The organism is Bowmanella dokdonensis, from assembly GCF_017254865.1.
In the GTDB taxonomy this organism is placed as follows: domain Bacteria; phylum Pseudomonadota; class Gammaproteobacteria; order Enterobacterales; family Alteromonadaceae; genus Bowmanella; species Bowmanella dokdonensis.
This window is the reverse complement of sequence record NZ_JAFKCV010000002.1, coordinates 281,211-511,896: the sequence shown is the minus strand read 5'-3', so window position 1 is coordinate 511,896 and position 230,686 is coordinate 281,211. Positions and strand designations below refer to the sequence as shown.

At 54.8% G+C, this 230,686-nt stretch carries 211 protein-coding genes, 1 tRNA gene and 1 pseudogene (2 of these 213 only partly in view); 121 read left to right on the top strand and 92 right to left on the bottom strand.

Going from position 1 to position 230,686, the window contains the following annotated elements:
- The 4 genes from J0A66_RS05545 to J0A66_RS05530 all read right to left on the bottom strand — a co-directional run.
- Nucleotides 1–203: the start of a hypothetical protein gene (locus tag J0A66_RS05545; RefSeq protein ID WP_206572781.1), read on the bottom strand. The gene continues 1,423 nt to the left of window position 1, outside the view; 203 of the gene's 1,626 nt are visible here — the first part of the coding sequence; the start codon lies at nucleotides 201–203; the stop codon falls past the left edge of the window.
- A gap of 395 nt (nucleotides 204–598) precedes the next feature.
- Nucleotides 599–1,165: a type 1 glutamine amidotransferase domain-containing protein gene (locus J0A66_RS05540; RefSeq protein ID WP_206572780.1), complete on the bottom strand. Its 567-nt coding sequence runs from the start codon at nucleotides 1,163–1,165 to the stop codon at nucleotides 599–601.
- Between the two features lie 194 nt (nucleotides 1,166–1,359).
- Nucleotides 1,360–1,887 carry a hypothetical protein gene (locus J0A66_RS05535; RefSeq protein ID WP_206572779.1) on the bottom strand — a complete coding sequence of 176 codons (528 nt, stop codon included), beginning with the start codon at nucleotides 1,885–1,887 and terminating at the stop codon, nucleotides 1,360–1,362.
- Nucleotides 1,888–1,902: 15 nt separating this feature from the next.
- The gene (locus J0A66_RS05530; protein WP_206572778.1) at nucleotides 1,903–2,136 is read right to left on the bottom strand and encodes a ChaB family protein; all 234 of its coding nucleotides are present in this window, start codon (nucleotides 2,134–2,136) and stop codon (nucleotides 1,903–1,905) included.
- 166 nt (nucleotides 2,137–2,302) lie between these two features.
- Between J0A66_RS05530 and J0A66_RS05525 the strand changes: the two genes are divergently transcribed.
- The 7 genes from J0A66_RS05525 to J0A66_RS23935 all read left to right on the top strand — a co-directional run bounded on the left by J0A66_RS05525 (nucleotide 2,303) and on the right by J0A66_RS23935 (nucleotide 5,783).
- Entirely contained in the window at nucleotides 2,303–2,515 is a 213-nt protein-coding gene (locus J0A66_RS05525) for a hypothetical protein (RefSeq protein ID WP_206572777.1), read from the top strand.
- A gap of 109 nt (nucleotides 2,516–2,624) precedes the next feature.
- Nucleotides 2,625–2,966, top strand: coding sequence for a 5-carboxymethyl-2-hydroxymuconate Delta-isomerase (locus J0A66_RS05520; RefSeq protein ID WP_206572776.1), 342 nt, complete (start codon nucleotides 2,625–2,627; stop codon nucleotides 2,964–2,966).
- Nucleotides 2,967–2,968: 2 nt separating this feature from the next.
- The gene (locus J0A66_RS05515) at nucleotides 2,969–3,916 is read left to right on the top strand and encodes a glutaminase (protein ID WP_206572775.1); all 948 of its coding nucleotides are present in this window, start codon (nucleotides 2,969–2,971) and stop codon (nucleotides 3,914–3,916) included.
- Nucleotides 3,917–3,939: 23 nt separating this feature from the next.
- Entirely contained in the window at nucleotides 3,940–4,041 is a 102-nt protein-coding gene (locus J0A66_RS23985; RefSeq protein ID WP_500676666.1) for a hypothetical protein, read from the top strand.
- A gap of 31 nt (nucleotides 4,042–4,072) precedes the next feature.
- Nucleotides 4,073–4,978, top strand: coding sequence for a serine hydrolase domain-containing protein (locus tag J0A66_RS05510; RefSeq protein WP_500676665.1), 906 nt, complete (start codon nucleotides 4,073–4,075; stop codon nucleotides 4,976–4,978).
- A complete protein-coding gene (locus tag J0A66_RS23940) occupies nucleotides 4,975–5,379 on the top strand; it encodes an alpha/beta hydrolase-fold protein (RefSeq protein WP_206572773.1) in 405 nt (134 codons plus the stop codon). The genes J0A66_RS05510 and J0A66_RS23940 overlap by 4 nt, the downstream gene beginning before the upstream one ends.
- Nucleotides 5,268–5,783, top strand: a complete 516-nt coding sequence (locus J0A66_RS23935) for an alpha/beta hydrolase (RefSeq protein ID WP_206572772.1) — start codon at nucleotides 5,268–5,270, stop codon at nucleotides 5,781–5,783. Before J0A66_RS23940 ends, J0A66_RS23935 begins: the two co-directional genes overlap by 112 nt.
- 24 nt (nucleotides 5,784–5,807) lie before the next feature.
- Here the strand turns inward: J0A66_RS23935 and J0A66_RS05495 are convergent, their stop codons facing one another.
- Entirely contained in the window at nucleotides 5,808–6,386 is a 579-nt protein-coding gene (locus J0A66_RS05495; protein WP_206572771.1) for an NnrU family protein, read from the bottom strand.
- A 323-nt stretch (nucleotides 6,387–6,709) separates the two neighbouring features.
- Here J0A66_RS05495 and J0A66_RS05490 point away from each other — a divergent pair, with 323 nt between their 5' ends.
- The 8 genes from J0A66_RS05490 (at nucleotide 6,710) to J0A66_RS05455 (ending at nucleotide 12,618) form a co-directional block, all read left to right on the top strand.
- Nucleotides 6,710–7,267: an NUDIX hydrolase gene (locus tag J0A66_RS05490; protein ID WP_206572770.1), complete on the top strand. Its 558-nt coding sequence runs from the start codon at nucleotides 6,710–6,712 to the stop codon at nucleotides 7,265–7,267.
- Between the two features lie 289 nt (nucleotides 7,268–7,556).
- Nucleotides 7,557–8,042 carry a VOC family protein gene (locus tag J0A66_RS05485; protein WP_206572769.1) on the top strand — a complete coding sequence of 162 codons (486 nt, stop codon included), beginning with the start codon at nucleotides 7,557–7,559 and terminating at the stop codon, nucleotides 8,040–8,042.
- Nucleotides 8,043–8,298: 256 nt separating this feature from the next.
- Nucleotides 8,299–8,700 carry an SRPBCC family protein gene (locus tag J0A66_RS05480; RefSeq protein ID WP_206572768.1) on the top strand — a complete coding sequence of 134 codons (402 nt, stop codon included), beginning with the start codon at nucleotides 8,299–8,301 and terminating at the stop codon, nucleotides 8,698–8,700.
- 315 nt (nucleotides 8,701–9,015) lie between these two features.
- Nucleotides 9,016–9,453, top strand: coding sequence for a cupin domain-containing protein (locus tag J0A66_RS05475; protein ID WP_206572767.1), 438 nt, complete (start codon nucleotides 9,016–9,018; stop codon nucleotides 9,451–9,453).
- The gene (locus J0A66_RS05470; RefSeq protein WP_241264024.1) at nucleotides 9,450–9,857 is read left to right on the top strand and encodes a GFA family protein; all 408 of its coding nucleotides are present in this window, start codon (nucleotides 9,450–9,452) and stop codon (nucleotides 9,855–9,857) included. The genes J0A66_RS05475 and J0A66_RS05470 overlap by 4 nt, the downstream gene beginning before the upstream one ends.
- Nucleotides 9,854–10,429 carry an amidohydrolase family protein gene (locus J0A66_RS05465; RefSeq protein WP_206572766.1) on the top strand — a complete coding sequence of 192 codons (576 nt, stop codon included), beginning with the start codon at nucleotides 9,854–9,856 and terminating at the stop codon, nucleotides 10,427–10,429. The genes J0A66_RS05470 and J0A66_RS05465 overlap by 4 nt, the downstream gene beginning before the upstream one ends.
- Nucleotides 10,430–10,728: 299 nt before the next feature.
- Entirely contained in the window at nucleotides 10,729–12,144 is a 1,416-nt protein-coding gene (locus tag J0A66_RS05460) for a serine hydrolase domain-containing protein (protein WP_206572765.1), read from the top strand.
- A gap of 21 nt (nucleotides 12,145–12,165) precedes the next feature.
- Nucleotides 12,166–12,618: an AAC(3)-I family aminoglycoside N-acetyltransferase gene (locus tag J0A66_RS05455; protein WP_206572764.1), complete on the top strand. Its 453-nt coding sequence runs from the start codon at nucleotides 12,166–12,168 to the stop codon at nucleotides 12,616–12,618.
- Between the two features lie 70 nt (nucleotides 12,619–12,688).
- Here J0A66_RS05455 and J0A66_RS05450 read toward each other — a convergent pair whose 3' ends face one another.
- Nucleotides 12,689–13,906: a diguanylate cyclase gene (locus tag J0A66_RS05450; RefSeq protein ID WP_206572763.1), complete on the bottom strand. Its 1,218-nt coding sequence runs from the start codon at nucleotides 13,904–13,906 to the stop codon at nucleotides 12,689–12,691.
- Nucleotides 13,907–14,030: 124 nt separating this feature from the next.
- On the opposite strand from J0A66_RS05450, the gene J0A66_RS05445 reads away from it, so the two are divergent.
- Nucleotides 14,031–14,807, top strand: coding sequence for a transporter substrate-binding domain-containing protein (locus J0A66_RS05445; protein WP_206572762.1), 777 nt, complete (start codon nucleotides 14,031–14,033; stop codon nucleotides 14,805–14,807).
- Between the two features lie 133 nt (nucleotides 14,808–14,940).
- Nucleotides 14,941–15,318: a DUF4156 domain-containing protein gene (locus J0A66_RS05440; RefSeq protein ID WP_206572761.1), complete on the top strand. Its 378-nt coding sequence runs from the start codon at nucleotides 14,941–14,943 to the stop codon at nucleotides 15,316–15,318.
- Here J0A66_RS05440 and J0A66_RS05435 read toward each other — a convergent pair.
- From J0A66_RS05435 to J0A66_RS05415, 5 genes are all read right to left on the bottom strand, one after another.
- Nucleotides 15,315–16,658: a hypothetical protein gene (locus J0A66_RS05435; RefSeq protein ID WP_206572854.1), complete on the bottom strand. Its 1,344-nt coding sequence runs from the start codon at nucleotides 16,656–16,658 to the stop codon at nucleotides 15,315–15,317. The genes J0A66_RS05440 and J0A66_RS05435 overlap by 4 nt on opposite strands.
- Before the next feature lie 2 nt (nucleotides 16,659–16,660).
- Nucleotides 16,661–17,323, bottom strand: coding sequence for an energy-coupling factor ABC transporter permease (locus J0A66_RS05430; protein ID WP_338143865.1), 663 nt, complete (start codon nucleotides 17,321–17,323; stop codon nucleotides 16,661–16,663).
- A gap of 5 nt (nucleotides 17,324–17,328) precedes the next feature.
- Entirely contained in the window at nucleotides 17,329–18,135 is an 807-nt protein-coding gene (gene xthA, locus J0A66_RS05425; RefSeq protein ID WP_206572760.1) for an exodeoxyribonuclease III, read from the bottom strand.
- Nucleotides 18,136–18,228: 93 nt separating this feature from the next.
- Nucleotides 18,229–19,008, bottom strand: coding sequence for a polyphosphate kinase 2 (gene ppk2 / locus J0A66_RS05420; protein ID WP_206572759.1), 780 nt, complete (start codon nucleotides 19,006–19,008; stop codon nucleotides 18,229–18,231).
- A gap of 17 nt (nucleotides 19,009–19,025) precedes the next feature.
- Complete coding sequence (locus tag J0A66_RS05415; protein ID WP_206572758.1) at nucleotides 19,026–21,707, bottom strand: cation-transporting P-type ATPase; 2,682 nt, start codon at nucleotides 21,705–21,707, stop codon at nucleotides 19,026–19,028.
- A gap of 183 nt (nucleotides 21,708–21,890) precedes the next feature.
- Here J0A66_RS05415 and recC point away from each other — a divergent pair, with 183 nt between their 5' ends.
- The 3 genes from recC to recD are packed head-to-tail and all read left to right on the top strand — an operon-like array spanning nucleotide 21,891 to nucleotide 30,531.
- Entirely contained in the window at nucleotides 21,891–25,154 is a 3,264-nt protein-coding gene (recC, locus tag J0A66_RS05410; RefSeq protein ID WP_206572757.1) for an exodeoxyribonuclease V subunit gamma, read from the top strand.
- Nucleotides 25,151–28,669: an exodeoxyribonuclease V subunit beta gene (recB, locus tag J0A66_RS05405; protein WP_206572756.1), complete on the top strand. Its 3,519-nt coding sequence runs from the start codon at nucleotides 25,151–25,153 to the stop codon at nucleotides 28,667–28,669. Before recC ends, recB begins: the two co-directional genes overlap by 4 nt.
- Nucleotides 28,663–30,531, top strand: coding sequence for an exodeoxyribonuclease V subunit alpha (gene recD / locus J0A66_RS05400; RefSeq protein WP_206572755.1), 1,869 nt, complete (start codon nucleotides 28,663–28,665; stop codon nucleotides 30,529–30,531). The genes recB and recD overlap by 7 nt, the downstream gene beginning before the upstream one ends.
- A gap of 3 nt (nucleotides 30,532–30,534) precedes the next feature.
- Here the strand turns inward: recD and J0A66_RS05395 are convergent, their stop codons facing one another.
- Nucleotides 30,535–31,071, bottom strand: coding sequence for a DUF2062 domain-containing protein (locus J0A66_RS05395; protein ID WP_206572754.1), 537 nt, complete (start codon nucleotides 31,069–31,071; stop codon nucleotides 30,535–30,537).
- Nucleotides 31,072–31,159: 88 nt separating this feature from the next.
- Between J0A66_RS05395 and J0A66_RS05390 the strand changes: the two genes are divergently transcribed.
- Complete coding sequence (locus J0A66_RS05390; RefSeq protein ID WP_206572753.1) at nucleotides 31,160–33,406, top strand: DNA internalization-related competence protein ComEC/Rec2; 2,247 nt, start codon at nucleotides 31,160–31,162, stop codon at nucleotides 33,404–33,406.
- 129 nt (nucleotides 33,407–33,535) lie between these two features.
- On the opposite strand, the gene J0A66_RS05385 is transcribed toward J0A66_RS05390, so the two are convergent.
- A complete protein-coding gene (locus tag J0A66_RS05385; protein ID WP_206572752.1) occupies nucleotides 33,536–34,384 on the bottom strand; it encodes a GGDEF domain-containing protein in 849 nt (282 codons plus the stop codon).
- A gap of 435 nt (nucleotides 34,385–34,819) precedes the next feature.
- On the opposite strand from J0A66_RS05385, the gene J0A66_RS05380 reads away from it, so the two are divergent.
- Nucleotides 34,820–36,538, top strand: a complete 1,719-nt coding sequence (locus tag J0A66_RS05380) for a serine hydrolase domain-containing protein (protein WP_206572751.1) — start codon at nucleotides 34,820–34,822, stop codon at nucleotides 36,536–36,538.
- Nucleotides 36,539–36,697: 159 nt separating this feature from the next.
- Here the strand turns inward: J0A66_RS05380 and J0A66_RS05375 are convergent, their stop codons facing one another.
- From J0A66_RS05375 to J0A66_RS05360, 4 genes are all read right to left on the bottom strand, one after another.
- Nucleotides 36,698–37,078 (bottom strand): winged helix DNA-binding protein, encoded by a 381-nt coding sequence (locus tag J0A66_RS05375; protein WP_206572750.1) that lies wholly within the window; start codon nucleotides 37,076–37,078, stop codon nucleotides 36,698–36,700.
- A gap of 114 nt (nucleotides 37,079–37,192) precedes the next feature.
- Entirely contained in the window at nucleotides 37,193–37,543 is a 351-nt protein-coding gene (locus J0A66_RS05370) for a VOC family protein (protein ID WP_206572749.1), read from the bottom strand.
- A 229-nt stretch (nucleotides 37,544–37,772) separates the two neighbouring features.
- A complete protein-coding gene (locus tag J0A66_RS05365) occupies nucleotides 37,773–38,351 on the bottom strand; it encodes a hypothetical protein (protein ID WP_206572748.1) in 579 nt (192 codons plus the stop codon).
- Between the two features lie 537 nt (nucleotides 38,352–38,888).
- Nucleotides 38,889–39,257 (bottom strand): hypothetical protein, encoded by a 369-nt coding sequence (locus J0A66_RS05360; RefSeq protein WP_206572747.1) that lies wholly within the window; start codon nucleotides 39,255–39,257, stop codon nucleotides 38,889–38,891.
- 1,135 nt (nucleotides 39,258–40,392) lie between these two features.
- Between J0A66_RS05360 and J0A66_RS05355 the strand changes: the two genes are divergently transcribed.
- The 14 genes and pseudogenes from J0A66_RS05355 (at nucleotide 40,393) to J0A66_RS05290 (ending at nucleotide 56,291) form a co-directional block, all read left to right on the top strand.
- Nucleotides 40,393–41,838, top strand: coding sequence for a serine hydrolase domain-containing protein (locus J0A66_RS05355; RefSeq protein WP_206572746.1), 1,446 nt, complete (start codon nucleotides 40,393–40,395; stop codon nucleotides 41,836–41,838).
- Between the two features lie 280 nt (nucleotides 41,839–42,118).
- Nucleotides 42,119–43,876, top strand: a complete 1,758-nt coding sequence (msbA, locus tag J0A66_RS05350) for a lipid A export permease/ATP-binding protein MsbA (RefSeq protein WP_206572745.1) — start codon at nucleotides 42,119–42,121, stop codon at nucleotides 43,874–43,876.
- Nucleotides 43,873–44,841 carry a tetraacyldisaccharide 4'-kinase gene (gene lpxK / locus J0A66_RS05345; protein WP_206572744.1) on the top strand — a complete coding sequence of 323 codons (969 nt, stop codon included), beginning with the start codon at nucleotides 43,873–43,875 and terminating at the stop codon, nucleotides 44,839–44,841. The genes msbA and lpxK overlap by 4 nt, the downstream gene beginning before the upstream one ends.
- Nucleotides 44,831–45,034, top strand: a complete 204-nt coding sequence (locus tag J0A66_RS05340) for a Trm112 family protein (RefSeq protein ID WP_206572743.1) — start codon at nucleotides 44,831–44,833, stop codon at nucleotides 45,032–45,034. The genes lpxK and J0A66_RS05340 overlap by 11 nt, the downstream gene beginning before the upstream one ends.
- Entirely contained in the window at nucleotides 45,031–45,789 is a 759-nt protein-coding gene (gene kdsB / locus J0A66_RS05335) for a 3-deoxy-manno-octulosonate cytidylyltransferase (RefSeq protein WP_206572742.1), read from the top strand. The genes J0A66_RS05340 and kdsB overlap by 4 nt, the downstream gene beginning before the upstream one ends.
- A gap of 14 nt (nucleotides 45,790–45,803) precedes the next feature.
- A pseudogene (locus tag J0A66_RS05330) lies at nucleotides 45,804–46,465 on the top strand (SDR family oxidoreductase).
- Nucleotides 46,466–46,606: 141 nt separating this feature from the next.
- Nucleotides 46,607–47,254, top strand: a complete 648-nt coding sequence (locus J0A66_RS05325) for a PilZ domain-containing protein (protein WP_206572741.1) — start codon at nucleotides 46,607–46,609, stop codon at nucleotides 47,252–47,254.
- A gap of 74 nt (nucleotides 47,255–47,328) precedes the next feature.
- Nucleotides 47,329–48,330, top strand: coding sequence for a beta-N-acetylhexosaminidase (nagZ, locus tag J0A66_RS05320; protein ID WP_206572850.1), 1,002 nt, complete (start codon nucleotides 47,329–47,331; stop codon nucleotides 48,328–48,330).
- Nucleotides 48,320–49,684: an SLC13 family permease gene (locus J0A66_RS05315; protein ID WP_206572740.1), complete on the top strand. Its 1,365-nt coding sequence runs from the start codon at nucleotides 48,320–48,322 to the stop codon at nucleotides 49,682–49,684. Before nagZ ends, J0A66_RS05315 begins: the two co-directional genes overlap by 11 nt.
- A 207-nt stretch (nucleotides 49,685–49,891) precedes the next feature.
- Nucleotides 49,892–50,935: an efflux RND transporter periplasmic adaptor subunit gene (locus J0A66_RS05310; protein WP_206572739.1), complete on the top strand. Its 1,044-nt coding sequence runs from the start codon at nucleotides 49,892–49,894 to the stop codon at nucleotides 50,933–50,935.
- Nucleotides 50,932–54,033, top strand: a complete 3,102-nt coding sequence (locus J0A66_RS05305; protein ID WP_206572738.1) for an efflux RND transporter permease subunit — start codon at nucleotides 50,932–50,934, stop codon at nucleotides 54,031–54,033. The genes J0A66_RS05310 and J0A66_RS05305 overlap by 4 nt, the downstream gene beginning before the upstream one ends.
- Before the next feature lie 66 nt (nucleotides 54,034–54,099).
- Nucleotides 54,100–54,399, top strand: a complete 300-nt coding sequence (locus J0A66_RS05300) for a putative quinol monooxygenase (protein ID WP_206572737.1) — start codon at nucleotides 54,100–54,102, stop codon at nucleotides 54,397–54,399.
- Between the two features lie 132 nt (nucleotides 54,400–54,531).
- On the top strand, nucleotides 54,532–54,723 hold the full coding sequence (locus J0A66_RS23780) for a DUF2784 domain-containing protein (protein ID WP_206572736.1): 192 nt from the start codon (nucleotides 54,532–54,534) through the stop codon (nucleotides 54,721–54,723).
- 566 nt (nucleotides 54,724–55,289) lie between these two features.
- Nucleotides 55,290–56,291 carry a hypothetical protein gene (locus tag J0A66_RS05290; protein ID WP_206572735.1) on the top strand — a complete coding sequence of 334 codons (1,002 nt, stop codon included), beginning with the start codon at nucleotides 55,290–55,292 and terminating at the stop codon, nucleotides 56,289–56,291.
- A 140-nt stretch (nucleotides 56,292–56,431) separates the two neighbouring features.
- Here the strand turns inward: J0A66_RS05290 and J0A66_RS05285 are convergent, their stop codons facing one another.
- The 8 genes from J0A66_RS05285 to J0A66_RS05250 all read right to left on the bottom strand — a co-directional run bounded on the left by J0A66_RS05285 (nucleotide 56,432) and on the right by J0A66_RS05250 (nucleotide 65,741).
- Entirely contained in the window at nucleotides 56,432–57,763 is a 1,332-nt protein-coding gene (locus tag J0A66_RS05285; RefSeq protein WP_206572734.1) for an erythromycin esterase family protein, read from the bottom strand.
- A gap of 4 nt (nucleotides 57,764–57,767) precedes the next feature.
- Nucleotides 57,768–58,439: a phosphoribosyltransferase gene (locus J0A66_RS05280; protein WP_206572733.1), complete on the bottom strand. Its 672-nt coding sequence runs from the start codon at nucleotides 58,437–58,439 to the stop codon at nucleotides 57,768–57,770.
- Between the two features lie 135 nt (nucleotides 58,440–58,574).
- The gene (locus J0A66_RS05275; protein WP_206572732.1) at nucleotides 58,575–59,375 is read right to left on the bottom strand and encodes a formyl transferase; all 801 of its coding nucleotides are present in this window, start codon (nucleotides 59,373–59,375) and stop codon (nucleotides 58,575–58,577) included.
- Nucleotides 59,372–59,893 carry a GNAT family N-acetyltransferase gene (locus J0A66_RS05270; protein WP_241264023.1) on the bottom strand — a complete coding sequence of 174 codons (522 nt, stop codon included), beginning with the start codon at nucleotides 59,891–59,893 and terminating at the stop codon, nucleotides 59,372–59,374. The genes J0A66_RS05275 and J0A66_RS05270 overlap by 4 nt, the downstream gene beginning before the upstream one ends.
- A gap of 19 nt (nucleotides 59,894–59,912) precedes the next feature.
- Nucleotides 59,913–60,431, bottom strand: coding sequence for a cob(I)yrinic acid a,c-diamide adenosyltransferase (locus tag J0A66_RS05265; RefSeq protein WP_206572731.1), 519 nt, complete (start codon nucleotides 60,429–60,431; stop codon nucleotides 59,913–59,915).
- A complete protein-coding gene (locus J0A66_RS05260; RefSeq protein WP_206572730.1) occupies nucleotides 60,428–61,657 on the bottom strand; it encodes a CsiV family protein in 1,230 nt (409 codons plus the stop codon). Before J0A66_RS05260 ends, J0A66_RS05265 begins: the two co-directional genes overlap by 4 nt.
- Nucleotides 61,657–65,133, bottom strand: a complete 3,477-nt coding sequence (gene mfd / locus J0A66_RS05255; protein WP_206572729.1) for a transcription-repair coupling factor — start codon at nucleotides 65,131–65,133, stop codon at nucleotides 61,657–61,659. Before mfd ends, J0A66_RS05260 begins: the two co-directional genes overlap by 1 nt.
- An 8-nt stretch (nucleotides 65,134–65,141) precedes the next feature.
- A complete protein-coding gene (locus J0A66_RS05250) occupies nucleotides 65,142–65,741 on the bottom strand; it encodes a PilZ domain-containing protein (protein ID WP_206572728.1) in 600 nt (199 codons plus the stop codon).
- A 172-nt stretch (nucleotides 65,742–65,913) separates the two neighbouring features.
- On the opposite strand from J0A66_RS05250, the gene J0A66_RS05245 reads away from it, so the two are divergent.
- From J0A66_RS05245 to J0A66_RS05230, 4 genes are all read left to right on the top strand, one after another.
- On the top strand, nucleotides 65,914–67,125 hold the full coding sequence (locus J0A66_RS05245) for a lipoprotein-releasing ABC transporter permease subunit (protein ID WP_206572727.1): 1,212 nt from the start codon (nucleotides 65,914–65,916) through the stop codon (nucleotides 67,123–67,125).
- Between the two features lie 31 nt (nucleotides 67,126–67,156).
- Nucleotides 67,157–67,834 carry a lipoprotein-releasing ABC transporter ATP-binding protein LolD gene (gene lolD, locus J0A66_RS05240; RefSeq protein WP_206572848.1) on the top strand — a complete coding sequence of 226 codons (678 nt, stop codon included), beginning with the start codon at nucleotides 67,157–67,159 and terminating at the stop codon, nucleotides 67,832–67,834.
- Nucleotides 67,831–69,084, top strand: coding sequence for a lipoprotein-releasing ABC transporter permease subunit LolE (gene lolE / locus J0A66_RS05235; protein ID WP_206572726.1), 1,254 nt, complete (start codon nucleotides 67,831–67,833; stop codon nucleotides 69,082–69,084). The genes lolD and lolE overlap by 4 nt, the downstream gene beginning before the upstream one ends.
- A gap of 93 nt (nucleotides 69,085–69,177) precedes the next feature.
- A complete protein-coding gene (locus J0A66_RS05230; protein ID WP_206572725.1) occupies nucleotides 69,178–69,582 on the top strand; it encodes a hypothetical protein in 405 nt (134 codons plus the stop codon).
- A gap of 20 nt (nucleotides 69,583–69,602) precedes the next feature.
- On the opposite strand, the gene J0A66_RS05225 is transcribed toward J0A66_RS05230, so the two are convergent.
- A complete protein-coding gene (locus tag J0A66_RS05225) occupies nucleotides 69,603–70,280 on the bottom strand; it encodes a DUF599 domain-containing protein (RefSeq protein WP_206572724.1) in 678 nt (225 codons plus the stop codon).
- Between the two features lie 67 nt (nucleotides 70,281–70,347).
- On the opposite strand from J0A66_RS05225, the gene J0A66_RS05220 reads away from it, so the two are divergent.
- The 7 genes from J0A66_RS05220 (at nucleotide 70,348) to J0A66_RS05190 (ending at nucleotide 80,366) form a co-directional block, all read left to right on the top strand.
- Nucleotides 70,348–71,301 carry a tRNA-dihydrouridine synthase gene (locus tag J0A66_RS05220; protein ID WP_206572723.1) on the top strand — a complete coding sequence of 318 codons (954 nt, stop codon included), beginning with the start codon at nucleotides 70,348–70,350 and terminating at the stop codon, nucleotides 71,299–71,301.
- A 180-nt stretch (nucleotides 71,302–71,481) separates the two neighbouring features.
- Entirely contained in the window at nucleotides 71,482–72,894 is a 1,413-nt protein-coding gene (locus J0A66_RS05215) for an amidohydrolase (protein ID WP_206572722.1), read from the top strand.
- Nucleotides 72,891–74,162: an amidohydrolase family protein gene (locus J0A66_RS05210; RefSeq protein ID WP_206572721.1), complete on the top strand. Its 1,272-nt coding sequence runs from the start codon at nucleotides 72,891–72,893 to the stop codon at nucleotides 74,160–74,162. Before J0A66_RS05215 ends, J0A66_RS05210 begins: the two co-directional genes overlap by 4 nt.
- A 244-nt stretch (nucleotides 74,163–74,406) precedes the next feature.
- Nucleotides 74,407–76,899 (top strand): two-component system response regulator, encoded by a 2,493-nt coding sequence (locus J0A66_RS05205; protein ID WP_206572720.1) that lies wholly within the window; start codon nucleotides 74,407–74,409, stop codon nucleotides 76,897–76,899.
- 56 nt (nucleotides 76,900–76,955) lie between these two features.
- On the top strand, nucleotides 76,956–78,743 hold the full coding sequence (locus J0A66_RS05200; RefSeq protein WP_206572719.1) for a thiamine pyrophosphate-binding protein: 1,788 nt from the start codon (nucleotides 76,956–76,958) through the stop codon (nucleotides 78,741–78,743).
- 2 nt (nucleotides 78,744–78,745) lie between these two features.
- On the top strand, nucleotides 78,746–79,582 hold the full coding sequence (locus J0A66_RS05195; RefSeq protein WP_206572718.1) for a citrate synthase family protein: 837 nt from the start codon (nucleotides 78,746–78,748) through the stop codon (nucleotides 79,580–79,582).
- Complete coding sequence (locus tag J0A66_RS05190) at nucleotides 79,575–80,366, top strand: citrate synthase family protein (RefSeq protein ID WP_206572717.1); 792 nt, start codon at nucleotides 79,575–79,577, stop codon at nucleotides 80,364–80,366. Before J0A66_RS05195 ends, J0A66_RS05190 begins: the two co-directional genes overlap by 8 nt.
- A gap of 20 nt (nucleotides 80,367–80,386) precedes the next feature.
- Here J0A66_RS05190 and J0A66_RS05185 read toward each other — a convergent pair whose 3' ends face one another.
- From J0A66_RS05185 to J0A66_RS05165, 5 genes are all read right to left on the bottom strand, one after another.
- Nucleotides 80,387–82,510, bottom strand: a complete 2,124-nt coding sequence (locus J0A66_RS05185) for a TonB-dependent receptor plug domain-containing protein (RefSeq protein ID WP_206572716.1) — start codon at nucleotides 82,508–82,510, stop codon at nucleotides 80,387–80,389.
- A 108-nt stretch (nucleotides 82,511–82,618) separates the two neighbouring features.
- Nucleotides 82,619–84,190, bottom strand: coding sequence for a HAMP domain-containing sensor histidine kinase (locus J0A66_RS05180; protein WP_206572715.1), 1,572 nt, complete (start codon nucleotides 84,188–84,190; stop codon nucleotides 82,619–82,621).
- An 8-nt stretch (nucleotides 84,191–84,198) separates the two neighbouring features.
- Entirely contained in the window at nucleotides 84,199–85,113 is a 915-nt protein-coding gene (locus tag J0A66_RS05175; RefSeq protein ID WP_206572714.1) for an ABC transporter substrate-binding protein, read from the bottom strand.
- Nucleotides 85,114–85,210: 97 nt separating this feature from the next.
- Nucleotides 85,211–85,408: a hypothetical protein gene (locus J0A66_RS05170; RefSeq protein ID WP_206572713.1), complete on the bottom strand. Its 198-nt coding sequence runs from the start codon at nucleotides 85,406–85,408 to the stop codon at nucleotides 85,211–85,213.
- A 30-nt stretch (nucleotides 85,409–85,438) separates the two neighbouring features.
- On the bottom strand, nucleotides 85,439–86,095 hold the full coding sequence (locus tag J0A66_RS05165; protein ID WP_206572712.1) for an arylesterase: 657 nt from the start codon (nucleotides 86,093–86,095) through the stop codon (nucleotides 85,439–85,441).
- Between J0A66_RS05165 and J0A66_RS05160 the strand changes: the two genes are divergently transcribed.
- Nucleotides 86,076–86,780: an ABC transporter ATP-binding protein gene (locus J0A66_RS05160; RefSeq protein ID WP_206572711.1), complete on the top strand. Its 705-nt coding sequence runs from the start codon at nucleotides 86,076–86,078 to the stop codon at nucleotides 86,778–86,780. The two genes, J0A66_RS05165 and J0A66_RS05160, sit on opposite strands and share 20 nt — an antisense overlap.
- A complete protein-coding gene (locus J0A66_RS05155; protein ID WP_206572710.1) occupies nucleotides 86,770–89,289 on the top strand; it encodes an ABC transporter permease in 2,520 nt (839 codons plus the stop codon). Before J0A66_RS05160 ends, J0A66_RS05155 begins: the two co-directional genes overlap by 11 nt.
- Nucleotides 89,290–89,308: 19 nt before the next feature.
- On the opposite strand, the gene J0A66_RS05150 is transcribed toward J0A66_RS05155, so the two are convergent.
- Together J0A66_RS05150 and folX are read right to left on the bottom strand one after the other, a co-directional pair.
- Complete coding sequence (locus J0A66_RS05150) at nucleotides 89,309–90,196, bottom strand: TIGR01777 family oxidoreductase (protein ID WP_241264021.1); 888 nt, start codon at nucleotides 90,194–90,196, stop codon at nucleotides 89,309–89,311.
- Between the two features lie 37 nt (nucleotides 90,197–90,233).
- Nucleotides 90,234–90,599 carry a dihydroneopterin triphosphate 2'-epimerase gene (gene folX / locus J0A66_RS05145; RefSeq protein ID WP_206572708.1) on the bottom strand — a complete coding sequence of 122 codons (366 nt, stop codon included), beginning with the start codon at nucleotides 90,597–90,599 and terminating at the stop codon, nucleotides 90,234–90,236.
- 93 nt (nucleotides 90,600–90,692) lie between these two features.
- Between folX and J0A66_RS05140 the strand changes: the two genes are divergently transcribed.
- Complete coding sequence (locus tag J0A66_RS05140; RefSeq protein WP_206572707.1) at nucleotides 90,693–91,745, top strand: AI-2E family transporter; 1,053 nt, start codon at nucleotides 90,693–90,695, stop codon at nucleotides 91,743–91,745.
- Here J0A66_RS05140 and J0A66_RS05135 read toward each other — a convergent pair.
- The 4 genes from J0A66_RS05135 to J0A66_RS05120 form a co-directional block, all read right to left on the bottom strand.
- Nucleotides 91,717–93,039, bottom strand: coding sequence for an ATP-binding protein (locus tag J0A66_RS05135; protein ID WP_206572706.1), 1,323 nt, complete (start codon nucleotides 93,037–93,039; stop codon nucleotides 91,717–91,719). The two genes, J0A66_RS05140 and J0A66_RS05135, sit on opposite strands and share 29 nt — an antisense overlap.
- Before the next feature lie 8 nt (nucleotides 93,040–93,047).
- Nucleotides 93,048–93,722: a response regulator transcription factor gene (locus J0A66_RS05130; RefSeq protein ID WP_206572705.1), complete on the bottom strand. Its 675-nt coding sequence runs from the start codon at nucleotides 93,720–93,722 to the stop codon at nucleotides 93,048–93,050.
- Between the two features lie 27 nt (nucleotides 93,723–93,749).
- Entirely contained in the window at nucleotides 93,750–94,016 is a 267-nt protein-coding gene (locus tag J0A66_RS05125) for a PepSY domain-containing protein (protein ID WP_206572704.1), read from the bottom strand.
- Between the two features lie 221 nt (nucleotides 94,017–94,237).
- On the bottom strand, nucleotides 94,238–94,663 hold the full coding sequence (locus J0A66_RS05120) for a hypothetical protein (protein ID WP_206572703.1): 426 nt from the start codon (nucleotides 94,661–94,663) through the stop codon (nucleotides 94,238–94,240).
- A gap of 132 nt (nucleotides 94,664–94,795) precedes the next feature.
- Between J0A66_RS05120 and J0A66_RS05115 the strand changes: the two genes are divergently transcribed.
- Nucleotides 94,796–95,473: a 1-acyl-sn-glycerol-3-phosphate acyltransferase gene (locus J0A66_RS05115; protein ID WP_206572702.1), complete on the top strand. Its 678-nt coding sequence runs from the start codon at nucleotides 94,796–94,798 to the stop codon at nucleotides 95,471–95,473.
- A gap of 72 nt (nucleotides 95,474–95,545) precedes the next feature.
- On the opposite strand, the gene fldA is transcribed toward J0A66_RS05115, so the two are convergent.
- The 3 genes from fldA to J0A66_RS05100 all read right to left on the bottom strand — a co-directional run bounded on the left by fldA (nucleotide 95,546) and on the right by J0A66_RS05100 (nucleotide 97,327).
- Nucleotides 95,546–96,070: a flavodoxin FldA gene (gene fldA / locus J0A66_RS05110; RefSeq protein ID WP_206572701.1), complete on the bottom strand. Its 525-nt coding sequence runs from the start codon at nucleotides 96,068–96,070 to the stop codon at nucleotides 95,546–95,548.
- A gap of 27 nt (nucleotides 96,071–96,097) precedes the next feature.
- Nucleotides 96,098–96,322 (bottom strand): DUF2788 domain-containing protein, encoded by a 225-nt coding sequence (locus tag J0A66_RS05105; RefSeq protein WP_206572700.1) that lies wholly within the window; start codon nucleotides 96,320–96,322, stop codon nucleotides 96,098–96,100.
- A gap of 231 nt (nucleotides 96,323–96,553) precedes the next feature.
- Nucleotides 96,554–97,327 carry an alpha/beta fold hydrolase gene (locus J0A66_RS05100; RefSeq protein ID WP_206572699.1) on the bottom strand — a complete coding sequence of 258 codons (774 nt, stop codon included), beginning with the start codon at nucleotides 97,325–97,327 and terminating at the stop codon, nucleotides 96,554–96,556.
- A 205-nt stretch (nucleotides 97,328–97,532) separates the two neighbouring features.
- Between J0A66_RS05100 and J0A66_RS05095 the strand changes: the two genes are divergently transcribed.
- The 5 genes from J0A66_RS05095 to astE all read left to right on the top strand — a co-directional run bounded on the left by J0A66_RS05095 (nucleotide 97,533) and on the right by astE (nucleotide 105,061).
- The gene (locus J0A66_RS05095; RefSeq protein ID WP_206572698.1) at nucleotides 97,533–98,057 is read left to right on the top strand and encodes a Negative modulator of initiation of replication; all 525 of its coding nucleotides are present in this window, start codon (nucleotides 97,533–97,535) and stop codon (nucleotides 98,055–98,057) included.
- 33 nt (nucleotides 98,058–98,090) lie between these two features.
- Complete coding sequence (gene pgm / locus J0A66_RS05090) at nucleotides 98,091–99,734, top strand: phosphoglucomutase (alpha-D-glucose-1,6-bisphosphate-dependent) (protein WP_206572697.1); 1,644 nt, start codon at nucleotides 98,091–98,093, stop codon at nucleotides 99,732–99,734.
- 311 nt (nucleotides 99,735–100,045) lie between these two features.
- The gene (locus J0A66_RS05085; RefSeq protein WP_241264045.1) at nucleotides 100,046–102,493 is read left to right on the top strand and encodes a glycogen/starch/alpha-glucan phosphorylase; all 2,448 of its coding nucleotides are present in this window, start codon (nucleotides 100,046–100,048) and stop codon (nucleotides 102,491–102,493) included.
- A 135-nt stretch (nucleotides 102,494–102,628) separates the two neighbouring features.
- Nucleotides 102,629–103,942, top strand: a complete 1,314-nt coding sequence (locus tag J0A66_RS05080) for a putative bifunctional diguanylate cyclase/phosphodiesterase (RefSeq protein WP_206572695.1) — start codon at nucleotides 102,629–102,631, stop codon at nucleotides 103,940–103,942.
- An 81-nt stretch (nucleotides 103,943–104,023) separates the two neighbouring features.
- Nucleotides 104,024–105,061 (top strand): succinylglutamate desuccinylase, encoded by a 1,038-nt coding sequence (astE, locus tag J0A66_RS05075; RefSeq protein WP_206572694.1) that lies wholly within the window; start codon nucleotides 104,024–104,026, stop codon nucleotides 105,059–105,061.
- A gap of 12 nt (nucleotides 105,062–105,073) precedes the next feature.
- Here the strand turns inward: astE and J0A66_RS05070 are convergent, their stop codons facing one another.
- Entirely contained in the window at nucleotides 105,074–105,808 is a 735-nt protein-coding gene (locus tag J0A66_RS05070; protein WP_206572693.1) for a substrate-binding periplasmic protein, read from the bottom strand.
- Between the two features lie 53 nt (nucleotides 105,809–105,861).
- Between J0A66_RS05070 and J0A66_RS05065 the strand changes: the two genes are divergently transcribed.
- On the top strand, nucleotides 105,862–106,275 hold the full coding sequence (locus J0A66_RS05065) for an HIT domain-containing protein (protein WP_206572847.1): 414 nt from the start codon (nucleotides 105,862–105,864) through the stop codon (nucleotides 106,273–106,275).
- Nucleotides 106,272–106,595: a heavy metal-binding domain-containing protein gene (locus J0A66_RS05060; protein ID WP_206572692.1), complete on the top strand. Its 324-nt coding sequence runs from the start codon at nucleotides 106,272–106,274 to the stop codon at nucleotides 106,593–106,595. The genes J0A66_RS05065 and J0A66_RS05060 overlap by 4 nt, the downstream gene beginning before the upstream one ends.
- A gap of 287 nt (nucleotides 106,596–106,882) precedes the next feature.
- On the opposite strand, the gene J0A66_RS05055 is transcribed toward J0A66_RS05060, so the two are convergent.
- From J0A66_RS05055 to J0A66_RS05030, 6 genes are all read right to left on the bottom strand, one after another.
- Nucleotides 106,883–107,050: a DUF2897 family protein gene (locus J0A66_RS05055; RefSeq protein ID WP_206572691.1), complete on the bottom strand. Its 168-nt coding sequence runs from the start codon at nucleotides 107,048–107,050 to the stop codon at nucleotides 106,883–106,885.
- 20 nt (nucleotides 107,051–107,070) lie between these two features.
- Nucleotides 107,071–107,745 (bottom strand): M15 family metallopeptidase, encoded by a 675-nt coding sequence (locus J0A66_RS05050; protein ID WP_206572690.1) that lies wholly within the window; start codon nucleotides 107,743–107,745, stop codon nucleotides 107,071–107,073.
- Entirely contained in the window at nucleotides 107,739–108,869 is a 1,131-nt protein-coding gene (dapE, locus tag J0A66_RS05045) for a succinyl-diaminopimelate desuccinylase (protein WP_206572689.1), read from the bottom strand. Before dapE ends, J0A66_RS05050 begins: the two co-directional genes overlap by 7 nt.
- On the bottom strand, nucleotides 108,859–109,209 hold the full coding sequence (locus J0A66_RS05040; RefSeq protein ID WP_206572688.1) for an ArsC family reductase: 351 nt from the start codon (nucleotides 109,207–109,209) through the stop codon (nucleotides 108,859–108,861). Before J0A66_RS05040 ends, dapE begins: the two co-directional genes overlap by 11 nt.
- Nucleotides 109,210–109,280: 71 nt before the next feature.
- Nucleotides 109,281–109,787: a PTS glucose transporter subunit IIA gene (locus J0A66_RS05035; protein ID WP_206572687.1), complete on the bottom strand. Its 507-nt coding sequence runs from the start codon at nucleotides 109,785–109,787 to the stop codon at nucleotides 109,281–109,283.
- A gap of 1 nt (nucleotide 109,788) precedes the next feature.
- Nucleotides 109,789–110,172 (bottom strand): ACT domain-containing protein, encoded by a 384-nt coding sequence (locus J0A66_RS05030; RefSeq protein ID WP_206572686.1) that lies wholly within the window; start codon nucleotides 110,170–110,172, stop codon nucleotides 109,789–109,791.
- 223 nt (nucleotides 110,173–110,395) lie between these two features.
- Here J0A66_RS05030 and J0A66_RS05025 point away from each other — a divergent pair, with 223 nt between their 5' ends.
- Together J0A66_RS05025 and J0A66_RS05020 are read left to right on the top strand one after the other, a co-directional pair.
- Nucleotides 110,396–110,773 carry a VOC family protein gene (locus J0A66_RS05025; protein ID WP_206572685.1) on the top strand — a complete coding sequence of 126 codons (378 nt, stop codon included), beginning with the start codon at nucleotides 110,396–110,398 and terminating at the stop codon, nucleotides 110,771–110,773.
- Between the two features lie 67 nt (nucleotides 110,774–110,840).
- Nucleotides 110,841–111,905: a patatin-like phospholipase domain-containing protein gene (locus J0A66_RS05020; RefSeq protein WP_206572684.1), complete on the top strand. Its 1,065-nt coding sequence runs from the start codon at nucleotides 110,841–110,843 to the stop codon at nucleotides 111,903–111,905.
- Here J0A66_RS05020 and J0A66_RS05015 read toward each other — a convergent pair.
- The 5 genes from J0A66_RS05015 to J0A66_RS04995 form a co-directional block, all read right to left on the bottom strand.
- Nucleotides 111,902–112,273 carry a cupredoxin domain-containing protein gene (locus J0A66_RS05015; protein WP_206572683.1) on the bottom strand — a complete coding sequence of 124 codons (372 nt, stop codon included), beginning with the start codon at nucleotides 112,271–112,273 and terminating at the stop codon, nucleotides 111,902–111,904. The genes J0A66_RS05020 and J0A66_RS05015 overlap by 4 nt on opposite strands.
- Entirely contained in the window at nucleotides 112,270–114,777 is a 2,508-nt protein-coding gene (locus tag J0A66_RS05010; RefSeq protein WP_241264020.1) for a heavy metal translocating P-type ATPase, read from the bottom strand. The genes J0A66_RS05015 and J0A66_RS05010 overlap by 4 nt, the downstream gene beginning before the upstream one ends.
- Nucleotides 114,774–115,196 carry a MerR family DNA-binding protein gene (locus tag J0A66_RS05005; protein WP_206572682.1) on the bottom strand — a complete coding sequence of 141 codons (423 nt, stop codon included), beginning with the start codon at nucleotides 115,194–115,196 and terminating at the stop codon, nucleotides 114,774–114,776. Before J0A66_RS05005 ends, J0A66_RS05010 begins: the two co-directional genes overlap by 4 nt.
- 395 nt (nucleotides 115,197–115,591) lie before the next feature.
- Nucleotides 115,592–115,668, bottom strand: a tRNA-Val gene (locus tag J0A66_RS05000).
- A gap of 131 nt (nucleotides 115,669–115,799) precedes the next feature.
- Nucleotides 115,800–116,018 carry a tellurium resistance protein TerC gene (locus tag J0A66_RS04995; RefSeq protein ID WP_206572681.1) on the bottom strand — a complete coding sequence of 73 codons (219 nt, stop codon included), beginning with the start codon at nucleotides 116,016–116,018 and terminating at the stop codon, nucleotides 115,800–115,802.
- 182 nt (nucleotides 116,019–116,200) lie between these two features.
- Between J0A66_RS04995 and ydiJ the strand changes: the two genes are divergently transcribed.
- Nucleotides 116,201–119,236: a D-2-hydroxyglutarate dehydrogenase YdiJ gene (ydiJ, locus tag J0A66_RS04990; RefSeq protein ID WP_206572845.1), complete on the top strand. Its 3,036-nt coding sequence runs from the start codon at nucleotides 116,201–116,203 to the stop codon at nucleotides 119,234–119,236.
- A 2-nt stretch (nucleotides 119,237–119,238) separates the two neighbouring features.
- Entirely contained in the window at nucleotides 119,239–119,655 is a 417-nt protein-coding gene (locus tag J0A66_RS04985; RefSeq protein WP_206572680.1) for a DUF4826 family protein, read from the top strand.
- Nucleotides 119,656–119,687: 32 nt separating this feature from the next.
- Here the strand turns inward: J0A66_RS04985 and J0A66_RS04980 are convergent, their stop codons facing one another.
- From J0A66_RS04980 to J0A66_RS04955, 6 genes are all read right to left on the bottom strand, one after another.
- Nucleotides 119,688–120,221 carry a GNAT family N-acetyltransferase gene (locus J0A66_RS04980; protein WP_241264019.1) on the bottom strand — a complete coding sequence of 178 codons (534 nt, stop codon included), beginning with the start codon at nucleotides 120,219–120,221 and terminating at the stop codon, nucleotides 119,688–119,690.
- Between the two features lie 34 nt (nucleotides 120,222–120,255).
- Nucleotides 120,256–121,503 carry an adenylate/guanylate cyclase domain-containing protein gene (locus J0A66_RS04975; RefSeq protein WP_206572679.1) on the bottom strand — a complete coding sequence of 416 codons (1,248 nt, stop codon included), beginning with the start codon at nucleotides 121,501–121,503 and terminating at the stop codon, nucleotides 120,256–120,258.
- 131 nt (nucleotides 121,504–121,634) lie between these two features.
- Nucleotides 121,635–123,008 (bottom strand): adenylosuccinate lyase, encoded by a 1,374-nt coding sequence (gene purB, locus J0A66_RS04970; RefSeq protein ID WP_206572678.1) that lies wholly within the window; start codon nucleotides 123,006–123,008, stop codon nucleotides 121,635–121,637.
- 12 nt (nucleotides 123,009–123,020) lie between these two features.
- Complete coding sequence (gene hflD / locus J0A66_RS04965) at nucleotides 123,021–123,650, bottom strand: high frequency lysogenization protein HflD (RefSeq protein ID WP_206572677.1); 630 nt, start codon at nucleotides 123,648–123,650, stop codon at nucleotides 123,021–123,023.
- Nucleotides 123,651–123,734: 84 nt separating this feature from the next.
- On the bottom strand, nucleotides 123,735–124,835 hold the full coding sequence (gene mnmA, locus J0A66_RS04960) for a tRNA 2-thiouridine(34) synthase MnmA (RefSeq protein ID WP_206572676.1): 1,101 nt from the start codon (nucleotides 124,833–124,835) through the stop codon (nucleotides 123,735–123,737).
- A 111-nt stretch (nucleotides 124,836–124,946) separates the two neighbouring features.
- Entirely contained in the window at nucleotides 124,947–125,483 is a 537-nt protein-coding gene (locus J0A66_RS04955; protein ID WP_206572675.1) for an rRNA large subunit pseudouridine synthase E, read from the bottom strand.
- A gap of 381 nt (nucleotides 125,484–125,864) precedes the next feature.
- Between J0A66_RS04955 and J0A66_RS04950 the strand changes: the two genes are divergently transcribed.
- Nucleotides 125,865–128,096, top strand: a complete 2,232-nt coding sequence (locus J0A66_RS04950) for an NADP-dependent isocitrate dehydrogenase (protein ID WP_206572674.1) — start codon at nucleotides 125,865–125,867, stop codon at nucleotides 128,094–128,096.
- A gap of 315 nt (nucleotides 128,097–128,411) precedes the next feature.
- Here the strand turns inward: J0A66_RS04950 and cspD are convergent, their stop codons facing one another.
- A complete protein-coding gene (gene cspD / locus J0A66_RS04945) occupies nucleotides 128,412–128,630 on the bottom strand; it encodes a cold shock domain-containing protein CspD (protein WP_206572673.1) in 219 nt (72 codons plus the stop codon).
- Between the two features lie 203 nt (nucleotides 128,631–128,833).
- Between cspD and clpS the strand changes: the two genes are divergently transcribed.
- Together clpS and clpA are read left to right on the top strand one after the other, a co-directional pair.
- Nucleotides 128,834–129,148 (top strand): ATP-dependent Clp protease adapter ClpS, encoded by a 315-nt coding sequence (gene clpS, locus J0A66_RS04940; RefSeq protein WP_206572843.1) that lies wholly within the window; start codon nucleotides 128,834–128,836, stop codon nucleotides 129,146–129,148.
- A 28-nt stretch (nucleotides 129,149–129,176) separates the two neighbouring features.
- Nucleotides 129,177–131,441: an ATP-dependent Clp protease ATP-binding subunit ClpA gene (clpA, locus tag J0A66_RS04935; RefSeq protein ID WP_206572672.1), complete on the top strand. Its 2,265-nt coding sequence runs from the start codon at nucleotides 129,177–129,179 to the stop codon at nucleotides 131,439–131,441.
- A gap of 60 nt (nucleotides 131,442–131,501) precedes the next feature.
- On the opposite strand, the gene infA is transcribed toward clpA, so the two are convergent.
- The 5 genes from infA to J0A66_RS04910 all read right to left on the bottom strand — a co-directional run bounded on the left by infA (nucleotide 131,502) and on the right by J0A66_RS04910 (nucleotide 135,900).
- The gene (gene infA / locus J0A66_RS04930) at nucleotides 131,502–131,720 is read right to left on the bottom strand and encodes a translation initiation factor IF-1 (protein ID WP_014949333.1); all 219 of its coding nucleotides are present in this window, start codon (nucleotides 131,718–131,720) and stop codon (nucleotides 131,502–131,504) included.
- A gap of 240 nt (nucleotides 131,721–131,960) precedes the next feature.
- Entirely contained in the window at nucleotides 131,961–132,647 is a 687-nt protein-coding gene (locus J0A66_RS04925) for an arginyltransferase (RefSeq protein ID WP_206572671.1), read from the bottom strand.
- The gene (aat, locus tag J0A66_RS04920; protein ID WP_206572670.1) at nucleotides 132,644–133,369 is read right to left on the bottom strand and encodes a leucyl/phenylalanyl-tRNA--protein transferase; all 726 of its coding nucleotides are present in this window, start codon (nucleotides 133,367–133,369) and stop codon (nucleotides 132,644–132,646) included. The genes J0A66_RS04925 and aat overlap by 4 nt, the downstream gene beginning before the upstream one ends.
- 32 nt (nucleotides 133,370–133,401) lie before the next feature.
- Complete coding sequence (trxB, locus tag J0A66_RS04915; RefSeq protein ID WP_206572669.1) at nucleotides 133,402–134,355, bottom strand: thioredoxin-disulfide reductase; 954 nt, start codon at nucleotides 134,353–134,355, stop codon at nucleotides 133,402–133,404.
- Nucleotides 134,356–134,430: 75 nt separating this feature from the next.
- Nucleotides 134,431–135,900 carry a RimK family ATP-grasp domain-containing protein gene (locus J0A66_RS04910; protein ID WP_206572668.1) on the bottom strand — a complete coding sequence of 490 codons (1,470 nt, stop codon included), beginning with the start codon at nucleotides 135,898–135,900 and terminating at the stop codon, nucleotides 134,431–134,433.
- A 272-nt stretch (nucleotides 135,901–136,172) separates the two neighbouring features.
- Between J0A66_RS04910 and J0A66_RS04905 the strand changes: the two genes are divergently transcribed.
- The 5 genes from J0A66_RS04905 (at nucleotide 136,173) to J0A66_RS04885 (ending at nucleotide 143,613) form a co-directional block, all read left to right on the top strand.
- Nucleotides 136,173–137,273 (top strand): GNAT family N-acetyltransferase/peptidase C39 family protein, encoded by a 1,101-nt coding sequence (locus tag J0A66_RS04905; RefSeq protein ID WP_206572667.1) that lies wholly within the window; start codon nucleotides 136,173–136,175, stop codon nucleotides 137,271–137,273.
- A gap of 126 nt (nucleotides 137,274–137,399) precedes the next feature.
- Nucleotides 137,400–137,846: a terminus macrodomain insulation protein YfbV gene (gene yfbV / locus J0A66_RS04900; protein WP_206572666.1), complete on the top strand. Its 447-nt coding sequence runs from the start codon at nucleotides 137,400–137,402 to the stop codon at nucleotides 137,844–137,846.
- Nucleotides 137,847–138,103: 257 nt separating this feature from the next.
- Nucleotides 138,104–140,152 carry a S9 family peptidase gene (locus tag J0A66_RS04895; RefSeq protein ID WP_241264018.1) on the top strand — a complete coding sequence of 683 codons (2,049 nt, stop codon included), beginning with the start codon at nucleotides 138,104–138,106 and terminating at the stop codon, nucleotides 140,150–140,152.
- A 103-nt stretch (nucleotides 140,153–140,255) separates the two neighbouring features.
- Nucleotides 140,256–141,305 (top strand): CNNM domain-containing protein, encoded by a 1,050-nt coding sequence (locus tag J0A66_RS04890; protein ID WP_206572664.1) that lies wholly within the window; start codon nucleotides 140,256–140,258, stop codon nucleotides 141,303–141,305.
- 67 nt (nucleotides 141,306–141,372) lie between these two features.
- Complete coding sequence (locus J0A66_RS04885) at nucleotides 141,373–143,613, top strand: patatin-like phospholipase family protein (protein ID WP_206572663.1); 2,241 nt, start codon at nucleotides 141,373–141,375, stop codon at nucleotides 143,611–143,613.
- Nucleotide 143,614: 1 nt separating this feature from the next.
- Here J0A66_RS04885 and J0A66_RS04880 read toward each other — a convergent pair whose 3' ends face one another.
- Both J0A66_RS04880 and J0A66_RS04875 read right to left on the bottom strand, forming a co-directional pair.
- On the bottom strand, nucleotides 143,615–144,415 hold the full coding sequence (locus J0A66_RS04880; protein ID WP_206572662.1) for an acyl-CoA thioesterase: 801 nt from the start codon (nucleotides 144,413–144,415) through the stop codon (nucleotides 143,615–143,617).
- Nucleotides 144,416–144,501: 86 nt separating this feature from the next.
- A complete protein-coding gene (locus J0A66_RS04875; protein WP_206572661.1) occupies nucleotides 144,502–146,115 on the bottom strand; it encodes a response regulator in 1,614 nt (537 codons plus the stop codon).
- Between the two features lie 278 nt (nucleotides 146,116–146,393).
- Here J0A66_RS04875 and J0A66_RS04870 point away from each other — a divergent pair, with 278 nt between their 5' ends.
- From J0A66_RS04870 to gmhB, 6 genes are all read left to right on the top strand, one after another.
- Complete coding sequence (locus tag J0A66_RS04870) at nucleotides 146,394–147,884, top strand: CoA-acylating methylmalonate-semialdehyde dehydrogenase (protein ID WP_206572660.1); 1,491 nt, start codon at nucleotides 146,394–146,396, stop codon at nucleotides 147,882–147,884.
- Nucleotides 147,885–148,008: 124 nt separating this feature from the next.
- Nucleotides 148,009–149,166, top strand: coding sequence for an acyl-CoA dehydrogenase family protein (locus tag J0A66_RS04865; protein WP_206572659.1), 1,158 nt, complete (start codon nucleotides 148,009–148,011; stop codon nucleotides 149,164–149,166).
- 10 nt (nucleotides 149,167–149,176) lie between these two features.
- Nucleotides 149,177–150,307 carry an enoyl-CoA hydratase/isomerase family protein gene (locus tag J0A66_RS04860; protein ID WP_206572658.1) on the top strand — a complete coding sequence of 377 codons (1,131 nt, stop codon included), beginning with the start codon at nucleotides 149,177–149,179 and terminating at the stop codon, nucleotides 150,305–150,307.
- A gap of 27 nt (nucleotides 150,308–150,334) precedes the next feature.
- On the top strand, nucleotides 150,335–151,228 hold the full coding sequence (gene mmsB, locus J0A66_RS04855; protein WP_206572657.1) for a 3-hydroxyisobutyrate dehydrogenase: 894 nt from the start codon (nucleotides 150,335–150,337) through the stop codon (nucleotides 151,226–151,228).
- Nucleotides 151,229–151,301: 73 nt separating this feature from the next.
- Nucleotides 151,302–152,054, top strand: a complete 753-nt coding sequence (locus J0A66_RS04850) for an SDR family oxidoreductase (RefSeq protein WP_206572656.1) — start codon at nucleotides 151,302–151,304, stop codon at nucleotides 152,052–152,054.
- 86 nt (nucleotides 152,055–152,140) lie between these two features.
- On the top strand, nucleotides 152,141–152,680 hold the full coding sequence (gene gmhB / locus J0A66_RS04845) for a D-glycero-beta-D-manno-heptose 1,7-bisphosphate 7-phosphatase (protein WP_206572655.1): 540 nt from the start codon (nucleotides 152,141–152,143) through the stop codon (nucleotides 152,678–152,680).
- Here gmhB and J0A66_RS04840 read toward each other — a convergent pair.
- Together J0A66_RS04840 and J0A66_RS04835 are read right to left on the bottom strand one after the other, a co-directional pair.
- Nucleotides 152,671–154,209 carry a DUF3413 domain-containing protein gene (locus tag J0A66_RS04840; RefSeq protein WP_206572654.1) on the bottom strand — a complete coding sequence of 513 codons (1,539 nt, stop codon included), beginning with the start codon at nucleotides 154,207–154,209 and terminating at the stop codon, nucleotides 152,671–152,673. The two genes, gmhB and J0A66_RS04840, sit on opposite strands and share 10 nt — an antisense overlap.
- Before the next feature lie 11 nt (nucleotides 154,210–154,220).
- Nucleotides 154,221–154,451 carry a YejL family protein gene (locus J0A66_RS04835; protein WP_206572653.1) on the bottom strand — a complete coding sequence of 77 codons (231 nt, stop codon included), beginning with the start codon at nucleotides 154,449–154,451 and terminating at the stop codon, nucleotides 154,221–154,223.
- Between the two features lie 166 nt (nucleotides 154,452–154,617).
- On the opposite strand from J0A66_RS04835, the gene yejK reads away from it, so the two are divergent.
- The 9 genes from yejK (at nucleotide 154,618) to prpF (ending at nucleotide 169,481) form a co-directional block, all read left to right on the top strand.
- Complete coding sequence (gene yejK, locus J0A66_RS04830; RefSeq protein ID WP_206572652.1) at nucleotides 154,618–155,637, top strand: nucleoid-associated protein YejK; 1,020 nt, start codon at nucleotides 154,618–154,620, stop codon at nucleotides 155,635–155,637.
- An 84-nt stretch (nucleotides 155,638–155,721) separates the two neighbouring features.
- Nucleotides 155,722–156,603, top strand: a complete 882-nt coding sequence (locus tag J0A66_RS04825; RefSeq protein WP_206572651.1) for a 6-carboxytetrahydropterin synthase — start codon at nucleotides 155,722–155,724, stop codon at nucleotides 156,601–156,603.
- A gap of 346 nt (nucleotides 156,604–156,949) precedes the next feature.
- On the top strand, nucleotides 156,950–157,738 hold the full coding sequence (locus tag J0A66_RS04820) for a M23 family metallopeptidase (RefSeq protein ID WP_241264041.1): 789 nt from the start codon (nucleotides 156,950–156,952) through the stop codon (nucleotides 157,736–157,738).
- A 251-nt stretch (nucleotides 157,739–157,989) separates the two neighbouring features.
- Nucleotides 157,990–162,507, top strand: a complete 4,518-nt coding sequence (locus J0A66_RS04815) for a PAS domain S-box protein (protein ID WP_206572649.1) — start codon at nucleotides 157,990–157,992, stop codon at nucleotides 162,505–162,507.
- Between the two features lie 149 nt (nucleotides 162,508–162,656).
- The gene (locus tag J0A66_RS04810) at nucleotides 162,657–163,328 is read left to right on the top strand and encodes a GntR family transcriptional regulator (RefSeq protein ID WP_206572648.1); all 672 of its coding nucleotides are present in this window, start codon (nucleotides 162,657–162,659) and stop codon (nucleotides 163,326–163,328) included.
- 25 nt (nucleotides 163,329–163,353) lie between these two features.
- Nucleotides 163,354–164,232, top strand: a complete 879-nt coding sequence (gene prpB, locus J0A66_RS04805; RefSeq protein ID WP_206572647.1) for a methylisocitrate lyase — start codon at nucleotides 163,354–163,356, stop codon at nucleotides 164,230–164,232.
- Nucleotides 164,233–164,283: 51 nt separating this feature from the next.
- Nucleotides 164,284–165,408 (top strand): bifunctional 2-methylcitrate synthase/citrate synthase, encoded by a 1,125-nt coding sequence (gene prpC / locus J0A66_RS04800; protein WP_206572646.1) that lies wholly within the window; start codon nucleotides 164,284–164,286, stop codon nucleotides 165,406–165,408.
- A 163-nt stretch (nucleotides 165,409–165,571) separates the two neighbouring features.
- On the top strand, nucleotides 165,572–168,166 hold the full coding sequence (gene acnD / locus J0A66_RS04795) for a Fe/S-dependent 2-methylisocitrate dehydratase AcnD (RefSeq protein WP_206572645.1): 2,595 nt from the start codon (nucleotides 165,572–165,574) through the stop codon (nucleotides 168,164–168,166).
- Nucleotides 168,167–168,305: 139 nt separating this feature from the next.
- Nucleotides 168,306–169,481 (top strand): 2-methylaconitate cis-trans isomerase PrpF, encoded by a 1,176-nt coding sequence (prpF, locus tag J0A66_RS04790; RefSeq protein ID WP_206572644.1) that lies wholly within the window; start codon nucleotides 168,306–168,308, stop codon nucleotides 169,479–169,481.
- A gap of 51 nt (nucleotides 169,482–169,532) precedes the next feature.
- Here prpF and curA read toward each other — a convergent pair whose 3' ends face one another.
- The 4 genes from curA to J0A66_RS04770 all read right to left on the bottom strand — a co-directional run bounded on the left by curA (nucleotide 169,533) and on the right by J0A66_RS04770 (nucleotide 173,062).
- Nucleotides 169,533–170,570: an NADPH-dependent curcumin/dihydrocurcumin reductase gene (gene curA, locus J0A66_RS04785; protein WP_206572643.1), complete on the bottom strand. Its 1,038-nt coding sequence runs from the start codon at nucleotides 170,568–170,570 to the stop codon at nucleotides 169,533–169,535.
- 245 nt (nucleotides 170,571–170,815) lie between these two features.
- Nucleotides 170,816–171,010, bottom strand: a complete 195-nt coding sequence (locus J0A66_RS04780; RefSeq protein ID WP_206572642.1) for a YwbE family protein — start codon at nucleotides 171,008–171,010, stop codon at nucleotides 170,816–170,818.
- A 9-nt stretch (nucleotides 171,011–171,019) separates the two neighbouring features.
- A complete protein-coding gene (locus tag J0A66_RS04775) occupies nucleotides 171,020–171,241 on the bottom strand; it encodes a hypothetical protein (protein ID WP_206572641.1) in 222 nt (73 codons plus the stop codon).
- Nucleotides 171,242–171,250: 9 nt separating this feature from the next.
- Nucleotides 171,251–173,062, bottom strand: a complete 1,812-nt coding sequence (locus tag J0A66_RS04770) for a M61 family metallopeptidase (protein WP_206572640.1) — start codon at nucleotides 173,060–173,062, stop codon at nucleotides 171,251–171,253.
- A gap of 175 nt (nucleotides 173,063–173,237) precedes the next feature.
- On the opposite strand from J0A66_RS04770, the gene J0A66_RS04765 reads away from it, so the two are divergent.
- The 5 genes from J0A66_RS04765 to J0A66_RS04745 all read left to right on the top strand — a co-directional run bounded on the left by J0A66_RS04765 (nucleotide 173,238) and on the right by J0A66_RS04745 (nucleotide 177,074).
- Nucleotides 173,238–173,918, top strand: coding sequence for a flagellar brake domain-containing protein (locus tag J0A66_RS04765; protein ID WP_206572639.1), 681 nt, complete (start codon nucleotides 173,238–173,240; stop codon nucleotides 173,916–173,918).
- A gap of 32 nt (nucleotides 173,919–173,950) precedes the next feature.
- Nucleotides 173,951–174,412, top strand: a complete 462-nt coding sequence (locus J0A66_RS04760; RefSeq protein ID WP_206572638.1) for an Mpo1 family 2-hydroxy fatty acid dioxygenase — start codon at nucleotides 173,951–173,953, stop codon at nucleotides 174,410–174,412.
- Between the two features lie 136 nt (nucleotides 174,413–174,548).
- Nucleotides 174,549–175,631: a sensor histidine kinase gene (locus tag J0A66_RS04755; protein WP_439098861.1), complete on the top strand. Its 1,083-nt coding sequence runs from the start codon at nucleotides 174,549–174,551 to the stop codon at nucleotides 175,629–175,631.
- Nucleotides 175,615–176,433: a LytR/AlgR family response regulator transcription factor gene (locus tag J0A66_RS04750; RefSeq protein WP_206572636.1), complete on the top strand. Its 819-nt coding sequence runs from the start codon at nucleotides 175,615–175,617 to the stop codon at nucleotides 176,431–176,433. Before J0A66_RS04755 ends, J0A66_RS04750 begins: the two co-directional genes overlap by 17 nt.
- 2 nt (nucleotides 176,434–176,435) lie before the next feature.
- A complete protein-coding gene (locus J0A66_RS04745; RefSeq protein WP_206572635.1) occupies nucleotides 176,436–177,074 on the top strand; it encodes a glutathione S-transferase N-terminal domain-containing protein in 639 nt (212 codons plus the stop codon).
- A 24-nt stretch (nucleotides 177,075–177,098) separates the two neighbouring features.
- Here the strand turns inward: J0A66_RS04745 and J0A66_RS04740 are convergent, their stop codons facing one another.
- From J0A66_RS04740 to J0A66_RS04720, 5 genes are all read right to left on the bottom strand, one after another.
- Nucleotides 177,099–179,246: a sensor histidine kinase gene (locus J0A66_RS04740; RefSeq protein ID WP_206572634.1), complete on the bottom strand. Its 2,148-nt coding sequence runs from the start codon at nucleotides 179,244–179,246 to the stop codon at nucleotides 177,099–177,101.
- Nucleotides 179,247–179,285: 39 nt separating this feature from the next.
- Complete coding sequence (locus J0A66_RS04735; RefSeq protein ID WP_206572633.1) at nucleotides 179,286–180,350, bottom strand: ABC transporter substrate-binding protein; 1,065 nt, start codon at nucleotides 180,348–180,350, stop codon at nucleotides 179,286–179,288.
- Between the two features lie 78 nt (nucleotides 180,351–180,428).
- The gene (locus J0A66_RS04730; protein WP_206572632.1) at nucleotides 180,429–181,922 is read right to left on the bottom strand and encodes a methyl-accepting chemotaxis protein; all 1,494 of its coding nucleotides are present in this window, start codon (nucleotides 181,920–181,922) and stop codon (nucleotides 180,429–180,431) included.
- Between the two features lie 94 nt (nucleotides 181,923–182,016).
- Nucleotides 182,017–182,757, bottom strand: coding sequence for a substrate-binding periplasmic protein (locus J0A66_RS04725; protein ID WP_206572631.1), 741 nt, complete (start codon nucleotides 182,755–182,757; stop codon nucleotides 182,017–182,019).
- Nucleotides 182,758–182,769: 12 nt separating this feature from the next.
- Nucleotides 182,770–183,450, bottom strand: a complete 681-nt coding sequence (locus tag J0A66_RS04720) for a TorF family putative porin (protein WP_206572630.1) — start codon at nucleotides 183,448–183,450, stop codon at nucleotides 182,770–182,772.
- A 239-nt stretch (nucleotides 183,451–183,689) separates the two neighbouring features.
- On the opposite strand from J0A66_RS04720, the gene J0A66_RS04715 reads away from it, so the two are divergent.
- Complete coding sequence (locus J0A66_RS04715; protein ID WP_206572629.1) at nucleotides 183,690–184,085, top strand: DUF3718 domain-containing protein; 396 nt, start codon at nucleotides 183,690–183,692, stop codon at nucleotides 184,083–184,085.
- A 138-nt stretch (nucleotides 184,086–184,223) separates the two neighbouring features.
- Here J0A66_RS04715 and J0A66_RS04710 read toward each other — a convergent pair whose 3' ends face one another.
- On the bottom strand, nucleotides 184,224–185,225 hold the full coding sequence (locus J0A66_RS04710) for a 6-phosphofructokinase (protein ID WP_206572628.1): 1,002 nt from the start codon (nucleotides 185,223–185,225) through the stop codon (nucleotides 184,224–184,226).
- A 142-nt stretch (nucleotides 185,226–185,367) separates the two neighbouring features.
- Between J0A66_RS04710 and J0A66_RS04705 the strand changes: the two genes are divergently transcribed.
- The 4 genes from J0A66_RS04705 (at nucleotide 185,368) to J0A66_RS04690 (ending at nucleotide 189,301) form a co-directional block, all read left to right on the top strand.
- Complete coding sequence (locus J0A66_RS04705) at nucleotides 185,368–186,210, top strand: DUF6279 family lipoprotein (RefSeq protein WP_206572627.1); 843 nt, start codon at nucleotides 185,368–185,370, stop codon at nucleotides 186,208–186,210.
- Between the two features lie 2 nt (nucleotides 186,211–186,212).
- The gene (gene lhgD / locus J0A66_RS04700; RefSeq protein ID WP_206572626.1) at nucleotides 186,213–187,406 is read left to right on the top strand and encodes an L-2-hydroxyglutarate dehydrogenase; all 1,194 of its coding nucleotides are present in this window, start codon (nucleotides 186,213–186,215) and stop codon (nucleotides 187,404–187,406) included.
- A 105-nt stretch (nucleotides 187,407–187,511) separates the two neighbouring features.
- Complete coding sequence (locus tag J0A66_RS04695) at nucleotides 187,512–188,474, top strand: glutathione S-transferase family protein (protein ID WP_206572625.1); 963 nt, start codon at nucleotides 187,512–187,514, stop codon at nucleotides 188,472–188,474.
- The gene (locus J0A66_RS04690; protein WP_206572624.1) at nucleotides 188,471–189,301 is read left to right on the top strand and encodes a pirin family protein; all 831 of its coding nucleotides are present in this window, start codon (nucleotides 188,471–188,473) and stop codon (nucleotides 189,299–189,301) included. Before J0A66_RS04695 ends, J0A66_RS04690 begins: the two co-directional genes overlap by 4 nt.
- Before the next feature lie 14 nt (nucleotides 189,302–189,315).
- Here J0A66_RS04690 and J0A66_RS04685 read toward each other — a convergent pair whose 3' ends face one another.
- Entirely contained in the window at nucleotides 189,316–189,600 is a 285-nt protein-coding gene (locus J0A66_RS04685; RefSeq protein ID WP_206572623.1) for a hypothetical protein, read from the bottom strand.
- On the bottom strand, nucleotides 189,597–191,252 hold the full coding sequence (locus J0A66_RS04680) for a response regulator (RefSeq protein WP_206572622.1): 1,656 nt from the start codon (nucleotides 191,250–191,252) through the stop codon (nucleotides 189,597–189,599). The genes J0A66_RS04685 and J0A66_RS04680 overlap by 4 nt, the downstream gene beginning before the upstream one ends.
- Before the next feature lie 152 nt (nucleotides 191,253–191,404).
- Between J0A66_RS04680 and J0A66_RS04675 the strand changes: the two genes are divergently transcribed.
- A complete protein-coding gene (locus J0A66_RS04675; protein ID WP_206572621.1) occupies nucleotides 191,405–191,863 on the top strand; it encodes a VC2046/SO_2500 family protein in 459 nt (152 codons plus the stop codon).
- 112 nt (nucleotides 191,864–191,975) lie between these two features.
- The gene (locus J0A66_RS04670) at nucleotides 191,976–193,070 is read left to right on the top strand and encodes an alpha/beta hydrolase (protein WP_206572620.1); all 1,095 of its coding nucleotides are present in this window, start codon (nucleotides 191,976–191,978) and stop codon (nucleotides 193,068–193,070) included.
- Nucleotides 193,071–193,077: 7 nt separating this feature from the next.
- Here the strand turns inward: J0A66_RS04670 and J0A66_RS04665 are convergent, their stop codons facing one another.
- From J0A66_RS04665 to J0A66_RS04645, 5 genes are all read right to left on the bottom strand, one after another.
- A complete protein-coding gene (locus tag J0A66_RS04665; RefSeq protein ID WP_206572619.1) occupies nucleotides 193,078–193,548 on the bottom strand; it encodes a YchJ family protein in 471 nt (156 codons plus the stop codon).
- 32 nt (nucleotides 193,549–193,580) lie between these two features.
- The gene (locus J0A66_RS04660) at nucleotides 193,581–193,967 is read right to left on the bottom strand and encodes a hypothetical protein (protein WP_206572618.1); all 387 of its coding nucleotides are present in this window, start codon (nucleotides 193,965–193,967) and stop codon (nucleotides 193,581–193,583) included.
- A gap of 205 nt (nucleotides 193,968–194,172) precedes the next feature.
- Nucleotides 194,173–195,483, bottom strand: coding sequence for an anti-phage deoxyguanosine triphosphatase (locus tag J0A66_RS04655; protein ID WP_206572617.1), 1,311 nt, complete (start codon nucleotides 195,481–195,483; stop codon nucleotides 194,173–194,175).
- A gap of 2 nt (nucleotides 195,484–195,485) precedes the next feature.
- The gene (yfbR, locus tag J0A66_RS04650; RefSeq protein ID WP_206572842.1) at nucleotides 195,486–196,040 is read right to left on the bottom strand and encodes a 5'-deoxynucleotidase; all 555 of its coding nucleotides are present in this window, start codon (nucleotides 196,038–196,040) and stop codon (nucleotides 195,486–195,488) included.
- A gap of 38 nt (nucleotides 196,041–196,078) precedes the next feature.
- Nucleotides 196,079–197,305: a pyridoxal phosphate-dependent aminotransferase gene (locus tag J0A66_RS04645; protein ID WP_206572616.1), complete on the bottom strand. Its 1,227-nt coding sequence runs from the start codon at nucleotides 197,303–197,305 to the stop codon at nucleotides 196,079–196,081.
- A gap of 434 nt (nucleotides 197,306–197,739) precedes the next feature.
- On the opposite strand from J0A66_RS04645, the gene J0A66_RS04640 reads away from it, so the two are divergent.
- Nucleotides 197,740–198,264, top strand: coding sequence for a C40 family peptidase (locus J0A66_RS04640; protein ID WP_206572615.1), 525 nt, complete (start codon nucleotides 197,740–197,742; stop codon nucleotides 198,262–198,264).
- A gap of 224 nt (nucleotides 198,265–198,488) precedes the next feature.
- Complete coding sequence (locus J0A66_RS04635) at nucleotides 198,489–199,283, top strand: DUF2189 domain-containing protein (RefSeq protein ID WP_206572614.1); 795 nt, start codon at nucleotides 198,489–198,491, stop codon at nucleotides 199,281–199,283.
- Between the two features lie 63 nt (nucleotides 199,284–199,346).
- Here J0A66_RS04635 and yfaE read toward each other — a convergent pair whose 3' ends face one another.
- The 5 genes from yfaE to ubiG all read right to left on the bottom strand — a co-directional run bounded on the left by yfaE (nucleotide 199,347) and on the right by ubiG (nucleotide 205,029).
- Nucleotides 199,347–199,613, bottom strand: a complete 267-nt coding sequence (yfaE, locus tag J0A66_RS04630) for a class I ribonucleotide reductase maintenance protein YfaE (RefSeq protein WP_206572613.1) — start codon at nucleotides 199,611–199,613, stop codon at nucleotides 199,347–199,349.
- Between the two features lie 16 nt (nucleotides 199,614–199,629).
- Nucleotides 199,630–200,760 carry a class Ia ribonucleoside-diphosphate reductase subunit beta gene (nrdB, locus tag J0A66_RS04625; protein WP_206572612.1) on the bottom strand — a complete coding sequence of 377 codons (1,131 nt, stop codon included), beginning with the start codon at nucleotides 200,758–200,760 and terminating at the stop codon, nucleotides 199,630–199,632.
- A gap of 184 nt (nucleotides 200,761–200,944) precedes the next feature.
- Complete coding sequence (nrdA, locus tag J0A66_RS04620; protein ID WP_206572611.1) at nucleotides 200,945–203,263, bottom strand: class 1a ribonucleoside-diphosphate reductase subunit alpha; 2,319 nt, start codon at nucleotides 203,261–203,263, stop codon at nucleotides 200,945–200,947.
- Nucleotides 203,264–203,621: 358 nt separating this feature from the next.
- The gene (locus tag J0A66_RS04615; protein WP_206572610.1) at nucleotides 203,622–204,287 is read right to left on the bottom strand and encodes an HAD family hydrolase; all 666 of its coding nucleotides are present in this window, start codon (nucleotides 204,285–204,287) and stop codon (nucleotides 203,622–203,624) included.
- On the bottom strand, nucleotides 204,280–205,029 hold the full coding sequence (gene ubiG, locus J0A66_RS04610) for a bifunctional 2-polyprenyl-6-hydroxyphenol methylase/3-demethylubiquinol 3-O-methyltransferase UbiG (RefSeq protein ID WP_206572609.1): 750 nt from the start codon (nucleotides 205,027–205,029) through the stop codon (nucleotides 204,280–204,282). Before ubiG ends, J0A66_RS04615 begins: the two co-directional genes overlap by 8 nt.
- A 233-nt stretch (nucleotides 205,030–205,262) precedes the next feature.
- Between ubiG and gyrA the strand changes: the two genes are divergently transcribed.
- The 9 genes from gyrA (at nucleotide 205,263) to pyrF (ending at nucleotide 215,707) form a co-directional block, all read left to right on the top strand.
- Nucleotides 205,263–207,944 carry a DNA topoisomerase (ATP-hydrolyzing) subunit A gene (gyrA, locus tag J0A66_RS04605; protein ID WP_206572608.1) on the top strand — a complete coding sequence of 894 codons (2,682 nt, stop codon included), beginning with the start codon at nucleotides 205,263–205,265 and terminating at the stop codon, nucleotides 207,942–207,944.
- 137 nt (nucleotides 207,945–208,081) lie between these two features.
- A complete protein-coding gene (gene serC / locus J0A66_RS04600; RefSeq protein WP_206572607.1) occupies nucleotides 208,082–209,167 on the top strand; it encodes a 3-phosphoserine/phosphohydroxythreonine transaminase in 1,086 nt (361 codons plus the stop codon).
- A complete protein-coding gene (gene aroA, locus J0A66_RS04595) occupies nucleotides 209,167–210,447 on the top strand; it encodes a 3-phosphoshikimate 1-carboxyvinyltransferase (protein WP_206572606.1) in 1,281 nt (426 codons plus the stop codon). Before serC ends, aroA begins: the two co-directional genes overlap by 1 nt.
- A gap of 137 nt (nucleotides 210,448–210,584) precedes the next feature.
- Nucleotides 210,585–211,265: a (d)CMP kinase gene (cmk, locus tag J0A66_RS04590; protein ID WP_206572605.1), complete on the top strand. Its 681-nt coding sequence runs from the start codon at nucleotides 210,585–210,587 to the stop codon at nucleotides 211,263–211,265.
- A 95-nt stretch (nucleotides 211,266–211,360) separates the two neighbouring features.
- Nucleotides 211,361–213,034, top strand: a complete 1,674-nt coding sequence (rpsA, locus tag J0A66_RS04585) for a 30S ribosomal protein S1 (protein ID WP_206572604.1) — start codon at nucleotides 211,361–211,363, stop codon at nucleotides 213,032–213,034.
- 68 nt (nucleotides 213,035–213,102) lie between these two features.
- The gene (ihfB, locus tag J0A66_RS04580) at nucleotides 213,103–213,393 is read left to right on the top strand and encodes an integration host factor subunit beta (RefSeq protein WP_206572603.1); all 291 of its coding nucleotides are present in this window, start codon (nucleotides 213,103–213,105) and stop codon (nucleotides 213,391–213,393) included.
- A 179-nt stretch (nucleotides 213,394–213,572) separates the two neighbouring features.
- Entirely contained in the window at nucleotides 213,573–213,827 is a 255-nt protein-coding gene (locus J0A66_RS04575) for a lipopolysaccharide assembly protein LapA domain-containing protein (protein WP_206572602.1), read from the top strand.
- Between the two features lie 5 nt (nucleotides 213,828–213,832).
- The gene (lapB, locus tag J0A66_RS04570; RefSeq protein WP_206572601.1) at nucleotides 213,833–215,002 is read left to right on the top strand and encodes a lipopolysaccharide assembly protein LapB; all 1,170 of its coding nucleotides are present in this window, start codon (nucleotides 213,833–213,835) and stop codon (nucleotides 215,000–215,002) included.
- Entirely contained in the window at nucleotides 215,003–215,707 is a 705-nt protein-coding gene (pyrF, locus tag J0A66_RS04565; RefSeq protein ID WP_206572600.1) for an orotidine-5'-phosphate decarboxylase, read from the top strand. It abuts the gene before it with no gap.
- An 86-nt stretch (nucleotides 215,708–215,793) separates the two neighbouring features.
- Here the strand turns inward: pyrF and rne are convergent, their stop codons facing one another.
- Nucleotides 215,794–218,769 carry a ribonuclease E gene (gene rne / locus J0A66_RS04560; protein ID WP_206572599.1) on the bottom strand — a complete coding sequence of 992 codons (2,976 nt, stop codon included), beginning with the start codon at nucleotides 218,767–218,769 and terminating at the stop codon, nucleotides 215,794–215,796.
- A gap of 595 nt (nucleotides 218,770–219,364) precedes the next feature.
- On the opposite strand from rne, the gene rluC reads away from it, so the two are divergent.
- Nucleotides 219,365–220,342, top strand: a complete 978-nt coding sequence (gene rluC / locus J0A66_RS04555; RefSeq protein WP_206572598.1) for a 23S rRNA pseudouridine(955/2504/2580) synthase RluC — start codon at nucleotides 219,365–219,367, stop codon at nucleotides 220,340–220,342.
- Entirely contained in the window at nucleotides 220,332–220,982 is a 651-nt protein-coding gene (locus J0A66_RS04550; RefSeq protein WP_241264017.1) for an HAD-IA family hydrolase, read from the top strand. Before rluC ends, J0A66_RS04550 begins: the two co-directional genes overlap by 11 nt.
- Before the next feature lie 45 nt (nucleotides 220,983–221,027).
- Here J0A66_RS04550 and J0A66_RS04545 read toward each other — a convergent pair whose 3' ends face one another.
- Entirely contained in the window at nucleotides 221,028–221,609 is a 582-nt protein-coding gene (locus tag J0A66_RS04545) for a Maf family protein (protein ID WP_241264016.1), read from the bottom strand.
- 348 nt (nucleotides 221,610–221,957) lie between these two features.
- Between J0A66_RS04545 and yceD the strand changes: the two genes are divergently transcribed.
- The 11 genes from yceD to tmk form a co-directional block, all read left to right on the top strand.
- The gene (yceD, locus tag J0A66_RS04540; RefSeq protein ID WP_206572839.1) at nucleotides 221,958–222,485 is read left to right on the top strand and encodes a 23S rRNA accumulation protein YceD; all 528 of its coding nucleotides are present in this window, start codon (nucleotides 221,958–221,960) and stop codon (nucleotides 222,483–222,485) included.
- A gap of 3 nt (nucleotides 222,486–222,488) precedes the next feature.
- Nucleotides 222,489–222,659 carry a 50S ribosomal protein L32 gene (rpmF, locus tag J0A66_RS04535; RefSeq protein WP_088328389.1) on the top strand — a complete coding sequence of 57 codons (171 nt, stop codon included), beginning with the start codon at nucleotides 222,489–222,491 and terminating at the stop codon, nucleotides 222,657–222,659.
- Between the two features lie 11 nt (nucleotides 222,660–222,670).
- Nucleotides 222,671–223,696: a phosphate acyltransferase PlsX gene (gene plsX, locus J0A66_RS04530; RefSeq protein ID WP_206572597.1), complete on the top strand. Its 1,026-nt coding sequence runs from the start codon at nucleotides 222,671–222,673 to the stop codon at nucleotides 223,694–223,696.
- Between the two features lie 2 nt (nucleotides 223,697–223,698).
- Nucleotides 223,699–224,658 carry a beta-ketoacyl-ACP synthase III gene (locus J0A66_RS04525; protein WP_206572596.1) on the top strand — a complete coding sequence of 320 codons (960 nt, stop codon included), beginning with the start codon at nucleotides 223,699–223,701 and terminating at the stop codon, nucleotides 224,656–224,658.
- Between the two features lie 96 nt (nucleotides 224,659–224,754).
- Nucleotides 224,755–225,687: an ACP S-malonyltransferase gene (fabD, locus tag J0A66_RS04520; protein WP_206572595.1), complete on the top strand. Its 933-nt coding sequence runs from the start codon at nucleotides 224,755–224,757 to the stop codon at nucleotides 225,685–225,687.
- Nucleotides 225,688–225,691: 4 nt separating this feature from the next.
- Complete coding sequence (gene fabG / locus J0A66_RS04515; RefSeq protein ID WP_206572594.1) at nucleotides 225,692–226,429, top strand: 3-oxoacyl-ACP reductase FabG; 738 nt, start codon at nucleotides 225,692–225,694, stop codon at nucleotides 226,427–226,429.
- Between the two features lie 193 nt (nucleotides 226,430–226,622).
- Nucleotides 226,623–226,862, top strand: coding sequence for an acyl carrier protein (acpP, locus tag J0A66_RS04510; protein WP_102795318.1), 240 nt, complete (start codon nucleotides 226,623–226,625; stop codon nucleotides 226,860–226,862).
- Between the two features lie 130 nt (nucleotides 226,863–226,992).
- Complete coding sequence (fabF, locus tag J0A66_RS04505; RefSeq protein ID WP_206572593.1) at nucleotides 226,993–228,231, top strand: beta-ketoacyl-ACP synthase II; 1,239 nt, start codon at nucleotides 226,993–226,995, stop codon at nucleotides 228,229–228,231.
- Nucleotides 228,232–228,307: 76 nt separating this feature from the next.
- Nucleotides 228,308–229,114, top strand: a complete 807-nt coding sequence (gene pabC, locus J0A66_RS04500) for an aminodeoxychorismate lyase (protein ID WP_206572592.1) — start codon at nucleotides 228,308–228,310, stop codon at nucleotides 229,112–229,114.
- Entirely contained in the window at nucleotides 229,111–230,100 is a 990-nt protein-coding gene (mltG, locus tag J0A66_RS04495) for an endolytic transglycosylase MltG (protein ID WP_338143863.1), read from the top strand. The genes pabC and mltG overlap by 4 nt, the downstream gene beginning before the upstream one ends.
- Nucleotides 230,101–230,148: 48 nt before the next feature.
- Nucleotides 230,149–230,686 carry the 5' portion of a dTMP kinase gene (gene tmk / locus J0A66_RS04490; RefSeq protein WP_206572591.1) on the top strand. 80 nt of this gene lie beyond the right edge of the window, so the window shows 538 of its 618 coding nt (coding positions 1–538); its start codon is at nucleotides 230,149–230,151; the stop codon falls past the right edge of the window.

Genomic DNA, 230,686 nt, shown 5'->3' with positions numbered 1-230,686 from the left:
AGAGCCCCTTCGATGGGATCGAAGACCAGCGGCAGGGCTTCATTCCAGTCTTCCTGTCCCTGTTCACTGAACTCCACCCAGGCGCTGTGGGTGGAGTTCATGCCATAGAGGGTGATGCTGGCCGAATGGAACAGGGGAGTAATACGCACCTGAGGCTGAGAGACCATGGGACCGGATCCGTCGCCGATGGACGACAGAGGCATCTTTTTTGTAGCCTTGACCTTCCCAGCCTCCATGACTGACAGGGAGGGCAGGGAGGTGGGCCTGGGGGCGGGGCGCCTGAGGTTTTCCTGTGAACGGAGCGGGCTGTCCGACCAGGCGACGAAACCCGTTGACAGAAAAGCTGTTGCCAACAGGAGACGCAATATGATGTGACCGCTGCTCGTTTCTCTCACTGTATAAATCCTTCCTTTCCAGTTGAGATAGAAAAATATCCATATAAACAAACACTTAATAAAGTGCTGGCTAATCTGCTGGAAGATGTTGAATCTGGCTCATGCCAGGTTTAAGAGGAATATCGCAAGGAGTGCGCCAACCTGACAGGTTGTGCTCAGGGGCGCCGGGCTGGCCGGGGGGAGCCGCACCAGCCCTGCGCGGATCAGGCCGCGTGACGGCCTTCGAAGATCTCTTCAATGACTTTTCGGTTAAAGGCCGGTAAATCGTCCGGCTTGCGGCTGGTCACCAGGCCGTTGTCGCAGACCACTTCCTCATTGACCCAGTCGCCTCCTGCGTTTTTCAGATCGGTCTGGATGCTGGGATAAGACGTGACCTTGCGGCCCTCGAGAACGCCTGCCTCGGCCAGTAACCAGGGCCCATGACAAATAGCGCCCACCGGCTTGTTGTAACCGGGTTTGAAGAATGACTGTACAAAGCGCACGGCATGTTCATCCTGACGCAGGGCGTCGGGATTAAACAGTCCGCCAGGCAGCACCAACGCATGGTAATCCTCGGCTTTGGCCTCACTGAGGGTTTTATCCACCTGTACTTCATCTCCCCAGTCGGTATTTTCCCACCCACGGATTTTACCTTTTTCCGGCGAGACGATGTGCACTTCGGCGCCGGCGTCCTGCAGGGCCTGTTTCGGCGAGGTCAGCTCGCTTTGTTCGAAGCCGTTGGTGGCCAGAATTGCGACTTTCTTGCCTTGTAATGTTTTTTTCTCTGCCATGTTGTCCTCCTTTATCTTGATTGGCACGAAGGGCCGCTCTCAATGAGCGCCTGAGTTAACCAGAGCAATGCCTGTGCCAGGAGCAATGCCTGCGCCAGGGATAGAAACCTGGATCCTAACTGGGAAAATAAGGGACGTCCTTGTCCCTGAAGCTTGTCTCCAACGGGAGGGGACTGATGGGTGAAACCAAAAGATTAAAAGGTTTCAGCCAGGGAACCGGTTGACCGCTTTAAGATATTTCTGGCCTGTTCGGCATGCTGCTTGTCTTTAGCCTGCACCACTACCACCCACCGGTGGTTAAGAGTGGCTTTACGCACCTTGTTGACCAGTCTGTCTTCGTCGGGGCGCAGGGAAATAAAGCCGGCCAGCATCATTCCCAGGAACAGACTGAGAATACCCAGGGCAATAAAGGTCATCATTGGGCTCGACTGAGTAAAGGCCGGGCCGTAGCTGACCAGCAATGCGGCAACGCCCAGGCCTACCAAAACCGCTATCAGCCCAAGGATGATATGGGAATTAAGCAATGTGCGTTTCACCGCCAGATCATCCGTTTCAATCTTTTCGTCAAAGGATTTATCCCCCGGCGGTACCAGATTCACTTCTTCCTGCCTGAAGTCACCCTCTGTCATCAGGCTCTGTATGGCCTGCTTGGCCTTTGCCTCCTGCTCGAAGATGCCGCCGACCTTGCTGATGTGTTCTTCATCAATGATGTTGGCCTTCATATTGCCTCCTTCAGGCTAAGCCTGTTTTTTGACCCACTTGCCGTCATCACGCTGCCGGTATTGCTGCTTAACCGCAGCCCAGGCGACCTTGTGGGAAACTTCTTCGCGGGTTTCATCATCCTTGCGTTTTTCCACGTCCTCGTACTCTTCCCATGCCCGGTTAAACGCCTCCTTATAAATCTCCTGCCCATGGGGCGGCAGGTCATCCTGGACAAAATCGGGTAAATCTGAACGTTCTTGATAGGGCATGATGATTCCTCGCTGTTTCGGCCTGACATGCAATAAGATTTTTGCAAATGGCGTTCCAGTTCTTCCGCGGCTGGCTCAGGGCCTATACTTATTCGAGTGACGAGTGACGAGTGACGAGTGACGAGTGACGAGTGACAAGTTAGGCATCACGAGTGAGGAGAGTCCCATGAGCAAACCAAAAGACCCAGGGCCCGGGCACAAGTACCGGCTCAGCCATCAGGAAGCAGAGGCAGGCAGTGCAGAGGATTCCTCCGTGTGTGGGGAGGAAGACCCGGGGGCGGCGCTGGAGTTTCTGGTGGAGGAAAACCGGCAGAAAAAGCTGGCCCGGGAAGAACGGAACCCGACGGACAAGCAGCCGGAAAAAGACCGGAACAAATGAAAAAACAGACCCGGTCAGGCTGTAAAAATTACACGAAAACCTGTGCTTGTACTGACCCTGTCCAGCCGTTATCTTGAGACGCCGCAAAACCTGCTATTTGGAGAGCGCCTTGCCCCATTGTGTTGTCGAATATTCCAAGGCCCTGGAAACCCGGGTCATGCCTGAAGCCATGATGCAGTCGGTGTTTGAGGGGGCTGTTGCCTCCGGCTTGTTTACCCCTGAAGCCATCAAGACCAGGGCCATTGCCTGTGACTACTATATGGTGGGGGATCAGGTGGCCGACTTTATCCATGTGCAACTGCGTATTCTGTCGGGCCGCACGGACGCACAGAAAGCTGCGCTGGCCAAGGCGGTGCTGGATAGGCTGACAGAACTGAAATTAAGCCACTTATCCATCACCGCCGAAGTGCTGGATATGCACAAGGAAAGCTACGCCAAGGTATTGCTTTAAGCATGGACAGAGCACAAGTTCCCCCGCAGCCGGATACGGATCTGCAAGCCTTTTGCGAGGCCCTGGTGGCAGAAGCCAAGGCATTGCCCGACAGCGGCAAGCTGGCCAATTACATTCCTGTGCTGGCTGAGGTCAATCCCTACCAGGCAGGTCTGGCGGTGGCGACCATAGACGGGCAGTTATTCAGTGCCGGTGATGCGAGAACGGGCTTTTCCATCCAGAGCGTATCGAAAATTTTCGGTCTGGTACTGGCCATGAACCGCCTGGGTGACAGCCTGTGGAAACGGGTCAATATGGAGCCCTCCGGGATGCCCTTTAACTCCATCATGCAGTTGGAATGGGAGCATGGCATTCCGCGCAACCCGGTGATCAACGCCGGCGCCATTCTGGTGGCCGATGTGCTGGTCAGCCATTATTCTTCCAGCAAAACGGCTTTTATCGGTTTTATCCGCCAGTTGGCCGGCAACGAGGATATCTTTGTCGATGACAAGGTCTTCCGCTCGGAAAAACTGCACGGTAACCGCAATGCGGCCATGGGCTACCTGATGAAGAGCTTTGGCAACATTGAGGCAGAGGTGCCCAAAGTGCTGGATCAGTATTTCTACCAGTGCTCGGTGAACATGACCTGCGAACAACTGGCCAGAAGCCTGACTTTCCTGGCAAACAAGGGTGTCCAACCCAACACTGAACGTGTTATCTGTCCCCGGCGCAATGCCCACCGGGTCAACGCCATTCTCTCCACCAGCGGCATGTATAACCAATCCGGCGAGTTTGCCTTTACCGTGGGGCTGCCTGCCAAAAGCGGAGTAGGCGGCGGCATCGTGGCCGTTGTACCGGGCTTTGGTGTTATCTGTGCCTGGAGTCCCAGGCTGAACGAATACGGTAATTCATACCTGGGTATGCATATGATTGCGCGACTGACCGAGCATCTGGGGTTGTCGGTATACTGAGATGAAAAACAGGGAGTGTTTGTATTGAAACCATTACTGGCGTTCTGGATGCTGGCGTTGCTCAGTATTTTTGCAGCTCATGCCGATCCCGTGCTGATAACCCGGCTGGGGGATTTACTCAGTGACAAGGCGGGTACCCGACCCTTTAACGGGGTGATGCTGGTGGCTAAAGGTGACAAGGTGTTGTTCGGACAAAGTGCGGGCTGGGCCAATCGACAACAGCGTGAGCCCCAGTCGATGGATCATCTGTTTGTCACCGGCTCCATCAGCAAGCAACTGAGTGCCGCTATGCTGCTCAGACAACTGGAGCAATCCAGCCACAACCTGGATAGCAGCGTGCAGACGCTGCTGCCCCAGTGGCAGCATAGCTGGCAGGATCCCATCAGCCTCCGCCAATTGCTGAATCATACCTCCGGGCTGGTGCGCCTGGACCAGCCGCTTAAAACCGCCCCCGGGCAGATCTTTGCTTACAGCAATGCAGGCTACAATCTGGCCGGCCGGGTGCTCGAAGAACTCAGTGGCAGTGACTACAGGCAAAACCTGCTGACCCTGGCCGAGGCGTGCAATATGCCTGGCCTGCAAGCCTGGTATCAGGCCGGGCAGGGCCGTCTTGTCGAGGGTCACACTGAGGACCAGGAACGCAGCATCGCCCTTAATTCTGAACCTTTCCCACGTTTTTCTTTACCGAGCGGCGGGGTCGTGGCCAGTGCTGCAGATATGTTGGCCTGGAATAGATGCCTGCATCAGGGCGAGTATCTTGAGGCAGAATCTTACCAGGCCATGATCCGACCCTCGACGGTGAGGGAGCATCGATGGGGGGAACTGGGCTATGGGCTGGGGCTGCAAATTACGCCAGGTGCAATAGCGGAGTTCAGCCATAGCGGCTATGTACCTGGCTACATTTCCACCCTGGCATATTACCCGGCCCAGCAGATCAGCCTGGTGGTGCTGGAGAATGTTTCCTGGCACCCGGCCGATATGACAAGGGTGTTTTATTATCACGATCAGGCCAGGTCCATTATTCTGGATATTCTGGCTATACCCACAGGGAGTCAACCATGATCCGTTCTGTTCTGTTTTGCCTGGGCCTGCTGTTTGGCCCTCAGGCTGCGGCCTATCACGTCGAGGAAATCAGCGTCCCCAGTCAGGCGATGGATCTCAGCCACCGGGCCACGGTGGTATTGCCGGATGCCTATCAAAAGGGCGAACAGCCCTATCCGGTGCTGTATCTGCTGCACGGCCATGGCGGCAGTTTTCAGGACTGGGCCGGGGGGACAGAAGTGGAAGACCTGGCAGATCGCTATCAGATGATTCTGGTGATGCCATCGACAGCTGGTATCTGGACAGCCCGGTGGCCGAACAGAGCCGCTATCGCACTTACATCGGCACGGAACTGGTGGCGCATATTGACAAACATTACCGCACTGTTGCCGAAGCAAAAGGGCGGGGCATTACGGGCCTGAGCATGGGCGGTTTCGGGGCGCTGCATATCGGCCTGAATCATCCGGGGCAGTTCGGTGCCCTGGCCAGCACCGCCGGCGGGGTGGATCCGCGCGACTATGAGGGCAGGTGGGGACTGGATAAAGTGCTCGGCGACCGCCGGCAGAACGCATCTTTCTGGGACAGCATGGCTATCGTCAATAATCTGGATAAGATCAAAGCCAGCGGCCAGGCCCTGTTTATCGACTGCGGCCTGGAGGATTTTTTCTTAACACCCAACCGCCAACTGCACCAGGCGCTGGTTAAGGAGCAGATCCCCCATCACTATCTGGAAATGCCCGGCGGCCACAACTGGCAGTACTGGGCGAAAAGCATTGAATATCAGTTGGTGTTTTTTGCCGATTTCTTTGCCGGCCACAACCCATGACCGCAAAGCACTGCCAGGGTTGATTTATCTACCTGAGATAAGGGGCATGCCTATCAGCCAGGCGTGGCCGCCAAACAAGAAGAGCACATACAGCGCCAAACCACCTACCACAGCGATAAGATCATTCCATGCGCTGGTGGGCAGGCCAGGGAGCGCTGAGGGAGAGCGGCGTTTAAGGGAGATTCGATCCGCCAAGGCCCAAATCAAAAAGGAACCAAACAGCAAAACGTCGGCAAGGGTGCCGTTGGAGATCAGGTGTGCCAAAGCCCAGATTTTTGTGGCCACCAGCATGGGATGTTTGGTGGCGCTGCGGATATGACCGGGCAGATAAGCGGCCAGTAGCAGGGGAAATACCGGCACCAGCAGCAAAAACGTCAAATGCCGCGTCCAAAGGGGCGGAGTGTAGAGGATTGTCGGGTCCAGCCGTGCCTGGCTGTAGCCCACCACAATCAACGCCAGGCCACCAATGGCCACCAGCGCGTAAAGTCCTTTCCAGGTTAGTGGGCCGAGCTTGCCCACCATACGATCCCGCCAGGCGGGATTGACCATGGCCACCGAGTGCACAGCAAAGAATAGCACCAGTCCCAGTATGAGAATAACCATAAAAAATTCCTATCTATTTGTTTTTAAAAATTTATTCTGTGTATTTATGACCATTCGATCACAAGGGTTAGTGTAGTTCCTAAAATGCCGCAGGTGTAATGTCATCAAGGCGGTAAGGGTACTGTTTCGGATCCTGGCCGAACAAAATGGGAAAGCGGCGCCTTAGAGAAAATTAAGAAGAGAAATGGATTTGCAGCCAGACCGCCTACTCGGGCAGAGGGCTGCCAAGACCAGAAAAAGTGTTACAAATTCAGACTGGGGGTTTCCAATTCTGATTGGATTTTGCACAGTGGACAGGCAGAAAAACGTTCAAGAAAGACTCAATGCTTAGATTACTTACCCTGTTGATTGCCCTGCTGGGCGCCCAGGCCCTGTGCGCGAAGCAGGACGTCACTCCTTCAACCTTCCATCGTCTGCTGGTTTTCAACCACAGCAACGAATTGCTGGTGGTGAAAATTAAGGACAGGGAACTGTGGGTTACACCGGGCTGGTATCAGGACCAGGAAAATACCATCAGGCAGGGACTGACCGAACTGGCCGGCAGCTACGGACTGAAAATCGTTGATCCCTCACTCAGGGGGGTATTTGTCCTGCTAATGGGCCAGCAGCAGAAGACCTCCACCCGGTTAATCCATGTGGCTATAGTTCAGAAGCCGGATATTCAGTTGCCTGAAGGGATAGATCAGGCCAGGTGGCTGCCGGTGGACCAGGCCCTGGAGCTGATTAACCTGCCGCATATCCGCTACAAGATAGAGCAGATTACGGCGCACCCCGATACGGTCTGGGGCGGTACGCAGAAAATGCACTGGGAGGATGGCGTGAACAAGTTCGAGGTGGTGGAAGAGTTCTATCCGCTGTTTTCTGTTGGTGCTGGTAAATAGGGTGGTCCTGGAGGCCCGGCTCCTTCTCCCGGGTAGGGTCCGCGTAGCCTGGATGAAGCGCAGCGGAATCCGGGGGGAGTAAAGCATCCTCGCCCTCATCTATTTCAGGATCTTTATCCGACAAACACTTTGTGCAATCCCGCGAGCCAGGGACTAATTTCACTGCGGCACTGAGCAGTTCGTCACCCAGGAAAAAATTATTTTCCTGCTTGTCGAAATGGCTGTGCCTTATTCGTCTACCCGGGACAAGCTACATAATTGTCGTCCACAAATTACAGGAGAGAGCCTTATGACCAACATTGCAAAGAATACCATCTGTCTTTGGTACAACGACGACGCCGAGGCAGCCGCGCGGTTTTACGCCAAGACATTCCCCGACTCCTCAGTGGGTGCAGTGCACCGCGCCCCAGGGGATTACCCCTCGGGACAGGAAGGGGACGTTCTGACCGTCGAGTTCACCGTGCTCGGCATTCCTTGTCTGGGCCTTAATGGCGGCCCCGCCTTTACTCACAACGAAGCCTTTTCCTTTCAGGTTGCTACCGAAGACCAGGAGGAAACGGATCGTTACTGGAACGCCATTGTCGGCAACGGCGGACAGGAGAGCGAATGCGGCTGGTGCAAGGACAAGTGGGGCATCTCCTGGCAGATTACGCCTGTGGCTCTGACCAACGCCTTTACCAGTTCCGATCGCCAGGCTGCCAAGCGGGCGTTCGATGCGATGATGACGATGAGGAAAATCGATATTGCTGCCATTGAGGCGGCTGTTCGCGGTTAAGCAGCGGTACAGCGATACCTGCGAACAGCGGGTGTTGCTGCCCCGATTTCCTGTGGGGATCTTTGTACGGAAGACAGATATCCGCGCCCTCTGCGGTACGGGGAGGGGGTTCACCAGGAAGAGCACAAATGCACACTAAGGGGGGACAAGGCTCAGGGCTTTTCAGAGCAAATCACTGGCCTTTCCCTCGAGATCTTCGTGTCTATTGTGCTAACAAGGCAGGAATTGAAGAATCAGTTCAGCACAAGGGGGGCCGATGTACCCAGTTAAACATATCAGCATCACTATCCGTTGCCCGCCTGCGCGGGTCTATGAGTTTGCTTCCAGACCTCAGAATCTGCCACGTTGGGCCGCGGGGCTGGCGCGATCGGAAGTCAGAAGGGAAGGGGAGGCCTGGGTGACAGATGCGCCCTTTGGCCGGATCAGAATTCGGTTTGTGCCGGACAATCCCTTTGGTGTGATGGATCATGATGTCGAACTGGCGTCCGGCGTGGTGGTGCATAATCCCATGCGGGTAGTGCCCAACGGCGAGGGCAGCGAGTTTATCTTCACCCTGATTCGCCGACCGGATATGTCAGATGCTCAGTTCGCTGAGGATGCTGATGCGGTGAAAAAGGACTTGGCTCAGTTAAAAGCCATTCTGGAAGGCCATACTTAATTGGCAGGGAGCGCCACCCTCTGACTTGTTCTTTCCAACCTTTATCAAAGTAAATACAAACCCCATGAAGGAAGAGAGTCTAGCCGGAATTGCCGATAAACAAGCTTCCCGTTGTCCCCTGGTGCGGGCCTTCACCCAGGCGGTGATGGATACGACGACCGAAATTTGCACAGATTCAGCAAGTTGGGCAAAGTGTGCGGCGGGTATTTCATTTCCTTGAACGGCTCCTTAAGTGGGCTGATGACCGGGTGCACTTTTTCAGTTGGCTGCCTCATCACAAAAGAGCCAGGGTAAAACAATTAAAGGAGCTAAGCGATGAGTTCGGCAGAACGACAACCTGTTGTATTGCGGCCCGGGGAGGGTCGGGCCTATCAGATGGGGCGCATTTCGGCCCTGTTCAAGGCAGATGGCGATGAAACCGCAGGGCGATACTCCATTTCTGAATGGTGGCTGGAGCCCAATACCAGGGGACCGGGCGCCCATTCACATGAAGAGGATGACGTGTTCTACGTGTTGCAAGGCACCATGAGCTTTTTTATCGGCGATCATTGGCTCGATGCCACGCAGGGTTCATTTGTTCTGGTGCCGGGCGGGCAGACCCATGATTTTGAGAACCGCAGCGCCCAACCGGCCGGAGTACTGAACTTTTCAGCTCCCGGTAACTTTGAGCAGGCCATGCCGGCCATTTCAGCCTGGTTTGCTCAGCATCCTGCAGGGGACGTGGTAACCAAAGTGGACAAGGAAATACTATGAACAAAACCTATCAGGGCAGTTGTCTGTGCGGACAAATCCGTTTTGAGGCAGGCGGCTTCAGTCAGCAGGCTGCCCATTGTCATTGCACCATGTGCCGCAAGTTCCATGGGGCGGCCTTTGGGACATTGGTGGGCGTCAGTGAATTCCGCTGGCTGGCGGGGCAGGCACTGGTGCGCGAGTATCGGGCGGATAACGGCACAAGCCGCTTGTTTTGTACCAATTGCGGCGCCAGCCTGGCGTTTCGCTCAAAAGGCGCTCCCAGCGATGGGCTGGAGATTGCCATTGCCCTGTTTGACGAACCAGTGCCGGTAAAACCCGGTGCCCATATCTATACCCGCTACCAGGCCAACTGGACACTGATTGCCGATGGCCTGCCCCAATACCCAGAGGGAAGGGGAGAGTGAGGCTATCCGGCTTCTGGCAGACCGGGCCGTTACTGGCAGCTTTGCTGGTTGCCCGTGCCGCAATGCCGGATGCTACTGAGCCATCTGCTTTGCCCCGGGCTTTTGTGGCCTACGACGATCCTTTGCTGGCGCTGGTGGGCGTGGATATGCTGGACGGCAGCGGTAGTGCACTCCGCCGTGCCCAAACCTTGCTGCTTCGTGACGGGCGCATTGAGTCAGTGGGTCAGGTCGATGCTGTGTCTGTGCCTGAGGGGGCCAGGGTACTGCATCTGCCGGGCCATACAGTGATCCCCGGCCTGGTGGGCATGCATGATCATACCCATATGCCGGGTGTTCCTTTTCTGGGCGAGACTGCCGCACGGTTGTGGCTGGCCAGCGGGGTCACTACGGTACAGACCGCCGGCAGCGCCGAGCCGCAAAAGGTACTGGCCCTGGCTGATTCGATTCAGCATGGGCGACTGGCCGGACCCGCCGTCTTTCCCACGGCTCACTATATCAACGGCCCAGGGGGCAACGGCCCGATGACCCAGCCGGCCGGTGAGGCGGAGGCCCGCGAGCTGGTGCGTCGCTGACCGGACTGCTTACAGGCCGTTTTGACGGGCGACATCCGACGTAACATTTTTACCCCACTTGTTACATCTGCCTTTTCTGTCCTCCCCAGGCCGCTTTTTGCAAGGGCTGTGCATCTTTTGTACTGCCCCACAAACACCGGCCGGAGCCTTCGTTCCAGCCGGATGGGCTTGTACTCATTGCTGTCTCTTTTATGCTGACTTTGCCCCGATAAGCGGGTGAAAAGATTTCTCTTGTCAGTCACGGCCAAAAGGGGCAGGTGGCTGGAGGTCGGGAGGGAGGCTTCATAATAAGGAACAGCATGAAATCAATTAACAGATACATAGCCCACCCTTGGGGCGGAATACTGGGCAGACTGATGCCCGGTCTTCTCTTGCTGCTGGCCTGCACCGGCATGGCCCGGGCCGATGATAAATCCAAGCCTGTACCGGAACAGATCCAGTCACAGCTTCAGGAGTTGATGCAGCGCTACCAGGTGCCGGGGATGGCGGTGGCCCGTATCGGGAACGGCAGGGTGATTTGGCAGGGGGCACTGGGCCGGCGCAACAGCACAGAGCCGGTTACCCGGGAGACGGTATTTAACGTGGCCAGCCTGACCAAACCCCTGTTTGCCGCACTGGTGATGCAACTGGTGGCAGAAGGTAAGCTGGACCTGGACGAGAACCTGAGTCAGCATTGGGTGGATCCGGATCTTGCCGATGATCCGCGTCATCAGCACCTCACCCCGCGCATTTTGCTCAGTCACCAGAGCGGCCTGCCCAATTGGCGCGGCGAGCGAAAGCTGGCTTTTATGTTTGCACCGGGTGAGCGGCATGAATATTCCGGCGAGGGCTTTGAATATCTGCGCCGGGCAGTAGAGAAAAAGACCGGCCGGAGCCTGTCCGAGCTGATGCAGGCCCGGGTGCTGGCCCCGGCTGGTATGACGCACACCTCCATGGGCTGGGATCCGGCCATGGATCCACAGCTGACTCAGCGTTTTGATCAGCAGGCCAAGCCGGTGGAGATGGGCGACAAGCAGCGTACACCCAACGCCGCAGCCAATACCTTTAGCACTATCGCAGATATGGGACGATTTGCCGCCTGGGTGACCAAGGGCGCCGGCCTGCCGGATAACCTCTTTACCCAGATGGCCAGTCCACAGGCCCTGCACGACAATCCCGCCGAGCTGTTCGGCCTGGGCTGGAAACTGGCGCCACTGGCAAGTCAGACCGCCCTGATGCACGATGGTCGCGAGGCGGGGTTGTTCGCGCAACTGGTAGTGCTGCCACAAGATCAGGAGGCCATGGTCATGCTGACCAACAGCACCAATGGGGAGCTGTTACGCCGGCCGGTCATCCGGTTGCTGTTGCCCCAGGGCGAGGCGCTGGTTAAGCAAATCGATAAGTTGGTCTGGCGCTATATCGGCAGTATTCCCCCCGCACAACTGGGCAGGATGAGTGGTTTTATCGCCCGCTCACCGGCTTTTACGTCTACTCTGCTGCATGCAGCCAACAGTATGCTGGTACAGCCATCGGATCTTGCGCCGGAACGAAAACAGGAGGCGGCTGACGTCATCGACCAGTTTGTGCTGGATCTGTTCGAAGGACGCCTCGACAGCCAGCGGGCCGTCCAGGCCATTGAGCAGTTGCTGGTACAGGAAGAAAATCAGGCCAGCCTGAAAACAGCCTTCAGCGCTGCCGGGGCCGCGGCCTGGCTGGACCTGTTGCAAGGGGATTAGTCAACCTTTTGGGAGGCATCTATGGCCTTTAGTCTTCGACGTCTTGGCGCGCAGGATCTTGTTCTGATGGACGGATTGTTGCAGATGTTCGGCGAGGTATTTGATGATCTGCCCACCTATACAGGCAATAAACCCGATGTGGCTTACCTGAAGCGGTTGCTGGCAGATCAGACCTTTATTGCCCTCGTCGCGCACCGGGAGGGGCAGGTGATTGGCGGACTGGCCGCCTATGTGCTGCGAAAATTCGAGCAGCCGCGCAGCGAAATCTATATTTACGACCTGGCGGTATACAAGGCGCATCGCCGCCAGGGGGTGGCCACGGCGCTGATTGACCATCTCAGGGAAATTGCCCGGCAAATAGACGCCTGGGCCGTCTTTGTGCAGGCCGATACCAATGAGGAGGACAGGCCGGCCATTGCCTTGTACAGCAAGCTGGGCAGTAAAGAGGAAGTGCTGCATTTTGATTTGATGTAATAACAGGAGCGGCCGGTTGGTAAGAAAGCCTGAAATCAGTTCAGGAAGCTGACAATCAGCCGCTTCAGCATCAGCTCAGTTTGACGCAATTACGCCCGGCTTTTTTAGCCTGGTAGAGGGCCACGTCGGCCTGTTTCATCACCGCTTCGAAGCTGCCCTGATCCTTGCCTTTTTCCGCCACGCCGAAACTGCAGGTAACCTGTACCAACTGGCGCAGGCCGGATTTTTTCACCGGTTTCTTCTTGCCGCGGCTCTTCTTCACCGGCCGGTCCGGGGCGCGGATTACCATCTTGTAGTCGGCGATGCTCCGGCGCAGTGACTCCACGTGCTCTTCCACCTGGTCGGCGTCCTTACGGGCAAAAACCAGAGTGAATTCCTCGCCGCCATAACGGAAAGCCCGGCCACCGCCGGTAATACCTGTCATACGACTCGCCACCATCCGCAGCACCTGATCGCCCACATCGTGGCCGTAGGTGTCATTAAAAGCCTTGAAGTGATCGATATCGGCCATTACCACCACATATTTTCCGCCCAGGGTCTGCACATACTGCATCAGGGCGCGGCGGGAAGGGATACCGGTCAGCTCATCCCGGAAGGCCATATTGTGGCTGTCGAGGATAATGGAGAACAAAAAGAGTACCGCCAGGGCAAACAGAGCCACCTGACTGACCAGCGGCTGACTCTGATACTGCAGGATGGGCAGCATCAGCATGCTGACAAACAGGGCGCAGTGGTTATTCGTTGGGTTAAAGGCCAGACGGCCCAGTCCCAATAACAGAACCAACAGATAGAATACCGCTTCGAGGGCGGAAAAGTGCCGGGCCAGATCCGGATACAACCAGGCGTTGATTGGCGCCAGCCAGCTTTGCGGCTGCAGGCTGAGCTGATGGAACAATAAGGTCGTGCCCACGGCCACTGCGGCAAGCTGCGACAGGCTTATGGTGGCGTTGAGGGGGGCGAATCCCTTGTCCCTGCTCCATAGCAGCCAGCCCAGCTGCGCCATCAGGATAGCGGTAACCGGCAACGTAACGCCGGCCAGTTCGCCAAGGGCCGGCCAAAAGCCGGTGAACTCCATGCTGACCAGCAACAGACAGCACAAAACCATACGACTGCGGGAAAACTTCATTGCCACCAGGGCGGCGATAAGCAGGGAAATGACTGGCAGGTAAGTGAGCTGACCGAACCATTTGACCAATTGCGGGTGTCCCGATGTGGCAATAATCAGGCTGGCCATCAGAAACAACAGGGCAGGCAGGGCGCGCCTGGCCAGTAACTGCAGATTGTGCACGTATGACTCCGGTACCGGTATTGGCCTCATTCTATGAATTTCTGCGCCGCTTGTCTTGTCGGATAGCCAACTGATATTTTCCTGAAAGCCACTATGCTTTGATAAAAATCACCAAGGACTGAAGTTGCCGCTGATACGTCTTACGTTGCTGATTATGTTGTCCGGGAGTTTGGCTGCTGCAGCCGGCGAGTATGTGATCGGAGTGGAGAGTCAGGACTACTATCCCCATTACGATTTTACTCATCGTGACGGGGCCAGGGCCAGTTACACCACTGAGGTGTTTGCCTTGTTTAGCCGCCACAGTGGCCATCAGTTCGTATTTTTGCCACTACCGATTAAACGCGCACGTCAGGAATTGTTTGAGGGCGATACCATTGATCTGCTTTACCCGGATAATCCTGCCTGGGCCGACTTTCAATCCACAGGGATGCGGCGGGTTTACTCTTCCCCTTTGGTGAACATTTTGGGGGGAACCATGGTCAGACCGCCGGATTACGGCAAAGGTGTGGCCAATTTCCATGTGTTGGCGGTGCCGCGGGGTTTCACGCCCATTGAGTGGTTGAAGCTCAAGCAGGGTAAGCCATTTCGTGTGGTGGAAGTGCCCGACGCCCTGTCTGCATTGGAAATGGTGTTGCTGGGGCGGGCCGATGGTGCCGATGTGGAGTTTAATGTGGCCCGTCACCTGCTTTCGGAAATGGGCCAAAGTGGCATGCTGGTGATGGATCCTGGCTTGCCGCTCTCGGCAGTGGGCTTTCACCTGTCCACCATCGAACATGTCGGGCTGATTAAGGAATTTGATCGCTTCTTATCTGAACACCAGGCCCAGATACAACAGCTCAAGCAACACTACAAGCTGATAGAGGCTCTGGCGCCTCCATCCTCTGAACAAATTGCCCGGTAAGCCTGACAAAGACACACTTCTTTACATCTGGATAAAGAACCTTTACTTTCCCGCCGCAGTTTTTTGCGTAAGCTGCACCCTGTCCGCCGGGCCCGCCCCTGACTCAATTATTCTGCTTAAAAGAAGTGTACCGATGCGAAACATCTTTGTCCCTGTTGTCCTGCTGTTGCTGGGCGGCTGTGCCGCCAAACCCCTGCGAAGCGATGCGGCGGCTGTCTTTCTGACCAGCCGGCAGGCGCCGCAGGAATGCCGGTATTTGGGTGAAGTCAGTGGCTCCCAGGGCAATTTGCTCACCGCCGACCTGACCCGTGATCACGATCTTCTCCAGGGCGCCAGGAATGAACTACGCAACAATGCACAAGCGTTGGGCGCCAATTATGTGGTGCTGGAAAACCAGACCCAGAGCGTCAATGCCCAGGGCCTGGGCGGCGTTTACAGTGCCAGCGTATTTGGTAATGCCTATACTTGTCCCGACATGGCATCAGGCGGGGCAAGCCAGGCAGGGGATTAGTCCTGTTTCAGTAGGGCCTGCATGGCGTTGTCCAACAGAGCCTGCATCTGTTTCGCCGCATCGTTGACCCTGATCTCTTCGTCTCCCGGCACCGAGGTTTGTGCCGCCAGGGTAAATTCGCGGCCGCCCTGATAGTCGGGCAGGCACACATGGGCCAGCATCACCATTTCAGCCGTCCCCCGGGTACCGCTCGGTCCCCAGCCGATTTTCTGAAACACCCGCCAGTTTCCGTCGGTGGCGCTGTCCAGGGTCTGCTTGCTGTCCGTATTATCCGCTTGCATGCTGTTGGCAATAGCATCGGTCAGTACCCTGGAGATGCCCATCAGCATACCGCCGTATTGATGATCCTTATCCGAATGACCGATGCCGTAGAACAGGCTGTCGATATCGGCCTGCGTCAGGCCAGGATGGCGGGTGGCGGCCTCGCGGCCATGGCTGGCCAGGCGCTTGAGCCATTCCGCTTCGGCCAGGGTGGTCATGGGTTTATTACCGGTCAGGCCGCAGGTTTCGCAGCGATAGGGGAGATAAGAAGGATCGGCCTGATTGTCGCTCAGCCTCGGCATGGGTGCGCTCTGGTCGCTGTGCATGTCCTGCCAGTTGTTCACGCCCGGATCAAAAATCTCCTGGGCATAGGCTCCTTTGAGCTTCACCTCGGGTACTGACAATTTCAGCCAGCGCTCATGAAACAGTTCTGTCAGATATTCCCGGCCGGCCAGATTAACCAGGTAGCTGGCAATGGCATTGGAATTGCCGTCGGCCTTGCCGAAGGGCTTATAGGTGTGGATGCTGGTGATCAGATCCGGTACCGGCACTGATCCTGCCAGGCTTTGCGCGCCGACCCCGGCCTGACGCGCCTGGCTGACGGCCCCGGTGATCGCCATCACCTTGGAGGAGCTCCAGGGTTCATACAACTGGGTATGGCTGTTAGCGTTGGCCAGGTAACGATAGGCCAGCTTGCCGTCCTGCTCTGCATAATCGATAACCAGCACCCTGCCCAATACTGTGTCGGTGCCAAAGAACTCCCAGTCTGCCGCCACCCGCTGTTCCCAACCGAAATTATTATAATCCGTCTGTGCGGCTGTCCGGTATTCGGTGTCTGAAGCGGCTTCACCCACTGCACAATTGGTGCTGGCCTGGGCCAGATTGGCAGGCAGGTAAGGTGTGCTGCTCAGCTTCTGCTGATAGAAAGGCAGTTGTTCCAACGGACTGACGGTTTCAGTTTGCTGCTCTGCCTGGGCAACGGGTACGGGCTTTTCGGCGGCGGGCTGCATGGCCGGCTTGCACGCGGTCAGGGCCAGAGCCAGCGCGGCGCCGCTGAGAATCCAAATTTTTTGGTTCATTGTTATTTATCCTGCAGATAGAACTTGTCATAGAAGGTGTAAACCCAGGTCGGGCAATACATCACCAGTAGTGTCATGGTCATGCCGTTAAGCATGGCTTCGGGAAACAGCAGCAAGGGGATCAGGACCAGATAGTTATCCCTGATCACCTGCCATTCGTACAGCCCCTCAAGAAAATAATATCCACCCAGCGAGAGCATTTTCAGGGTAATCATCAGGGCGCCGGGCAAAAAAGCGCAAACAAAGATGTAGATGAAAAAATGCCGCGGCAGCCTGTGGAAAGACAGACTGTAGATCAGGTAGGTCAGGCCGACGGGCAGAGTGACGCCAAGCAGGCCGTTGACCCCCAGCATGGCCCAGCTTTCCTTGCCGACCAGGGTAATGCCCATCAATGCCAGACAGGCGGAAAGCAATGCGCGGCGCAGCCCCAGGACCAGGGTCAGGGCGCTCAGCCAGAGGAAATGGACGTTCAGGCCTTCGTAGATGCCGGCCCGGAACAGCCAGAGGATAAACAGACAGGCGGCGGCACCGAACACCAAATGCTGGCTCTTCTTGTCATGCAACAGCTCCAGCGGATGCAGGGCCTTGACCGTGACCAGCATCAGCAGCGCATATCCCAGCCAGGCCAGAGCCTGCAGGTTGGTCAGTTGGTCAAACCACTGCACGGCGATCAGCGATACACGGCCCAGATGGGCGCATGGTCAGAGGGTCTTTCGATGCCACGAAGTTCGTAGTCGATACCGGCCTCGACCAGTTGCTCATGAAGGGCCGGGGTGGCCAGGATCAGATCGATGCGCAGACCGCGATTGTCGTCGAAACCCCGGGAGCGGTAATCGAACCAGCTGTATTGATCCACGACCTCAGGGTGCAGACTACGGAAACTGTCAGCCAGGCCCCAGTCCAACAGGCGGTTTAGCCACTCACGCTCTTCGGGCAGGAAGCTGCATTTACCGGTTTTCAGCCAGCGCAGACGGTTCTGTTCGCCGATGCCGATGTCATGATCCTGGTGGGAAATATTCAGATCGCCCATCACAATGAGCTTGTCATCCGGCTGGTGATGGCCTTCCAGATACTCCATCAAGTCGGCGTAGAACTTACGCTTGGCCGGGTATTTGATTTCATGCTCCTGGTTCTCCCCCTGGGGAAAATAGCCGTTGAGCACCCGCACCCGGCTGCCGTCGTCCATTTCAAAGGTGCCCATGATCATGCGCCTTTGAGCCTCAGGCTCATCGGTGGGAAACCCATACTGGATATCCAGTGGCTCCTGCTTGCACATCAGTGCCACGCCGTAATGGCCCTTCTGGCCGTGGAAAAACACCTTGTAACCCATGGCCTCCACTTCCCGGCGGGGGAACATGTCGTCATGGACCTTGGTTTCCTGCAGACCGATCACATCCGGCTGGTGTTTGTCGACTAGGGCTTGAAGTTGGTGCAGGCGGGCGCGCAGTCCGTTGATATTAAAAGAAATAAATTTCATATTGGGCAGGCTCGGATAAAGATGAGGCTATGGTAGCAAATCCGCCTGAGTGCGGTAACCCCGAATTAACCGAACCTGTCTGAGCGCTGGCTTTTAGTCTTTATGGCCGTATTGCTGTGGCACCCGACAGACATTGTCCGGTATGGGAATATCCCCTTTGGTCTGATCAATGGCCGGCAGTTCCACTCTGTCAAAGGGCACTTCTTCGTAAGGGATAAGACTCAGCAGGTGATGGATACAGTTAAGCCTGGCCGGACGCTTGTGATTGGCCTCCACCACGTACCAGGGGCAGTCATCGGTGTCCGTATGTTCAAACATTTCGTTGCGGGCCTGACTGTATTGGCGCCAGCGACTGCGGGAAATCAGATCCATACGGGAGAACTTCCAGCGTTTGAGGGGGTTGCTCAAACGGGACTGAAAGCGTTTTTCCTGCACTCCGGCAGAAATATTAAACCAGTACTTGACCAGCATGATGTCGGCACGGATCAGCATGCGTTCGAACTCCGGGCAGGTGCGCAGAAATTCCCGGTGCTGCTCCTGTGTACAAAACTCCATGACTTTTTCCACCCCCGCACGGTTGTACCAGCTGCGGTCAAACAGCACGATTTCGCCGCCGGCGGGCAACTGCTCCACGTACCGCTGGAAATACCACTGCCGGCTTTCCTTGTCGGAGGGCTTGCCGAGGGCAGCGATGCGCACAATGCGTGGATTGAGTCGCTTGGTGATGGCAGCGATGACCCCGCCTTTGCCCGCCGCGTCCCGGCCCTCGAAAATTACCACCAGTCGTTTGTTATGCTCCACTACCCATTGCTGGAGCTGGATTAGCTGCTCCTGCAGTTTCTTCAGTTCTTCCTTGTAGTGCTGTTTTTTCATCCGGGGATCCTCTTCGGTCAGGGAACAAGCCTTAATCTTAGTTGCTTCTCCAGTTCCACCACGGCAAACAGCGCCACGCCAATACCGACCACTATCAGGCCGTCATAAAGGGGCACCGGACGTGTGCCGAACAGTTTCTGCAGGGGCGGCAGGTAGGTAATGGCAAACTGGGCGGCGGTAACCGTCAGGGTCATCAACCAGATGACCGGCGTACCGCGGATGGCCTGCCAGGTAAAAGAGGTACCGTACAGGTTACGGATAAAGAACAAATGAAATATCTCCATCACCACCAGGGTATTGAGGGCCAGGGTACGCGCCAGTTCCAGGGAATAGCCCTTGTCCAGCGCGTAGCTGAAGATGCTGAACACACCAGCCAGAAACAGCAGGGTGACCAACAGGATATGCCAGGCCAGGGCACCGTCTATCAGAGGTGCCTGCCGGCTTCTGGGGGGCCGCTGCATGCTGTTGGCCTCGGTGGGTTCAAATGCCAGGGCAATACCCAAAGTAACTGCGGTGATAAGGTTAATCCAGAGAATCTGGATGGCGGTCACCGGCAGGGCCATGCCAAGCAGCAGGGCCAGTATGATAGTGGCCGCCTCGCCGCCGCTGGTGGGCAGGGTCCAACTGATGACCTTTTTGATATTGTCGTAGACGGTGCGTCCCTCCCGGATCGCGGCGACGATGGAGACGAAATTGTCATCGGCAAGGACCAAATCCGAGGCTTCCTTGGCCGCTTCACTGCCTTTTCGGCCCATGGCGATGCCGGCATCGGCCCGTTTCAGTGCCGGGGCGTCATTGACCCCATCGCCGGTCATGGCCACGGTCATCTGCTGGGATTGCAGGGCCATCACCAGCCGAAGCTTATGGGCAGGGCTGGTGCGGGCGAAGATGTCCACTTCGTTGACCCGCATGGCAAGGGCCACATCGTCCAGTTTTTCCAGTTCGGCGCCGGTCATGACCTGGCCGGCGTTGTGCAGGCCGACCTGCCGACCTACGGCCAGGGCGGTGCCGGCATGATCGCCGGTGATCATCTTGACGCGAATCCCGGCATCCAGGCATTCCCTGACTGCCTGAACGGCCTCCCTGCGTGGCGGGTCAATCAGCCCCAGCAATCCAATCAGGGTAAGTGAACCGTCTATGTCCGACATATTCAACTGCGTCTGCCCGTCCGGGACCTGTTTCATCGCCAGTGCCAGCACGCGCTGTCCGCCGGATGCCAGTTGATTGACCCGGTCCTGCCAGTAACCTTTGTCGATATTGACCGGTCCTTGAATCGTCATCATCCGGCTGCACAGGTTCAGAACGTTTTCCGGTGCACCTTTGAGCAGGATCCTGGCGTGGCCCTGATGATCATGATGCAGGGTAGCCATGTACCTGTGCTGGGCGTCAAAGGGAATGGTGTCAGTGCGGGGCCAGCGCTGGCGGACCCGTTCGGGCACCAGGCCGGTCTTGGCGGCAAAGCTCAGAAGGGCCCCCTCCATCGGATCCCCCTCCACGGTCCATTGTCCGGCTTTTTCATGCAGGGCTGCGTCATTGCACAGCAGCGCCACCAAGCCCGCTTCCTGCAACAGATCTTCAGGGGGATCCCGATCCGGATGCTGCACATCCAGGATTTCCCCCCCCGGATGATAGCCCTGTCCTTCCACCTGCAAGGTTTGTTCAGCCAGGATCAGGGTGCTGACTTGCATCTCATTGCGGGTCAGGGTACCTGTCTTGTCGGTGCAGATCACTGATACCGAGCCCAGGGTTTCAATGGCCGGCAGGTGACGGACGATGGCATTGCGTCTGGCCATGCGCTGCACCCCGATGGCCAGGGTAATGGTCAGCACTGCCGGCAGGCCTTCGGGTATCGCAGCCACCGACAGGCCCACAATGGTCATGAACAGTTCCTCGAAGGGATAGTGCATGACAAAGTGGCCGAACAGCAGTAACAGGCCGCCAATCAGCAGAATCAGCAGGGTCAGCCAGCGGGCAAAGATGCCCATCTGTTCCACTAACGGGGTGGTGAGGGGTTCCACCTCTTTCAGCATCAGGCTGATTCTGCCGATCTGGGTGTCGGTGCCTGTGGCCACTACCAGACCCCGTCCCTGGCCGCTGGTGACCAGGGTGCCGCTGAAAGCCATGGCCGTCCGGTCTCCCAGCTCGGCTTCGGCTGGGTTGGGGGCACTTTGTTTGTCTACCGGTACGGACTCGCCGGTCAGAACTGCTTCCTGGATTTGCAGGCCATGTGCCTTGCTAAGCCGCATGTCTGCAGGCACCCGGTCGCCGGCCTCGAGCAAGACCAAATCACCGGGCACCAATTGCCCGGCGGGCAGGCTGACCCGCTTGCCGTCACGCAATACAGCAGCCCGGGGCGACAGCATCTGGCGAATCGATTGCATGGCCTGTTCCGCTTTGCCCTCCTGCAAGAAGCCCACTATGGCGTTGACCAGCACCACGGCGAGGATGACCAGGCTGTCGGCCCAGTGCTGCAGCATTGCCGTGATCACACTGGATGCCAGCAATACATAGATCAGAATATTGTGGAACTGACGGAAAAACCGCTTCAGGACACTGGATGGGGCTGAATCCGGCAATTGATTGGCTCCGTAATGGGCCAGTCTGGCCTGAGCCTGCTCTGTCGTCAGTCCATTGACTGAGCACTCAAGGGTGCGGCAGACCTCGTCTGTTTCCATTTCATGCCAGTGGGGATCCTTCATCCATTCGTTCCTGCCAGTTTGTGCCAGTGATGATTGTAGCCGAGGGCGGGTCATTGCTTTTGATCCAGGTCATTTCCTGAATCAATACAGCAGCTTGTCCTGTCTGCACTATGGCTAATTCAGGCTTCTCAGTGTAACGGCTTATGTTACTATCCTTGCCAGGATTAGCTGCCGTAGCTGCTCATGTTGCATCTGATACAGTCAAACAAAATGGAAGTGCTGGCCCAGCGGCTGTGTCAGGTATTGGCCATGGACGAGCGGTCGCTGGACAACCTGTTCGACAGCACGCCAGTCTGGGTGCAAAGCCCCGGCATGGCCCAGTGGTTGAAACTGCAGATTGCCCAGCAGCGCGGCATTGCCGCCAACCTCGAATTCCCCCTGCCATCCAGTTTTATCTGGCAACTCTACCGGCAACTGAAGATTGAACTGCCCCCACAGTCCGCCTTTACCAAGGCCAATATGACCTGGAAGCTGATGGCCCTCCTGCCGGAACTATGTGAGCAGCCGCGGTTTGCGCCCGTGGCCGGTTACCTGGGGGGTGACCGGGATATCAAGCTCTTCCAGCTAAGCGGCAAGATTGCCGATATTTTCGATCAGTATCTGGTGTACCGGCCGGACTGGTTGCTGGCCTGGGAGCAGGGCGATGACCGCCTGGAAGGGAAGACGCTTGAGCACCAGGCATGGCAGCCCGTGCTGTGGCGTGAACTGGTTGCTTATACTGCTGCCCTTGGCGAGTCCCCCTGGCACCGGGCCAACCTGCATCAGGCCTTGATGGAGGCCTTGCAGCAGCAACAGGCGCCGCCGGGACTGCCAGCCGCCCTGCTGGTGTTCGGCATTTCGGCCCTGCCGGTACAACAACTGGAAGTGCTGCAGGCACTGGCCAGACACATAGACGTGCTGATCTTCTGGTTTAATCCCAGTCAGCATTACTGGGGCGACCTGGTGGATGAAAAGCGCAAGGCCAGGGCCGGGCTCAGGCAACGCCTGGATGGCGATGAAACCGCCGACTATCTGGATGTGGGCAATCCGCTGCTTTCTTCCTGGGGCAAGCTGGGACGCGATTTTCAGGATATGTTGCTGGAGCTTGAACCCCAGCAGCAGGACGAATTTGTTGAAGATCCACCGGCCAGTCTGCTGCAACATATCCAGGATGAAATTCTCAATCTGACCCTGCGCGGCAGCAGCGAACCCTTCAGCCTCGGGGCACTGACGGATGAAAAGCCGACCTGCCCGAAGATTACCGTGCAGGCTGAGGATCAGAGTCTGCAACTGGTCAGTTGCCATTCCCGGCTGCGCGAACTGGAAGCCCTGCACGACAAGCTGCTGGCGTTTTTCCAGCAGCATGCCGATGCCCACCCCGGTGAGGTAATCGTGATGATGCCGGATGTGGCCCAGTACGCCCCCCTTATCCACGGGGTATTTGGCGCCCACCGTCAGGAGCTGGCCATTCCTTATGCCATCTCAGACCGCAGCCTGAGTCAGGAGTCGCCGCTGCTGAACAGTTTTATCGGGCTGATGAAACTTCAGCAACAACGACTCAACCTGGCCGAAGTGATGGATTTGCTGGAAGTGCCGGCGGTGCTCAGGCGGTTCGAATTAAGTGAACCCGAATTTGAGCAGTTGCGCCACTGGCTGGCTGACGCCGGAGTGCGTTGGGGACTGGATGGTCCGGACAAGGCTCGCTGGCAGGTCCCCGAAGAAGAACAGAATACCTGGCTGTTTGGCCTCAAACGCCTGATTGCCGGTTATGCCATGAACCAGCCCCTCTACCAGAGCCGGGACAGCCTTATTGCCCCCTACGCCCATATCGAAGGGCAGAGCAGCCAGGTGTTGTCCAAACTGCTGGATTTTCTGCAGCAGCTGACCCTTTGGTTGGAATTCTGCCTGCGGCCAGCCACCCTTGGCGAACGTATTGGGTGGGTGCTGGCGCATCTGGATGCGTTCTATCTGGCCGATGAAGAGGATGAAGCGGCCCTGCATACGCTGCGCCAGGCTCTGACGGCCCTTGAGGCCCATCAGTTGCAGTATCCCCATGCAGTGGACCAGGCTGTCTTCAGCCAGATACTCGAACAACAGTTGCAGGAATCCGGCGTGGGCCAGCGCTTCCTGGCCGGGGCAGTCAACTTCTGTACCCTGATGCCCATGCGCAGTGTGCCGTTCCGTCTGGTCTGCCTGCTGGGCATGAACGATGCTGACTATCCGCTCCAGGTGATCCCCATGGGTTTTGACCTGATGCAGGACACCAGGCCAAGGCGGGGCGACCGGTCACGCCGGTTGGATGACAAGTACCTGTTTCTCGAAGCCTTGTTGTCCGCCCGCCAGGGGCTGTATATCAGTTACCTGGGCCGGAGTGCGCGGGACAACAGCCCCCTGATGCCATCAATCCTGGTCAGCGAGTTGCTTGAATATCTCCAGCAGGTTTATTGCCTGGCAGAGGGCGACGATTTACTGGCCAAGCTTTGCCGTACTCATCATCTGCAGCCCTTCCATGAGGATTACTTCAGAGCCACCGGCGCCACCGGCCACGACAGCCGCTGGCTTGAGCTGGCCAGACTGGCCGGTCAAGCGCCGCTGGCACAACCCTTTTTTAACGAGGACCTGGCCCCATTGCAGGCCCAGAGCGAGGTGATGCTGGAGGACTGGCTGAGGTTTTTCCACAATACTGCAAGAGGTTTTTTTCAGTTGCGCTGGCAGGCCAGGTTTACCCCTTTGCAGGATAATCTGCAGCAGGACGAGCCGTTCGCTCTGAACGCCCTGGACCGATTCAGTCTGCTGGCTAAGCTGGCGGAGCAGGGTGGGCATGACGAGATCCAGTCGGTCCTCAAGGCCGAGGGAAAATTGCCCCACGGCCATGCCGGACAACTGGCATTGGCGGCATTACAACAGGACAGTGATGAGTTGCGCCTGCGGCTGACCCGTTACCGGCAGGATCATGCGCCCAGACGCGTGCTGGTGGACCTGACGGTGGCGGGCCTGACGCTGCGCGGCTGGCAGGATCATCTGTATCAGGACAATCTGGTGCTGTGGCGGTCCGGCAGAATAAGAGCCAGGGACAAACTGGAGTTATGGTTGCGCCTACTCGTCCTGCGGGCCCAGCAAACGCCGGTTAACCAGGCAGTCTATGTGGGCACAGAAGCGGAGCCTTTTGAGCTGGGCGCCATGGCGCCGCAGCAGGCGTTGGCACTTTTAAGCGACTACGTTCAGGCCTGGCAGCAGGGCCATCAGAAGCCGCTGCTGCTGCTGCCAGAATGCGGCTGGCACTGGCTTGACAGCCAGGATCCGCAGAAAGTTCTGAACCTGTACACCGGCTCGGATTTTGGCGCTGCCAGTGAAGGTCAGGATGTCCATATTAACCGAATCTGGCCGGAGCTTGAGCCGCACTTTGAGCAGTTTGCCGCTACCAGCGAGAGGTTGCTGGGACCCTTGTTTTCACAGGTGACGGCATGAAGTCGCTGGATATACTGAGCTTTCCCTTGCATGGGCAGTCGCTGATCGAAGCCAGCGCCGGCACCGGCAAGACCTATACCATTGTACATCTGTACCTGCGACTGGTGCTTGGCCATGGCTGTACCCCGCACCAGGTGGACAGTATCCTGGTGGTCACTTTTACCAATGCTGCCACCGCCGAGCTTAAGGGCAGGATCCGCGAGCTGGTCAGCCAGACCAGTGTCGATTTTCAGCTGGGTCAAAGCAATAACCCCCTGGTGCAGGCCATGATTGAGGACTGCGAGGATCGCACGCTGGCCTGTTTTCGCCTGCAACTGGCACTCAAGCAGATGGACGAAGCCGCGGTCTTTACCATCCACGGTTTCTGTCAGCGGGTGCTGGTTCAACATGCGTTTGAAAGTGGTTCCCGCTACCAGCAGGAATTGATCCTGGATGAATCCGACCATCTGCACCAGGCGATCAATGATTTCTGGCGCCGCCGGGTCCTGACCCTGCCGGCGCCGCTTCTGACCCTGACCCTTCAACAGTGGTCCGGACCAAACCAGTTACTGGCAAGGATTCGCGGCTTGCTGGCCCAGCCGGTACATTATGCAATGCCCGGGAGGGGGCCGGATGTCTATCTGGCTGAATATCAGCGCCTGCTTGTGGAAACCAAGGCCTGGTGGCTCAGCCAGCAGGTGGGAGAGCGGCTGTGGCAGGCCAGCCTGAATAAACGCAGCGTGCTGGGCAAAGGGGCAGTGTTGTCGGCGATGGAACATTTCTGCCAGGGTGACGGATGGTTCTTTGCCGGCCATAAGGATGGCTGGCAAACCTTCTCAGCGGAAAAAATCGCCAAGGCCGCTACCAAGGCCAGCCCGGATCTGGGCGACTTGAACTTTACCCGGTTCGAGCAGTTGCACCACCTGCAGCAGCAAATGCGGGACAGCCTGGTAGTTACCCTGTGCGGGGAGGCGTTGCAGAGCGTGCGCAGTCAACTGATCAGCAGCAAGTCCCAGGCCAACCAGCTTAGTCCCGACGATCTGCTCAGCCTGCTGCAACAAGCCCTCAAGGGTGAGAACGCAGAGGCCCTTGCCGAGGCTGTGCGCCGGCAATATCCCTGCGCCATGATCGATGAATTCCAGGACACTGATGCCATCCAGTACCGGGTGTTCAGTCGGTTGTATGGAGAGGATCCCGCCCTGGGCCTGATTATGATTGGCGATCCCAAACAGGCCATCTATGCCTTTCGCGGTGCGGATATCTTTACCTATATCCAGGCCAAGCGACAAGTGGGTGCAGAGCGGCACTTTACCCTGGACACCAACTGGCGTTCCGAGCCGGCGCTGGTAACGGCGGTCAATGGGCTGTTTGCCCAGAGCCCGCAAGGCTTTTTATTCAATGAGGATATTCCCTTCACGCCGGTGAAGGCCGGGCAGGGAAAACGCCGGTTGCTGCTGGACGGGCAGGGGGTAGGTGGCCTGCAGTTCGACTATCTGGAAGGCGAACAGCCAGTGGGTTTTGCCCAGATACAGTCTGCCCTGGCCGGGCACTTTGCTGCACGTATCTGCGACTGGCTGCAGGAGGCTGCAACAGGGCGGGTCAGACTGGCCGATGAGGCGGGAGAGCGTCCCGTGCAACCGGGTGATTGCGCTGTGCTGGTGCGGGACAGATTTGAGGCGCAACTGATGAAACAGGCCCTGATGGACCTGGGCATTGCCAGTGTGTTCCAGGTCAGGCGCAGCGTGTTTGGCACCCAGGTCGCCCGGGATTTGTACCTGCTGCTGGAGGCCATTCATCATCCAGGTGATGAACGGGCCATCAAGGCGGCCATGCTCAGTGAACTGGTGGGGCTGAGCGCCGCCCGGTTTGAGAGCTGGCTGACCGATGACAGTCGCTGGCAGGAGTTGTTGTTTCAGTTTCATCACTGGCAGCGAGTATGGCAGCGCCAGGGCATTGCCAGCGCCCTGGCCCAGGCTCAGCAGTCGTTGGGACTTTTTGCGACCCAGCTTCAGCGCTGTGAGGACGGTCTGCGCCGGGTAACGGATCTGCGCCATCTGTTCGAACTGCTACAGCAGCAAAGCCAAAGCATTCAGGGGGAAAGTCAGTTGCTGCGCTGGTACCAGTACTGTCTGATTGAACCGGATGACAATCAGGAAGGCCAGCAGCTTCGCCTGGAAACCGACGATCAACTGGTGCAGATTGTGACCATGCATGCCTCCAAGGGGCTGGAGTATCCGCTGGTGTTTATTCCCTTTGCAGCCCGGGTGGTCAGTCGCGCCGAAGCCCTGTATCACGATGATGAGCATCGTCTGCAAATCGATTTTCTCGGTGGCGATGAGGCCAGGGCCCGGGCCGCCAGGGAAAGGCTGGCCGAGGATATCCGCCTGCTGTATGTGGCCCTGACCCGTGCCCGGCACCACTGCTCGGTTGGAGTCTGGCTGAGTAATATGGGGCGTGGTAAGGCCACCGGGCTTCAGCAAACGGCCCTTGGCGCCTTGTTGTTCGACGAACAGAGGGTGCCGGATGCGTCCGCGCTAACTCAGAAACTGACGGAGCTCACCGGCCTTGAGGGTGTCACACTGGCCCATCCGGCCGTGACGGGTAACGGGCAGCCCTTGCGCCAACCCGGGATGCCGGCGGCAGAGCTGCGTCTGGCACCTTTTACCCGCAGTCTTAAACAGCGCTGGCGACTGACCAGCTATTCCGCCATTGCCCAGCAGCAGGACAGACTGCCCGGACCCGGTCATGACGAAGGCAACAGCCTGTTGGAACGGGCAATGCCCTCAGCCCCCCGGCGGGACCGGTTTGGCTTTATCCGCGGGGCCCGCGCCGGTTCCTTCCTGCATGGGGTGCTGGAGCATCTGCTCGGTTGTGATGCCGCGCCGATTGAAACACTGGTGGCAGAGCAGGGACAGAAATTCGGCATTGAACAAGACTGGTGGCCTGTAGTCTGTGGTTGGCTTGAAGAAGTCTTGTCCGCCCCGCTGTTTACCCATACCCCGCTGACCCTGGCCGACTTGCAGCAGGTAAAAATTGAAATGGAGTTTCATCTGCCCCTGGAAAAGGTCCAGGCCGTGCATTTCAACCGGATTCTTGCCCAACATCTGGGGCCGCTGGCCGGACAATACGATTTCGATACCCTCAGCGGCGTGCTGAAGGGCTATGTGGATTTGATTTTTTCCCATCAGGGGAAATTGTATGTGGCGGATTACAAGTCCAATTACCTGGGCGACAGCCTGGATGATTACGACAAGGAGGCGATGGAGCAGGCCATGCAGGAGCACGATTATCATCTGCAGGCTCTGCTTTACAGCCTGGCGCTGCACCGCTGGCTGAAATCCTGCCTGGCAGATTACGATTATGACCGGCATGTGGGCGGTGCCTGTTACTGGTTCTTGCGCGGCATGAGCGGCCAGCGGCCGGGGCACGGTTGTTATTTGTGGCGGGTGCCTAAGGCCCTGATCCTGGCGTTGGACGATTTGTTTGACGGCAGGACGGAGAATCACGGGGAAGGGGAGCAACTGAGCCTATGCTGAACACCCAATCCTGGCTGAGTCCGCTGCAGCAACAAGGCCTGATCAATGGCCTGGACCGCGCTTTTGCAGAATTTATCGCCACCCAGGAGCCCCGCCACGGCAGGTCGATGGCCATTGTGGCGGCCCTGCTCAGCCAGCAACTGGCCAGTCAGCATGTGTGCGTGTCCCTTGGGGAGCTGACCCGGTTATATAACGACTGCCTGGGTGAGCTTGACCTGGATCTGCCCATGCTGTTTGAATCGGAACTGCAGCAAATTCTTGAGCGCGCTCACACCGTCAGCCGGCCGGATGCGGCAGAGTCGGTTGACCGGCCTATCGTATTGCAGCAGGACGCCCTGTACCTGCAGCGTTACTGGTTGCATGAACAGCGCCTGGCAGAACGCCTCAGCCTGCTTGCCGACAAGCGCCTGGCACTCGATATCAAAGCCGGTAAGGCGATGCTGGAAAGCCTGTTTGGCAGCCTGGAGCCACAACTGGACTGGCAGCAGGTGGCGGTGGTACTGGCCGCCTCCCGCCAGCTTTGCCTGATCACCGGTGGACCTGGCACCGGCAAGACGACCACTGTCACCCGCCTGATGGCCCTGGTACAGGGACTGGCCAGGCAGCAGGGGGCATTGCTTCGTATCGCCCTGGTGGCGCCGACCGGCAAGGCGGCGGCCAGACTGACCGAGTCTATCGGCCAGGCCAGGGAGAAGTTGCCTCCCGAGCTGCGTGATGATCTGCCCGTGGAAGCGGCCACCCTGCATCGCCTGCTGGGTTACCAGCCTAACAAGGTGACCTTTCGCCATGACCGGGACAATCCCCTGCCACTGGATATGCTGATCCTGGACGAAGCCTCTATGGTGGACCTGCCCATGATGAGCAAGCTGCTCGACGCACTGCCCGAGCATGCCAGGCTGGTAATGCTGGGGGATCGCCAGCAACTGGCCTCGGTGGAGGTGGGCTCAGTGCTGGGCGATATCTGCCAGAGTCTGCCCTCCGCCATCTGGCAGGACGAAAAGATCCCCCAGTTTACCGCCGACACCTGTGAGCTGATTGAAAAGATGACGGGTATGCAACTGCCCGTTGCCGGGAAGAAGCAAAGCCGGGTACAGGACAATCTGGTGATGTTGCGCAAGAGTCACAGATTTGCCGATGACAGCGGGGTGGGTCGGTTGGCCAGGGCGGTCAACCAGGGGAATTTCAAGGATATATTGCTCTGTCTGAGCGGGGCCGATGAAAGGGAACTGGATTGGCGGACGCTCGATTCGGTGGATGTGCTGGTCGAGCAGGTCTGTGACGAGCTTGGCGGCTATTTCGCCGCGGTTCGCAGCGGCGATATAGGCGGGGCCTTTTCTTTACTGGGGCGGCAGCAACTGCTCTGTGCCTCCCGCCGTGGGCCCTGGGGCGTAGAACAACTGAACCGGCGAATTGAGCTGGCCCTCACCCGTCGTGGTTGGATCCGCCCCGAGCAGGACTTTTATCCGGGCTGCCCCATTATGGTCGGCCAGAATGATTATCAGGTCCGCCTGTTCAACGGCGATGTGGGGATCTGCATGACGGATGAGCAGGGTTTGCTCAAAGTCTGGTTTATGGATGCCGCGGGCCAGTTCCGCGCGCTGCTGCCAAGCCGCGTGCCTGCCAGTCAGCGCCTGTACGCCATGACTATTCACAAGAGCCAGGGGTCGGAGTTTGAACACGCCATTTTGAGCCTTGGCTCATTGGCTCAGGAATTGGTCAGCAAGGAGCTGCTGTATACGGCCATTACCCGGGCCAGGAACCGGGTAACCTTATATGCCAGGGCCGAATTACTGCGGGACGCCCTGCAGACCCATAGTCTGCGCGGCTCGGGTCTGGCCGGGCGGCTGACAGCGCCCGAATAAGGCCTACATCCTGCGGGTAAAGGGGGCCATTCGCTGCTGCCGGCGCTTCTGCCAGGCTTTTCTGACCGAATGGCGCCACAGCAGGTTCATGCCGAAAAATCCCGCCAGGCCGAAAAACACCGCACAAATAAAACAGCCCAGCAGAAAAGCCGGCCCGATGGAGCCCAGACTGGCCACAATCCAGTCCCAGTTGGCCTGAAATTTAAACTCCTGCTCGGGTTGACCCAGTACCGCCACGCCCACCAGGTAGGCGCCGTAGAAAATCGGCGGCATGGTAAAGGGGTTTGTGATCCAGACGGTGGCCACAGACAGGGGCAGATTGACCCGGAAGGGGATGGCCAGCGCGGCCGCCAGCCACATCTGGAAAGGCACCGGCCAGAAGGCGAAAAACAGTCCCAGACCAAAGGCGCCGGAGGCTGAGCGGCGGTTCAGGTGCCAGAGATTGGCATCGTGCAGCAAGGTGCCAAACATCTTAAGGACCTTTTGCTGTTTGATTTTCTGGTGATCCGGCAAAAACCGCTTAATAATTTTCTTCGGCATAAAGCTCTCTGAGAAGGCTCATCTCTGTCTGCTGGGATTGGCCAGTGGGACAAGACAGACCTGACCTGTTACTACGGGCGACACTAATATGGATGTCTGGGTTTTCAGTTTTATTACAGGGAGCGTTTCGTCGCTTGTCTGGCCAGTGTTGCCCCCTGTGTGGTGTTTGCCGCTCCTGCTGCTGTTTGCACTGGTTTTGGCTTATCGATTCCGATTGATTCTGCTTTCCGGCCTTCTGACCGGAGCGGTATGGATGGCGAGTGTAGGCCATTGGCAGATTGCTTGGCAACTCCCCGCCGACAAGATTCGACAGGAAGTTACCTTAAGCGGACGGATAGAAAGTCTGACACAGACCGGTCCCCGACAGCGTTTCAATCTGCAACTGGACAGCCTCGACGGCCAGCCGGTGGGCTGGCATTCGCCGCAGATTCGACTGAGCTGGCAGTCGCCTCCCTGGCCGCTCAAACAGGGGCAGCGGGTCATACTCAGGGCCCGGCTCAAGCCGCCCCATGGCACAGTCAATCAGGGGGGATTCAATTATCAGCGCTGGTTGCTCAGCAGCGGCATTCGCGCCACAGGGTATGTGATCGGTAAGCAGGACAACCAACTGCTGGATGACAGCGTCAGCCTGCGTCAGCGCTGGCTGGACAGGTTGGCGGCCCTGGAACTGGAACAGGGGGCCTGGCTGGCAGCCCTGACGCTGGGCTACCGGGGGTGGCTGCAGCCCGCCGACTGGCTGTTGGTGCAGCGTACCGGCATTGCCCATCTGATTGCCATCTCCGGCCTGCACCTGGGCATTGTCAGTGGACTGGGTTACAGCCTGCTGGCCTGGGTGCTGGCCCGGGGGCTGGGAAGAGGGCGCCAGTCACTCAATCTGCATAAACTGGCCTTATCGGCGGCGCTCCTGCTGGCCTTGGCCTACGCGGCGCTGGCTGGTTTCAGTCTGCCCACGGCCCGGGCCTGGCTGATGCTGAGCCTGGTCATCATCCTGCTGTGGACCCACCGGCACTGGCGACCGAGGCGGCTGTTCCTGTATGCCATGGCTGCCTTTATCCTGCTGTTTCCGCTAAGCCTGCTTTCCTTAAGCTTCTGGCTCAGCTTTGCTGCCATCTTGATTATCTGGCTGGTGTTCTGGCGCTGGCCTGTGGTGCGTACGGATTTTTCCTTCGCCACTGCCGGGCTGTCGATGCTACGCATCCAACTGGCATTAAGCCTGTTGATGTTGCCGCTGGTGGCCTGGCAGTTCAATCTGGTGTCTTTTGCGGCGCCGCTGGTCAACCTGCTGGCGGTGCCGGTGGTGACCCTCCTGCTGGTACCGTTGTGTCTGCTGGCTTTGCTGACTCTGGTACTGGTGCCGCCACTGGGCGGTTGGCTGTTCGGCCTGGCCGATTCCCTGGTGGCCCTGGGTTTGTCCGCTCTGCGGTGGGCGGACGGATTGGCCTGGGCGGCCGTTAATATTGCAGCCATTCCGCTGGCAGTCTGGATCTGCTTTGCCCTGGCCCTGGTGGTCCTGTTCCTGCCCCGGCTGCCTTTTTCCCGGCTTCACGGGTTGTGGCTGTGCCTGCCGTTCTTAACCTGGACCCTGCCCGGTCGGGATCCGGCCTGGCATGTTGAAGTGCTGGATGTGGGACAGGGACTGTCGGTATTGGTCCACCGTCACGGTCAGGCCCTGGTCTATGATACGGGGCCGGCCTATCCGTCAGGTTACAATGCGGTTGAGGGGCAGTTGCTGCCGCTGCTTGGCAGTTTAGGCATCCGCCGGCTGGACTGGCTGTTTATCAGCCATCAGGATAACGATCATGCCGGCGGACAGTCGCAACTCTTACAGGCATTGCCGGTGCAACAACTGATGGCGGGGGAGCGTTGCCAGGCGCCCTGGACGGGCCTTTGGCAGGGACTGACCCTGACCCTGCTGTGGCCGCCGGCAGGGTTTGCCGGCAATGAAAATGACCGCTCCTGCATCCTGCATGTATCGGACGGCCGGCATTCCCTGCTGCTTCCCGGTGACATTGGTGCCTCAGTCGAACACCTGCTTCCAGCAGGTTCCCTTAAAGCCGATATTCTGCTGGCACCCCATCACGGCAGCAACACGTCGTCGTCGGGGCCCTTTATTCAGGCAGTGTCGGCCGCCCATGTGGTGTTCAGCCAGGGCTACCTGAATCGCTGGGGGTTTCCCGGACCCGAGGTGGTGGCCCGTTACCGCCGGGCCGGCGCCAGGCTCTATCAGACGGCAGAGGAGGGGCAGATAAGCTTTCGTATCGCCGACGGCAGGATTGAGGTTCGGACCTTCAGAGGGGATGTTGCGCCTTACTGGTATATGCGGTTGGGGAAGTAACAAGTAACAAGTAACAAGTAACAAGTAACAAGTAACAAGTGACAAGTAACAAGTGACAAGTAACGTGTGACGAGTGACAAGTGACGGGGATCCGGGTTGATGAAGTCGGTTCCACTATCAAGTCACAAGCTAATCGCCCGCGTATACGGCATAGCAAACTGCATTTTTTCCCTGGTTCTTGGCCGCATACATTAAGGCATCGGCCTGATTCAACAGTTCGTCCGTGGTTGCCGGGATTTTTGTGCAGGTCAGCACGCCGATGGAAAGTGTCACCGGCCAGTTATTCCGATGCATCTCGTTTAAGAAGTGCGCTTGAACATCAGAAATGACCAATTTGGCAGCCTCCATGTGGGTTTCCGGCAACAGGATGGCAAACTCATCGCCCCCTAAGCGAGCGAGTATATCGGTCTTCCTCAGTTGCCCCTTCACTTGTCTTACCGTAGTGGCAAGGAGCTGGTCGCCTGCAGCATGGCCCAGGCGGTCATTGATTGCTTTGAAGTTATCCAGGTCAATATAGGCGAGGGTGAGCGGGTGCTTAGAACGCTGCGAGCGGTCCAGTTCCATTTGCAGCAACTCCGCGAAGAATCGCCTGTTCACGGCGCCGGTAAGGTTATCGACGCGGGACAATTCTTGTTCCCGCTCAAGGGCTTGTCGTAAGGATGACATCAGCAGCGCCGTAATCAGGAATACCCCGAATCTGATGGTGGTGTTCCAGTACAAAATGGCGGGATGGGAATAAGGTTGTTCTGACAGTAAATCAGCCATCCCCCAGGCCAGGGCGCTGACAACCGAAGTGGCAAGACCGAAGCGTTTTCCGACGAACCAAGCCGCTAATGAAACCGGCAGCAAATAGAATAAAGAGAACGCCAGCTCATACCCCGTTACGATGTCGAGCAGGCCCACTCCTGCGACTAGGATAAATGCGACCACTGCCCAGAAGAGCCCTTTGTTCCTCTCCAAGAAGGGGAGTAGTCTCATTAATGCAGTTCCCTGTCAAAAGGCCCGATAAATGCCGTTGGTTGGACGATCTGAAAACCTGGGTATACGCTTGTTTGCCCGCTTAAACGGGGGCAGATCCAAGTGCAAGACTGCTGCTGGTATCCAGAATTGATGGTAGATATTAAAGCCAAGAAAGCCAAGCGGGCCCTAATACATTATCTTGGGGGAAAACCGTCCCCAGGCCTGTTGGTGACCAATCCCGTGCATCTGCTGCGCATTCCCAATAGACTGTGAGTCATTCGCGGAAGCACTTTGTTGGGTGATCCCTGCTCATTCCCTCAGTCAGGAACAGAAGGTTCCACGAAGACGCTGTTGCAACAGCCAATGCACTTTAAGCAAGACTTGACCCCGCCTCCCTTGCGGTGTTGTATGGGTTTGCTTTGATGCTGCTTAAGAAAGGACACATCTGGCGTTATGAACTTGCTCAATAAACTGTTGGTTACCCTGACCTGCGTCACGATGGCTGGGTGTTCAGGGCACAACACCGACTCAGGCGATGCCGCAATCGTTACCCGCCTGCAGCAGAGACTCCCGCCATTGATGCAGAAGGCGGAGATCCCGGGCTTGCAGGTGGCCTTAATAGACAATGGCGAACTGTCCTGGTCCGCTAGTTTCGGGGTGGCGGATAACCAGTTTAATGCTCCGGTTACAGAACAGACCCTGTTCGAAGCCGCATCCCTGAGTAAGCCCGTATTTGCCTATCTGGTGATGAAGCTGGTGGACGCCGGCCGGCTGGATCTCGATCGTCCTCTTTACACCCTGCTTGAAAATAAACGATTAACCCATGACAAGCGTCATCGCCTGATTACCCCGCGTCTGGTACTGACCCATACCAGCGGCCTGCCCAACTGGGGCGGTACGCCATTGGCATTTCGTTTCGACCCCGGCAGTACCTTCGGCTATTCCGGAGAGGGTTATCTGTACCTGCAACAGGCGGTGGAAACACTCACCGGGCAGTCCTTGCAGACCCTGGCCAGGGAGCTGGTATTCGAGCCCTTAGGCATGGACAGCTCGTACTATCTGCTTACCGACGACAAGGCGCCGCGGGCCCATGGCCATGACCGGGTTGGGGCGGTGGGACGTAAGGCCGGCGCCACTGCAGAAAACGCTGCGGCAAGCCTGGTGACCACCGCTTCCGATTACGCGCGCTTTATCGCCGCCTTGATGCAGAAAAAAGGACTGGCAGACAAGCTTGCGACCCTGATGATTCAGCCTGCCGTGAAAGCCGGGGATCCCTTTAATCCCGGTACGCCGGGCCAGGCTCCTATGTCCTGGGCCTTAGGCCTGGCAGCGGATGAAACAGATGACAAAATCCTGCTGTGGCACTGGGGAGACAATGGAGTGTTTCGGGCGTATATGGCCTTTTCTCCCAGGTTGCAACGTGGCGTGGTTTATCTGGCCAATTCGCAGAACGGCCTGACCCTTGTGGACGAGATCAATGCTATGGTTTTCGGCTCGGGCGGCAATATTGCCAAATGGTTAAATACAGAGCAATGGAACAACCCGGCGCGGTTACAGCGCCAGGAGTTGCTTACTATATTCCGCGATCAGGGCGAAGCACCGATGCTGGAAAAACTGGCAGCCCTGGCCTCTCCTGCACCTGAAGACAGGAACGAGGCAGTGCTGCTTCCACTGGCTGGGCTGCTGCAACAGATTGGTGCCAACAGCTCTGCGGTGAAAGTGTTGCATGTTGCACAGCAAAGTGCCCCAGATGACCCGGCGCTGAAGCAGGCGCTGGCCGAAGCACTGCTTGCCACAAAAGACTATCGGGGCGCCGCCAACGTGCTGCAAGAGGCGCTGATAATAGCGGACGACAAGGCAAAGGAGTCGATTCATCAACGGCTTGAGTGGATTCGCGTCTTTCTTGAAGCCAGGCCGCCGGCACAGATCGACCCGGCGGCACTTGTCGGAAGCTTCGGCGCACGCAAAGTCTGGGCACAAGGCGATGATCTCCTGTACCAGCGAGGGGAGGGGGCAATACACAAACTGCATCCCCTGACGCCCACCCTTTTTGCCGTCGGGGACCTTACCTCTTTTCGACTTCAGTTTACTATTGGTGAGGACGGTATCGCGGAGTCGGTCACTGGGTTGTATATGGACGGTAACCGGGATGAGTCACTAAGGGATCGATAATGCTATCCCGGAGATCACTATTCTAAAGGTATCGCCGGCTTGGAAAGCGGCCGCTGAAGAAAGCCGGCTCTTTACCTTGTGTGTCAGGTGAGATTCAGGAAAATCGGGGAGGTCAGCAAGACATGCTCCCCGCCCGCTGTTCGATGGACAGATTGGCCGTTACTTGGTGGCCAGTAGCTTGTTGGCACGCCCGGCAATTTCCAGCAGGGTACGGTGGGTGGCCTCGAGATCGGCCTCAGGAAGACCGGCAAACAAAGTGCCGGTAATGTCCTCAACTGACTTGCTGAGTTTCGCAAACAAACTCCGGCCTGCTTCGGTGTGCTGAAGTGCTCCGTCTGGTGCGCTCTGTAAGAGGGCTGCATCTGCGAGCCTGGCGATAGCGGCAAGCGCTTCGGCCTCACTGGCTACAACATGACCGGCGAGTTGTCGTTGCGCAATCTGTGATGGTGAAAGCGGCGTGCCGCCGGCGAACACCAATGCGGTCCAATGCGCGAAGGTGAGTCCCTCGGACGCCAGTTCGCGTTCAAGCAAAGCACGCATGGCACGTTCTGCATTACCGACAGAACGAGTTAAGGGCGGAGTAGTCATCTATTGGTCCTATTGAATTGAATGAAAGAAATCCTATGACACGAATTGTTAGAGCGCGCCCGTTAACTATTCATGCTGTAAGACATTAATGAGCTTGCCGAACGGGTCACGGATATAGAACCGCCTGACACCCCAAGGCTCAGTAACGGGTCCGTACTCAATCTTTATGCTTTCGTTGCGCACTCTCTCTAAAGCTGTCTCCAGGCAATCTACCTCTATAGATAGATCAGGAACGGGCGTGCCGGATCCACCTTCTGAGGCCACGCTTATCTGGGTGATCATATCTTCACCTGAGCTGTAGGTTCTTATCCATCCATGATCCATCACGATCTCGAGCCCAAAAATAGCCGAGTAAAATTTCTCTGCATCTGAGGGGTTGGCTGTCGCAATGTTGGAGACTATGCGTTTTACCTTCATCCTTGCCTCCCGCAAGCTGCGGCTCGTCGGGTTCTAAGCGTTAAAGGACGCAGAACCTAAGCACGCAGATTAAATTCCAGGTTTCGCGAATGTTACTACACAACTATTGGGACGTAGCAGCTTTATCCAACTGCACCGGATACTTAGCCGCAAAACCCGTTGCCCTGGCAAGCGTACGGATATGCCCGCTTCCTCAGAGTCAAGAAGAGCACTGAGAGGTTACTGCTTGTCAGTCTATAAAGTTCTTGGTGTAGATGCCGGTCACTATCCCGTCTGCCGTCATTATTCGCAGAGGGACAGACCCCATATCGCCAATAGTAATCAGATAAATCAGTTCTGAATCAGTATCAATGGAGGGTTCCCCTATTTTTTCTGTAAAGCTTGCCACCGGGGAACACAAATAAACCTGAAAACTGGAGGGAATATCACAGTTGGTGATAAAGAGCCTTCTTACATGGGTTCTCGAATCGTGATTGGTGGATAGCTCAATGGTTAAACCCGGATAGAAAAGCTGAGTGTAAGTTATTTTTCGGCCAGGTTTATGGCGGTCTTCATCTTTTCTTTTACTTCTATTTATCGGCTGCCCCAGCCTGTTGACGATATCAGTTTCTTTATGGCCAAAAACAAGAAATAACCTGTTTAACTCAGCAGGTTTGGAATCATGGTGGTAACGAATGTAAGAAGGGTTACTCCAAATGCTGATTCCAAGCGGCTTTGGGAATTTTTGGACTAAATTTCCTGTCGGCTCTGATTTCGAGTAGAAAGGAAAGATAAATGCGAATGCAGCCAGATATATGAAATTTCTCATGTGACATTATCCCTGTCTCAGAGTGACCATGTTATCAACTCTGCACAATGCAAATTATGGCTAGCCCTAGGACCGTTTAGTACCAAGATAGGATGTATCTGGTTATGTCGATCCTGATAATTAACTACGAGGTTTTTTCGGATGATTAACTAATGTCCTTTTTGAAATTATTTAGGGTCTACTAACTCTATTATTAAAGGATTAGTCCTAGTAAAGTGTTGATGAATATTATCACAGTACTCAGTCTTATTCGGTTGATACAGTTACCATATAGTCTTTTTGTATAAGCACTTTCTAAGCTTAAGGGAAAATCGTTTTGAGGCAAAAGTGATTTTTGTACCAAATAGTACAAGCTCATTGTACTGCCCTCATAACGAAGTTCCTTCCTCAATTCTTCAGCTTTGGATGCGGCGCTTACCCCTAAAAACAGAACAACAGAAAAGCTAATAAAAAAATTTGGTTCAATTCCGCTCCCGAAAAGAAAATGGTTAAATTATTCGGATACTAAAAACCGCAGATTAGTTTTATACAATTTCACTACTTACGCTTATTGCAAACATAGCGAACAAGATCAGACTTGCTAGAACCAGGCACCAATGATGCCCACTTGGAATTAGACCAGTCTTTAATAGGTTTCGATGGCGATTTCTTAGCGCCGTCTTCGCTGCTGCCACCCAGTTCAAAATATTGCTTAGAAGCACAATTCACGTTGAGTTTGGTGAAGTCAGTATAGGCATTGTCTTTCCCGATACGGCTAGATATTACAGTAAGTATTCCATCGCTGCCTTTTTCGCTACTTACAATGAAATAGGTCCCACTGTCGCCAGATGATGGAGCTCGATACATTTCATTGGCGACGACTGAAAAAGCACAGGCGAACGCGATGGTAAATATGATGTTCTTCATGATAGTGCTCCTTGTTGCATTAATGCGTAACGCGCGCCACACACGCGAACAACTTGTTGCGAGTCGAGCGCCCGTAAGGCGCTTTTAAGGTCATTACGGGGTCAGATCTTGCATCGAGGTCATTACGGGGTCAGATCTTGCATCGTGCACAATCTTCGCTTAAACCCACCCATCAAAGTGTCACCAGTAAACAATTTCTCCCACCTCCTGGTCAATTTTTTATGGGAGGCTGCTCTCACCCTGGGTGAAGAACCAAGTTTCAGCGGCCAACTGCATAGGCAGAGGGTCCGGCTGCAAACCTGTTACTTACAGATAGAGAAAAGGGTGGGAGGTATCGTCGGGTTGGCCTTCGCGGACCTTACACAGCAGGGAGGCTGTGTAAGAGACTACATGGAGGTACTGGTGGCGTGTCTGCGAAGGCCAATCCGGCGGTGCCTTTTGTCTTCTTTATTTGTCTCAACAGCTTTTCACCACAAAAAACACTAAAGACACGAAAGGGGGCTGTCGGTACTGCCCATAACCTGTGACTGACTGTTCGTGATTTTTGTGCCTTTTGTGGTCCGGTTAACCTTGCAGACAAAAAATAAGACGCGGGCAGGCAGAGGTCCTGAAAACCTCTTGCTGAATTGCTGGTGGGGTCTGACAAAGGTCCTGAATCCAGTTCAGGACGACGGAAGCTTTCAGCTTGGGGTCATGGGAGCTTGGCTTCAGGCCTTACATTTGACTTCCCCCTTACGCGCTCACCACCCGGCTCGGCCAGTAAGAGCAGTTTCATCAAAGCAGATTAAGGCCCGATTCTCGCGCTAGGAACGCCAAGCCGCTAAGGCTTAAGCTTTGCGTTTCCCTGCGTCTCTGCGTCCTCTGCGCGAGTAAAATGGATAACAGTCAGGGGACATCAGTGGTGTCAGATTTGGTCGAGACTGATTCAGTTTACTGAGCTTTATTGGTGTTGTCTGACTGAGGTCCTGATTCCGTCATGTTGAATTGATTTCAGTATCAAACGACGGAAGCTGATAGATCCTGGGGCCTGATAACGTCCAGTGAGGTGTTTAATAAATCAGCAGTGAGCTGTAACATCGCTGAATTCGTTTCACTCAACTTCGCCCTTTATCTGGTTAGGACGCCGCTTCTTGTTATGAAAATCTCCCTTTCAGCTATGCCCAAACTCATGCTGCTCCTCTTATTTGTGCCGTTGTTGTCCGAGGCTACTGCCCGGGCTCAGATTCCGGAAGCAGAAATCGATAATTTGTTTGCCAGTTACACGGAGGACACGCCAGGCATGGCGGTGGCCATTGTTAAGAATGGAGAGATCCTGTTCCGTAAAGGCTATGGTCTGGCAAATCTGGAATATGACATCCCGATCACTGCGCAAACGGTGTTTAATGTGGGCTCTGTCTCCAAGCAATTCACGGCCTTTGCGATTTATCTTCTGGCAGAGCAGGGCAAGCTATCGCTTGACGACGATATTCGCCACTACCTGCCGGAGATGCCCGATTTCGGCAAGCCCATCACTATTAAACATCTGTGCTACCACACCAGTGGGCTGAAGGAGCCCCTGGCGCTGCTGAGTTTTGCGGGGTGGCGGATGGACGATTACATCAGCATGGCGCAGGTAATACAGCTACTGAGCAGGCAAACCTCCCTGAACTTTGAGACGGGTACGGCTTTTCGCTACTCCAATGCAAACTATGTGTTGCTTGCTGAGATTGTGGCGCGGGTTTCCGGTGAGTCCTTTGCCGACTTTACGCGGAAAAACATTTTTGAGCCGCTGGGGATGCAGCAGTCTCAATTCTATGACGATAACGAACGGTTGATAAAGAATCGCGCCTATTCCTATGATTTTGAAGATGGCGAATTCAAAAAAGAAAAACTCAATGCCGCCTATGTTGGCTCCACAGCCCTCTATACCACCGCTGAAGACCTGGCAAAATGGAACGCCAACTTTTATGACCCTAAGGTCGGCAGTCAGGGGCTATTGGAAAAGTTTAACGCCCTTGCAACGCTCGACGACGGGACGCCGGCTCTGCTTTCCGCCGAACTGAACATTCAGCATGCAAAAGGGCAGTTTTACCGTCACTATCGCGGTATCGAGACCTACATTCATACCGGTGGCGATGCCTTCTTCCGCTCCTTCTTTGGCCGGTTTCCAGGGGAGGATTTAAGTATCATAGTGCTGAGCAACAGCCCTCATTTTGTCGCTTTTCCGACCGGCATTAAGTTACTGGAAATCCTGGTGGGGGATAAGATGCCCCCGGTTCCGGAAGACGCACCCGCGACACCGGCGCTTCCGGCTCAGTCATCGGACCCTGTTGCGAAACCTGAGCTGACTCAATACCAGGGCCGTTTTTTCAGCAATGAACTAAATTCCACCTTCGATGTGACGCTTCAGGAAAAGCAACTTTGGCTCAGACATTTCCGACTCCAGCCAATACCTCTTCAGCCACTGCCGGACAAAGCAGGGTTCAGCGGTCGCAACTACTATCCTTTTTCACTTTATTTCCACAAAGATAAGCAGGGTGAAGTGCAACAAATGGAAGTGCAGGACTTTCGTGGCGAAAAATTGATTTTTGAGAAGCTCTAGCGGGTGCTGGTAGGCCGAAGTCGCAATCGGAATGGCCGGTAATCTGATAAAGGCCCTGAACTAAATTCAGGGCGACCCAACACCCACACCCCCATAGCCGCCAGAGGCGGCTGACCTAACTCCTCACTCCTCACCCCTCACACCCAGTACCCCCTGTTACCCGTCACCCGTCCCTTGTCACCCAAACCAAAACATATTGATAGTTGGGGAATTATTACCTGGCGGTTACAATAGCCCCATTCCGCCTTAGACGGCGCTAATTGGATCCTGACCTATTCTAATGACTCAACAAAACCCGTCAGCCTCCGTGTTCAGACGCTTTTTGCGTTACCAGCGAGAATTCAAGCTGGCATTTGTCGTGGCCATTTTCGGCATGATTGGCTACTCGGCCCTGGACGCGCTGGTGTTTTCACAGCTCAAACCCCTGATCGATGAAAGCCTGGTCAAAGGAGACCACGACTACCTGCGACTGGCCGCCTATTTTGTGGTGCCCATCTTTATCCTGCGTGGCCTATTCAACTTTATGGGCAGCTACACCCTGGCCTGGATTGCCAACCAGGTGGTGATGCGTATGCGCCAGCAACTGTTCAACCAGTTTATGTACCTGCCGGTGGCCTTTCACGACCAGAATTCGGCCGGCAAGATGATCTCCAAGGTCATCTACGACACCGAACAGGTCACCAATGCCGCCGGTAAGGCGTTGCTGACCCTGGTCAGGGAAGGGGCGCTGGTGGTGGGCCTGTTGGCGGTGATGTTCTACTACTCCTGGCAACTGTCGTTGATCTTCCTGCTGATCGGGCCGGTGGTGGCCGGCATCGTTTCTGTGGTCAGCAAGCGTTTCAGGGAAGTCAGCAGGAGCATCCAGCAGTCCATGGGTAACCTCACCAGCACGGTGGAGCAGGTCATCAAAGGCCACAAGGTAGTGCTGATGTTCGGCGGCCAGAAACTGGAGGAGGAACGTTTTGCCCAGCGTAACAACCACAACCGCCAGCAGAACATGAAGCTCATCGTGTCACGCATCCTCAGCGAGTCGTCCATACAGATCATTGCCTCGGTTGCCCTGGCGGTGGTCTTGTATGTGTCCAGCCTGCCGGGCATGCTGGAGGAGCTGACGGCCGGTATTTTCACTACCGTGGTGTTTTGTATGATCATGCTGCTCAAGCCCCTTAAGCAGCTCACCACGGTTAACAGCGAGTTTCAGCGCGGCATGGCCGCCTGCACCAGCATTTTTGAGATTCTGGACGAGCAGCGGGAACAGGACAGCGGCAATATCCGCCTTCAGCGGGCCAGAGGCGAGATCCGCTTCGAAGGGGTGACCTTCGCCTATCCAGGCAAGCAGCAAAACGCCCTGAAAGACGTGACTTTTTCCGTCGCAAAAGGCCAGACTCTGGCGCTGGTAGGGCGCTCAGGCAGCGGCAAGTCGACCATCTCCAGCCTGCTCACCCGCTTTTACCGGGTGGAGCAGGGGCGGATCCTGCTCGACGGGCATGAACTCAACCAGATTCAGCTTCAGGATCTGCGCCGTCAGTTCGCCCTGGTGTCTCAGCATGTCACCCTGTTTAACGACAGCATTGCCAATAATATCGCCTATGGCGCCAGTGACACGGTCAGCCGTGAGCAGATTATCGAGGCGGCGCGTATGGCCCATGTGCTGGAGTTTGTCGACCAGCTTCCTGACGGGCTTGAGACCAATATCGGCGAGAACGGCCTGATGCTGTCCGGTGGCCAGCGTCAGCGTATCGCCATTGCCCGGGCCATTCTGCGCGATGCCCCCATCCTGATTCTGGATGAGGCCACTTCGGCCCTGGACACCGAATCGGAGCGGTTGATCCAAGATGCCCTGGAAAGCCTGCAAAAGGACCGCACCAGCTTTGTGGTGGCGCACCGGCTGTCCACCATTGAAAAGGCGGACAATATCCTGGTTATCGACCAGGGTCGTATTTTGGAGCAGGGCAGCCATCAGGACCTGCTGGACAAGGACGGCGCCTATGCCCAGTTGCATAAACTGCAATTTAACGAGGGGATCAGCGTCTCGTGAGGTGGTTGGAGAAACGTTGGTATCAGCCCGACTTGTCTATCTGGTTGCTGTGGCCACTGACATTGGTGTTCTGGTGCCTGTCGGCCCTGCGCCGCTGGCTTTACCGGGCAGGGATTAAGCACGTCGTTAAGCTGGAGGTGCCCGTCATCGTGGTGGGCAATATTTCGGTCGGCGGCACCGGTAAGACGCCACTGGTGATCCGTTTGTGCCAGTGGCTTAAACAGCAGGGTTATCATCCGGGGGTGGTCAGCCGCGGATACGGCGGCAAAGCCCCGGCTTATCCCTTCAGCGTGACGGCCGACAGCGATCCCGCTTTGGTGGGGGACGAACCTGTGCTGATCCGCCATCATCTGGGCTGTCCGCTGGTCGTGGACCCCGACAGGGTCAGAGGGGCCCGTTATCTTATCGACCAGAACAAATGCAATGTCATCGTCTGTGACGACGGCTTGCAGCACTATCGCCTGGGCAGGGACGTGGAGATCCTGGTGATGGACGGAGAGCGCCGACTGGGCAATCAGCATCTGCTGCCTATGGGGCCGCTGAGGGAAGGCCTCTGGCGGCTCAAAACGGTGGATTTTGTGGTGGTCAATGGCGGTGTGGCAAGATCCGGCGAGCATCTTATGGCACTGGAGCCCGGCCAGTTGGTAAACGTGAAATACCCCAGTCAGACCCAGTCCATTTCGGAACTGAAAAAGCCCGCCATCGCCCTGGCCGGTATCGGCAACCCCGAACGTTTCTTCAAATTGCTGGACAAGCGCCAGGTGAAGCTGAAGCAACGGCTGGTGTTTGCCGATCACTATCCGTTCAAGGCGGGCGATATCCCTGAGGATCTGGTGCTGATGACAGAAAAGGATGCGGTCAAGTGCCGTTCCTTCGCCAGCTCCCAATGGTGGTATTTACCCGTTAGTGCTAAGTTAACTGAACAATTCAAACAACAACTTTTGGACAAGATCGATGGCATTTGACAAGAAGCTGATGGACATCCTGGCCTGCCCTGTATGTAAAGGGAAACTGGACCTGAAACCGGACGCCAACGAACTGATTTGCCGCAACGACGGCCTGGCCTATCCCATCCGCGACAATATCCCCGTCATGCTGGAAAACGAGGCCCGTAAGCTGTCGCTGGAGGAAGTGGAAGCACATAAGGGCAAAGCATGAAATTCACCGTCATCATTCCGGCCCGTTACGGCTCAACCCGGTTTCCCGGTAAACCCCTGGTGGACATCCATGGTCAGCCGATGATCCAGCATGTTTACCAGCGGGCCCTGGAGTCAGGGGCCAGCAGGGTGGTGGTGGCTACCGATGATGAACGGATTGCTGAGGCGGTAGAGGCGTTCAATGGTCATTATTGCATGACCGGACGGCATCACGAGTCAGGCACGGAGCGGCTGGCCGAAGTGGTGGAGCGACTCGAGTTACCCGGGGACGAAATCATCGTTAATGTGCAGGGGGATGAACCCTTTATCCCGCCGGCCAATATCCAGCAGGTGGCGGAAAATCTCAATCTGCACGCCCAGGCGGAGATGGCTACCCTGGCAGTGCGCATCGAAGATGTGGAAGAGCTGTTTAATCCCAATGTGGTCAAGGTGGTGACGGACAAGCTGGGTCATGCCCTGTATTTCAGCCGGGCCACCGTGCCCTATGACAGGGCCAGGTTCCTGGAGGCCGACAGCATCGACGAGATAGGCGATTACTACCTGCGCCACATCGGCATCTATGCTTACCGGGTGGGCTTTATCCGGCAGTATGTCAATATGGCCCCCTCCGGCCTGGAGCAGATTGAATCCCTGGAGCAGCTCAGGGTGTTGTGGCACGGTGAGAAGATCCATGTGGATATCGCCGCCCAGACCCCGCAGACAGGTATCGATACGCCGGAGGATCTGGCCCGTATTCTGCGTAACCAATCAGCCTGAACAGGAGGGAGAAGATGGCAACCATAGTAATTACCGGCGCCAACCGGGGTATTGGTCTGGCGCTGACCCGACAGTATCTGCAACGGGGCGACAAGGTCTATGGACTGTGCCGCAGCGCCGGTGAAGAGCTTAAAACCAGCGGCGCCGAAGTCATCGAGAATGTGGATGTGGGGAGGCAGGCAGTCTGGCGGCGGGATTAAAACCCCTGGACGGGGTGCGCATCGATGTACTGATTAACAACGCCGGGGTGCTGGGGCGCGAAGACTTTGACAACCCGGATCCGGCCAGTATCGAACATCAGTTCAGGGTCAATGCCCTGGGACCTTTGCTGGTGACACAGCATCTGTCATCGAATCTGAGCAAAGGGGCCAGGGTGGCCATGATCACCAGTCGTATGGGATCCATGGCCGACAACGGATCGGGCGGCTATTACGGCTATCGTATGTCCAAGGCCGCCCTGAACGCGGCCGGGGTATCCATGGCACGGGATCTGGCCGGAAGGGGGATTGCCGTGGCATTGCTGCATCCGGGCTATGTGCAGACCGAGATGGTCAATCATGGCGGCGATGTGTCTGCCGAGGATGCTGCCGCAGGGCTGATTAAGCGTATTGACGCCCTGGGGCCGGATAACAGCGGCAGCTTCTGGCATGCCAATGGCGAGTCGCTGCCCTGGTAACTTGCAGCCTGAGATTAGCGCGAATAATTTATTTGGCACGCTTGTACTAAATTGAATTAGGCGTTAGCTTAATCTGATGACGCAAGGGCCGGTTGATAGTCTCTGCGCCAGATAAAGGGACGTTTGATAAGGTGTCAGGCAGTGCAAAAAGTCATAGTTCAGGGTTCATCCGGGTTGGACAGTCAGTGGCTGGAGAAGGTCCCGGTCGGCACCCGTATTGAAGTGCAGTTGCTTGACAGGCAGGAAAGTCGTTTCCACAGCGAACTGATTGGCTATCGTTTCGGCCGCTATCTGGTGATCCGCTTCGATGATACTGTGCTGACCAACAGCGCCAACGGCCTGGTGGCTATCTGTCGCTTTCTGGTCGAACAGCAACTGGGCGAATGTTTTGCCTTTAAATCCGAAATTATCAGTACCGTCTGGCGACCGGATAAAATCCTCTATCTGGCCTTTCCTGAAGAAATTCACCGCCGGGCACTGAGGGCAAAGAAGCGCCTGACCCTGGAGATTCCCGCCAGCATTCAACTGAATTCCGAGAAAGGCCGGGGTAAGCCCTTTGATGGCTTGCTTATCGATGTCTCTCCGGGCGGTTGCCGGTTTCAGTTCGAAGAAAGCCATACCGGGCGTAAGGTCAACCTGCTGCCCATTCTGGTGTCCATCCATTGCCAGCAGCGTGGCCTGGATATGCAGGTAGCGGGAATGGTGAGAAATTCCCGCATGCAGGACGGCCATCTGACCATAGGTATCCAATTCAGCGAAGCCCAGCCCGTTCTGGAAAACCTGGTTTAAGGGCTTTGCCTTTACCGCCGCATCCCTTAAAGTAATGGCATTTGAGATCAAAGAGTTATGCCATGGGCCCGTTAATGCTCGACCTAAAGGGGCACGAGCTTTCCAGTGACGAAAAAGACATCCTAGATCATCCCCTGGTGGGCGGGGTGATCCTCTTTACCCGCAATTACCATGACCCTAAACAGTTGGCCGAATTGATTCGCCAGGTCCGTCAGGCGGCACGCAATCCCGTGCTGCTTGCCGTGGATCAGGAGGGCGGCAGGGTAATGCGCTTCAGGCAGGATTTCAGCGCTCTGCCGGCCATGGGAGAACTGGCCAGCCGGACGGCAGGAGACATGGAACTGGCAGGACAATATGCCGACACATTCGGCTGGCTGATGGCCGCGGAAATACTGGCCATGGACATCGATATCAGCTTTGCTCCGGTGCTGGATATCCAGGGAGTGTCCAGCGTCATCGGTGATCGCAGTTTCCACTCCAAATCCCAGCATGTAATCGAACTGGCCAGCAAATTTGTTCAGGGCATGCACCGCGCAGGCATGAAAGCCACCGGTAAACATTTCCCGGGCCATGGCAGCGTGAAGGAGGATTCCCATCTGGCATTGCCCGTCGACAAGCGACCCGAGGCGGAGATCCGCAATTATGATATGCGTGTGTTCAGGGAATTGTTGCAGGCGGGGCTGCTGGACGCCCTCATGCCGGCCCATGTGGTCTACGAAAAAGTGGACAGCAAGCCGGCCTGCTTTTCCAGGCGTTGGCTGCGGGACATCCTGCGCAAGGAACTGGATTTTGACGGGGTCATTTTTTCCGACGACCTGTCCATGAAGGGGGCGGCCGTGATGGGCGACTACGGTCAGCGGGCCAGGGCGGCGCTGGATGCCGGCTGTGACATGGTATTGGTGTGTAATAACCAGGAGGGTGCCATCAAAGTGCTTGACGCTCTGCCTTCCAACTACCAGGCCAGTGACAGGCTCAAAGCCATGCAAAAAGGACCCGGTCGTTCTTTTGAAGCACTGAGAAATAACCCTGACTGGCAGCAGGCCCAACGGATACTGGAACGTTTTGATGCCCTTTAGGTTGCCTTTGTTGCTGGCCGGTCCGTTGCTGTCTGCGCTGTTGTGGATGCTGTTGTACCTGCAGGGGCAGCCCCTGCCAATCGTCTGGACCGCTTCCATCACATTACTGACCGCCTTTTACTGGATAACCGAGGCGCTCCCCATACCAGCCACTTCCCTGATTCCCTTTGCCGCTTTTCCACTGACCGGGGTGCTGACACATGCCCAGGCAGCGTCTTCTCTGGGCAGCCATGTGATTCTGCTGCTGATGGGGGCCTTTATGCTGTCCAAGGCTCTGGAGAAATCCAACGTGCACAGCCGCTTCGCCTTCTATATGGTGCGTTTGACCGGCGCCCACAGCGCCAGACGCCTGGTGCTTGGTTTTATGCTGACCGCCGCCCTGTTGTCCATGTGGGTGTCCAATACCGCCACCACCCTGATGTTGCTGCCTATTGCCCTGGCGGTGATACAGCGGGTTGAGGATCCGCGGCTGGCGGCGGCCGTACTGCTGGGTATCGCCTATTCGGCCAGCCTGGGCGGGGTGGGCACCCCTATAGGCACGCCTCCCAATATCATTTTTATGAGTGTCTACCAGCAGATGGAAGGGAAGCAGATCAGCTTCCTGCATTGGATGCAGTTCGGCCTGCCCATCGTATTGATTGCCATCCCCCTGATGGCCCTGTGGCTGACCCGGGGCCTGGGTCGCCTGGATAATCTGCAGATGCCGGCTTGCGGTCTCTGGCAAAGCAGCGAGCGGCGAGTCCTGCTGGTCTTCGGTTTGGTGGCGCTGGCCTGGATCTTCCGTCCCTACTGGACTGAGTGGGTGGGGTTGGAATCTGTAGGCGACAGCACCATAGCCCTGGCCGGGGTGGTGGCCATGTTCCTGACCCCCAGCGGCCAGGGCAAAGAAAAGCTCCTCGACTGGCCGACCGCCAACGATATTCCCTGGGGCATGCTTTTACTGTTTGCCGGGGGGATCTGTGTGGCCAAGGCATTTGATGCCTCGGGCCTGAGTGGGGCCATGGGTAACTGGCTGGCCGGTCTGTCCAGCCTGCCGGTCTTTGTCCTGATCCTCAGCCTGTGCCTGTTTGTGACCTTTCTGACCGAAATTACTTCTAACACGGCCACCGCTACTTTACTGATGCCAATCCTGGCCACTGCTGGGGTGGCGGCGGGTGTCGATCCCAAGCTGCTGATGATCCCGGCCGCCATCAGCGCCAGTTGCGCCTTTATGCTGCCGGTGGCCACCGCACCCAATGCCATTGTCTACAGTACCAACAAGGTGTCCATCCGGACCATGGCAAGGGAGGGGCTGGTCCTCAACCTCTTGGTGGCTGTGGTGGTAAGCCTGGTGGTGTACCTGGTACTGGCCTGAACCGCCTGAGTAGGTAAAGATTGTTTAAATTCGCTGGCTGCAGAGGCCCTTGCTGATAATCTGGCCATATACAGGGTGGATGGCGATGACTTCACCCCCGGAATTGGACCACTCGTCGAGTCTGGCTGCCTGGCCTGATCATACTTATGCCAAAGTCCGTACCCTGTTAATCATGTTGTTGTTTTTCTACACGTTAGGGGTTACTGAATGAAATTTTTCTTGCCTGCGTTGTGCGGTTGCGGGCTGCTGTTCATGTCGCTGGCCAGCCATCAGACGGTGGCGCAGGTCAGGGAAAGCCGGCCCGTACAGGTCGTGGTCAAACCCGTGCAATTTGAACACGAGCGTACCCGGGTAGAGGCCGTAGGCACGGCGGAGGCAGAGCGGTCGGTCGTGCTGTACCCGGCGGTAGCCGACCGGGTCACGGCTGTGAATTTCAAACCCGGTGACAAAGTGGAAAAGGGCCAGGTGCTGGTACAACTGGATGCCAGACGCCAGCGTGTAGCTTTGGACAGAGCGAAGATCCTGCTTGAGGATGCGGAACGCACCGTCAGCCGTCTGGCCGACAGTCGCAGGCAGGGAGCCATTCCGCAAAGCCAGTTGGATGATGCGGTCACCCTGCGGGATCTGGCCAAGGTGGAGCTGGCCCAGGCCAGGACCGAACTGGAGGACCGCCAGGTGGTGGCTCCCTTCGATGGCGTGGTGGGGCTGACTGATGTGGAGCTTGGCGACAGAATCACCCTGCAGACGGCTATCACCAGTATTGACAGCCGGCGTTCACTGTTTATCAATTTTCGCGCTCCGGAGGCGGCGCTGGATCTGCTGTTGAGTCAGGCCACACTGTCCGTCCAACCCTGGCAGAGCCCCGATGCGCCCCTGGAAGCCAAGGTGGCAGAGGTGGACTCGCGTATCGACAGTGAAACCCGCACAGTGCGGGCCAGGGCCGTGATAGACAATAAGGATGATCAATACCGCCCCGGTATGAGTTTTCGTGTCAACCTGGAACTGGCCGGTCGGCAATACGCCGCAATTCCTGAAGCCGCCCTGTTATGGGGAGCGACCAGTGCCTATGTATGGAAAGTGGAACAGGGTAAGGCTAAACAGGTGGATATTCAGATCCGCCAGAGGCTGCAGGGACGGCTGCTGGTATCCGGGGATCTGGCTCGCGATGATGTGCTGATTGTCGAGGGGGTACAAAGTCTGCGTGAAGGACAGGCCATTACCTACAGTGCAGGCCAGGGGGCCGCACAATGAGCTTACAACACTATCTGCAGACCAGTGACCTGCCGTCCCTGTCCATTCGCCGGCCGGTGCTGATTGTGGTGCTCAACCTGTTGATTATTATCGCCGGGTTTGCCGCCATCAATGGCGTGGAGGTGCGCGAACTGCCGGATGTGGACAGGCCCATAGTAACGGTCACCGCCGCCTTTCCCGGTGGATCCCCTGAGACGGTGGATACGGAGGTGACCAGTCGTCTGGAAGGGGCCGTGGCAAGGGTAAGCGGGGTCAAGTCAATCCGTGCCCAGAGTGAGGAAGGCAGTTCGCGTATTGTGGTGGAATTTCGTCCCGGCGTGGATCTTGACGATGCCGCCAATGAGACACGTGAGTCGGTCAGTCGCGTGCAAAGGGAATTGCCCGATGATGTGGAACGTTTGGCCATTATCAAAGCGGATAACGATGCGGAATCTGTGGTCAGCCTGACGGTGTCCAGTGAGGTCATGGAGCTTGAGCAACTGACCGAAGTGGTGGAAACGGATCTGGCGCCGCAGTTTCTGAGCATTCCCGGCGTCGCCGATGTCAGGCTCAACGGTGACCGGGAGCGGGTGCTGAGGGTCATGCTGGATCCCCTGCGCCTGACCAGTTTCGGCCTGGCGATAACCGATGTGGCCGTCGTGCTCAGGCAGGCGCCTTTCGATGTACCGGCCGGGAGCCTGCGCTCCACCGATCAGCAATTGATCGTGCGCGCTGATGCGACCTCCGTCAGTGCTGAGCAGGTGGAAAATATCATTATCCGCGGAGATACCCGCATCGGTGATGTGGCCTCGGTGTACTTTGGCCCTGCTGATGCGCGCAGCTTCGTGCGCCTGGACGGCAAGCCTGTTATCGGGCTGGAGATTATCCGCCAGGCCCAGTCCAACACCATAGAAATCTCCGATGAGGTGCTGGCCATGGTCAGTCGCCAAAAAAGCCGCTTCCCGGATCTGCAACTGAGGGTGACATCGGACGACGCGGAGTTTATCCGTGGCTCGGTGGAAGAGGTCATCACCTCCCTGGGCATGACAGTATTGCTGGTGATCGCCACCTTATGGGTCTTTATCGGCTCCTGGCGCGCCACCATAGTACCGGCCTTATCTATTCCGGTCGCATTGGTTGGTTCCCTTGCCATCATCTGGATGATGGGTTTTTCGGTGAATATCCTGACCTTGCTGGCGTTGGTGCTGGCCACCGGCCTGATTGTGGATGATGCCATCGTGGTGTCGGAAAACATCCAGCGGCGCCGCGGCATGGGGCTTGGACCTCGCGCGGCGGCGGTAGTGGGCTCCAGGGAAGTATTCTTTGCGGTGGTGGCGACCACTGCGGTGCTGGCCGCCGTGTTTGTGCCCATTGCCTTTTTGCCTTCTACTGCGGGCCGCTTGTTCCGGGAATTTGGCGGCGTACTGGCCGGGGCGGTCATTATCTCGTCCTTCGTGGCCCTGTCACTGGTACCGGCGCTGACGGCCCGCCTGCCGTTGAAGAAAAAAGACAACGGCAACTGGTTTGCCCCAATGGGTCACCGTCTGCTTAAAGGCTACAGCAAAACCCTGCATTGGGTGCTGGATCATGCCTGGCTGTCCTTTTTTGTCTGCCTGCTGGCGGCGACAGCCGCATCCCTGGTCTATCTGAAACTGGACAATGAGCTGCTGCCCAGCGAGGATCGCGGCTCCATTCGTATTTTTGCCCGGGGGCCGGATGGCGTAGGGCTGAATTTTATGGACAGACAGGCGCGCAAGATGGAAGAAGTGCTGCTCCCCTATGTTAACGACGGCGATATCGAGTCCATCTATACGGTAGTGGGTCAGTGGGATCCCAATATCGTCTTTATTACCGTGCCCCTGGCCAACTGGAGTGAAAGAGAGCGTTCGCAGCAACAGATCATCGAACAGATCCGCCAGCCATTGGGGGACATCCCCGGCGCGCCGGCCAGGGCCTTTGGCTCCAACAGCCTGAATCTGCGCGGGCAGGGGGGCGGCATCGAACTGGCCCTGACCGGAGAGTCCTATGAGAGGATTTACGCGGCCGCTTTGGAGTTTGCCAAAGCCATCGAACAGCGGCTGCCCCAGCTTGGCAAGCCGGATATCTCCTACCAGCCCACCCAGCCGCAGCTTCGGGTCAATATCGACAGGCGCCGGGCCGAGGAGCTGGATGTGCCGCTGTCTGATATTGCCACCACCTTGCGGGCGGCCATCAACGGTGACGACATCGCCGATCTGAATGTGGGTGATCAGTCCATTCCCATCATGTTGCAGGCTCAGGCGCAGACCATCAATGATCCGTCTGACCTGGCCAATCTCTATGTGGCATCCCGTGGCGGAAACCTGGTGCCCTTGTCCAGCCTGGCCAGTATCTCCGAAGAAGGGGTAGCCGCCGAACTCGAACGCCACGCCCAGCGCCGGGCCATTGAGATCGATATGGAACTGCCCGAGGAACTGCCCATCGACCAGGCGGTGGAGCAAATCCGCGGCCTGGCCGAACAAGTGCTGCCCACCAATATCGGTTTAGTGTTCCAGGGGGAGGCCCTGACCTATGAAGAAACGGCCAGGGAGGTCATGCTGACCTATGTTCTGGCCTTTATTATCGTATTGCTGGTGCTGGCGGCGCAGTTTGAGAGTGTCAACAGTGCAGTGGTGGTGATGCTGACCGTGCCGTTCGGCATCGCCGCTGCCCTGCTGGCTTTATTCCTGACCGGGACCTCCATCAATATCTATTCACAGATTGGCCTGGTGATGCTGATTGGCCTGCTGGCAAAGAATTCCATTTTGCTGGTGGAGTTTGCCGATCAGCTCAGGGATAAGGGGCTGTCGGTCAGAGAAGCGGTGGAAAAAGCTGCCGCTATCCGCCTGCGCCCCATTGCCATGACCTTGTTCTCCACCATCCTCGGCGGCCTGCCGTTGATCCTCTCGGTGGGCGCCGGCGCCGAGGCCAGGAACGCCATCGGCTGGGTAGTGTTTGGGGGACTGGGCTTCGCCGTGGTTTTTACCCTCTACCTGACTCCGGTGCTGTACCTGGCCCTGGCCCGTTTCACCAGACCCCGTGCCGACGAGAGTCAGCGACTGGAGCAGGAACTGGACAAAGTGGAGTCACTGGAGCACTGATCTGACTGGCAAGATGGGCCTGGCCGACTAAAATGAGGGCCACCTTCAGTGGAACAGGGTCAAACCATGTACGGATTGATCGGCAAGATAAAAGCTCTGCCCGGAAAAAGAGAGCCACTTATTGATCTGCTGCTCGAAGGAAGTGAGATGCCCGGCTGCCTCAGTTATGTGGTGGCAAGGGATCCCATCGAGCCGGATAATCTCTGGATTACCGAGGTCTGGGACTGTCAGGAAAGTCGCCAGGCCTCATTAAGCCTGCCTGTTGTGCAACAGACGATGGAAAAGAGCCAGGCTCTAATTGCCGGCTTCGAGCAGCATGTGCAGACCCGCCCGGTGGGAGGCCAGGGGCTGGCGCATTCAGGCTAAGCCCGGTTGAATTCTCAACTGGTCTATCGACTGGCCGCCGACCTTCTGCTGTGTGTCCATGTGGCCTGGGTTCTGTTTATCGTCCTTGGCCTGTTGCTGATCTATGCAGGCCACTGGCGCAACTAGCGCTGGGTGTATAATCCCTGGTTCCGCCTGCTGCATCTGCTGGCCATTCTGATCGTCACATTTCAGGCCTGGCTCGGCCTCCTCTGCCCCCTGACGACCTGGGAAATGGCCCTTAGGGACCAGGGTGGCGACGCCGTCTACCAGGGATCTTTTATTGCCCATTGGCTGGGAAGACTGATTACATACCAACCGGATTAATCTTTAGTGCACTCAGCGAAAGTCAAAGTGTTCGATACCAAGGCGACCGTATGAAGGTCTAGTGGCGCTAAATCGAATACGGGCAACACAGGTAGCGGGCACTTTGGCTTCGCCCGCAGGGAGCGTCCAGAAAGCATTATCTCTGCGTTCCAGCCTCTTGACATAGAGCCACTATGCCTTCGAGGCTGCGCCTTGAGCTAATCCTTTCTGGTCAGCTCTGAATGCACTAAAGATTAATCCGGTTGGTATTATTATCAGGCGCCGGCCTGGGTCTTCACACTGGGATACAGCCTCTTTGCCCTGCTGGTGGCCATCAGTTGGTTCTGGGTCAAACCCAGACCTTTGTGAATACTATCTCCCTGAGACTCACTACTCCGGGGTTCAGTCCGGCTGACGACGCCAATACAGCGTGAAACTGACCAGTTTATGCGGGGTTTTCTGCCACCGAATTAGTGAATTTGACTAAGACCTGGCAAGGAGTGTTTATAACGTGTTGATAAATAAAGAGTAAATCACTGGCCTGAGATTTGCTGAACTGAATCTGTACCACCTTCAAGGATAACAATATGTATACAGATGAAGATTTAAGCTGTGCCGCCCGCCATGGGATACTGACCCAGGAGTCGGTAGCCGCTTTTCGCACATATATACAACAGAAAAATCACCAGCTTCAGCAGGATCAGGAAAATTTCCGGCTGCTCGCCGGCTTCAACGATATTTTCGTCGTTATCGCCTGTGGATTGTTGCTGGCATCCATTGGCTGGATCACCCAGTACACTGGTCACTTCACCGGCGCGCTGGTATTTTCTGCCGTCGCCTGGGGGCTGGCGGAGTTCTTTGTTCGTCGCCGCCGGATGGCGTTACCGGCCATCGGCCTGTTGCTGGCATTTCTTGGCGGCATCTTTGCCGCGCCATTACTCTTTGTCGGCCAGCCGGACGAAGCTGTTCTCATGCTGTCTGGTCTGTTGACGGCCGGGGCAGCCTTCTTGCACTGGCGCCGCTTCAGGGTGCCCATCACTGTGGCGGCGGCGGTGGCCGCGGTCCTGGTGGGCCTGTTCGCCCTGCTGATGCTGAACTTTTCCGGTTTGCATCAGTGGCTGGAGCAGATCGTGCTGGTCGGCGGTCTGCTGACCTTCGCCCTGGCAATGATCTGGGATGCGTCTGACAAGCTGCGGGTCACGCGCCGCTCGGATGTGGCGTTCTGGCTGCACCTGCTTGCCGCCCCCATGCTGGTGCATCCGATCTTCTCTGTGATGGGGATACTGGAGGGGGCAGCCCAGATCAACAGCATGGTGTCGGTGCTGGCTTTGTATCTGCTGCTGGCGCTGATCTCCCTGGCGGTGGACCGCCGGGCCCTGATGGTGTCGGCACTGGGTTACGTACTTTACGCCCTGTCCAACCTGTTCGATACCTTCGGGATGGTGCAGGTAAACTTTGCCCTGACCGGTGTTTGTATCGGCAGTGCCCTGCTGTTGTTGTCCGCCTTCTGGCAACAGGCCAGGGTACTGGTATGCCGGTTGTTGCCTGTGAGCCTGCAACAAAGGTTGCCTCGCGCACTGAATGATTAGATTACGAGCACCATTCCGTCTTGGCTGAGGATTTTAAGCGGGCTCTGGCGGTCATTGCCCCACCCTTCGGTGCTCTGACCCGCCAGCCCTCTACTGACAAAAAGCCGCCGGTTGGCGGCTCTTTGCGTTTTCTTCGGCGTTCAGAGTCCGGAAGGATAGGTGTCCTGCTCGCCACTGACCCATTCAGATTCAGGGTCCAGTGGTTCAATGGCCTGCGTCTGGTCGAAGTGCAGCAGGGCATCGAACTGATCCGGCAGTTCGCAGTGAAAATAGTGACTGGCCCGCTCGGACTCCGGCAGATAGAGGACACCTATGGCCCGTTGCAGCCTGGGCTCGCCAAGCACCTCGGCCACAGGTCCTGTCATGGGTAGATAAAAGCAGTCCAGACCGGTCTGATGAAACAGGTTTTCGATACTGCCTTTGAGTGAAGGGCGCACTCTCTTGCGCTCACCCGGCCCGTCCCACTCGGAGGCCGCGGTGACCGTTCCCTGGTGGGTTGTCAAACCTATCAGGTGGGATCGCTGGCCCGCGCTCTGTCTGACCAGTTGGCCCAGGTTGTGCTCACCGCGCTTGCCCATCTCCGTGGCCCTGGCATCGCCAAGGTGTGAATTATGAGCCCAGATGACGATTCTGGCCGGCTGAGAGAGACGTCCGGACAGATACCGGTGCAGTTCCTGCAATGTCTCAAACATGTGGCTGTCGCGCAGGTTCCAGGTGCTGATCCTGGGATTGAACATTTGCCGGTAATATTGTTCTGCACTTTTAACCAGCCTGGCATTTTGTTCCGCCTCGAACTGTTCATCCTGTGAACGCTGATCATCCGGCTTGGCATAGCAAAGCGCACGGTCGCGTATATTCAGTAACTGCTGGACCACTTCGTCCTCGCAGGAAGGCCGCTGCCCCAGCGTCACCCCATAACCATAACGTCGTTCACTGCCGGTATGGTTCAGGCAGCCATAGCGTTCCCGGGCCAGCGTTGCAGCGTCCGGGTCCACCTTGTCCAGGTATTCCAGTACGGCGGCCACTGACTCGTACAGGCTGTACATATCCAGACCGTAAAAGCCCACCTGCTGTTTTTCAGGCAGACCACGGTTGTACTCACGCAGCCACTGGATAAACCCAAGCATGGGAGTATTGCGCCACATCCACAGGGGAAAGCGCCGGAAGTCCGACAGGGCGTCATTGGCATTGCTGTCATGGCCCTGCCAGCGGATAAAGCGATTGACCCTGGCCGCACTGGGCCAGTCTCCCTCAATGGCGATGGCGTTGATCTGCCGATCCAGGATAAGGCGTTTGCTGATCTCGATCCTGGCCTGATAGAACTCATGGGTACCATGGCTGGCTTCGCCCAGCAGGATAAACTGCTTATCCACCAGACTGTCCAGCAGGGGGTGATAGTTTCCCCCGGGGCCGTCAAGGGGCCAGGCGGCTTGGCGGATCTGCCCGGCTAAATCCTCTACAAATGGCTGCATCTTGTTACCTCCCTGCTGCTTGATAGGGTTGCAATGTCCGGGCCTGTGACAAGAGCTCCAGCACCTCAGCGTCAGAGGTCTGGTCAAAGTTCTCATACCACTGACCCACGGATTGAAAGGGGGTGGGGCTGTGCAGGCAGACCAGGTTGTCCACCAGTTTGCCCAGGGCTTGCAGGCTGTCGCGGGCGGCCAGGGGGACTGCCACAACCAGTTCAGAAGCCCCCTGGCGACGTACCGCCTCCACCGCTGCCTGCATGGTGGCACCCGTGGCCAGTCCATCATCAACCAGCAACACGCAATGTCGCCGCAGATCCGGCCAGGGCCGCTCACCCCGGTAAACTTTTTCCCGCCTGGCCAGTTCCTGTTGCTCCCGGATGACGACCCCTTCGATGGCCTCTGCATCGATACCGTAGTAACTGATCACTGCCTCGTTGAGGATACGCACCCCGCCACTGGCGATGGCGCCCATGGCATATTCTTCATGTAAAGGCAGTCCCAGTTTGCGCACCAGCATCACATCCAGCGGTGCACAAAGGGCTTTGGCCACCTCGAAGGCCACCGGGATCCCGCCCCTGGGCAGGCCCAGCACCAGCAGATCGTCTCGCTGACGGTAATCCTGCAGATGCTCGGCAAGTCGCCGCCCTGCAGAGCGTCTGTCACTGATTAATGCTTGCATGATAGGTTGCCCCTGGTTAGATGGGGTGGCCTTAATCTCATAAGCCGCCATCCATGAAACTATAGAAAAGGGCAGGGGGCCGTGGCAAAAAGAGGGCTGTGTTGTCAGCTTTACTGGTGCAAAGGAAAGCGGCGCTCAGTAGTAGTGCTGCTGCAGAAAATCCAGCATTTGCTGCTCATCCACCAGTTGCAGGGTACCGGCGGCAAATCTGTCCAGGGCCTGCTGATCGGGAAAACTGAAATACTGCCCTTTCCCCGACTGGGGGCGGGTGACCGGGCAGGTGCCTGTGGCCAGCATGTCTACCACTTTGAGCAGCTCCTGACAGCCCTCCCGATAGAGCTCAAGGACATGTAGCAGGTAGCATTTTTCTCTGTCTACCGGCAGATATGTGCAAGAGATGATGTCCCCGGCATCGATAGCCGGGTCCTGGATATAGTGACAGGTGGTGCCAAGTTGCGGCTCGCCATTGAGCATGGCCCAGAAGCTGGCCATCACCCCGCGGTAAGCGGGCAACAGCCCGGAATGCAGGTTGACCACCCCGAAACGGGGCAGGGCAATCACCGCTTCTTTTAGGATCACCCCGTAGCGGATGCTTAGGATCAGATCCGGGGCCAGAGCGCGGACTTTTTCCACTCCCTGCTCAGTATTGATATCGTTAAGATCTTCGGCCGGACCCGCCAGATGGCGATGCATCTGCCCGAAGCTCAGATATTTGCCCGGCCTGGTTTCAGGGGCGGGCAAATGGGGAAACAGCAGCCTGTTGGGCAGATCCTGCTCGAAGAACTTCAGCCTGCGCATCCCGGCCAGGGGACTGGGCGCGCCGCCGACCCGGGAGGACAACATCAGGCTGAGGCTGTGCTGGGCAAGGTTTGGCAACAGCAGGTTCAGCGCTACGTTACTGGCAAGATCGCGGTTGGCAAGGATCAGGATATTCATCCGGTATCCCCCTGCGGCTGAGGCGTCAGGATAAAGCGTTCAACCACCTTGCCTGCGGCCAGAATCTGGGAATCCCTCACTGCCCCCATGGCCCGAATCAGTCCGCCGGAGGCCTGGTTGTCCTGATAGCAATGAATATGCACCTGATCGATACCCAGTTTGCGAGCCTGTTCCAGCGTCAGTGCCAGCAAAGCTCTGCCCAATCCCTGTCCACGCCTAGAAGGCCGGATACCAAGGCCAATATGTCCGCCTACTTCGCGGATTTGCTCATTAAGACAGTGACGCAGGTTGCTCACGCCAAGCAACTGCTCCTGCTCAACCAGCCAGAAGGTACTGGATGGCACAGAGCCGGCAGGAAGATTGATACCCCGGCTGATATCGTCCAGGCGATGGAGCAGGGCCGGGAAATCTTCACAGGGCAGATCCATTACAAAGGGATAGCGTTCTTCCTCGCCCATCTCGCGGATATAGGCCAGATAGCTTTCACGAAAGCGCAAGTGGGGTCTGATCAACTGCATGGCGTCTATACCAACCGTATTACACCCGTGTCTCGTCCGTGGCGGATTGCTGATTCAGCAGCCTGGCCAGCACAAACAGCCAGTCTGACAGGCGATTGAGATATTGCAGGCACACCGCCGGGACCTCTCTTTGCTGGGCCAGCTCGACCATACGTCGCTCCGCACGCCTGGCAACTGTGCGGCAGATATGGGCCTGGGCTGCACCAAGGCAACCGCCCGGTAAAATAAAGTGGGTTTGCACGGGCAGTATTGCCTGCCACTCATCTATCTGCTGCTCAAGGCGCGTCACCGCCTGGTGGGTCAGATTACTGCTGGCAGAGAGGGCAAAGCCAATCTGGAACAGCTCCCTTTGCACCTGCAGGACTGCATCAAGCTGATCCAGTTCCTTGAGCTGGGCGGCTAACAAGCCCAGATGGGCATTGAGTTCATCCAGGCTGCCGTAACATTCCAGCACGATATCCTGTTTCCCCAGCCGCTGTGGTTTGTCCACATAGATCTGGGTGGAGCCGCTGTCACCTCCTTTGGTATAGATCTTCATTGGGCGGCCTCTGCCAGTGGGGGTGCCGGACGGTGATAGCGGCGAAGCTGCACCACCATGCCGAACATGGGGTGATCGAAATAATGGATCTGATTACTGATAATACGCCTGAGCTGATCAAACGGCAGCCCGTATAACTGGTACTGGGGAGCATGAGTGGCGTCCAACGCTGGGTCCAATTCCGCTGGGATGCGGGCGGCCTGAGTTTCCATCAGGCCCGGCGGCCCCTCCTTGCGATACACCAAATCGGTGTCAATATGCAGATAGGGCACCCGGTTGAAGTATTGCAGGTAAACTTTGAAATTGCCGTCCAGTTCCCAGAGTTCACCGACTTGCTGCATATTGTCCTGCGTGCGCATCCTGTCGACCTTCAGGACCAGCGGCTCGGCCAGCGCCCGGGTGATTCTGTCGAGCAGTGACTGCTGGTCGAGGTCCGTTTCTGCCACCGTCGTGTCAACCTTTTCTTCACCTAATGGATAGCCGTCCACGCCATACACTCTGGAGAAGTTGGTCCCCCCAAATAAGCGAAAGCTCTGGGCGCGGCTCTTGCCAAACAACACCTCCTGGCGCCAGGCCAGATGCAGCAGGGGTTGAATGCCTCGTTGGCGGTGCAGGTCGCGGGCCAGATCGCGCAGTTTGAATTCGCTGCCCGGCAACAGATGAGCCGATTGCGGGTAGTCGACCAGCTTGCCGCTGAGCACTACCGGTACGTTAGCTATAAAAGTCCTGGGTTGTGGGGCTGGAAATAGCAGATCGGCAAGCATGGTCTGCTCAAATTCATACTGGCAGCCGGCCTGCAGCAGTCCTGACCAGTTTCCCACTGCGACCTTGGCGGGCAGGTTTATTGAAGACTGTCCCATCAGAGACGTGCTACTTTGGGGCTGGGGCACATTTTGCAGGGCCGATTTGAGCTCTGCCTGCAACGTCTCGTCAACCAGGGGAAAGGACTCGACCGGCTCATCGCTGCTGGGGGTGCACATAGGCAGGGCGGCACGCAAAGCGCGGATATCCGGCAGCAGATAAGAGCTGATCAGGTCCACCGAACGGCCGGTTTCAGGCACAGGCACAGGCTGGACAAAAAGCTCATCCAATCGCTCCAGCGCCTGATCCTGTTTATACAACAGGATCTCCACGTCGAACCACCATTCCTTGTCCTGCGCCTGCAGGGGCAGAGTGGCAACAGCCAATCCCATTCCCAGCAAACAAGCACGTATCGGTCTATTCATCAGGCCGCCTGTAATTGTTGTTTGAATTCTTCCAGCATGGTCTCCACCAGTTTAACACGCTCCTGATGAGCATCGGTGTGGATGGCAAACTTAAGCTTCTGCGGCCCGTCCAGCCGGTAGATCTTCGGTTGAGCCTGGATCAGGCGGATAATAAAGCCCGGGTCGATGCGGGTGTCCTGAGCGAATTCGACAAAACCGCCCTGGGCGCTGGCTTCAATTCTGTTGATCCCCACCTGCCGGGCGGCCAGTTTAAGCTGGGTCAGTTTAAGCAGGTTTTTGGCCGCGTCGGGCAGCAGGCCGAAACGGTCGATGAGTTCCACCTGGACCTCGTCCAGGTCCTCCACCGATTGACAGTTGGCGATCTTCTTGTACAGGGACAAACGGATATTCACGTCACCGATATAGTCCTCTGGCAACAGGGCGGGAATACGCAGCTCAATCTCGGTATGCTGACTCAGGGCATCATCCAGGGATGGCTCCTTACCCTGCTTGAGGGCTTCCACCGCCTTTTCCAGCATCTCCATGTATAACGAGAAGCCCACAGTGGCAATCTGGCCCGATTGTTCATCCCCGAGCAATTCACCGGCGCCACGGATTTCCAGATCATGGGTGGCCAGGGCAAAGCCGGCACCCAAATCTTCCAGAGAAGCGATGGCTTCCAGGCGTTTCTGGGCATCCCGGGTCATTCGCTTGGGGTGCGGGGTGAGCAGGTAGGCATAGGCCTGGTGATGGGAGCGTCCCACCCGGCCGCGCAACTGGTGTAACTGGGCCAGTCCCAGGTGATCGGCCCGGTCCATGATAATGGTGTTGGCCGAGGGCACATCGATACCGGTCTCGATTATAGTGGTGCAGACCAGCACATTAAAACGCTGGTGATAGAAATCCGACATGACCCGTTCCAGTTCCCTCTCACGCATCTGGCCATGGCCGACGCCCACTCTTGCCTCTGGCACAATTTCGGTAATCTCGGCAGCGGTTTTGTCGATGGTCTCCACTTCGTTGTGCAGGAAGTAGACTTGTCCGCCACGCAGGATCTCACGCATGATGGCCTCACGGATCAGAGGCTTGTCCCGCTGTCTGACAAAGGTTTTGATGGCCAGGCGTTTGGCCGGTGCCGTGGCGATGATCGACAGGTCACGCATGCCTGACAGGGCCATATTCAGTGTTCTGGGGATAGGTGTGGCGGTCAGGGTAAGAATGTCCACATCGGCGCGCAGGGCCTTGAATTTCTCTTTCTGCCGCACTCCGAACCTGTGCTCTTCGTCTATGATAACCAAGCCGAGATCGGCAAATTTGACGTCTTTTTGCAGCAGTTTATGGGTTCCAACCACAATATCCACTTTGCCTTCCTCCAGCGCCTCCAGGGTGCTTCTACTGTCCTTACCCGTGGAGAAGCGCGACATGACCTCAATCCGAAACGGCCAGTTGGCAAACCTGTCCCGGAAGTTCTCGAAGTGTTGCTGGGCCAGCAGGGTTGTGGGCACGAGGATGGCCACCTGCTTGCCGGCGTTGGCGGCAAGGAATGCTGCACGCATGGCCACTTCGGTCTTGCCGAAACCCACGTCGCCACATACCAGGCGGTCCATGGCCATGGGACTGCCCATGTCCTGGATCACCGCATTGATAGCCTGTTCCTGATCGGGGGTTTCCTCAAAGGGAAAACTGTCGGCAAAACTCTGGTATTCCGGCCAGTCTATCCTGATGGCGAAACCAGGTTTGGCCGCACGCCTGGCATACACATCCAGCAACTGGGCGGCGACGTCGCGTACCTTCTCGGCGGCTTTTTTGCGAGCCCGACTCCAGGCATCGGTGCCAAGATGGTGCAGGGGCGCATGATCAAGATCACCGCCGCTGTAACGGCTGATCAGGTGCAATGAGGACACCGGCACATAGAGTTTGGCCCCGTTGGCGTATTCTATGGTCAGATATTCGGTAGTCACACCGCCTGCATCCAGTGTCTGCAGGCCCAGATAGCGTCCTACACCATGTTCAAGATGCACCACCGGCTGACCTATATTCAGCTCGGCCAGATTGCGGATTACTGCCGCTTCGTCTGTGGCCTGCCGCTTGTCGCGCAGGCGCCGCTGGCTGATTTTATGGCCAAGCAGCTCGGTTTCAGTGATGAGTACCAGCCGTGCGTCTGCTTCCTCAAGCTCGAAGCTGTGCTCTGCGGCACTGATGATGACACCTGTGGGCTCATGGCTGGTCAGGAAGTCTTCCAGACTTTCAAAGGCTTTTGGCTGGCACTGGACCTTCTTCAAAAGCCCCAGCAGGCTCTCACGCCGGCCCTGGGATTCGACGCTGAACAGCACCTTGCTGCCTGCCTGCTGCCACTGGCTGAGTGATTGCTGCAAACTGACAAGGGGTGTCTTACTCTGGGGTTTGACGGCGATATCGCGGATGGCGCTGGTGGCAAAGTTAACACTGCCCGTCTTGTCCTGCAGGGTATTGTGATGCAGGGAAACCCGCGGCCAGGCTTTGAGATGGGCAAAGAGTTCGTCCACCTTGAGGTAGATTTCGGCCGGGGACAACAGGGGACGAAGTGGGTTATACCTATGCTGCTCAAACCGTTCATGCAAGTCAGCCCAGTAAAACTCGGCGGCATTGACCAGATCACCATGCATCAGCACCAAACTGTTGGGGTGCAGGTAGTCGAACAAGGTGGCTGTCTGCGCAAAAAACAGCGGCAGATAGTATTCCACTCCTGCCGGCATCAGGCCGTGGGTCACCTGATAGAACACCGAGTCTTTCGCATTGCTGGCGTCGAAGCGGTCGAGAAACTGACGACGGAACAATTCCAGAGCCGGCTTGTCGGTAGGAAACTCATGGGCAGGCAACAGGCGGATTTCCCTGACTTCCCTGGCCGAGCGCTGGCTGTCAGGATCGAACAAGCTGATACTGTCGATCTCGTCGTCAAACAGGTCGATGCGATAGGGGGCCTTACTGCCCATGGGGTAGAGATCGATAATGCTGCCGCGTATGGAGTATTCGCCGTGGCTGAGGACCTGATTGACCGCCGTATAGCCGGCTCTTTCCAGACCCCGGCGGAAGCTGTCCATTTCCAGGGGCTGGCCCTTCTTCAGCAGAAGCAGGTAGCGGGCCAGATAATCTTTGGGCGCCATCCGTTGCAGCAGGGTATTCACCGGCACCACATAGACACAGGGCTTTGGCTGGGTCAGGTGAAACAATGTCTCCAGGCGCTGGGAGATAATATCCTGGTGGGGTGAAAAGGTGTCGTAGGGCAGGGTTTCCCAGTCGGGAAATACCTTGACTTCTATTTCTCCCAGGAAACTTTCTATTTCCCGCGATAACTTCAGCGCCGAAGGCGTGTCGGCGGTGATCAGCAAAACGGATCCCTGCTGGTGCTTGGCGCTGCTGGCAATGGTCAGGGCCAGGCTGCTGCCCTGGAGGTTACCCCACTGCAGATGATCCCCGGATTTTTTTGGCAATGGGGGACTGAAAATACTCATGCTCATGCTGGCGTTTATTCACTCGGTGATTTGTTCTGGGCGCGTTTTCTCAGTTGCAGGGTCTGCAGGTGCAGGCTGGCACGTACCAGCAATTCCTGGTCCTCTTCCCGGATGCGATTGAAAAACAGCGAGATATGGTACTGATCATCGACTTTCTCGCAAGCGATAACTTCGCCGTAGCAGAACACGGCGGCGGCTTCTTCTTCCAGAAACAGGCGTAATTCGCAGTTGCGCTCCAGTTCTATCGGTTGTCCGCTGAGCAGGATGACGCCGCCCCCACCAAAGGCCTGGCTGCTGAACTGATGTTCGGCGGCCATTTGTTCGTGCAGGATGTAGGACATCATCAGATCGATCTTACGGGACTGGTGATTGAGGAACTTGACCAGATCGGCGGCATGCTCGCTCAGGTTACGCAGAGGACGCAGGGCGGCTGCATCCAGGGCTGAGAGTTCACTGGCAATACGAAAGGCATAGGGCATATGTTCGGCCAGTTGCTCCGGTGCAGGCAGCTCAAAGTCCTCTTCCAACAGGCGCATATTGACCTTCAGGGCATGCCGAATGCGAAAAAACTCATCGAATTGCTGTTTTTTCTGTTCCAGAGTCAATTTTTCCATGAAATCTCCATTGCTGGCCTGCCGGCCCGTCCCGGCATCAGGCCTTGATTGTCTGTAAGCTTACACCTATTATCGCCAATCATTAAACAGGACCTGAATGCGCCCGCCCGACAGCTAAGCACACCTAGATGGGACGGCCGCCAGCAAACCGGCCAACCATTCGGTACTCTAAATGTATTACCCAGTTTCTATCTTTATTGGACTTCGCTACGCCAGGACCCGTAAAGGCAATCCCTTTATCGCCTTTATCAACCTGTTTTCGGTAGCCGGCATTGCCCTGGGCCTGGCTGCCCTCATCACAGTGTCATCGGTCATGAACGGTTTCGAAGCTCAGTTAAAAAACCGTATTCTGGGGATTACGCCACATTTTCTGGTCAGGACTGCCGGTATCGACCCGGTCAGGCTGGATGCGATGGAAAAACTGCCCCATGTGGTTGACGCCTCACCGATGCTCGAGTCAGAAGGTTTACTGCAGGCTCCGGGTGCACTGCGCGGTGTCCTGGTTCAGGGGATAGACCCTGCGGCCGAGCCAGCTGACTCGGTCATCGGCCGGCATATGCTACTTGGCGAGCTCAGTAACCTTCAGCCCGGTGAGTACGGTCTGGTACTGGGGCGGCCACTGGCGGCTGCCCTGCAACTCGGGCTGGGCGACAGGGTAAGGCTGATTTCGGCGGCCGCCAGCGTCTATACCCCCTTTGGCCGGGTGCCAAGCCAGCGTCGGTTTCGCATCGTCGGCATATTTGATGTGGGCTCGGAACTGGATGACAAGGTGGTGCTGATTCACCTGCATGATGCCGCCCGACTGCAGCGCGGCGAAGCCGGGGAACTGGCTCAGACCAGGCTATATCTGGATGATGCCTTCGCCTGGCAACAGGTCAAAACTGAACTTGAAAAACTGGATCTGGAAAGTCGTAACTGGCGGGATCGCCAGGGCCCCTTGTTTGATGCGGTGAAAATGGAAAAGAACATGATGGCGCTGATGCTGGTACTGATCATCGCCGTGGCAGCGTTCAATATAGTGTCAGCCATGGTCATGGTGGTCACCGAAAAGCGCGGCGATATCGCTATCCTGCGCACCCAGGGGTTGCATGCTCCGGCCCTGATGCGGGTCTTTCTGGTCAGTGGTTTGTATAACGGACTCAAAGGTACCCTGATTGGCCTGTTCGGCGGTTGGCTGCTGGCCAGTCAGTTGAATAATCTGCTGCAACTGTTCGGTGTGCAACTGGTCAACGGACTGGAAGGCCAGGGGTTGCCTGTGGATCTGCGCTGGTCCCAGGTCTGGCTGATGGTTTGCCTGTCGCTGGTCCTGAGCCTGTTGGCTACCCTGTACCCTGCTTACCGGGCCATGCAGACGCAACCCGCCGCCGCTTTGCGGGATGAATAGCCGCGCACCGATAGTTTATTAAAGGAATCCAATCATGTCCCTGTTGCAATGCCAGCACGTCTCAAAGCAGTATCAGGAAGGCCCGCAGGCAGTCAATGTGCTGGAAGACATCAGTTTCAGCCTGAATAAAGCAGAACAACTGGCCATCGTAGGCAGTTCAGGGTCGGGCAAGAGTACCCTGCTGCATTTGCTAGGTGCACTGGACAAGCCCAGCAGCGGCAAAGTGTGGTTCGAGGGCCAGGATATTTTTGCCTTTGGCGCCCAGCAGCAAGCCCGGTTCAGAAACCAGAGCCTGGGGTTTGTCTACCAGTTTCACCATCTGTTGCCGGAATTCTCCGCCCTGGAAAACGTCGCCATGCCGCTTTTGATTGGCCAGACGGACAGACACCAAGCCAGGCAACGTGCCGAAGAGATGCTTAAAAAAGTGGGCCTGGCCAGTCGCATGAGCCACAAGCCGGCGCAACTGTCCGGCGGTGAGCGGCAGCGTGTGGCCATTGCCCGGGCGCTGGTAAACCAGCCCAAGCTGGTGCTGGCCGATGAACCCACGGGCAACCTCGATAATAAGACTGCCGAAGCTGTCTACGAAGTACTGGGCGAGCTGACCCGCGATCTTAACACCAGTTTTGTGGTGGTGACCCATGATCTGCATCTGGCCGAACGACTGGATCGTACCCTGACCCTGCACAACGGCAGGCTGGAGCAGGTATGAAGTGGTACGGGTCACAGCCGCTGGCAGTTCAGCTGGCCTGGCGGTTTCGCCGCAGTAAGGGCCAAAGCGGATTTGTATCCTTTATTTCCGCTTCCTCCACCGTCGGTATCGCCCTAGGCTGCTTTGTGATGATTCTGCTGCTGTCGGTCATGAACGGCTTTGAAAGGGAGCTTAAAGACCGTCTGCTGGCCGTTCTGCCCCATGGGGAACTGATTGCCGTATCCAATCAGGGGATGCAGGACTGGCAACAACAGATCGCCCGGCTCAGCAAAGATGAGCGGATTGCCTATCTGGCGCCTATCACCAAAATGACCGCCATGGTGCAGACGGCAGGCAGGATGAAAGCGGTGGAAGTGACCGGCGTTTCCACCGATTACCTGTCCCAGTCGCGACTGGCCAGATTGACCACCGACACCCAGTGGCGGGGATTTGCCAGCCAACCAAACGCCATTTTGCTGGGCAAAGGGGTGCTGGACAAACTCGACGTGAAGGTGGGCGAGAAAGTGCAACTGCTCATGCCGCAGCAGGGTGATGAGCAGCACTTCAGCGCACCCGAGTCCGTCTGGTTCGAGGTAGCGGGGCAGGTCAGTATAGGCGGCGAACTGGATAACCATCTGGCCCTGGTGCATCTGCAAAAGGCATCGGAGATCCTTGGCGTGCAAAGTGGTGCCCAGGGGCTGGAATTCGGCTTCGCCGATCCGTATCAGGCTCCTTATCTGATGCGGGAATTTGGCTTCGCTTTTGAACAGCATGTGTATATCTCTGACTGGACCCGCACCCATGGCCATCTGTATCAGGATATACAACTGGTAAGGATGGTGGTGTACCTGGCGCTGACCCTGCTGATTGCGGTGGCCTGTTTCAATATCGTCTCGACCCTGGTAATGGCGGTCAATGAAAAGCGCCGGGAGATTGCCATGCTCAAGACCCTGGGTGCCAGGGACGGGCTGATCATCCGGGTATTTATGCTGCAGGGGCTGTTCAACGGCCTGATAGGTACGGCTATCGGCGTCTCATTGGGGGCGTTGGCAGCCCTGGAGCTGTCCACCCTGGCGGTCTGGCTAGAGGCCGTGACCGGCAGCCGGCTGTTATCGGGTGATATCTACTTTATCGATTTCCTGCCCTCCCAACTGGAGCCCACCGAGGTGGCGGTGGTGGCGCTGATTGCTATGGGCCTGAGTACCCTGGCGACCCTCTATCCGGCCGTCAAGGCAGCCAGAATTGAACCGGCTAAAGTGCTGGGTCATTGATTCGACGGGATTTTGTCAGTTCTGCGTCAAAAATAATGGACTGAATCATGCATAGGTTGGTGTTGTCCAATTATCAACCAAGAGTGTCGGATCGTGAGCCAAATCGCCATTGGAGCCCGGGCCATGGAATATCGCAATCACAGAATAGCCAAGTTTTGTATGCTGGTTACAGCCATAGCCTGCTACCTTATCCAGGGCGTTGTGTTTAACTTGTTGTTTCCCTGGGTAATTTCTCCGCTAATTGTCGCCTGGCTGTGGCTCAACTACCTTAGCTCCCATGGTTTCCCCGGCGCGAGAAGCGCCTTGGCCGGTTTCATCCTGCTCAGTTGCCTGAGCCTTTTGCTCTATCATATTGCCTATCTATTCAATGCAGGTGTAAACCAATCCATGTTATTCCAGGGGGCGCAGGTTTTTGTGGTGGCCCCCCTGTACGCCTTTGCTTTCGGACTGGCGGGTGCATTGACCGGTTATATTGTCAGCCGGTTACGGGGATGGTAGGGCACAAAAAGCTGTAAAATTCAGTGACAGTCCTTCAGGGCCTTTAACACCTTCGAATGGAACTCCCGCTGATACATGACCAGCATGGTGACCACGGAGGCCAGCATGAACAGCCGGGGGTCGATAAACCAGGACAGGGTGGCGAGGGAGAAGTAAATGGCCCGTAAACCATAGTTGAAGGAGTGTCCGGCCTGATCCACCACCTTAGCGGCCCGATTGGCAAACAACTCCACTTCCTCCTCGCTCATCCTGTTGCCCGTTGGGGCCGCACCGACCAGTACCGCCCCAAACCCATACTGGCGCAGTGCCCAGGTAAACTGGAAAAAGGCGAAAATAAACATGCCCATCAGCAACAGCAGCTTTATCTGGATCTGGGCATTGGTTTGCGCTGCGGAGATGGCCAGCTCGTCGATCATCAGGTGCAGTTTTTCCACTGAAGCCAGCGCCGTAAGCAGACCGGCCAGGATCAGCAGGGAACTGGAGGCAAAAAAGGCGATGTTGCGCTCCAGTGCGGCAATAATGGCAATATCGGCCATGCGATTCTCGCGTACCAGCATCTCTTTCATCCAGCGGGTGCGTTTGCCACGCAGCTCACTGGCCAGGCAAATGGTCTGTCGGGCCCGTCGCTTGGCAAACAGGGTATAACCGATCCAGAGGGTCAGAAACCAGCAGAGGGCTAGGATATCGACTGGAGACATACTTTTTACCACAGGAATTTGTTAGACTTCGCGCCCCTCAGACTACCTGCTTCTGCCCGTAAAAGAAATGACTGCCCCTGATCTGCAATCCTCTGCGCGCTTAATCCTGGCTCCCATGGAAGGCGTGGTGGATCATTTGATGAGAGACATGCTGACCCGCATCGGCGGTTTCGATCTGTGTGTCACCGAGTTTGTGCGAATTGTCGATCAGTTATTGCCGGCTAAGGTCTACCACCGGATGTGTCCTGAGCTTCACCAGGGCGGCCTGACCCCGGCCGGGACGCCCGTCAGGGTACAGTTGCTGGGCCAGGATCCTGACTGGCTGGCTGAAAATGCCCGTCAGGCAGTCGAACTGGGTTCCCATGGCGTCGATCTTAATTTTGGTTGCCCGGCTAAGACGGTCAACAAGAGCAAGGGTGGGGCGGTCTTGCTGAAGGAAACTGACAGTCTGTACCGTATCGTCAGTGCAGTGCGCGCGGCAGTGCCCGCCCAGCAGCCGGTCACGGCCAAAATGCGCCTTGGCTTTGAGGACAAGTCCCTGGCCATCGCCAATGCCCAGGCGCTGGAAGCGGCTGGCGCCAGTCAAATCGCCATTCACGCCCGTACCAAGGTGGAAGGATATAATCCGCCCGCCTACTGGGACTGGATAGCCCGGATCCGCGGCGTGGTGCAAATACCTTTGGTTGCCAATGGTGAGATCTGGTCGTTAGCCGACGCCCAGCGATGCCGCCTGGAATCCCGCTGCCAGGATTTGATGCTTGGACGGGGCGCTCTGGCCCTGCCCAACCTGGCCCGGGTCATCAAACAGCAAGCCGAGCCGATGAGTTGGGAGCAAGTCAGGGCCCTGCTGAGCCGCTACTCCGGCTATGAAATTTATGGCGACAAGGGAAAATACTATCCTAACCGGGTCAAGCAATGGCTGGGTTACCTGAAGCGCCAGTACCCCCAGGCCATTGAGCTGTTTGCGCGCATCCATACCCTGCAAAGGGCCGAAGACATCCTGGTCCAACTCGCTGCATGAGACTGGTCGAAGCAACGGGTCGTCTGTCGCAGTCTTATTGATCACAACCGGCAATTCTGCTTAATTGAGCTTTCCCATAACGATAAGGGCAGGTTGCCAGAGACTGTTTATCTCTCAACAGAGAGGTATATGAAAGCTAAGCAGCCTCTAGTACCACCCAGATAACTTTCCAGGGATAACATGAAACAAAACTCAACTCACCGCCTGCTGGTGCTGGCAGCTGTGTCTGCAGGGCTGTTGTCGGCCTGCGGCCAGCAGGCCAAGCCCGAACAGTCCGCACTGGTGGAAATCGACAAAGATCCATATCCAAGTACCTATCAGCCCTTGCCGGCACAAGCTACCCTGATTACCAATGTCACTGTGCTGGATGGCAAGGGCGGGCGTCTTGACAAGGGCGCAGTGCTGTTTAAAGACGGCAAGATTGTCCAGGTGGGTCAGTCCATTGCGGCGCCTGAAGGGGCCACCGTCATCGATGGGGAAGGCAAGTGGGTCACCCCCGGCATCATCGATGTACACAGCCACCTGGGGGTTTATCCGACTCCGGAAACCAAATCCCATTCCGATGGTAACGAGATGACCAACCCGGTGACCGCGCAGGTCTGGGCCGAACACAGCATCTGGCCACAGGATCCCGGCTTTCGCCGTGCCCTGGCCGGTGGTGTGACCGCCCTGCAGATCCTGCCCGGATCGGCCAATCTGGTCGGGGGCAGGTCTGTGACGGTCAAGAACCTGCCGGATCGGACTATCCAGGATATGAAATTTCCCGGTGCGCCCTATGGCCTGAAGATGGCCTGCGGGGAAAATCCCAAGCGGGTTTACGGCGACAAAGGGGGCCCTGCTACCCGCATGGGTAATGTGGCCGGCTACCGCCAGGCCTGGGCCGATGCCCAGGATTACCAGGAAAAATGGGAAAAGTACCGTCGTGAACACAAGGAAGGAAAGAATCCAACCCCGCCGAAACGGGATCTCCGACTGGAGACGCTGGCCGGCGTGCTGGACGGGGAAATCCTGGTCCATATGCACTGTTACCGTGCCGATGATATGGGCACTATGCTGGACTTGATGAAGGAATTTGATTACCAGATTGCTTCTTTTCAGCATGCCGTGGAGTCTTACAAAATTGCCGACAGGCTGGCCGAGAACAATGTCTGTTCGGCCATGTGGGCCGACTGGTGGGGCTTTAAGATGGAAGCCTATGACGGCATTCGCGAGAACATCCCCATGGTGCACAAGGCCAATGCCTGCGCCATCGTCCATTCGGACAGTGACCTTGGTATTCAGCGTCTGAACCAGGAAGCCGCCAAGGCCCTGGGTGACGGTCAGCGCGCCGGCATCGACATTTCCAGGGCGGAGGCCTGGCAATGGCTGTCAGCCAATCCGGCCAAATCCCTGGGTATTTATGATCAGACAGGTTCCCTGGAACCGGGTAAGAATGCCGATCTGGTACTCTGGAGCAGCGATCCATTCTCCACCTATGCCCAGGCCGAACGCGTCTATATCGATGGCGGTCTGGCGTTTGACCGTCAGGACCCGGCCAGTTGGCCTGTACAGGACTTTGAGTTGGGTCAGCCAGGTGAAGGAGACGTAAAATGAACAAGACTGCAATCGCCGTATTGACCGGCCTTTTAGCCCTGTCAGCCCAGGCTGAGAACCTGGCTGTGGTGGGAGGCTATGTGCATACCCTGTCTGAACAGGGCAGCCTTGAAAATGCCACCGTTCTGATAAAAGAGGGTCGCATTCAGTCTGTGGGCCAGAACCTGCCGGTGCCCTCCGGCTATCGGGTGATCGATGCCAGCGGCAAAATTGTCACACCCGGTCTGATTGGCGCTTATACCTCGCTGGGTCTGGTGGAAGTGGGCTCCTCTGCCGGGACGGTGGACGCCAGCTATAAGCCCCGTGATTATTCCCCTGCCGGTGCAGCCCTGGATGTGTCCTACGCCATTAATCCCGATTCGACCCTGCTGCCGGTCAGCCGTATCGAGGGCTTTACCCTGGCGGCGACCGGAATGGCTAACACCCAGACCCTGTTTAAGGGCCGCGGGGCCGTCATCAGCCTCGGGGACGGGGACAAGCTGATCAAGCCCGGTGCCTTTATGACGGTGTCGGTGGACAACCATGGCGCCGATGATATGGGCGGCAGCCGCGCCGCCTTATGGCCGGAGCTGGAAAATGCCGTCCAGGAAGCCAGATCACGCAAAGGTAAACCCTTGTCGGCCGCCGAGGAGTGGCACGGCAGCCTGAGTAAGGCGGATGTCAACGCGCTGCTGGCAGTGGTCAGCGGTGATATGCCCCTGATCATGGATGCCCGCCGCCTCGCCGATATTCGTCAGGTCCTGGCCTTCAAGGCCCGCTATCCGGATATCCGGGTGGTGCTGCTTAAGGCCACAGAAGGCTGGCGTATCGCCGCAGAAATCGCCGAGGCGGGTATTCCGGTGATTCTGGACCCGGAGCCGAACCTGCCCTACAGCTTCGATCAGCTCGGTGCGACCCTGGCCAATGCAGGCAGGCTCAGTGAGGCAGGGGTGGCCGTCTCTATCGGGGTGGAGACCCACAACCTGCGTCTGGCCACCCAGCACGCAGGCAATGCGGTAGCCAACGGCCTGCCCTGGCAGGACGGTCTGGCTGCACTGACCATCAACAATGCCAGGCTGTTTGGCATTGACAAAGAGTACGGCAGCCTGGAGGCGGGAAAAGTGGCCGATCTGGTGGTCTGGTCCGGGGACCCGCTGGAGGTGATGGTGGCGCCTGAGCATGTAGTGATCCAGGGGGAGGAGATTGTGCTGGAATCACGCCAGACCAAGCTGCGGGATCGCTATCTGGAACTGGACCAGGATAAGCCAATGAGCTACGTCCGTCCCTGATTCGTATCAGCGACATTCAGGGCGCCATCCGGCGCCCTTTTTATTTTTTCTTGCCATAGTAAGACTTACACAGATCCGACCCTCATTTTTCACTGTTTTCAATCAGGCTAAAAGTGTTAACCTTTGCCCTGATTTTGCTGATGGACCTGTCTATCTCTCTGAAAAGATGGATTTTTCCACATCAGAAGGTATCCGGGGACTGAATGGATGCCTTGCCAGACCCAGTTTAAGGAGTTTTTTTTATTTGGCCGTTCCAACGAATCTGAACCATGTATTGCTGATTGCCCGGGATGATGCACAGCGCCAGTCCATTGCTGCGTTGCTGCAATCCAGGGCCCCAGTCACCCTGTGCCAGGCGGGCAGCAGTGCCGATGCACTGGCCCTGTTGAAAGAGCAGTCCTTTGACTTACTGATATCAGAAGTGGAAGTGGAGCCGTTGGACGGGTGGCGGTTGTCGCGCATGCTCAGGGCCGGCCTGTTCCGTTCTGCAGCCGATACGCCTTTTATTCTGCTGACCGCCACCCACTGTGAGCGTATAGCCGAAACCACGGCCAGGGCCTATGGTATCGATGAGGTGCTGCCCATTGAACAATTCGAGCGACTGCCCGAACTGGCAGGCAGGGTGGTATCCAACGGTCCCTGGGAGAAGAAGCTGTCTGTGCTGGTGGTAGAGGATACGCCGGACACGGCAGAGCTGATTAGTCGGGTCTTACAGCCCAAATACCGGGTGCAGATCGCCGCAGACGGCGCCCAGGGGGTTGAGATGTTTGCCCGCGGCGACTATGCCGTGGTGTTGCTTGATGTGATGTTGCCCGGCCTGTCCGGACAGCAGGTACTGGCAGAGATTCTTAAGCTTCGTCCCAGTCAGACAGTCGTAGTGATGACGGCACATGGCGGCCTGGAGATTGCTGAGTCGATGATGGGGCAGGGGGCGGTGGATTTTATCAGCAAGCCGTTTCGGGTCGAGCAGTTGCGTCATGTGATGGAAGTGGCTATCCAGCGCGAAGACTTCATGGTCAGTAACGCTCAGTTTGCCGATAAGGTCCGCGCCCTCAATAGTCGTAACGCCCAGTATCAGGCCTTGTCCGATACCCACCAGAGGGTCTTGTCCCACCTGTCCACCGTTATCATGGAACTGGACAATGAAGGAAAGATCCGGTTTCTTAATCCCGCCTGGGAGGTGCTGACCGGTTATGCCAGGGATACCAGCATGGGAGAGCCCTTCCTGTCCTTTGTCGATAACAGCTTCGCCAGGGAAGCAGGACAGGTTGAGGAGATGCTGCGCTCCCTGTACCGGGGAGAAACCAGCTACCAGAGCTGCGAGTTCAAGCTGCGTCACGCCAGATTCAACAGCCGCTGGGTGGGTGCCAAGTTCAATACCCTGCTGGACGCGTCCGGGAAGCAGACTGTTACCCTGACCCTGGACAACATTGATGAACGCAAACAGGCCGAACAGCAACTGCAGCACCTTGCCCTGCATGACACTCTTACCGATCTGTACAACCGGCATTTCTTCGATCAGCAACTGAACCTGCTGACTGAATCAGCGCGGCGGCACCAGGACAGTCATGCGTTGCTGTATATAGATCTGGATCATTTCAAGGTCATTAACGATACCCACGGCCATCAGCAGGGGGATGCGGTACTTAAGGAGGTGGCCAGGCGCCTGACCCAGTGCAAGCGGAGCAGTGATATTCTGTGCCGAATTGGAGGGGACGAGTTTGCCCTGTTATTGCTGCATACCAGTCGTCAGGATGCCAGGATAATGGCCGAAAACATCTGTGACGCCATGTGCCAGGGACATTATCATTTCGAGGACCGCATTTATGTGGTCAGTTGTTCTGTCGGCATTGCGGAGATTGACGGTAAACTGTCGGCCCAGACTTATCTGCAGCAGGCGGATATCGCCTTGTACGTGGCCAAAAGACGGGGGCGCAACCTGGCCCACTTGTACGATGAACAGGATCAGGACAGCAGTGATTTTAAAGCGTCCATTCGTTGGGTTCAGACACTCAATGAGGCCATAGTCAATGACCGGATGCTGTTGCATTTTCAGCCCGTCGTGCGATGCCAGAGCCGCGAGGTGGTCTATTTCGAAGCCCTGGTCAGGCTGTTGATTGAAGATAAGCTGGTTTATCCGGGAGACTTTATTCCCGCCCTTGAACGGGCGGAGGATATTAACCTGCTCGACCACCAGGTGATTTCCAAAGCCATCTGCATGATGAGCCGCTACCCCCTGCTGCAGAAAGTGGCTATCAATCTGTCCGCTCAGGCCTTTGATGACGCCCGTCTTTTGCCGCTGGTGGAGGAAAAGCTCAAACAGTACGGCGTGGCGCCCAATCGCATCATTTTTGAGCTGACCGAGTCAGCCAGCCTGAGCAACCTGGATGCGTCCAGGCAGATGATGCAGCAGTTGAAACAACTTGGCTGTGAATTTTCCATTGATGATTTTGGCACCGGTTTCAGTACCTTCAGCTATTTGAAGCGGATCCCGGCCGACTCCATCAAGATCGACGGTTCCTTCGTCCGTGAAATGCACCTTAACCCCATTGATCATGCGCTGGTCAAGTCCATCTGTGAGGTGGCGAAGGTGCTGGGCAAACGCTCGGTGGCAGAATTTGTCGAAGATGAGAAAACCCTGATAGAGTTACAGGCTCTTGGTGTGGACTACGCGCAGGGTTATTATATCTGCTGGCCCATGGACATTGAGGCGTTGCAGGCACATTACGGTTCCTGAGTACGCCTGCCCGACGTTCACGCCTGCCTGACACTAGAATAATTAAAAGGTCAGTTATGTCTGGAGCCGCTCAAATCAGGGAAGAGCAAGAAGAAACGGATGTTTTCACTTATGCCGACCTGATCGTCGAATACCTGAGTCAGTTGGGAGTGGACTGCGTGTTCGGCGTGCCTGGTGGCGCCATCGAACCTCTGTTCAATGCCCTGGCACGCAGTGAAAGGCGGGGCGGGCCACGTATAGTGGTGGCCAGGCACGAAGCCGGTGCGGCCTTTATGGCAGACGGCTATGCCAGGGAGAACGGCAAGATAGGTGTCTGCTGTGCGACCACGGGACCGGGTGCCACCAACCTGATTACCGGTGTGTCCGGGGCTTATGCCGACAATACACCCATGCTGGTGATCACCGCCCAGACACCGCTGCCCAAGTTTGGCCGCAGGGCCCTGCAGGATTCATCCTGTGCGGCTATCGATACGGTGGGCATGTTTCGCTACTGCACCCGTTATAATTCGCTGGTCAGCCATCAGGAGCAGATGGAACACAAACTGATTTCGGCCATCATGGCCACCCGCAGGATCCCGGCCGGTCCGGTACATATCAGTATTCCTTCGGATGTATTGCGCGCCACCGTAAGTCAGCGACCACAGATCAGGGTCGAGAGCCTGATGCACAAGTTTACCCTCTCCGATAAGGAAGCGCTGGTCGGTCTTATCAGGGAACTGGCCAAGGCCGAACGGGTGGCGCTGTTCCTGGGAGATGGCTGTGCTGAGGCGTCTGAGCAGATTATGGCGTTCGCCGAGCTGATCAATGCCCCCTTTGTAACCGGGCCCATGGGTAAACGCTGGGTGGACGAAACCCATCGTCTGTATCGGGGGGTATATGGATTCGGCGGTCATCAAAGTGCCAAGGAACTGCTTGAGGACAGGGACGGAAAGCTCGATCTGGTGCTGGCCGTCGGGGCGGCGCTGGGGGAGCTTGGCACCAGCGGCTGGGCCGTGGAGTTGATGAACCACAAACTGATCCATATAGATTATACCCCTGAGCATTTTACCCGCTCCCCCATGGCCAAACTGCATGTATGCGGTTATCTGCCGTCGGTTTTTCAGCGCCTGATAGACGAGGTCAAGGAGGGGAAATTCAAATGGGGCAAGCACTGGCAGGTATTCGCGCAGCCCCTGCCAAGGAATATCAACGGCTGCCGGGTGGCTCTGAACGATCCCACGGGCGGCAGGGAAGAAGCGGTTATCCTCAAGCCGCAACGGGTCTTTACCCACCTGAGCAGAGTCCTGCCGCCGGGTAGCCGGTTCTTTGTCGATGCGGGCAATGCCTGGGCCTGGTCCATACACTATTACCAGCGGCCGGAAAGCGATGGAAAATACCATATTGCCATGGGGTTGGGCGCTATGGCGTGGTCCATCGGCGCGGTTATCGGCTCGGCCCTGGCTGACAAGGAACGCCATCCCCATGTGTGTGTGACAGGAGACGGCAGCTACCTGATGAGCGCTCAGGAGATTACCGTGGCCCTGCAACAGAAATTACCCATTGTATTTCTGGTACTCAATGACGGGGTGCTGGGCATGGTGATGCACGGTCAGCGTTTGGGTGGTGCAGAGCCCAGCGGATTTGAACTGGGAAATGTCAACTTTGCGGCCATGGCCAGGGCCATGGGCGTGGAGGGGATAGTGGTGGACAATCCAGATAAGCTGGAGGAGCTCGATTTTGAGGGCTTTTTCCTCAAGGACGGACCGACCCTAATTGATCTGCGCATCGACCCCGACGAAGTACCGCCCATGATGGACAGAGTTAAAGGCCTGGCCAAAGGGACCTCGGCTACACCGGGAGGATGATCATGAGTGGAAAATATTGTTACAAGACCCGTATCTGGCAAGAACAGGCGGACGAGCGCGACCCCTTTGTTGCAGCTCGCCAGTCAGTCTATGGCTATGATGTGAATACACAACTTCTACCCGGTGCTGGTTTGACCGAATACCTGTATTTGTTGTTCAGTGGACGCCGACCGGATCGGAACGAATGCCAACTCCTGGATAAGTTAGCCGTCTTTCTGGCCCATCCGGGTCTTCGTGAGCCTTCCGTGTTGGCGGCGATGAATGCCGGCGCAGGTGGTTCGACTCAGGCGGCTGCGTTAATTGCTGCCATTTCGGTAGGGGCAGGGCAGCTCGGTGGCGCACAGGAAATTCGCTGGCTAATGGACGCGGCCGCCCGTTGCAATAAGAGCCTGCAGGATTGGCTGGAAACACTGAAAGCTCCGAATCGACACAGGACCCGGGAAGATATCTGGCCGGCGTTTGATTATCCGCCCGGCTTCGATCCCAACCGCCGGGTGGCGTCACTGCCCTTGCTCCAGGCGTTGGACTACCTGGAGAACTTATCACCTGGCGGGCAACTTAGCTGGTTGAAACAGCACAGGGTGGCGATGGAGACGGTGTTGGAACGGCCCGTATCCACTGCTTTTGTTGCCGCTTCGGCTTACTTAGATCTTGGTCTGGCTGCCGAACAGGCGAGTATGCTGCACTTGTATCTCCGACTCCCTGGGGCTGCTGCCCAATCGATGGAGCAGGGACACCAGGGTTGGCGACAATTTCCTTTCTACCAGGACGCCGTTACCCTGTCCGACGACCCGGGTGATAAAGGATTTCCGGAAAATGGAGGTTGGCGGGATGAGTGACAGTCCACTTGAGCAATACGCAGACAAATTTGATACAGCCATGGGATTGGCATTTTTGGGCAAGAGAGCAGTATTTCGTGGCCAGGATCTGCATCATGATCTGAAGGATCTGCAGTGGCTGGAGTTGTTCCTGTTAGGTGTGACGGGACGACGGTTTGATAACAAACAAATGAGATTGCTGAACTTTATCTGGGTCAGCACCAGTTATCCTGATCCGCGCATCTGGTGCAACAGGGTAGCTTCGCTGGCCGGCTCGGCCCGCTCCAGTGCCGTGCTGGCACTTTGTGGCGCTAACAGCCTGACCGAAGCAGACATCTATGGGGTGAAACCGGCCATGGGCGGTATCGATTTCCTGCTCCGTGCCAGGCAGCAGTTACTGCAGGGGAAAGAGCTGGCTGACATCATCGATCATGAGGTGGATCAGAATCGTATTATCTACGGCTATGGACGCCCCCTGATAGGGGTGGATGAACGAATCCCCCACGTTTTGGCGTTTGCCCGTGAGCTGGACCTGGCCGACGGACCATATCTGCAGCTAGCCCTGGAGGTGGAGAAGCATTTCATCCGCAACAAGCAGTTTGGCATGAATATCATTGCCATCTATGCGGGCCTGGCAGCAGACTTGGGCTTCGATGCTCGGCAGTTTGGGCTTTATTGCACCCTTTTGTTTTCTGCTGGCATGTTGCCCTGCTACCTGGATACCCTGCAACGGCCGCCAGGCACTTTTCTGCCGGTTCGTTGTGAAGAGATAGACTATCAGGGACCCCCGCCAAGAGAATGGTAGGGCCTATACGGGTATGAGGTTCAAAATCGGTGTTCCAGGCTGGCAAACCAGGCTCTGCCGGCTTGCGGAATATCCCCTGGAATATCTATGCCCGGCGAGGTGAGAGAAGGGCCCTCGCTGGTTTCGCGGATATTATCACTGAGCAGATTATCCGCCCGCAGAGTCAGCCTGGTCTGCTCCGTCACCTGATAGTGCAGGGTTAGCGCCACATCTACATAACCCTCCAGATCTTTCCGGTAATCCAGGTAACCGCGCTTTCGCTCCCCTACAAAGTTGACCGATGAATAGAGTGTCCAGTGGTCGGCAAACTTCCAATTAAGCCTGGCGAAGGCCTGCACACTCGGGGCCCCGGCGAGAGGGGAGTCAGTGGCGCTGTCTTCGGTATGTTGCCAGCTAAGATTGATGACGGCGTCCAGATTTTCCGACCACCGCAGCCGGCTCTCCAGCTCAGCACCAAGGCCCGAGACTTCGGAGAAATTCTGTGCTGTGGCGGTGTTGGCCTTATCATCCGGGACGAAGCTGATCAAATCACTGGCCTCAAAAAGATAGAGATTGAGGTACAAGTCGACCATTGCGCTTTGCTGATAGTTGAAGGCCAACTCGAGTGTATCGATCACTTCCGGAGCAAGGGCAGGGTTGCCCAACGCTACAGGATTATTGATAACCTCTGTCTCGGCAAAAGCCGGTGCCCGGAACGCCCGCCCGTACAGGAATTTGGTGGTCAGTTTCAAAGTGGTTGCCCAGACCAGTGCCAGTCTGGGGTTAAATGTATCGCCAAAATCAGAATAATGATCATAACGCAGGCCGGCGGTCAGAGCCCAGTCAGGACTGAGTCGGTATTCGTCCTGAACGAATGCAAAAGCATTTTCCCGCCTGGCAGTGGGGAGGAATGCTTCGTCGGTGCCTGATACGTCGACTATGGCTCCTTTGGGGCTGAAGTCGGCATTAAAGTTTTTACTTTCAAATACGGAATACACTTCTTCCACCCGATATCCGAGTCCCCATAAGATCTGATGTCCGTTCAGCCTGGCATAGTCACCGCTAAGCTTCAGGCCGCTGGTACGCTCCTGCCAGGCGGGGTTACCGATCAGGCCTTCCGGATAAGCGCCAAAGAAGGTGCCCGGCGGGAGCAGGATCAGGTTCTGCTCGATATTCTGTGAGGAGCGATAATGACTGACACTGAGATCTACCTTGTGATGTTCGGTTTCCAGCAGATCCTGCAGGCGAACTTGAAACAAGGAGCGTTCACCACCGAGCCGGCCTTCCGGATCCAGAGCAAATGCTATGCCCTGCCCGGTACCTACATCATCCCTGTCCTGATAACTCCATTTTACTTCCAGATCCCGGTAGCTTGCAGAAAGGCGCACATCCATTCCCTCATAACCCGTGCTGACCGGACCAGGTGCCAATGATGCAGGCGGTGCCAGACCGAGCAGATCCAGATTGGTCTGCGCATCGTGGTGGATGAATTCACCATGCCCTGCAGTGGTCAGGTATTCGAGTGACAGGCCCACGGAAAGCTCACCCAGGCTTGCTTTGGTATTCAGCCAGGCATCGCGGCTGTTGAAACTGCCTGCGCCTGCCCCGGCGCGGGTTCTGTCAATGTCAGCCGAGGTCTTGGTAATGATATTAACCACTCCGGCAAAGGCATCGGCTCCGTAGATTGCCGAGCCAGGTCCCCGCAATACTTCAATCCGCTGGATGGATTGCACCGGGAAATGGCCCCAGACGGTGTGCCTGTCTCCCCTCACCAGTGAGGAGATGGGGACACCGTCGATCAATACCAGGGTCTGGGCATTGAAGGTGCTGGCAATGCCACGGATGATGAACTTGGGAGCCATCAGTTGGGACGAGTGAGCCACATGGACGCCGGGAACCGCCTGTAGCAATTCAGCCAACGAGCGGGCTCCACTGGCGGCTATTTCTGCCGCAGTAATGACAGAGGCAACAGCCGGAGCTTTATTAAGGGGCTTCTGCGTACCTGTGGCGATACTGACAAACTCCACATCGCCATAAAAGTCCATCATGTCGGTCCCATCCTGCTGGAACTGTTCCGAGGCCGACAGTGGCAGACATAAGGATACCATCAGCAGGGATAACCCTGCCTGCATTGGGCCAAGGGACGTAAACTTCAGCATAGACATGGATCAGGGAACCTCAGTGGTTTCAATGCTACCATTCCAGTTTATGTGCTGTTCTTGGGCTGACAAGCAAAAAAACGGAAAAAGTTAAAATAATCAATCGCTTCACTTTCAGTTTCTGGCTGAAATATAGTCTGCGGAGGATACCGGCAGCTCCAGTGTGAAGGTGGCTCCCCGGCCGGGTTGGCTTTGCACGCTCAGCGTGCCGCCCATCAGCAGGGTAAACTGCCGGGAAATGGCCAGCCCTAACCCTGTGCCGGAAAACTGTCGGTTCTCGCCGCTGTCCAGTTGCCGGAACTGGTCAAAGATACTGTCCTGCTTGTCTTTTTCGATACCGATCCCGGTGTCCTGCACCTTGAAAGTCAGCTTGCCGGGCTGATACTCGGTGCTGAGTCGGATCAGTCCGTCACGGGTAAACTTACAGGCATTGCTTAGCAGGTTGATCAGAACCTGGAAAAGCTTTTCAGCATCCACCCTTATCAGTCTGTCTGTTGCGGGAGTGACTATATCGAGCCGGTTGTTGCCCGAGGGCAACAGCGGCAAGACCGTCTCCTCTATGTCCCTGAGCAGGTCATACAGATGGATACTGCTCAGCCTGACCTCCATCCTGCCGGCCTCTATCTTGGCCAGATCCAATACGCAGTTGATCATGCCCAGTAATCTCTCCGCATTGCGGTTTACCCTGTCCAGATCCTCCTGCAGATGTGGCAGACCGGCTAGTTGGGTTTGTTCCCTGACCAGGTCTACATAGCCGATGATCGACTGGATGGGGGTACGCAGCTCGTGGGTCATATTGGCCAGGAATTCAGATTTGTGCCGGTTTGAACTGAGGGCTGCGTCCCTGGCTTGGGTCAGTTCACGGGTACGGATCCTTACTTTGGCCTCCAGTTCCTCATTGTGGTGCCGAAGGCGCTCATCCTGCTCATCCAGAGTCGTCATCATAGCGTTATAGGACTCCGCCATGCGACGAATTTCCTTGGCTCCTTCCACTTCAGCCTGCAGGTGTTCACCACTTTGATGGGACTGGCCCATGACCCGTGAAAGGGCCTGCAGCGGCAACAGCAGACGGCCAATCACGCCGCTGATGACCAGGTACATTACCAGAATGGCCAGGCAGCCCGTGACAGCGATACTGGTGAAAATCCTGCTGTTGAGCTGATTCAGATACTCCTGACTGAAAACCAGCAGGGCATAACCCAGCGTCTGCTGGTCCTGAGTGGTCAGTTGCAGGGGATTGTCCACCCCATCTTCGTCAATACTGACCTTGTGTACCAGGTACCAGAGATCGCCGTTGGTATCCATGCTGATGTCACTGGCCGATCCTGACCAGTTTCGCTCAGTAAAATATCCCATGTCGGCCGGGTTCCCCCGCCATGTCAACAGTCTTTGATCCTGGGTAAGCAGGCCTGCAGCCACCACATCGGGAAATTCCAGGACCTGCTGCAATGCGGTATCGGCGTTCTCAGGACTCTCCGTCAGCAGGGCCAGAACCGATTGTTCGGCCAGAGCCTTGACCATCTGGCTCGCATTACGGGTCATCATTGAACGGGTTTGGCTGCTGGTTTGCCAACTGGTCAGCAGGCTGGAAATAATCACCAGCAGGACCACGCCGGCGATGATATAGGTGAGCAACTGTCGTCGGAAGGATTGTTGGTTGAGCGAAAATAAAAAGGGCAGCGGCATTATCCCTCCTAATCCGGAAAGGTCAGGCTGAAGTTTTTTTGCTGCTGAGTGTTGTACTCAAAGCCCAGATGCGCAGCAGTACGCAGATTGACAGCCAGCTTCAGTTCCTTCAGGGGCCTGACTTCGGGGTCAGCCTTTTTGTGCAACAGGCCCTGCACCATCAGCGTGAGGGAACGGCCCAACTCCTGGTGGTTGGGAAAGGTGGAAAACAAGGCGCCGCGCTTGGCATGGACAGGCTTGCTGGAGAACAGCACCAGGTCATTGTCCCAGCTGTACTGCAGCAGCCTGGGCAGGATCACCTGTTCGTTGGCCGTCACCGGATCGAGGGGCAGCCACAGGGCGTCTTCTGCGCTGTCCAGCTGTGGAAGCAGCGATTCATAGCGACTGACCGCCTCCTTCAGGTCCGCAACCTGTGCGCGAATCAGCGTCAGTCCCTGTTTTTCCGTTTGCTGTTCAGCCAGGTCCATTAACCACTCGTTGCCTGGCGTGTAGACCACTGCCACCCGCTTGATGGATGGCGCCAGGCGGCGCAGAGACTGAAAGAGCACCCCAGGATCGGCAAGCAGGCTGATGCCGGGTAAACCGTTGGGACTGAGGGGCAGTGCCCCTATGACAAGCGGCAGGGAGGTGGGCAGGGCAAGGGAAATTTCATAACCCCGCTTGCCAAGGGCAATGACCATGTCGGGTGCGCTGGCATTCAGGTTCCGCAAAAGACGGTCCTGATCGTCGCTTTCGCGGATTTTTTGCAGTACCAGAGATTCAGGATGTTGCTGGCGGATACCATCGATAATCTGTTCAAAAACCTCTGCATAGGGGGCGGGCACGTCCGGATAGAGAACCAGCAGGGTTTCGGCCGCCGAGACCGTTCGCGAGCCAAGCAGCAGCCAGATAAACAGGTTGAGTGAAAGCAGAGTTGACTTCAAGTCGGCCAGAACATCCAGATTCGGTTAGCGCGAAGTGTAACGAATTCCCATCAATATCAAAAGGATTGCAGTTGCGGCTGTCGCCGCCACCCCTGGCTCAGGCGCGGGTATCTATCTGGGTGCCCACCCGCTGATTCGGATCCGGCTCCGCGCGCTGATTTTCAAGTTCCGCCTGGCGCTGTTGTTGATCGGCCTGGCGGATTTCCTGTCGGGACGACGGCTGCGCCGGTTGTTGCAGGGTTTGTACATTGGCCCCTGCGGCTGACCCTATTTCCATCCTGATACCCTCTGTCATGGAGCTACCTGGAACTATTGTAGACCAGAACTAGGGCAATATAACCGGCTCGAGCTGTCTGCGCATGAAATCGGCGATCTTGCCCTGGGCCGCCAAATTTGGATGGATCCTGTCCTGTTGCATCAATTGAGGATCCAGAGCCACTTCTTCGAGCAGAAAGGGCACCAGCGGCACCTGATACTGTTCGGCCAGCTCTGTGTAGGCCTGGGTAAACATCTGTGTATAACGTTTGCCATAGTTGGTAGGGATCTGCATTTGTTGCAGCAGCACCTGCACGTCTGATGCGCGGGCCAGTTCAATCATGCGGGCGATATTGTCCCTGAGCTTGTCAATAGGATAGCCACGCAATCCATCATTACCCCCCAGCTCAATCAACAGATGTGTGGGCTGATGCTGTTCCAACAGTCTCGGCAGCCTGGCCAGTCCACCGTCGGTGGTTTCGCCGCTGATAGCCCCGTTGATTACCTGGATGCCCTGATCCTGCCACGCATTTTGTAACAAACTCACCCAGCCCTGCTCTTGCTTCAGGCCATAGGCAGCACTTAGGCTGTCGCCAAGCACCAGTAATTTGACCTGCTGCGCCTTCAGTTGATCTGAAAAGCACAACAGGGGTATTAGGAATAGGATAACCTTGAGAGCTGATAACACGATGAATCTTACCCCGACTATGATAAAGACACAGGCCATCACCAAAATTGTGACAACCAGCGAAGGTGAATTGCAGATCCTTCAGCCCATCAGCTTCGATGTCAAGGCCGCTGAGTCGGTTGCCATCGTCGGTGCGTCCGGTTCGGGGAAATCCACCCTGCTCGGCCTGCTCGCCGGACTGGATGAAGTCAGCTCAGGGGAGATTTATGTGGACGGGCAGCCCCTTCACAAGTTGGATGAAGAGCAGCGGGCCAGACTGCGCGGCGAAAAGGTCGGTTTTATCTTTCAGAGTTTTATGTTGGTACAGAGTCTGACTGCGCTGGAAAACATTATGCTGCCGGCTGAAATCAACGGACTCAAGGATGCCCGGAAAAGAGCGCTGGAAGCGTTGGAACAAGTCGGACTGGGTCACAGGGGCAACCATTATCCCAATCAGCTCAGTGGCGGGGAACAGCAACGGGTAGCTATCGCCCGCGCCTTTATTACCCGGCCTAAAATCCTGTTCGCCGATGAACCCACGGGCAATCTGGATGCCGCCAATGGCGAAAAAATTGAGAACCTTCTGTTCAGGTTCAACCGGGAACTGGGCACTACCCTGATTCTCGTCACCCATGATTCGGAACTGGCCAGCCGCTGTCAGCGTCAGTTGCAGATGCATGCGGGCAGCCTGACCGAGACCTCACAACCCACCGAGCAACCGGAGGCCAAGCGCCATGTGGGCTGACAGTGCATCGCTGCGCCTGTCATGGCGCCTGTTTCGTCACGAGGCCCGTCGCGGGGAACTGACCGTTATCCTGCTGGCCATCGTCTTGTCAGTGGCGGCGGTGTTGTCCCTGTCCTTGTTCAGCGAGCGGCTGCAGACGGCGTTGACCGACAAGACGGCTGAGTTTCTGGCTGCCGACCGGTTGCTGGGCTCTGATCAACCCGTCCCTGAACAGTGGCTGGAGCAGGCAAAGGCCCTTGGATTGGATGTGGCCAAACGGGTGCAACTGCGCTCCATGGTCTTTGCCGGTGAACAGATGATGCTGGCCGATGTGCGCGCCGTAGACGGTCATTATCCGCTAAAGGGCAAAGTCAAAGTGGCCGAGGTTCCCTTCGGCCCGGCCAGGGAAACAGACGCCCTGCCAGGCCTGGGAGAGGTTTGGATGGAGTCCAGACTGTTCCAGGTCCTGGGCGCAAGTCTCGGCGGGCAGCTGGAAGTGGGTGATGCCAGCTTTACCATCAGTGGCATCATCAGTGAATTGCCTGACGGCGGGTTCAGTGTCTTTGGCGGCGATCCAAAGGTGTTACTGAATCTGCAGGATTTGGACAAGACCCATGTGACAGGCCCTGGCAGCCGGACCGATTATGACATTCTGTTCGCCGGCCCTGACGGTGTTCTGGAGGATTACCATCAGTGGCTGGAACCACGACTGGACAGGGAACTGCACTACTGGCGTTCGGTGAAGGATGACGATTCCCCGCTGGGACGTTCGGTGCAGCGGGCCGAGCAGTATTTCCTGCTGGCCAGTTTGCTGGCCATTGTGCTGGCGTCCGTCTCCATCGCCGTCGCCGCCCAGCGCTACAGCCACCGTCACTATGATCCTGTGGCCATCATGAAGACACTGGGGGCTCCGGCGTCTCTGGTGCGGCGTATATATCTGTTACAGATTCTGTTTATCACAGGGCTGGGTATTCTGGTGGGTGCACTGGTCGGCTATGGGGTTCAGCAGGTCATTGCCAGCCTCATTGCCGAGCGTGTCCCGGTGGCCCTGGATGCCTGGCACTGGCGGCCCTTTCTGATAGCGGTGTTTACCGGTCTGGTCTGCGCCCTGTTGTTTTCCCTTTACCCCCTGATGAAGCTGTTTTCGGTGCCGCCCCTGCGGGTGCTCAGGCGTGATCTGGGGGCAGGCATCAGCTCCAGGATTATTCAGTTTCTGGCCGCCGGCGTGGCAATTTTCCTGCTGATGTGGGCTTACAGCGGCAATCTGAAGATCAGTGCCATTTTGCTGGGTACCGGGCTGGTGCTGGTGTTGGCGCTGTTGCTGGTGACTTTCGGGCTGATAGCCCTGGGCAGGCGACTGGGGCAGGGCAGAATGGGTGCCTGGCAACTGGCCTGGGCCAGGATCCAGCGCCGGGCCATGGACAACTCGGTACAGCTGATCAGCTTTGCCATCACTATCATGCTGCTGTTGGTGGTGCTGGTAATGCGCAATGACATGGTCCAGCAATGGCGTGATCAACTGCCCCAGGGGACGCCCAATTACTTTATGATCAATATCACCGAGCAGCAGTTGCCGGAGCTTGAGCGCCATTTCGGACAGGCTGGCGTGCAGATGGACACTTTTTATCCGGTCATCCGTGGACGTTTTGCCGCCATCAACGAGGAAACCATCCGCACCGATGTGAGCAAAGAGGAAGACAGCAACAACAGGGGGCGGCAGGGTCTGGGTCGTGAGGCCAACCTGACCTGGAGCGACCGTCTGCAAACCGAGAACCGGGTGGTGGCAGGTAGCTGGCATGGGGACAGCCAGGGAGAGATCCCCAGGGTATCCGTAGAAACCGAGGTGGCGCAGAGGCTGGATATCAAACTGGGCGATCTGCTGACCTTTAATGTCGGCAGTGAAGTGGTGCAAGCCGAGGTCACCAGTTTGCGGGAAGTGAACTGGCAAACCATGCAGCCGAATTTTTTCTTTGTCCTGGAACCGGCAGCCATGCAAGGTTTCTCACCCACCTATATCACCAGTTTCCATCTGCCCGGCCAGGACAAGGCCAAACTCGCCGGCCTGATGGCGCCTTTTCCTACTGTCACCCTGTTTGATGTGGATGCAAGGATTAATCAACTGCGTTCGGTTATCGAACAGGTGTCCCTGGCGGTGGAGTTTATTCTGGTGCTGGTGCTGTGCGCCGGATCCCTGGTGCTGGTGGCGCAGGTGCAGTCCAGTATGGATGAACGCCTTCAGGAACTGGCCATCTTGCGGACGCTTGGAGCCAGGGGGTGGCTGATCCGCGCCAGTGTGATCTTCGAGTTTCTGATTATTGGCCTGGTCGCCGGTGCCATGGCAGCGCTGGCTAATGAACTGGCCCTGTATCTGCTGCAGACAAGGGTCTTCGACATGCAGGCCAGGCTCCATTGGGACTTCTGGTTGCTGGCGCCCCTGGTGGGTGCGCTGGTGGTGGGCTTGCTGGGCGCCCTGAGCTGCTGGCGGTTGCTGTCTTTCAATACCAGTCAGTTGCTCAGAAGGATGCTGTAGAAATACCCCAGGGTCCGGTTTACTCGTCCAACAGGTTCTGCAGCGCCTTGTCCAGGTGCTGGTACTGAAAATGAAAGCCGGCTTCTTCAAGACGCTTGGGAATGACCCGCTGGCCGTGAAGGAGCAAGTCTGACATCTCGCCCAGCAGCGGCTTGAGCACGAACGCCGGCACCCGGAACAGGCAGGGTCTGTGCAGGACCCTGGCCAGTGTCTTGCTGAACTCTTCATTGCTGACCGGATTGGGCGAGGTAAAGTTGTAGGGACCCTGACAATCTGGTTCCTCAAGTAAGAAGCAGATACCGGCCATCATGTCACTGATATGGATCCAGGACATATATTGCTGACCATTGCCCATGGGGCCGCCCAGGCCGAACTTAAAGGCCGGCAGCATCTTGATCAGGGCACCGCCTTTGCGGCTGAGCACCAGTCCGGTTCGAAGCAGGCAGACACGGGTTTTCTCCGATTGGGCCTGCAGGGCGATCTGCTCCCATCTGGCACAAAGGCGGTGGCTGAATTCATCGTAGCAATCCTGATGGTATTCGCTGACCTGGGTGTCCCCCTGGCGGCCATAGTAGCCTACCGCCGAGCCACTGAGGAAGACCTTCGGTGGCGTCTCTCCGGCCTGGCACAAATCCACCAACTGCTGGGTCAGTTGCCAGCGGCTCTGGCAGATTTTTTCTTTTTGAGTATCGCTCCAGCGCTTGTCGGCAATGGGTTCGCCGGCCAGATTGATGACCGCATCGAAGGCGTCCAGATTATTCAGGCCCTTGAGGCTCGAGATCCATTTTGCCCGCCTGCCAAGGGACATTTCCGCCTCGGCCAGATTACGGGTCAGCACCGTTACTTCGTACTTGTCGGGAAAACGGGCCAGCAGTCTCGAACCAATCAGACCGGTGCCGCCGGTCATCAGGATTTGTTTACTTTCGATGATAGACTCCTGCCAATCAGGCTTTAGTACAAGATAAGCACAGCGACACGGAATCGGCAAAACGCAGTGCATTGGGCTTGTCCACCTCTACTTCGGCGAAGCTCACCCACTCGTGCTCAGCAGCAATCTGCAGGATATCGGCAGTCAGCTTTTCCAGCAATGAGAAGCGGTTGTTTTCCACCAACTCGATGATACGCTTGGTGATAGTACGGTAATTGAGTGCATCTTCCATCTGATCCGAGTGGGTGGCAGGACTGGCCTGGTATTGGATCCTGACGTTGATCAGCACGTCCTGCTTGTTCTCGATTTCCTCCTGCTTAATGCCTACGTATGTGCGCAGGCGCAGGTTCTTGATCCTGATAGTGGCAGGGTTGAGATTCATTGACCAAACTTCCTCATTCGTCAGGCTAACTGCCTGATTAGAATTAAACAATTAACTGATTTTGCCACAAGCCGGACGATGTGACCTGAGAATATGGATATTAAAGCTTCTTCAACCTCCAGGGTATTACTGACCCTTGCCTCGCTGGTTGTCATTCTGGCAGGGGCAAAAGCCGCCAGCAGCATTCTGGTTCCCTTTCTGCTGTCACTGTTCATTGCTCTGGCCTGTAATCCTTTGGTTAACTGGGCCAGGCGATACCATATGCCAAGATGGCTTGCCATAGTGGTAGTGATACTGCTTTTTCTGGTTTTTGGATTCATGCTGGCCAGACTGCTTGGGAATTCCCTGACTCAATTTATCGAAAACCTGCCTGAGTACAAGGCGAAGCTGGGGGAGGAGATGGGCTGGCTTGTGCGGCAATTGGCGGTGTTTAATATCAACTTGGACAGTGAACGTATCGCAGCCTACATGGATTCAGACGAGGCCATGAATGCTCTGACCAGGCTGCTGACCGGGATAGGATCAATGATGACCAGTTTCCTGCTGGTCCTGCTTATTCTGTTCTTCATGCTGGTGGAGGCCGCCACTTTTCCCCGTAAACTCCGTTTAGCTATGTCGAATCCGGAGATGAAAGCCCGTCAGATTGCCAAGTTCCTGGCCTCTCTGAAGAAATACCTTGTTATCAAAGGAGCAGTCAGCATAGTGACGGGGTTTCTGGCCGGATTGTTGTGTTACTTGCTCGGTGTCGATCATTTTCTGCTATGGGCGGTAATGGCCTTCTTGCTCAATTTCATTCCCAATATAGGCTCAATCATTGCCGCGGGACCGCCAGTGCTGATGAGCCTGGTGGAAATGGGCGGGGTATCGGCTGCCATAGTGGCGGCTGGCTACCTGGCCATCAATACCTTGATGGGCAATTTGCTCGAGCCCAGACTTATGGGCCGGGGGCTGGGTCTCTCCCCCCTGATGGTGTTTCTGTCCCTGATCTTCTGGGGATGGCTACTGGGTCCGGCAGGCATGCTCCTGGCCGTGCCGTTGACTATGGTGGTCAAACTGGCCCTGGAGACCAGCCGCGAGGGAGGTTGGTTTGCCCTGCTTCTGATTGATGAGAAGGCCCTTAAACGGAATGAGCAAAGCTCAGACTGATTAGGGCTCCGCCAAACTCAGAATCGCGGATCTGCAATCGACCCTGATAGGCCGACACCAGATCAGAGACCACGGCCATACCTATACCCTGCCCACTGGTATAGGTATCCAGGCGGATTCCCCGGGCGAGCAGGGCCTCTCTCTGCGCAGGGGGGATGCCCGGCCCATCGTCTTCAATGTTGACTTGTGATTTGTTGGGCTGCTGAATCAACCGGATGCGCACTCTTCTCCTTGCGGCCTTGCAGGCGTTGTCCAGTAAATTGCCAAACAATTCCATCAGGTCGGTTTCGTCAGCGCTCAGGCTCAGGTTGTCAGGATCCTCCAGCTCTATCTGCAGTTGTTTGTCTGCATAGACCTTGTGCATGGCGCGGATCAGTTTATCCAGTATGGGCGCCAACGGCATGGCTTGTTGCCACCCGCTTCCAGATCCCGCCACGGCCCTTTTCAATTGGCGTGCGATGATGCTTTCTATTTGTCCCAAGGGTTCCCGGGCAGCATCGTCCAGTTTCAACTGGCCCTTGAGAACCGCCAGGGGAGTCTTCAGGTTATGGGCCAGATCACCCAGGCTGTTGTGATACCGTTTGCGTTGCTGTTGCTCTGAGTCCAGCAGGTGGTTAAGGCTGGCTTTGAGTCGTTCCAGTTCAGGGGGAAACTTACCCGTCACGCGGTCCTGGCGGTCAGATTCCACTTCGCCGATCTGCTTTACCAAAAGGCCGATGGGATTAAGAGCGGCGCTGAGACTGAATGACAGGACAGCAATGAGCACCAGCGCCACCAATAGCAGCCATTGCCAAAGCGTATTGCGAAAAGCGGATAATTCGCTGTCAAACAACCGGCCTTCCTGGAGGATATGAAAGGTGACGGGAAACATGAAGCCGATGTCTTCAAACTCGGCCGTGTAACTGAACTGGAAATAGGTGCGCCCGTTGATCTGTTTGGACAGAAACAACTCTTCGCCTACTGAAGGCCGCTGCAAGTCTGGAAGCTTCTGCCAGTGCAGGGTCGAGGCCGACTGCCACAGGGGCAACATATGCATGGAAACAATGGCGTAGGTGCCAGAGTCCGGAATATTCAGGTTTTCGTTGAATAGTTGCTCGGGCATCTGGATTTCGCCGCCCACCACTTCAAATTCTGAAATCAGTCCCAGATTCTGAATGCGCAATTGGTCCTGCATCGACTGGCTCAGGCTGTTGGTAAAGGCTTGTTCCAGAGTCAGGGCGGTCAGGGGAAGGAACACCACCAGCACCAACAGGGCGGCGACGAAGCTGCGCCGTTTCAGGGTCCATTTCTGCATAAGGGCTGTTAAAGCTGCCGGTTGATACGATAGCCGCGTCCACGCAGGGTGTCGATGGGCTTTAAGTGTCCCTGGGGATCAAGCTTCTTGCGCAGCCTGCCGATGAATACTTCAATGACGTTGCTGTCCAGATCGAAATCCTGGTCATAGATATGCTCGGTCAGCTCAGTCTTGGAGACAATCTTGTTGGGATTCATCAACAGATATTCGAGCACTTTGTATTCATAGGCGGTCAGTTCCACGTAGTTGTCATGGACATAAACCTCTTCGGCCAGGGTATCCAGGCGGATGGGGCCCCGTTCAATGGATGGGTTGGGCTGGCCGGCGGCGCGGCGGATAAGGGCTTTGACCCTGGCCAGCAACTCCTCGTTGTGAAAAGGTTTGGTCAGGTAGTCATCGGCGCCGGCTTCCAGTCCTTCGACTTTTTCCTGCCATCTGTCCCGGGCGGTCAGGATCAGGATTGGACTGGTTATCTTGCTCTTGCGTACCTGACGAATCAGTTCCAGGCCGTCCATCACCGGCAAACCAATGTCGACCACGGCCAGGTCATAGGGATATTCCTGAAACAAAAAAAGCGCTTTCTGGCCGTCGTCTGCCAGGTCCACACTGTAGCCGTTTTGTTGCATCAGTTGATCCAACTGGGTCAGCAGACGGCTGTCGTCCTCTACTATCAGCACTCGCATCGGTCGGTTTCTCCTTCTGGGGAACGCTTAACGCTTTTCGTCTTTATCCTTGCGCTTGCTGACCTTGCCGGAGTGCTTGTCCACATCCACTGTCACCACGCGCCCGGATTTCTGCAATACCTTCACCCGGTAATTGTCTTTTTTTCTATCCACCTTAAGTACCCGACCGTCCACCTGTTGTCTGGCGCGTTTGGCCGCCTGGGCCTCATCAAGCTGATCCTGGTCCTGTGCCTGCACGGCCCATGTCAGACAGCAACTCAATACCAGTAAAATCAGGGTTTTGCCGCATTTCATTGTATTCACCTTTGACTCGCTTCTGATACCCATTCCATCCATTGACGGTGAAACGGGTACTGCCTGCCAAGTCTACCCCCACAAACAGATAAAATCACTCGCCCCGGGCACAGTCAGTCAACTGAACAGGGCAGGGCTGGCTAAAAGATAACCCGGCAGGAATGAATAAAGGCTGAATAGTGACAGGAAAGGAAAAGAGGGGTAGCCGATACAGGCGGTTTTCAGGCGAGCGGGTTCCGGCACTCGGCGTGAACGCTGAAGCGCTTGCTGAAGGTATAGATATGGACGGACAGGGTGGTGGAGCCCAGTTCATGCCAGAGTTCCTGCTGTTCTGCCGAGGGACAGACCGACTGGCGAAGGTAGTTCTCCTGATATTTCCTGTCCATATCCAGTTTGGCCGGAATCTGGATATAGGCGTTGATGCCGCCATTGACTACCTGAGCGCCCTGAAAATACCAGTCGCCCATCTGAAAGGAGGTGCGGAAGCTTTGGTTAACCCGCTTGAGGGCAACCGTTGACACATGACTCGAATCTTCGGCCAGGCCCCTGGCGGTAAACGAATGGTTTTTCATGCAACCGCCAAGCACGAAGACAGAGAGTAAAATGCCGCTTAGAAGCACATTTTTTACCCGGTTCGCTGTTTTCATCACTTATCTCCTCAATGGCGGGTCATTAAAAGCCTTGCAATAGAGGTATCGGCCCGGTTAAAAAATCCTTTAAGAAGAACCCGAACAATAGCTGACGGGTCCAAGCATTATCGAACGGATGGATAGCAGCGTATGAGCAAAGTGTTGAGTTTCCTGCTGATGGCCAAGGTAAAGATCTTTTCCCACCTGTTTTACCGTGGCAGGGCCAACTGGCTGAGCGAAGAAAAGGAAGAATCCCTGAACCAGGTGAAACTTCTGGTGTTTCTTAACCACACCAGTCTGTTCGAACCCTTGTTCATTCGTTTTGCCACCTGGCGCTTTGTCTGGAATGTGGCGCACCGGGTCATTGTGCCGGGGGCCGATGTCACCCTGAAACGACCCGTGGCCGGTATGATACTCAAAGTGTTATTGCCCGGTTGTATTCCCATTACCCGCAAGCCGGATGAATCCTGGCAGCACTTCCTTTCTCATGTAAGTCAGGAGGTGATTACCGCCATCCTGCCCGAGGGGCGAATGAAGAGGCGCAACGGCCTGGATAAGCATGGCAAGCCCATGACGGTGCGTGGCGGTGTCGCCGAGATTCTGGAGCGGCTGGAAAGCGGCAAGCTGTTGTTTGTCTATAGCGGCGGCCTGCATCATATTCAGTCGCCCGGTGAGCGTTTTCCCAGGCTGTTCAAAACGATTACCGCCAATCTGGAGCTGGTCGATATCGCAGATTACAAGCAATACCTGATTCAGGCAGGTGAGGGCAACTTTAAGTCCAGGGTGGTGGCGGATATGAACCGGCGACTGGACGAATGTGTCCCTTAACGGATGTTCAGCAACATAAAAGGGAGCCTGGGCTCCCTTTTATGTTGTGCTTGTGTGCTTCAACTGACGACCTTACTCCAGTTCGGCCAGGCACATTTCCTCGTAGACTTGTTTACACCAGGCTTTGACCCGCTGTTCGGTGAGTTCCGGCTGCCTGTCTTCGTCGATACCCAGGCCGACAAAATGGTTGTCGTCGGCCATGCCTTTACTGGCCTCAAAATGATAACTTTCAGTGGGCCAGTGGCCTATGACAATGGCGCCTCTGGCCTCGACGATGTCGCGAATCATGCCCATGGCATCGAGGAAGTATTCGGCATAATCCTCCTGGTCGCCGCAACCAAAAATCGCCACCAGCTTGTCGGTAAAGTCAATCTCTTCCAGCTCAGGAAAGAAATCATCCCAGTCACACTGGGCTTCGCCATAGTACCAGGTCGGGATGCCGAACATCAGCAGATCGAAACTGGCGATGTCCTCCTTGCTGCTCTTGGCGATGTCTCGCACGTCGAGCAGGTGTTTCCCCAGCTCCTTCTGGATCATTTTGGCAACATGTTCGGTGTTGCCTGTGTCGCTGCCGAAAAATAGACCCACACTTGCCATAAGTTCAGATACCTCGATATCGCGGGGCTAACCACCCACGCCTGAAGATTGCCAAAATACTTGAATGATGCCTTTTGCCAGGAATCCGGCGGCGCCGAGAAACAGCACCAGGTAAACCACCGCTCTGCCGATCAGCGGCACGTCGTTTTTTTTCAAGACGTCGTGAACGGCGAATCCCATCAGCAAGAACAGCGCCATCAGCGACAGGTTAAGCACAATGGTTTCTATTTGCTCGTAATACTGACTCAACATGCTATTCGTGCCCTGTAGGCCAATGGAACCCTTGTAAAACGGCGCGGACTATAGCATAAACTCCCCGCTGTTGCGAACTAGCAGCGGTCCTGAAAGGCGCGTGCTAGTGCGGCGCAGGGAAGCGCCGCCATTTTCATAGCGCGGTAGCGTATTGAAAATGGGAGGAAAATGGAAATCGCAATTTTCATTTTCCGTTCCAGAATAAGGGCCGTAGCCCGTTTCTGGATGGAACTAACCAGTCCCGTCCGCAGCAATAAAGTCCCTGGCGATTTTATTGAACGCTGCGGGCTTCTCTGCATGCAGCCAGTGACCTGCATCGGCGATGATATGCCCCTGGCTGTTGGGAAACTGCCTGACGATGGCGTCCCGCTGCTGGGCGGTGATATAGTCGGAATTTCCGCCTTTGATAAACAGGGTCGGTCCTTTGAACTGCCTGTCCGAATCCGGCCAGCCGGTTATCTTGTCGTATTCTGCCTGGAGAAGGGGCAGGTTGAAGCGCCACTGCCAGCGTTCTTCGTCCTTTTGCAGGCTCTTTAGCAGGAACTGCCGCACACCCGGTTCGTGGATATGCTCGGCCAACTGGCGATCAGCAGATTGCCGTCCGTCGAGTGCTGCCAGGTTGACATTATTCAGACCGGCAAACACTTCACCATGGCGTTTCGGGTAGGGGACGGGGGCGATATCGGCCACCAACAACTTTACCACCCGGTCCGGATGGTCCAGCGCCAACTGCATGGCGACCTTGCCGCCCATGGAATGCCCCAGCAAGGCCACCTGGTCCAGTTGCAGGCCATCAAGGGTTTCCAGTACCTGTTGTGCATACCGGGCATAGCTAAAGTGGCTGCTGGCTGGTGACCGGCCATGGTCGGGCAGATCCAGATTAACTACCCGGTAGTCTGTCTCCAGCGCCCGCTTAATGCCGTTGAGGTTTTCCAGGCTGCCAAACAGCCCGTGCAGCAGGATCACCGGCTGCCCTTGTCCGCCTTGCTGATAGTTGAGTGTCATCTGCAGACTCCTGTTGCCAAGGGTATCCTTCAGATGCGGCTGTTCACAATGGACCGCCAAGAAAGATAAACTGGCCGCGTTATACCACAGCTGGCAAAGCGTGACGAGATGCAGGGGGCCGGTCAGTGACCTTGCATTGCCAGTTGACCCGGGGTTCGAAGCGGTGGGTATAATGATGCCATTATCCAACAGAAGCAGTACCAGCATGAAAACATTGGAAATTGATGAAGAGCTATACAGATACATCGCCGCCCAGACGCAACATATAGGTGAGAGTGCCTCGGATATACTGCGCCGGTTGCTATTCAGCGATACCCAGCCTTCCGTTGAGGTACTTAACGAATTCCAGGAAGAAGCGATGCCCGAGGGGGATATAATTGCCGCCCTGAGCACCTCGGATGTGGCCAATAAAGGCAGTGCCGTGGAGCGCTTTATCGGCATACTCACCGCCCTGGCTGTTGCGCACGGACAGGATTTCGCCCGGGTGCTGGAGCTGAAGGGGCGAAACCGTACGTACTTTGCCACCAGCAAGGAGGCGTTGTTGGCCGCGGGCAGCAGCACCAATCCCAAGGCCCTCCCCGAGACGGCGTACTGGGTGGTCACTAATAACAATACGCGTAAAAAGGCGGCTATGTTGCAGGAAGTGGCCAGGGTGTTGGGTTACAACGCCAGCCAGAGCCAACAATTGATACAGTTGCTTGATCCGCAGATGGCGGAACAGGCCGATTAATTCAGGCTTTAATTAATTAACAAGGAGACAAGGATGACACTGCATGCATTTGCGGGAAAACCTGCCAGTTCAGATCAGTTGGCCAATATTCCACGACTGGTCGCCGCTTACTACAGCAATAAACCGGACAAGGGCAATCCTGCGCATGCGGTGGCCTTCGGCACCTCCGGGCACCGCGGCAGCTCGGTGCTTTGTACCTTCAATGACTTTCACATTGCCGCCATCTGTCAGGCCCTGGCGGAATATCGTCAGGCCAACGGTATAGACGGTCCCCTGTTTATGGGCATGGATACCCATGCCTTGTCCGAGCCGGCGTTTATCACGGCGGTGGAAGTGCTTGCCGCCAACGGGGTTAAACTGGTAGTGGAACATCAGCGGGGTTATACCCCGACACCGGCTATTTCCTTCGCCATTTTGCAGCACAATCAGGGCCGCGCCAACGGGCTGGGGGATGGCGTGGTTATTACGCCGTCACACAACCCTCCTGAAGATGGTGGTTTCAAATACAACCCGCCCCATGGGGGGCCGGCTGATACCCAGGTGACAAATCAGATTCAGATCCGCGCCAATGATCTGATTGCCCGGGAGCTGCGTGATGTTAAAAGAATGGATTTTACCGCAGCCCTGCGCAGTGGTCAGGTTGTGGAACGCGATTTTGCCACGGACTATATAGATAACTTGGATCAGGTGGTGGACATGCGGGCCATTGCCGATGCCGGACTCAGCCTTGGCACTGACCCCCTGGGCGGTGCAGGGGCTGGCTACTGGTCAAGGATAGCCGAGCGCTACCATCTCAATATTCAGGTGGTCAATCAGCGCATCGACCCCACCTTTGGCTTTATGCATCTGGACAAGGACGGCAAGATCCGTATGGATTGTTCTTCTCCCTATGCCATGGCCGGTCTGATTGAAATGAAAGACAAGTTTGACCTGGCTTTTGGCAATGATGCGGATTTCGATCGCCATGGCATTGTCACCCGCACTGGCGGGTTGATGAACCCCAATCACTACCTGGCTGCTGCCATTGATTATCTTTACCGCCACCGGCCAGACTGGCGGACCAATCTGACCATAGGCAAGACTCTGGTTTCCAGCAGTATGATAGACAGGGTGGCCAAATCCCTTGGCCGGGAGCTGGCGGAAATGCCGGTGGGCTTCAAGTGGTTCGTGCCCCATATGCTGGAAGGTAATATGGGATTTGCCGGAGAGGAAAGCGCCGGGGGAATCTTCCTGCGGCGTGACGGACAGGCCTGGGCCACTGACAAGGACGGCATTATCCTGTGTCTGTTGGCTGCCGAAATCCTGGCCGTGACGGGAAAAGATCCGCACCAGGCTTATCAGCAACTGGCCAGTGAACATGGGGACCCCTGTTACAAGCGTATGGATGTGGCGGCCAATTCGGCTCAAAAGGCCAAGCTCAGTAGTATGAACCCGGATGTGGTGAGCTCAACGCATCTGGCTGGCGAGCCCATCACCCAGATACTGACCCGGGCACCGGGCAACGATGCTGCCATTGGCGGCGTCAAGGTCTGCACCGAGAATGGCTGGTTTGCAGCCCGGCCTTCGGGCACCGAAGCGGTGTATAAGATCTATGCAGAAAGTTTCAAGGGCGAAGACCATCTGGATCTGTTATTAAATGAGGCCCAGCAATTGGTCGATCAGGTATTCGAGGAATAGTTTGTTGCAAGACTGTTTTATATATGTAACTTAAATGTAAATTTATGACGAAAAAAGACCCGATTCGCTGAGTTGGGTCTTTTTTTTAACTAAAAAATAACAAAAACACCATTTTAAAATCCTCCAAAAGCATTAAACTAAATTTATTCTGTAATTTTATTACAAGAGCGGTAGGGAGATTGTCGGTGGTCATGGAAGGCCGACTTCAATCTGATGACGCCAGAAGGCGCAGCCCCGGCTCAGTCGCAAGCTAAATGGAGGCCTCTATGACTAAGGCAAAAAAGAATCCGGAAAAGCAGCAGGATGCCCTGATGCTGAATGATCTGACCAAGAACGATATTAAGCAGGCCATTGTGCGTCACCTGCATTGCACCCTGGGCACCGACGAAAACAAGGCCAATAACCACGCCTGGTGGAAGGCGGCTTGTGCGGCGGTGCAGGAACAGGTGATGGAGCGTCTGCGCAGGACGCAAAAGACTCATTATCTGAACGACACCCGCGCGGTACATTATTTCTCTGCCGAATTTTTGATGGGCCGGCTGATGTCTAATAACCTGCACAACCTTGGCCTGTTTGAAAAGACCCAGCAGGCCATGATGGAGTTGGGGGTCAATCTGACCGATGTGATGGAAGAAGAGCCGGATATGGCTTTGGGTAATGGTGGTCTGGGGCGTCTGGCCGCCTGTTTTATCGATTCCCTGGCGACCCTGCAGATGCCGGCTATTGGTTACGGCCTGCACTATGAACATGGCCTGTTCCGCCAGGAAATCCAGAACGGCGCACAGATTGAGCGACCCGACAGTTGGCGAGATTATGGCAATCCATGGGAAATCTGCCGGCCGGAATCCATCCAGGAAATTCCCCTGTACGGATATGTAGAGACCAAATACGGCGAGAAAGGACAGATGCGCAAGGAATGGCATCCTGGCTCCATCGTCAAAGGGGTACCCTGGGATATTCCGGTGGTGGGCTATGGCGGCAAGACCGTCAACGTGCTGCGTTTATGGGAAAGCCAGGCGTCCGATTATTTCAACTGGGACGTGTTCAACGCCGGCGGTTATGTGGATGCCCAGCGCGAAAATATCCAGGCGGAAACCATCTCCAAGGTGTTGTACCCGAATGACGAAACCGAGGCCGGCAAGGAGCTGCGTCTGATTCAGCAGTACTTTTTCTGCGCCTGCTCTCTCAAGGACATTATCCGCCGTTACAAGCGGGCCCACGGTGACGACTGGAGCCGGTTTGCAGAGCAGGTCGTGATCCAGCTCAACGATACCCATCCGGCGATCGCCATCCCCGAGCTGATGCGTATCCTGGTGGACAGGGCTGAGATGGATTGGGACAAGGCCTGGGATATCAGCACCCGCACCTTCGCCTATACCAACCATACCTTGTTGCCAGAAGCGCTGGAAAGATGGCCGGCGCGCATGCTGGAGAAAATCCTGCCCCGCCATCTGGAAATCATCTATGAGATCAATCACAGATTTATGGAGCGGGTGGCGGAAAAATGGCCCGGCAACGATGCCATGAAACGCAAGCTGTCCATTATCGAAGAGGGCAGCGAGAAGATGATTCGCATGGGGAACTTGTCGGTGATCGGTTCTTTCGCCGTCAACGGCGTGGCGGAAATCCATTCCAGGCTGGTCAGGGAGCAACTGTTTCCCGAATTCGAACAACTCTGGCCCGGTAAGTTAACCAATGTGACCAACGGCATTACGCCAAGACGCTGGCTTAAGGCCTGTAATCCCAAGCTATCGCAGCTCATTTCCAGCAAGATAGGCGAAGACTGGCCACTGCACCTGAACAAGTTACAAGGGCTGGCCAATTTTGCCGACGATACCCAGTTCCAAAATCAGTTCATGCAAATCAAGCATGACAACAAACAGGCTCTGGCGGATGAGGTTAAAAGACTGACCGGGGTGGAGCTGGACGCCAGTATGATCTTCGACGTACAGATCAAGCGTCTGCACGAATACAAGCGTCAGCACCTGAACCTGTTGCATATCCTTGCCCTCTACCGTCGTCTGCTGGAAAACCCAGACTATGATATGCATCCCAGGGCATTCCTGTTCGGTGCGAAGGCAGCGCCCGGCTACAAGCTGGCCAAGGACATCATCTACGCCATTAACAAAGTGGCAGATAAGATCAATCAGGACAAACGGGTTAACCACAAGCTTAAAGTGGTCTTCCTGCCCAATTACCGGGTCAGCCTGGCTGAGAAGATGATCCCGGCGGCAGATATTTCCGAACAGATATCCACTGCAGGAAAGGAAGCCTCGGGTACCGGCAATATGAAACTCGCCCTTAACGGTGCATTGACTGTGGGTACTCTCGATGGGGCCAACATAGAGATTGCCGAAGAGGTGGGCGATGAAAACATCTTTATCTTTGGTCTGACGGTGGAACAGGTCCACAAGATCCAACAAGCCGGTCACAGTCCTTATGACTATTACGACTCAAGCCGCGAGATCAAGGCGATTCTGGATTGGCTTGAGACAGATTATTTCACGCCCGGCAAGCCTGGAGAGCTGGCTTCCGTAAAGCAGAGTTTACTCGATGGGGGCGATCCCTATCTGGTGCTGGCGGATTTTGATGCCTATTCCGAAGCGCAGAAAAAAGCCGACAAGGCTTACAGGGATAAACGGGGATGGGCCCGTAAAGCCATCCTGAACACTGCCAGGATGGGCAAGTTCACCTCGGATCGTTCTATTCTCGATTATGTAGAGCGCGTTTGGAAACTGGCACCCTGTCTGGTGGACTGAGTCAGCAAAGCGCGAGAATTTCGCCGTTTCGCTGCACTTTTACCCTAAAAAGCCCAAAGTTTCCCTTTGGGCTTTTTTTTTACCTGGTACACAGGATAAAATTCAGCCAGCTTACGAGAGGTGTTGTAGTACTCAATGAGTGTAATCTTTCAGTCCCTGGCGACCATTCCTAACCGCTATGCTTTCCTCGATTGCATCCAGCGGGAAGTGAGCCGTGACGTACATCTGTCTCTGCTGCTTATCGATGTGGTCAGATTTTCCGATGTGAGCAGCAGTTTTGGCTATCGGGTCGGCGATGTGATACTTGAGGAAGTAGCCCTTCGCATCAAAAAACTCTTTGGCAAAGATGCGGTTCTTGGCCGGATCAGTGGTGACATCTTCGGCCTGATGTTGCCCGGCATTCACTCGGATATGCAGTTACGGGGATTTTACAGTCACCTTGTCGAACACTTCAAAACCCCTATCAGTTTCGATGAGAACGCTTTTGTGGCGGATTTTAATGTGGGCGCGGTGGCCAACCTGGCCCACAACAAAGACATCAGCCTGCTGTTTTCCGGTGCCGAAAGTGCACTGAAGCAGGCCAAGCAAAACAAATACGATAACTTCCAACTGGTTCGCCTGAGTGAAAAACCGGAGTCCGGCCGGTCGCTGGCACTCAAAGCTGATCTGAAGCGTGCGTTTGCCAATGATGAACTGGAGCTCTATTTTCAGCCCAAGGTAAACCTGCAAAGCCTGCAGATAGTGGGAGCGGAATGTTTGCTTCGTTGGAACCATCCACTGGACGGAATCATAGTGCCTGGCAGCTTCATTGAGGCGGCTGAATCCTACAATATGATGAACGAGGTTGGCTACTGGGTGCTGGAAAGAGCTTTTCGCAGCGCCTTTGAACTGCAAAGCAGGGGCATAGGTCTGAAAGTGTCAGTGAATATTTCACCTACCCAGCTATACGATGCGAACTTTGTCAGCAAAGTAGGCAAACTCGCCCGGCAATATGGGCTGGATTTGAGTAAGCTGGAGCTGGAACTGACGGAAGATGTGGCCCTGTCCAATTCGCTGCTGGTCAAACGCCAGTTGGCCGAGGTCAAGGCGTTGGGGCTGAGTATTGCGGTGGACGATTTTGGGAAGGGCTATTCAAATCTTGCTTATATCCGCGATATTGCCCTGGACACCATCAAGATAGACAAAACCTTCGTAATGGGACTGGACAGCAATCCGGTTAACAAAGCCATTATCCAGGCTTCCCAACTTATCGCCGCCGCCCTGGGTTGCCGGGTGATCGCCGAAGGGATAGAGACAGTCGAACATCTGCATCTGCTCAGAGACATGGGCATAGAGATCGGCCAGGGCTTTCTGTTCTCCAGGGCTGTGCCCTTTGACGAACTGCTTACCCTGACCCAAACGGATTTTATGGTTGGGACTTCACTGGCGTACCGCAGCCGGGTCAGTTGAGAAAAACTCCCCTGGGCATATGCCCTCCAGAGGCCCAATTCTGCTAGACTAGCGCCAATTTTCTACCAGACAGACAGTCATATGCTTGAGACTCAGTTACGTCAGCAAGGAAACTTCCTGCAACTCAGCCGCACTCAGCCGGCGTCCTTTACCAATGAAACGGCATTCAAGCTGGAAAACGGCACGCGGGTGAGCATCACTTCTGCGGGTATCATCAGTTTTACCCCGGCCAATCCGCTGGGTAAGGACATTATCCTTTCCTGTGGAGTACACGGCAATGAAACCGCTCCCATAGAGATCTGTGACGAGCTGGTCAGCTTGCTGCTGCGCGAGGACCTGCAGGCCTGCCATAGGGTGTTGTTCCTGTTTGGCAATCTGCCGGCCATGGACATTGGCGAGCGTTTTGTCGAAGAAAACATGAACCGCTTGTTCAGCGGCGCTCATTCCAAAGGTCCAGGTTTGGTTAACCAGGAAAGACGGCGCGCTCTGGAACTGGAACAGGCGGTGGCGGATTTTTATCAGGCGGGACAGGCCATGGGCCAGGACTATCGTTGTCATTATGATTTGCATACGGCCATTCGTGCCTCCAAAAATGACAAATTTGCCGTCTACCCCTACCGGCACGGTCAGCCCTGGAAAGCCTCCCAGTTGCAGTTTCTGCTTGCTTGTGGGGTGAATACCATCCTGTTGTCCAACGGCCCCACCACCACCTTCAGCTACTATTCCTCCAACGAATTTGGCGCCGATGCCTTTACCGTCGAACTGGGGAAGGTGCGGCCATTTGGTGCGAATGATATGGGCGCCTTTGCCGATGTGAGGGAGACCCTGGAGAAGCTGATCTGCCAGGAATCTGTGGACTTGCCGCCTTACCGGCAGGAAGATTTCCATATTTTCCGCGTCCATCAGGTGATTAATCGCACAAAAGAGGATTTTCGCCTGAATTTTGCCGACGATGTGCCCAATTTTACCGACTTTCCAGTAGGCCATCTATTGGCCGAAGAGCCAGGAGCGGCCTACAGGGTGGAAGAGGAAGGGGAAGCTATTGTCTTTCCCAATGCCAAGGTCGCATTGGGGCAGCGGGCTTTGCTGACGGTGGTGCCGACCTCCATTGAGGCCTGAATGGCGACGGAATCAGAGTGGCAGGTGGGCCGCTCTGAGCTTTTCTACCAGCGCGTCATCGGTCTCCAGACTGGCTGCCAGATAGGTGAGTTGCTCCAACTGAGGCAACATAAGTTCAAAGGTCACTTGTTCAGGGCTGAGATTATGCTTATCGAGCAGATCCTGGATCGCAGCCGGATCATCAATAACAAAATCCACTTTTCCTTTTAGTAACAGTTCCCAGGATTGCTGGATATCGGCGGTCAAAAGCAGATTATCATCCTCCCTGAAGCCCAGGTCTGACAATACTTCGACTGCTACATCCTTGCGCTGCACGGCTGTCAGATAGATTTTGGCCTGCTGCGCATTCTCCAGTTTCAGCGAGGTGTGGCGGGTCAGTTTCATAAAGCCCAGGCTGTAGCGGCCTACCGGCGCTATCCACTTGAACTGGCTTTCCCGTGCCGGTGTGCGTGCCATGGCATAGATGAGGGTATTGGGGCGGACCAGAGCCAGCTCATAGGCCCGTGCCCAGGGAAACACGTGAAATTGTCCCTCGAGACCGGCTCGCCTTAGTAGATCACGGACCCGTTGGGTGACCGTGCCGCTGACCCTGCCATCCACCAGGGTTTGGGCTGGCGGAGAGAGCTCTGTCACTACAAACAAGGGATTGGCTGCCCTGGCTGATAAGACAAACAAAGAGCTCAACAGGCAGAGCAGAGTAACGCTTGCCGCAGGGGAAAAGCGAGTGAGGGAAAAAAGACTCTTCATCCAGGGGCTTAAAACTGCTATATGTGACTGAGACTCAGGCTAACGATTAAATGATGATGTTTCAACTGGATCCCAGACTGCAGCAGGACTGTTTTGTCATTGCGCAGTTGCCTTTGTGCTCGGTGCTGCTGATGAACGACTGCCATTACCCCTGGACCATTCTGGTGCCAAGGGTGAAGGGCGTCAGGGAGATTATCGATCTGGATGAATCCAGCCAGCAACGTCTCTGGCGTGAATCGGCCTTACTCAGCCGGGTCATGCAAAGCCGTTACCAGCCGTACAAGCTGAATATTGCTGCACTAGGCAATGTTGTGGCGCAACTGCATCTGCACCATATCGCCCGTTTCGAGAACGATCTGGCCTGGCCGGCGCCGGTCTGGGGTAAAGTACCGGCAACAGCGTATCCCCCACAAAGGCAGGATGAAGAGTGCTTTGCCTTACAACAACTTATTGAGGAAATGTCATGATAGTCAGTACCACCCATCATCTGGACGGCAAGGAAGTAGAGGCTTATCTGGGGGTCGTAGTCGGTGAAGCCGTAATGGGCGCCAACTTGTTTTCTGATATTTTCGCTTCTATCCGCGACATAGTCGGGGGACGGTCTGGCGCCTATGAGGAAGAGCTGACCCGGGCCCGCAAAATCGCCTTTGGTGAACTGGAAAATGAGGCACGCATGCTAGGCGCCAACGCCGTGCTGGCCGTGGATATTGACTATCAGGTGGTGGGCAGCAAGGGGAGCATGCTGATGGTCAGCATCAGTGGCACGGCGGTGCGTTACCGGGGGTGATTTTAGAGCACTCGGTGCTCTAGGGCGTGTTTATCTTTCATATTGTTCTCTGTTGAGAGCTAAAAATCCCTCAATCAAGGCGCGAGTAACGCCGTTTAGCCATCTAAACAAGTTGGGAGCAACGCAGAGTGAGGGATTTTTAGCTCTCAACCCTTCGGGCTGGGTTCATTTTTCCGTCCAGCGGCGTTATCAGTCGCTTATTTAGGCCCACTAAACCGCACTCCTTCTTCCTTGCTGGGCAAAAAAATGACCTCCAGCAGAGCGTCAATATGAAAGATAAGCACGCCCTAGTAGTCGTCGTCGTCCCAGTTCTCATTGTCATAGCCCTGGTCTTGTCCGGGTTTCTTATCCTTCAGGGAGGGCATTTTGGTGTTGGCGCTGTGCTTGAGCAGCATCAGATTGCCCACGACCAGGCCCAGCGCCAGGGCAACAATACCTATGATTATCCAGTTCATTAACTAATTCCCGGTTTGGTTCAGACTGAGGGTAACCGAATATACCGTTGGTAGATCCCGGACAGCCTCTCCAGAACCAACTGCTTGCCCAGGATATCGGCTTGCCTGATCACTTCGGTCAGTACCGACAGGCTAAGTTGAGTTTCAAAGGTTAGGGCGCTCTCCCGGTGGCTCACATGCCAGGGTTCAACAGCTACTCCGCCATAGTATTGGTCATAAGGACGAAAGAAGCCATATCGGCTGGCGTGCTGTTTCAGCCAGGTTGCCAGGCCATAGCAGGGACCTCCTGGCTGGTACTCTGCTGCCACCAGTTCAAATACATGGCCCTGTCTTTTGACTTGTTCGGCGTCGAACAGATCCATATCCGTGCCCCAATGATGACGGCTTGCGCCTGGCAGGGCTGACCAGGTCAGGATAGCGGCCAGCTTTTCTTCGTCGTTTAACTCTTCTGTGGGCAATGGCAGGCCGGCTTTATCCAGGATGGGTCGCTTGCCCTGCCATTTTTCATTCCAGATGGTCAGTTGCCGGTCAAAAGAACGATAACTGCTGACCAGCGCGAGATCGATTCCTGCATTCCGGGCGGCCTGCTGCATACGAATAAAGTCTTCCGCCACTTGTTCCAACAACCTGTGGCCGTCGCCGACTTCAACCAGCAGACTGTCATCCTGCCCGGTGAGCTGGGCCGCGCTCAGCATAGCAGCCTGGCGAGAATGGCTTGATAGGTGTCAGCGAGCTTGTACAAATCATCGATTTTCACGCACTCGTTGACCTTATGGATAGTTGCGTTGACCGGACCAAGCTCAATGACCTGAGCGCCGGTGGGGGCGATAAAGCGGCCATCGGAGGTGCCACCGGCGGTGGAAAGCTCGGTGCGTCTGCCGCAGACCGTTTCGATGGCAGTCCGGGTCGCTTCCACTAATTCGCCGCTGTCTGTCAAAAAGGGTTGTCCGTTGAAGGTCCAGTCCAGGTCATAATCCAGTTGGTGTCTGTCAAGGATCTGCCGGGTTTTCTCAATCAGTTGCCTATCCGTCAGTTCGGTGGAAAACCGAAAATTAAACTGTACCGATAAGGTTCCCGGGATCACGTTGCCGGCCCCTGTCCCTGCGCTGATATTGGAAATCTGAAAACTGGTTGGCGGAAAATACGTGTTGCCATTGTCCCATTTTATTGCCGCCAGCTCGGCCAGGGCCGGGGCGGCCTCATGCACCGGGTTTCTGGCCAGATGCGGGTAGGCCACATGGCCCTGGATCCCTTTGACGGTCAGGTGGCCTGTGAGGGACCCCCGTCGGCCGTTCTTGACCACGTCGCCCACTTCGCTGGTACTGGACGGTTCGCCCACCAGACACCAGGTCATCTTTTCATTGCGGGCTTCGAGGGTATCCACCACCCGGGTGGTGCCGTTAATAAAGGGGCCCTCCTCGTCACTGGTGATCAGAAAGGCGATGGAGCCGTCATGGTGGGGATGTTTATCGATAAAGTTGCGGGTAGCCACCAGCATAGCGGCGAGGCTGCCTTTCATGTCGGCTGCGCCACGGCCATAGAGGTAACCGTCTTTTTCCGTGGCTTTGAACGGTGGGGTGTGCCACTGGTTCAACGGACCGGCCGGTACTACATCGGTATGTCCGGCGAAGCAGAACAGGGGCCCATTTTTACCTTTGCGGGCCCACATGTTCTGGGTATCTTCAAAGGGCAACATTTCGATGTCAAAGCCTAGGGGCCGCAGAAACTCCGCCATCAGGGTCTGACAACCGGCATCATTGGGAGTCACAGAGTCTCTGTTGATAAGGGCTTTGGCCAGAGCCAGCACGTCATTTTGCATCGAACAGACTCTCGTAGTGATCAGCCTTAAAACCAAGATGATATTGCCCCTGATGTTCAAGCAGAGGGCGTTTAATCATGGCCGGGTATTGGCACATCAGCAAGATAGCCTTGTCCTGATCCAAAGCGGCTTTTTGCTCGTCGGCAAGCTGGCGAAAAGTGGTGCCGCGGGTGTTCAGCAGTAATTGCCAGTCTATCCTTTGCGCGACCTCTTGCAGCCAGCGTTTGTCCAGTCCCTGCTGACGGTAATCATGGAACTCATAAGGGATCTGTCTGGTTTCCAGCCAGTGGCGGGCTTTTTTGATAGTGTCACAGTTTTTGATGCCGTACAGGGTGGTCATATCTCACGCGGTATCTGGTTCGGAGGGCTGGTTAGCTTAATTCAGCGACCGGAAAAATCAAAGGACTGGGTTTAAAAATGCAACGTCATGCAGGGGTCTTCACCTGCCATGACTTTGAAACAATGGGCCTGGATGGCCTGAAGCTTCTTTAACTGTGGTATGAGTACCAGACAGAGGGGAGAGATGGCTCGCTCCCGCAGCAGGGTCAGATCAAACTCCAGCAGAAGCTGGCCGCTCTCAATCTTGTCGCCTGGCTGGCAATGCAGCCTGAAACCCTGGGTCATCAGTTTGTGACTGTCCAGGCCCACCTGTAAAAGAAGGTCCAGGCCCTGGCGACTTCTAAGCCGGATTTGCTCCCGGGTGGGACTGATACTGCTTACCCTACCTTCAAAAGGGGCTAACAGTTTGTATCCGCTAGGGGCTATGCCTACTCCCAGCCCCATTAAACCACTGGAGTATAAAGGGCTTTCCAATTGGTGCAGGGTCATAACCGTGCCACTGACAGGAGACAGCAGGGAAAGCTTAACTTTGGAGGACTCCGGCGCAGTGAGCACCACCAGGTTGGGGTTTGGCAGCACCCTAGCCGGTTACCTTGTAACCGTCTTTGAGCAGGGCGTCTTTAGCCTTTGCCAGATCGTCCTTTTTAACCAGAAAGTAATCTGTTTCAAAGGTGGACACTACAAAAATGCTGACCCTGGCCGCTGCCAGTACCGAGCCGATGCGGGCCATAATGCCTACCATGGACAGTTGCAGCGGGCCTAACACTTCCAGTACCCGCCAGTCGGGATCGGACATATCCGATTCGACCTGCACGGTGTCGGGAACCACAATGGACAGTTCATCCCTGGTCTTACCGATAAAGTAAAGGCTCGATTGCAGTACGGCAGAAGGTAACTCGTTATCCACCGGCAGACTATAGATGGTGAAAGTTTCCGGTAAGATAGCGAGGGTCTGTTTGGGCATGAAACGTCCTGTCCTGAAAAGTAGACTCAATTGTGCGCAAGGGGACAGATCAACGCAAGCAGAAGGTTATCCACGATATCTGTGGATAACCTTGTTGAGTTCTCTTTATAAGGTGGATAACTTACTGTTTTAAAATGATTAATTTTCTCTGGTGGGATTTTCTACAGTGCCGGAATTATCAACAGTGCTAGACTGAAACCTGATCAATTTGCGGAGACAACGGATGGATAAGACAACGATTGGCCAGGTATTGTGGCAGGATCTGACCGTGGAGCATGCCGATCAGGTCAAAGACTTCTATACCGCGGTAGTGGGGTGGCAGGTAAAACCTGTCGATATGGGGGGGTACGATGATTTCAGCATGCGAAACCCGCAAACGGGCAAGGATCTGGCCGGTATCTGTCATGCAAGAGGGACCAATGCCGATTTGCCTGCCCAGTGGCTATTGTACTTTGCGGTTGAGAATCTGGAACAGTCCACTCAGGAAGTGGTGAAACGGGGCGGCAAGTGCCTGACCGAAGTCAAGTCATACGGCCAGAGCCGATATCGGGTCATTCAGGACCCGGCCGGCGCAGTGTGTGCGTTGTTTGAGCAGAACTGAGACTGTGCCTGATTTGCGCATCCGGTTATACTGAGCGCCTTGGCCGTTTTCGGGAAGTTATGTATTCATGCTGGAGTTGTATGCCGGACCGACGGCACTAAAGGAAATTCAGCAACAGGGTTTGCATCAGGGATTGTTCGATTATCTGTTAGGGGCGTCAGGGGGACCCAAATGGTTCGTGCTGGCCGGACTGGACAGAGTGATTTTCCCTGAGTTTTTTGCGCACCGCACGCGGCCCCTTCAGGCCATTGGCTCATCGGCTGGGGCCTTTCGTTTTGCCTGTTTTGCCCAGAAAAATCCCCTCGCTGCCAGCAATCGACTGGCCGAGCGCTATTCGCAAACCGTCTATTCTGAACGCCCCGATACTGCCGAAATCAGTGAGAAAGGCAGGGCCTTGCTCGACTACGTACTGGGTCAGTCCGGGATAGAAGAAATTATCCACAACTCCCGTATTAAAGTGCATTTTATTGTGGCCCGGTGTCGCGGTCTCACAGCCCTGGAACCCAGGCCCCTGCAGATGGCAGGCCTGCTGGCCAGCGCAGGCGCCAATTTGTTCAGGCGCCGGTTGCTGTCGGGTTTCTACCAGCGCTACGCCTTCGGCACACCGGGCAGCGGTTTGCAGATAACCGATCCCCATGGGATGCCTTGTTTGCATGTCGATCTCAGTGAACAGAATCTTAAAGCGGCGCTGATGGCTTCAGGTTCCATTCCTGTGGTTCTGGAAGGAGTACGGGATATCCCAGGCGCGCCGCCCGGTATGTACCGGGATGGCGGCATCATCGACTACCACTTTGACTTGTCCTTCGGCCCTGAGCCGGGACTGGTACTTTATCCGCATTTTTTTCCCCGTCCGACACCCGGTTGGTTCGACAAATCCCTCAAATTCCGTCGCCCCAGGTTAGCCAGCTATGACAAAGTTCTGATGGTGGTCCCCTCGGCGGAATTTGTCGCCTCACTGCCGTTTGGCAAAATTCCGGATCGCAGGGATTTTGAGACCATGTCACCGCAGCAGCGTATTCCTTACTGGCAGAAAGTACTGTCCGAGTCTGATCGTCTGGGCGAGACTTTTATGCAACTGGTAGAGCAGCGGGACATTGCCCACCTGATCACGCCCATAGAGTTTGCCCGTTAATTCCGGTTTCCATTGTCTGTCACATGAAGCTCACCCCGGTACATCTGCATCTGGCAATGGAAGGCATAGGTACCCGGCGCCAGGGGCGGCAACTGCACTGTTACCGGCTTGTCCAGGGGTAAGGTTTCACTCAGATCGAGGCCGGGAAACACCACCTGCTCGGCACAGGGAGAGGCATCCTCTCGTTTAAACACCAGTGAAGCGGCGGCACCCGCCTTCAGGGTTAACCGGGCAGGTTGGTAGCTGCCGTCTTTCACCAGCACTTGCACCGGTTCATCTCCTACTGCCTGACTCTGCCCCTTATACAGCCAGAACCACCAGATAATCAGCGCGATCAACAGCAAGCCGATAAGGTTGATGAGCATCATGATCTGTCTCCTTGTCCCAGGTTGAACCACCGCAGACGGTTGGCGTTGCTTACCACCGTCAACGAAGAGAAAGCCATGGCTGCGCCGGCGATCACCGGGCTTAGCAGCAAACCAAAAAAGGGATACAGAATACCGGCGGCCACCGGAATACCGGCCACGTTGTAGATAAAGGCACCAAACAGGTTTTGTTTGATATTGCTAAGGGTCGCTTTACTCACGGCCACGGCGTCGGCCAGTCCATGCAATGAACCGCGCATCAGGGTGATATCAGCGCTTTCTATCGCCACATCCGTACCGGTACCGATGGCAAAACCGACGTCAGCTTTGGCCAGGGCAGGGGCATCGTTAATGCCATCCCCGGTCATCCCTACCACGGCGCCGGATTGCTGCAAGGAGGCTATTTTCGCGGCCTTATCCTCTGGCAGCACCTCGGCGATAAACTCTTCAATGCCAACCTGCGCGGCAATGGCTTTGGCGGTGGCCTGATTATCACCGGTCAGCATCACCAATCGAATACCCAATTTTTGCAGGCGTTTAATCGCCGATAGTGAATCAGTCTTGATGGGGTCGGCCACGGCGATAATCGCCATCAATTTTCCGTCTTTGGCAAAGTACATGGGGGTTTTTGCCTGTTCGGCTAATTGCTGGGCCTTTTCTTTTGCGTTGCCAAGCTCAACGCCTTTTTCCTGCATCAGCTTCAGATTGCCAAAGGATAGTCGCTGACCAGACAACTCTGCTTCGACGCCCTGTCCGGTAATGGCATTGAATCCCTGGACCTTGGATACCTTAATGCCTCTGTCATTAGCCGATTCAACAATCGCCAGCGCCAACGGGTGTTCCGAGCCAGCTTCGAGGCTGGCCACCTGCTGCAATACCTGATGCTCATCGGTGGCATTGATCAGCACAATATCCGTGACTTTGGGCTTGCCTTCTGTCACCGTGCCGGTTTTGTCCAGCACCATTACATCAATGCTGGAAGCCAGTTGCAGCGCTTCACCATTTCGGATCAGCACCCCTGCCTCTGCGGCTTTGCCAACCCCCACCATCACCGACATGGGGGTGGCCAGACCCAACGCACAGGGACAGGCGATAATCAGCACCGTCGTGGCGGCAATGACCGCATAGGCCACACTGGGATCAGGCCCAAAGTTGAGCCAGACAAGTGCACTGACAATGGCAATAATCATCACCACGGGTACAAAATAGGCCGCGATGGCATCGGCCATTCTGCCGATGGGCGGTTTGGCATTTTGTGCCCGTTTGACCATCTGGATAATCTGCGCCAGGGCCGTGTCCTTGCCCACCCGGGTGGCTTTAAACAGCAAACTGCCACTTTTATTCAGGGTACCGGCCACCACGGCATCACCTGCGGACTTGACCACTGGCATCGGTTCGCCGGTGAGCATGGATTCGTCAATGCTGGAGTGGCCCTCCAGCACTTCACCGTCCACCGGGATTTTTTCGCCGGGACGGACCCGCAATATCTGGCCTTTTTGTACTTGCTCAATGGGAATATCCCGCTCGTTGTCGCCTTCTATCAGCCTGGCGGTTTTGGCTTGCAGCCCGATCAGGCGTTTGATGGCCTGGGAGGTTTTGCCCCTGGCTTTAATCTCCAGTGCCAGGCCCAGATCAATCAGTCCGATGATCATGGCCGTGGCCTCGAAATACACATGACGAGCCAATTGCGGTAACCACTCAGGAAACAGCACCACCACCATGGAATACAGCCAGGCGGTGCCGGTGCCAAGGGCGATCAGGGTATCCATATTGGCATTGTGATTAAGCAGGGATTTCCAGGCACCAATAAAAAAGTGCTTACCCGAGATAATCATCACTGCCAGGGTTACCAACCCCACCGCCAGCCAGGCAAAGCGCTGGCTGTCATTGTGGATGGACATGTCGCCACCGAGCAGACCGTAGAGCATCAATGGAATGCCTAATCCCAATGCCACAGTGGTATGGCGAAGCAGGGTTTTGTAGTACTGCCAGTCGGCTTTTTCCTTCTCGTCGAGCAAATCGGCTGCGGCTGTGTCTTCGGCCGTTTTTGCCTGATAACCGGCTTTTTCCACCGCCGCAATTAACAGGTCGGCACTGGCGCTGCCTGTCACCTGAACCGATCGATCGGCAAAGTTCATCTGCGCCTGTTCGACACCCGGCACCGCTTTAAGCGCCGTTTCGATTTTACTGACGCAACTGGCACAGCTGGCACCTTCTACAAGCAGAATGTGGTCAGAAGTCGGCTGGGTATCGGCGTGCCCGGCATCGGACTGTGCAGACGATGCGCGTTTAGTGCCGGGCTGATTTACAGCGCAGGCTTCTTCAGTCGTAAGGTGCTGCGCTTTGGCCTGCTTGTGACAGGTTTGGGGGGCGATGCTGGCTTCTTCCTTTGACTCGACTGAATGACAACAAGCGCCGCTTTTGCCAGGTGCCGCCTTATCATCCTTGTCGTGTGCCATCTTCTGGGGTGCCGATGTGTTGCGGCAATGGGATGTTTTGCTGTTCATACTGTCTCTTTGCTGGAAAAGTGAAAACCCTCAATCAGATGGCAAATCATCTGCCCGGTAGGAGGCCGATCAGGCAGTTCAGCCCAGGCTGCTCTGGCCGCTTTCATTTGCTTCAACATTTGCTGCATATCGGCCAGACGTCGCTCCATCTGCACAAGGTGCTGGTCAATCAACTCTCTGGCATGGGGGCAGGGGCTCTGTCCCGTGTCGGCATCGGCCAGCAGTTGTTTGATATCGTCAAGGGAGAAGCCCAGTCCCCTGGCGCTTAAGATAAAGCGCAGCCGCTTAACATCTTGCTTGCTAAAATGTTTGTAGCCGTTTTCCGCCCCCCGCTCAGGGCTGATAAGGCCAATTCGCACATAGTATCTGACGGTATCGCGGCTGATATTCAGCGTTTGGGCTAGTTGTGCCACCTGCATTGTTGTTCACCTCTGACAGTGAGTCTAACGACCAGCCTAGCATGGTGCTGACTGGGGCCATTGATTAGGATCAATCACACTATAAAGGTGTGAGTCGCTCACAGGTCAAGGATAGTTTTATCATTCAACTTATTGAGCCTGAATACAGATTATGAAAGTACCGGGGTTCAGTCAGAAGGGATACAGAAGCGGTGAAACCAGGACAAAAATTACAGTTTGGCCACTGAAGTTGAAAATATCGTAACGTCAGCCCGGACAGTGAAATGGATCGTAAAATATTGATATATATCATATTTTGGCAGTATAGGTTCGAACCACCGATATTTAGACCGGGATACAGCGGAGGTGCTTGCGCCAGCTTGACTTGAAATTCAGGAAAATATTTTTAAGAGAAGTGGTGCGTCCGAGTAGACTCGAACTACCGACCCCCACCATGTCAAGGTGGTGCTCTAACCAACTGAGCTACGGACGCACATATAAGATATCGAGGTTTCCAAAGGGCCGGGCGGCTCAACCGGAAACGGCGCGTATAATAGCGATGCAAAGATAGCGGCGCAAGCGCTTTTTCCCGCTAATGGTCCGAATGAATACTAATTGCGCAGTCTAGCGACTCAGTTTCCGATTCAGCAGGTAGCGGTCAAACCGTCTGGCGCCTGTTTGCATGATTTTCTGGCAGTGTTTCAGGTAACGGCGGGCAAGGGGAAAATCCACGCTTAGCAGCATCAGACCTGCCAGCAGAAACAAGATGGAGCCGGGCAGAATAGACAACACCACACTGAAGATAGCCAACAGGGTTCCAAGGACAATGCGTACTGTTTTCAAGGTGAAGTCCTCTGATGAGTTCAGATTGAGTATAAACGACCTGTCTGTGGGCAACAGGAAGGTATTGTTACAATTCATTGCCTGAATGCCTGCCTGACCATAGAGGCGTTGGAATGGCGGAACTCGCATATTCAGTTGGTTTGGGTATACTAGCGGTCCTTTTCCACCAGCCCCCTTAAGTGATGTTACCGCTAGTCGATGCCAATGCTTCTTTGCAACAAGCCTATCTGGATTATCTCAATGCCCTGAAGGCGTCGTCGTTCAGTGGCGACATTGAAACCAGTTATGCCAGTCGTTTGGCGGTGGCCACCGATAACTCTGTGTATCAGAAGCTGCCCCAGGCGGTCATTTTCCCCCGCTCAGTAGAGGACTTGTCGCTGATCGGCCAGCTAGCCAATCAGCATAATGAGGTGCGTTTTTCTGCCCGGGGTGGGGGGACCGGCACCAATGGTCAGTCCCTGACTGACGGGCTGGTGGTGGATCTGTCGCGGCATATGAACCAGATTCTGGACTTTAATGCCAAGGAGCACTGGGTAAAGGTCCAGGCGGGGGTCGTGAAGGATCAACTGAACGATTTTCTGCGTCCCCATGGCTACTTCTTTGCGCCGGATCTGTCCACCAGCAACCGGGCCACCATAGGCGGTATGATTAACACCGATGCCTCGGGACAGGGGTCGCTGGTGTACGGTAAAACCAGTGATCATGTGCTCGCTCTGCGCTCGGTACTGGTCGACGGCACGCTGTTAGAGTCCGCACCACTGGATACTGAAAAAGCCCGGGCGCTGGCTTCCGAGTCGTCGTCGATTGGCAAGGTTGTCGGCCAGGTATTGCGCAGTTGCGAGCAGAAGCGCGAGCAGATCCTGGCTAAGTTTCCCCGCCTGAACCGTTTCCTGACCGGTTATGATCTTGAGCATGTGTTCGATGAGTCCATGCAGCATTTTGATCTCAGTCGTATTATTACCGGCTCTGAGGGCTCTTTGGCCTTTGTGGCCGAAGCCAAGATCAATGTCACGCCTATTGCTCCCTACAAGTGCCTGATCAACGTGAAATATGACTCTTTCGAGTCGGCCCTGCGTCATGCCCCTGCCATGGTGGCCGCCCGGGCCACTTCGGTGGAAACAGTGGATAGCAAGGTGTTAAACCTGGCCCGCCAGGACATTGTCTGGCATTCGGTCAGTGGCCTGATAGAGGATGTGCCCGGCAAAGACCTGCAAGGGCTGAACATGGTGGAGTACAACGCCGAAGCCCCAGAAGATATGGAAGAAAAAATAGCCACTCTGACTCGGATGCTGGAGCAGTCCATCTCCAGTCAGGAACATGGGGTGATTGGCTACCAGCTTTCTTATGACACGACGGAAATCGGCAAGATTTACGCCATGCGTAAAAAAGCCGTCGGTCTGCTGGGCAAGAGCAAAAGTAGCCAAAAGCCGGTGGCCTTTGCCGAAGATACCGCCGTACCGCCGGAGAAGCTGGCCGACTTTATTATGGAATTTCGCGCCCTGCTCGACGGTAAGGGTTTGCAGTACGGCATGTTCGGCCATGTGGATGCCGGTGTGTTGCATGTCCGCCCTGCACTGGATCTGTGTGATCCTGCCCAGGAAGCCCTGATGCAGGAGATATCAGACCAGGTGGTGGCGCTGGTGGCCAAATACGGTGGCCTGATGTGGGGGGAGCACGGCAAGGGCTATCGCAGTGAATACGGTCCGGCATTTTTTGGTGAAGAGCTCTTTACCGAATTGCGAAAGATCAAAGCCGCTTTTGATCCCCTTAACAAGATGAACCCGGGTAAAATCTGTACACCACTGGACTCAACCGAAGCCCTGGTCAAAGTGTCAGACACCAAGCGGGGGGCATATGACAGGCAAATTCCCGTCTCTATCAGACAAAGTTTTGAGCCCGCTATGAACTGCAATGGCAATGGCCTGTGTTTCAACTATGACGCCCAGTCGCCCATGTGCCCTTCCAGCAAGATTACCCGTGACCGGCGTCACAGTCCCAAGGGCAGGGCAGGACTGATGCGCGAATGGCTGCGATTGTTGTCCAACCAGGGGGTAGATATTCAAAAGCTGGAATCCAGTCCTGTCCGTGCCGGAATCTGGCAGAAGTGGCGCAACGGTCGTGCTCCCGGTAACCAGGCGGATTACTCCCATCAGGTTAAAGAAGCCATGGACGGCTGTCTGGCCTGTAAAGCCTGCGCCAGCCAGTGCCCGGTCAATGTGGACGTGCCAGGTTTCCGGGCCAGATTTTTGAATCTCTATTACAGCCGTTATGCCCGCCCGCTTAAGGATTATCTGGTTGGCAATATAGAAAAAATGGCACCCAGGCTGGCTCTGGCTCCCAAACTGATCAACCGGATAATGGGGCTGCCGCTGGTGGAGAGCATACTGCGCAACCAAATCGGTTATGTGGATCCCCCAATGTTGTCTGCACCCACACTCAGACAACGCCTGGATCGGCAGACAGTGGAGTTTGACTTTGAAGCCCTTCGCAATCTGTCCCAGGAAGAGCGAGGCCGCCACATCCTCATTGTCCAGGATCCTTTTACCAGTTTTTACGAAGCCGGTCTGATTGTCGATCTGGTTGAACTGAGCAGAAAACTGGGTTTTAAGCCAATCCTGCTGCCGTTCAAACCTAATGGCAAACCACAGCACGTGAAAGGTTTTTTGCGGGAGTTTGCCGCTACGGCCAGAAGTTCGGCGGATTTTCTGAATGAGGTCGCTGAGCTGGATATTCCGATGGTGGGCGTGGATGCCTCACTGGTTCTTTGTTACCGGGATGAATATACCAAGACCCTGGGTAGTAACCGGGGGCGCTTTACCGTGCTGCTGGTCCATGAATGGCTGCAACAACTCGAATTGCCCAGGGTAAGTGACAACAAGAGGGGGCAAGCATTTGCCCTGTTTGCCCATTGCACTGAAAAGACTGCTCTTCCAGCATCGGAAAAGCAGTGGCAGACACTCTTTGATGGCATGGGCGTTAGTCTCTCCCCTGTTGCGGTGGGGTGTTGCGGCATGGCGGGCACCTATGGTCATGAAACCGTGCATCTGGACAACTCCAGGGGCATTTTTGAATTGAGCTGGCAGCAAGCCATCTCCCGATTCCAGCCTGAGCAGATTCTGGCGACCGGCTATTCCTGTCGCAGCCAGACCGCGAGGTTTGCCGGCTTCAAGCCCAAACATCCGCTTCAGGCAATGTTAGCGTTGTTGGAGGAAAAATAATAATGACAGAGCAAGCCAAGAATATGACCCAGGAACAGGTGGCTGAGTGGGTCAGGGCTCAACTGCAAAAGAGCAGCCAGTTTCTGGCCGAAAAGGGCATAGTGGTGGAAACGGTCAAAATGGAAGAGAGCCGTTACCTGGCGCCCTGGGTGACCATATGGAAAGTGAAAAGCCGGGACGGTAAATATTACTGGGCAGTGTCCGGTGACATGCCTTCCGATGTATTACCCCTGTCTGCAGCCAAAGATCCCAGAGCGGTACTGCGCCATTTGTCATTGAACTGGCAGATGAAAGCAGATGACCTGCAACAGAGCATGCCTAATGACCCGACTCAGCAGGAATTTGCCAAATTGCTTATTACCAAGGCGCATTTGCTTTACGATATCAGTGAGCAGGATGAAGTCTGGAAACATGGCTGAAAAACTGCACCGGGCAGCCCGTTCCGGGCGCCCTAGTGAGTAAACTCCACTTTGGGGAGTGAAAACTGTTTGATAGAACAGGACATCCTCTGACGAGGAATACCGGCATCCATGTAGACAGCTCCGACAGGACGAAATCCTTGTTGTTGGTAGTAATTTACACCTTCCAACTCGCACTGTACTGAGACGGTTTGCATGCCCTGCTGTTCTGCAATCGCCAGCAGGGCGGCAAATAACTGCTGATAAACTTCTGGTTTACGGCAACTGTTCAACACGGCTATCCGGCCAATTTCCCCTTCGGGGGTGAGGCGGCCCGTGGCGATTTCCGCGCCTGCTTCATCCAGCAGCAGGATGTGGTAGGCGGCGGTGTCCTGGCGGTCAAACTCCACTTCTTTTGGAATCCGCCATTCGTAAACAAATACCTTTTCTCTCAGCTTTGTGAGTTTGTCTTTGGCGCTCGTCCAGTCGACGTTTTTGATGATTAACGCCATCTGACCAGCCTCCAGATTGTCCGCCACATCATTGTGACGTACTTTTAGTCTATTTCCTGGTTGAAAAATAATCAATCCCTGGCGTTTACCGACAGAAAAGGACAGAAGTTCAGGCTGACTTTGCCTGGGTAAGGCTGGCAACTTCTCCTTTGAGCCAATAAACTTGGTACTCTCCCATGCCGCGGATGGGGATGCGGCCACGTGGCTCAAAGGTAAATGCATGGCGACAAAGCCGATACGTAAACTCCGAGACCTGAATTCTGTTACTCTGCCCCTGACTTTCCATTCGTGAAGCCAGATTGACGCTGTCTCCCCATAGATCATAACTGAATTTGTTCTTGCCTATCACTCCTGCCACCAATTCACCGCTGTTCAGACCTATTCTCAGTCCGTTCTGTATGCCGTGCTGATGACTGATCTTCTCGAAGGCCTTAAGCATGTCCAACGCGCACTGACAAGCCCTGACGGCGTGATCCAGGCTGGCCACCGGTACCCCAGACACGGCCATATACTCGTCACCATTGGTCTTGATTTTTTCCAGCCGGTGAAGCTTAAGAAGCCGATCAAACTCGCTATACAAAGCGTTCAGGTAGGTGACCAGTTCAATGGGCGAACGGTGACAACTGATCCCGCTGAAGCCTTCGATATCGGTAAACAGGACGGTGGCATTGGCAAAATAGTCGGCGACGGGTTTGTCTGACAGTTTAAGTCTTTCTGCTATGGGACGAGGCAATATATTCAACAACAGGCTTTCGGATCGAAGTCGCTCTCGTGAAACCTGTGACCAGCTACAGGCGTGATCACGATGGATGAAATACACGCAGGGTATACAGGCCAGAGCAATGCCCGTAATAGTAAACTGGCGAATGACTTGCTGATAGTCGCTGCCGGGTTGAATAAAGGGGCTCAGCGCCAGGTACTCCAGCAGCAGGAACAAGGTCAGGTACATACCCATGGCCAACCAGAGGCGCCACCTCTCATCCAGGGAATACAGAAACGGGCTGATGAAGATGCCCTGAATAAAGTACCAGTGGATGGCGCTGCCATAACCAATATAGAGGCTGGACAGGCTGATATAGCTGGCAAAACAGATTAGCAGAAGCCGACGGGCAAAGATCTGATAACCGAGGGCACTACACAAGGGGATCAGAGTGCACAGCAGAGCATGAAACAAAAGCGACAAGGCCTGCAAATCGCCACCCTGTTGCCAGAAAGCAAGGTGTAAAGGCAGATGTACCAACAAGACCAGAAACACCAGCAGTGATATCAGATTGGTCAATCTGGCGGGACTGACATTTGCCAGGGTGTCGCGACGGATCCCCGCCCACACCCAGGTACGTAGAAATGCACTTATCATGGCAAGCTCCTTCTGGCCTGCAACATCCGTTATTGGGGACAGCACAAATCATGGTGATAAAGATGTCTGCCTGAATGGCATAAAGAAAAACGCCCGGTAAACCGGGCGTAGAGAAGTATAGTTGGCGACATTCAGCCTGTCAGTTTTTCCACCAGTTCAATGGCCTGGCCGATATAACCTGCCGGGGTCAGCCTCTTCAGATCATCTTTGACGGCCTGGGGTAATGCCAACCCCTCAATAAACGCTGCCATCATTTGCTGATTTACCCGTTTTCCCCGGGTCAGTTCCTTGAGTTTTTCGTAGGGTTTCTCGATGCCGTAGCGGCGCATCACGGTCTGGATGGGTTCCGCCAGCAATTCCCAGTTGCTGTCCAGTTCGTCCAGCAGGCTCTTCTCATTCACTTCCAGCTTGCTGATCCCTTTCAAACTGGCCTGATAGGCGATAAGGGAATAACCCATGCCGACGCCGAGGTTCCTTAAGACTGTGCTGTCTGTCAGATCCCGTTGCCAACGGGATACCGGCAGCTTCGCGGCCAAGTGGGCAAAAATCGCATTGGCCAGACCCAGGTTGCCCTCTGAGTTTTCAAAATCGATGGGATTTACCTTATGAGGCATGGTGGATGAACCAATCTCTCCGGCTACTGTTTTCTGCTTGAAATGCCCCAGCGCGATATACCCCCAGAGATCCCGGTCAAAATCAATCAATATGGTGTTAAAACGGGCAATAGCGTCGAACAGCTCGGCAATGTAGTCATGGGGCTCTATTTGCGTAGTATAGGGATTCCACTTGATGCCTAAACTGGTGACAAAACGTTGGGAGATGTCCTGCCAGTCGAGATCCGGATAGGCGGACAAATGGGCGTTGTAATTTCCGACTGCACCATTCAGCTTTCCAAGCAATTCCACATTGGCTATCTGTTGACGCTGTCTTTCCAGCCGCACCATCACATTGGCCATTTCCTTACCCATGGTGGTGGGAGAGGCGGGTTGACCATGGGTGCGTGCCATCATCGGGATGGCTTTGTACTCTATGGCAAGACGGCGTAATTCACTCACCAGCTTGTTGCAGTAAGGGAGGATCACAGCCTCCCTGGCATCCTTGAGCATCAACGCATGGGACAGATTGTTGATATCCTCTGAGGTGCAGGCGAAATGGATAAACTCACTGACGGCATGCAATTCGGCATTGTCGGCGACTTTCTCTTTTAGGAAATACTCCACAGCCTTAACGTCATGGTTGGTAGTGCGCTCGATGTCCTTGACCCGGGCGGCGTCGACTTCACCGAAGTTGTCGACTATTGCGTCGAGCAGTGCATTTGCCTGTGCACTGAATGCCGGCACTTCGCTGATACCTTCCGTACCAGCCAGCATCTGCAGCCAGCGGACTTCCACCTGTACACGGTATTTGATCAGACCAAACTCACTGAAGATTGATCGCAATTCGAGTGTTTTGCTGCCATATCGTCCGTCTACGGGGGATATGGCAGTCAGGGCGGTAAGTTCCATGGAGACTCCTGATTAATGATTAATTCTTTGTAAGGCCGTTTCTGCGTTGCTCAGTATTTTTCTGCGACTGAACAAAATCTGCCGACGTTGACCACCTAATTGACGCCAAAGCACGGCAGCCCGGATCCCGGCCAGTAATGAAGCCCGCACTCTGTGCTGAATACTGGTCTGTTTAAGCTGAGCGGGGTCCCCAGCCACCTGGATTCTCGGGCCTATATTGCTGATGACATCGGAATAGATCCTGGCCAGGTTAGCCAGCATCGGCTCGTCTAGCAGTTCATACAGACTTTGCTGGCGCTTGATATGTTCCATGCGTTCGCCGAGTTCGGCCAGTTTGCCAGCGTTCTTCGCCAGCTTGCGCTCAAGCCCCAGCAGACTGGCAATATAACGTGTTATTTCCGCGTCTTTCGCGGCGGGTCTGTTACTCAGTTGGGCTTCAAGGGTAATATATCCCAGACGAAGACAGGACAATTGTCCAAACACGTCCAGGGTATTCTCCGGATTGGTGACCAACAGGCTCTGCATACTGGCGGAAAAAGCCTGTTCATCGGCCTTGCCCTTGCGGGCAAACTGTTGAACCAGACTGGCGGCCTGACATACTGCAGCCAGCGCCACGCTCTTGTCGAATTCTCTGTCTGTCATGGATGGCGTAATTACCTTGTTACTTGTCTTTGCTGAGGTGGTGTTGGTTTGTTTATTTGCCAGCCAGAGCGGACACGCCCCGGCTCAACGGATATAACTTTCGATAATACCCCCGCCCAGGCAGACTTCGTCCTGATAGAAGACTGCCGACTGCCCAGGGGTTACGGCTTTTTGCGGCTCGTCAAACCGCACTTCGAGCTGCCCGTCACTCATCGGTGTGATTGTGCAGGGGATGTCCGTTTGGCGATAACGGGTCTTAACCACGCAGCGCTGTGGTTGTTGAGGTCCCTGACGATCCACCCAATCCAGTTGCTTGGCAACCAGCCCCCGGGAATACAGCCGGGGATGATCGTCCCCTTGTCCGACAATTAAAACATTCCGGGATACGTCTTTGTCCACCACGTACCATGGCTGGTCACCGTATTCTTTCAGTCCACCTATATGCAGGCCCTTGCGCTGTCCCAAAGTATGATACATCAGGCCTTCATGCTCGCCGATAGGGCGTCCTTCGCTGGTTTCGATCACACCCGGCTGAGCGGGCAGGTACCGGCTGAGAAAATCTTTGAATTTACGCTCGCCGATAAAACAGATACCTGTACTGTCTTTTTTATCATGGGTAATCAGGCCCTGTTCGGCGGCGATTTCCCTGACTCTGGGTTTTTCCAGCTCGCCGATGGGAAACAGGGTATGACCAACCTGTTGCTCGCTGAGCGTATACAGGAAGTAGCTCTGATCTTTATTGTCGTCCAGGCCGCGCAGTAGATGCCAATGTCCATCATGGTAACGACGTCGTACATAATGACCTGTGGCGATGTAGTCCGCGCCAAGGTCTTCAATGGCAAACTCCAGGAACGCCTTGAATTTGATTTCCTTGTTGCACATGATATCCGGGTTGGGCGTTCGCCCGGCCTGGTATTCGGCGAGAAAATACTCGAACACATTGTCCCAATACTCGGCGGCAAAATTGATGGTACGTAATTTGATTCCGAGTTTGTCGGCCACCGCCTGTGCATCTTTCAGGTCATCTGCCGCGGCACAGTATTCGCTGTCATCGTCTTCTTCCCAATTTTTCATAAACAAGCCTTCCACCTGATAGCCCTGTTGCTTGAGCAAGTAAGCTGACACGGAGGAATCCACACCGCCGGACATACCGACAATGACTTTCAGATGGCTGTTATCTGGCATAGGAATACTGACTGAATTTGACTGACTACGATTAAAGAGCGCGAATTCTAGCAGACTTGCCGGCTGATGGCACCTGCTTAGGGCTGCTCCTACCGGATGATGGCATCTGACTTAAACGTGCAGAAAAGCGCCGCTGCCGATACCATCGATTGTCCAGTTACCGACCCGGTAACGAATTAACCTGAGGGTCGGAAAACCAATATGGGCGGTCATTCTTCTGATTTGTCGGTTACGCCCTTCGGTGATGCTGATGGACAGCCATGAGGTGGGAATGGACTGACGAAACCGCACCGGTGGATGTCTCGGCCACAGAGCCGGTTCGTCCATCAGATTTACCTTGGCCGGCAGGGTCATACCGTCCTTAAGTTCAACGCCCTGGCGCAGGGACTTCAAATCCGCCTCGGTGGGCCGACCTTCCACCTGGACCCAGTAGGTTTTGCTGGTTTTGCTTTTGGGATGGGCAAGCCGGTGCTGCAGCTTGCCGTCATTGGTGAGTACCAGCAGACCTTCACTGTCCCGATCGAGGCGACCAGCGGCATAGACTCCCGGGATCTCCACATAGTCTTTGAGCGTCTGGCGATTTTCTGCATCGGTAAATTGTGACAGTACACCAAAAGGCTTGTTAAACAGCAGCGTGATTCTTTGCATGACTTCAGAGTGGCAGGGCAGAGTGCTATCTTATTATCCATCCGCGCAGCGCTGCGTCAATCTGCCGGAGACTTTGTCGGCCATTCCTATCCTATGCTCAGGCCATGCTGTCGGACCAGTGTCGTTGAGGTCAGACCTTTACGGCTTCAGTAGAGGAAATCCTCAGACAGCACTTGTACTTGGCAGATTCGGCCATATATGATCCGCAATATTTTTGCTCAGGGTAGCGTTCCGGCAAGGGTCGATGTTCAGTGGTTATTGAGCCTAAGTTGGCTGAATAACGTTGTGAATCTGACAACGACAGGCCAGTAGCAAACCGATGCATGCCATCCTGAATTCACGTCAACCGGCTGACGTCAGCCGCCAAAACCGAGGTTTAACATGACGACGAGCAAGTCGAAGATAATCTATACCAAGACAGATGAAGCCCCCGCGTTGGCCACCTATTCGCTCCTGCCAATCATCAAGTCCTTTGCTTCGGCGGCAGATATCGAAGTTGAACTGAGCGATATTTCCCTGGCGGGGCGTATCCTGGCAACCTTCTCTGATTTTCTGACCGATGAGCAGAAAGTCCCGGACGCTCTGGCTGAATTGGGAGAAATGACACAAGATCCCGACACGAACATCATCAAATTGCCCAATATCAGTGCGTCTATCCCACAGTTAAAAGCCGCCATCAAAGAACTGCGCAGTAAAGGCTTCAAAGTTCCCGAGTATCCGGCTGAGCCTAAGACGGATGAAGAAAAGGACATCAAGGCTCGCTATGGCAAGATTCTTGGCAGTGCGGTCAATCCTGTATTGCGTGAAGGGAACTCGGATCGCCGTGCGCCGACCGCTGTGAAAAATTATGCTAAGAAGCATCCTCATTCCATGGGTGCCTGGAGTCAGGCATCCCGCACGCATGTGGCACATATGAGGGGCGGCGATTTCTATTCCCGAGAGAAGTCGGTCACAGTAGAGAAAGCTGGCCATGTCCGAATCGAATTTACCGACAAGCATGGCAAAGTGACGGTTCTGAAACCGCGGGTGGATTTGCTGGACGGCGAAGTGATTGATGGCATGTTCATGAGCAAGAAAGCCCTGTGCAAGTTCTTTGAGGATCAGATTGAAGATGCCAAGCAGACCGGTGTGCTTTTCTCGTTGCACGTTAAGGCCACCATGATGAAAGTGTCGCACCCCATAGTCTTTGGCCACTGCGTTAAAGTCTTTTACAGAGAACTATTTGAAAAATATTCAGATCTGTTTAAGGAACTGGGGGTGAATCCCAATGACGGACTGGGCAGTGTGTATGACAAGATTGCCAGCCTGCCTGAATCCCAGCGTTCCGAAATCCAGCGTGATATCAATGCCTGCTATGCCGACAGACCGGCCATCGCCATGGTTAACTCAGACAAGGGGATTTCCAATCTGCACGTGCCCAGTGACGTGATTGTGGATGCCTCCATGCCGGCAATGATCCGTAATTCGGGTCAGATGTGGGGCCCGGACGGTAAAGCCTATGACACCAAGGCTGTGATCCCGGAATCCACCTATGCCACTATCTATCAGGAAGTCATCAATTTCTGCAAGACCCATGGGGCCTTCGATCCTACTACTATGGGCACCGTACCCAATGTGGGCCTGATGGCGCAAAAAGCGGAAGAATACGGTTCACATGATAAAACCTTCGAAATGAAAGCCGATGGTACTGTGCGTATCATCGATCAGGACGACAAGGTGTTGATCGAACATCAGGTCGAGGAAGGGGATATCTGGCGTATGTGTCAGGTCAAGGACGCACCCATTCGTGACTGGGTCAAGCTGGCGGTGACCCGTTCACGTCAGTCCGGCATGCCGGCAGTCTTCTGGCTGGATGACGAACGGGCCCATGACATCCAGTTGATTAAAAAGGTCAATACCTATTTGCAGGAGCATGACACTTCCGGTCTGGATATCCAGATTATGTCGCCGGTTCGGGCCATCCGCTATACCATGGAGCGTTGTATCCGCGGACTGGATACCATTTCGGTAACAGGGAATGTGTTACGCGACTATCTGACTGATCTTTTCCCAATCCTGGAACTGGGTACCAGCGCCAAGATGTTGTCTATCGTGCCACTGATGGCAGGAGGCGGGCTGTTTGAGACCGGTGCCGGTGGCTCTGCACCCAAGCATGTGCAACAGTTTGTGGAGGAAGGACATCTGCGCTGGGACTCTCTGGGAGAATTCCTGGCGCTGGCCGTGTCTCTGGAAGATGTGGCCATAAAGCACGGCAATGCCAAGGCAAAAATACTGGCCACTACTTTGGACAAAGCCACCGAGAAGTTGCTGAACGAGAACAAGTCACCGTTGCGCCGTGCCGGTGAACTGGACAACCGGGGCAGTCATTTCTATCTGGCTATGTACTGGGCAGAGGCCCTGGCAGAACAGAAAGAAGACACAGGTTTGGCAAAAAGCTTTAAGGTGCTGGCCGAGCAGTTGAAAGCCAATGAATCTAAGATACTGGCTGAAATTGATGCCACCCAGGGCCATGCCCTGGATATCGGCGGATACTATTATCCCGATGAAGAAAAGGTCAGTCGGGCCATGTTCCCCAGCGACAGCTTCAAGAGCGTTTTGGCCAGCCTGAACTGAGTCGCCATCCTAAACCACCAAGAGCCCGGTTTCATCCGGGCTTTTTTGCAGGTAAATCTGAACAGGATTGGCATTAGCTGATACTCAGCTATCCAAAGAGGTGGGCTTTACTCCTTGACACAGGGCAGCGGAACAGTCGTAAGCGGGGATTTTATTTCCTTCAGGCGCTGCTCATTGGCTACCTTGACGCTAGGGTCTTCGGCCACCAAAGAAGAGGACGGAGTGCAGAAAATGCAGGAGCAATTGTTCTTCCTGTTCATCCTGAACATAAAAAAGCAGATGCCAGGCATCTGCTTTTTCAATACGCTTGGCTGATTACCTTTCCGGGTCGCCCGACAATTCGATGTTTTCGGCATGTAGCCCCTTGGGACCCTGTTGCACTTCAAACTTCACTTCTTGTCCCGCTTTCAGAGAGCGATAGCCCTCCATTTGAATAGTCGAATAATGAGCGAATACATCTTCACCGCCATCTTCGGGTACAATAAACCCGAACCCTTTAGCGTTGTTGAACCATTTTACCTTGCCAACTGCCATACTTCTGATTCCTCTTAATCCCTTGAACTGTCCTGATTTAATCCCCACAATGCTATTAAAGGAAGGATTAGGGTTGCCGCTTTTGCCAGCACCCTAAAAAATGTAGATATTTTAACCTGTTTATGTCAAGGCCAATTTCTACATTTCATGAAAAAGTCAAAAATCCAGTGATGGATTTAATCAAGAGCGGCTATTATTTCTCTATGAGCAAAGACGGCATCATTAGTCACGATAAGCAGCTGGAAGCGGTCAAGCGCAAAGTTCAACCCCCGCCCATGTACAAGGTGCTGCTGAACAATGATGATTACACGCCAATGGACTTCGTGGTCGAGGTGCTGATGCGCTTTTTCAGCATGAATGCGGAAAAGGCAAATCAGCTGATGTTGACGATTCACTATCAGGGTAAGGCAGTGTGTGGCATCTTTACTGCAGAAGTTGCCGAAACCAAAGTGATGCAGGTCAATCAGTACTCCAGGAAACATCAGCACCCGTTGATGTGTTCGATGGAGCAGGCCTGAAAGGGCGTGAGTAGTATGAGGGTCGAGTATGTTGAATAAAGACTTAGAGCAGACATTGAATCAGGCGTTTATTTTCGCACGCGAGCATCGTCATGAATTTATGACGGTGGAGCATTTGCTCTTGGCACTACTCGATAATAAGGCTGCCAGAGAGGCGCTCAAAGCCTGTGGCGCCAATATTGATTCCATCAAGTCAGAACTGACCGATTTTGTTAAAGACACCACCCCCCTGATTCTGGATGGCCCGGATTCGGACCGTGAAACCCAGCCTACGCTGGGTTTCCAGCGTGTCCTGCAGAGGGCGGTTTTCCATGTTCAGTCCTCTGGAAAAGACGAAGTGACCGGCGCCAATGTGCTGGTGGCGATATTCAGCGAGCAGGAATCCCAGGCTGTCTACATCCTCAAAAAAGCAGACGTGACGCGTCTGGATGTGGTTAATTTTATTTCCCACGGGGTCACCAAATCCGAAGAGGATCGTCCGCCTCAGACGGAAAGGGAAGATGAAAGCGTCGAAGTGGAAGAGGGGACATCCACTCTGGAGAAGTATTCGTCCAACCTGAATCTGTTGGTCAAAGAAGGCAAGGTGGACCCGCTCATTGGACGCGATCTGGAGCTGGAACGGACCATACAGATCTTATGCCGCCGTCGTAAAAACAACCCGTTACTGGTGGGTGAAGCCGGGGTGGGGAAAACCGCTATTGCTGAAGGTCTGGCTTATCGTATCGTCAGTAAGGAAGTGCCTGAAGTCATCGCCCAGGCAACGGTCTATTCCCTGGATCTCGGGGGCCTTTTGGCAGGGACCAAATACCGTGGTGATTTTGAGAAACGCCTCAAATCCATCCTCCACGAGCTGGAAAAGGACGAACATGCCATCCTTTTCATTGACGAGATCCACACCATCATTGGCGCTGGAGCGGCCTCCGGGGGTGTCATGGATGCCTCCAACCTGCTTAAACCCAAGCTCTCCAGTGGTGAGCTGCGTTGTATCGGTTCCACCACCTATCAGGAATACCAGGGTATCTTTGAGAAAGATCGCGCATTGGCTCGTCGTTTCCAGAAAATTGATGTGACCGAACCCAGCGTGGAAGATACCACCAAAATCCTTATGGGCCTTAAGTCACGCTATGAGAAGCATCATGGTGTGCGCTATACCCATAAAGCGGTGCGGGCCGCTGCCGAATTGTCCGCCAAGTACATCAACGAACGGCATCTCCCTGACAAAGCCATTGACGTCATCGACGAGGCTGGGGCCAGCCAACGTTTGTTGCCTGTTTCACGACGTAAGAAAACCATTGGCGTGATGGAGATTGAACACATTATTGCCAAGATGGCCAGAATTCCTGAGAAATCCGTGTCCGCTTCGGATAAGGAAGTGCTCAAGAACCTGGATCGCAACCTGAAAATGGTGGTGTTCGGCCAGGATGATGCCATTCAGACACTGACCAATGCTATCCGGCTGTCACGCTCAGGCCTGGGCAATGAAACCAAGCCTATCGGCAGTTTCCTGTTTGCCGGCCCCACCGGGGTGGGTAAGACAGAAGTCACCCAGCAGCTGGCCAAGATCATGGGCGTGGAGCTGGTCCGTTTTGACATGTCCGAATACATGGAGCGTCATGCCGTGAGCCGTCTTATTGGCGCCCCTCCCGGCTATGTGGGTTTCGATCAGGGCGGTATGTTGACAGACGCCGTGATCAAGCATCCGTATTCGGTTGTTCTGCTGGACGAGATAGAGAAAGCGCATAGCGATATCTACAATATACTGTTGCAGGTCATGGATCATGGCACCCTGACGGATAACAACGGTCGTAAGGTTGATTTTCGTAATGTAGTGGTCGTCATGACGACTAACGCCGGTGTACAGGAAACAGTGCGCAAGTCCATCGGCTTCAAACAGCAGGATCATAGTCATGATGCGCTGGCCGAAATTAATCGTATTTTCAGCCCTGAATTCCGTAACCGGCTGGACGGCATCATCTGGTTCAATCATTTGGAAGCCGATGTGATTTTGCAGGTGGTGGACAAGTTTATTGTCGAACTGCAGGTACAACTGGATGCCAAAGGGGTTTCCCTTGAGGTGACCTCGGCAGCCCGGGCATGGTTGGCAGAGAAGGGCTATGACAAGTCTATGGGGGCAAGGCCCATGGCGCGTGTGATTCAAGAACACATCAAGAAGGAGCTGGCCAATCAGCTTCTGTTTGGTGAATTGTCGGATGGCGGCAGCGTCAAGATAGACATGAAGGACGACAAACTGTTATTCGATTACAGTATCAGCAGCAGCAAGGCGGAAGCCTGAGAGTGACTGAAAGCAAAAAGGCCCGTCATTCGGGCCTTTTTTGTGTCCGCGGACAGGGTATTAGCGCGCGCGGTACACGATACGACCTTTGGTCAGGTCATAGGGCGTCATTTCTACCGTGACTTTGTCACCGGTGAGGATACGGATATAGTTTTTACGCATTTTGCCAGAGATATGCGCAGTCACCACGTGACCGTTTTCCAATTCAACACGAAACATAGTATTTGGAAGGGTATCCAGTACCGTGCCTTCCATTTCAATACAATCTTCTTTCGCCATCTAAAAAAATTACCTTTGTTGATATCTGTTTAATCCGGTTTAAAGTGGGTAACCGGATTGCGATAAAACGCTTCAATTCTCTGTCACTTCTTAAAATGCTATCTCAGGCCTATTAATATCTGATTGATATTTATGAAAACTTTTCCGCCGTCTGCGGCAAGGCCTGACCCCAGAGAAACGCCGCGCAGATTTTGCCCAATATTCCCCCCACTGTAAAGCGCCAGGCGTTTTTTTCTTCTTCTATAGAGCTTTTTGCCATTGCTCAGCAACAAATCGCTCGTTGGGCTGAAATTCCGCCTTGTAGTTCATTTTACCACAGGCATCGATCTGATAACCCAAATAAAGATAGGGTTTGTGCATCAGGCGCGCGATGTCAATTTGTTTAAGTATAGCCAGTTTCCCCAGGGAACGTTTTCCGTACTCGGGGGCAAAAAATGTATAGAGGGCAGACAGGGCCTGCGGTGTTTCATCCGTGACGGCTACGCCCAGCAGCTTGCTGCTTTGCCACAATTCCACAAACATCACCTTGCCCCAGGGCGCCCGGATAAACTGCCTGTATTGTTCGGTGCTGGGCGGATACATGCTACCTTCGCTGTGCCGGCTGGCAATGTAGTCCTCGTAGAGGGGATAGTAGGCGTCTTGCTCCTGGTAGGAGATTCGATGTTCTATATCCCGGTTCTTGCTCAGTATCCGTTTCTGGCTTTTACTGGGTTTAAACTGGCGCACTGGAATTCGCAGGGACTGGCAGGCTTGGCAGGCGGGGCAATGGGGACGGTAGACATGTTCACCGCTGCGCCTGAAACCCGTCTTCAGTAATAACTCGTAGTCCCTGGTATCAATGGCAGCACTGCCGGCCAGCACTATCAACTGCTCATTTCTGTCCGGCAGATAGCTACAGGGAAAGGCTTGTGTCAGGGCAAACTTCATGAGGGTAAGTTTAGCAGTGCCGGAGACAGGAGGCTGACTGTCCAGCAATCTGCCGCGGGAGACGTATTGACTGCCTGATGCAGACGCTGCAGAAATGCCTTTCTCGGTATCTCCCTGGCGCCCAGTGATCGCAGGTGAGGATTTTGCAACTGGCAATCGATAAAGGTAAATCCGTGCTTTTTCAGGTGCTCGACGAGGAAGTACAGCGCCAGCTTGGAAGTATTGCTCTGGCGGTGGAACATGGATTCCCCACAAAACACCGAGCCGACACTGACGCCATATAGGCCACCCACCAGCATGTCGTTGTCCCAGACTTCTACCGAGTGTGCATGACCTGACCGGTGAAATGTCTGGTAAGCCTGAATCATCCGGGCTGTGATCCAGGTCCCCTGGCTACCTCGTGGGATGGTCGCACAGGCTTGAATAACCTCATCGAAAGAGTGATTCAGACTGACCCGGTAACGGCCGGAGCGGGCCAGCCTGGCAAGGCTGCGGGAGCAGACGAAGTCGTGGAGTTCAAGAATACCCCGTGGATCAGGCGACCACCAGAGAATAGGTTCGCCCTCGCTGAACCAGGGGAAGATACCATTCCGGTAAGCCAGTAACAGTCTTGGAACACTCAGGTCCCCACCAAAAGCCAGCAGGCCATTGGGGTCTGTCAGCGCCAACTGAGGTGAGGGGAAAATAAGTTCGTCACTGAGCTTGTAGAATTGTTCGTGCATGAGGGGAGGCAGGCCAAGGGCCTGCCTGGGCCTTATTCCAGTCCGTCCAGATACTTTTCTGCGTCCAGGGCTGCCATACAGCCCGTGCCGGCTGAAGTAATGGCCTGACGGTAAACATGATCGCATACGTCGCCGGCGGCAAATACGCCTTCAACACTGGTGGCGGTGGCGCCACCTTCCAGACCGCTCTTGATAATGATATAGCCGTCTTTCATCTCTAACTGACCGGCAAATATGTCTGTGTTGGGTTTATGGCCGATGGCAATAAACAAGCCCATTACCTCCAGTTCTTCAGTGCTGTCATCCTGGGTACTGCGGATACGGATTTTATTGACCCCCATCTCATCGCCCAGCACTTCATCCAGGGTCTTGTTCAGGTGCAACACCACGTTGCCGTTCTTGGCCTTTTCAAACAGGCGATCAGAGAGGATCTTCTCGCTGCGGAAACTTTCGCGGCGGTGGATAACGTGTACCTCGGAGGCGATGTTGGCCAAATACAACGCTTCTTCCACCGCCGTATTACCTCCACCCACCACGGCCACTTTCTGGTTGCGATAAAAGAATCCGTCACAGGTGGCGCAGGCGGAGACACCCTTGCCCATGAAAGCCTGTTCAGATTCAAGACCCAGATATTTGGCAGAGGCCCCGGTGGCAATGATCAGCGCATCGCAGGTATATTCACCGTTATCACCCATCAGGCGGTAGGGTTTGCCTGAAAAGTCCACTTTGTTGATATGGTCAAACAGAATCTCGGTATCGAAGCGCTCGGCATGTTTTTGCATCCGCACCATCAGGTCCGGTCCGGTCAATCCTTCCGGGTCCCCCGGCCAGTTTTCCACATCCGTGGTGGTGGTCAGCTGCCCCCCCTGCTGTATACCGGTAATCAGGACCGGATTAAGATTTGCACGGGCTGCATACACGGCAGCCGTGTATCCGGCAGGGCCTGAACCCAGAATCATCAAACGGCTATGTTTTGCTTCAGCCATATCTACTCCAACTAATAATGTGAGGGATGCTAGCCCTTGTTTAAAGCTTGGCGTGCATTATGCGGATCAGCAGTCCTATTGCAATTCGAGCCGGCGCAAAAACTCGGCCATGACCTCATAATAGAGTGCCTGGCCCAGGAACTTGTCTTCTACTGCCGAATCGATACTCGGGTTGTCGTTGACTTCGATAACCGCCACTCTGCCATCTGTCGCCTGCTTGACGTCTACGCCATAAAAGCCGTCACCGATCAGTCTGCACGCCTTCAGAGCAGCCTCCAACACCGCCTGGGGAACTTCATAGGTGGGCAGGGTCTCGAAACCGCCGGTGGCCGCAGTCTTTTTGCTGTCGTCATGGCGATAAATCTGCCAGTGGCCCTTGACCATAAAATAACGGCACGCATATAAGGGTTTGTTATTAAGAACCCCAACACGCCAGTCATATTCGGTATATAGGAACTCCTGAGCTAAAACCAAGGCCGAGGTCTTGCTTAATTTCTTCATGGCGTCCTGCAACTCGTCCAGGTTGTTCGCCTTGTACATGCCACGAGAAAAGGCCCCGTCCGGGATTTTCAGCACTATGGGCAAACCCAGGTAGTCCATGGCTTCCTGCAGGCTTTTCTTGTCGGTCTGACTAAGCAACAGGGTTTTGGGGGTGGGCACCTTGTTGGTTCTTAACAGATCGGCCAGGTAAACCTTGTTGGTACAGCGCAGGATCGAGGTCGGATCGTCCATCACCACCATGCCTTCCGCCTCGGCCTTCTTGGCAAAGCGGTAGGTGTGATGGTCAATGGAGGTAGTCTCGCGGATAAACAGCCCATCGTATTCCGCAAGCCGAACATAATCCTTCTTGCCTATTACTTCCAGGTTGATGCCCAGTTTGTCACCGGCCTTGATAAAGTTGCTCAGCGCCTTCTTGTCACTGGGCGGCATCTGTTCCTCGGGGTTGACCAGCATGGCCACATCATAACGGTAATGCTTGCGGGTCTTGGGTTTTCGCCAAAGCCTGTTGCTGAATTTTTCCAGGGTATTGGCCAGAAACTCCTGTTCGGCTTCAGCAGTAATCTCTTTCAGGGACAAGGTCTGGATTTTGTCCAGGCTCCAGCTCTGCTCCTTTTCCAGAGTCACTTCGAGTATCGGCGCGGAAAAACGCTCAAAAATGCTCTTGGCCAGATCGGCAAATTCCGTCTCCAGCGTCTCGCCGAGAAAGATACGGAAGGTGAGCTGGGTTTGGTCGCCTGCCGGTTTAAGCTTGGCCATGGACTTGGCCACGTCTTCGAGCTTGAGGGTATAGAGTTTCTTACGGCGCAGATCATTCAATACGCTGATATTGGGAATCACCTTGTGACCTCTGGCCTCGGCCAGTAGCGAACAATAATAGCCGCGTCCCAGGGCCCGTTTGTTACGACAGAAATTCAGGATCCGAACCGTCTGGTCGGTCTGGATCTCTGTCTTGGCCATATATTGATCGAAAGAAATGACTTCCCGGCTGGGAAAATAGGGCGCCCAGTCATCCAGCTCATCCACGACCACATAGTATCCTGACATGCCTTACATTGCCTTAGACGCCCTCTGGCGTCGATTTTGTGATAAGTATTTCAATGGCATTTAGTGTAGCGAGTTCTGCCCGGTGCACAACGCGTCATCTGTCCGACAAGGCACCCTTGAATCTATGCCTCAATATTGTAAAGGAGGCTAAAATACACTAATTATTTATTCAGAATAATAGATTTAAACGATTCATTCGCCCGGTATTTACGTTTGGAACTTTTATCCTTTGGTATACACTAACTCGACCCTTCTTAAATGAAACTAAGTAGTTGCATAGTTTGATCCTTCGTAACGCCACGACCGCCGATATTCCGCAGTTAACAACCCTGGAAAAGGCCAGCTTCACGACCGACCGGATCTCCAGGCGGAGCTTCTCGCACTTTATTCGCAAGGCCCATTGTACAATGGTGGTTGCCCATGAAGATGAGCGGTTGGCAGGGTACGCCCTGGTTTTGTATCGCAGTGGTACACAACTGGCCAGACTCTATTCCATTGCCGTGTCAGACGAGTTTCGTGGTCGCGGAGTGGCCCGCCAGTTACTCGGCGAAGTGGAGAGACTTGCAGCCGAACAACTCTGTATTTTCATGCGCCTGGAAGTCAGAGTGGACAATGAGCCGGCCATCAGTTTGTACAAAAAACTCAGATACCGGTCTATCGGCACGGTCGAAGGTTACTATGAAGACGGAGGGGATGCCCTGCAGATGGAAAAAACCCTCAGTCCCACCAAGCTTGGCAAGGTGCCGACCCAGAGGTATCAGCAAACCACAGATTTTACCTGTGGTCCGGCCAGCCTGATGATGGCGATGCACAAGGTCGACCCGGATTATGAGATGAGTATCGAAGAAGAAATCCAGATCTGGCGTGAGGCGACGACGATTTTCATGACCTCAGGCCATGGCGGTTGCAGTGGTTTCGGGCTGGCATTGAGTGCATGGCGTCGAGGCTTCAAGGCGCATTTGTACGTCAATCAGACCTCTGTCCCTTTTATCAACAGTGTGCGGGATCCGCAGAAAAAAGTGGTGATTGAACAGGTGCACCATCACTTCGTTAAGCAACTTGAGCAAACGGATGTGGATATTCGCTACCAACCCCTGAGTTTGTCCCAACTGGATGAGTACCTGGCAAAAGGAGCGGTGCTGGTCAGTCTGATCAGTATGTGGCGGCTGACGCGTGACAAGGCACCCCACTGGGTCTTGGTGGCCGGAGCCGATCAGGATTGTGTATCGATCACCGACCCGGAGCGGGATATCGAAAGCTGGCAAACCGAAATGGATTTCAAGGACGTTCCGGTCAGCCGCCAGGAGTTTATTAAGATGGCCTCATTCGGACGGGAGCGGATGACCAGTACCCTGGTGATTTACCGCCAGTAGTCTCTGATGCTGGCCCCGCTTCAGGCATAGCATCGGCCGGTTTCGACATCCAAACAGACCAGTAACAGTGATTATTCGATATTTGTTGGTATAGTTAAGCAGACAGAGGTTAGCAGCGAGGCAGTTATGGCCCACTCCATCCCCGGACTCTTCAAAGAAGGGCAAACCTACATGCAGCAATGGCCCATGCAGCCGGAGTTGTATTCGCTATTTCCGGAATGCCGGGTGATTGCAGCCACGCGTTTTTCCCTTAAGTCCATGCCGCCGCTGGCGGTCCTGGTTGCCTTTTTGCACATCAGTGTGTTTGGGATGGAAGTGTTGCCTCAGGCCATCGCGTTGGCAGCATTTTTCCTCAGCCTGCCTATGCAGGGGCTGTTATGGCTCGGCCACAGGGCCAACCAGGCCCTTCCTCCAACGCTTCTTCACTGGTATAGGGACATTCACCTAAAAATGCGACAGCAGGGCTGCCAGCTTCAGACTCCCCAATCCAGACCAAGGTATAAAGAACTGGCGGTATTGCTGCGCACCGCGTTTGACGAACTGGATCGGGTCTTCACCCGCCAGTTATTTTAGGCACCCAAAGACGTTCACTGGAATCAGGCTCCGCCTGAGGAGGCCATGCCCCAAGCCGCTGCCATGTCAGCTTCACTCCTTCCCAGCCTTTGCGGCAAACATTCTGAAGGTGCCCGCCAGAGCTTCGGGCAGTCTTCCCCTATGCAGATGAGATAAAGCTTCCAGATATGGGACGAATCTCAGATGACAGGGCCGGGTCCCGGTGTAACAATGGCGCTCAGGTTGCTTTTAAACACTGTGACAAACAGGAAAGTAAATTGAAAACAATAAGATATTTTGCCACTACCTTGCTAATTGCCACGACGCCTGTGCTGGCCGAGGCTCCCCAAGACCGACTGCAGAGCCAGGACGTGTTTGACCTTGAATATGCTGCCGACTTGAATATCAGTGATGATGGGAAATCGGTTTATTTTATCCGCCACTTTATGGATATCCAGCAGGACAAGAAACTGGGTAATATCTGGAAAGTCGACAGGCAGGGACAACTCACTCCTGTCACCAGCGGCCAACATCAGGATTTCAGCCTGGCCCTGTCGCCGGACAACAAACGCCTGGCTTATGTATCGACCCAGTCGGGAAGTGCCCAGATCCATATGCAATGGCTGGACAAAGGGGTAGGGGGGCAGATGACCCACCTGACGTCCACCCCAGGGGGCCTGACCTGGTCTCCTGATGGCCAATATCTGGCATTCAGCATGTTTGTCAAAGACAAGCCCAACACCCCGGTAAACCTGAAAGGCAAGCCTGAAGGTGCTAAATGGGCGGAGCCGGCTATTTACATCGATGAGCTGTATTATCGCGCTGATGGGGGAGGCTATGCTGAGCCGGGCAACCAGCAGCTTTTTGTGCTCAGCAGTGAAGGGGGCACGCCCCGACAACTGACGTTCGATGGATTCGATCATGGTGGGGCGCTGAGCTTCAGCAAAGACGGCAAAGCGTTGTATTTTTCTGCCAACCGGCATGCAGAGCATGAGATGGAGCCGCTCAATTCGGAAATCTACCGGTTGGATCTTGCCTCGGGGAAGATCACCGCAATGACCGACCGTGTGGGGCCTGACAGTCAACCTGCGGTGTCTCCTGATGGTAAGTTATTGGCCTATCTGGGATTTGACGACCAGGGTACCAACTATGAAAATGCCCGGGTGCACCTGATGAACCTGCAGTCCGGTGATGTCCGTGTGCTGACCGCTGATCTGGATCGCAGTGTTGACGATATTGAATGGGATGCCAAAGGCAAGGGCCTCTATATCCAGTATGACGATCAGGGTAAAACCCTGGTGGCGTATCAGCCGCTGGACGGTAAACGCAAGATACTCACCGACGCATTGGGCGGACAGTCTTACGGCCGACCCTATACGGGCAGCGAGTTTGATGTGGCGGAGGACGGAACCCTGGTCTTTACCTATTCCAATCCCCAGCGCCCAGCCGATGTGGCGGTGGTGGCAAAAGGCAAAACCGAGCCTTTGACCCGCCTGAACGACGATGCACTTGGCCACAAGCAATTGGCCAGGATAGAAGAGATCTGGTACAAGTCATCCGCCGACGGCAGGGACATCCAGGGGTGGATCGCCTACCCGCCGGGCTTTGACAAGTCCAAGAAATACCCCCTTTTGCTGGAAATCCACGGCGGTCCGGTGACGGCCTATGGACCGCATTTTTCTGCCGAAGTGCAACTGTTTGCGGCGGCCGGCTATGTGGTGCTCTATACCAATCCCAGGGGCAGCTCCAGTTATGGTAAGGAGTTTGCCCAGACCATCCATCTGAATTATCCCAGCCAGGACTATGATGACCTGATGTCAGGGGTGGATAAAGTCATCGATATGGGGTTTATCAAAGAGGATGAATTGTTTGTTACCGGCGGTTCCGGCGGCGGTGTGCTGACCGCCTGGATTGTCGGCCATACGGACAGGTTCAAAGCTGCAGTCGTGGCCAAACCGGTAATAAACTGGTATAGCTTTGTGCTGACTTCGGATTTTTATCCATATTTCAACAAATACTGGTTCGCCAGCAAACCCTGGGAAAATCCGGAGCTGTATCTCAAGCGCTCTCCCATCAGCTATGTGGGCAATGTCAAAACCCCCACCATGCTGCTGACCGGCGAGGCGGATTACCGCACACCCATCTCTGAAACCGAGCAGTTCTACCAGGCGCTCAAACTGCAGCAGGTGGAGACGGCTATGGTGCGGATTCCTGATGCCCCTCATGGTATCTACAAGCGTCCCAGCAACCTGATGAGCAAGGTGGAATATATTCTCTGGTGGTTTGAAAAGTATCGAAATCCTCAGGATAACGCCAAGGAGCAATAGTTTTTTGCTCAGACTATGTTAAAAAGGGGCCAAATGGCCCTTTTTTATTGGCTAAGCTCACCCCATTGTTCTGCAGAATGGGTACTGGAAGGAATACAGGCAAATGTTACTGCTGCTGGTTTACATATTGATAGCGCTGGGCTTTTCTTTCCTCTGCTCGGTGGCAGAGGCGGTGATACTGAGTGTCTCTTCGGCGTATATTTCCGTACTGGAAGGGGAAGGGCGGCACAGTGGCAAGTTGCTCCGACAACAAACCAGTGATATCAACCGCCCCCTGTCTGCCATTCTGACCCTGAATACTTTTGCCCATACCTTTGGTGCCGCAGGGGCCGGCGCTCAGGCCGCTGTGGTCTTCGGTGACGCTTATCTGGGGATCGCCTCTGCGGTCCTGACGCTTCTGATCCTGGTGTTTTCTGAAATTATTCCCAAGACGCTGGGCGCAACCTTCTGGCGGCAACTGGCCCCCGGGGTATCTTACTTGCTCAAGTACCTGATTATTTTCATGTACCCCTTCGTCAAGATGTCCAACTGGTTGACCCGCCATTTTGCTGAGGACAGCCCCCTGAAAGGGCTGAACAGGGCCGAGCTGCTGGCCATGGCGGAATTATCCATGGATGAAGGGCAACTGGCCATGCGGGAAGCCCACATATTGCAGAATCTTCTCACGCTGCACAGTTTGAGCATCAAAGATGCCATGACCCACCGTACGGTGGTGTTCTCCCTGCCTGAGACCATGACGGTGGAGACGTTTTTTCATAAACATGACGATGTGTCTTTCTCACGTATTCCGGTCTATGAAGATGAACCTGAAAAAGTATCCGGCTTTGTACTCAAGGCTGACCTGTTGCTAGCCCAGGCCAGGGGTAACGGCCAGCGGGAACTGCGGGAATATCGCAAGGACATGGTGACCATGCTCAGCAGCATGCCTCTGTCCGAGACCTTCGATTATTTTCTGAACAATCGCGCTCATATGTTGCTGGTGGTGGATGAGTACGGCGGCCTTGAAGGGATTCTTACCCTGGAAGATCTGCTGGAAACGCTCTTGGGTATGGAGATAGTGGATGAAAAGGATAAAACCATCAGTATGAAAAAGCTGGCCCAGATGATGAGCAGGCGCCGGGAAACAGCCATGCTGATCCGTAAAAACGATTAAGCCACCTTGACTGGGAAATAGTCTTTTTCTTCCTATACTTGGGACAGCATCCAGTCTGAAGTCGATCGTGCCTGGCAGAACTAGTCAGGCAGAGATCAGCTCTGTAAGAGAAGCCAGCGTCGTGATATCGGACAAGCCACCTGCCCATTTGAGCCTGGTCAAGGAAACCAGCCAGGCAATTCAGTGTGCCAAAGACAGTTATCTCTTTAATCAAACCGGTTTGAATCTGTATTGTTACCGCTTGTTGCACGGTAAGGCAGAAATTCAGCTTTGGGTGCAGGATGTCAAAGTCAGGGTCGGCGAACTGGGGATGGGGGAATGGGTTGGTCAAATACCATCCGAGACGACCGAACCTTACAGGTTCGCCGTCCAGTGCTTGGAGCCTTGCCGGTTCGAGAAAATTGCCTGGGCTGAGATACCGGCCCAGGAGGCTGAGTCGTTGTCCTTCCGGCAGCAATTTGAGCTGATGCTCAAACGAATGCACGCAGTAGAACTGCTGGTTAAAACGTTCAGACGTAGCTATCCAAATGTATCGGTTGAGTTTCTCGATGACCTAATCGCCAGTGCCGAATTTGAGCATCTGGAAGAGAATCAAACTCTGTTTGAACAGGGTGATAACGCTCAGGTCATGTACTTTCTGCTCAGCGGTAAAATTGATGTCTATGCCGGTGAGGCTGAGAGCCTGAGCCGGGTCGGGGAGATCTTTCACGGGGAGCCTTTTGGCGAAATGTCATTATTCAGCAACCAGGCTCGTTCCACCAAGCTGGTGGCAACCAGGACCTGTGATCTGATTGGCCTTGACAGAACGCACTTCGACCGACTCTCGGTCAAATATCCCTGGCTGAGTACCTACATTGTCAGCAGCCTGGTCAGCCGAATCAAAAAGCAGAGTGCGCGGACCAGGGATCAGGCCAAACCAGTGAACAGGCTGGTGATGATTTGCGATCCGCTGGCCGAGGAACATGCCGATAAGTTGCAAAAAGAGCTGTTTGCCACTGAAGACAGTTTCGTCACGGAGACTATGGTCAGCCAGCGTTTCGGCAAGGAGGTATTCAGTGAACTGCCCCACACCAGGCTGATCAATTTTCTTGACAGTCTCGAACAGCAGTTTGGTACCAATATCTACTTCTCCGATGACAGCCTCAGCCCCTGGACCAAGTTCTGCCTGGAACGCTCCGATGAAGTCTGGCTGATGGTGAATGCCAGCGGCTCTCCTGCGGACCTGTTGCACAAACTGGATTATTTCCGGCCCATGTTCTCCTGGCAGAAACAGACGCTCAAACTGGTACTGATTCAGCATGATCTGGACAGGATTCAGCATACCGCCGGCTGGCTGACGGCCTTTTGTCCTGAACAACATTTCCATCTGCAACAAGACTCGGCCAGATCGATGAAGCGGCTAGGCCGCTATCTGACCAACAAAGCCTTGGGCCTGGTGTTGGGCGGGGGAGGGGCCAGAGGATTCGCCCAGGTGGGTATTCTGCAGGCCTTCGAAGAAGCCGGCATTGAAGTGGACTGGGTGGGTGGCACCAGTATGGGTTCCATCATAGGCGGCTGGATAGCCATGGGCTGGGAAAGCCGACGTATCAGGGAGGCTGTCAGACGGTTCTTCGTCAGTGTGAATCCGCTTGGGGACTATACCCTGCCGATGATTTCGCTGTCCCGTAGTCAGCGGCTGGACAATCTGTTGCACGAAGGATTTGGCGATGTGCGGATTGAAGATTTGCCGCTGCCGTTTTTTTGTGTCTCCTCTGACATGAGCATCGCCGAGGAGCGGGATCACTTTTCCGGGCCACTATGGCGAAGTGCTCGGGCCAGCGTGTCCATCCCCGGTGTAATTGCACCTGTTATAGACGAGGGCCACTATCTGGTCGACGGCGCCCTGTTCAATAATCTGCCCTGCGATCTGATGCGCCAGCGAAATGAAGGTCCCATCGTGGCCATTGATGTGACACCCGACGAGGAATATCTGACCCAGTTGCAGCAGGTGCCGTCCCCATGGCAACTGCTGATGAACAAACTCTTTGGTCGCCCACAACCCAAAGTTCCCTCGATTCTGCACACCCTGTTGCGTTCCTCCTTGTTGGCCAGTACCCAGCGCCAGCGCACTAACCGGGAAATTGTCGATTATTTTATCCAGCCGCATATTCACAATGTGGGCATGCTGGACTTCAAGCAGGCGGATCGGATTATCGAAGCCGGGTATCAGGAGGGCCTTGCATATGTACAACAAGCGATGACGGCGCTCATCGATGGTGGAAGCCCAGGCGTTGCCGCAAAGCGGCGGACTGATTCTGAGGACGGATAAGTCAACCGAAGACGGTGATGATCTGCCGGCTGATGGCCACCAACTCCCCCCGGGCATCCCAAATATTCGCCTCGCTGTGGCAATAGCCGTCTGCTGCCTGGCGGGTGTCTGCCTGATAGGCAAACCAGTCGTCGGGCGCAACAGGCGCATGAGGATGGACGAATTCCAGGTTCCAGCTCATGGTGCTGGCTGGCGACGGCCACCGCAGCATTTGCAGGATGGTCGGTGGCCAGGCATCGATTAACGCAATCAAGTGGGCATCCGTGATTGTCTCGGGTGCCTCAGTGAAACGCATCCAGCCATAGGTGGAACTGGTTTTCTTGCCGGTGAAGGGCAGTCCGCCTTCGATGAGTGCCAAATCCATATGCCTCAGGAATTTGGGTGTTACCTTGGGAATCTGCGGAATAAACTTGGCTTTTTTCGGTAACGGCATCTGGTGGAAGTCCTGATTGCTCACCTGGATTTTTGATTCCCGATCCATGCCGAAACAGGCCTGACAGAACACGGCCACCTGTGAATCCTGAACCGCTCTGGCTACCACCTGGGTGACATTCTTGCCCTCGCGCAAGACTTCCACCTGAATATTAAAAGGCTGGTCCGGTGCCAGCGGGCCGACGAAATTGGTGGTGATGGAGCGCAAACGGCTGTCCGGTTTCACATGCTGGCGGACGGCTTCGTAAAGCAGCGCAGCCGAGACCCCGCCGAACAGCGTGCGGCCCTGGGCCCAGTTATCCGGAACGCTGAGGGGTTCTCCGTTTAGCTGACTCTGTCTGGCCAGATGCAAAAGCTGATCGATATGCATGCGAAGGCTCTCCCTGATAAAAAGCAGCCCATAGCATAACTGGTCCGATGACATGGGTAAAGCTAGGGATAGTTGGAGTTTGCCGCTCAGATCAGTTTCTGTTTCCGGATTTTTTCCCGGATATCCGTCACACGTTCGGCATTGGCTTTGGACAAGTTCTGCCCCGACAGTTCATTCAGCAGGGATTCGATGGACGCCTTCTTATGCTCAGCCTGACCGGCTTCCACCATACTTTGCAGCAGATTCACGCTGAAAGCGGCCTCGGCGGGAAACAACAGATACGCCTGGTAAAAGAGATCGATGGCCTGAGCGAATTCATCTTTGACGTAAAATTCCAGCCCCTGCTTATTGAAGGTCAGGGCCCGGCTCTTCTTGTCACCCAGTGCGGTCTGGTTCTTGTGCATCATCAGATTTGAGACGGTTTTCTCATTTTCGTCCGGCAGGCCTTTCAGTCGCTGCTCCAGTTCATGCAACAGTTCAGATGCAGTGGCCTGTTCACCCAATCCATGCCAGGCATTAACGGCGTCAGACGGGGTGGCAATATCCATCTGTTCTGCATCCCGTCCCCCTTCAGCACTGAGCAGTTCCCTGGCCTTCTCGGTGTCTCCCTCCATCAGGGCAGCCAGGGCCGTCAGCACATTGCGTTTGATATCCATTTCCTGACCGTGCAAGTTGCGACCAGCACTGCCGATCAGAAAGCGGGCGACCTGCAATTGCTTGGGGCGTTCGTTTTCCGGTTTACTCTCAGCCAGAGTCAGGTAGCAACGGGCCAGATCCAACGAGATCTCGATGAACTTTTCGCGGATGTTACGGTTGGATTCCCGTTTCTTTTCCAGCAGGGCGATGGCATCGTCCATACGATCCTGAGCCTGATACAGGTGGGCCTTGAGTCGCGCTGCGGAGAGGGACAGCTCTCCATCCTTGATCTTGTCGATATACAGCTCGGCCTTGTCGTAATCTTCTTTGTCGATGTTGATACGGGTCAGCCATTCGCAGGCCTTGTCGTTGGTCAGATGGGTGCCCAGCATGCTCTCCAGCATCTCCTCGCTTTTTTCGGTCTCCCCGGCCAGATTGGTGCACTGAATCAATCCCCAACGTGCCCAGATGACCTTATCCGAACCTTCCAGAATCTGTTCGTAGATCCGTGCAGCCTCTTTAAAGCGACTGAGTTTAATCAACAGCCTGGCCTTCAGTTTAATCATGCTGGTGTGAATTTTAGGATTGGGATTGTTCTCCAGCATGACATTCAGCCTGTCCAGAGCTTGCTGGTATTGGTCCTGATCCATCAGTTTAAGTACCGGGCGCAAGTACTGATTCAGCCGGATGCAGCCGCTAAGGGTGCGCTCCAGATTTTTGATGGTGTAGGGTTTCAGCACCAGGGCATCCGGATGCACATCGACTATCTGACCGACTATCATCGGCATCCTGTCGGAGGTGACAAAAACGACACTGGTGGAGGGTTTGAGCAGGCCTTCCTTTTGTAATTCGTTAACCACTTCGACGCCGTTTTTATGCAGGCCAAGATGAAAATCCATCAGGATCAGGTCAAAGTGCCGTTGCCGCAGTACCGGCTTGAGTTCACGTCCATGGCTGTAACAACCGACGTCTGAAAAGCCCATTTCCAGCAGATGATTACGCAGATTCAGGCGGGCGACGCCATTGTCTTCCACTATTGCGATATTGATCTTGCCGGATTCCAATCTGAACACTCCCCAACTGTGTCAATCTCATCATAGCAACCAATTCCCGGTCCGGATAGAAAATCCAAGTTAATCAAGCACTAGCATACCGGCTGTGGCAGCAAGGCTGCGGCAAGCTGGAGTCACGTCAACGCTTGTCTAATCTTGTAACTGGAAGTTGTCAGTGAAGTGCCAAGTTTTTACGTCTTTACGTTAACGTTAAGGTAAAAATTCTGCTAATGTAGCTCACACTTTGTTAACAGGCCTTCGAGTGAGGCCCAGCAACCTATGGGTGTTAAATGAAACAGATTCCTTTGCTTATCAATGGTGAGTTTGTTGCGTCCAAGTCGCAGCACATGCTTGATGTGACCAATCCGGCTGACAATCAGGTCATCGCCCAGGTGCCATATGCCAGTACCAGTGAAATGGACGCGGCCGTTGCCAGTGCCAAGGAAGCCTTTGCCACCTGGCGTAATGTGCCGGTTTCCGAACGCGCCAGGCTGATGATGCGCTACCAGGCGCTGCTCAAGCAGCACCATGACGAAATTGCCGAAGTTCTCAGTCAGGAAACCGGTAAAACCTTCGATGACGCCAAGGGTGATGTATGGCGTGGCATAGAAGTGGTTGAGCAGGCCATGAATATACCGTCACTGCTGATGGGTGAAACGGTGGAAAACGTCGCCCGGGGTATCGATACCTATAGTTATACCCAGCCTTTGGGCGTGTGCGCTGGTATTACACCCTTTAACTTCCCGGCCATGATTCCCCTGTGGATGTTCCCCCTTGCCATTGCCGCCGGCAATACCTTTGTTCTCAAGCCGTCAGAACAAGACCCCATGACCCCAACCCGTCTGGCCGAGTTGTTCCTGGAAGCCGGAGCCCCCAAAGGCTTGCTGAACGTGGTCCACGGCGGTGCCCAACAGGTCGATCATCTGCTGCATCATCCTGATATCAAGGCGGTGTCTTTCGTCGGCTCTGTGCCGGTGGGGCAGCACATCTACAAGACTGCCACGGACAACATGAAGCGCGCCCAGTGTTTTGCCGGCGCCAAGAACCACTCGGTCATCATGCCGGATGCCAATAAGGCTCAGGTGCTGAACAACCTGGTGGGCGCTTCAGTCGGCGCGGCCGGCCAGCGTTGTATGGCCATTTCAGTGGCGGTGTTTGTCGGTGAAGCCAAAGACTGGATCCCAGAGCTGGCCGACATGATCGGCAAGGTGCGTCCCGGCCTGTGGAACGACAAACAGGCCGGTTTCGGCCCCCTGATCAGCCCCAGGGCCAGGGATCGGGTGTTGTCCATGATTGAACAGGGCAAGGCTGAAGGGGCCAACTGTCTGGTGGATGGCTCAGGTTTCACTCTGCCCGGACATGAATCCGGCAACTGGGTCGGACCCACTGTCTTCAGTGAGGTGAGCGAAGAAATGAGCATCTACAAGGAAGAGATCTTCGGACCGGTGCTGTGCTGTATGGCCGTGGATGAACTGGAAGACGCCATCGCCCTGGTCAACCGCAATCCCTATGGCAACGGTACCAGTATCTTCACTGCCAGCGGTGCGGCGGCACGTAAGTACCAGCATGAAATCGAAGTCGGTCAGGTGGGTATTAACGTGCCTATTCCGGTACCACTGCCGTTCTTCTCTTTCACTGGCTGGAAGAATTCCTTCTATGGTGATTTGCACGCCTACGGTAAGCAGGCGGTGCGTTTCTACACCGAAACCAAGACTATTACCAGTCGCTGGTTTGAGGACGATATCCCCCATGGTCCCAATATGACTATCAGCCTGCGCTGAACAGTGGTCAGGAAACAGCTATCAGGGGTCAGGCTGAGCCCTGATAGTCGTCTGGCCCCCTGTATTGAATTTGTCTGGTTGCTGAAGCGCAACGGAATCAAACAAATACAAAAGGTACTACCAAGTGAATTTTAATCTTACCGATGATCAACTGGCCTTTGCCGAGACGGCCCGCCAGTTCGCTGAACAGGAACTGGCGCCTCATGCCGCCAAATGGGACAAAGAGCATTATTTTCCCAAGGAAGTGATTCAAAAGGCCGGTGAGCTTGGCTTCTGCGGCCTCTACACTCCAGAAGAAGCTGGTGGCCTGGGTCTGTCACGACTCGACTCCTCTATTATTTTCGAACAATTGTCCATGGGCTGCACCGCCACTACGGCGATGATGACCATCCACAATATGGCCGGCTGGATGATTGCCACCTGGGGTACCCAAACCATCCGGCAGCAGTGGTGCGAATCCCTGGTCACGGGCCAGAAGCTGGCCTCTTACTGCCTGACGGAACCCGGTTCGGGATCGGATGCAGCAGCCCTGCGTACCACAGCCAGAAAAGACGGCGACCATTATCTGGTCAACGGCTCTAAGATGTTTATCTCCGGTGCAGGTGAGACCGAGGTTTTGGTGGTCATGGTACGTACCGGTGAAGAGGGCCCCAAGGGCATCTCGGCCCTGGTGATCCCGGCGGATGCCGAGGGCATTATCTATGGCAAGGCGGAAGAAAAGATGGGCTGGAATGCCCAGCCGACCCGACTGGTCACCTTTGAAAATGTCAGGGTGCCACGGGAAAACCTGCTTGGAGAGGAAGGTCAGGGCTTCAAGTTTGCCATGCAGGGGTTGGATGGAGGTCGCATTAATATCGCGACCTGCTCTATTGGCACGGCGCAACAAGCACTGAATACAGCCAAAGCCTACATGCATGAACGCCAGCAGTTTGGTAAGCCGTTGGCGGCTTTCCAGGCATTGCAGTTCAAGCTGGCCGATATGAATACGGATTTGGTTGCCGCCCGTCAGATGGTGCGGCTGGCCGCGTTTAAGCTCGACAACAACGACCCGGAAAAAACCGCCTATTGCGCCATGGCAAAACGCTTTGCCACAGATGTGGGCTTCAGGGTCTGTGATGAAGCCCTGCAAATCCACGGCGGTTATGGCTATATCAGCGAATATCCGCTGGAGCGTCATGTGCGGGATGTGCGGGTACACCAAATACTGGAAGGCACCAATGAAATCATGCGTCTGATCATTGCCCGGCGTTTGCTGGCAGACGGTGCCGGAGACATTCTCTAGGAGGGATTCAATGGAACAACATGCCGAACTGGTGATTTTCGAAGAACTGGATGCCGGTAATGGCAAGCGTATCGGTCATGCCACGCTGAATAAGCCCAAAGCGCTTAATGCCCTTAACCTGTCCATGATTCGCCTGCTGGCACCCAGGCTGCAAGCCTGGCAGGCGGATGAAAACATCGTGGCTGTGGTGCTGGATGGGGCCGAAGATAAAGCGTTTTGTGCCGGCGGGGATGTGGTCGCCATGCATAATGCCATGCAGGATAATCCAGGCGAGACACCGGCATTGCTGAAAGCATTTTTCAGCGAGGAATACCGGTTGGATCATCAGATCCATACTTTCAATAAGCCCCTGCTGGTGTGGGGCCATGGCATAGTGATGGGCGGGGGATTGGGACTGATGAGTGGCGCCAGTCATCGTATTGTCACTGAAACCTCCCGTATCGCCATGCCGGAAATCAGCATTGGCCTGTACCCTGATGTGGGGGGAAGCTGGTTCCTCAACCGTATGCCGGGTGGTTGCGGACTGTTTCTGGGGCTGACGGGAGCCAGTTTGAATGCGTCTGACGCCCTGTATGTGAAGCTGGCCGACCATTTTATCAGCCATGATCTCAAGAACGACTTTCTCGATCAGATGCAGAAAATCAAATGGGGTGCCACCCAGAGCCTTAACCATGAAAAGCTTGCTCAGTTATGTGCGCAGTTCCAGCGTGACAGCCAGCACAAGCTGCCGATGGGCAATATCAAGTCACACCGGGCTCTGATCGACTCTCTTACCGACAAAGACAGTATTGAACAGGTGGTGGAGGCCATTCTGACCCTGCAAGCGGGTGAGGACAAATGGCTGAACCGGGCGGTGCAGACCCTGAAAGCCGGCTCACCCATCACCATGCACCTGGTCTGGGAACAACTTAAGCGCGGTAAGCCCCTCGGTCTGGAAGACTGCTTCCGTATGGAACTGATACTGTCCTGTCGATGCGGTGAAATGGGCGAGTTCCAGGAGGGGGTCAGAGCGTTACTGATTGACAAAGACGGTCAGCCCAGATGGAAGTATCCGACCGTACAATCGGTGCCCCGGGAGGTGATCACGCATTTCTTCAGTTCCCCTTGGCAGGCAGGTGAACATCCGCTGGCCGGGCTGTAACCCTAAAAGAATTATAAGGAGAGGTTTATGCAAATCGCATTTATCGGTTTAGGTAATATGGGCGGACCCATGGCCGCCAATCTGCTCAAGGCGGGTCATCAGGTAACAGTGTTCGATCTGGTCCGGGCCAATATGGACAGCCTGGAGGGCGAAGGTGCCAAGGCAGCCGCCTCTGCAGCCGTTGCGGCAAAAGATGCTGAAGTTGTGGTGTCCATGCTGCCGGCCGGAAAACATGTCCGCGAACTCTATCTGGGCGAGTATGGCTTGAGGGATGTATTGAATGCCAACAGCCTGGTCATTGACTCCAGCACCATCGATGCCGACAGTGCCAGGCAGGTGGGCAGGGGGCTGGCAGAAAAGAACATCGAGTTTGTTGACGCGCCGGTGTCAGGCGGGGTGGCCGGAGCTAAAGCCGGCACCCTGACCTTTATTGTGGGGGGAAGCGACAGTCAGTTTGCCCACGCCAGGCCGGTACTGGAGGCAATGGGCAAGAATATTTTCCATGCCGGGGAGCATGGCGCCGGCCAGATCGCCAAGATCTGCAACAATATGCTGCTCTCGGTACTGATGGCCGGCACCAGTGAAGCGCTGAAGCTGGGCATCGATAATGGTCTTGATCCTAAAGTGTTGTCCGAAATCATGCTGCAAAGCTCCGGCTGCAACTGGACATTGCAGAAATACAATCCCTGTCCGGGGGTAATGGAGTCTGTGCCCTCCAGCAACGGCTATCAGGGCGGCTTTATGGTGGATCTGATGCGTAAGGATCTGGGGCTGGCCCTTGAGACCGCCCTGAAGAGCCACTCTTCCACCCCCATGGGATCCATGGCTCAGAGTCTGTATGCCATCCATAGCCTTAAGGGTTACGGGAAGCAGGACTTTTCCAGCATCTTTGAGATGTTTGTGAAGAATGACAAGCAATAAGAAGTGACGACAAACCAGTGGCAGGTGAACCACTGATGCGCCACAGATGACGAATTAGGAAGACGGAAAGATTATGCAGCTAGAAGATAAAGTCATTGCCATTACCGGCGCGGCCCAGGGGCTGGGTTTCGCCATGGCCCAGTTATTTGTTGAGGCGGGTGCCAGGGTCGCCGTATTGGATCGCCAGGAAGAGGGCGTGAACCAAGCCGTCCAGAACCTTGGAGGAAAAGCCAGTGGTTTCGTGCTGGATGTGACGGATGAAGCCGGTGTCGAGCAAACTTTTGCCCGGATTGCCGAGCAGTTTGGCGCCTTGCATGGTCTGATCAACAGCGCCGGCATTATGCGTGACGGCATGCTGCTCAAGGTCAAGGAGGGTAAGGTGGTGGATAAGATGTCCCTGGAGCAGTTCCGTTCGGTGCTTGATGTGAACCTCACCGGCTCCTTCCTCTGTGGCCGTGAGGCGGCCAGTCAAATGGTGCAGACCGGCAGTGAAGGGGTGATTATCAACCTGGCGTCGGTATCCAGGGCCGGTAATGCAGGGCAGAGCAACTACTCGGCCTCCAAGGCGGCAGTATCCTCCTTAACAGTCACCTGGGCCAAGGAACTGGCCAGGTTCGGCATCCGTACCGGTTGTATTGCACCCGGGCTTGTGGAAACCGCGATGGCCGCGCAGATGCGCCCTGAAATGCGAGAGCGATTCCTCAGCACTGTTCCCCTGCGTCGCCTCGCCGACCCAGCGGAAATCGCCCATGCAGCTAGGTTTATCTTTGAAAACGACTATTTTACCGGCAGGGTGCTGGAAATCGATGGTGGCACCCGGGTCTGACAAGGCTCAGTGCTGCACAGGGCACCCGGCCAGGGGGAAATCTGATATTCTCCTTGTCCTTCCTGTCTTTACTGGTACAGCTGTAAATGAATAAGGCATTATTTCTCGACCGGGACGGGGTCATAAACCTGGATCACGGCTATGTCAGCAGGCCTGAGCAATTTGAATTTGTGGACGGCATCTTTAACCTTTGCCGGGCGTACCACCAGGCGGGTTACTTGTTGGTCGTGGTCACCAATCAGTCGGGTATTGGCCGGGGTTATTATGACGAGGAACAATTCGCCCGGCTGACTGACTGGATGAAACTGCAATTTGAGGAAGAAGGAGCACCGCTGGCCGGAGTGTATTTCTGTCCACACCACCCAAGTTCAGCCAGGAACGGCTACCTAAAAGACTGTGATTGTCGTAAACCGGCCCCTGGTATGCTGCTTCAAGCGGCAAGTGAACTGAATATTGAGCTCTCGTGGTCCGTAATGGTAGGGGACAAAGTGTCCGATATGCAGGCGGCGGAGCGGGCAGGGGTGCCGACCCGCTATTTTCTTGTTCACAAAAAGGGATGCGAGGTGCCAAAAGGAAGCATCGCCATCTCGTCCTTGTCACAACTTGCCAACCGGCTTCAGGGTTGAGCGGCAAATCGACTCAGGTGTTTGACCCCCTGGCTGAGGCGGCTCATATTCAGTTCCTCGGCCAGTTCATCGCCACTGATCAGATCGTAAACCTTATAGTTGCCCTGTGAATCCACTTCAACGCGACGCTGTTCATCCAGCAATATAAGCTTGCCGTTACTGTTACTGATCAGCCAGCTACGCTGAATATCCAACAGCGATTGCCCGGTACTGTAGTTCTGTGGCGGGGCACTGCAGCCCAGCACGCCCATCAGGGTCGGCAGCAGATCCTCATGGCTGGATACGGCCGCTGACAGGGACTGTGAAATATTGCTATACAACCCTACCCGCTGATTGGGGCGCATCTGCGTTAATATCAATTGGCTGTTGCGGTGCAGATTGCCCGCCAGCAGCAGATTCATCTGCTCTTCGGTGACAAAGCCGATAGCCAGTTTGGGGCCTGGCTGACTCAGGACCTGGGTGAATTCCGACCATTCAACCTGCAAATTCCGTACGCCAGATGAGAGTGGCTGTGCTGAGTAGAGCAAAGTGGGCAGGCCAAGCTTTTGGGCCAGATCCAGCGGCACAGGGCGGCGGTCTTCCAGCGCACTCTGGTACAAAGATGGCAGGCCGTACAGAATCGAAAATTTACCATCCTGCTGATCGGCGGCAATATCGAAATGGCGGGGATGAGCCTTCAGGCCCAGGGCTGACCCCAGATGGCCGAGCTGTTTGGCCTCAAGACCGATGAGCAACACCAGGCTGGTACTTTCGTTAATGCCGCAGTAAACCGGTGCGGCCGGATAGTTGGCGGCCCTGAACTGGCTGTCCAGTTGTAACTCTTTGCGCCGCTGATAGCTCTGGATATCCAGCAGGCCGTACTTGGACATCAGGGTTTTGGCGGTAGCCGGATAAGACAAAGGGAACATATCGTCCTGCTTGATAATGGGCTGATAAAGGTTGGCATCTGCCCAGATATGGCTGCCATGACTGCTGATAAAACTGAGCACGAAGAAGCTCAGGATAGGTAAGCCGACTTTTTGCTTCTGGAAGCGCTCCAGGCGTTTCCACAGGGCATTGGCCATCATCAATTGGAAAGACAGCCAGACCAGGAACAGCAGGCCGAGGAAGCTCCACTGTTGCCAACTGAAATTGGCCATGGCGCTGCGGGTTTCATTGCGGATAACTTCCGCCGACCCCAGGCTCAGATGCAGGCCGTGCTTATTGTACAGCAAGGCATCGAAAGCCAGCAGGGCCAGACTCACGGCTGCCACTACCGAACTGATCCCTTTGACCATCTTGACGTTGGGCACCAGGTAGCACAGGGGCAGGATCAACAGGATAAAGCCCATAAAGGTCAAAAAGGCGATATGGCTGAACCAGTTGGTAAACAGGTAGAGCAATCCCAGCGCCGTTTCCGGCATACGGGAATTGAATACGTAAATGGAGGCAATCACGATGGCAACCAGGATATTGCAAAGGGCAAACCAATGGCCCCAACTGACCAGTTTGGTCACACGTTGCCTTCTGGGGGTATCACCAAGTATCATACGTCGTTTTTCTAATGCTGTTGTTTTGGGCTGTTGATGCTTTTGAGCAATATAGTGGTGAATTGCTCGGCCATTGCCAGGCGATTGGCCGGCGCCACCTGATGATTGAACAGGTTGGTAATCAGATTACCCAGCGCCATCAGGGACAGATCCCGATCGGCCTGGTGCTTCTCCAGTACGCTTATCAGGTCATGGGTGAGTTGGTTGAACTGTTCGTCTGAATATTTGGACTTTTGTGGCATGTCTTCATTCTGCAATGGTTTCTGGAGCCAAGTTTACCAATCCGTCTCGTCTACCGCCATGACAACAGGTTAAATAATAACAACTTAGTGACGCCAGATCGGTCAAGCCACCTGAGTCACCCCCGCTGAGCCGCTGTGCAGACCCAGCCAGGAGCAAGTTCTTACCATGAGTGCCGTAATAGAAAATTTTGTCGTCCATCAACTCAGGATCAATCAGGAGCAGGAGCTGGTATTGATACCCCGTAAGGGCTGTTTCGATATCAGTGTGCAGATTGAGGAACTAGCCCTGCAACTGCATCACAGTTATAACGCCAAGCTTGGCAAGGGGGTGGGCGGCCTGGATGATGCCGAGCATCCTCAATTTGCCGGATTGCTCAGTGCCCTGATACAGGAAGGGGGCGACTTCCACGCTTTCAGCGTGCAGAGTGCCGAGTTGCTGAAAAAGACCCTGATGGACTTTGCCACCCTTGAGACCGGTTTTGTGATCTTTTCCCGCTATCAGTTTCTGGCGACTGATTACCTGTTGATGGCCGTCGTCAACACGAAGGAGCACGTGGAGATTAATCAGGACCTGGAGCTCAACTATTCCGATCACCTGGACCTGGCCAGGATGCAACTGGCGGCCAGGGTGGACCTCACAGAAATGCGCGTCAATGCCGACAAGCAGCGCTATGTCAGCTTTATCAAGGGGCGGGCCGGACGTAAGGTGTCAGACTTTTTCCTCAGTTTCCTCGGCTGCAATGAACTGGTGGATATCAAACAGCAAAACAAACAACTGGTAGCGTCGGTGGATGAGTACCTGGCTGCGGAGCAACTGGATCCCCAGGAAAAACAGCAGAGCCGACAGGCCGTGGCCGATTATTACAAGGAAAAGCTCGACAGCGGCGAAGATATCAGTGTCAGGGAACTGTCCGGACGCTTGCCGGCAGAGGAAAGTCGCACCTTCTACGACTTTGTCAAAGCGGAACAGACTGACAGCCCGTTAGAAGACGCTTTCCAGGCCGACAGGGCTTCTCTCAAAGGCTTGAGCAAGTTCAGTGGCCAGGGGGGCGGCGTTACCCTGAGTTTTGACCGCAGCCTATACGGTGATCGCATTCGTTACGACGCGGGCAGCGATACCCTGGTTATTCGCGGTATTCCGCCCAACCTCAGGGATCAACTGCTCAAAGACAACAAATCCGATTGATTTGGCGTAACAGGGCGAGGTTTTTTTACAACCGCCGCCCGCGCCCCTTATAATGCCGACAGACTTTCAACTTGTGCCAGCCTGATGCAACTATTCGTTAATGATTTGACCGTAATGGATTTTTCCTACCTCTGTCCCCGTCGTGGAATGGTCGGGGAAAGCTGGATTGTGGATGTTATCCTCGACGGCGGACTCAATGAAGAGAGTATGGTGCTGGATTTTTCCAAGGTTAAGAAGCAGCTTAAACGTCTTATCGACCTGCATGTGGATCATAAGCTGCTGGTACCGGCAGAACATGCCTACAGCCTGATAAACCACGACTCGCAGAACGACCAGGTGACGGTAGATTTTATGCGGCCGGAGGGGCGCTCCATCCATCTGTATTGCCCGCCGGAGGCCTACGCCTTTATCTATGCCGATGAAGTCAGCATGGTTTCCGTCAGCCAGTACCTTAAAGACATTATTGCCACAGAACTACCGGAGAATGTGCAGGGACTGACTCTGATGCTGCGCGAAGAAGTCATTGAGGGTCCTTATTACCACTATACCCATGGCCTGAAAAAGCACGAGGGTAATTGTCAGCGTATCGCCCACGGCCACCGTTCAAGGGTACAGGTATACAGAAACGAGCAGGCCGACCCCGCTTGTGAGCAATACTGGGCCGAGCGTTGGCGGGATATCTATATAGGCACCCGGGAAGATCTGGTCGGCCAGCAGCACCTGCATTTGTCGGCGCAGGCCAGGCAGCAGGACTTCAGTGAACATTATCTGTTCAGCTACGAATCCTCCCAGGGGCTGTTTGAGCTGGTGATCCCAAAAGCCGAAAGTAACATTATCGATACGGATTCCACCGTCGAATGTCTGGCCCAGTTTATGGCCGACCAGCACAAGCAAATGCAACCCGGTGCCAGTTTCAAGGTGCTGGCTTTCGAAGGGGTGGGCAAGGGAGCCATTGCCCATGCGTAGAGCACCGAATGATTAGATTATGACCACCAGAGCCTGCCTTAAATCCGCTCAGCCAAGGCGCGGCTGTGCTGGAATATTGTCAATCTTTACTCCGGACTTCCTGCTCTACGCTCTTTGGGCCAGCCTGCGGCTGTTCAACAAACATTCCCAATGTTTTTGTCAAGCAGCCGAATCGCAGGATGGGCGGATGTCAGGCGGCTCCCCAAGGGCAGGGCTGGAATTTCCCCAGACTGCCTCAGGCTTTTCTGGATTTAGCACCACTAAACCCGTGAAAAGACCTGGATTGTCTGGAAAAATTTCTGCCTCCGCTGGTGCTCATAATCTAATCTTTCGCTGCACTGGATGGCTGTGTGGGCTCTTGCTGCTAAGCACCCAAGCCGCTGCTCTGGAATTACAAGGTCCCCTTACCCAGGGCGCCTTGATCAGAGGGAAAGTGGAACCGGGCAGTGAGGTGATGATGGATGATCAGCCGGTAAAGGTCTCACCGCAAGGTCATTTTGTTATCGGTTTTGGCCGTGATGCAAAGCTTGAACACAGGCTCAGCGTAAAAAGGGGGCCGCATACCCAGGAGCATCCTATCGTACTGAGCAGCCGTGAGTATTCTGTGCAGCGCGTAGAAGGGGTGGAACAAAAATATGTTTCGCCTCCCGATGAGGTGCTAACCCGCATTCGTAACGACAACCAACAGATTGCCGCTGCCAGGGCCACCGACAGCGACAGGCTTGATTTCCTGCAGTCCTTTATCTGGCCTGCTGAAGGACCGGTTTCCGGCGTGTACGGTAGTCAACGGGTGTTCAACGGCGTGCCTAAGCGACCCCATTTCGGCCTGGATGTGGCAGGACCTGTCGGCACCCCTGTGGTGGCGCCGGCGGATGGCATCGTCACCCTTTATCAGCCCGATATGTATTACTCGGGAGGAACCCTGATAATCGACCATGGCCACGGGGTGTCTTCCACTTTTATCCATCTGTCGAAAAGTTTTGTCCGGGAAGGGGAAGAAGTCAGACAGGGGGAGAAGATTGCCGAGATGGGCAATACGGGCCGGGTGACCGGACCGCACCTTGACTGGCGGATTAACTGGTTTTCTGAACGTATAGATCCGCAACTCCTTGTCCCTCAGCGAAGTTCAGACTGATATCGGTCCGGGTCTCCTGGCATATTCCGCCATACCTTTTCAGGCCCCGATCAAAGCCGGGCATGCCCTTCCTCCTTTGATGTAACTATCTTAGTTAGCAGAGTCGACTAGACTTGATCCATTGTTAACGTATTGTTTTTAAGACCATATACGTGCTGCGACACTTCCTGCAACAGGCGGGTGCCGTTAACCTGCCCTGTCTGGTATTGCATGTAATAGTTGATAATGGGTGATAAAAGGATGGCAGGGGCATGACTCGACCTGTGGAATGTAAATTTGGAAAAATGCTCACCGGGCTGCTGCTACTGCTGTCCAGCCCTTCTTCTTATGCGCTTGGTACTGCCCTTGCCGGGTGGTCGGCTTCTTCGTTAAATATCCTGTTCATCGCTTTTGGGCTGGCTCTGGCCGGCCTTGTACTGAGCTTGCTTTTCCTGCGTCTCAGACTCCAACGGGCCAGACAGGCCGAGCAACAAATACAGCAACAGACAGAGCATAGGCAGTGGCTGCTGGATGGCTTCAACCTGGGCATGGTGCATCTGGACGGCGAAGGCCAGGTTCTGTATGTCAACCGGGTAGCGGCCTTTATGCTGGGATTGAAGGCCGAGGCCCTTACCGGTAAATCCTTTTCGTCCCTGCTGGGAGAATCGGAACAACACCGTTTTGAGCAGGCTTTGAAGCAGGGACTGGACTGCAAGATCCAGTTCTACAGTTCCAAACGACAGCGTGCCCTGCTGCTGGGTGTGTACCCGCAAAAAACACCAAAACAGCAGATTGCTACTATTTTGTCGCTGCAGGATGTGACGGATTATCAGCAGCAACTGGATCAGCGGCAGGCGGAGCTGCTTCACGAACAAGCATTGGCAGAGGCCAGTCATCTGGGGCGGCTCACGATTAACCTGGGTGACAACAGTGTCACAGGCAGTCCGGCTCTGGCGGAGATGCTGGAGATTGCCGTCAGTGAACTACCAGATACTCTGGCCGAATTTGAAAAACGGGTTCACAGCGAAGACTGGAACAAATGGCGTCAGGTTATCGAAAAGGCCGGGGTGAAGCAGGGGCTCGAGGCAAAATGTCGTATACAGTCGGGTGAAGGACTGCATCACTGCCGGGTGTTCTCCCTGGCCTCAGAGCTGGATGATCAGGGGCAGCCCATCAGATTGGATCTGACTTTTTATGATGCAACAGATCTCGCCCAGCAGCGCCAGCAGACAGAAACTACCCGCCAGGTGGTCAAAGGCCTGATAAGTGGCTGCCCGGATCCTGTTTACCTGCTCGATGAAGAAGGAAAGCTGCAGGAAGCCAACCGGGCTTTCGAGAGCCTGTTCAAGGTCAGTCTGTTGCAATTGCGGGGCAAGGTGCTTACAGAGATGGAGTTCTTCCCCGAAGAGTTGTCAGCATTGCATCAAAGCGGTGGCAGCTTGTCCGGCCTGGCCGCCCCGTCCGGCAAGGAAATACAGCTCAAGCTGGCCGACAACCATCAGCCCTGGGTTAAGGTACGTATTCAAGCTGTCAAGGATGCTCAGGGCAAACGCACTGGCCTGGTGGGCATACTCGAAGATAACACTGTATTAAAGCTTGCGCAGCAGGAGCGTGACAAGGCGTTGGCCAGATTCGAGCAGATGCTGACCCTGGCCCCCATGGCAGTGGCATTAATCGACAGGGAGGATAAAATAGTACAGGCCAACCAGGCCCTGCAACAACGTCTGGGACTGGATTTGCGGGCGCTGCAGGAGGGATCGTTCTATCAGTTGTTCCGCGATCCTGACAATTCGGTCAAGGCGGCCAAACAACTGCATCAAAGTGGACAGTTGCGCGCATTCAGGGCCCAGCTGCGCGGCATAGGCGGCGAGTATCATCCCTGTGAGCTGCACATGGACCTGTTTGACCGCACTGAGCAGACTTACCTGTGCTGGATCCACGACACCAGTGAAAAACAGTTCCAGGAAGACAAATTCGACAGCCTGCTGGAGCACTCCAGCATGCCCATGGCAGTCATGGGTGAGAAGGGCTTTACCCGCCTTAACCCGGCGGCCTGCGAGTTTTTCGCCATAGAGGAAGCCCAAGAACTCTATGGTTATTTCCCTTATTCACAAGCATTGAACAGCGACGCCCAGGCGGCTGACAAGCTGAAAATCAGACTGGAGCAACTGAAAATGGACGGCCGGGCCTTGTCCCTGGTGTGGCAGCATCAAAAGGGGGAGGAGCCGTTACCCTGCCAGGCCACTTATGTGCCCATGTACAAAGGCCAGGAGCTGGAGTCGATCCTGTGTATCTGGATGGATATGCGTGCCATCAAACGCGCAGATGAGGCGCGCCAGGAAGCCATCAACCAGCGCCGGGCGGCTGAAAAAGAAGCAGCAGAGAAACAGCAACTCCTTGAAAGCAGCCAGGACCAGCTTGCCAGCAAGGTTAAGTCATTGGCTGACGCTCAGACCCAGTTGGAGGCTGCCCAGGAGGACCTGTCCGAACAGAAAAACAAGATGTCGGATCTTCAGCAGGCTCATCACAACGTCACCGAGCATCTCAATAAACTGCAGAAGGAATACAGTGACAGCCGGGATCTGCTGTCCAGAGCCCAGAACAGTAACGCCGAACTGGCCGCTCAACTGGAGCAATCCAGCGTTAAAGTCAACGCATTGGAACGGCAACGTAACCAGATCGCCGATGCGTTGCAAAACAGTGAGAAGCAGTACCAGCGTTCCCAGCAGCAACTGGCCCAGAGCGAACAGACCAGTCAGCGCCTGAAGGAGGAGCAGGCGCAACAGGAGCAGAAAATGGCGGAGTTTGTCAGCCAGATTGATGGCCTCAAACAGTCCATGCTCGAGAAGGATCAGCAGATTCAGAACGTCAGTGGCCAGATCAACACCCTGCAATCCCAACTGGCCAGTTCGTCGCAGACAGGGGAGAGCCTGCGTCAGCAACTTATCAACCAGCGCAAGGCCAGTGAGCAGGCTGAACAGCAGCGACGTGAACTGGAGAAGGCCTGTCGGGAGGCACAGCTGGCCTTGTCCAGCAAAGCCAGGCATGTAGAGCATCTGCAGCATGAAATGCAAAAATTTGAGGAAATGTCGAGCCAGGAAAAAGGCGATATGGAGCAGCAGCATCAACAGTTGCTCAGGGAACTGGAAGAGAAGCAGGCGCAGTTGCAACAAACCCAACAGGTGCTGAATGAAACCAAACAACAGGTTGAGCGGGACAAGGCTGAGAAGGCCCAGCAACAGCAGCGTTTGCAGCAACTTCAGCAGGAAATGGAAGAAGTAGAGCGACGCACCAGTGAACAACAGCAAAAAGTGGCGCAAGCGGATCGCTACTGGCAGGCGCAGCAACAGAAACTGCAACAGGAACTGGAGGCCAAACAACAACAGTTGATGGAGACTCAGCAAGTCCTTCAGGATGCCAAGCAACAGACCGAAGCAGAAAAAGCGGAAAAAGCCCGTCAGCAGGCAATTTTTGCCAAGCTACAGGAAGAACTGGCCGAAATGGAAGAGCGCGCCGCCAAGCAGCAACAGCAGATTGCTGAACGCGATCAAAGCTGGCAGGAGCAACAGCAATTACTTAAGCAGGAACTGGACGCCAAGCAGAAGCAGTTGCAACAAGCCCAACAGAAACTGGATGAAAACCAGCGCCTGTCAGAAGCGGAAAAGCTGCAACACCTTGAGCAACAGCAGAAACTGGAACAGCTTAAGACCGAACTGACTGATGTGGAAAGTCGCGCCGCCAGACAGAAAGAGATGATGCAGGGCAGCGATGAGCAGTGGCGCCAGCATCATGAGGAAATCGAGGCGCAGAAGATCCAACTGCAAAAAGCACTGGAGGATGCACAGAGCCAGAATGCCCGCATGCAGGAAAAACTCGCCGGCAGTATGGCGGAGTTGCAAAAGGCCGAATCTCAGGTCAGCCAGACCCAGTCGGGAGAACAGAAGCTGCTGGCCGAGCTGGAACAGGCCCGCCAACAAGCCGAAGCTCTCCAGCAGCGACTCAGACAGCAGGAAGAACAGGAGGCCAGCCTGCAACAGCAACTGGTTAAACAGCAGCAAGCCCTGCTGTCCCGTGAAAAGAATATTCAGTCCCTGCAGGACGAGCAGAAGCAACTCACCGAGCAGTTGCATGCAGTTCAGGATGAATATACCAATACCAAGCAGAGCCTGTCGGACCAGGGGAGCAGCCAGACGGCCCTGAACGATCAGCTCAGACAACTCGAACAGGAACTGAAGGACAGCAAGGCGCAACTGGACAGCAAGGAAAATGCGTTGGAGGAGGCTCAGAAAAAACTCCAGTCCAGTCAGAACAAATTGGCAGAGCAGGAGAAGGCTCTGGTTGCTGCACACCGGGAAGAGTTAGAGCAGGCCAAGCAGGTGCAAAAGGAAGACACTGGCGAACTGGCAGTAAAACCTGTACCGGAAATAGCCCGGCAGCCGATGCCGGATAACCCGGAAGTCTGGTTTGATCTGTTGCCCTACCTGCAGAAAAATCCCCAGGCGGGATCCCTGATGACGGCCCTTAACAGCCTTATGGAAGAACTGCAGGAAGCTACCGAAAAGACAGATGAGGCCATCAAGGCGGAGAATATCGGTCAGGTGTTGCGCCAGGCCCAGAAACTGGTAACCCTGGCTAACCGAATCAATTCGGAACCGCTTATCGATCTCACCAGTCGACTGGAAGTGGCCTGCCGGCAGGGACATATGGACAGCCTGTCGATTTTCTGGCCTAACGTGAAGCGTTCCTTGTCCATGGCCATGCGGGTCATCTACTCTCACCTTCAGGGCTGAATACTGCGGGGTGTCAGCTTGGTCCCGCGCGGGGCCAGCCTTTCCATTAGATAGAAGCATTGTCGACAATCTCACCCATTTGGTTTGACGGAGGGACTCTTTATGGCTATATTGTCGACACTTTTGTATGGCAGAGCCGGTCTACAGTTATGACCATTCTCACCGAACAGCCGGTTACCTCCTCAGACAAGACATTTTTCAAGCTTCGCCAGGACATAGTAGAAGGCAGTATTGCTTCTGGCGCCAAGCTAAGCGAAACCGAGTTGTCGACAAAATATGCCGTCAGCCGGGCGATAATCCGCGAAGCTATCAATCGGCTGGAATCCTGTCATCTGGTGGAGCGCAAGGCTAACGTCGGCGCGCGGGTTGTCTCCCTGACGGCCGAAGGTCTGGTTGAGCTCTACCAGGTGCGTGAGGCTCTGGAAGGCATGGCCGCGAGGTTGGCCGCACAGAATATGACCGAAGAGGAAATTGCCGGCCTGAACGCTTTGCTCAGCAGTCATTTCCAGGAAGTCAAAGGTGGGGAGTCCTACTATCAGGAAGCGGGTGATGTGGATTTCCACTACCGCATCGTGCTTGGTAGTAAAAATAAGCACCTGATTTCGGTGCTGATCAACGGCCTTTACCATCTGGTGCGCATGTACCGGGTGCAACTGGGCATGGCCGGACCCAGGGTCACTACCGCCTTCGATGAGCACCGTCATATTGTCCGCGCTATTGCCAATCGTGATGCCGAACTGGCTGAAATGCTGATGCGCCGCCATATTTTGTATTCTAGAAATAATATCGCTGCCAAGCTGAATAAAGCCGGTGGTAAGTAATTTGAACCAAGAAGGGAGAACCAACATGAGTGCAGGTAAGACATTTCGCCAGGCCCTGGCCGACCACCATCCCTTGCAAATAGTCGGCACCATCAATGCCTATACCGCCATGATGGCCAAAAAAATTGGTCATAAAGCCATCTACCTCTCCGGCGGTGGTGTGGCCAATGCCTCCTATGGCCTGCCGGATCTGGGTATGACGTCCCTGAATGATGTATTGGTGGATGTCCAGCGCATCACCTCGGCCTGCGATCTGCCATTGCTGGTGGATATCGATACCGGCTGGGGCGGCGCCTTTAACATTGCCAAGACCATCCGGGATATGGAAAAAGCCGGTGCTGCGGCCGTCCATATGGAGGATCAGGTGGCACAGAAACGCTGCGGTCACCGGCCCAACAAGGAGATCGTTTCCACTGAGGAAATGGTCGATAGGATCAAGGCGGCGGTGGATGCCCGTACCGATGCGGACTTTTTTATCATGGCCCGCACTGATGCCTTCGCTCAGGAAGGACTGGAAAAAGCCATCGCCAGGGCTAAAGCTTATGTAGCCGCGGGCGCTGACGGTATTTTTGCCGAAGCGGTTCAGACCGAGGAGCATTACCGGGCCTTTGCGGAGGCGCTGGATGTGCCTATCCTGGCCAATATCACCGAATTCGGCAAAACAGAATTGTGGAATAGGAAAGAGTTGGGCGAGTGGGGCGTGGATATGGTCCTTTATCCCCTGTCAGCCTTCAGAGCCATGAACAAGGCAGCGGAGAATGTCTATCAGCATATTCTGGCCGACGGTGATCAGAGGGCGGTAGTGGACAATATGCAGACCCGCATGGAGCTTTACGATTACCTGGGTTATCACCACTACGAGCAGAAGCTGGACCAGCTGTTTGCCCAGGGCAAAAACAAGTAAAACCACAACGATATAGAACTCAATACCCTACAAAAATTTCAGGAGAATAAAATGGCTAAAGTACTCAGTGGCGCAGGTCTGCGTGGCCAGGTAGCGGGCAAGACAGCTCTCTCGACTGTGGGTAAAACCGGTTCCGGTCTGACCTACCGTGGTTATGACATCAAGGATCTGGCCACCCATTGTCAATTTGAGGAAGTGGCCTATCTGGTCCTAAAAGGCAAACTGCCCAATCAGAGCGAACTGGATGCCTACAAGACTAAACTGAAGTCCCTGCGTGGCCTGCCTCAGGCCCTCAAAGATGTGCTTGAGCGTATTCCCGCCGATGCCCACCCCATGGATGTAATGCGTACCGGTTGTTCCATGCTGGGTAACCTGGAAACCGAGAAAGACTTCTCCGAGCAGGACGACGTGAGCGATCGGATGCTGGCTTGCTTTCCCAGTATCATTTGTTATTGGTATCGCTTCAGCCACGACGGCGTGCGTATCAATGTGGAAACCGATGACGACAGCATAGGTGCCCATTTCCTTAACCTGCTGCATGGCAAGAAGCCCAGGGAACTGTTTGAACAGGTTATGCATATTTCGCTGATCCTGTACGCCGAGCATGAGTTCAATGCCTCCACCTTTACCGCACGGGTCTGTGCCTCGACCCTGTCCGATATGCACTCCTGTATCACAGGAGCTATCGGCTCCCTTCGTGGCCCCTTGCACGGTGGGGCTAACGAGGCAGCCATGGAGTTAATTGAGCAGTTTGACAATCCTGACCATGCTGAGAGGGAAATGCTGGGTAAACTGGAGCGCAAGGAGAAGATCATGGGCTTCGGCCATGCCATCTACTCCGAGTCGGATCCGCGGAATGACATTATCAAGAAATGGTCAGAAAAACTGGCTAAAGAAGTGGGCGATAAGGTGCTGTATCCGGTTTCCGTGCGCTGTGAGGAAGTCATGTGGCGTGAGAAGAAGCTGTTCTGCAATGCTGATTTCTTTCATGCTTCGGCTTATCACTTTATGGGCATTCCCACCAAGTTGTTTACGCCCATCTTTGTCATGTCACGCCTGACCGGCTGGGCCGCCCATGTGATGGAGCAGCGCGCCGACAACCGCATTATCCGCCCATCGGCCGAGTATGTGGGGGAAGAGCCGCGCAAAGTACAGCCCATCGCAGAGCGTGACTAAAAACGAGACAAATTTCCCATGCCAAGACGCAGAGGCCCCGACTACCTTATCAGGCCAGTGTGGGTTCAGGGTCAAGGGGATCGCATTTAGAACTCTGTGCCTCGGCTTACAAAATGACGTCGTGTCTTAGCGATAAGAAAGACCAGATAAATAAGGGGAAGTAATGAATACCCAATACCGAATCGTCCTGCCCGGCACCGACCTGGACTTTTTTGATGTCCGCCAGGCGGTTAATGATATCAAGCCGGGCGCTTACGAGGGGCTGCCCTACACCTCCAGGGTACTGGCGGAAAACCTGGTGCGACGGGCCGAGCCTGAGTACCTGCGCGACTATCTCAGTCAGATTATCGAACGCAGGCGCGAACTGGACTTTCCCTGGTTTCCGGCCCGGGTGGTCTGCCATGACATTCTCGGTCAGACGGCTTTAGTGGATCTGGCCGGACTGCGCGATGCCATCGCCGATAAAGGAGGCGACCCGGCCAAGGTTAATCCTGTGGTGCCGACCCAGTTGATTGTCGATCACAGTCTTGCAGTGGAGCATGCGGGCTTTGAACCCAATGCCTTCGAGCAAAACCGTGCCATCGAGGACAGGCGCAACGAAGACAGATTTCACTTTATCAACTGGACTAAGACGGCGTTCAAAAACGTCGATGTGATCCAGCCCGGCAACGGCATCATGCACCAGATTAACCTGGAAAAGATGTCTCCCGTGGTACATGCCAAAGACGGCGTGGCCTTTCCTGACACATTGGTGGGCACCGACAGCCATACTCCTCATGTGGATGCCCTTGGGGTTATTGCCGTGGGCGTCGGCGGCCTGGAAGCCGAGAGTGTGATGTTGGGCCGTGCGTCCTGGATGCGCCTGCCGGATATTGTCGGCGTGGAACTGACCGGCAAACCCCAACCTGGTATTACCGCCACCGACATTGTGCTGGCCATTACCGAATTTCTGCGTGCCGAAAAAGTGGTGGGGGCCTATCTGGAATTCTACGGTGAGGGTGCCGCCGCCCTCACTCTGGGTGATCGGGCCACCATCTCCAACATGACCCCGGAATACGGTGCTACCGCTGCCATGTTCTACATCGATCAGCAGACCCTGGATTACCTGACGCTGACCGGACGAGACGACAAGCAGGTCAAACTGGTGGAGACCTACGCCAAAGCAGCCGGTCTTTGGGCCGACTGCCTGGAGAGGGCCGAATATGAGCGGGTGCTGAAGTTTGACCTGTCTTCGGTGGTCCGCAATATGGCCGGACCGTCCAATCCCCATGCCAGGGTAGCTACCACTGAGCTCGTTGCCCGCGGCATTGCCGGTCAGGTTGAACAGCCCCAGGATGGCAAAATGCCCGACGGGGCGGTAATTATCGCCGCCATCACCAGTTGTACCAATACCAGCAATCCCCGAAACGTGATTGCTGCGGGGCTCCTGGCCCGAAACGCCAATGCCAAAGGCCTGGTGCGTAAGCCGTGGGTGAAATCCTCCCTGGCCCCGGGTTCCAAGGCGGTACAGTTGTATCTGGAAGAAGCCAAATTACTGCCAGAGCTGGAAAAGCTGGGTTTTGGTATTGTCGGCTTTGCCTGTACCACCTGTAACGGCATGAGCGGCGCCCTGGACCCCACTATTCAGCAGGAAATCATCGAGCGGGATCTGTATGCCACGGCGGTGCTGTCCGGAAACCGTAACTTTGACGGGCGTATTCATCCCTATGCCAAACAGGCCTTCCTGGCATCCCCGCCATTGGTCATCGCCTATGCCATTGCCGGTACGGTGCGCTTCGATATCGAAAAAGACATTCTCGGCCATGACGATGATGGCAAGCCCGTGACCCTCAAGGACATCTGGCCATCGGATGAAGAAATCGATGCGGTCATCGCCCGGTCGGTAAAGCCTGAGCATTTCCGTAAAGTCTATGAGCCCATGTTTGATATCCAGGTTGATTTCGGTCAGCAGGTCAATCCTTTGTACGACTGGCGTCCGCAAAGTACTTATATCCGCCGTCCGCCATACTGGGAAGGGGCACTGGCCGGCGAGCGTAGCCTGAAGGGCATGCGTCCGCTGGCGGTGCTGGGGGATAATATCACCACAGATCACCTGTCCCCTTCCAATGCCATTATGGCTGACAGCGCAGCCGGTGAATACCTGGCCAAAATGGGCCTGCCGGAGGAAGACTTTAACTCCTATGCCACCCACCGGGGCGATCATCTGACCGCACAGCGTGCCACCTTTGCCAATCCCAAGCTGTTTAACGAAATGGTGATGGAAAACGGCAAGGTAAAGCAGGGTTCGCTGGCCAGAATTGAGCCGGAAGGCAAAGTTACCCGCATGTGGGAAGCCATCGAAGCGTATATGCAGCGCAAGCAGCCTTTGTGCATTATCGCCGGTGCAGATTACGGTCAGGGCTCGTCCCGCGACTGGGCGGCCAAGGGGGTGCGTCTGGCCGGCGTGGAAGCGATCGTCGCAGAAGGCTTCGAACGCATACACCGCACCAACCTGATTGGCATGGGCGTACTTCCGTTGGAGTTTATGCCAGGTACCAACCGCAAGACGCTGGATATAGACGGCACAGAGACTTTCGATGTGTCGGGAGAACCGGCGCCAGGTGCGACTCTGACTCTGGTGATCAATCGCAAGGAGAGTGAGCAGGTAGAGGTGCCGGTCAAATGCCGCCTGGATACTAAGGAAGAGGTGTCCATCTATGCAGCCGGCGGTGTACTGCAGCGCTTTGCCCAGGATTTCCTGGAGGCTGAGCAGGCATAACCGGGCTGGAGTTAGAACTAGAGCCGGATTAAGCCGACCATTTTTTGTTGGGTCAACCCCAGGGCTGCAGAGAATCCTGTTTAACACTCAGTGTTCTCTGTGTCCCTGTGGTCAACATATGTGATTACGGAGACTGAGTATGTTCAAGCCACAAGTGCGTATCCCTGCCACCTATATGCGAGGCGGTACGTCCAAAGGCGTGTTTTTCCGGCTTGAGGATTTGCCGCAGATCGCTCAGCAGCCAGGACCGGCCCGGGATGCCCTGCTGCTGAGGGTGATTGGCAGCCCGGATCCTTACGGCAAACATACGGACGGCATGGGTGGGGCAACCTCATCCACCTCCAAAACGGTTATCTTGAGCAAAAGCGATAAGGACGATCATGATGTGGATTACCTGTTCGGCCAGGTGTCCATCGACAAGCCTTTTATCGACTGGAGTGGTAACTGCGGAAATCTCACCGCTGCGGTCGGGGCCTTCGCCATCAGCAACGGCCTGGTGGGCAAGCATCGTCTTCCCGAGAATGGCTTGTGTACGGTGCGTATCTGGCAGGCCAATATCAGCAAGACTATCGTCGCCCATGTACCTATGACGCATGGGGAGGTGCAGGAAACCGGAGATTTTGAACTGGACGGGGTGACCTTTCCCGCTGCAGAGGTGCAGATTGAGTTTATGGATCCGGCCGATGGGGAAGGGGCCTTGTTTCCCACCGGTAATCTGGTGGATGAACTGCAGGTGCCGGGTATGGGTGCCTTACAGGCAACCCTGATAAACGCCGGTATTCCGACCATTTTTGTCAACGCCGAAGATATCGGCTATACGGGAACCGAATTACAAGAAGCCATCAACAACGACACCCAGGCCCTGGCCAGGTTCGAGGCCCTGCGTGCCCATGGGGCGGTGAAGATGGGCCTGATCAAAGACATTGAAGAGGCCGCAGCGCGCCAGCACACCCCAAAGATAGCCTTTGTGGCCAAGGCCAAAGACTACACCGCTTCCAGCGGACGTCAGGTCAAGGCCAAAGACGTCGACCTGCTGGTGCGCGCCCTGTCCATGGGCAAGCTGCATCATGCCATGATGGGGACGGCGGCGGTGGCCATCGGCACCGCAGCGGCCATTCCCGGCACCTTGGTGAACCTCGCGGCCGGTGGCGGCAATCGCAACCTGGTACGTTTTGGTCATCCTTCGGGCACCTTACAGGTGGGCGCCGAAGCGATACAACTTGACGGCGACTGGCAGGTGACCAAGGCCATTATGAGCCGTAGCGCACGGGTGCTGATGGAAGGGCAGGTGCGCGTGCCGGGGGATGCGTTCTGAGACCCCCTGTCAGCAAAAAGGCCCCCTGGGCAGCCTTTTTGCTGATCAAGGTCAGGAGTCATTGGCGGTTCTGATCACCAGCTTGCCGAAGTTTTCCCCTTTTAACAGACCGATAAAGGCCTTTGGTGCTTTTTCCAGCCCGTCCACCCTGTCTTCCTGGTAGTGGATTTTACCCTGTTCCAGCCAGTGAGACATTTCCTGACGGAAGGTCTGGTATTCCCCGCCGTAATGATCGGCAATAATAAAACCCTGCAGGCGGATGCGCTTTTTCAGCAGGATCCCCATGAGTTCGGGCACCCGGTCAGGTCCTTGGGGAAGCCCGGTGGCATTGTAGTGGGCAACCAGCCCACACAAAGGAATACGTGCACCCACATTGAGCAGGGGCAGTACGGCGTCGAACACCTTGCCGCCGACACTTTCATAGTAGATATCGATCCCGTCGGGACAGGCATCGGCCAGTTGTTGCGCAAAATCCTCTGTGTGGTGGTCGATACAGTCGTCAAAGCCCAGTGTTTCCATTGCATAACGACACTTTTTCTCGCCACCGGCCACCCCGATCACCTTGCAACCCTTTATCTTTCCTATCTGACCCACGGTGGAACCCACCGGGCCGGTGCAGGCGGCCACTACCAGTGTTTCGTCCTGTTGGGGCTGGCCGATACTGAGTAATCCCGTATAACCGGTAAAGCCGGGCATACCCAGTACACCCAGGTAATAAGAAGGATGCGAAGGCTCCCGGCCCAGTTTGTTCAGGTCCTTGCCATTGCTGACGGCATAATCCTGCCAGCCTCCTTGGGCCAGCACCCAGTCCCCCTGTTCGTAATCAGGATGTTTGGAGGCTGCTATTTTGCTCACTGTGCCACCTACCATTACCTCGCCAATTTCCACCGGCGGAGCATAGGAAGGTTCGTCGCTCATGCGACCGCGCATATAGGGATCCAGCGAAAGATAGATATTATGCAGCAGCACCTGTCCGTCACTGATCTCAGGCACAGGACTTTCTTGCAGGCGGAAGTTCTTTTCAACGGGCTCACCCTTGGGACGAGAATCGAGCAGGAAACGACGGTTGATGTTGTCTGATGCAGACATAGTGACTCCTTGTCATGGTGAGTGAGTATACAAGCTTAGACGACTCAGCCGACGCCATTGGACTGATTGGGATAAACCATCAGATTGAAATCGAATAAAAAAGGAGTGTCGTCACTATGGCGTGAAATCCTCTTAGCTCATCCACAGGTAATGGCTAAAGGATCTAATAACAAGTGCGTTCAGCGGCCGGGAGGCGTTCAATATTCGATTCGTTAATGTGATAAAAACAGCCAAGAGGCAACCGACTATTCCAAAATCTCCTTCACCCGCCCAACTTCCCCGGACGCCAGCCGGACCTTGATGCCGTGCGGATGGGTGGGGGAATTGGTGAGAATTTTTTCCACTATGCCTTCAGTGAGATCGCCGCTGCGTTGATCCTGTTTCTGCACGACGGCGACTTTCTGACCGGGTTTGATACTGGCGCGATGGTTACCCTTCATAAGTTTTCCTTACAGGCTGGTTTCCTGGCCGCCATAGCTGGCAGCCAGACTGTCGAGTTCCGAGCTGGTGGGATCAAAGCCGGTATCGGCGTATTGATAATCCACCCGCACACTCCTGTTGCCCCGGTGGTAGCGGGCCCGCACATCGGCCACCGGCCAATGTTTGAGTTCATTTAAAAACCGGTAAGCACGCTGCTCGTCGGGAAATTGATAGGCAATCTGTACCTGCATGCTTGTCTCTTATTGTTCTGATTCTGCTGCCGGCGGCAGGATAGTTTGCCAGGTCTTGGCCTGATCAGCATCTTCTATTACCAGTTCCACCACACTCAGGGGGGCCTCCGTGGGTAAAAGATCCAGTTCCAGCAGGCGCTGGTTTCTGAACAGGTGAACCTTTACCTTTTCATCCTTGGGCTGGCAGGACAGCAGTTTTTCCAGCTTCGCACTATCCAGCTTGACTGTATCCAGGGCGATGAGGACATCCCTGGCATTGATACCGGCTTGTTCGGCCGGTGAGTCCTCCAGTACCACCTGCACCTCAAGGCCCAGCGGATTGGCCTTGTAAAGGATACCCAGATAGGGATTGTGGCAGGCGGTTTCGGCGACCAGGGTATCGGTGAGCTTGGGTCTTTTAAGCTGTTGTTTTATGCCGAACCTGGCCAGCAGCCCGGACAGATCCAATGCTTCTGCCTGATGCAGCAGTTGCTGAAACTGATGATCAAGGCGCTCGCCAGTCAGCCGATTAAGCAACTGAACAAAATCCTGCTCACCGGTGCCCAGGCCCTTTTTACCGAAGCGCTGCCACAGGGCGCGCATCAAATCATCCAGACTGTGCCTGCCGGCGCTTTTGGCTCGGATGGTCAGATCCAGCCACAGGGCCAGCATTGAGCCTTTGGTGTAGTAACTGACTATATTGTTGATGGCATCCTCACCCTGCTGGTAGAACCTGGTCCAGCTATAGAAACTCGAATCGGCCACCGACAGCTTCTGCTGACCTTTGCCTCTATGGACCCGGGTCAGGGTCTTGCTTAAAAGACCCAGATAATCCTCAAAGCCGATAATACCGGTGCGATAGAGACTGAAATCGTCGTAGTAGGAGGTAATGCCTTCAAAAGCCCACAATTGACTGGTATAGGCCTCATGGCCGAGATCCGGAGCGATAAACTCCTTCGGCTTGATGCGACAGACATTCCAGGCATGGAAATATTCATGGGAAGCCAGGCTTAAAAATGTCTGGTAACCCTCGCTCATCTCATCGGGCCGGTTGATATTGGCAAAATCAAAGGGGGAGCAGAGCAGGGCGGTGGAGTTTTTATGCTCCAGACCGCCAAAACCATCAGGCAGGATATTGGTTAAGAACCAATATTCGGTAAAGGGCGGTTTTGCAGTTTCGGGTTCGAACAGACGGATATGGTGCTCGCAAAGTCTGGCTAGATCCTTTGCCACCCTGTCTTTGTCGGCGTACTGGCTGCCTGTCAGGATCAAATGGTGGGGGATGCCACAGACCTCAAACTCCAGCTTGTCAAAGGTGCCGATTTCCACTGGACAATCGATAAGTTCCGCGTAGTTACCCGCCAGATAAACCCCGAATTGGTATTTTCCGGTACTCTCAGCCCGTCGCAACCCTGTGGCTACCTGCCAGTCTGGTTTGTCGTCGGGCCGGTTAAGTGTCAGGGCATGGGGTAACTGCTCCAGTTCGGCCACCCGCAGAAATACACTGGTACCGTTGAAAAATGCCCGCTCATCATCCAGGTAAGCGGTCCGTACCGAGGTATCGAAGGCATAGACCTGGTAAGTCAGTTTGCAGGCCTGGCCATGGCAGGTCAGACGCCAGCTTTGCTTGTCTAGCTTTTCCAGGGGTAAGGATTCCCCTTTGGCATTTTCGGCACTGAGGCTGACAATATGCTTGGCAAAGTCACGAATCATATAGGAACCCGGGATCCAGGCCGGCAGGGAGATATGCAGGCTGTCCTTATTTTGTGCCGGGATCTGCAGGCTGATGTCATACAGATGGCGTTTTTTCTGGCTCAGGTCCAGTCGGTAATCTAATTGCATGGAAACCCTTGAAACGTGTCAGGCCCCTGCCGGCGCCTGTGAGAGAACATGACTTTCAAACCTTATTGTGCCCAGGGACGTTGTGTTCACCACAACATCAGGTTACATTGCTGTTCTAAGCGTTTGAAAACATAATAATAACAAACTCGAAACCGAATATCGCCCAGGCGGTGACATGGCAATCCTGAAAGAAAAAATCGGCCTATCCAACGAAGACCTTCGCAAGCTGCGCTCCATGCGTCCGGGCATGACGCTGGATATCCAGGTAAAATCCCCTACGGCCGCCAAACGTATTCGCACTGAATTTGTCGGCATGGACAGTACACGTTGCATGATTTTACGCCATCCTGACGAGTCTAAATGGGGGCCGCTTAAAGACGCCATCTATGCGGACAATACCATTATCGTGCGTTTTATCCTTGAAGATGAGACCGGCGAAGTGGTGGCTTTCAAGAGTAAAATCCTGCTGGTTGCCACCCGGCCTACTCATCTGTTGTTTATCAGCTTTCCCACTGCCATCCAGAATCAGGGCCTGCGTTCAGAAAAGCGCACCTTTACCCGTACGCCGGTGGAGCTGGCCGACGGCCAGACAGGCACGCCCCTGTTTGACGGTCTGGTGCTGGATATTTCGCCCAGCGGTTGCAGGCTTGGGGTGAAAAAGTCTGTACAGGGGGGGGTGAAATTGGCCGGCAAGCATCTGATTCTGACCATCAGGACAGGTAAGGAGCCTTATCGGATAAAGGGACAGGTGATGAATCACAAGGCCGACGAGACCACCAATTACTATGGCGTTAAATTTGAAGGTGATGAAGAGCTGGTTAACCAGCTTCTGGCAGAAATTATTATAGACTTCTGAGCAGCCGAGGCTGCCGGTTAAAAGGAGCGATCATGCGACAGATTGACAGGCTGCTGAACGAATATGGCCAGAGCCATACCAACCGAACCAATATCCTGATTCATGCCATTGCGGTACCGGCCATCTATTTTGTGACCGTGGGCCTGATCTGGTCAATTCCGGTGCCCGATTTTATCGCTTACTTCGGCGCCACCTGGGCCCATGTGCTGATGATACCGGTGCTCTACTACTACTTCCGTTTGTCCGGCCCCATAGGCGCGGCTATGACCCTGTTGTCTATTCTGACATTCCTGGGCATCCGGTTACTGGTTTATCTGGATATTTCCGTCTGGCAGTTTTGTCTGGCGCTGTTTGTGGTCATGTGGATTTTGCAGTTTATCGGCCATCATATTGAAGGTAAGAAGCCCTCCTTTTTTAAGGATGTTCAGTTTTTGCTGGTGGGACCTGCCTGGTGGTGGGTGCACTGGTTAAAGCGCATGAATATCTCCTACTAGCATCAATCGGTAACCAAAATAGCCCTGCGTGCGGCAGATGACGCCAGGGCTACGACCAAAGGCACCTTGTGCTGCTGCGGTTTTCCGTATAATTCAGATAGTTGTTACATCTCCATGCAGCTGAGAGGCGGGCTTGATCCACTGGCAAAAACTGTTTGAAGACAAAGAGCGTCAGTTCTGGCTGTTGCATACCTGCGGTTGGATTGGTTTTGCCCTGGTTTACTATCTGGGTTCCTTTTTGCACGACATGCGCAACATTTGGTTGTTCGTCATTCTGCTCAATGCCTACGCGGGCTGGCTGATCACCATTCCCCTGCGTTACCTGTTCCGTTACCTGTGGAAGCTGGAACCCTGGCTGATGGTATTACTGGCGCTGGCCAGTTCCTATGTGGTGGGCGCCCTGTGGGCGGTGGTGAAGAACATCAACTACTGGGAGATCTACAAACACGGTTACCGGCCCGATGAATGGCTCTATTATTTCAGCAACAGTGTGGACTCTTTTTCAGTGATCGTCTGCTGGAGTGGCTTGTACTTCGGTATTAAATACTACCAACTGCTGCAGCAGGAAAAACAGAATGCTCTGAAAGCCTCGACCATGGCCCACCAGGCCCATCTGAAAATGCTGCGTTATCAGCTCAATCCGCATTTTTTATTCAATACCCTCAACGCCATTTCCACCCTGGTATTGATTAAGGAAAACGAGACAGCCAATGCCATGGTCAGTCGCCTGAGTGACTTTTTGCGCTATTCTCTGGATAAGGATCCCATCAAGAGGGTGCCGCTGGAGCAGGAAATTCAGGCCATCGACTTATATCTGGATATAGAGAAGGTTCGCTTTGAGGACCGTCTGACGGTGATCTGGGACGTGGCCCCTGACAGCCGTCAGGCGCTGGTGCCGAGTCTGATCCTGCAGCCTTTGATTGAGAACGCCATCAAGTATGCTATCGCCCGGACCGAGGAAGGCGGTACTATCAGTATCCATGCCAAATTCTTTGGTCAGGATCTGCTGATAGAGGTGGCCGACAACGGTCCCGGTGCAAATATTGTCGATGGCCAGTTACAGCGTCATGGCGGAGTGGGGTTGCCCAACATCAGGGAGCGGCTGCAATCTTTGTACGGCAATAATTTTTCCTTCGTGATCGCCCACAATAAACCGTCGGGCGTCAAAATCAGTATCAGAATTCCCTATCAGGTAGGTCAGGATGCAAACCAGGATTAGAACCATCATAGTTGACGACGAACCCCTGGCGAGACGGGGGTTGGCCGTCAGACTGTCAGATTATGACAGTATCGAATTGATCGACGAGTGCAAGAACGGTACCGAGGCGGTGGAGAAGATCAGCCGCCTCAAGCCGGATCTGGTGTTTCTGGATATCCAGATGCCTGGCCTGAATGGTTTTCAGGTCATCAATCACCTGCAGGAAAAGCTCAATACCCTGCCGTTGATTATTTTTGTCACCGCCTATGACACTTATGCCATCAAGGCTTTCGATGTGCATGCCCTGGATTATGTACTCAAGCCCGTGGACGACAAGCGCCTCAAGGGAGCCATCGAGAGGGTGAGCCGGTATCTGGAGATGCACCAGGAAGGGGCGCACAAGGAACAACTGGCCAGGCTGATGGCGGACATGACGGGTGATGATTGCGAAGAGATACTGCGTCGCCTGGCTGAAGGGGAGCCGTTAAGCCAGTATCCGGATATCCTGGCCATCAAGGACGGCAATGAAATTACCCGGGTGCCGGTGGCAGATATCCAGTGGATCGATGCAGCCGGCGACTATATGTGTGTGCACGCCGCCGGCGGCACCCATATCATGCGCCGCACCATGAAAGAACTGGAAGACGAGTTGGATCCCCGGCGCTTTGTGCGGGTACATCGCAGCGCCATAGCCAATATCCAGTACGTCAACAAACTCGTCAGCCATGTCAGCGGCGAGTATCACCTGGTCCTGCATAACGGCACAGAGCTGAAAGTCAGCCGCAGCCACAGGGACAGGGTCAAATCCATGATCAACCAATAACCGTGAAGCTCCGCAAGCCCCTGCTGCTGGCAGCCAAAGGCGGTGGCTCGGCCATTGTTGAGGCGCAGTTCGCCCATTATGGACTGGACGTAGACCTGGAGTATATCGACTGGGACCATCTGCGCGATGATGCCGGGCGGCTCAAACAGGTAAATCCACTGATGGAGGTGCCTACTCTGGTACTACCATCCGGACAAGTCATTTCCGAGTCTGCCGCCATTACCCTTTATCTGGCCGATGTGTATCCGCTACGCAGCTTGTTACCGGCACCAGAGGACGCCCATAGAGCTGAGTGTCTGCGTTGGCTGATGTGGCTGGTGTGCGCCGTCTATCCGACTTTTACCTACGGCGATCATCCTGAACGTTTCGTTGATAAAGCGGTGGCCGGGCAATTGAAGCTCAGCACAGACAAGCGCCGCGAAGTCCTCTGGCAACAATTCGAAACCCAGATCGATCCTGGCCCTTACGCACTGGGTAAAGATTTGGGCGCCCTGGATCTGTACCTGGCGGTTATGTGTTGCTGGCGCCCCGGTCCGGCATGGTTTGCCGAGCATTGCCCGAAGATGTACTCGGTGGCGGCCAGGGTTGCGGCACTGGCGCAGTTCCAGCCCGTGTGGCAACGAAACAGACTGACCTGGTAACTGTCCACTCTGGCCGCTTCGGTATCAGGCGCCGTTACGGCTGGTTTGATTGCTTTCTTGCTGCAGCTCGGCGGTCGCCAGAGGAATGCGGATAAAGAAGCAGGTCCCGTTACCCGGCTCGCTGCGACAATCTATGCTGCCCTCCAGTTGCTGGATCACCAGGTTATAGATAATGTGCATGCCAAGGCCGCTGCCGAACTTGTCCGCCCGGGTAGTAAAAAAGGGGGCGAAGATTTGTTCACGCACTGTGGGTTCCATCCCGCAGCCGTTATCACAGACGCTTAGCAGCAACTGCGTATCTTCCCTGCACAGGCTGATATCGATCACTCCCTGCATGTCCTTGTTGAATGCATGGTAGAGGGCGTTGTCGATAAGCTGGGTGAGGATCTGGGTCAGGGCGCCGGGAGGCGCATACAGGCTGATGGGACCATCGCACTGGAGTCTGATCTGGTGGGGAGTCGATTCGGTCCGTGAACGCAGCGACAACAGGATATTTTGCACGTATTCAGCGGCATCGAACAGGCGTTTGTTCTGATCCTGGTTATCCACCGCCACTTGTTTGAAACTGCTGATAAGCTCTGTGGCCCTATTCAGATTGATGTTGATCAGATCGGCGCTGGCGAGGATTTTCTCGTAGGATTCCTCGAACTCGCCGCGGGTGACCTTGCCATCATGGGCTTTGTCGTGAATCTCCCTGGCGGTCAGGGCCAGCATAGAGGCCGCGGTGACGCAGACACCCAGTGGGGTGTTGATCTGATGGGCCACTCCGGCGACCAGGCGGCCGAGTGCGGCATGTTTTTCGTTCTGGACAAGTTGCTGCTGGGTTTGGCGAAGCTTTTCAAGGGATTCGGTGACTTCCCGGGTCTTAGATTCCAGCTCACGGGTGCGCAGCGCGACCTTTTGTTCCAAAGCCGCGTTGAGCCGGTTGATTTGCCGCTCTGAGCGTCTCAGTTTGGCATTGGTGTCGGTGATTTCGTTTACATAGGTTTTGATCTGCAGATAGACATCATTCAGGGCCCTGATGATGGGAGTGAACTCATTGACTTTGTCATACTCCACCTGTTTGAGCTGCACATGCTGTTCTTTGTCATAGCTGATGGAATGGCGGATAGTTTTCAGAACCTCATCGAACGGGCTGAACAGTACCCGCAGGATGAAGATCATTATCAGGATAAAGGCCAGTCCAATGGCGGCGCCGGTGAACAGAGTCAGCCTGGAAACCTGCTCAATCTGACGGCGCAGATCGCCAATCGGAACCAGCGACCCCACTATAAAGCCGTGTTCGGTGACCTGATAAAAAACTTGCTGAATGTCTTCCAGTCCCGGGACCCGGACCGTATCAGACAGGCCGATAAACTGATTGAGCCTGTTGTCCGCCAGCAGCGGCGCCGCCCAGTTCAGCCCACCGGCCGATTGCATAATCAGGCTGGCATCCAGCGGATAGCTGAGGATCAGTCCGGATTGCTGGTGAATCAAAAAAGGGGTGGAACCAGGCGAGACCTTGATGGTATCCAAGAAGGCGGTCATTTCATGTAGTGACCAGTCCACCGTGGCCATGCCCAATGGCTGGCGATCAGAATCAAGCATTACCGCATCTACCGTCATCATCAGGGAAAAGCTGCCGGCGTCATCCCGGTATGGTGCTGTCCAGAACACCGGCCGGTACCGGGACTGCTGCCTGCCCCAGTCGTTGTCCCTGGCCAGTCTGTACCAGCCCTGATTCAGATAGTCATAATCCTGACGGCTTAAATCCCAGGTGAACTTTACCTGTTCGTTCTGTTTGAAGACATAAGGCCCATAATAGCGGTGACGCTGATCCATGCGGTTGGCTTCGTACCACAGGCCGCCACCAATGGCCTGGGGGAAGCTGGCAAACTGCTTTTCCAGCAAGCGCCGGGACAATACATTGATGTCCTCCAGGGACAGGGTATCTGACTGACGAAGCAGGTACAGCTCCTCGCCCTGGAGGGCCAGGTCCGTGGCTTTCTGTTCCATCAGCCCGATGAGGCTGTCTATGCGACTGGTACTCCTGGCAAAGACAGCCTGGATTTCACTCTGCTTGAAATCATCCAGGGCCTCCTTGTAGATAAGACCGGCGAACAGCTGCAAGGTGGTGTACGCCACAACCTCAAAGAGTATGACGAAGACCAGGATGCGGGTCTTGATATTCATGAGGCTACCCGGCTGCCAGCGAAGGGGCAATTTTGCAATCTACTGCTCCCGGGCTTTTTTCCACATCTCCTTGTAGATATTGCGTGTACGTGTGCTCAGGGGCTGCCAGAACATTTCTTCGACAAAGAAGCTTTCATCACCGACCCGTTTCGCCCTGGCTGTATCGTCATCAAGCAGCTCGGCGGTCTTGCCGTTGACTATGATAGAGCCGTACATCTCCAGGATTTTTTTCTGGATGGGTTCGCTGATCATAAAATCCATCAGCAGGTATGCCGCTTTAAGCTTCTCGCCCTCCACGTCCTTGCCAATGGCCATGGTGTCCAGCCATACAGTCTGCCCCTCCCTGGGATTTGCCAGACGCCAGTTCTGGCCCTGATCATTGGCGGCAGCCACGCCAAACCAATAGGTGGTCACATAGCGCAAGTCTTTCATCTTATCCGGATCGGCCATGCCTCCCCAGAAGGAGCCGGCATTCTGTACCAACTGATTGAGCTTTTGTTGCACTTGATCCTGGTTGAACTGGCCACTGTCCACATCGTAGAAACTTTGTGGCGGATAGCCCAGAGCCAGCATGGTCAGGTACAGATTGGCTTCAAACTGATCTTCGGTTACCGCATAGCGACCTTTGTTGGCCGGATCCCACAACACCTGCCAGGAATCAGGCTCGCTGACCTTGTCCTGATTAAAAGCCAGACCATAAGAACCGCCCAGCAGGGGTACTGAATACTTGCTGCCCTGCAGTTTGTCATAGCTGGCATTTTTCAGCGAATCGAGCAATTTGGCATAGTTGTGCAACTGACCATAGTCCAGGGGTTGCAGCACCTGGAACAGCTTGTCCTGGTTCATCTTGTAGTAGTTGTGGGTGGGGGTGACCAGATCGGCCTTTCTGGCCCGCAGCTCCTTGAATATCTGCTCGCTGTTGGTGATATAGGGGGTGATGATCTTCAGTTCCACGTCCATGCCTTTATCCCTGGCATACTGGCGGAATTCGTCGGCAAAGGGACTGATATAGCCTTCCCATTCCAGCACATTGAGAGTGACTTTGGCCCAGACGCTGCCAGACAGGCAGATGAACACCATCAACCCTAATATTCTGCTTTGCATTTTTTGCTCCTCTTTACAGTCGACAAGTAATGATGCGTCCTGCAAATAAGGGCGACCTTGCGATCGGCCTGCGTTTAGTCAGGCCTTAAACTGTTTTGCCAGCCCACTTAACTGTTCGGCATTGTCATTCATACGCTGCGAGCTGTGGGTCATTTCCTCCAACTGATGCAGACTGTCATGCCCGGCGCTGACAATACGGTTGACGTTGTGGCTGAGTTCCTCGGCCACTGCACTTTGCTGCTCGACGGCCGTGGCAATCTGAGTGGCCATGGTGGTAATTTGTTCGGTGGAATTCAGGATACCTTTGATAGACTCGCCCGAACTGCGGGCGTTTTCTACCGATTCCTTACTTTGTGCCTGGCTTCGCTCCATCACCTGGACGGCAGACTTGGCACTGTTTTGCAGCTTCTCGATAGTGGACTGGATCTGCGCGGTGCTTTCCTGTGTGCGGCTCGCCAGTGCCCGGACTTCATCGGCCACTACAGCAAAACCGCGGCCCTGATCCCCGGCCCGCGCGGCTTCTATAGCCGCATTCAGGGCCAGCAGGTTGGTCTGTTCGGCAATACTGCGAATGACCTCCAATACCGAGACAATGCCTTCCACATCGCTTTCCAGTGAGCCCACCACGCCGGTGGCCTGATTTAACTGTTCAGACAGTTTATTGATGGATGAGACTGAGGTTTTGATGATATCGGACACCTTTCTGGCATCGTCGCTGACATGATCGGCCGCATCCGCTGTCAATTGCACATTCTGGGCGATTTCCTTGGCCGATGACGACATCTGGGTAATGGCGGCCGCCACCTGGTCAGTTTCAATCTGCTGTTTCTCGAGATGTCCCTGACCGGCGCTTGTTCCGTCCCTCACATCCTGTGCAATGGCCAGGGTTTGCGCCACCACCTCTTTCATGCTTTGCACAAGGTGTTGGATCTTCTCAACAAAGGCGTTGAAAGAGGAGGCAACCACGCCGATTTCATCATCCCGTTTGACTCTCAGTCTCTGGGTCAGATCCCCTTCACCCCGAGCGATATTCTCAAGGGCATTGGCCACTTCTGACAAAGGGGCGATAACCAGCTTGTTGAACAGCAGGTATAGGGCGCCGATCAGCAGGATGGCCAGCAGCAGGCCTTTGATAAGGGCATTGACGGCCAGATTGCGGAGCTGCTCTTCGATGCCGCTGTTGTCGATGTATACCCGTACCTGACCCAGCTCGGTGACATTACCCCCTTCATCATAAGACAAGGGCACGGAGCGATATTCTTCCGTGGCCTTACCCTGGGATTCGATGACCATTTCCTGACTGTCGTTATATATCTGCAGCAGTGCCACTTCTTCGGCCTTGTGCTCTGAGTCCAGAATCCGCTGCATCTGATCCTGTTCGAAGTTCCACATGGCTGCGGGCAGGCTGAGTTGCAGACGTGCCTCCATCAGGCTGAGCTGGGTTTGCTGGCGCGACTTCAGCCGTTTGCTCTGCACCTGATAGTCGTAGACGCCGAATGCCAGCACTACGACTATAACCACGGACAGGGCCGCAGCGATCAACTTAAAGGAAATGGATTGGGTCAATTTCATCTCTACCACTCACTGTTTCACAACCGGCGGCCCTATGCAGGAGTAACGCCTCGAAGAGCTTCTGAACATGACCGGCAACATGCCAGCCTGAACCCTATTTTTCTGAGCTTTGCAGATAACTCTGCATAATGGCTTGGGCGTCTATCTTGTCCAGTCCCTGGTTAAAAATAGTCAGCCATTTCTGTCCCTCGGGAGAGTGTTTAAAAGCGATATGCAGATCTTTGTTGACCAGCAGCTTGCTGTTCATCTGCACCTTGCCCTGCATGGCTTTAAGGCTGGGATCATTCTTCAGCAGATAGCTAAGCACATTGGCGTCAATGACCGCTGCATCCACACGACCCGCCCCGACTTTGAGAACATTCTTGTCGTCCGACACTACCGCCTGGGCCCTGATTTCACCACTGGCGATCTTGGCATCCAGTTCCTCAGTGTTCACATAGTCCTGCACGATACCAATACTGTATTGACTCAGATCCGCTACAGAAGTCCAGGTGATAGGGCTGGCAGTATTTTCAACTAGGCCGAGAGGTCCCTGACCCATAGGCTTGGAAAACAGGAATTCGTCTGACTCGTAGTGATATTCGGGGAAATAGCCCACATATTTGCTGTTGGCGTCTCCCGCCAGTTTCACTGCCCGGCTCCAGGGGAAAAAATCCACCACCAGCTCATGGCCCATGCTGGCAAAGGCCGCTCTGGCAACGGCCACTGAGGCACCTTGCTTGGGTAGGCCTTTCTCAGCGTAGGGCGGCCAGCTCAGTGAGGTAAGGTGCACGGTTTCAGCCTGCAAGCCGAGACTGAACAGGCTGACAAAGACAAAGGCGGCAAGGGTTTTCATGACCGGCTCCTTCTAAAAAGTAAAGGTCCGACCGACTGTCAGCAGGACAGTGGTATCTCCATATGTATCCAGATCCGTTCCGTGGACTCCCAGTGACATATCGAACCCGGAATAGTGATAATTGACTGTAGCCTGCCAGTGGTAATAATGTTTCTTGCCTGCTTCCCACTCATACTTGTCCTCGTCTAGGCTCACCGAACGGTCGACGCCGAACAGCAATGAGGTCGCTTCGTTCAATTCCAGGCTGTGATTGAGCATGATGATATAGTGGCCCGCATCTGTGCCGAAATAATCCCAGCTATACCAGAAATTGAGTTCCGTATTGCCGATGCCCCACTTGACGTAGGCTTCCGGGTAATTGCCGTCGCTGCTGTAGTCGGCCCCGTGATAGGTGTATTGGGCAAGGCCGATATCCAGACTCATGTTTTCGCTCAGGTCCTGGTAGTAACCTGCATAAAGGTCCACTTCGAGATTGGTGTCGTCACCAAAATCCACATTCGAACCCCAGGCTCCGGCGTACCAGCCGGATTCTCCTGCCCAGTCCAGACTTGCCTGCAATGCGGGATTTTCATCAGTCTGTGAGACCCCGTTGAACAAATAATCGCTGGCAAGGGTGACAGTGGAGGACCATTCGGCCATGGCGGTAGGGGCGCAGGAGACAAGAAACAGTAAGGGAAGTGTTGTGTGCCGCATAATATTGTTTCCCAAGGTGTTTTCTCACTAATTATAGTGCAGTTTTTCAGAACGCAAGCTTTTTGCCAAAAACAAACGGAAAAACCTTTAGGTAAGCATTAGTTATTAAAAAACAATGGTTTATGAAATGTTATGAATATATATACATAGGTGTGAATGGCGTGCTAGGGGAAATCCAGGGCCGGCTGTATGATTCGCGCCGTCAAGATTTGAACCCCACTTTTAAGAGGCTTGCTTCCATGAAAAAATCCGCTATCGCCTGTGTGTTGAGTCTGTCCGCCCTGCTGGTCGCTCCGGGCAGTTTTGCCGATATCAACGCCGATCTGCAGAATATCTGCACCATCGTTAAGAACGACGACAAGAGCGAGCTGCGTAAGAAGGTTAAGCAGGTTCAGGATGACTACAATCTGCGTCTTGGAGACTACTATGATGGCGTAAGTTGTGGCGGTGTGAGCCTGATCCGCTACTCCATGCAGAACAATGCTGCTGAAGTGGGCACCTTCATGATCAAGAAGATGAGCAAGGATGACCTGATAAAGACCGAAAAAGACGGTATGGCGCTGCCGCAGTGGGCTGAAGCCAATGGTCACATCAATACAGCCATCGGTCAGGAACTGCTGTCCCGTATCAGTTAATTCTGTTTGCTGCCAGCAGGTGGCAGACGGCGTAAAGAGTCTAGGCGTCATTTTTCTGTGGTCTTGACGCCTCTTAAACAGATGAATGACTCTGCCTAAACAAGCCCCGCTTCGGCGGGGCTTTCTCATGGATTCAGGTCAGGCAGAGTTCTTGACGAGGTCGAACACCTCCTGCTGGATCCTGACCAGATAGGGGTCCAGTTCCTTGGGCTTGTTCCAGGTCTGTTCGAATGGCACTTCCACCATGCGCTGGTTGCATTCGCCAATCATGATTCCGGTCCTTCCCTTTAGTGCAGCTTCAACGGCGTAGGCACCGAGTTTGGAGGCCAGCATGCGGTCCAGGCTGACGGGCGAGCCCCCCCGCTGCACATGCCCCAGGATGACGGGGCGGCAATCGATGCCGGTACGGGCGTTGATCTGATTGGCCAGATCTGTTGCGCCACCTGGCCAGAGGTTTTCAGAAATCACCATAATATAGCTGCATTTTCCGCGGATTTGCTGGGCTTTTTGAATGTGGCCCACCAGTTCCTCCACATCCGGCTGGCTGTTGGGGTAAAGCTCGGGCAGCAATACCTGCTCGGCGCCTGAGCAGACCGCGGCGCTCAGACCGATAAAGCCCGCGTGCCGGCCCATTACCTCGATCAGAAAGATCCGTTCGAAGGCATCGGCCGTGTCCCTTACTTTGTCGATACTCTCAAGGGCAGTATCAATGGCCGTATAGTAGCCAATGGTAGCGTCTGTCCCGTTGATATCATTGTCAATGGTGCCGGGCAGGCCGATGATGCTTCCGCTCCAGAAATTCGACAGATGCACTGCGCCGCGAAAAGAGCCGTCCCCGCCGATGATGATCAATGTATCCACCCCGGCTTGTTGCAGATTATCCGCCGCCTGACGAGCGCCTTCTTCGGTAGTAAATGCCTTACAGCGCGCACTTTTCAGAATGGTTCCGCCACGCTGGATGATATTATTCACATCCGAGGGCATGAGCGTCTGGTATTCCTGCTCCAGCAGACCATTGAAACCATGCCGGTAGCCAATCACGTCCAGGCCGAAATAATGGCCGGCCAGCACGATGGCACGGATAGCGGCATTCATCCCCGGGGCATCGCCGCCGGAGGTAAGCAGGGCGAGTCGTTTCATTGAACTTTCCATTGAATGTAGTGTAGTTAGCATAAACCAAGGGCGTGACAGAATTAAATCTGCTTACATCTGACAGATTGTGTCAGATCATGGAATTGTTAAACTCAGGCTGAAAATCCGATTGACACTACTGGAAAATGCAATGAAACGACTCTTCGCCACAGTACTGCTGGTACTGGGACTGGCCGGCTGTTCAACGGGATTTGTCTACACTAACCTGGACTGGCTGGTGCACTGGTATCTGGATGACTATGTGAACCTGGATCGCCAGCAAAAAAAGCTGTTTGATCAACATATGAACGAATGGCTGGACTGGCATCGCAACGAGGAACTGGTCAGCTATCGGGCACACCTGGTCAGATTAAAACAGGCCGTCGAGCAGGGGCCGATGACGCAGACCCAGTGGCTTGCTGAGTTTGAGCAGGGCAGAGCTCACTGGCAGAGGTTGTTAGACCATCTGGCACCGGAACTGGCGACCCTGGCCTTGACCCTGGAGGACAAACAAGTTGAGTCTATCTTCACGGAAGTGGAGGATAAAAACCGTGAACGCGAGGAAGATAGGGCCGATCAGGATGAAAGTGAACGTTTGCAGGAGCGTCATGAGAATTTGGTCGAGGATCTGGAGCAGTGGGCCGGCCGGCTGAACGAGCAGCAGAAGGAGCTGGTAGGAGAATATGCCGGACAATTCCGCAGCAACTTCAACAATTGGATAATTTACCGGCGCGCCTGGCAGGCACGCGCCAAAGAAATGTTGCTGGAAAAACAAGATTCTGAGCAGTGGAAGGCCAGCTTCGCTCAGCTTCTGAGTGAGCCAGAACGTTACCAGAGTCCAGAGTTCAAGCGCATTTCGGCATACAACAATGCACTTTACGCCAAGATGCTCGAAGCCCTTCAGCCCAGCCTGAGCGACAAGCAACGCCGACACGTCTCCCGCGAGCTGCAGGAACTGATTGACGATCTGACCGATCTTATCGGCGACGACTGATCTTGGCTGCCAACTATGATCTTATCGTCATTGGAGCCGGCATCCTGGGTGCGGCCACTGCCTGGCAGTACTTGCAGCACTACCCTGGTCAGAGGGTGCTGGTGTTGGAGAAAGAGCCTGCCCCGGCGGCGCACCAGACAGGGCGCAATTCGGGGGTAATTCATGCCGGGGTGTATTATCCCCCCGGCAGTCTGAAGGCTCGCTACTGCAGGATGGGGCTGGAAGCCACGGTAGGGTTCTGCCGGGCCCAGAACCTGCCTGTCGAGCAATGCGGAAAACTGATCGTTGCCACCGACGATGCTGAAGCCGGGAGGCTGGAAGCCCTGCTTGAACGCTGTCGACAGAACGGCCTGAGTCCTGAGTTCCTGGGTGCGGCAGAACTTAAAAAGACTGAGCCGTCAATCCGCGGTGTGGGGGCCATGCTGGTCAGGGAAACCGGCATTGCCGATTATTCAGCCATTACGCGGCGGATGTTGGAACTGGCCTCCCTGGCCGGGGCCAGTATCTGCTACCGGGCACCCGTCACGGCATTGGAAGAACGTGAAGGGGGGGTTAGGGTGGTGACAGGAGAACGTCAGTATTTGAGCGAACGCCTGGTCAACTGCGCCGGCCTGATGGCGGACCGACTGATTCGCCTGCAAGGCCTGTCTACGGACTTCCAAATTGTCCCTTTTCGCGGCGAATATTATCAGTTGCCCGCCAGGTACAATGGTCTGGTCCGCCACCTGATCTACCCGGTGCCGGACCCGGCCCTGCCATTTTTAGGGGTACATCTGACCCGGATGATCGACGGCTCAGTGACGGTCGGTCCCAATGCGGTACTGGCTATGGCCCGGGAAGGTTACGGGTGGAGAGAGTTTAATTTCAAAGATATGGCCGAAATGATGGGGTATCCGGGCTTCTGGTCCCTGGGACGTCGTTATTGGCGCACTGGCCTGAAGGAGTGCCGGGATTCTCTGTTCAGGACGGGTTACCTCAAGGCTGTGCAGAAGTACTGTCCGCAGATTCAACTGCAGGACTTGCTGCCCTACCGAAGCGGGGTCCGGGCGCAGGCCGTGAGCAGAAAAGGCGAACTGCTGCATGATTTCAAGTTCGTACAGACCGACAGAACCCTGCATCTGGGTAATGCGCCGAGCCCCGCTGCGACCTCAGCCATCCCCATTGCGCAGGCGGTAGTGGAGCGCCTGGGTAAATAGTTCAAAAAATTAGAATGCTTTTGCGGTTTTATTGCACTTTTTGTTTCGCTTGTTGCCTGCTTAGATTAACCCTACAGATATCCGTCAGATTAAAAGGAGAGCACTATGGGACTGTTGGTTGAGGGAGTATGGCAGGACAAGTGGTATGACACAGAGAAAAATCAGGGCAAGTTCAAGCGTGAAGCGTCCAAATTCCGCAATGAGATCAGCAGACAGGCAGACAGTCGCTTTAAGCCGGAGTCGGGTCGCTATCATTTGTACGTCTCCCTGGCCTGTCCCTGGGCGCACCGCACGTTGATCTTTCGTAAGCTTAAGGATCTGGAGTCACATATTTCAGTCTCAGTGGTATCCCCGGATATGCTCGGGCAGGGCTGGCAGTTTGACGGCTTTACCGGCGCCACAGTAGATCACCTCTATGGGTTTGATCACTTGCATCAGCTCTATACCAAAGCCGATAGCGGGTACAGCGGGCGGGTGACAGTGCCAGTATTGTGGGACAAGCAGGAGCAAGCCATAGTCAATAACGAATCGGCTGAAATCATCCGGATATTTAATGGCAGCTTCGATGACCTGACCGGTAACCGGCGCGACTTCTACCCTGAGGAACTCCGTGAACAGATTGACTCAATTAATGACCGGGTCTATCACAAGGTCAACAACGGCGTGTATAAAGCCGGTTTTGCCACTACCCAGGATGCCTACGAAGCCGCATTTAACGAGCTGTTTTCGACCCTGGACTGGCTGGACAGTCATCTTGCCCAGAACCGCTATCTGGCCGGAAACAGGTTGACAGAAGCCGACTGGCGGCTGTTCACCACCTTGGTTCGTTTTGATGCGGTTTACCATGGTCATTTCAAGTGTAACCTCAGACGAATCGCAGACTATGCCAACCTGTCAGGCTACCTGCGGGAGCTGTACCAGTATCCGGGCATTGCCGAAACCGTCGATTTCAACCATATCAAACGTCATTACTATTACAGCCATGAACAGATCAATCCCACCCGTATTGTGCCGGCGGGACCCGAAGTGGATCTGACCAGTTCCCACAACCGGGAGCATCTGCAATGATCCGCCGTATCCAACAAGTGGTCACCGGGGTCAAAACCTCGGATGGGGCTGGGGTTTCCCTCACCCGTATTATCGGCCAGCCCGCCCTGCCCAGGCTGGATCCTTTCCTGATGCTGGATGAGTTCGGTTCGGATCAGCCTTCCGATTATTTGGCCGGTTTTCCGCCCCATCCGCACCGGGGTTTTCAGACGGTGACCTATATGCTGGCCGGCAGGATGGGCCATGCGGATTCTGTGGGAAACCAGGGGGTAATAGAAACCGGTGGTCTGCAATGGATGAATGCCGGTCGTGGTATTATTCACGAAGAGATGCCCAGGCAAACCGACGGGTTGCTACGCGGATTTCAACTGTGGGTCAACCTGCCGGCAGATGAGAAAATGTCTGCCCCAGGGTACCAGGACATTCCGTCACAGGATGTGACTGAGCTGGAAGCTGCACCGGGCATAAGGGTACGGGTGCTGGCCGGGGAGTTCCGGGGCATCGCGGGACCGGTGAACACGCAAGCGGTCAAGCCGCTGTTTCTCGATGTGCTGGCGGCAGGGAACGGTGAGTTGTCCATCCCTCTGGAGGCGTCACACAATGCGTTTGTTTATTGCTATGAGGGCAAGGTGACGGTGGCAGGGCAGCCTTTGTTCAGGGGACAACTGGCGGTACTGGACAAGGGGAGCACCCTGTCTTTGGATTTCGATGACCCGGCCAGGCTGATTCTGGTGGCAGCCAAACCCATTGGCGAACCAGTGGTCCAGTACGGCCCTTTCGTCATGAACTCAGAAGAGGAGATCCGGCAGGCCGTGATGGACTATCAGAGTGGACGCTTCACCGACTGAAGGAAAAAGAAGACTCAATCCTTCTTCTCAACCTTATCACCAATTGCGGTTTCATCGCCTTTACAGATGGTGTCGTACTGGTCACGGTAGTAGCGCAGATCCAAACAGGCCTCTTCATAGCGCTTCTTGGCCGTGAGGGCCTGCTGCGGGTACCTGCTGTCCATCATCACTTTTCGCCACTCTGCACACTGCTGTTCCTGTTGCTTGACTTCGAGGATTTTCTCACAGGGATTGGGATTGCTGCTGCAGGCTGTCAGGGCCGGCAGTAGCAGGCCTGCAAACAGTTTGAGGTGTTTCATCTGCGCTCCAGGTAGTGTTTGACACTGTCTTTGATACTGTCGAACTTGGTCTGGTGACTCTGCGGCAGTCGCATGCCGTCGACCATACGGTACAACTGGCGGCATTTGACCACGAGGGTCTGGTCCGACTTATCCATCTTTTCCATTAATTTCAGCAGACATTGAAGCAGATTCAAGGCGACACCGGTATTCATGGGCGCCAGCTCCTGTGCCTTGAGAAATGCGTTATAGGCTGCTTCGTACTGGCCTTCGGCGTAATGACCTATGCCATCCTTATTATATTTGTTGTAGTTGTCACGGATTTCGTTCTGTTTGTCTTCTGTTACCTGAATAAGGTATTTAAGGTTGCTGTCCAGCGGCAGATCGCTCTTCTTAATCTTATCCAACAGGAGGCCGGCCTCTTCAAATTCGCCCAGATCACACATCAGGGTCAGGGAATCCGGTGCCAGGGCCAGCGGATACTCCTCAAAACGGGTGCGCAAATCATACTGGGTTTCATTGAGTGCACGTTTGGCTTCCAGCATCTTGCCGTCAATCAGGTTAATGCGGGCCCCCACCAGCTCTTCAAAAATACCATAGTCGAAGGCCTCCTTGGTGCGGGTCAGCAGCTCATCGTTTCGGTTACGCTGGAGCACCAGCATGGCTTCCTGCTGATACCTGTTACGCTGTTTTTTGTCTTCGGCTTTGTCTGCGGCATCCAGGATGCTGCGGATATAATTACACAGGTGAATAACGCTGCGATGCACGGACTTCTTACTTTGATCCAGTATGGCCTGACAACAGTTTTTGGCCATCTCGAAGTTACCGGCCTGCCGGGCAATTTCCACTGCCAGGAACTGCCGGGTAAGGGAGTAGGGTGCCATATTGAGGGCTTTTTGAATGGTCAGCACCGCTTCTTCCAGCTCTTCCTGTTTGGCCAGGCATTCGGCCAGGATATCCAGTCCTTCCACGGCGAACAGCTTTTGTTCGGCAATTTTGCGGGCCAGCAACATGGCTTTGCTGACATTGCCCTTGTACAGATAGGTCCGGGCCAGGGCGATCGTCACCCAGGGCAGGGTTTTACTGCCCTGGGACAGTGACTCAAGCAGTTGCAACGCTTCGTCGAAGCGTTTTTCCCGCCAGAACAGGTCAATGAGGATGGAGGCGCAAACCTTATTGTAGCGGCTGCCAAGACGAATGAACTGCAGGCAGGTGTCGATGGCGCCACTGATTTGTCCACTGTCAATCTGCTGATAGATATCTTTGAGCGTCATGCGCTTCTGGTAGGCTCTCGCCAGCCGATGATTCAGCTGTGACTGGGAAAAGGGCTTGATGATGTAACCGTCGGGTTGTCGTTCAACACTCCCGAGCACCACTGGCCGGTCGCTGTCTGCACTGACAATCATATAAATAGTAGTGGGCTTGATCAGTTTACGTACCCTGAGTTCTTCGAGTAGCTGGTAGCCGTTTTTCTTGTCGCTGCCCAGGTGCAGGTCGGAAATGATGATATCGAACTTCTCATGCCGGCAGGCGGCTACGGCCGACTCCCCATTTTGCACCACCACTACCGAGGTGGCTCCAAGGTTGTTCATGATGCCGCGCAGCAGAATCAGAAAGGGTCTCTGGTCATCCACGACCAGTACGCGTTTATTGTGATAGGAAAGGGTCGCCATGGTCCGTTATGGGTTACTTCATTCAGTGGATAACGCAAGGGCCATCTTCTGTGAATAGAAGTATGAAAGCAAGTCGCAAGCTGCAAATGCACCATTAAAGTTAACCCGCCGAAGCACGATAAACTCAGTAGTGAGACAGGAGAGAATCAGCAGTGCGGATCAATGATATAGAGCTGAGTGGCGGGCTGAGTCAGGCCTCACAGCGAGGGGAGGGGGCCACCTTTGCGCTGCTGCTGGCCATGTTGCAGCAAAATCTGCTGGAACGGCCCCATCTGGCCCGGGACCAGCAACTGCCTTCAAGCTCTCAACCCTTGGTGGCTGCCGGCCCTGTGACTCCCCTCAAGGCAGACGCCGAGCATTGGCAGAACGGAAGCATCCACGCCGGTTATATGCAGCAGCAACTCACCGTGTCTGCCAGGCTCTGGCACTGTATGCATCCCACCCCCTTGTCCGTTCACAACGATGCCAGGCGCCTGGATGATGAGGTGGTGGCCAATTGTGATTACCACACAAGACAGCGTCTGGCCGGCAAGGTGAAAAGCGAACTTGATGTAGATGAGACCGGCCTGCTTGATCTGATTGAAGGCCTGCAGCCTCTTCGGGCCGCTTAAGAGAGACGGACCGCAGAGGCAAAAGTAGTTGATTTGAGGGGTATCACCCTACAGACTGGCAGGACTTCATCTGTGCCGGCATGAGCGCGGACGATAAATTTAAGGAAGAATCATGATAAAACGGATACTGGTCCTGCTAACCTTTACCATCAGCTTTGTGGCTCAGTCCGCTGATCTGGAATATGGTCAGGTTTTTACGTTGTCATCCCAGGCTCTGGATACTGAAAGGGAATTTTACGTCAGGCTGCCCGCCTCCTATACAGAAAACCCCAAGCAAAGATTCCCAGTCTTATACCTGTTGCATGGTCAGTGGGATATGCTGCCGGCCGCTGCCACACTGGCTCTATTGGAAGGGGAAATCCCTGAATTTATCCTGGTGGGCATTCAAAGCCAGGGCCAGGAACTACGACCCGGTGAAGGTGAGGATCCCGCCGACACAGCCTTTTCCCGTTTCGTTCTCAAAGAATTGCTGCCCCATATCCAAGCTACGTACCGGGCTGCTGAGTATAAGATTCTTTCTGGCCACTCCAATGCCGGGCGCTTTGTGGTCAATCACTGGCTATCGGATGGAAAGACATTCTCCGCCTGTTATGCCTTTAGCCCCTCACTGGATGATGGTGCCATCAATGCCAGAGTTGCCGGAATTAGCGATGGCAATTTCAAAGACCGTTCGCCTCTTATCATGACGCTGGCCAGTGAAGGAGAGCATATGCTGACGCCTTTCAAGGAACTGAGGGACCGGCTTCAGGGAGACACCGGTATCCAGGCGGGGTTCAGAGAGTTTCCCGAGCTTTCCCACAGTATGACACGCCATGCCTCCCTGGCTCATGCCCTGACCCAGACCTTTGCTGGCTGGAATCCTTCATACGAGGTCAAAGTAGGCGGTTTTGCGGGACTGAAAGCCCACTATCAGGGACTGACAAAACGATACGGCTTTGCTGTCAGCGTCCCGTTGGAACTGATGCAACGTTTGAGCACTCACTACAGCATCTCAGAACAGCAAGCCGACTGGCAGCAGGCAGAGGAGATTGTGGCCTACGGTATCAAGCAGGAGAATGAAAACCCTGGAGCCTTCTGGGAAATCGCTGATTACCTCAATACCGAGGGCTACGAACAGGGCGGTAAGCGTCTGGCTGACATTATCTGCCGGGCGGCACCCGGAGAGTCTCGTTGCATGCAATCTGGAATGAAGAGTTTACTTCCATGAGCGGAAACTAGCGCCCGCAACAGAGCTTAAACTTAAGACCGCTGCCGCACAGGCAGGGGTCGTTGCGCGGCCATTTTACAGGGCCGGTATCTTTCAGAAGCTCGCCTTCCACATAGCGCCATTGATTGTCCTGCAGTACGAACCGGGAATGCTCGTGTAGCTTGTAGAGTTGTCCGCCGCTGCGGTAATAGGCACAGAAACGCACTTCGCCACGGTGCCCCTGCTCCAGGCTTTCTTCTACCTCAAGACCCAGCCACTGGGTATCTTCACCGGCTTCGCGCAGTTCCCCGACCGTCAGAGCCCTGGCTTTTTCGTCGCTGTAAGTGGCCAGTATATAGTCATAGTTTCCATAGACATAGGCGCTGTAACGGGAGCGCATCAGTGACTCAGCCGTGGCAGCAGGCATCTGGCCACTGAGCAAAGGTTCACAGCAATCGGCATAGGCATGGCCTGAGCCACAGGGACAAATCGCTTGCATAACAGAACAACTGATAGGGACCAATAAGCCCATTACCATGGCCCATAGACCAGTTTACTGTCCAGGTCTTTCTTCTTGTTCAGCTTAATCAGGGTCACACCGAATTGCTGGCAAAGCTGTTCCAGGCGCTTGCGGTTGACTTCATCGATCATCAGGTCTTCAACGAACAGTGCACAGGTCTTGCCAGCGGTGATGAGTTTTTCCAGCCATTCCACCGTCTGCCGGGAGTCGGGGCAGGACAACTGCATCGCATGAGCTTCGGCTTTTTTAAACCTCAGTCCGTCTGCCAGCAGATAAATCCACTTGCCTTGCTGGACAAATTGCTGCATCAGGCTACGTAGTTGCGCTCCCTGGTGAATAGACATTTCCAGTAGGCCAGCGGTACGGGCTTGAGGGTTAATTGAATGGATATGTGCCATAGCTAAACCTTGTTTATATATACAGTGGTTGGATTAACAGTAGTACTGTATAAAAAAACATGCAAGTGTTTTTTTTAAACAAGAATGCGGATGGCCTCTCAGGCGGACGAAACAGGGGGTATTTGCAAAGCTGGCGAGTTAGTTGACGTTGCCACCGACATTATCCTGCAAATTCCGTTGTCAGGTCAGTAAGCCGGTTGTCAGATCAGTAAGGTGAATTGTAGGTCAGGCCGCTGCCGGTCCTGGGCAGAAACAACTGGCTGTATAACCGGGAGGCAAATTCATCTGTCATGCCGGAGATATAGTCACTGATCACCCGCATACCCTTGCCCTGCTTTTCCGCCGCCAGCCAGCGCAGCCGGGTATTTTCCGGCAGCAGCTTTTGCGGATCGGAGGAGAAGGCTTCAAAGAGGGCCACCACCAGTTGCTGGCCCTTGTATTCGAGCATCTGTACTTCGCTCTTTTGGATTACGCGGCGAAATACAAAGCCTTTGAACTCATCCAGGGCTGCCTGGTAGTCATCAGGAAGGGCGGCGTTACGGGCCAGCAGGGGCTCTTTGAAGGCCACGGCGGTGGTACGAATCTCAATGGCGGTAATAAAGCCGTTTACCAGGGCGCCGATGGCGTCCTTTCGGGCGTAGTGTTCGCCCTGGAAAAGCTTGTCTGACAGAGGTTGGATCTGTTTGCTCAACCAGGTGATGTCCAATCGCTGGATAGGCAGGGTGACTTCCTCGACAAAGGCCTCTTTGCTGACAATGCCGGTGACGATGGCGTCTTCCAGATCGTGAATGCTGTAGGCAATATCATCGGCCAGTTCCATGATGGAGGCATCGAAGGATTTGTAACGGGTTTTGGCTACGTGGTCGTCGTATGGCTGAAACGACATAAACAGATCCCGATCCGTTTTTTGGAGGGGGGCCAGTAACCAGTCCAGTAAGCCGGCGTCATCATCGAACAAGCCTTTGGCCGGGATCCAGTCGCGCAGGTTATTACTCCGGGGCGATGCCAGGGTCAGGTTGGACAAGAGGTTTGGATATTTGACCAGGCCCAGCAGGGTACGACGGCACAGATTCATGCCGTCATCCGGGGTATAGGGTTCGAGCTTGGTGACAATACGAAAGGTCTGGCCGTTACCCTCGAAACCACCTTCCTCGCGCATCATGTAGTTCAGTGCCACCTCGCCGCCGTGGCCGAATGGCGGGTGACCGATATCGTGGCCCAGGCACAGGGCCTCAATTAGATGATCGCTTAAGTGGAGCTTTTCAGTCAGGTCAGGGTACTTCTGGCGAAGCTGCGCGGCAATGCCCTGGCCGATTTGTGAGGCTTCCAGTGAGTGGGTCAGCCGGGTGCGATGAAAGTCATTCATCCCCACGCCCAGCACCTGAGTCTTGGCCTGCAGACGGCGAAAGGCCGCTGAATGCAGGATCCGCGCCTTGTCCCGCTGGAAGGCGGAGCGATGATCTCCCTGGCGTTCGGGCTGGGGCTGTCTGCGTTGCAACCAGGGAGATTCGGCCATGGCTACTCCTGTGTGATCTCATCCAGGCTGAGGGAAAAGCTCGGTACGTAAGCCTCCAGGAAGTAATTCACCTCTCCGGACTGATAGTCCTTGAGGATCTTGTCCAGGCGTTTCTTGGCCAGCTCGAACTCGTGGTTGCCGGCGGCCAGTTCCTCCAGCGTTTTCAGGTAAGCGCAGATAACATCCGCCGCCTTGATGATAAAGCGTTCATCTTCACTGTGGCTACGTTTGTCGATAAGGGCAGCATAGTCTTCCTTGAAAGCCGCGGGCGCCATTTCAATCAGTTTCTGCTCGGCGATTTGTTCGATTTTTTTGTATTCCTGCTGAATAGCCGGATTGTAATATTTTACCGGGGTGGGCAGATCCCCTGTCAGTACTTCTGACACGTCATGAAACATGGCGAGGGTAGCGATACGGTAAGGATCCAGATTGCCCGCAAAGTACTGGTTACGGATCAGCGCCAGAGCGTGGGCGACCATGGCCACCTGCAGGCTGTGCTCCTGAACATTTTCTTTGCTGACATTGCGCATCAGCGGCCAACGGTTGATGAGTTTCATCCGCGACAGGTGAGCAAAGAAATGACTGGATGGCGCCGTCACAGGTTGTTTCCCTGCTGGTAGGCATTGAAGAAACGCTCCACCTTGTTCAGGGCTGTTTGCAGCACCTCCACGTGGGGCAGGAACACCAGGCGGAAGTAGCAGCCCTCACGCAGATTAAAAGCCCTGCCATGCACCAGAAGGACTTTCTCCTGGCGGAGTAGATCCAGCACCATTGTCTCGTCGTTGCTGATGGAAAATTTCTTCTCATCCACTTTGGCGAAACAGTACATGGCCCCTTTGGGTTTGACGCAGGACAATCCGGGGATCTGCTCCAGCATCCGCCAGGCCACATCCCGTTGCAGGCGCAGGCGACCATCGGCACGGGTCAGGTCGTGGATACTCTGGTAGCCACCCAATGCTGTCTGCACCGCATGTTGGCAGGGTACGTTAGCACACATCCGCATGGACGAAAGCAGATTGAGCCCCTCCATATAACTGCGTCCCAGTCCTTTGTTGCCGCTTATAAGCATCCACCCGGAACGAAAGCCGGCGACCCGGTAATTCTTAGACAGGCCGCTTAGGGTTACGATAAAGATGTCATCGGCCAGGGAGGCGATACAAGTATGCTTAGCTTCGTCATAGAGGATCTTGTCGTAGATCTCATCGCTGAAGATCACAAGTCCGTGGGTGCGCGCCAGTTCCACCACCTCCAGCAACAATTCTTTGCTGTACACTGCGCCGGTGGGGTTATTGGGGTTAATCAGCACGATGGCGCGGGTACTGGCGGTGATCTTCTTTTTAATGTCGTCAATATCGGGAAACCAGCCAGCCTGCTCATCACAGCGATAATGCACCGGCGTACCGGACGACAGGCTGACTGCCGCTGTCCATAGAGGATAGTCCGGGCTTGGAATAAGCACTTCATCGCCGGTATTGAGCAGAGCCTGCATGGCCATCACAATGAGTTCACTGACACCATTACCTATGTACACGTCTTCGATATCGATGTTTTTGATGTTGTGCTGCTGGTAATACTGCATTACCGCTACCCGCGCCGAATAAATGCCTTTGGCGTCACCATAACCCTGGGCCGTGGGTAGATTGTGTATCACATCCTTGAGAATATCATCCGGCGCTTCGAACCCGAATGGCGCCGGATTGCCGATATTGAGTTTCAAAACCCTGTGGCCTTCATCTTCCAGCCTTCTCGCCTCCACCAGTACCGGTCCGCGAATGTCATAACACACATCATTGAGCTTGCTGGATTTTACTATCTTCTTCATGAACTACAGGGTTGATAAAACGGGGTCTACAGGGTAAACCCAATCCGTTTAAACATCTAGAGCACCGAATAATTAGATAATGAGCACCAGCGGAGGTTGACATTTTTCCAGGCAATCCAGGTCGTTTCACGCACGGGTTTAGTGGTGCTAAATCCTGCAAAGTCTGGGGCAGACTGGGGAAATTTCAGCCCCGCCCTTTGGGAGCAGCCTGAAATCAGCCCATCCGGCGTTACTGCTGCTTGAGAGATTGACCATATTCCTGCACAGCCGAGCCTTGGCTGAGCGGATTTCAGGCAGGCTCTGGCAGTCGTTATCTAATTATTCGGTGCTCTTCCTGAGAACATTGATCGACACAGCCGGTTACAAAGCTGGAATTGGCATTTTCCCTTCCTGCTGTTAAATAGAGCCTTGAATGGGTTGTTTGGAAAATCGCTATGGCGTTGCCCCTGATTTGGCTGGGTTTGGGTATCGGTGCGTTGGTGGCCGGACAGAAGCTGGATAAGTCCCGTCATCGCAACCACGTGCAGCATTTTCCCGGTGAAATATCTCATCCGGTGGCGCCGCTGAATGGGTCAGTGGTCTGTTGTGGCATTTACGGAGTGTTTGACCACAGTGGAATCTGGTTGGAAGGTAATATTATAGAGCGGGCCGGGAATGGTCTGGTACGAGCCATATCCCCCGAACGTTTCCTGGCCCGACGAAGCGGCGAGCGTATTTTTGTGCTGTGTGACGAAGCAGGGGAGCCACTGGGTAATGAACAGGCAGCGCAACGGGCCGCCGGGCAAATTTTCCAGTATGCTGACTACCACCTGCTTCGTAATAACTGTCACCAGTTTGTCTGGTCTTGCCTCGGCCATCACAGGGAGCCCGTGGTGCTGTTCAGTGAACTGAACCGCCTGCTGGCCGGCCATTATCAGACCAGACTGAGCTGGCATCCGGCGCAGTACCGCGCTATATAGCCATACTGTCTAGCAGCCAACATGTTCAGAATAATTGCTCATATAAAGAGCAGATTTGCCGTCCCCTGCATAAGCTAATGGAGATCCCTTTGCACCAACAAGCATATGACTTGCAAGGGATTATCGGTTTGCAGCAAGGCAAGCTTTCGTGGGAACGCCAGGCTGTCAGCATAGACCAATAGCATAGAAACCCAGAGCGCCGGAACAACCATAGCGGAGGTCTCATGTCTCAACCCTTCAAAGAAACACCCCGGAATGCCATCAGTTCAAGCGGTATAGGCAGGGTTATTCCCTGCAAGGAACTGGATGTGGGGGATCCGATTAAGTGGCTGGCGTTGGGCTGGCGGGACATCACCCGTGCACCCTTGTTGACGGCGTTCTACGGCTTGATTTTTGCCGCCATTCCCTGGTTGATTACCTATCTGGTGGCACTGACCGGTTGGCACCTGGTGATTCTGCCATCGTTGATATGCTTTATGCTGATTGGTCCTTTCCTGGCAGCTGGTTTGTATGATGTGAGCTGGGAACTGGAAAAAGGCCACAAGCCTACTTTGTGGCACAGTATCAAGGCGGTAAAGCGCAATGCCGTCAACGAGTGGGGCTTTGGTATTTTACTGATGGTGCTGATGATTTTCTGGCTGCGGGTGGCCTCGATCATCCATGCCCTGTATCCGCCTTATCTGGAAGAAAACCTGGAAAATCTGCTGCCGTTTCTGGCACTGGGCTCAGTGGTCGGGGCCGGATTTACCCTGCTGGTGTTCTTTATCAGCGCCTTTACCCAGCCGGTGCTGATGGAGCGGCGGGTGGATTTGGCCACTGCGGTACTGACCAGTATGAATGCGGTGTGGAGTAACAAGGTGCCCATGTTGATTTGGGCGGCCATTATTGCCACCAGCGTGGCCATAGGCTTTATCACCGGTTTTGCCGGTTTCATTATCCTGATGCCGCTGATCGGCTACGCCACCTGGCATGGCTATATCGACACCATTGAAGTCAAACGCGGCAGGCACTACGAGTAGGTGCCTGACGCCGGATAAGTCCGGCTATTCGTTATAAGGCGTTCTGAGTCATGCCGAAGGCGTTCAAGCCAGCCTGATTTTCAGATCGGAGACAGGAACACAGCAGCAGGGCAGGATTTCATCGTCGTCGATAAAGGCCAGGGGATCGGTCACGTACTCCACCTCGCCTTCCAGTAGTTTGGTGCGACAGGCGCCACAGAATCCCTCCCTACAGTGGTAATGCACATCCACCTGCTGAGCCTCCAGACTCTCCAGCAAGGTCTTGTCCTTACTGCATGTAAGACTGGTTTGCTCGTCAAGGTGGATCACAAAGCGATCATCCTGTGTCATCTGGGCTGGTTGGTCATCAGAGATCGAAGTCTCCGAAGTCATCCACACTCACTTCACTGTCTATCTGACCGACCAGGTAGGAGCTGATTTCAGACTCCTGGGGTGCTACCTGTACATTGTCAGAATTGAGATAATTGTTCATCCAGGGCAGGGGATTGGATTTCACCTCAAAAGGCGTATCCAGGCCGATGGCCGCCATCCGGTGGTTGGCGATAAACTCCACATACTGACAGAGAATATCTTTATTCAGTCCGATCATTGAGCCGTGCTGGAACAGGTATTCGGCCCATTGCTTTTCTTGCTCCACTGCATTCATGAATATGGCGCGGGCTTCATCCTGACATTCCTCGGCAATTTCCTGCATCTGGGGGTCGTCCTTGCCCCTGGCCCACAGGTTAAGGATATGCTGGGTGGACGTCAGGTGGAGGTTCTCATCCCTGGCTATCAGACGGATGATCTTGGAATTACCTTCCATCAGTTCACGTTCGGCAAAGGCGAAGGTGCAGGCAAAAGATACATAGAAACGAATGGCTTCGAGAGCATTGACCGAGTTCATGCAGAGGTAGAGCTTCTTCTTTAATTCCCGCAGATTGACCGGATAGGTCACGCCATCGACCTGGTGCATGCCCTCGCCCTGGGTCTGCCATAACTGGGTCAGAAAAATCAGGTCGTCGTAGTAGCGAGAGATATCAGTGGCACGGCGTCTGATTTCTTCATTCAGTACGATGTCCTCGAATACGGCGCTGGGGTCAGAGAACAGGTTGCGTAGAATATGGGTATAGGAGCGCGAATGGATGGTCTCGAAGAATGACCAGGTCTCAATCCAGGTCTCCAGTTCAGGCAGTGACACTATTGGCAGAAACGCGATATTGGGGCTGCGGCCCTGCACTGAATCGAGCAGTGTCTGGTACTTGAGGTTGGAGATAAAAATGTGCTTTTCAGAGTCACTCAACTTCTGAAAATCCACCCTGTCCTTACTTACATCCACTTCTTCCGGACGCCAGAAGAAACTGATCTGCTTTTCAATCAGTTTTTCAAAAATCTGATGCTTCTGCTGATCATAACGGGCCACATTCACCGGGTTGCCAAAGAACATGGGTTCGGCCAGGGGATTGGAGTTTTGCTGGTTGAAGGTTGTATATTTCATCGGCATCAGCTTTAAGATTACAGGTTTAGCGCACGGACCGGTCCGTATTGGACCAGCCTCATCCCTTTTTGTTTTTTGTTACGTAAACGGACTCCTGTCCTCACTCTCCACTTATTGCATGACGTGTCAGCTTACAGAGAAGAGCGGTACTTCCTGCACCGCCCGTTTTGGCAATGGTCGCCGGTCAGATCTTGCAGGCACCGCCGGCACAGTCGTCGTCTTCTTCGACAACGGCTTCAACTACCGGTTTTTGCTTGCCGACCACGGCCAGGTCTTCCTGGCTGTCAGTAGCACCGTCACGGGTATTGTGATAATACAGCGTCTTGACGCCCAGTTTATAGGCGGTCAGCAGATCCTTGAGCAACAGCTTCATGGGCACTTTGCCGCCGTCGTACTTGCCCGGGTCATAGCTGGTGTTGGCGGAAATAGTCTGATCGACGAACTTTTGCATAATGGCCACCAGTTGCAAATACCCGTCGTTGGAGGGAATTTCCCACAGCAGCTCGTACTGGTCCTTTAGCCGCTCATACTCCGGCACGACCTGTTTAAGGACGCCGTCCTTACTGGACTTCACACTGATATGGCCACGCGGTGGTTCGATACCGTTGGTGGCGTTGGAGATTTGCGAGGACGTTTCAGACGGCATCAGCGCAGACAGGGTGCTGTTGCGCAGGCCGTATTGCTTGATCTCTTCACGCAGGCTGTCCCAGTCATACTGCAAAGGTTCACTACAGATACTATCGAGATCCTTCTTGTAGGTATCGATGGGCAGCAGCCCTTTGGCATAAGTGGTCTCATTGAATTTAGGACAGGCACCTTTTTCCCTGGCCAGACCGACAGAGGCTTTGAGCAGGTGGTATTGAATGGCCTCGAAGGCCCTGTGTACCAGCCCATTGGCGCTTCCATCCGAGTAACGCACTCCATGCTTGGCCAGGTAATAGGCGAAGTTAATCACGCCAACTCCCAGGGTACGGCGACCCATGGTGGCGTTTAATGCGGCTGGCACCGGATAGTCCTGATAATCCAGCAGACTGTCCAGAGCCCGCACGGTGAGATCGGCCATTTCCTCAAGTTCATCCAGGCTGTCGATGGCGCCGAGGTTAAAGGCTGACAAAGTACACAGGGCAATTTCGCCATTCTCATCGTTCACATGCTCAAGGGGCTTGGTGGGCAGGGCAATCTCCAGGCACAGATTGCTCTGGCGTACCGGTGCCACCTTGGCGTCGAAAGGGCTGTGGGTATTGCAGTGATCCACGTTCTGCAGATAGATACGGCCTGTACTGGCCCGCTCCTGCATAAACAGGCTGAACAGCTCGATGGCCTTGATCTGCTTCTTGCGAATGGACGGATCCTGCTCGTACTTGACGTACAACTTCTCGAACTCGTCCTGGTCAGCAAAGAAGGCGTCATACAAGCCGGGTACGTCTGAGGGGCTGAACAGGGTGATATGTTCATCCTTGATAAGACGCTGATACATCAACTTGTTAAATTGTACCCCGTAATCCAGGTGACGAACCCGGTTCTCTTCCACTCCGCGGTTGTTCTTTAGCACCAGCAGGGATTCCACTTCCAGATGCCACAGCGGATAGAAGAGGGTGGCTGCACCACCGCGTACTCCGCCCTGGGAACAACTTTTCACCGCAGTCTGGAAATATTTGTAAAACGGCAGACAGCCCGTATGGAAAGCTTCACCGCCCCGAATCGGACTGCCCAGCGCCCGGATGCGGCCGGCGTTGATGCCGATACCGGCCCGTTGACTGACATATTTGACGATGGCACTGGCGGTGGCATTGATGGAGTCCAGGCTGTCACCACACTCGATCAGCACGCAGGAACTGAACTGGCGGGTGGGCGTGCGTACCCCGGACATTATGGGGGTCGGAAGGGAGATCTTGAACTGCGACACCGCATCATAGAAGCGCCGGATATAGCTCATCCTGGTCTCTTTGGGGTAGTTGGCAAACAGGCAGGCCGCCACCAGTATGTACAGGAACTGGGCACTCTCATAGATTTCGCCTGTTACCCGGTTCTGTACCAGGTACTTGCCTTCCAACTGCTTCACCGCGGCATAGCTGAAGTTCATATCCCGCCAGTGATCCAGGAAGTCTTCCATCTGCTCGTATTCTTCGACACTGTAGTCTTCCAGCAGATGCCTGTCGTACTTGCCCATATCGACCATTCTGGCCACATGCTGGTACAACCGGGGAGGCTCGAACTGGCCGTAGGCTTTCTTACGCAGATGAAAAATGGCTAGGCGCGCCGCCAGATACTGGTAATCGGGACTGTCCTTGGAAATCAGATCGGCGGCAGACTTGATCAGGGTCTCGTGAATATCCGAGGTCCTGATGCCATCATAGAATTGAATATGTGCCTTGATCTCTACCTGAGAGACGGACACATTGTTCAACCCCTTGGCTGCCCAGGTGATCACCTTGTGGATCTTATCCAGATCGATGGGCTCCTTTTCACCGGAGCGTTTGGTTACGAGAAGATTGTTGTTCATGCCGGTAGCCGTCTTATTGTTATCTGTTTAGCGCAAATGACTGCGGACACATTCATGCCAGCAGAGGGGAAACCTGCCGAAGGCCAGTGCTGTCTGGCTGCAGGTATAGGCACAAGATAGTGAGGTTTAAGTCGTTATGCAACCCAATATCTGGTGGTTTAATGGGCAAAAGAGGCGGGCCAGTCTGGCAGGTTAGTAGCGACTCACTGAACAATAGCTGACAAGACGCAGATATGCCGATTGCAAGGAGTTTTTCTGGCCGTTTTTTCCACTAAACTATTTACTTATTAGTTTATGCTTTTTTATTGTTTGTGGATATATGGTGTCAGTTTTTCTTTTTTAGCACTAAATGTTGTGGTTAGGCGAGGCGGGGGAGCAAAGCTTCCGGATGGTCGATACGCAGATCCACCTGCCAGTGCTGGGGTTGCTCGGTAGGACAGATGTAACCGTATTCGGCCAGCACGCCTGACATGCTGGCAGCCCTGGCAGCTTGCATGTCCCGTTCGGCATCGCCCACATACCAGATGGCCTGGTGTTTTACGGCCAGTTTTTCCGCCGCCAGCCATAAAGGGTCTGGATGGGGTTTACGCCTTGCCAGTGTGTCCCCGCATACCACCACACCTGCTGTTTGCAATAAAGGAAACTGCTCCAGCAGGGGCAGAGTCAGCCAGGTCGGCTTATTGGTGACGATACCCCAGGGCAGTTGTTTGTCGGCCAATCCTTCGAGCAATTTGTCAATCCCGGCAAACAGGCTGGTGTGCTGACACAATGACAGATGGTAAAGATCCAGAAAGCCCTTCCGTAGGGATTCGTAAGCTTCCGCTTCAACAATATCGGCAAAGCCAAGCTTGAGCATGCCCATGGCGCCATGGGAGGCAATGGGACGGTATTCCTGGTAGCCTTTTGGTGGCCGGCCATGGTCCGCCAGCAACTGATTCAGTGCAGTGCCCATATCCCGTGCTGTATCCAGCAGCGTTCCGTCCAGATCGAACAACAGGGCCCGTGGTTTGCCAAGCTCAGCCATGGGCCGTCTTCTCGCAATGCAGAAGATAATTAACATCTACATTGCTGGTCGACAGGTAGTACTGACCACTCAGCGGATTAAGGTGCAGCCCTTCAATATGCCGACACAGCAGCGGGGTCTTGTCCAACCAGGCCATCAGTTCAGAGGGTTTGATGAATTTGCTATGCTGATGGGTGCCTTTGGGCACCAGGCCAAGTACGTACTCGGCACCGACTATGGCCATCAGATACGACTTGAGATTGCGATTCAAGGTGGAGAAAAACACCTGGCCACCCGGTTTGACCAGACGGGCACAGGCGCGCACTACGGATTCCGGGTCTGGCACATGTTCAAGCATCTCCAGGCAGGTCACCAGGTCGAACTGACCGGCATGGTGTTGGGCAAATTCCTCCACCGTCGAGAGCTGGTAATCCACCTTGATGCCTGATTCCAGGCCATGCAGTCTGGCCACTTCCAGGGAGTCTCTGGCCATATCGATGCCGGTCACCTCGGCACCCATGCCGGCCATGCTTTCGGCCAGAATACCGCCACCGCATCCCACATCCAGTGCCTTCTTTGCAAACAGACCGTGGCTGTGCTGAGCGATAAAATCCAGCCGCAAAGGGTTTATCTGGTGCAGGGGCTTGAACTCCCCCTGAAGGTCCCACCAACGACTGGCCAGTGCTGAGAATTTGTCTATTTCCTGCTGGTCTACATTATTGACGGGGTGACTGGCATTGTCCCCCGGGGTTGTCTGTTGCATTGATCATGATCTGTGTGTGGCTGTTGGTGCCAAGTATAAACAGCTCCAACCGCCAAGCATAGGGTGAACGCCGCAATGGCTCAACTGGCGCTTATCTGAGCAACCGGCGGCTGTTTATTTGTGGATTTAAGTGGTAGCATTGGGCGGTTAAAAAGCGTAATTCCTGGGTCTCTTTTTTATCCCGAGACCCATATGGGAAGATGTAGACAATAAAGAAGGGAACAGGGCTGTATATGACTGACCGCGCCAAAGAAATTCTCCCCATTAATATCGAGGAAGAGCTTAAGAACTCCTACCTTGACTATGCCATGAGCGTTATTGTCGGCCGTGCGCTGCCGGATGTACGCGATGGCCTCAAGCCGGTTCACAGGCGCGTATTGTTCGCCATGAATGAGTTGAAGAACGACTTCAACAAGCCGTACAAGAAGTCTGCCCGTGTGGTGGGGGATGTGATAGGTAAGTACCACCCCCACGGTGACTCCGCTGTGTATGACACTATAGTGCGGATGGCCCAGCCTTTTTCATTGCGTTATATGTTGGTGGACGGTCAGGGTAACTTCGGCTCGGTGGACGGCGATTCGGCGGCCGCCATGCGATATACCGAAGTCCGGATGGCCAAGATTGCCCACGAACTGCTGGCCGATCTGGAAAAGGAAACGGTCAATTTTGTGCCCAACTATGATGGCACAGAACAGATTCCCGAAGTTTTGCCCACCAAGGTGCCCAACCTGTTGGTTAACGGTTCCTCCGGTATCGCCGTGGGCATGGCCACCAATATTCCCCCGCATAACCTCAATGAAGTGATCACCGGTTGTATCGCCCTGATCAATAACCCGGATATCTCTGTTGAAGAACTGATCGAATATATTCCCGGACCAGACTTCCCCACTGCGGCCATTATCAGTGGACGTAAGGGGATAGAGGAGGCGTACCGGACCGGTCGCGGCAAGATATACCTGCGTGCCCGTGCTGAGATAGAGACCGAGGACAATGGTAAGGAAACCATCATAGTCAATGAGATCCCTTACCAGGTGAATAAGGCGAGATTGATCGAGAAGATTGCCGAACTGGTCAAGGAAAAGAAAATAGAAGGCATTTCTGCCCTGCGTGACGAATCCGATAAGGACGGCATGCGCATCGTTATTGAGGTCAAGCGTAACGAATCGGCAGAAGTGCTGCTCAACCATCTTTATGCCCAGACCCAGTTGCAGACGGTCTTTGGTATCAATATGGTGGCGCTGGACAACAACCAGCCCAAGGTCTTTACCCTCAAGGAAATGCTCGAAGCTTTCGTGCTGCACCGACGTGAGGTTGTAACCAGAAGGACAGTATTCGAACTGCGTAAAGCGCGGGACCGGGCCCATATCCTGGAAGGTCTGGCTGTGGCGCTGGCCAATATCGACCCCATCATTGATTTGATCAAGGCGTCGCCCAGTCCGGCAGAAGCCAAGGCAAACCTGGTGGCTCAGGGGTGGGAATTGGGTGACGTAGCGGAGATGCTTGAACGCTCAGGCGTAGATGCGGCGCGACCCGATTGGCTTGAGCCGCAGTTTGGCATCCGCGATGGCAAGTATTTCCTCACCGAAGCCCAGGCCCAGGCTATTCTGGATCTACGCCTGCATAAACTGACTGGGCTGGAACATGACAAGATCCTGGCCGAGTACAAGGAGTTGCTGGATCAGATTGCCGAATTGATGCATATCCTGGCCAGTCCAGAGCGTCTGCTGGAAGTCATTCGTGAAGAACTGGAAAAAATCCAGGCCGAATACGGTGATGTCCGTCGCACTGAGATCAGTGCTGCCAGCCATGATATCGATATCGAAGACCTGATTGAGCAGGAAGACGTGGTGGTGACCCTGTCCCATGAAGGTTACGTGAAGTATCAGAAACTCAGGGAGTATGAGGCCCAGCGCCGCGGCGGCAAGGGTAAGTCTGCCACCAAGATGAAAGACGAGGACTTTATCGAGAAACTGCTGGTGGCCAACACCCATGACTATATTCTGTGTTTCTCCACCCGGGGCAGACTGTACTGGATCAAGACCTATCAACTGCCCCTGGCCAGCCGTAATGCCCGAGGCCGACCTATTGTGAATATTCTGCCATTGGAGCAAGGGGAGCGGATTACCGCCATGTTGCCAATTGCCGAATTTGTGGAAGACAAATATGTGTTGATGGCCACGGCCTTCGGCACAGTGAAGAAAACCGATTTGTCCCAGTATTCCCGTCCCAGGGCCAGCGGCATTATCGCCGTTAACTTGAACGAAGGCGACCAACTGATTGGTGTGGCGTTGACTGACGGTCAGAGCGATATCATGTTGTTCTCCGATGCGGGCAAGGTGGTGCGTTTCAATGAGAAACTGCGTGACTCTGAAACCGGTCAGGTGAAACTTGACCCGGAAACCGGTGAAGAGATGTTGTCCCTGCGTCCCATGGGTCGAACCGCCACTGGTGTGCGTGGTATCCGTCTGCAGGACGGGCAGCGGGTGGTGTCGTTGATCGTTCCCCAGGGTGACGGCGCTATCCTGACCGTCACCGAAAATGGTTTCGGCAAGCGCACCCCGCTGGATGATTACCCGGCCAAGAGCCGTGCCACTCAGGGCGTGGTTTCCATCAAGGTCTCGGATCGCAATGGTGCCGTGGTCGGCGCGGTGCAGGTGGATGAAATGGATGAGATCATGCTGATCAGCGACCAGGGTACCCTGGTGCGGACCCGGGTCTCTGAAGTCTCCACTGTGGGCCGTAACACCCAGGGTGTGCGTTTGATACGCACCGGTGACAATGAGAAGGTCGTCGGATTACAGCGCATCGAAGAAGTGGAGTCCGAGGACAGCGACTATATCGAAGAAGACGGGCAAGAACCCGCATTACAGGCAGGCGACGACGCCGATAACGGCGCCGAAACGACAGAAGAGTAAGTGCCGGGGGAGGCTTTCAGACTTCCCCTTCGTCTGTATCAAAACAAGCGGCCTGATGCCGCTTGTTTATGTTCAGGGATGGACGATATGCCGGTGTCGTAGGGAACCATTCGCCGGCGACTTTTAAGAGAAGCAATATGAACAAGGTGTACAACTTTTGCGCCGGACCGGCTATGTTGCCTGTCGAAGTCATGCGGCAGGCCCAGGCCGAACTGCTTGACTGGCAGGGGCAAGGCTGCTCGGTCATGGAACTCAGTCATCGCAGTAAAGCCTTTATCCAGGTAGCCCAGCAGGCTGAAGCGGATCTACGCGAACTATTGGCTATCCCTGACAATTACAAAGTGCTTTTTACTCACGGCGGAGGTCGGGGGCAGTTCTCGGCAGTGCCGCTTAACCTGAGCGGAAAGAATGGCCAGGCCGATTACCTTATCAGTGGTTCCTGGTCCTCAGCGGCAGTCGATGAAGCTAAGCGTTATTTGCTTCCTTCGGTTGTCGCGCAGAGTCGCTGGCAGGATGACAGGTTAGTCGTGCCTGAACAGTCCCAATGGAAGCTCAACCCCAAAGCGGCGTTTTTGCATTACTGCCCTAATGAAACTGTCGATGGGGTGGAGATGACGAACGTGCCGGAGGTGGACTCAGTACCGCTGGTGGCCGACATGTCCTCTAATATTCTGTCCCGGCCGGTGGATGTGTCCCGCTTTGGGCTCATTTATGCAGGTGCGCAGAAAAACATCGGACCGTCCGGATTGTCAGTGGTAATAGTGCGTGAGGATCTGCTGGGCAGGGCCAGAAACGAGACGCCTTCGATACTCGACTATCAGGTATTGGCCGACAATGATTCAATGTTTAACACTCCGCCAACCTATGCCTGGTATTTGGCCGGCCTGGTATTCCAGTGGCTTAAGGATCAGGGCGGCGTCAGGGCCATGGAAAAGCGCAATGCCGAAAAAGCGGCCCTGCTGTATGGCTATATAGACAGTTCTGATTTTTATCAGAACCGTATCCATAAGGACTTTCGCTCCCGTATGAACGTTCCTTTCCAACTGGCCAACCCTGAGCTGGATAAGGCTTTTCTTGAGCAATCTGAGCAGGCCGGTCTCAAGGCTCTGGCGGGTCATCGGAGTGTGGGTGGGATGCGGGCCAGTCTCTACAATGCCATGCCCATTGAAGGGGTGCAGGCGCTGGTTGATTTTATGATGGACTTTGAGAAGAGGATGGGCTGATGGAACAACTGCTGCTTGAACCCATTTCCCGTATCGAAGGGCAAGTCAATCTGCCTGGCTCCAAGAGTTTGTCCAACCGTGCCTTGCTGCTGGCGGCGCTGGCCGAAGGGGAGACGCACCTGACCAACCTGCTCGACAGTGACGATATACGCCATATGTTGAATGCCCTGACCCAGTTAGGTGTGCATTACCGCCTGAGCGAAGACAGAAGCGAATGCTGGGTGCATGGCCTGGGCCACCGCTTTCATGCCGGCCAGTTGACCCTGTTCCTGGGGAACGCCGGCACAGCCATGCGACCTTTGTGTGCAGCTCTGGCAGCGTCAAATGGTGAGTTTGAACTGACCGGCGAACCACGTATGGAAGAACGACCGATAGGGGCCCTGGTGGATGCCCTGCGTCAGGCCGGAGCCGAGATCACCTACCTTAAGAATCAGGGCTTTCCGCCTTTGCTGATTAAAGGAAAACCCCTGACTGGAGGCAGGATCCAGGTGGATGGCAGTGTGTCCAGCCAATTTCTGACCGCCGTATTGATGGCGGCCCCGCTGACAAGCGATGAAGTGGAAATAGATATCGTGGGTGAGTTGGTCTCCAAGCCCTATATCGACATTACCCTGCATACCATGGCCCGGTTTGGCGTGCAGGTGGAAAACCACCAGTATCGCAAGTTTGTTATCCCCCCTGGACAGCACTACAAGTCTCCAGGTCGTTTCCTGGTGGAAGGCGATGCCTCCTCGGCCTCTTATTTTCTGGCTGCGGCCGCCATCAAAGGCGGTACGGTCAGGGTCACCGGCATCGGCCGGGACAGCATCCAGGGGGATAAGGATTTTGCCCTGGTGCTGGAGGCCATGGGGGCCAGGGTGACCTGGGGCCAGGACTTCATAGAAGTGCAGGGGGCCCCGCTGAAGGCTGTGGATATGGACATGAACCATATCCCGGACGCCGCAATGACCATTGCGACTACAGCCTTGTTTGCCAAAGGCACCACGGCTATTCGCAATATCCACAACTGGCGGGTCAAAGAAACCGACCGCCTGCATGCCATGGCAACGGAGTTACGAAAGGTGGGCGCTCATGTGGTGGAAGGACAGGACTTTATTGAAGTGACGCCGCCTGCCCAGCTACAGCGTGCAGAGATTGATACCTACAATGATCATCGGATAGCCATGTGCTTCTCCCTGGTAGCGCTGGGTGAGACCGAGGTAGTAATTAACGATCCCGGCTGCACGGCCAAAACCTTCCCTGATTACTTTACTCGTCTGGCCAGTCTGACCAGAGGGTAAACCGGCTTTATAGCAGGGAGCCTGACCTGGCTCCCTGCTATTCACTTACAATTGTACGAACGGGCTTTCATTGCTAAACCAGTGTCAACGCGTATAATTGCGCGCGATTTTAGCCGAGATGAATAATTGGAGACGCGATGCAAACAGCACCTGTCATTACCATCGACGGGCCAAGCGGAGCAGGGAAGGGCACTATCAGTGCCATGCTGGCAGACAGGCTCGGCTGGCACTTTCTGGATAGCGGTGCCATATACAGGGTGCTGGCTGTGGCCTCCCTGCATCATCAGATAGACGCACAGGATGAGCTTGGGTTGGTGCCATTGGCTTCCGGCCTGGACGTGAGCTTTGAAACCCAGTCTGGAAGTTCCCGTATCATTCTGGAAGGTGAAGATGTCACCGATAGCATCCGGACTGAAGAAGTGGGTGCGGTGGCGTCACAGGTGGCGTCTTTACCCAGGGTTCGCGAAGCCCTGCTCAGGCGCCAGCGGGCGTTTCGGGACGATCCGGGGCTGGTGGCCGATGGCCGGGACATGGGAACAGTGGTTTTCCCCTCGGCTGAGGCGAAGATTTTCCTTACGGCCAGTGCGGAGGAGCGTGCCACACGCCGCTATAAGCAGTTGAAAGATAAGGGGCTCGATGTTAGCATTGAGCGCCTTTTAACCGACATACAAGCCCGTGACGAACGCGATATCAATCGCTCTGTTGCCCCTTTGATGCCGGCGGGAGACGCCTTGGTGCTGGACTCAACTCAAATGAGTATCAGCCAGGTGCTTGATACGGTTATGAAATTTGTCGAAGACAGACTACATAACAAATGATGAAACAGCTCGAGGTAAGGATGCTGCGAGCCAACTGGAACAACCCCACATTAGCGGGACTGCTGAGTGGATGTCAATACTGAATTAATCACATTATGACTGAAAATTTTGCTCAACTTTTTGAAGAAAGTTTAAAACAGCTTGAAACCCGTCCCGGTGCCATCGTTAAGGGTACTGTTGTTGCTATCGATAAAGATATCGTATTGGTAGACGCAGGTCTCAAGTCTGAAAGTGCCATTCCTGTCGAACAGTTCAAGAACGCCGAAGGCAACCTGGAAATCGCTGTAGGGGATACAGTGGACGTGGCACTGGACGCTGTGGAAGACGGTTTCGGTGAGACCATTCTGTCTCGCGAAAAAGCCAAGCGTCATGAAGCCTGGGTTGAGCTGGAAAAAGCTTACGACGAGAAAGCCACTATCAAAGGCATTATCAATGGCAAGGTCAAAGGTGGCTTTACTGTTGAAGTGAACAACGTTCGTGCCTTCCTGCCAGGTTCTTTGGTCGATGTTCGCCCGGTGCGTGATACCACTCACCTGGAAGGCAAAGAGCTGGAATTTAAAGTTATCAAGCTGGACGCCAAGCGCAACAACGTGGTGGTTTCACGCCGTGCGGTTATCGAAGCGGAAAACAGTGCTGAACGTGAACAACTGCTGGCTAACCTGGAAGAAGGTCTGGAAGTTAAAGGTATCGTTAAGAACCTGACTGACTACGGTGCCTTCGTTGATCTGGGTGGTGTAGACGGTCTGCTGCACATCACTGACATGGCCTGGAAACGCGTCAAGCATCCAAGTGAAATCGTTAATGTCGGTGATGAAATTCAAGTCAAGGTTCTGAAATTCGATCGCGAGAAGTCCCGTGTGTCTCTGGGCATGAAGCAGATGGGTAGCGATCCCTGGACTGAAATTGCCGAGCGTTACCCTGAAGGCACTAAGCTGTCTGGCCAGGTAACCAACCTGACTGACTACGGTTGCTTCGTGGAAATCGAAGACGGTGTTGAAGGTCTGGTACACGTGTCAGAAATGGATTGGACCAACAAGAATATCCATCCATCCAAGGTGGTTAACCTGGGTGACACGGTAGAAGTCATGGTGCTGGAAATCGACGAAGAGCGTCGCCGTATTTCTCTGGGTCTGAAACAGTGCAAACCTAACCCATGGGAAGAGTTCGCCAAGACTCATGATAAGGGTGACAAGGTCACTGGCAAGATCAAGTCCATCACTGACTTCGGTATCTTTATTGGTCTGGATGGTGGTATCGACGGTCTGGTTCACCTGTCTGACATCTCCTGGAATAAAGCAGGTGAAGAAGCAGTACGTGAATATAAGAAGGGCGATGAAATCTCCGCCATTGTATTGCAGGTCGATCCGGAGCGTGAACGCATCAGTCTGGGCGTTAAGCAAATCGATGAAGATCCTTTCAATAAGTATCTGACAGATAACAAGAAAGGTGCTATCGTTGTCGGTAAGGTTACCGCTGTTGATGCCAAAGGCGTAACAGTCCAACTGGCTGAGGAAGTGGAAGGCTACATCCGTGCCGCCGATCTGATGCGCGATCGCGTTGAAGATGCTTCCGAGGTAGTGAAAGTTGGTGAGGAAATCGAAGCCAAGTATGTTGGTGTAGATCGCAAGAACCGCATTGTTAACTTGTCTGTGAAGGCAAAAGACCAGGCGGAAGAAAAAGAAGCGATCGACAAGGTAAACCAGCAGGATGAATCCGGCTTTGGTAATGCCATGGCAGAGGCCTTCAAGGCAGCGAAAGGCGAAGAGTAATGGGGCGGGAGGCCTCGGCCTCCCTGACATCGGTAACTGTGTGATTCGTCCTTGATCAAGAGGTTTGTATGACCAAATCGGAACTAATCGACAGACTTGCTGATAAAGCCCGGCATATCCCCGCCAAAGAGGTGGAGTCCGCGATAAAGGAGATGCTCGAGCAGATGGCGCAAACCCTTCAAAAAGGCGAGCGTATCGAGATTCGGGGATTTGGCAGTTTTTCACTGCATTATCGTGCCCCTCGCGTTGGTCGTAATCCCAAGACAGGCGAGACTGTGAAGCTGGATGGTAAATACGTCCCACACTTCAAGCCTGGCAAGGAATTGCGTGAACGGGTGAATGATGGGATGACTCATTAAGAATAGAAACGGCATCCCTTTGGGGTGCCTTTTTTATTTGTCCCCGAGTTAAACCCAGCAGGTGGTATCCGGCTCCCAGCCGGTTACAGTTCTTCCAAATTAGTTGTCTACCCATGGATTGGCGGGCAGTTCATGTTATGTTATTCGCTGGTCCGTGATGTTTGCTGGAGAAATCAATCTTGAAACTGGTCCTGAGCCTGTTACTGACCCTGGCGGTATTCCTGCTTGCCCTGACCCTGGGTGCGCAGAATGATCAACTGATACAGGTCAACTATCTGATTGCGCAAACTCAGATGCGGGTTTCCAGCCTCATGGCCATCATGTTTCTCCTCGGGGTGGCAGTGAGCTTATCTGTCAGCCTGCTTTGGTTTATCGGTTTCCGTTGGCGACACCGCCATGGCGTGTCAAAATCAGGCCCGCGACGAGAACCTTAAGTTCCATGCTTGAACTCCTCTTTCTTCTGCTTCCCGTCGCTGCCGGATATGGTTGGGTCATGGGACGAAATAGCGTCAGACAGGCGCAGCGCAAACAATCCAGCATATTGTCCCGCCACTACTATAAAGGTCTTAACTTTCTTCTTTCAGATCAACCAGATAAAGCGGTAGATACCCTGATCAAGATGATCAATGTGGACAGTGACACGGTGGAGACCCATATCGCCATGGGAAACTTCTTCCGGCACCGCGGTGAACTTGACCGGGCTATCCGTATCCACCAGAACCTGGTGGACAAGGAACTGCTGACCGACAGCCAGAAACAACTGGCCCTGAAGGAGCTGGGCCGTGATTATTTGCTGGCTGGATTTCTCGAGCGTGCCGAAGCAGTGTTTCTGCAGTTGCTGGACAGCGACAAGTATTTCCTCGACGCACAGCAGCAATTGTTCAATATCTACCAGACTACCAAGGAATGGGACAGAGCCATTGAGCTGGCCGAACGTATGGTCAGTTGCCATGGGGACAGCCTCGAACTCTGTGAGCGCGTCGCCCATTTTTATTGTGAACAAGCAGCGATACTAATTAAAAAACTGCAATTCGAACAGGCGGAGAAGAGCTTGCAGAAAGCGGTTCTGTCTGACGGCCATGCCGTCAGGCCCTGGTTGATGCTGGGGCAGATGGCTATTGCTCAGCAACAATACAAACAGGCCCAGGAATACCTCAAGGAGGTACCTGTCAGGGATGTGACCTGGCTTAGCGAAGCTGTCCCTTTGCTGGAGGACTGCGCAGAGAAACTGTCGGACACTAAGGAACTGGCAACGCTGCTGGATGAATATCACCAGCAATGTGCGACTGCCTACCTGGCCAGGGTCAGATTGCTGGCTAAGCAAGGCAAAGAAGAGGATGCTTCGACATTCCTGCTTGAACAACTGCGGGCCAAGCCCACTATGAAGGGCTTTGAGACCCTGATGGGTCTGTACCAGCGTCAATCCGGCGCAAAGCAGGTCGGTGACAGCCTGGCTATGCTGCAGGAACTGGTTCATGAACAGATCCAGCAACGTCCGAAGTACCGTTGCGTATCCTGTGGTTTTTCCGGGCGACAATTACATTGGCTATGTCCTTCCTGCAAGAAGTGGGGGGTAGTCAAACCTATTAAAGGTTTGGATGGAGAATAGATGAACGATCCTAAGGTAGTGGTGGCATTGGATTTTGATGATCAGAACAAGGCGCTGAGATTTGTCGATGATCTGGAGCCGGGCAGTTGCCGGTTGAAAGTCGGCAAAGAGATGTTCACCTATTTTGGTCCTGCGTTTGTCAGAGAACTGACCCGTCGCAACTTCGATGTGTTTCTGGATCTTAAATTCCATGATATTCCCAACACCGTCGCCAAAGCCTGCGTGGCGGCTGCCGAGTTGGGTGTCTGGATGGTTAACCTTCATGCCAGTGGGGGCAGCCGTATGATGGAAGCCAGCCGCAAAGCCCTGGAAGCGTACGGTAGTGAACGGCCTCTGCTGATCGCCGTTACCGTGCTGACCAGTATGTCTGCCGAAGAACTGGCGGAAACAGGCGTCCCACGCACTCCAGAGCAGCAAGTGCTGTACCTGGCTGAGCTGACTAAGCGAGCCGGCTTAGATGGGGTGGTGTGTTCTGCCCAGGAAGCGGCTTTACTGAAAAGAACCTTTGGTCAATCATTCAAGCTGATTACGCCGGGTATTCGCCCCGTTGGCTCGGAATTGGGGGATCAACACCGGGTGATGACACCCGAGCAGGCCATAAGTGCCGGAGTTGATTATATGGTAATAGGGCGTCCCATTACGCAATCTTCCGCTCCTCTTGCTGCATTGAATGCCATCAATGATTCAATAATCAAAAGGGTTTAACCTTTTTGTTGCAGGAATAGAAAAGGCCGCGATGAATGCGGCCTTTTTTGTGGTTGGCCGGCAGGATGCTACCTACCGGGTATCGTCTACTGAACCTGATCTTCCGGCTTGGTTGCCGGCGCGACGGCCCGGTTCTTAAAGCTCAACTGCGCTGCCACCCGGCCCGATGTTTTCAACTCCGGCCTGCGTGTCACTTCGATAGCAGAAATACTAATCTCGGTGAAGCCCTCTGGCAAAGATTGTGGCTTGGCCATGGGGGAGGAGACAAATCTCTTACCCTCAGGGTTTATAGCTGGTACTTTTTTCTGTGGTGCTGTGCTTTCGCTGCCAGTCTTCCTCGGCGTGGACTCAGCCTGAGCCTGACTGTCTTTCTCGTCTTTCGTGTCAGGCTTCTCAGTAACAGCTTCAGCCTGCACTTGTGGCTCATCCTCAAGGGCAATTTCCACTTGCTGCGGGGTCTTGCTCCGGCGAGGACGGCGCGCAGTCTTTGGCTTTTCGGCAACTTCCGTCTCTTGCGTCTCCTTCACAGCCTTCTCTGTTTCTGCACTCTTCTGTGCTTCAGCAGAGGTGATTGGCTGCTCGGCCGGCTCGGCCTCGGTCACAGGAACCTCGGTTGTCTCCGCCTTTGGCTGCTGAGCCGTCTCCAGAGGCAACTGGTCCTGTCCGTTGGCCTGCTCCAATTCCTCTGCATCCTGCTCCTTACGCCTTTTCTGACCGGCTGCACGGATATGGCGAGGAGAGCGTCGGCTGCGGTTACGAGGGCTTTCCTGGCTTTCCTCGGTTATCTCTTCTGCCGGTTCTGCTCTTCCCTCAGCAGAGCTCTTAATGGCCTGCTCGCGGATTTCTTCTTCTACCATGACCTTGTCGGCACTGGTTTCGGGTTTATGGGCAGGTTTCGCCAGAGGCTGAGCTTCTGCCTCCGCAACTCCTTTACTCTGCAGATCCTGCTCGGCACTGGCCTCAGAGACGCGCACGCTGCGCTTTCTTTCCCGGCGCTGACGACGTTCTGCCAACTGCTGTTCAGGTTTTTGCTCGGCAGCCGTGCTGCCTTGCTCTTTGCTCTGACGAGCCGGTTCGCTGCCAGCCTGATCCTGCTCATCGCGTCTCGGTCTGCGTGAGGGCCTGCGCTCCTCTTTTTGCCCACGGGCTTCTCGCGTATCGCGGGTGTCACGATTATCCCTTGTTTCACGGGTATCTCGTCCGTCACGGGTATCCCGACTATCGCGACGTTCGTCCTGACGCTTATCCTGATTTCTGCCACGACGCCCATCGGTACGCCGGCCTTCGTCTGAGCGGCCACGTTCCTGACGGGGTTTTCTGCGTTGTGACTGACTGCGTTCCTCAGGCTTGGTTTCGGTCTGCTTACTGGGTGTCTCTTCCTGAAACAGCTTACCAAACCAACCAGCCACGGCGCTTAACAAGGACGGCTTGCTGCTCTGGGTCTTTGTTGCCGGTGCTGCCTGAGGCGCGGCTTTGGGAGGAGTAACCAGGGTTTTGAGCGCGGGTTCTTCCCGGCTGGGCTGTTCAAGCACGGCCTTTGCACCGTCGAGACTCTTGGCCTCATCGAGTTCAACCTGATAACTGACCTGGGAAATCAAGTCATCCGGGCGGTGGCGGGAGACCCGGTAGTGAGGGGTATCCATATTGGGATTGGGAATAATCAGCAACTGGACCTGATGACGTCTTTCCAGGCTGGCTACGGCCTTGCGTTTCTCATTGAGCAAATAGGTGGCCACACTGACCGGTACCTGGGCTTCTATCTGGCCGGTGTTATCCTTGATGGCTTCTTCTTCCATAATACGCAATACGGATAAGGCCAAGGATTCTGTTCCCCTTACTGTACCTACCCCATTGCATCTTGGGCAGACATGATGGGCAGACTCACCCAGGGACGGTCGCAAACGCTGGCGTGACATTTCCAGCAGGCCAAAACGGGAGATTCGGCCCAACTGCACACGGGCTCTGTCATGACGTACTGCGTCGGCCAGGCGCTTTTCTACTTCCCGCTGATGGCGAACCGGCGTCATGTCGATAAAGTCGATAACAAACAACCCACCCAGATCACGCAGACGCAGCTGACGGGCGATTTCATCGGCCGCTTCCAGGTTGGTGTTCAATGCTGTTTCTTCGATATCGCCGCCTTTGGTGGCGCGAGAGGAGTTGATATCTACGGAGGTCAGGGCTTCAGTCTGATCGATGACGATGGAGCCGCCGGAAGGCAAACGGACTTCACGCTGGAAGGCCGACTCGATTTGAGTTTCAATCTGATAGTGGCTGAACAGCGGCACGTCGCCCTGGTAAAACTTTAAACGACTGATGAAATCGGGACGTACCAATTCGATATGTTGTTTGGCCAGTTCGAATATTTCCTGGTCATCGATGAGAATTTCGCCGATATCACGACGCAGATAGTCACGAATGGCTCTGACGATGACATTACTTTCCTGATGGATAAGAAACGGCGCCTTGCGGGATTTTGAGGCCTCTTCGATGGCCTGCCAGTGGGTCAGCAGTACGCTCAAATCCCATTCCAGTTCCTCGTAGGATTTTCCCACACCGGCGGTGCGGACAATCAGGCCCATACCATCGGGCAGATTCAGTTTGTTCAACGCCTGTTTTAGGTCGGTGCGCTCATCCCCTTCGATACGACGGGAGATACCTCCGGCTCTGGGATTGTTGGGCATCAGCACCAGATAACTGCCAGCCAGGCTGATAAAGGTCGTCAGGGCAGCGCCTTTTTGGCCACGCTCTTCCTTGTCAATCTGTACGATGACTTCCTGGCCTTCCCGGATAGCATCTTTGATGTTTGGACGACCTTCGAAGTTGTAACCTTTGGGGAAGTAGGTGCGGGCAATTTCTTTCAGGGGGAGGAAGCCGTGGCGGTCAGCGCCGTAGTCGACAAAGGCGGCTTCAAGGCTGGGTTCAACCCGGGTAATTTTTCCTTTGTAGATATTGGCTTTTTTCTGCTCATGTCCGGGACTTTCTATGTCCAGATCATACAGCTTCTGCCCATCCACCAGGGCAACACGCAACTCTTCATGTTGAGTTGCGTTGATCAACATTCTTTTCATATTGTGACTCGATAGTTAGGTATCGATCACTACCGAAAGACTAGACACCACCAAATTCGGACAGTCTTGCAGTCTCCCGACTGGATGGGTGGAGCCAGATCAAATTGTGCATGGTCTCAATATCTGATTTCGCCTGTCTGACGATCTTTGCAGGTCAGACAGGATTCCAAACTGGTCTAATGCTTTGCTTCGATAGCAATCAAATAATATATAATTTGGTTCGCTTGCTTTGGACCTGTCGTGCCTCTTTTCACGAACTTTTACACTCTTCGTGAACGGTACGTTCGCATTCTCGTTATGAGATTCTGTCGTTTCGCGGTCAGGTTCCGATCTGCATTCTGGCAGAGCCGATTTTATTTTTTCAATCGAAAGCCGGTGGATTATCGCATTAAAACAGCTTGACAGGCAAGGCAATTAAACCGGGCTTCAGGTTAGGGCAGGTAGGGAAAATACAGGGCAAGCCAGCAAGCCGTCCAGGCTATACATGGCATAAAGTGGTACTGGCAGATCAGTTTCTAATCAAGTTAGATTTTTTTATCGAAAAATACCCTCTGAAGATAAAAAAGTAAGATAAAATGCTGTCCCTATGACAGAAATAACTCCACCCAAAGTACAAATAATTCAGGTCGATCCAGAGTTGGCAGGGCAGAGAATTGATAACTTTCTGCGCACTCAGCTAAAAGGTGTGCCCAAAAGCCTTATTTACCGTGTTTTGCGCAAGGGCGAGGTGCGGGTCAACAAGAAACGCGTCAAGCCGGATTATAAGTTACAGGCCAATGATGAAGTGCGTATTCCACCGGTTAAAGTGGCTGAGAAATCCGCCGGGCCGTCGGTCAAGCTGGACAGGGTCGCCAGTCTTGAGCAGCACATCCTGTTTGAGGATGATCTGCTTATTGCCATAAATAAACCATCAGGAATGGCGGTCCATGGTGGTAGCGGCTTGAGTTTTGGCGTGATCGAAGCCCTCAGGGCCCTGCGCCCCGATGCCAGGTTTCTGGAGTTGGTACACAGACTGGACCGTGACACCTCAGGCTGTCTACTGATTGCCAAACGACGTTCCTGCCTGAAGGCACTGCATGAACAACTTCGTGAAAAAACCGTCGATAAGCGCTACCTGGCATTAGTGAAAGGAGCCTGGCCGGCTAACCGCAATAAAGTAAAGGCGCCGTTAAGAAAGAATATTCTCAAATCAGGCGAACGAATGGTTTCCGTGGCGCCAGAGGGTAAGGAGTCAGAAACACGCTATCAGTTGCTGGAAAGTTTTGCCCAGGCGTCCCTGGTGGAAGCTTATCCGGTCACGGGCAGGACCCACCAGATTCGTGTGCACTGCCAACACGCGGGTCATGAGATAGCCGCTGATGATAAGTATGGCCAGGAAGACTTCAACCAGTACTGCGCCGGATTGGGTTTGAAAAGATTATTTTTGCATGCGCGCAGCATTTCTTTTGTGCATCCTAAAAGCGCGACGACAGTCCGTCTGGAAGCTCCGTTAGATGAACAACTGAACGCCGTATTGCAGAAATTGCGACAGCAAGAAACACAAAACAGAAGTTATGATGACTAAAAAATACAGCCTGGTGATATTTGACTGGGATGGCACCCTGATGGACTCCTGCGGGCGCATTGTTTCTTCAATGCAGACGGCCGCCAGACGAGCGGGGCTTGCGGTGCCTTCCAACGAGGCGGTGAAAGACATTATCGGCATCAGTCTCAAGCCCGCCATCAGCAGACTGTTTGGCCAGTTGGAGTCCTATGAGGCCGACACGCTGTTCGAATATTACCGACAGGAGTATGTGGAAAAAGATCTGACACCCACTCCCTTGTTTGCCGGCGCACAGGCGTTACTTGCCGATTTGCGGGGTCGCAATACCCTGATGGCGGTGGCAACCGGCAAGGCCAGGCGTGGGCTAGACAGGGTTTGGCGGGAAACAGGGACGGGACAGTATTTTTCAGCCTCACGCTGTGGCGATGAAACCCAGTCTAAACCTCACCCCGAGATGCTGGTCCAGTTGCTTGATGAGTTTAACCTGTCTGCCAGGGAAGCTGTGATGATTGGTGATACTGTATATGATATGCAGATGGCCGAACAACTGGGTATGGACAGGATTGGCATCAGTCATGGGGTGCATGTGCCCGAACGCCTTAAACAGCATCAGCCGCTGGCTATCGTTGACTCACTGGCCGAGCTCACCGATTGGCTGTAACGATTCCAGCCAGGGCTATACGAATCCCCCGAAGATGCCTTGAACCTAATCGGTTAAGGGATCGATACCGAATTCCCTCAGCAAGTCTGTCAAGGCAATCAGAGGAAGACCGATCAGACTGTTGGGATCACGACCTTCCAGTTTCTCGAACAGACAGATCCCCAAACCTTCGCTCTTGAAGCTTCCTGCGCACTGATAGGGCTGTTCTTTTATCAGATAACTATCTATCTGTTGGCGGGACAGGGGACGGAACAGCACTTCAAATACCTCCACATGGCTGTGGGTCTTGCCCGTGGTGACCTCATGCAGGCAGAGGCCGGTATAAAAACGGACCGCCTTGCCGCTGCAACTTTCAAGCTGCTGGACCGCTTTTTCGTGAGTGTGGGGTTTCCCGATAATTAGTCCGTCCAGGCAGGCCACCTGATCGGAGCCGATGATCAGACCCCGGGTGCGAGTAGCCGCCACACTTGTGGCCTTGGACTCGGCAAGCCGTCGAACCAGGTCCCGGGCGCTTTCACCTGGCAGTGGTGTTTCATTTGTGTCGGGGGAGGCCGTTTCAAAGACCAGACCGAGCTTTTCCAACAGACTTTTCCTGAAAGGTGAAGTGGAAGCCAGTATCAGGGACATGATGAATTCCTGCGTACAAAACGGGCAGTATAAATTCAAACCAGGCAGACAGGAAACAGCTCGGTATTTCCAGTTCAGGCCAATTGGCTCAGTCTTCTATTCCCAATGTCGGCAGCCGGCATCGCAAAGGTTGCCCGGGTGCCCGTCTCAAAGACCCGGTGAGGGGGGTTACCTGAGGGAAGGGGATTAATCCGGGAAAAGATAATCTGGAGGGCGGCATCAGGTTTTCACCTGGATGGCGGCAGGCCCTGAATTTTTTGTTATTGCCTGTCGTAACAGGCTGCGGGCCCTAATATGAAAGAGAATTTCTTTGACTCCTCCTGCCTCTGGCTATATCATGCGCGCCCTATGCAGAAAGTGAAACTGCCCAAGCAGCTCGATCCTGTCAAAAATGCCGTCAAACGCTCCGAGTATATCGGGGTGATGATGGCCAATGACATGAACAGGTTGCAGCAGGCAGTAGCTGCAGTGGATCAGGATATAGAAGTAGAAGTTAAGTTCGAGAAAGACGCGCAGGAACTGACCTTCTTCTCCGGTAGACTGAATACTGAGGTCTCACTTATCTGTCAGAGGTGTAATGAATCCTTCGCTCATCACTTGGAGGTGTCATTCTGTTTCAGTCCGGTCAGGGCAGAACAGGACATCGATGAGCTTCCGGAGGCTTACGATCCGGTCGAGGTCGATGACCATGGAGAAATCAATTTACTCCAACTCTTTGAGGATGAACTGATTTTAGCTTTGCCTATTGTGCCCTTCCACGCAGAGGAAGATTGCAGGGTAAGTGAAGAGGAAATGAGTTTTGGAAAAATTGAACCGGTCGCTGAGCGTCCAAACCCCTTTGCGGTGTTGAAAGAACTTAAGCGAGATCAGGAGTAGGTAATGGCGGTACAGCAGAATCGTAAAACCCGTTCTAAGCGTGGCATGCGTCGTTCGCATGATGCTTTGACAGCGGAAACCTTGTCTGTAGATTCCACGTCAGGTGAGACGCATCGTCGTCATCACGTTACAGCTGACGGTTACTACAAAGGCAAAAAAGTCATCGCTAACTAAGCGAGCTGACTTTGACTCATCTAACCATTGCGTTAGATATGATGGGGGGCGATCATGGCCCCCCTGTTACTATTGAAGCTGCCGTTCTGGCAGTGAAAGAATTCCCTCATCTACATTTGTTTCTTTGCGGCGATCTGGTGCAGCTGCAGGACGGCCTGTCCGGTTATGCGGATTTGCCCCTGGAGCGACTGCAACTGGTCTCCACCGAGCAGGTGGTGAGCATGGATGAAAGACCCAGTGCCGCCTTGCGCAGTAAAACCCGGTCTTCCATGCGTAAAGCCTTGGAGCTGGTTGAGGCGGGCGAAGCCGATGCCTGTGTCAGTGCCGGTAACACCGGGGCCCTGTTGGCCATGGCTTACTATGTCCTCAAAACCCTGCCAGGTATCGACAGACCGGCTTTGATCTCTTCCTTGCCAACCACCAGCCATAAGAAAGTCTATCTGCTGGATTTAGGCGCCAACGTCAATTGCGATTCGGAAATTCTCTTTCAGTATGCGGTGATGGGCTCAGTGATGGCCGAAGAAGTAGAAGGTCTGACCCGGCCCAGGGTTGCGTTACTGAACGTAGGAGAAGAGCAGATAAAGGGTAATGATCAGGTCAAGCACACCGCCCAAATCCTCTCTTCCGTCCCGGGTATCAATTATATAGGCTATATAGAAGGTAACGATATCTTCACAGACAAGGCCGATGTGGTGGTCACCGACGGTTTTGTCGGTAATATCGCACTGAAAGCCTGTGAGGGATTGGGCAAGCTGATTATTACCGAAGTCAAACGGGTATCGGGTAAGAACCTCATGACCCGCGTAATGGCCAGAATGGCCTTACCCATCCTCAAGAAAATCTACGCCAGGGTGAACCCCGACCAGTACAATGGGGCGAGTCTGATAGGATTGCGCGGAATTGTTGTTAAGAGCCACGGCAATGCCTCCAGTGATGCTTTTTTGTATGCCATCAGGGAGGCGATGCAGGAAGTCGCCCGTCAGGTTCCAAACAAGATAAAACATAAAATAGAAACTCTTCTAATGGAAAGGCCTTAAGCATGTATTCAAGAATCATTGGCACAGGTAGTTACTATCCCAGCCAAGTTCGCACCAATGCCGATCTGGAACAGATGGTTGAAACCAATGACGAATGGATTACCGACAGGACGGGAATAAAGGAGAGGCGCATCATCGGGGCCGATGAGACTGCCGCCACCATGGGGGCAGAAGCGTCAAAAAAGGCTATTGAAGCTGCAGATATCGATCCGCGCAGCATCGACATGATCGTCTGCGCGACCACCAGCCATGACAAAGCCCTGCCCAGCGCAGCCTGTGATATTCAAAAGATTCTCGGTCTGGATGGTATTCCGGCCTTTGATGTGGCAGCGGCCTGTGCCGGCTATTGTTATGCCCTGAGTGTGGCCGACCAGTACATCAAGTCCGGCATGTGCAAACGTATTCTGGTGGTGGGAACCGATTGTCTGAGCCGGCTGGTGGCACCGTTTGACCGCACCATGGTGATCCTGTTTGGCGATGCAGCGGGAGCCACCCTCATAGAGGCCAGCGAGGAACCGGGTATTCTGTCCACTCATATCCATGCGGCGGGTTCATACAACGACTTATTGTATGTGGGCAACCCCACCCGCGGCCAGGAACACTCAGTGCATGAAAACTGGGGTGTGATGAAAGGTAACGAAGTCTTCAAGGTGGCTGTGACCAAGCTTAGCGAAGTGGTTGAACAGACCCTTGCAGCCAATGATATGCAAAAGTCCGATCTGGACTGGCTGGTGCCACATCAGGCTAACTTCAGGATCATCAAGGCCACGGCCAAAAAGCTTGAAATGCCTATGGAACGCGTGGTGCTGACACTGCAGGACTTCGGCAATACCTCGGCGGCTACTGTACCGACTGCCCTGGATACTGCCATTCGTGATGGACGTATTCAGCGTGGTCACAACCTGCTGCTGGAAGCCTTCGGCGGTGGTTTTGCCTGGGCGTCAGCTCTGGTACGTTATTAAACATTTCCTGTTCTGGACAGGACGCCACTGATGACGTCCTTTCTGTCCAAATCACGACTAGAATTCGCTGTTAAGAATCAAAACCAGGAGAAGACTATGGCGAAATTGGCGTTTGTGTTTCCCGGTCAGGGATCACAGGCTGTGGGTATGTTGGCCGATCTGGCCGCGACCTATCCACAAGTGGAGCAAACCTTTGCCGAGGCGGGTGATGCTCTGGGCTATGATTTGTGGAAACTGACCCAGACGGGCCCCGAGGCTGATCTTAATGCCACCCACCGTACCCAACCGGCGCTGCTGGCAGCCAGTGTTGCCATCTGGCGAGTATGGGAGGCGCAGGGTGGTGATAAGCCGGATATACTGGCCGGTCACAGCCTGGGTGAGTATTCGGCGCTGGTCTGTGCCGGGGTATTGAATTTTGCTGACGCCGTCAAGTTGGTACAACTGCGCGGTGAGTTGATGCAAGAGGCTGTCCCAGCCGGTACCGGCGCCATGGCGGCCATCATAGGTCTGGACGATGATAAGGTCATTACCGCTTGTGAGCAGGCGGCCCACGGTCAGGTCGTTTCGGCGGTCAATTTCAACAGCCCGGGGCAGGTGGTGATCGCTGGACATGCGGATGCCGTTGCCAGGGCCTCAGAGGCCTGTAAAGAAGCTGGCGCCAAACGGGCGCTGCCGCTGCCGGTTAGCGTTCCGTCCCATTGTGCCCTGATGAGACCCGCTGCAGACAAGCTCGCTTTGGAGCTGCAGAAACTCACCTTTCATCAGCCTGTCATACCCGTAGTGAACAATGTGGATGTGGCCATGCCTGAACAACCCGAGCAGATCAAGCAGGCTCTGGTTCGCCAGCTATACAGCCCGGTGCGCTGGACGGAGTCGGTAATGAAGCTCACAGAACTGGGCATTGAACAGGTTCTGGAGGCCGGTCCGGGTAAAGTATTGACTGGTCTGATCAAGCGTATTGATAAGAATCTGGCGGTTGATGCCATTAATACGCCCGATTCTCTGCAAGCATTGACACAAAAAGGATAACAAGATGTCTGAACTACAAGGCAAAATCGTACTGATCACCGGCGCCAGCCGGGGGATTGGTAAAGCAGTTGCACAGAAACTGGCGTCCCAGGGGGCTACAGTGATAGGTACGGCCACTTCTGAGGGCGGTGCTCAGGCCATCTCGGACTACCTGGGGAGCCAAGGCAAAGGCATGGCGCTCAATGTGACAGATACTGAACAGCTGAATGCCTGCCTGGAGGCCATCCGCAACGAATTCGGTGAAATTGACATCCTTGTAAACAATGCCGGTATCACCCGCGACAATCTGCTGATGCGCATGAAAGATGAGGAATGGCAGGATATTATCGATACCAACCTGACCTCTATTTTCCGATTGTCTAAGGCTGTATTACGGGGCATGATGAAAAAGCGTGCCGGACGTATAGTGAATATTGGTTCCGTGGTGGGCAGTTCAGGGAATCCGGGGCAGGCCAACTACGCCGCAGCCAAGGCTGGAGTGATAGGTTTTTCCAAATCACTGGCCCGGGAGGTAGCTTCCCGCGGCATTACCGTGAATACCGTTTCACCGGGCTTTATCGATACCGATATGACCAAGGCCTTGACCGATGAGCAGCGGGAAGCCATCTTCAAGGATATTCCGGCCAACCGTCTGGGTAATCCGGAAGAAATTGCCGCCACCGTTGCCTTTTTGGTTTCTGACGGCGCAGCCTATATTACCGGGGAAACCATTCATGTGAATGGCGGTATGTTAATGGTTTGATTATGCAGGCATCTGCATTAATCTGGTGAATCTCTGCAGGTAAAAAGCGGTTACCTGTCATATACTATTTTTTGTGCTAAATTGTGGTTTGACCAGCAAAAAACTTCATACTCTTGCTTGCAAGGCCTGGGGTTGCTGAATACACTACTCGCAAATTTACATCTAGCGTCACTTTTAAGGGAAATCTAGAATTATGAGTAATATCGAAGAACGCGTAATTAAAATCATCGTTGAACAATTAGGCGTCAAAGAAGAAGAAGTGAAGCCTGAAGCGTCCTTCGTTGATGACTTGGGTGCAGACTCTCTGGATACTGTTGAGCTGGTGATGGCTCTGGAAGAAGAGTTTGATACTGAAATCCCAGATGAAGAAGCAGAGAAGATCACTACTGTTCAGTCTGCTATCGATTACATCAACGCCCATAAAGACGCGTAACAGCAAACAAGATTAGAAACTAACGGCTCTTTAGGAGCCGTTTCTTTTCCTACCCAATACCATCCACACTGATAATGGCCGTGTCAGTGGAGCAGTGTGCGATGGCCTTTATTCCCTTGCGGAGGCCAAAGTGTCAAAACGTCGTGTTGTAGTAACAGGTCTTGGCATGCTTTCACCTTTGGGACTCGATGTCACCTCCACCTGGAGCGCATTGCTCAAGGGACAGAGTGGCATTGGCAATATCGATACTTTTGATAGCAGCCTGTTTTCCACCCGTTTCGCCGGGCTGGTTAAAGGCTTCGATGTTGAGCAATACATGCCCAGAAAGGAAAGCAAAAAAATGGATCTGTTTATCCAGTATGGAGTGGCTGCCGGTATGCAGGCGCTCAGGGATTCAGGTTTGCAAATCAGCGACGCCAACGCCGGACGGGTGGGGGTTGCAGTAGGGTCGGGTATCGGTGGGCTGGGTCTGATTGAAGAGAACCACAGCAAACTGATTGCTTCGGGCCCGAGGAAGATTTCACCGTTTTTTGTACCTTCTACCATCACTAATATGATTTCCGGCTTCCTGTCCATTATGGAAGGCCTCAAAGGCCCCAACCTGAATATTGTCACTGCTTGTACCACAGGCGTGCATAACATCGGAGTGGCAGCCCGGACTATAGTCTATGGGGACGCCGACGCCATGTTGGCTGGTGGTGCAGAAGCGGCTACTACGCCATTGGGCCTTGGCGGTTTTGCGGCTGCCCGGGCGTTGTCATCCAGGAATGAGGATCCACAGGCGGCCAGTCGCCCCTGGGACAAAGACCGGGATGGTTTTGTGATGGGTGACGGTGCTGGCGTGGTAATGCTTGAAGAATATGAACATGCCAAGGCCCGGGGGGCCAGGATTTATGCCGAACTTATCGGTTTTGGCATGAGTGGCGATGCCTACCACATGACCTCACCGCCGGAAGAAGGACAAGGCGCTGCCGCGGCCATGGACCATGCTCTCAAAGATGCAGGAGTTAATACGGATCAGGTGGGCTACATCAATGCCCATGGCACCTCCACACCTGCTGGGGACATAGCCGAAACCAAAGCGGTCAAATCTGTGTTTGGTAAAGATGCCGGAGGCTTGCTGGTCAGCTCTACCAAGTCAATGACGGGGCATTTGCTGGGTGCAGCGGGTGCAGTTGAGGCGATCTTTACTATCCTGGCCCTGCAGGAACAGAAAGTGCCTCCCACTATCAATCTGGATGACCCGGATGAAGGCTGTGACCTGGACTATGTGCCGCATACGGCTCGTGATGTGAAAATGGACTATGCCCTGTGCAACTCATTCGGCTTTGGCGGCACCAACGGATCATTACTGTTCAAACGGGTTTGATGCCAATCTTAACAAGTCAGACAAAGCCTGTTAGTTTCTAGCAGGCTTTTCTTTTTGTGGAGCAATTTGAACCTGCATGGATATCACCACCCTGATCAATGGTCGGCCGGCCGTCCAGCTTGCTGTTGCAGACAGAGCCACTCAATACGGTGACGGCCTGTTTACTACCGTGCGGGTCAAGAATGGCTGTCTGCAACATTGGTCCCTGCACCTGGCGAGGCTCAAACAGGGTTTGCTACGCCTGAACATCGACTTTTCAAAATGGCGGCAATTGCAGGACTGCGCTTTTTCCCTGGCAAAGGAACAGTCAGAAGGCGTACTGAAAGTACTGATCAGTAGGGGAGAGGGCGGCCGAGGTTATTTGCCTGCTGAGCAAGGCACCCCCAACTGGATCCTGACCCTGCATCCGCTGCCCGGCCAATATCAGGATTGGCGGGAGAAGGGGATTGCGTTGCAAAAAAGCCAGATTTCCCTGGCCAAACAGCCATTGCTTGCAGGCCTTAAACATCTGAACCGACTTGAACAGGTGATGATCAAACAGGAAATTGCCGCACAAGGGTGGCAGGATGCTTTGGTTTGCGATACCGACAAAATGCTGGTGGAAACTTCTGTAGCCAATTTGTTCTGGCAAACCGGTAATCAATGGTATACCCCAAGTCTGCGGTATGCCGGCGTTAAGGGAGTGATGCGAAAGTGTCTGCTGGACGCCTTATCCCGGCAGGGGGTATCTGTCATCAGGGTCCGGATGAGGGCAGAGGTTCTGTTCGATGCCAGTCTGGTTTGTATCACCAACAGCCTGATGGGGGTGGTACCGGTACGGAGCATCCTCGATCATCAGTATGATGTGCAACATGCCAATGTGGTACTTAAGGATTTACTGTGACCCGGACAAAACTGATTATGGCCGGATTGCTGGTGATGCTAATCGCCGGCTATGGCTCCTACCGATACTGGACTTTCCAGGTGGAACAGCCCCTGGCTCTGACAGGAGCCACCCTCTTTACCCTGGAAAAGGGCCAATATGCACATCATTTTCTGCACAAATTGCAACAACAGGGTCTGATTGACTCACAATGGCCAGGAAAGGTGTTGCTCAGGCTGTCACCCGGTCTGTCCGATGTCAAAGCCGGGACTTACGAGTTCCGTCCCGGCATGAGCCTGCGGGATACTTTGTCGCTGCTGTCGAGCGGTCGGGAGAAACTGTTCGAGATTCGCCTGGTGGAGGGACTGCGTTGGCAGGACTGGAGGGCACAGATGCAGGCACATCCTTATCTGCGCGCAGACTCCCTGAATGATGATTTTGTGGCCTATCTCGCCCCCCCGGGAGAAAGCCTCGAGGGCTGGCTGATGCCAGACACCTACCACTTTACGGCCGGGACCAATGCAGAAATTATCGTCGTCCAGGCCTATGAGCGCATGCAGACCTTTTTACAGGAGAAGTGGCAGCAACGAAAAGTGGGGCTGCCTTATGAAAACCCTTATGAAGCCCTGATACTGGCGTCCATTGTTGAAAAGGAAACAGGTTTGGCTGAAGAACGGCCCAGAATAGCGGCAGTATTCGTTAATCGCCTGGAGCGCAACATGCGGCTGCAAACCGACCCCACTGTGATTTACGGCATGGGGGAGGCATTTGACGGCAATATACGGCGTGGCGATCTGAAGACGCCCACGCCTTATAACACCTATGTGATAAAGGGGTTACCGCCGACACCCATCAGTATGGTCAGTGGAGCGGCAATAGACGCGGTGCTGAATCCGCTGGATACGGATGAACTCTATTTCGTGTCACGTAATGATGGCAGCCATGTGTTTTCCAGTAGCCTTGCCGATCACAACGCGGCAGTGCGACAATATCAGTTGAAGAAGTAACACATGACGGGTGACAGGTTGCGAGTCGCCCGGACGGATCAGGAACCCATGTCTGGCAAATTTATAGTAATCGAAGGCCTTGAAGGGGCAGGTAAGAGTTCAGCCATCCAGTTGGTCAGGGAATGTATCGAAGGTGCCGGACACCCACTGATTTGCACCCGGGAACCCGGCGGCACGCCGATGGCCGAAGCCATTCGCGACTGTGTCAAACATGACTGGCAGGAGCGGGTAACGGTGGAAGCCGAACTGCTGCTGATGTATGCGGCCCGGGTACAGTTGCTGGAGAATGTGATTAAGCCGGCTCTGGCTCAGGGAACCTGGGTTCTGGGGGACAGGCACGACCTTTCTTCCCGGGCCTATCAGGGAGGGGGACGGCAGATAGATCATCAGATGATAGAAAGCCTTAGAACTATCAGTCTCAAAGGCTTCGAGCCGGACCTGACCCTGTATCTGGATGTTGAGCCACAGGTCGGTCTCGAGCGGGCCAGGGGCAGGGGAGAGCTGGATCGTATAGAGCAGTCCGGACTGGCTTTCTTTGAGCGGACCCGGGCCAGGTACCTGCAACTGGCTTCCAGGGAGCCAGACA

Bases quoted from the DNA above. Each gene is read 5' to 3' on its own strand.
- J0A66_RS05375 (WP_206572750.1), bottom strand. From the start codon at position 37,078: ATGCGTGCTTTGCTTGAACGCGAACTGGCGTCCGAGGGACTCACCTTC.
- J0A66_RS05135 (WP_206572706.1), bottom strand. From the start codon at position 93,039: ATGCAGAAATGGACCCTGAAACGGCGCAGCTTCGTCGCCGCCCTGTTG.
- J0A66_RS05390 (WP_206572753.1), top strand. From the start codon at position 31,160: ATGGATGTCTGGGTTTTCAGTTTTATTACAGGGAGCGTTTCGTCGCTT.
- J0A66_RS05365 (WP_206572748.1), bottom strand. From the start codon at position 38,351: ATGAGAAATTTCATATATCTGGCTGCATTCGCATTTATCTTTCCTTTC.
- J0A66_RS04880 (WP_206572662.1), bottom strand. From the start codon at position 144,415: ATGCATATCGATCAGCTTTTGCATCTGGCCAGACAGAGTCAGCTAAAC.
- J0A66_RS04725 (WP_206572631.1), bottom strand. From the start codon at position 182,757: ATGAAAACCCTTGCCGCCTTTGTCTTTGTCAGCCTGTTCAGTCTCGGC.
- J0A66_RS04645 (WP_206572616.1), bottom strand. From the start codon at position 197,305: ATGAAGAAGATAGTAAAATCCAGCAAGCTCAATGATGTGTGTTATGAC.
- J0A66_RS05065 (WP_206572847.1), top strand. From the start codon at position 105,862: ATGATGTTTCAACTGGATCCCAGACTGCAGCAGGACTGTTTTGTCATT.
- J0A66_RS05470 (WP_241264024.1), top strand. From the start codon at position 9,450: ATGAACAAAACCTATCAGGGCAGTTGTCTGTGCGGACAAATCCGTTTT.
- J0A66_RS04690 (WP_206572624.1), top strand. From the start codon at position 188,471: ATGATCCGCCGTATCCAACAAGTGGTCACCGGGGTCAAAACCTCGGAT.
- J0A66_RS05085 (WP_241264045.1), top strand. From the start codon at position 100,046: ATGCTGAATGATCTGACCAAGAACGATATTAAGCAGGCCATTGTGCGT.
- J0A66_RS05455 (WP_206572764.1), top strand. From the start codon at position 12,166: ATGGCCTTTAGTCTTCGACGTCTTGGCGCGCAGGATCTTGTTCTGATG.
- J0A66_RS05245 (WP_206572727.1), top strand. From the start codon at position 65,914: ATGTATTACCCAGTTTCTATCTTTATTGGACTTCGCTACGCCAGGACC.
- gmhB (WP_206572655.1), top strand. From the start codon at position 152,141: ATGAATAAGGCATTATTTCTCGACCGGGACGGGGTCATAAACCTGGAT.
- J0A66_RS05125 (WP_206572704.1), bottom strand. From the start codon at position 94,016: ATGAAATGCGGCAAAACCCTGATTTTACTGGTATTGAGTTGCTGTCTG.
- J0A66_RS04695 (WP_206572625.1), top strand. From the start codon at position 187,512: ATGGGACTGTTGGTTGAGGGAGTATGGCAGGACAAGTGGTATGACACA.
- mmsB (WP_206572657.1), top strand. From the start codon at position 150,335: ATGCAAATCGCATTTATCGGTTTAGGTAATATGGGCGGACCCATGGCC.
- J0A66_RS05275 (WP_206572732.1), bottom strand. From the start codon at position 59,375: ATGAATATCCTGATCCTTGCCAACCGCGATCTTGCCAGTAACGTAGCG.
- mnmA (WP_206572676.1), bottom strand. From the start codon at position 124,835: ATGCCAGATAACAGCCATCTGAAAGTCATTGTCGGTATGTCCGGCGGT.
- cmk (WP_206572605.1), top strand. From the start codon at position 210,585: ATGCAAACAGCACCTGTCATTACCATCGACGGGCCAAGCGGAGCAGGG.
- J0A66_RS04655 (WP_206572617.1), bottom strand. From the start codon at position 195,483: ATGGCCGAATCTCCCTGGTTGCAACGCAGACAGCCCCAGCCCGAACGC.
- J0A66_RS04815 (WP_206572649.1), top strand. From the start codon at position 157,990: ATGACTCGACCTGTGGAATGTAAATTTGGAAAAATGCTCACCGGGCTG.
- astE (WP_206572694.1), top strand. From the start codon at position 104,024: ATGCTTGAGACTCAGTTACGTCAGCAAGGAAACTTCCTGCAACTCAGC.
- lolE (WP_206572726.1), top strand. From the start codon at position 67,831: ATGAAGTGGTACGGGTCACAGCCGCTGGCAGTTCAGCTGGCCTGGCGG.
- prpF (WP_206572644.1), top strand. From the start codon at position 168,306: ATGTTCAAGCCACAAGTGCGTATCCCTGCCACCTATATGCGAGGCGGT.
- J0A66_RS04550 (WP_241264017.1), top strand. From the start codon at position 220,332: ATGATGACTAAAAAATACAGCCTGGTGATATTTGACTGGGATGGCACC.
- J0A66_RS05070 (WP_206572693.1), bottom strand. From the start codon at position 105,808: ATGAAGAGTCTTTTTTCCCTCACTCGCTTTTCCCCTGCGGCAAGCGTT.
- J0A66_RS05285 (WP_206572734.1), bottom strand. From the start codon at position 57,763: ATGCAGCCATTTGTAGAGGATTTAGCCGGGCAGATCCGCCAAGCCGCC.
- J0A66_RS04985 (WP_206572680.1), top strand. From the start codon at position 119,239: ATGACAGAGCAAGCCAAGAATATGACCCAGGAACAGGTGGCTGAGTGG.
- aroA (WP_206572606.1), top strand. From the start codon at position 209,167: ATGGAACAACTGCTGCTTGAACCCATTTCCCGTATCGAAGGGCAAGTC.
- J0A66_RS05280 (WP_206572733.1), bottom strand. From the start codon at position 58,439: ATGCAAGCATTAATCAGTGACAGACGCTCTGCAGGGCGGCGACTTGCC.
- J0A66_RS05225 (WP_206572724.1), bottom strand. From the start codon at position 70,280: ATGTCTCCAGTCGATATCCTAGCCCTCTGCTGGTTTCTGACCCTCTGG.
- J0A66_RS05005 (WP_206572682.1), bottom strand. From the start codon at position 115,196: ATGCAGGTGGCACAACTAGCCCAAACGCTGAATATCAGCCGCGATACC.
- dapE (WP_206572689.1), bottom strand. From the start codon at position 108,869: ATGCAAAATGACGTGCTGGCTCTGGCCAAAGCCCTTATCAACAGAGAC.
- J0A66_RS04760 (WP_206572638.1), top strand. From the start codon at position 173,951: ATGCGACAGATTGACAGGCTGCTGAACGAATATGGCCAGAGCCATACC.
- clpA (WP_206572672.1), top strand. From the start codon at position 129,177: ATGTTGAATAAAGACTTAGAGCAGACATTGAATCAGGCGTTTATTTTC.
- infA (WP_014949333.1), bottom strand. From the start codon at position 131,720: ATGGCGAAAGAAGATTGTATTGAAATGGAAGGCACGGTACTGGATACC.
- J0A66_RS05395 (WP_206572754.1), bottom strand. From the start codon at position 31,071: ATGCCGAAGAAAATTATTAAGCGGTTTTTGCCGGATCACCAGAAAATC.
- J0A66_RS05030 (WP_206572686.1), bottom strand. From the start codon at position 110,172: ATGCCCAAACAGACCCTCGCTATCTTACCGGAAACTTTCACCATCTAT.
- acpP (WP_102795318.1), top strand. From the start codon at position 226,623: ATGAGTAATATCGAAGAACGCGTAATTAAAATCATCGTTGAACAATTA.
- clpS (WP_206572843.1), top strand. From the start codon at position 128,834: ATGAGCAAAGACGGCATCATTAGTCACGATAAGCAGCTGGAAGCGGTC.
- recB (WP_206572756.1), top strand. From the start codon at position 25,151: ATGAAGTCGCTGGATATACTGAGCTTTCCCTTGCATGGGCAGTCGCTG.
- J0A66_RS05060 (WP_206572692.1), top strand. From the start codon at position 106,272: ATGATAGTCAGTACCACCCATCATCTGGACGGCAAGGAAGTAGAGGCT.
- J0A66_RS05315 (WP_206572740.1), top strand. From the start codon at position 48,320: ATGCCCTTTAGGTTGCCTTTGTTGCTGGCCGGTCCGTTGCTGTCTGCG.
- J0A66_RS05195 (WP_206572718.1), top strand. From the start codon at position 78,746: ATGAGTGGAAAATATTGTTACAAGACCCGTATCTGGCAAGAACAGGCG.
- prpC (WP_206572646.1), top strand. From the start codon at position 164,284: ATGGCTAAAGTACTCAGTGGCGCAGGTCTGCGTGGCCAGGTAGCGGGC.
- J0A66_RS04975 (WP_206572679.1), bottom strand. From the start codon at position 121,503: ATGATAAGTGCATTTCTACGTACCTGGGTGTGGGCGGGGATCCGTCGC.
- J0A66_RS23940 (WP_206572773.1), top strand. From the start codon at position 4,975: ATGATCCGTTCTGTTCTGTTTTGCCTGGGCCTGCTGTTTGGCCCTCAG.
- J0A66_RS04670 (WP_206572620.1), top strand. From the start codon at position 191,976: ATGATAAAACGGATACTGGTCCTGCTAACCTTTACCATCAGCTTTGTG.
- J0A66_RS05215 (WP_206572722.1), top strand. From the start codon at position 71,482: ATGAAACAAAACTCAACTCACCGCCTGCTGGTGCTGGCAGCTGTGTCT.
- J0A66_RS04545 (WP_241264016.1), bottom strand. From the start codon at position 221,609: ATGTCCCTGATACTGGCTTCCACTTCACCTTTCAGGAAAAGTCTGTTG.
- J0A66_RS05510 (WP_500676665.1), top strand. From the start codon at position 4,073: ATGCTGGTGGCTAAAGGTGACAAGGTGTTGTTCGGACAAAGTGCGGGC.
- rne (WP_206572599.1), bottom strand. From the start codon at position 218,769: ATGTTGATCAACGCAACTCAACATGAAGAGTTGCGTGTTGCCCTGGTG.
- J0A66_RS05380 (WP_206572751.1), top strand. From the start codon at position 34,820: ATGAACTTGCTCAATAAACTGTTGGTTACCCTGACCTGCGTCACGATG.
- J0A66_RS05540 (WP_206572780.1), bottom strand. From the start codon at position 1,165: ATGGCAGAGAAAAAAACATTACAAGGCAAGAAAGTCGCAATTCTGGCC.
- J0A66_RS05055 (WP_206572691.1), bottom strand. From the start codon at position 107,050: ATGAACTGGATAATCATAGGTATTGTTGCCCTGGCGCTGGGCCTGGTC.
- J0A66_RS05515 (WP_206572775.1), top strand. From the start codon at position 2,969: ATGGACAGAGCACAAGTTCCCCCGCAGCCGGATACGGATCTGCAAGCC.
- serC (WP_206572607.1), top strand. From the start codon at position 208,082: ATGAACAAGGTGTACAACTTTTGCGCCGGACCGGCTATGTTGCCTGTC.
- J0A66_RS05020 (WP_206572684.1), top strand. From the start codon at position 110,841: ATGCTGGAGTTGTATGCCGGACCGACGGCACTAAAGGAAATTCAGCAA.
- J0A66_RS05495 (WP_206572771.1), bottom strand. From the start codon at position 6,386: ATGGTTATTCTCATACTGGGACTGGTGCTATTCTTTGCTGTGCACTCG.
- J0A66_RS05475 (WP_206572767.1), top strand. From the start codon at position 9,016: ATGAGTTCGGCAGAACGACAACCTGTTGTATTGCGGCCCGGGGAGGGT.
- J0A66_RS05040 (WP_206572688.1), bottom strand. From the start codon at position 109,209: ATGACCACCCTGTACGGCATCAAAAACTGTGACACTATCAAAAAAGCC.
- J0A66_RS04925 (WP_206572671.1), bottom strand. From the start codon at position 132,647: ATGAAGTTTGCCCTGACACAAGCCTTTCCCTGTAGCTATCTGCCGGAC.
- J0A66_RS05440 (WP_206572761.1), top strand. From the start codon at position 14,941: ATGCGAAACATCTTTGTCCCTGTTGTCCTGCTGTTGCTGGGCGGCTGT.
- folX (WP_206572708.1), bottom strand. From the start codon at position 90,599: ATGAATCTCAACCCTGCCACTATCAGGATCAAGAACCTGCGCCTGCGC.
- nagZ (WP_206572850.1), top strand. From the start codon at position 47,329: ATGCTCGACCTAAAGGGGCACGAGCTTTCCAGTGACGAAAAAGACATC.
- J0A66_RS05180 (WP_206572715.1), bottom strand. From the start codon at position 84,190: ATGCCGCTGCCCTTTTTATTTTCGCTCAACCAACAATCCTTCCGACGA.
- J0A66_RS04775 (WP_206572641.1), bottom strand. From the start codon at position 171,241: ATGCAGGTACAGATTGCCTATCAATTTCCCGACGAGCAGCGTGCTTAC.
- J0A66_RS04715 (WP_206572629.1), top strand. From the start codon at position 183,690: ATGAAAAAATCCGCTATCGCCTGTGTGTTGAGTCTGTCCGCCCTGCTG.
- J0A66_RS05100 (WP_206572699.1), bottom strand. From the start codon at position 97,327: ATGACACTCAACTATCAGCAAGGCGGACAAGGGCAGCCGGTGATCCTG.
- fldA (WP_206572701.1), bottom strand. From the start codon at position 96,070: ATGGCAAGTGTGGGTCTATTTTTCGGCAGCGACACAGGCAACACCGAA.
- fabD (WP_206572595.1), top strand. From the start codon at position 224,755: ATGGCGAAATTGGCGTTTGTGTTTCCCGGTCAGGGATCACAGGCTGTG.
- rpsA (WP_206572604.1), top strand. From the start codon at position 211,361: ATGACTGAAAATTTTGCTCAACTTTTTGAAGAAAGTTTAAAACAGCTT.
- J0A66_RS05300 (WP_206572737.1), top strand. From the start codon at position 54,100: ATGTACGGATTGATCGGCAAGATAAAAGCTCTGCCCGGAAAAAGAGAG.
- xthA (WP_206572760.1), bottom strand. From the start codon at position 18,135: ATGAAATTTATTTCTTTTAATATCAACGGACTGCGCGCCCGCCTGCAC.
- J0A66_RS04860 (WP_206572658.1), top strand. From the start codon at position 149,177: ATGGAACAACATGCCGAACTGGTGATTTTCGAAGAACTGGATGCCGGT.
- J0A66_RS05480 (WP_206572768.1), top strand. From the start codon at position 8,299: ATGTACCCAGTTAAACATATCAGCATCACTATCCGTTGCCCGCCTGCG.
- J0A66_RS05290 (WP_206572735.1), top strand. From the start codon at position 55,290: ATGTATACAGATGAAGATTTAAGCTGTGCCGCCCGCCATGGGATACTG.
- J0A66_RS05340 (WP_206572743.1), top strand. From the start codon at position 44,831: ATGGCATTTGACAAGAAGCTGATGGACATCCTGGCCTGCCCTGTATGT.
- J0A66_RS04780 (WP_206572642.1), bottom strand. From the start codon at position 171,010: ATGAAGGGTAACCATCGCGCCAGTATCAAACCCGGTCAGAAAGTCGCC.
- prpB (WP_206572647.1), top strand. From the start codon at position 163,354: ATGAGTGCAGGTAAGACATTTCGCCAGGCCCTGGCCGACCACCATCCC.
- J0A66_RS05265 (WP_206572731.1), bottom strand. From the start codon at position 60,431: ATGAAGATCTATACCAAAGGAGGTGACAGCGGCTCCACCCAGATCTAT.
- pgm (WP_206572697.1), top strand. From the start codon at position 98,091: ATGACACTGCATGCATTTGCGGGAAAACCTGCCAGTTCAGATCAGTTG.
- J0A66_RS04870 (WP_206572660.1), top strand. From the start codon at position 146,394: ATGAAACAGATTCCTTTGCTTATCAATGGTGAGTTTGTTGCGTCCAAG.
- J0A66_RS05415 (WP_206572758.1), bottom strand. From the start codon at position 21,707: ATGAAGGATCCCCACTGGCATGAAATGGAAACAGACGAGGTCTGCCGC.
- J0A66_RS04850 (WP_206572656.1), top strand. From the start codon at position 151,302: ATGCAGCTAGAAGATAAAGTCATTGCCATTACCGGCGCGGCCCAGGGG.
- J0A66_RS05490 (WP_206572770.1), top strand. From the start codon at position 6,710: ATGCTTAGATTACTTACCCTGTTGATTGCCCTGCTGGGCGCCCAGGCC.
- J0A66_RS05250 (WP_206572728.1), bottom strand. From the start codon at position 65,741: ATGGAAAAATTGACTCTGGAACAGAAAAAACAGCAATTCGATGAGTTT.
- J0A66_RS05130 (WP_206572705.1), bottom strand. From the start codon at position 93,722: ATGCGAGTGCTGATAGTAGAGGACGACAGCCGTCTGCTGACCCAGTTG.
- J0A66_RS05165 (WP_206572712.1), bottom strand. From the start codon at position 86,095: ATGGCCTGTGTCTTTATCATAGTCGGGGTAAGATTCATCGTGTTATCA.
- J0A66_RS04710 (WP_206572628.1), bottom strand. From the start codon at position 185,225: ATGAAACGACTCGCCCTGCTTACCTCCGGCGGCGATGCCCCGGGGATG.
- J0A66_RS05010 (WP_241264020.1), bottom strand. From the start codon at position 114,777: ATGAACAGCAAAACATCCCATTGCCGCAACACATCGGCACCCCAGAAG.
- J0A66_RS05460 (WP_206572765.1), top strand. From the start codon at position 10,729: ATGAAATCAATTAACAGATACATAGCCCACCCTTGGGGCGGAATACTG.
- yfbV (WP_206572666.1), top strand. From the start codon at position 137,400: ATGGCCCACTCCATCCCCGGACTCTTCAAAGAAGGGCAAACCTACATG.
- nrdB (WP_206572612.1), bottom strand. From the start codon at position 200,760: ATGAAATATACAACCTTCAACCAGCAAAACTCCAATCCCCTGGCCGAA.
- J0A66_RS04525 (WP_206572596.1), top strand. From the start codon at position 223,699: ATGTATTCAAGAATCATTGGCACAGGTAGTTACTATCCCAGCCAAGTT.
- gyrA (WP_206572608.1), top strand. From the start codon at position 205,263: ATGACTGACCGCGCCAAAGAAATTCTCCCCATTAATATCGAGGAAGAG.
- ubiG (WP_206572609.1), bottom strand. From the start codon at position 205,029: ATGCAACAGACAACCCCGGGGGACAATGCCAGTCACCCCGTCAATAAT.
- J0A66_RS04810 (WP_206572648.1), top strand. From the start codon at position 162,657: ATGACCATTCTCACCGAACAGCCGGTTACCTCCTCAGACAAGACATTT.
- J0A66_RS04735 (WP_206572633.1), bottom strand. From the start codon at position 180,350: ATGCAAAGCAGAATATTAGGGTTGATGGTGTTCATCTGCCTGTCTGGC.
- msbA (WP_206572745.1), top strand. From the start codon at position 42,119: ATGACTCAACAAAACCCGTCAGCCTCCGTGTTCAGACGCTTTTTGCGT.
- ydiJ (WP_206572845.1), top strand. From the start codon at position 116,201: ATGTTACCGCTAGTCGATGCCAATGCTTCTTTGCAACAAGCCTATCTG.
- mfd (WP_206572729.1), bottom strand. From the start codon at position 65,133: ATGAGCATGAGTATTTTCAGTCCCCCATTGCCAAAAAAATCCGGGGAT.
- yfbR (WP_206572842.1), bottom strand. From the start codon at position 196,040: ATGAAACTCATCAACCGTTGGCCGCTGATGCGCAATGTCAGCAAAGAA.
- yfaE (WP_206572613.1), bottom strand. From the start codon at position 199,613: ATGACACAGGATGATCGCTTTGTGATCCACCTTGACGAGCAAACCAGT.
- hflD (WP_206572677.1), bottom strand. From the start codon at position 123,650: ATGACAGACAGAGAATTCGACAAGAGCGTGGCGCTGGCTGCAGTATGT.
- J0A66_RS05360 (WP_206572747.1), bottom strand. From the start codon at position 39,257: ATGAAGAACATCATATTTACCATCGCGTTCGCCTGTGCTTTTTCAGTC.
- J0A66_RS05535 (WP_206572779.1), bottom strand. From the start codon at position 1,887: ATGAAGGCCAACATCATTGATGAAGAACACATCAGCAAGGTCGGCGGC.
- J0A66_RS04730 (WP_206572632.1), bottom strand. From the start codon at position 181,922: ATGAAATTGACCCAATCCATTTCCTTTAAGTTGATCGCTGCGGCCCTG.
- yejK (WP_206572652.1), top strand. From the start codon at position 154,618: ATGAGTGCCGTAATAGAAAATTTTGTCGTCCATCAACTCAGGATCAAT.
- kdsB (WP_206572742.1), top strand. From the start codon at position 45,031: ATGAAATTCACCGTCATCATTCCGGCCCGTTACGGCTCAACCCGGTTT.
- J0A66_RS05080 (WP_206572695.1), top strand. From the start codon at position 102,629: ATGAGTGTAATCTTTCAGTCCCTGGCGACCATTCCTAACCGCTATGCT.
- J0A66_RS05370 (WP_206572749.1), bottom strand. From the start codon at position 37,543: ATGAAGGTAAAACGCATAGTCTCCAACATTGCGACAGCCAACCCCTCA.
- J0A66_RS05115 (WP_206572702.1), top strand. From the start codon at position 94,796: ATGAGCAAAGTGTTGAGTTTCCTGCTGATGGCCAAGGTAAAGATCTTT.
- J0A66_RS05200 (WP_206572719.1), top strand. From the start codon at position 76,956: ATGTCTGGAGCCGCTCAAATCAGGGAAGAGCAAGAAGAAACGGATGTT.
- purB (WP_206572678.1), bottom strand. From the start codon at position 123,008: ATGGAACTTACCGCCCTGACTGCCATATCCCCCGTAGACGGACGATAT.
- J0A66_RS05185 (WP_206572716.1), bottom strand. From the start codon at position 82,510: ATGTCTATGCTGAAGTTTACGTCCCTTGGCCCAATGCAGGCAGGGTTA.
- curA (WP_206572643.1), bottom strand. From the start codon at position 170,570: ATGTCTGCATCAGACAACATCAACCGTCGTTTCCTGCTCGATTCTCGT.
- J0A66_RS05385 (WP_206572752.1), bottom strand. From the start codon at position 34,384: ATGAGACTACTCCCCTTCTTGGAGAGGAACAAAGGGCTCTTCTGGGCA.
- J0A66_RS05120 (WP_206572703.1), bottom strand. From the start codon at position 94,663: ATGAAAACAGCGAACCGGGTAAAAAATGTGCTTCTAAGCGGCATTTTA.
- trxB (WP_206572669.1), bottom strand. From the start codon at position 134,355: ATGGCTGAAGCAAAACATAGCCGTTTGATGATTCTGGGTTCAGGCCCT.
- ihfB (WP_206572603.1), top strand. From the start codon at position 213,103: ATGACCAAATCGGAACTAATCGACAGACTTGCTGATAAAGCCCGGCAT.
- cspD (WP_206572673.1), bottom strand. From the start codon at position 128,630: ATGGCAGTTGGCAAGGTAAAATGGTTCAACAACGCTAAAGGGTTCGGG.
- J0A66_RS05270 (WP_241264023.1), bottom strand. From the start codon at position 59,893: ATGCAGTTGATCAGACCCCACTTGCGCTTTCGTGAAAGCTATCTGGCC.
- acnD (WP_206572645.1), top strand. From the start codon at position 165,572: ATGAATACCCAATACCGAATCGTCCTGCCCGGCACCGACCTGGACTTT.
- J0A66_RS05525 (WP_206572777.1), top strand. From the start codon at position 2,303: ATGAGCAAACCAAAAGACCCAGGGCCCGGGCACAAGTACCGGCTCAGC.
- pabC (WP_206572592.1), top strand. From the start codon at position 228,308: ATGGATATCACCACCCTGATCAATGGTCGGCCGGCCGTCCAGCTTGCT.
- J0A66_RS04825 (WP_206572651.1), top strand. From the start codon at position 155,722: ATGCAACTATTCGTTAATGATTTGACCGTAATGGATTTTTCCTACCTC.
- J0A66_RS05485 (WP_206572769.1), top strand. From the start codon at position 7,557: ATGACCAACATTGCAAAGAATACCATCTGTCTTTGGTACAACGACGAC.
- lapB (WP_206572601.1), top strand. From the start codon at position 213,833: ATGCTTGAACTCCTCTTTCTTCTGCTTCCCGTCGCTGCCGGATATGGT.
- rpmF (WP_088328389.1), top strand. From the start codon at position 222,489: ATGGCGGTACAGCAGAATCGTAAAACCCGTTCTAAGCGTGGCATGCGT.
- recC (WP_206572757.1), top strand. From the start codon at position 21,891: ATGTTGCATCTGATACAGTCAAACAAAATGGAAGTGCTGGCCCAGCGG.
- aat (WP_206572670.1), bottom strand. From the start codon at position 133,369: ATGCACGAACAATTCTACAAGCTCAGTGACGAACTTATTTTCCCCTCA.
- ppk2 (WP_206572759.1), bottom strand. From the start codon at position 19,008: ATGAAAAAACAGCACTACAAGGAAGAACTGAAGAAACTGCAGGAGCAG.
- J0A66_RS04660 (WP_206572618.1), bottom strand. From the start codon at position 193,967: ATGGCACATATCCATTCAATTAACCCTCAAGCCCGTACCGCTGGCCTA.
- J0A66_RS04615 (WP_206572610.1), bottom strand. From the start codon at position 204,287: ATGGCTGAGCTTGGCAAACCACGGGCCCTGTTGTTCGATCTGGACGGA.
- J0A66_RS04680 (WP_206572622.1), bottom strand. From the start codon at position 191,252: ATGGCGACCCTTTCCTATCACAATAAACGCGTACTGGTCGTGGATGAC.
- J0A66_RS05095 (WP_206572698.1), top strand. From the start codon at position 97,533: ATGAAAACATTGGAAATTGATGAAGAGCTATACAGATACATCGCCGCC.
- J0A66_RS05015 (WP_206572683.1), bottom strand. From the start codon at position 112,273: ATGATGCTCATCAACCTTATCGGCTTGCTGTTGATCGCGCTGATTATC.
- J0A66_RS04740 (WP_206572634.1), bottom strand. From the start codon at position 179,246: ATGAATATCAAGACCCGCATCCTGGTCTTCGTCATACTCTTTGAGGTT.
- J0A66_RS05530 (WP_206572778.1), bottom strand. From the start codon at position 2,136: ATGCCCTATCAAGAACGTTCAGATTTACCCGATTTTGTCCAGGATGAC.
- J0A66_RS05260 (WP_206572730.1), bottom strand. From the start codon at position 61,657: ATGAATAGACCGATACGTGCTTGTTTGCTGGGAATGGGATTGGCTGTT.
- J0A66_RS05170 (WP_206572713.1), bottom strand. From the start codon at position 85,408: ATGACAGAGGGTATCAGGATGGAAATAGGGTCAGCCGCAGGGGCCAAT.
- J0A66_RS05220 (WP_206572723.1), top strand. From the start codon at position 70,348: ATGACTGCCCCTGATCTGCAATCCTCTGCGCGCTTAATCCTGGCTCCC.
- J0A66_RS05310 (WP_206572739.1), top strand. From the start codon at position 49,892: ATGAAATTTTTCTTGCCTGCGTTGTGCGGTTGCGGGCTGCTGTTCATG.
- pyrF (WP_206572600.1), top strand. From the start codon at position 215,003: ATGAACGATCCTAAGGTAGTGGTGGCATTGGATTTTGATGATCAGAAC.
- J0A66_RS04765 (WP_206572639.1), top strand. From the start codon at position 173,238: ATGGCAATCCTGAAAGAAAAAATCGGCCTATCCAACGAAGACCTTCGC.
- J0A66_RS05305 (WP_206572738.1), top strand. From the start codon at position 50,932: ATGAGCTTACAACACTATCTGCAGACCAGTGACCTGCCGTCCCTGTCC.
- fabG (WP_206572594.1), top strand. From the start codon at position 225,692: ATGTCTGAACTACAAGGCAAAATCGTACTGATCACCGGCGCCAGCCGG.
- yceD (WP_206572839.1), top strand. From the start codon at position 221,958: ATGCAGAAAGTGAAACTGCCCAAGCAGCTCGATCCTGTCAAAAATGCC.
- J0A66_RS04910 (WP_206572668.1), bottom strand. From the start codon at position 135,900: ATGTCAGGATACTATGTGGTCGTGGATGAGCTGGATGACTGGGCGCCC.
- J0A66_RS04705 (WP_206572627.1), top strand. From the start codon at position 185,368: ATGAAACGACTCTTCGCCACAGTACTGCTGGTACTGGGACTGGCCGGC.
- J0A66_RS05160 (WP_206572711.1), top strand. From the start codon at position 86,076: ATGATAAAGACACAGGCCATCACCAAAATTGTGACAACCAGCGAAGGT.
- J0A66_RS04635 (WP_206572614.1), top strand. From the start codon at position 198,489: ATGTCTCAACCCTTCAAAGAAACACCCCGGAATGCCATCAGTTCAAGC.
- J0A66_RS04720 (WP_206572630.1), bottom strand. From the start codon at position 183,450: ATGCGGCACACAACACTTCCCTTACTGTTTCTTGTCTCCTGCGCCCCT.
- J0A66_RS04835 (WP_206572653.1), bottom strand. From the start codon at position 154,451: ATGCCACAAAAGTCCAAATATTCAGACGAACAGTTCAACCAACTCACC.
- J0A66_RS05025 (WP_206572685.1), top strand. From the start codon at position 110,396: ATGGATAAGACAACGATTGGCCAGGTATTGTGGCAGGATCTGACCGTG.
- J0A66_RS04770 (WP_206572640.1), bottom strand. From the start codon at position 173,062: ATGCAATTAGATTACCGACTGGACCTGAGCCAGAAAAAACGCCATCTG.
- J0A66_RS05190 (WP_206572717.1), top strand. From the start codon at position 79,575: ATGAGTGACAGTCCACTTGAGCAATACGCAGACAAATTTGATACAGCC.
- recD (WP_206572755.1), top strand. From the start codon at position 28,663: ATGCTGAACACCCAATCCTGGCTGAGTCCGCTGCAGCAACAAGGCCTG.
- J0A66_RS05140 (WP_206572707.1), top strand. From the start codon at position 90,693: ATGGATATTAAAGCTTCTTCAACCTCCAGGGTATTACTGACCCTTGCC.
- nrdA (WP_206572611.1), bottom strand. From the start codon at position 203,263: ATGAACAACAATCTTCTCGTAACCAAACGCTCCGGTGAAAAGGAGCCC.
- J0A66_RS05435 (WP_206572854.1), bottom strand. From the start codon at position 16,658: ATGAACCAAAAAATTTGGATTCTCAGCGGCGCCGCGCTGGCTCTGGCC.
- J0A66_RS04665 (WP_206572619.1), bottom strand. From the start codon at position 193,548: ATGCAAGCGATTTGTCCCTGTGGCTCAGGCCATGCCTATGCCGATTGC.
- J0A66_RS04750 (WP_206572636.1), top strand. From the start codon at position 175,615: ATGCAAACCAGGATTAGAACCATCATAGTTGACGACGAACCCCTGGCG.
- J0A66_RS04685 (WP_206572623.1), bottom strand. From the start codon at position 189,600: ATGAAACACCTCAAACTGTTTGCAGGCCTGCTACTGCCGGCCCTGACA.
- J0A66_RS05155 (WP_206572710.1), top strand. From the start codon at position 86,770: ATGTGGGCTGACAGTGCATCGCTGCGCCTGTCATGGCGCCTGTTTCGT.
- J0A66_RS04955 (WP_206572675.1), bottom strand. From the start codon at position 125,483: ATGCAAAGAATCACGCTGCTGTTTAACAAGCCTTTTGGTGTACTGTCA.
- J0A66_RS04640 (WP_206572615.1), top strand. From the start codon at position 197,740: ATGGCGTTGCCCCTGATTTGGCTGGGTTTGGGTATCGGTGCGTTGGTG.
- J0A66_RS05210 (WP_206572721.1), top strand. From the start codon at position 72,891: ATGAACAAGACTGCAATCGCCGTATTGACCGGCCTTTTAGCCCTGTCA.
- rluC (WP_206572598.1), top strand. From the start codon at position 219,365: ATGACAGAAATAACTCCACCCAAAGTACAAATAATTCAGGTCGATCCA.
- J0A66_RS04890 (WP_206572664.1), top strand. From the start codon at position 140,256: ATGTTACTGCTGCTGGTTTACATATTGATAGCGCTGGGCTTTTCTTTC.
- J0A66_RS05355 (WP_206572746.1), top strand. From the start codon at position 40,393: ATGAAAATCTCCCTTTCAGCTATGCCCAAACTCATGCTGCTCCTCTTA.
- J0A66_RS04950 (WP_206572674.1), top strand. From the start codon at position 125,865: ATGACGACGAGCAAGTCGAAGATAATCTATACCAAGACAGATGAAGCC.
- J0A66_RS05150 (WP_241264021.1), bottom strand. From the start codon at position 90,196: ATGACCGGCGGCACCGGTCTGATTGGTTCGAGACTGCTGGCCCGTTTT.
- J0A66_RS05050 (WP_206572690.1), bottom strand. From the start codon at position 107,745: ATGCTGAGCGCGGCCCAGCTCACCGGGCAGGATGACAGTCTGCTGGTT.
- J0A66_RS04840 (WP_206572654.1), bottom strand. From the start codon at position 154,209: ATGATACTTGGTGATACCCCCAGAAGGCAACGTGTGACCAAACTGGTC.
- J0A66_RS05105 (WP_206572700.1), bottom strand. From the start codon at position 96,322: ATGTTGAGTCAGTATTACGAGCAAATAGAAACCATTGTGCTTAACCTG.